This is a genomic window from Actinoplanes sp. NPDC051343 (genome assembly GCF_044455125.1).
Lineage (GTDB): Bacteria > Actinomycetota > Actinomycetes > Mycobacteriales > Micromonosporaceae > Actinoplanes.
The window spans coordinates 184,380-351,170 of the sequence record NZ_JBITEL010000012.1 but is presented as its reverse complement, the minus strand read 5'-3'; the positions used below and the strand labels follow the sequence as shown (position 1 = coordinate 351,170).

At 69.8% G+C, this 166,791-nt stretch carries 157 protein-coding genes, 6 tRNA genes and 1 pseudogene; 74 read left to right on the top strand and 90 right to left on the bottom strand.

Annotated elements, in window-relative coordinates; translation table 11 throughout:
• The first annotated feature begins 526 nt into the window (after nt 1–526).
• Nucleotides 527–1,072, top strand: a complete 546-nt coding sequence (locus tag ACIA5C_RS35450) for an ATP-binding protein (protein ID WP_396062886.1) — start codon at nt 527–529, stop codon at nt 1,070–1,072.
• Nucleotides 1,073–1,085: 13 nt separating this feature from the next.
• Here ACIA5C_RS35450 and ACIA5C_RS35445 read toward each other — a convergent pair whose 3' ends face one another.
• The 4 genes from ACIA5C_RS35445 to ACIA5C_RS35430 all read right to left on the bottom strand — a co-directional run bounded on the left by ACIA5C_RS35445 (nt 1,086) and on the right by ACIA5C_RS35430 (nt 6,612).
• Nucleotides 1,086–2,441, bottom strand: coding sequence for a dihydrolipoyl dehydrogenase family protein (locus ACIA5C_RS35445; RefSeq protein ID WP_396062884.1), 1,356 nt, complete (start codon nt 2,439–2,441; stop codon nt 1,086–1,088).
• A 161-nt stretch (nt 2,442–2,602) separates the two neighbouring features.
• Nucleotides 2,603–4,288, bottom strand: coding sequence for a cytochrome c biogenesis protein CcdA (locus ACIA5C_RS35440; protein WP_396062882.1), 1,686 nt, complete (start codon nt 4,286–4,288; stop codon nt 2,603–2,605).
• 156 nt (nt 4,289–4,444) lie between these two features.
• Nucleotides 4,445–5,752 carry a cryptochrome/photolyase family protein gene (locus ACIA5C_RS35435; RefSeq protein ID WP_396062928.1) on the bottom strand — a complete coding sequence of 436 codons (1,308 nt, stop codon included), beginning with the start codon at nt 5,750–5,752 and terminating at the stop codon, nt 4,445–4,447.
• Entirely contained in the window at nt 5,752–6,612 is an 861-nt protein-coding gene (locus tag ACIA5C_RS35430; protein WP_396062880.1) for a phytoene/squalene synthase family protein, read from the bottom strand. Before ACIA5C_RS35430 ends, ACIA5C_RS35435 begins: the two co-directional genes overlap by 1 nt.
• 68 nt (nt 6,613–6,680) lie before the next feature.
• Here ACIA5C_RS35430 and ACIA5C_RS35425 point away from each other — a divergent pair, with 68 nt between their 5' ends.
• The 7 genes from ACIA5C_RS35425 to ACIA5C_RS35395 all read left to right on the top strand — a co-directional run bounded on the left by ACIA5C_RS35425 (nt 6,681) and on the right by ACIA5C_RS35395 (nt 11,171).
• Complete coding sequence (locus ACIA5C_RS35425) at nt 6,681–7,805, top strand: polyprenyl synthetase family protein (protein ID WP_396062878.1); 1,125 nt, start codon at nt 6,681–6,683, stop codon at nt 7,803–7,805.
• A gap of 8 nt (nt 7,806–7,813) precedes the next feature.
• Nucleotides 7,814–9,286 carry a phytoene desaturase family protein gene (gene crtI / locus ACIA5C_RS35420; RefSeq protein ID WP_396062876.1) on the top strand — a complete coding sequence of 491 codons (1,473 nt, stop codon included), beginning with the start codon at nt 7,814–7,816 and terminating at the stop codon, nt 9,284–9,286.
• Nucleotides 9,283–9,861: an isopentenyl-diphosphate Delta-isomerase gene (gene idi / locus ACIA5C_RS35415; protein WP_396062874.1), complete on the top strand. Its 579-nt coding sequence runs from the start codon at nt 9,283–9,285 to the stop codon at nt 9,859–9,861. Before crtI ends, idi begins: the two co-directional genes overlap by 4 nt.
• A complete protein-coding gene (locus tag ACIA5C_RS35410; protein WP_396062872.1) occupies nt 9,854–10,795 on the top strand; it encodes a MerR family transcriptional regulator in 942 nt (313 codons plus the stop codon). The genes idi and ACIA5C_RS35410 overlap by 8 nt, the downstream gene beginning before the upstream one ends.
• A 100-nt stretch (nt 10,796–10,895) precedes the next feature.
• Nucleotides 10,896–10,968 (top strand) — tRNA-Glu (locus ACIA5C_RS35405).
• 38 nt (nt 10,969–11,006) lie between these two features.
• Nucleotides 11,007–11,080, top strand: a tRNA-Asp gene (locus ACIA5C_RS35400).
• A 14-nt stretch (nt 11,081–11,094) separates the two neighbouring features.
• A tRNA-Phe gene (locus ACIA5C_RS35395) sits at nt 11,095–11,171 on the top strand.
• Between the two features lie 272 nt (nt 11,172–11,443).
• Here ACIA5C_RS35395 and ACIA5C_RS35390 read toward each other — a convergent pair.
• Nucleotides 11,444–11,662, bottom strand: coding sequence for a hypothetical protein (locus ACIA5C_RS35390; RefSeq protein ID WP_396062870.1), 219 nt, complete (start codon nt 11,660–11,662; stop codon nt 11,444–11,446).
• Between the two features lie 454 nt (nt 11,663–12,116).
• On the opposite strand from ACIA5C_RS35390, the gene ACIA5C_RS35385 reads away from it, so the two are divergent.
• Both ACIA5C_RS35385 and ACIA5C_RS35380 read left to right on the top strand, forming a co-directional pair.
• Nucleotides 12,117–12,296 (top strand): hypothetical protein, encoded by a 180-nt coding sequence (locus ACIA5C_RS35385; RefSeq protein WP_396062868.1) that lies wholly within the window; start codon nt 12,117–12,119, stop codon nt 12,294–12,296.
• A 168-nt stretch (nt 12,297–12,464) separates the two neighbouring features.
• Complete coding sequence (locus ACIA5C_RS35380; RefSeq protein ID WP_396062866.1) at nt 12,465–12,971, top strand: hypothetical protein; 507 nt, start codon at nt 12,465–12,467, stop codon at nt 12,969–12,971.
• 208 nt (nt 12,972–13,179) lie between these two features.
• Here ACIA5C_RS35380 and ACIA5C_RS35375 read toward each other — a convergent pair whose 3' ends face one another.
• Nucleotides 13,180–14,391, bottom strand: a complete 1,212-nt coding sequence (locus ACIA5C_RS35375; protein ID WP_396062864.1) for an RNA polymerase sigma factor — start codon at nt 14,389–14,391, stop codon at nt 13,180–13,182.
• Nucleotides 14,379–14,750, bottom strand: a complete 372-nt coding sequence (locus tag ACIA5C_RS35370) for a YciI family protein (RefSeq protein ID WP_396062862.1) — start codon at nt 14,748–14,750, stop codon at nt 14,379–14,381. The genes ACIA5C_RS35375 and ACIA5C_RS35370 overlap by 13 nt, the downstream gene beginning before the upstream one ends.
• A gap of 88 nt (nt 14,751–14,838) precedes the next feature.
• Here ACIA5C_RS35370 and ACIA5C_RS35365 point away from each other — a divergent pair, with 88 nt between their 5' ends.
• The gene (locus tag ACIA5C_RS35365; RefSeq protein ID WP_396062860.1) at nt 14,839–15,261 is read left to right on the top strand and encodes a YybH family protein; all 423 of its coding nucleotides are present in this window, start codon (nt 14,839–14,841) and stop codon (nt 15,259–15,261) included.
• 5 nt (nt 15,262–15,266) lie between these two features.
• Here ACIA5C_RS35365 and ACIA5C_RS35360 read toward each other — a convergent pair whose 3' ends face one another.
• From ACIA5C_RS35360 to ACIA5C_RS35350, 3 genes are all read right to left on the bottom strand, one after another.
• Nucleotides 15,267–15,797, bottom strand: a complete 531-nt coding sequence (locus ACIA5C_RS35360; RefSeq protein ID WP_396062858.1) for a hypothetical protein — start codon at nt 15,795–15,797, stop codon at nt 15,267–15,269.
• Between the two features lie 260 nt (nt 15,798–16,057).
• Complete coding sequence (locus ACIA5C_RS35355) at nt 16,058–16,558, bottom strand: hypothetical protein (RefSeq protein WP_396062856.1); 501 nt, start codon at nt 16,556–16,558, stop codon at nt 16,058–16,060.
• Nucleotides 16,559–16,579: 21 nt separating this feature from the next.
• Nucleotides 16,580–17,428: an alpha/beta hydrolase fold domain-containing protein gene (locus ACIA5C_RS35350; RefSeq protein ID WP_396062854.1), complete on the bottom strand. Its 849-nt coding sequence runs from the start codon at nt 17,426–17,428 to the stop codon at nt 16,580–16,582.
• Nucleotides 17,429–17,533: 105 nt separating this feature from the next.
• Between ACIA5C_RS35350 and ACIA5C_RS35345 the strand changes: the two genes are divergently transcribed.
• Nucleotides 17,534–17,842 carry a hypothetical protein gene (locus tag ACIA5C_RS35345; RefSeq protein ID WP_396062852.1) on the top strand — a complete coding sequence of 103 codons (309 nt, stop codon included), beginning with the start codon at nt 17,534–17,536 and terminating at the stop codon, nt 17,840–17,842.
• Here ACIA5C_RS35345 and ACIA5C_RS35340 read toward each other — a convergent pair.
• The 3 genes from ACIA5C_RS35340 to ACIA5C_RS35330 all read right to left on the bottom strand — a co-directional run bounded on the left by ACIA5C_RS35340 (nt 17,829) and on the right by ACIA5C_RS35330 (nt 19,356).
• A complete protein-coding gene (locus ACIA5C_RS35340; RefSeq protein WP_396062850.1) occupies nt 17,829–18,515 on the bottom strand; it encodes a DUF2786 domain-containing protein in 687 nt (228 codons plus the stop codon). The genes ACIA5C_RS35345 and ACIA5C_RS35340 overlap by 14 nt on opposite strands.
• Nucleotides 18,512–18,901, bottom strand: a complete 390-nt coding sequence (locus ACIA5C_RS35335) for a hypothetical protein (protein WP_396062848.1) — start codon at nt 18,899–18,901, stop codon at nt 18,512–18,514. The genes ACIA5C_RS35340 and ACIA5C_RS35335 overlap by 4 nt, the downstream gene beginning before the upstream one ends.
• 62 nt (nt 18,902–18,963) lie before the next feature.
• Complete coding sequence (locus tag ACIA5C_RS35330) at nt 18,964–19,356, bottom strand: PaaI family thioesterase (RefSeq protein ID WP_396062926.1); 393 nt, start codon at nt 19,354–19,356, stop codon at nt 18,964–18,966.
• A gap of 139 nt (nt 19,357–19,495) precedes the next feature.
• Between ACIA5C_RS35330 and ACIA5C_RS35325 the strand changes: the two genes are divergently transcribed.
• Entirely contained in the window at nt 19,496–19,744 is a 249-nt protein-coding gene (locus ACIA5C_RS35325; protein WP_396062846.1) for a hypothetical protein, read from the top strand.
• 3 nt (nt 19,745–19,747) lie between these two features.
• Here the strand turns inward: ACIA5C_RS35325 and ACIA5C_RS35320 are convergent, their stop codons facing one another.
• The 4 genes from ACIA5C_RS35320 to ACIA5C_RS35305 form a co-directional block, all read right to left on the bottom strand.
• Nucleotides 19,748–21,016, bottom strand: coding sequence for a PrsW family intramembrane metalloprotease (locus tag ACIA5C_RS35320; protein WP_396062844.1), 1,269 nt, complete (start codon nt 21,014–21,016; stop codon nt 19,748–19,750).
• A complete protein-coding gene (locus tag ACIA5C_RS35315; RefSeq protein ID WP_396062842.1) occupies nt 21,013–21,579 on the bottom strand; it encodes a hypothetical protein in 567 nt (188 codons plus the stop codon). Before ACIA5C_RS35315 ends, ACIA5C_RS35320 begins: the two co-directional genes overlap by 4 nt.
• A gap of 72 nt (nt 21,580–21,651) precedes the next feature.
• On the bottom strand, nt 21,652–22,218 hold the full coding sequence (locus tag ACIA5C_RS35310; protein ID WP_396062840.1) for an RNA 2'-phosphotransferase: 567 nt from the start codon (nt 22,216–22,218) through the stop codon (nt 21,652–21,654).
• A complete protein-coding gene (locus ACIA5C_RS35305; RefSeq protein WP_396062838.1) occupies nt 22,215–22,991 on the bottom strand; it encodes a class I SAM-dependent methyltransferase in 777 nt (258 codons plus the stop codon). Before ACIA5C_RS35305 ends, ACIA5C_RS35310 begins: the two co-directional genes overlap by 4 nt.
• An 18-nt stretch (nt 22,992–23,009) precedes the next feature.
• Here ACIA5C_RS35305 and ACIA5C_RS35300 point away from each other — a divergent pair, with 18 nt between their 5' ends.
• Nucleotides 23,010–23,387 (top strand): PPOX class F420-dependent oxidoreductase, encoded by a 378-nt coding sequence (locus tag ACIA5C_RS35300; protein WP_396062836.1) that lies wholly within the window; start codon nt 23,010–23,012, stop codon nt 23,385–23,387.
• 99 nt (nt 23,388–23,486) lie between these two features.
• On the opposite strand, the gene ACIA5C_RS35295 is transcribed toward ACIA5C_RS35300, so the two are convergent.
• A complete protein-coding gene (locus tag ACIA5C_RS35295) occupies nt 23,487–23,696 on the bottom strand; it encodes a BldC family transcriptional regulator (RefSeq protein WP_014687221.1) in 210 nt (69 codons plus the stop codon).
• Nucleotides 23,697–23,977: 281 nt separating this feature from the next.
• The gene (locus ACIA5C_RS35290) at nt 23,978–24,817 is read right to left on the bottom strand and encodes a hypothetical protein (protein ID WP_396062834.1); all 840 of its coding nucleotides are present in this window, start codon (nt 24,815–24,817) and stop codon (nt 23,978–23,980) included.
• 152 nt (nt 24,818–24,969) lie between these two features.
• Between ACIA5C_RS35290 and ACIA5C_RS35285 the strand changes: the two genes are divergently transcribed.
• Nucleotides 24,970–26,049, top strand: a complete 1,080-nt coding sequence (locus tag ACIA5C_RS35285) for a Glu/Leu/Phe/Val dehydrogenase (RefSeq protein WP_396062832.1) — start codon at nt 24,970–24,972, stop codon at nt 26,047–26,049.
• Nucleotides 26,050–26,241: 192 nt separating this feature from the next.
• The gene (locus tag ACIA5C_RS35280) at nt 26,242–26,454 is read left to right on the top strand and encodes a DUF3073 domain-containing protein (RefSeq protein ID WP_396062830.1); all 213 of its coding nucleotides are present in this window, start codon (nt 26,242–26,244) and stop codon (nt 26,452–26,454) included.
• Between the two features lie 134 nt (nt 26,455–26,588).
• On the opposite strand, the gene amcA is transcribed toward ACIA5C_RS35280, so the two are convergent.
• The 5 genes from amcA to ACIA5C_RS35255 form a co-directional block, all read right to left on the bottom strand.
• Nucleotides 26,589–26,819 carry a multiple cyclophane-containing RiPP AmcA gene (amcA, locus tag ACIA5C_RS35275; RefSeq protein ID WP_396062828.1) on the bottom strand — a complete coding sequence of 77 codons (231 nt, stop codon included), beginning with the start codon at nt 26,817–26,819 and terminating at the stop codon, nt 26,589–26,591.
• Nucleotides 26,785–27,891 carry a cyclophane-forming radical SAM peptide maturase AmcB gene (amcB, locus tag ACIA5C_RS35270; RefSeq protein ID WP_396062924.1) on the bottom strand — a complete coding sequence of 369 codons (1,107 nt, stop codon included), beginning with the start codon at nt 27,889–27,891 and terminating at the stop codon, nt 26,785–26,787. Before amcB ends, amcA begins: the two co-directional genes overlap by 35 nt.
• Before the next feature lie 163 nt (nt 27,892–28,054).
• Complete coding sequence (purM, locus tag ACIA5C_RS35265; protein ID WP_396062826.1) at nt 28,055–29,200, bottom strand: phosphoribosylformylglycinamidine cyclo-ligase; 1,146 nt, start codon at nt 29,198–29,200, stop codon at nt 28,055–28,057.
• Nucleotides 29,201–29,234: 34 nt separating this feature from the next.
• On the bottom strand, nt 29,235–30,824 hold the full coding sequence (gene purF, locus ACIA5C_RS35260) for an amidophosphoribosyltransferase (RefSeq protein ID WP_396062922.1): 1,590 nt from the start codon (nt 30,822–30,824) through the stop codon (nt 29,235–29,237).
• Nucleotides 30,825–30,905: 81 nt separating this feature from the next.
• Nucleotides 30,906–31,298: a sterol carrier family protein gene (locus ACIA5C_RS35255; protein ID WP_396062824.1), complete on the bottom strand. Its 393-nt coding sequence runs from the start codon at nt 31,296–31,298 to the stop codon at nt 30,906–30,908.
• A 157-nt stretch (nt 31,299–31,455) separates the two neighbouring features.
• Between ACIA5C_RS35255 and ACIA5C_RS35250 the strand changes: the two genes are divergently transcribed.
• Entirely contained in the window at nt 31,456–33,552 is a 2,097-nt protein-coding gene (locus ACIA5C_RS35250; protein ID WP_396062822.1) for a carboxypeptidase regulatory-like domain-containing protein, read from the top strand.
• A gap of 185 nt (nt 33,553–33,737) precedes the next feature.
• Here the strand turns inward: ACIA5C_RS35250 and purL are convergent, their stop codons facing one another.
• From purL to ACIA5C_RS35220, 6 genes are all read right to left on the bottom strand, one after another.
• The gene (gene purL, locus ACIA5C_RS35245; protein ID WP_396062820.1) at nt 33,738–36,419 is read right to left on the bottom strand and encodes a phosphoribosylformylglycinamidine synthase subunit PurL; all 2,682 of its coding nucleotides are present in this window, start codon (nt 36,417–36,419) and stop codon (nt 33,738–33,740) included.
• The gene (gene purQ / locus ACIA5C_RS35240; RefSeq protein WP_396062920.1) at nt 36,420–37,127 is read right to left on the bottom strand and encodes a phosphoribosylformylglycinamidine synthase subunit PurQ; all 708 of its coding nucleotides are present in this window, start codon (nt 37,125–37,127) and stop codon (nt 36,420–36,422) included.
• Nucleotides 37,124–37,363, bottom strand: coding sequence for a phosphoribosylformylglycinamidine synthase subunit PurS (gene purS / locus ACIA5C_RS35235; RefSeq protein WP_396062818.1), 240 nt, complete (start codon nt 37,361–37,363; stop codon nt 37,124–37,126). The genes purQ and purS overlap by 4 nt, the downstream gene beginning before the upstream one ends.
• 282 nt (nt 37,364–37,645) lie before the next feature.
• On the bottom strand, nt 37,646–39,067 hold the full coding sequence (gene purB / locus ACIA5C_RS35230; protein WP_396062816.1) for an adenylosuccinate lyase: 1,422 nt from the start codon (nt 39,065–39,067) through the stop codon (nt 37,646–37,648).
• Nucleotides 39,064–40,314 carry an MFS transporter gene (locus ACIA5C_RS35225; protein ID WP_396062814.1) on the bottom strand — a complete coding sequence of 417 codons (1,251 nt, stop codon included), beginning with the start codon at nt 40,312–40,314 and terminating at the stop codon, nt 39,064–39,066. Before ACIA5C_RS35225 ends, purB begins: the two co-directional genes overlap by 4 nt.
• Nucleotides 40,314–40,862, bottom strand: a complete 549-nt coding sequence (locus tag ACIA5C_RS35220; RefSeq protein ID WP_396062812.1) for an ArsR/SmtB family transcription factor — start codon at nt 40,860–40,862, stop codon at nt 40,314–40,316. Before ACIA5C_RS35220 ends, ACIA5C_RS35225 begins: the two co-directional genes overlap by 1 nt.
• Nucleotides 40,863–40,988: 126 nt before the next feature.
• Here ACIA5C_RS35220 and ACIA5C_RS35215 point away from each other — a divergent pair, with 126 nt between their 5' ends.
• On the top strand, nt 40,989–41,441 hold the full coding sequence (locus ACIA5C_RS35215; RefSeq protein ID WP_396062810.1) for an SCP2 sterol-binding domain-containing protein: 453 nt from the start codon (nt 40,989–40,991) through the stop codon (nt 41,439–41,441).
• A gap of 40 nt (nt 41,442–41,481) precedes the next feature.
• Here the strand turns inward: ACIA5C_RS35215 and purD are convergent, their stop codons facing one another.
• Entirely contained in the window at nt 41,482–42,723 is a 1,242-nt protein-coding gene (purD, locus tag ACIA5C_RS35210; protein WP_396062808.1) for a phosphoribosylamine--glycine ligase, read from the bottom strand.
• A gap of 117 nt (nt 42,724–42,840) precedes the next feature.
• Here purD and ACIA5C_RS35205 point away from each other — a divergent pair, with 117 nt between their 5' ends.
• The 3 genes from ACIA5C_RS35205 (at nt 42,841) to ACIA5C_RS35195 (ending at nt 48,076) form a co-directional block, all read left to right on the top strand.
• Nucleotides 42,841–44,133: an adenylosuccinate synthase gene (locus tag ACIA5C_RS35205; RefSeq protein WP_396062806.1), complete on the top strand. Its 1,293-nt coding sequence runs from the start codon at nt 42,841–42,843 to the stop codon at nt 44,131–44,133.
• Between the two features lies 1 nt (nt 44,134).
• Entirely contained in the window at nt 44,135–45,091 is a 957-nt protein-coding gene (locus ACIA5C_RS35200) for a diacylglycerol kinase family protein (protein WP_396062804.1), read from the top strand.
• Nucleotides 45,092–46,273: 1,182 nt separating this feature from the next.
• Nucleotides 46,274–48,076, top strand: a complete 1,803-nt coding sequence (locus ACIA5C_RS35195) for a chromosome partitioning protein (RefSeq protein WP_396062918.1) — start codon at nt 46,274–46,276, stop codon at nt 48,074–48,076.
• Nucleotides 48,077–48,118: 42 nt separating this feature from the next.
• Here the strand turns inward: ACIA5C_RS35195 and ACIA5C_RS35190 are convergent, their stop codons facing one another.
• Nucleotides 48,119–48,541, bottom strand: coding sequence for a DUF3151 domain-containing protein (locus ACIA5C_RS35190; protein WP_396062802.1), 423 nt, complete (start codon nt 48,539–48,541; stop codon nt 48,119–48,121).
• 58 nt (nt 48,542–48,599) lie between these two features.
• Entirely contained in the window at nt 48,600–49,592 is a 993-nt protein-coding gene (locus ACIA5C_RS35185) for an ADP-ribosylglycohydrolase family protein (protein ID WP_396062800.1), read from the bottom strand.
• A gap of 18 nt (nt 49,593–49,610) precedes the next feature.
• Between ACIA5C_RS35185 and ACIA5C_RS35180 the strand changes: the two genes are divergently transcribed.
• Nucleotides 49,611–50,783: an LOG family protein gene (locus ACIA5C_RS35180; protein WP_396062798.1), complete on the top strand. Its 1,173-nt coding sequence runs from the start codon at nt 49,611–49,613 to the stop codon at nt 50,781–50,783.
• Nucleotides 50,784–50,786: 3 nt separating this feature from the next.
• Here ACIA5C_RS35180 and ACIA5C_RS35175 read toward each other — a convergent pair whose 3' ends face one another.
• Together ACIA5C_RS35175 and fbaA are read right to left on the bottom strand one after the other, a co-directional pair.
• Complete coding sequence (locus ACIA5C_RS35175; RefSeq protein WP_396062796.1) at nt 50,787–51,302, bottom strand: hypothetical protein; 516 nt, start codon at nt 51,300–51,302, stop codon at nt 50,787–50,789.
• A gap of 107 nt (nt 51,303–51,409) precedes the next feature.
• Nucleotides 51,410–52,435, bottom strand: a complete 1,026-nt coding sequence (fbaA, locus tag ACIA5C_RS35170) for a class II fructose-bisphosphate aldolase (protein WP_396062794.1) — start codon at nt 52,433–52,435, stop codon at nt 51,410–51,412.
• A gap of 204 nt (nt 52,436–52,639) precedes the next feature.
• Here fbaA and ACIA5C_RS35165 point away from each other — a divergent pair, with 204 nt between their 5' ends.
• Entirely contained in the window at nt 52,640–52,786 is a 147-nt protein-coding gene (locus ACIA5C_RS35165; protein WP_396062792.1) for a hypothetical protein, read from the top strand.
• A gap of 84 nt (nt 52,787–52,870) precedes the next feature.
• On the top strand, nt 52,871–53,692 hold the full coding sequence (locus ACIA5C_RS35160) for a DedA family protein (RefSeq protein WP_396062790.1): 822 nt from the start codon (nt 52,871–52,873) through the stop codon (nt 53,690–53,692).
• Here the strand turns inward: ACIA5C_RS35160 and ACIA5C_RS35155 are convergent.
• From ACIA5C_RS35155 to ACIA5C_RS35140, 4 genes are all read right to left on the bottom strand, one after another.
• Nucleotides 53,678–54,364, bottom strand: coding sequence for a class II aldolase/adducin family protein (locus tag ACIA5C_RS35155; RefSeq protein ID WP_396062788.1), 687 nt, complete (start codon nt 54,362–54,364; stop codon nt 53,678–53,680). The two genes, ACIA5C_RS35160 and ACIA5C_RS35155, sit on opposite strands and share 15 nt — an antisense overlap.
• 99 nt (nt 54,365–54,463) lie before the next feature.
• Nucleotides 54,464–54,841, bottom strand: a complete 378-nt coding sequence (locus ACIA5C_RS35150) for a helix-turn-helix transcriptional regulator (protein WP_014440216.1) — start codon at nt 54,839–54,841, stop codon at nt 54,464–54,466.
• A gap of 835 nt (nt 54,842–55,676) precedes the next feature.
• Nucleotides 55,677–57,386, bottom strand: a complete 1,710-nt coding sequence (locus ACIA5C_RS35145; protein ID WP_396062786.1) for a hypothetical protein — start codon at nt 57,384–57,386, stop codon at nt 55,677–55,679.
• Between the two features lie 82 nt (nt 57,387–57,468).
• Nucleotides 57,469–58,623 carry a hypothetical protein gene (locus ACIA5C_RS35140; RefSeq protein WP_396062784.1) on the bottom strand — a complete coding sequence of 385 codons (1,155 nt, stop codon included), beginning with the start codon at nt 58,621–58,623 and terminating at the stop codon, nt 57,469–57,471.
• Between the two features lie 351 nt (nt 58,624–58,974).
• Between ACIA5C_RS35140 and ACIA5C_RS35135 the strand changes: the two genes are divergently transcribed.
• The gene (locus ACIA5C_RS35135; protein WP_396062782.1) at nt 58,975–59,151 is read left to right on the top strand and encodes a hypothetical protein; all 177 of its coding nucleotides are present in this window, start codon (nt 58,975–58,977) and stop codon (nt 59,149–59,151) included.
• 61 nt (nt 59,152–59,212) lie between these two features.
• On the opposite strand, the gene clpB is transcribed toward ACIA5C_RS35135, so the two are convergent.
• Nucleotides 59,213–61,801 (bottom strand): ATP-dependent chaperone ClpB, encoded by a 2,589-nt coding sequence (gene clpB, locus ACIA5C_RS35130; protein WP_396062780.1) that lies wholly within the window; start codon nt 61,799–61,801, stop codon nt 59,213–59,215.
• A 109-nt stretch (nt 61,802–61,910) separates the two neighbouring features.
• Here clpB and ACIA5C_RS35125 point away from each other — a divergent pair, with 109 nt between their 5' ends.
• The 4 genes from ACIA5C_RS35125 to ACIA5C_RS35110 all read left to right on the top strand — a co-directional run bounded on the left by ACIA5C_RS35125 (nt 61,911) and on the right by ACIA5C_RS35110 (nt 65,394).
• The gene (locus ACIA5C_RS35125) at nt 61,911–63,164 is read left to right on the top strand and encodes a sugar efflux transporter (RefSeq protein WP_396062778.1); all 1,254 of its coding nucleotides are present in this window, start codon (nt 61,911–61,913) and stop codon (nt 63,162–63,164) included.
• Nucleotides 63,112–63,609, top strand: coding sequence for a cation:proton antiporter regulatory subunit (locus tag ACIA5C_RS35120; RefSeq protein ID WP_396062776.1), 498 nt, complete (start codon nt 63,112–63,114; stop codon nt 63,607–63,609). Before ACIA5C_RS35125 ends, ACIA5C_RS35120 begins: the two co-directional genes overlap by 53 nt.
• Nucleotides 63,610–63,616: 7 nt before the next feature.
• Nucleotides 63,617–64,810 (top strand): cation:proton antiporter, encoded by a 1,194-nt coding sequence (locus ACIA5C_RS35115; RefSeq protein WP_396062774.1) that lies wholly within the window; start codon nt 63,617–63,619, stop codon nt 64,808–64,810.
• A gap of 140 nt (nt 64,811–64,950) precedes the next feature.
• Nucleotides 64,951–65,394, top strand: a complete 444-nt coding sequence (locus tag ACIA5C_RS35110; RefSeq protein ID WP_396062772.1) for a hypothetical protein — start codon at nt 64,951–64,953, stop codon at nt 65,392–65,394.
• Here ACIA5C_RS35110 and ACIA5C_RS35105 read toward each other — a convergent pair.
• From ACIA5C_RS35105 to dnaK, 5 genes are all read right to left on the bottom strand, one after another.
• Nucleotides 65,391–66,491 carry an FAD-dependent oxidoreductase gene (locus ACIA5C_RS35105; protein ID WP_396062770.1) on the bottom strand — a complete coding sequence of 367 codons (1,101 nt, stop codon included), beginning with the start codon at nt 66,489–66,491 and terminating at the stop codon, nt 65,391–65,393. The genes ACIA5C_RS35110 and ACIA5C_RS35105 overlap by 4 nt on opposite strands.
• A 124-nt stretch (nt 66,492–66,615) precedes the next feature.
• Entirely contained in the window at nt 66,616–67,053 is a 438-nt protein-coding gene (locus ACIA5C_RS35100) for a heat shock protein transcriptional repressor HspR (protein ID WP_396062768.1), read from the bottom strand.
• A 22-nt stretch (nt 67,054–67,075) separates the two neighbouring features.
• Nucleotides 67,076–68,266, bottom strand: a complete 1,191-nt coding sequence (gene dnaJ, locus ACIA5C_RS35095) for a molecular chaperone DnaJ (protein WP_396062766.1) — start codon at nt 68,264–68,266, stop codon at nt 67,076–67,078.
• A 68-nt stretch (nt 68,267–68,334) separates the two neighbouring features.
• Nucleotides 68,335–68,964 (bottom strand): nucleotide exchange factor GrpE, encoded by a 630-nt coding sequence (gene grpE / locus ACIA5C_RS35090; RefSeq protein ID WP_396062764.1) that lies wholly within the window; start codon nt 68,962–68,964, stop codon nt 68,335–68,337.
• Entirely contained in the window at nt 68,961–70,856 is a 1,896-nt protein-coding gene (gene dnaK, locus ACIA5C_RS35085; RefSeq protein WP_396062762.1) for a molecular chaperone DnaK, read from the bottom strand. The genes grpE and dnaK overlap by 4 nt, the downstream gene beginning before the upstream one ends.
• Nucleotides 70,857–71,378: 522 nt before the next feature.
• On the opposite strand from dnaK, the gene ACIA5C_RS35080 reads away from it, so the two are divergent.
• Genes ACIA5C_RS35080 through ACIA5C_RS35070 form a run of 3 tightly spaced genes read left to right on the top strand, consistent with a single transcriptional unit; the run spans nt 71,379 to nt 75,924 of the window.
• Nucleotides 71,379–73,016 (top strand): ABC transporter, encoded by a 1,638-nt coding sequence (locus tag ACIA5C_RS35080; RefSeq protein WP_396062916.1) that lies wholly within the window; start codon nt 71,379–71,381, stop codon nt 73,014–73,016.
• A complete protein-coding gene (locus ACIA5C_RS35075) occupies nt 73,013–74,683 on the top strand; it encodes a GTPase family protein (protein ID WP_396062760.1) in 1,671 nt (556 codons plus the stop codon). The genes ACIA5C_RS35080 and ACIA5C_RS35075 overlap by 4 nt, the downstream gene beginning before the upstream one ends.
• 35 nt (nt 74,684–74,718) lie before the next feature.
• A complete protein-coding gene (locus tag ACIA5C_RS35070) occupies nt 74,719–75,924 on the top strand; it encodes a hypothetical protein (protein ID WP_396062758.1) in 1,206 nt (401 codons plus the stop codon).
• Here ACIA5C_RS35070 and ACIA5C_RS35065 read toward each other — a convergent pair.
• Entirely contained in the window at nt 75,921–76,163 is a 243-nt protein-coding gene (locus ACIA5C_RS35065) for a hypothetical protein (protein ID WP_396062756.1), read from the bottom strand. The genes ACIA5C_RS35070 and ACIA5C_RS35065 overlap by 4 nt on opposite strands.
• Before the next feature lie 297 nt (nt 76,164–76,460).
• Here ACIA5C_RS35065 and ACIA5C_RS35060 point away from each other — a divergent pair, with 297 nt between their 5' ends.
• The 8 genes from ACIA5C_RS35060 to ACIA5C_RS35025 all read left to right on the top strand — a co-directional run bounded on the left by ACIA5C_RS35060 (nt 76,461) and on the right by ACIA5C_RS35025 (nt 88,264).
• Nucleotides 76,461–76,772, top strand: coding sequence for a hypothetical protein (locus tag ACIA5C_RS35060; protein WP_396062754.1), 312 nt, complete (start codon nt 76,461–76,463; stop codon nt 76,770–76,772).
• 103 nt (nt 76,773–76,875) lie between these two features.
• Complete coding sequence (locus tag ACIA5C_RS35055) at nt 76,876–77,220, top strand: hypothetical protein (protein WP_396062752.1); 345 nt, start codon at nt 76,876–76,878, stop codon at nt 77,218–77,220.
• Between the two features lie 1,033 nt (nt 77,221–78,253).
• Nucleotides 78,254–79,393: a pyruvate dehydrogenase (acetyl-transferring) E1 component subunit alpha gene (gene pdhA, locus ACIA5C_RS35050; protein WP_396062750.1), complete on the top strand. Its 1,140-nt coding sequence runs from the start codon at nt 78,254–78,256 to the stop codon at nt 79,391–79,393.
• A complete protein-coding gene (locus ACIA5C_RS35045; protein ID WP_396062914.1) occupies nt 79,390–80,379 on the top strand; it encodes an alpha-ketoacid dehydrogenase subunit beta in 990 nt (329 codons plus the stop codon). Before pdhA ends, ACIA5C_RS35045 begins: the two co-directional genes overlap by 4 nt.
• Nucleotides 80,380–80,384: 5 nt before the next feature.
• Nucleotides 80,385–81,992 carry a dihydrolipoamide acetyltransferase family protein gene (locus ACIA5C_RS35040; RefSeq protein WP_396062748.1) on the top strand — a complete coding sequence of 536 codons (1,608 nt, stop codon included), beginning with the start codon at nt 80,385–80,387 and terminating at the stop codon, nt 81,990–81,992.
• A gap of 145 nt (nt 81,993–82,137) precedes the next feature.
• Nucleotides 82,138–82,275: a hypothetical protein gene (locus ACIA5C_RS35035; RefSeq protein WP_396062746.1), complete on the top strand. Its 138-nt coding sequence runs from the start codon at nt 82,138–82,140 to the stop codon at nt 82,273–82,275.
• 305 nt (nt 82,276–82,580) lie between these two features.
• Nucleotides 82,581–86,411 carry a hypothetical protein gene (locus ACIA5C_RS35030; RefSeq protein ID WP_396062744.1) on the top strand — a complete coding sequence of 1,277 codons (3,831 nt, stop codon included), beginning with the start codon at nt 82,581–82,583 and terminating at the stop codon, nt 86,409–86,411.
• Between the two features lie 62 nt (nt 86,412–86,473).
• On the top strand, nt 86,474–88,264 hold the full coding sequence (locus tag ACIA5C_RS35025) for an NHL domain-containing thioredoxin family protein (protein ID WP_396062742.1): 1,791 nt from the start codon (nt 86,474–86,476) through the stop codon (nt 88,262–88,264).
• A 157-nt stretch (nt 88,265–88,421) separates the two neighbouring features.
• Here the strand turns inward: ACIA5C_RS35025 and ACIA5C_RS35020 are convergent, their stop codons facing one another.
• The 3 genes from ACIA5C_RS35020 to ACIA5C_RS35010 are packed head-to-tail and all read right to left on the bottom strand — an operon-like array spanning nt 88,422 to nt 90,599.
• Entirely contained in the window at nt 88,422–89,171 is a 750-nt protein-coding gene (locus tag ACIA5C_RS35020) for a LamB/YcsF family protein (protein ID WP_396062912.1), read from the bottom strand.
• Nucleotides 89,167–89,997 carry a biotin-dependent carboxyltransferase family protein gene (locus ACIA5C_RS35015; protein ID WP_396062740.1) on the bottom strand — a complete coding sequence of 277 codons (831 nt, stop codon included), beginning with the start codon at nt 89,995–89,997 and terminating at the stop codon, nt 89,167–89,169. Before ACIA5C_RS35015 ends, ACIA5C_RS35020 begins: the two co-directional genes overlap by 5 nt.
• Entirely contained in the window at nt 89,994–90,599 is a 606-nt protein-coding gene (locus tag ACIA5C_RS35010; protein WP_396062738.1) for an allophanate hydrolase subunit 1, read from the bottom strand. The genes ACIA5C_RS35015 and ACIA5C_RS35010 overlap by 4 nt, the downstream gene beginning before the upstream one ends.
• Before the next feature lie 62 nt (nt 90,600–90,661).
• On the opposite strand from ACIA5C_RS35010, the gene ACIA5C_RS35005 reads away from it, so the two are divergent.
• The gene (locus ACIA5C_RS35005) at nt 90,662–91,342 is read left to right on the top strand and encodes a hemolysin III family protein (RefSeq protein ID WP_396062736.1); all 681 of its coding nucleotides are present in this window, start codon (nt 90,662–90,664) and stop codon (nt 91,340–91,342) included.
• Here the strand turns inward: ACIA5C_RS35005 and ACIA5C_RS35000 are convergent.
• Nucleotides 91,318–91,686: a winged helix-turn-helix transcriptional regulator gene (locus ACIA5C_RS35000; protein WP_396062734.1), complete on the bottom strand. Its 369-nt coding sequence runs from the start codon at nt 91,684–91,686 to the stop codon at nt 91,318–91,320. The genes ACIA5C_RS35005 and ACIA5C_RS35000 overlap by 25 nt on opposite strands.
• Nucleotides 91,687–91,801: 115 nt before the next feature.
• On the opposite strand from ACIA5C_RS35000, the gene ACIA5C_RS34995 reads away from it, so the two are divergent.
• Entirely contained in the window at nt 91,802–92,638 is an 837-nt protein-coding gene (locus tag ACIA5C_RS34995) for an SDR family oxidoreductase (protein ID WP_396062732.1), read from the top strand.
• Between the two features lie 73 nt (nt 92,639–92,711).
• Here the strand turns inward: ACIA5C_RS34995 and ACIA5C_RS34990 are convergent, their stop codons facing one another.
• Nucleotides 92,712–92,993 (bottom strand): DUF6458 family protein, encoded by a 282-nt coding sequence (locus ACIA5C_RS34990; protein WP_396062730.1) that lies wholly within the window; start codon nt 92,991–92,993, stop codon nt 92,712–92,714.
• Between the two features lie 86 nt (nt 92,994–93,079).
• Between ACIA5C_RS34990 and ACIA5C_RS34985 the strand changes: the two genes are divergently transcribed.
• Nucleotides 93,080–93,598 carry a SixA phosphatase family protein gene (locus tag ACIA5C_RS34985; protein ID WP_396062728.1) on the top strand — a complete coding sequence of 173 codons (519 nt, stop codon included), beginning with the start codon at nt 93,080–93,082 and terminating at the stop codon, nt 93,596–93,598.
• Nucleotides 93,599–93,637: 39 nt separating this feature from the next.
• Here the strand turns inward: ACIA5C_RS34985 and ACIA5C_RS34980 are convergent, their stop codons facing one another.
• Nucleotides 93,638–95,494 (bottom strand): acyl-CoA dehydrogenase, encoded by a 1,857-nt coding sequence (locus tag ACIA5C_RS34980; RefSeq protein ID WP_396062726.1) that lies wholly within the window; start codon nt 95,492–95,494, stop codon nt 93,638–93,640.
• Between the two features lie 277 nt (nt 95,495–95,771).
• Here ACIA5C_RS34980 and ACIA5C_RS34975 point away from each other — a divergent pair, with 277 nt between their 5' ends.
• Nucleotides 95,772–95,924, top strand: a complete 153-nt coding sequence (locus ACIA5C_RS34975; RefSeq protein WP_396062724.1) for a hypothetical protein — start codon at nt 95,772–95,774, stop codon at nt 95,922–95,924.
• Here ACIA5C_RS34975 and ACIA5C_RS34970 read toward each other — a convergent pair.
• Nucleotides 95,921–97,054: a PP2C family protein-serine/threonine phosphatase gene (locus ACIA5C_RS34970; RefSeq protein WP_396062722.1), complete on the bottom strand. Its 1,134-nt coding sequence runs from the start codon at nt 97,052–97,054 to the stop codon at nt 95,921–95,923. The two genes, ACIA5C_RS34975 and ACIA5C_RS34970, sit on opposite strands and share 4 nt — an antisense overlap.
• A 102-nt stretch (nt 97,055–97,156) precedes the next feature.
• On the opposite strand from ACIA5C_RS34970, the gene ACIA5C_RS34965 reads away from it, so the two are divergent.
• Nucleotides 97,157–97,684, top strand: a complete 528-nt coding sequence (locus ACIA5C_RS34965) for a phosphoribosyltransferase (RefSeq protein ID WP_396062720.1) — start codon at nt 97,157–97,159, stop codon at nt 97,682–97,684.
• Here ACIA5C_RS34965 and ACIA5C_RS34960 read toward each other — a convergent pair.
• The gene (locus tag ACIA5C_RS34960; protein WP_396062718.1) at nt 97,681–97,956 is read right to left on the bottom strand and encodes a YciI family protein; all 276 of its coding nucleotides are present in this window, start codon (nt 97,954–97,956) and stop codon (nt 97,681–97,683) included. The genes ACIA5C_RS34965 and ACIA5C_RS34960 overlap by 4 nt on opposite strands.
• A 60-nt stretch (nt 97,957–98,016) precedes the next feature.
• Here ACIA5C_RS34960 and ACIA5C_RS34955 point away from each other — a divergent pair, with 60 nt between their 5' ends.
• On the top strand, nt 98,017–98,886 hold the full coding sequence (locus tag ACIA5C_RS34955) for an LLM class F420-dependent oxidoreductase (protein ID WP_396062716.1): 870 nt from the start codon (nt 98,017–98,019) through the stop codon (nt 98,884–98,886).
• On the opposite strand, the gene ACIA5C_RS34950 is transcribed toward ACIA5C_RS34955, so the two are convergent.
• Complete coding sequence (locus tag ACIA5C_RS34950) at nt 98,863–99,540, bottom strand: class I SAM-dependent DNA methyltransferase (protein ID WP_396062714.1); 678 nt, start codon at nt 99,538–99,540, stop codon at nt 98,863–98,865. The genes ACIA5C_RS34955 and ACIA5C_RS34950 overlap by 24 nt on opposite strands.
• Before the next feature lie 299 nt (nt 99,541–99,839).
• Nucleotides 99,840–99,966, bottom strand: a tRNA-OTHER gene (locus ACIA5C_RS34945).
• Between the two features lie 177 nt (nt 99,967–100,143).
• Between ACIA5C_RS34945 and ACIA5C_RS34940 the strand changes: the two genes are divergently transcribed.
• On the top strand, nt 100,144–100,602 hold the full coding sequence (locus ACIA5C_RS34940; RefSeq protein ID WP_396062712.1) for a hypothetical protein: 459 nt from the start codon (nt 100,144–100,146) through the stop codon (nt 100,600–100,602).
• A gap of 327 nt (nt 100,603–100,929) precedes the next feature.
• Here ACIA5C_RS34940 and dcd read toward each other — a convergent pair whose 3' ends face one another.
• Nucleotides 100,930–101,508, bottom strand: coding sequence for a dCTP deaminase (gene dcd, locus ACIA5C_RS34935; RefSeq protein WP_396062710.1), 579 nt, complete (start codon nt 101,506–101,508; stop codon nt 100,930–100,932).
• A 75-nt stretch (nt 101,509–101,583) separates the two neighbouring features.
• Between dcd and ACIA5C_RS34930 the strand changes: the two genes are divergently transcribed.
• On the top strand, nt 101,584–102,081 hold the full coding sequence (locus ACIA5C_RS34930) for a pyridoxamine 5'-phosphate oxidase family protein (RefSeq protein WP_396062708.1): 498 nt from the start codon (nt 101,584–101,586) through the stop codon (nt 102,079–102,081).
• Nucleotides 102,082–102,128: 47 nt separating this feature from the next.
• Nucleotides 102,129–102,199, top strand: a tRNA-Gly gene (locus ACIA5C_RS34925).
• 198 nt (nt 102,200–102,397) lie between these two features.
• On the opposite strand, the gene ACIA5C_RS34920 is transcribed toward ACIA5C_RS34925, so the two are convergent.
• The 3 genes from ACIA5C_RS34920 to ACIA5C_RS34910 form a co-directional block, all read right to left on the bottom strand.
• Nucleotides 102,398–102,727, bottom strand: a complete 330-nt coding sequence (locus tag ACIA5C_RS34920) for a hypothetical protein (protein WP_396062706.1) — start codon at nt 102,725–102,727, stop codon at nt 102,398–102,400.
• A gap of 370 nt (nt 102,728–103,097) precedes the next feature.
• Nucleotides 103,098–103,640 carry a DUF4240 domain-containing protein gene (locus ACIA5C_RS34915; RefSeq protein ID WP_396062704.1) on the bottom strand — a complete coding sequence of 181 codons (543 nt, stop codon included), beginning with the start codon at nt 103,638–103,640 and terminating at the stop codon, nt 103,098–103,100.
• A gap of 27 nt (nt 103,641–103,667) precedes the next feature.
• On the bottom strand, nt 103,668–104,558 hold the full coding sequence (locus ACIA5C_RS34910) for a LamG domain-containing protein (RefSeq protein ID WP_396062702.1): 891 nt from the start codon (nt 104,556–104,558) through the stop codon (nt 103,668–103,670).
• A gap of 223 nt (nt 104,559–104,781) precedes the next feature.
• On the opposite strand from ACIA5C_RS34910, the gene ACIA5C_RS34905 reads away from it, so the two are divergent.
• The 9 genes from ACIA5C_RS34905 to ACIA5C_RS34865 all read left to right on the top strand — a co-directional run bounded on the left by ACIA5C_RS34905 (nt 104,782) and on the right by ACIA5C_RS34865 (nt 112,552).
• The gene (locus ACIA5C_RS34905) at nt 104,782–105,492 is read left to right on the top strand and encodes a 4-carboxy-4-hydroxy-2-oxoadipate aldolase/oxaloacetate decarboxylase (protein ID WP_396062700.1); all 711 of its coding nucleotides are present in this window, start codon (nt 104,782–104,784) and stop codon (nt 105,490–105,492) included.
• A complete protein-coding gene (locus ACIA5C_RS34900) occupies nt 105,485–106,573 on the top strand; it encodes a 4-oxalomesaconate tautomerase (protein WP_396062698.1) in 1,089 nt (362 codons plus the stop codon). Before ACIA5C_RS34905 ends, ACIA5C_RS34900 begins: the two co-directional genes overlap by 8 nt.
• A gap of 8 nt (nt 106,574–106,581) precedes the next feature.
• Complete coding sequence (locus ACIA5C_RS34895; protein ID WP_396062696.1) at nt 106,582–107,520, top strand: VOC family protein; 939 nt, start codon at nt 106,582–106,584, stop codon at nt 107,518–107,520.
• Nucleotides 107,517–108,521 carry an amidohydrolase family protein gene (locus ACIA5C_RS34890; RefSeq protein WP_396062694.1) on the top strand — a complete coding sequence of 335 codons (1,005 nt, stop codon included), beginning with the start codon at nt 107,517–107,519 and terminating at the stop codon, nt 108,519–108,521. The genes ACIA5C_RS34895 and ACIA5C_RS34890 overlap by 4 nt, the downstream gene beginning before the upstream one ends.
• Nucleotides 108,511–109,134: a GntR family transcriptional regulator gene (locus ACIA5C_RS34885; RefSeq protein WP_396062692.1), complete on the top strand. Its 624-nt coding sequence runs from the start codon at nt 108,511–108,513 to the stop codon at nt 109,132–109,134. Before ACIA5C_RS34890 ends, ACIA5C_RS34885 begins: the two co-directional genes overlap by 11 nt.
• Nucleotides 109,135–109,245: 111 nt before the next feature.
• The gene (locus ACIA5C_RS34880; protein ID WP_396062690.1) at nt 109,246–110,196 is read left to right on the top strand and encodes an ABC transporter substrate-binding protein; all 951 of its coding nucleotides are present in this window, start codon (nt 109,246–109,248) and stop codon (nt 110,194–110,196) included.
• Nucleotides 110,193–110,966 (top strand): ABC transporter permease, encoded by a 774-nt coding sequence (locus ACIA5C_RS34875; protein ID WP_396062688.1) that lies wholly within the window; start codon nt 110,193–110,195, stop codon nt 110,964–110,966. Before ACIA5C_RS34880 ends, ACIA5C_RS34875 begins: the two co-directional genes overlap by 4 nt.
• Complete coding sequence (locus ACIA5C_RS34870) at nt 110,963–111,739, top strand: ABC transporter permease (protein ID WP_396062686.1); 777 nt, start codon at nt 110,963–110,965, stop codon at nt 111,737–111,739. The genes ACIA5C_RS34875 and ACIA5C_RS34870 overlap by 4 nt, the downstream gene beginning before the upstream one ends.
• Nucleotides 111,740–111,748: 9 nt before the next feature.
• The gene (locus ACIA5C_RS34865) at nt 111,749–112,552 is read left to right on the top strand and encodes an ABC transporter ATP-binding protein (RefSeq protein ID WP_396062684.1); all 804 of its coding nucleotides are present in this window, start codon (nt 111,749–111,751) and stop codon (nt 112,550–112,552) included.
• Here ACIA5C_RS34865 and ACIA5C_RS34860 read toward each other — a convergent pair.
• On the bottom strand, nt 112,538–113,596 hold the full coding sequence (locus ACIA5C_RS34860) for a hemolysin family protein (protein ID WP_396062682.1): 1,059 nt from the start codon (nt 113,594–113,596) through the stop codon (nt 112,538–112,540). The two genes, ACIA5C_RS34865 and ACIA5C_RS34860, sit on opposite strands and share 15 nt — an antisense overlap.
• The gene (locus ACIA5C_RS34855; protein WP_396062680.1) at nt 113,589–114,926 is read right to left on the bottom strand and encodes a hemolysin family protein; all 1,338 of its coding nucleotides are present in this window, start codon (nt 114,924–114,926) and stop codon (nt 113,589–113,591) included. Before ACIA5C_RS34855 ends, ACIA5C_RS34860 begins: the two co-directional genes overlap by 8 nt.
• Before the next feature lie 89 nt (nt 114,927–115,015).
• On the opposite strand from ACIA5C_RS34855, the gene ACIA5C_RS34850 reads away from it, so the two are divergent.
• Nucleotides 115,016–115,681 (top strand): GPP34 family phosphoprotein, encoded by a 666-nt coding sequence (locus tag ACIA5C_RS34850; RefSeq protein ID WP_396062678.1) that lies wholly within the window; start codon nt 115,016–115,018, stop codon nt 115,679–115,681.
• Here ACIA5C_RS34850 and ACIA5C_RS34845 read toward each other — a convergent pair.
• Both ACIA5C_RS34845 and ACIA5C_RS34840 read right to left on the bottom strand, forming a co-directional pair.
• On the bottom strand, nt 115,678–117,798 hold the full coding sequence (locus ACIA5C_RS34845; protein ID WP_396062676.1) for a heterodisulfide reductase-related iron-sulfur binding cluster: 2,121 nt from the start codon (nt 117,796–117,798) through the stop codon (nt 115,678–115,680). The two genes, ACIA5C_RS34850 and ACIA5C_RS34845, sit on opposite strands and share 4 nt — an antisense overlap.
• 140 nt (nt 117,799–117,938) lie before the next feature.
• Nucleotides 117,939–118,202, bottom strand: a complete 264-nt coding sequence (locus tag ACIA5C_RS34840; RefSeq protein ID WP_396062674.1) for a cell division protein CrgA — start codon at nt 118,200–118,202, stop codon at nt 117,939–117,941.
• Between the two features lie 180 nt (nt 118,203–118,382).
• Between ACIA5C_RS34840 and ACIA5C_RS34835 the strand changes: the two genes are divergently transcribed.
• The 4 genes from ACIA5C_RS34835 to ACIA5C_RS34820 are packed head-to-tail and all read left to right on the top strand — an operon-like array spanning nt 118,383 to nt 123,075.
• Nucleotides 118,383–119,192 carry a DUF881 domain-containing protein gene (locus tag ACIA5C_RS34835; RefSeq protein WP_396062672.1) on the top strand — a complete coding sequence of 270 codons (810 nt, stop codon included), beginning with the start codon at nt 118,383–118,385 and terminating at the stop codon, nt 119,190–119,192.
• The gene (locus ACIA5C_RS34830; protein WP_396062670.1) at nt 119,192–122,080 is read left to right on the top strand and encodes a class E sortase; all 2,889 of its coding nucleotides are present in this window, start codon (nt 119,192–119,194) and stop codon (nt 122,078–122,080) included. Before ACIA5C_RS34835 ends, ACIA5C_RS34830 begins: the two co-directional genes overlap by 1 nt.
• Before the next feature lie 3 nt (nt 122,081–122,083).
• Nucleotides 122,084–122,422 (top strand): hypothetical protein, encoded by a 339-nt coding sequence (locus tag ACIA5C_RS34825; RefSeq protein WP_396062668.1) that lies wholly within the window; start codon nt 122,084–122,086, stop codon nt 122,420–122,422.
• Nucleotides 122,423–122,424: 2 nt separating this feature from the next.
• Nucleotides 122,425–123,075 (top strand): aminodeoxychorismate/anthranilate synthase component II, encoded by a 651-nt coding sequence (locus ACIA5C_RS34820; RefSeq protein WP_396062666.1) that lies wholly within the window; start codon nt 122,425–122,427, stop codon nt 123,073–123,075.
• Nucleotides 123,076–123,176: 101 nt separating this feature from the next.
• On the opposite strand, the gene pknB is transcribed toward ACIA5C_RS34820, so the two are convergent.
• From pknB to ACIA5C_RS34785, 7 genes are all read right to left on the bottom strand, one after another.
• Entirely contained in the window at nt 123,177–125,000 is a 1,824-nt protein-coding gene (pknB, locus tag ACIA5C_RS34815; RefSeq protein ID WP_396062664.1) for a Stk1 family PASTA domain-containing Ser/Thr kinase, read from the bottom strand.
• A complete protein-coding gene (locus ACIA5C_RS34810) occupies nt 124,997–126,376 on the bottom strand; it encodes a protein kinase (RefSeq protein ID WP_396062662.1) in 1,380 nt (459 codons plus the stop codon). The genes pknB and ACIA5C_RS34810 overlap by 4 nt, the downstream gene beginning before the upstream one ends.
• A 1-nt stretch (nt 126,377) precedes the next feature.
• The gene (locus tag ACIA5C_RS34805) at nt 126,378–127,877 is read right to left on the bottom strand and encodes a peptidoglycan D,D-transpeptidase FtsI family protein (protein ID WP_396062660.1); all 1,500 of its coding nucleotides are present in this window, start codon (nt 127,875–127,877) and stop codon (nt 126,378–126,380) included.
• Nucleotides 127,874–129,331, bottom strand: a complete 1,458-nt coding sequence (locus tag ACIA5C_RS34800; RefSeq protein ID WP_396062658.1) for an FtsW/RodA/SpoVE family cell cycle protein — start codon at nt 129,329–129,331, stop codon at nt 127,874–127,876. Before ACIA5C_RS34800 ends, ACIA5C_RS34805 begins: the two co-directional genes overlap by 4 nt.
• Nucleotides 129,332–129,414: 83 nt before the next feature.
• The gene (locus ACIA5C_RS34795) at nt 129,415–130,791 is read right to left on the bottom strand and encodes a PP2C family protein-serine/threonine phosphatase (RefSeq protein ID WP_396062656.1); all 1,377 of its coding nucleotides are present in this window, start codon (nt 130,789–130,791) and stop codon (nt 129,415–129,417) included.
• Nucleotides 130,788–131,273 (bottom strand): FHA domain-containing protein, encoded by a 486-nt coding sequence (locus ACIA5C_RS34790; RefSeq protein WP_396062654.1) that lies wholly within the window; start codon nt 131,271–131,273, stop codon nt 130,788–130,790. Before ACIA5C_RS34790 ends, ACIA5C_RS34795 begins: the two co-directional genes overlap by 4 nt.
• Nucleotides 131,274–131,278: 5 nt before the next feature.
• A complete protein-coding gene (locus ACIA5C_RS34785; protein ID WP_396062910.1) occupies nt 131,279–132,058 on the bottom strand; it encodes an FhaA domain-containing protein in 780 nt (259 codons plus the stop codon).
• 208 nt (nt 132,059–132,266) lie between these two features.
• Here ACIA5C_RS34785 and ACIA5C_RS34780 point away from each other — a divergent pair.
• The 3 genes from ACIA5C_RS34780 to ACIA5C_RS34770 all read left to right on the top strand — a co-directional run bounded on the left by ACIA5C_RS34780 (nt 132,267) and on the right by ACIA5C_RS34770 (nt 134,358).
• Nucleotides 132,267–132,349 (top strand) — tRNA-Leu (locus ACIA5C_RS34780).
• A gap of 455 nt (nt 132,350–132,804) precedes the next feature.
• Nucleotides 132,805–133,617 carry a WecB/TagA/CpsF family glycosyltransferase gene (locus ACIA5C_RS34775; RefSeq protein WP_396062652.1) on the top strand — a complete coding sequence of 271 codons (813 nt, stop codon included), beginning with the start codon at nt 132,805–132,807 and terminating at the stop codon, nt 133,615–133,617.
• Between the two features lie 147 nt (nt 133,618–133,764).
• Complete coding sequence (locus ACIA5C_RS34770) at nt 133,765–134,358, top strand: hypothetical protein (RefSeq protein WP_396062650.1); 594 nt, start codon at nt 133,765–133,767, stop codon at nt 134,356–134,358.
• 24 nt (nt 134,359–134,382) lie between these two features.
• On the opposite strand, the gene ACIA5C_RS34765 is transcribed toward ACIA5C_RS34770, so the two are convergent.
• From ACIA5C_RS34765 to ACIA5C_RS34755, 3 genes and pseudogenes are all read right to left on the bottom strand, one after another.
• Nucleotides 134,383–134,835, bottom strand: coding sequence for a hypothetical protein (locus ACIA5C_RS34765; protein ID WP_396062648.1), 453 nt, complete (start codon nt 134,833–134,835; stop codon nt 134,383–134,385).
• 152 nt (nt 134,836–134,987) lie between these two features.
• Nucleotides 134,988–135,212, bottom strand: a complete 225-nt coding sequence (locus tag ACIA5C_RS34760) for a DUF397 domain-containing protein (RefSeq protein WP_396062646.1) — start codon at nt 135,210–135,212, stop codon at nt 134,988–134,990.
• A pseudogene (locus tag ACIA5C_RS34755) lies at nt 135,176–136,034 on the bottom strand (helix-turn-helix domain-containing protein). Before ACIA5C_RS34755 ends, ACIA5C_RS34760 begins: the two are co-directional and overlap by 37 nt.
• A 381-nt stretch (nt 136,035–136,415) precedes the next feature.
• Between ACIA5C_RS34755 and ACIA5C_RS34750 the strand changes: the two are divergent.
• On the top strand, nt 136,416–136,712 hold the full coding sequence (locus ACIA5C_RS34750; protein WP_364093659.1) for a hypothetical protein: 297 nt from the start codon (nt 136,416–136,418) through the stop codon (nt 136,710–136,712).
• Nucleotides 136,713–136,719: 7 nt separating this feature from the next.
• Here the strand turns inward: ACIA5C_RS34750 and ACIA5C_RS34745 are convergent, their stop codons facing one another.
• Nucleotides 136,720–137,646: a PASTA domain-containing protein gene (locus ACIA5C_RS34745; RefSeq protein WP_396062644.1), complete on the bottom strand. Its 927-nt coding sequence runs from the start codon at nt 137,644–137,646 to the stop codon at nt 136,720–136,722.
• A 139-nt stretch (nt 137,647–137,785) separates the two neighbouring features.
• On the opposite strand from ACIA5C_RS34745, the gene ACIA5C_RS34740 reads away from it, so the two are divergent.
• Complete coding sequence (locus ACIA5C_RS34740) at nt 137,786–140,278, top strand: hypothetical protein (RefSeq protein ID WP_396062642.1); 2,493 nt, start codon at nt 137,786–137,788, stop codon at nt 140,276–140,278.
• A gap of 48 nt (nt 140,279–140,326) precedes the next feature.
• Here ACIA5C_RS34740 and ACIA5C_RS34735 read toward each other — a convergent pair whose 3' ends face one another.
• Both ACIA5C_RS34735 and ACIA5C_RS34730 read right to left on the bottom strand, forming a co-directional pair.
• Nucleotides 140,327–141,802: a glutamate--cysteine ligase gene (locus ACIA5C_RS34735; protein ID WP_396062640.1), complete on the bottom strand. Its 1,476-nt coding sequence runs from the start codon at nt 141,800–141,802 to the stop codon at nt 140,327–140,329.
• 138 nt (nt 141,803–141,940) lie between these two features.
• Nucleotides 141,941–142,519 carry a YceI family protein gene (locus ACIA5C_RS34730; protein WP_396062638.1) on the bottom strand — a complete coding sequence of 193 codons (579 nt, stop codon included), beginning with the start codon at nt 142,517–142,519 and terminating at the stop codon, nt 141,941–141,943.
• Between the two features lie 108 nt (nt 142,520–142,627).
• On the opposite strand from ACIA5C_RS34730, the gene ACIA5C_RS34725 reads away from it, so the two are divergent.
• A complete protein-coding gene (locus tag ACIA5C_RS34725; protein ID WP_396062636.1) occupies nt 142,628–143,119 on the top strand; it encodes a MarR family winged helix-turn-helix transcriptional regulator in 492 nt (163 codons plus the stop codon).
• A gap of 282 nt (nt 143,120–143,401) precedes the next feature.
• On the opposite strand, the gene ACIA5C_RS34720 is transcribed toward ACIA5C_RS34725, so the two are convergent.
• The 12 genes from ACIA5C_RS34720 to ACIA5C_RS34665 form a co-directional block, all read right to left on the bottom strand.
• The gene (locus tag ACIA5C_RS34720; RefSeq protein WP_396062634.1) at nt 143,402–145,861 is read right to left on the bottom strand and encodes an ATP-binding protein; all 2,460 of its coding nucleotides are present in this window, start codon (nt 145,859–145,861) and stop codon (nt 143,402–143,404) included.
• A gap of 95 nt (nt 145,862–145,956) precedes the next feature.
• The gene (locus tag ACIA5C_RS34715; RefSeq protein ID WP_396062632.1) at nt 145,957–147,114 is read right to left on the bottom strand and encodes an acyl-CoA dehydrogenase family protein; all 1,158 of its coding nucleotides are present in this window, start codon (nt 147,112–147,114) and stop codon (nt 145,957–145,959) included.
• A gap of 63 nt (nt 147,115–147,177) precedes the next feature.
• The gene (locus ACIA5C_RS34710) at nt 147,178–148,701 is read right to left on the bottom strand and encodes an acyl-CoA carboxylase subunit beta (protein ID WP_396062908.1); all 1,524 of its coding nucleotides are present in this window, start codon (nt 148,699–148,701) and stop codon (nt 147,178–147,180) included.
• A 250-nt stretch (nt 148,702–148,951) separates the two neighbouring features.
• A complete protein-coding gene (locus tag ACIA5C_RS34705; protein ID WP_396062630.1) occupies nt 148,952–150,364 on the bottom strand; it encodes a chaplin family protein in 1,413 nt (470 codons plus the stop codon).
• 262 nt (nt 150,365–150,626) lie between these two features.
• Complete coding sequence (locus tag ACIA5C_RS34700; RefSeq protein WP_396062628.1) at nt 150,627–151,685, bottom strand: hypothetical protein; 1,059 nt, start codon at nt 151,683–151,685, stop codon at nt 150,627–150,629.
• A 154-nt stretch (nt 151,686–151,839) separates the two neighbouring features.
• Complete coding sequence (locus tag ACIA5C_RS34695; RefSeq protein ID WP_396062626.1) at nt 151,840–152,721, bottom strand: hydroxymethylglutaryl-CoA lyase; 882 nt, start codon at nt 152,719–152,721, stop codon at nt 151,840–151,842.
• A 2-nt stretch (nt 152,722–152,723) separates the two neighbouring features.
• Nucleotides 152,724–154,046 (bottom strand): acetyl/propionyl/methylcrotonyl-CoA carboxylase subunit alpha, encoded by a 1,323-nt coding sequence (locus ACIA5C_RS34690; protein ID WP_396062624.1) that lies wholly within the window; start codon nt 154,044–154,046, stop codon nt 152,724–152,726.
• Nucleotides 154,046–154,651 carry a TetR/AcrR family transcriptional regulator gene (locus ACIA5C_RS34685; RefSeq protein WP_396062622.1) on the bottom strand — a complete coding sequence of 202 codons (606 nt, stop codon included), beginning with the start codon at nt 154,649–154,651 and terminating at the stop codon, nt 154,046–154,048. Before ACIA5C_RS34685 ends, ACIA5C_RS34690 begins: the two co-directional genes overlap by 1 nt.
• Before the next feature lie 58 nt (nt 154,652–154,709).
• Nucleotides 154,710–157,517 carry a tetratricopeptide repeat protein gene (locus tag ACIA5C_RS34680; protein WP_396062620.1) on the bottom strand — a complete coding sequence of 936 codons (2,808 nt, stop codon included), beginning with the start codon at nt 157,515–157,517 and terminating at the stop codon, nt 154,710–154,712.
• Entirely contained in the window at nt 157,514–159,271 is a 1,758-nt protein-coding gene (locus ACIA5C_RS34675; RefSeq protein WP_396062618.1) for an HSP90 family protein, read from the bottom strand. Before ACIA5C_RS34675 ends, ACIA5C_RS34680 begins: the two co-directional genes overlap by 4 nt.
• Before the next feature lie 65 nt (nt 159,272–159,336).
• Nucleotides 159,337–160,236, bottom strand: coding sequence for a sulfurtransferase (locus tag ACIA5C_RS34670; RefSeq protein WP_396062616.1), 900 nt, complete (start codon nt 160,234–160,236; stop codon nt 159,337–159,339).
• A 5-nt stretch (nt 160,237–160,241) separates the two neighbouring features.
• Entirely contained in the window at nt 160,242–161,033 is a 792-nt protein-coding gene (locus tag ACIA5C_RS34665; RefSeq protein WP_396062614.1) for an SGNH/GDSL hydrolase family protein, read from the bottom strand.
• Nucleotides 161,034–161,168: 135 nt separating this feature from the next.
• Between ACIA5C_RS34665 and ACIA5C_RS34660 the strand changes: the two genes are divergently transcribed.
• From ACIA5C_RS34660 to ACIA5C_RS34645, 4 genes are all read left to right on the top strand, one after another.
• Entirely contained in the window at nt 161,169–162,932 is a 1,764-nt protein-coding gene (locus tag ACIA5C_RS34660) for a proline--tRNA ligase (protein WP_396062612.1), read from the top strand.
• A gap of 2 nt (nt 162,933–162,934) precedes the next feature.
• Nucleotides 162,935–163,321, top strand: coding sequence for a CBS domain-containing protein (locus ACIA5C_RS34655; protein ID WP_396062610.1), 387 nt, complete (start codon nt 162,935–162,937; stop codon nt 163,319–163,321).
• A 134-nt stretch (nt 163,322–163,455) separates the two neighbouring features.
• Nucleotides 163,456–163,884, top strand: coding sequence for a SufE family protein (locus ACIA5C_RS34650; protein ID WP_396062607.1), 429 nt, complete (start codon nt 163,456–163,458; stop codon nt 163,882–163,884).
• 27 nt (nt 163,885–163,911) lie between these two features.
• Nucleotides 163,912–164,553: a DsbA family protein gene (locus ACIA5C_RS34645; protein WP_396062605.1), complete on the top strand. Its 642-nt coding sequence runs from the start codon at nt 163,912–163,914 to the stop codon at nt 164,551–164,553.
• A 1,055-nt stretch (nt 164,554–165,608) separates the two neighbouring features.
• Here ACIA5C_RS34645 and ACIA5C_RS34640 read toward each other — a convergent pair.
• Complete coding sequence (locus tag ACIA5C_RS34640; protein ID WP_396062603.1) at nt 165,609–166,160, bottom strand: YbaK/EbsC family protein; 552 nt, start codon at nt 166,158–166,160, stop codon at nt 165,609–165,611.
• Nucleotides 166,161–166,312: 152 nt separating this feature from the next.
• On the opposite strand from ACIA5C_RS34640, the gene ACIA5C_RS34635 reads away from it, so the two are divergent.
• A partial coding sequence (locus ACIA5C_RS34635; RefSeq protein WP_396062601.1) for a hypothetical protein occupies nt 166,313–166,791 on the top strand: 479 nt, incomplete at its 3' end.

Sequence of the window (166,791 nt, the reverse complement as noted above, 5' to 3'; positions counted from 1 at the left end):
AGGAATCCAAGCCGAAAAAACCGGCCAGGGATAAAACTAATTGGCACTGGCTTATCAAGCACCCTGTTGAGTTCTCAAAGAACAACCACACACCGCAGAACAGACCGCCATCTCAGCGTTCCGGCCCCCGGGGCACTCGTTCAACTTTACTAGGTCTTTGTGGCGGTGTCAACCGGTATTTCCCGGTTCGTGCCACTCTGCCCTAGTCATCCCGCGGTCCAAGGCGCGCAGCAGTGCTGCGATCCGAAGTCCGAAGGATTTGGCAGGACGGCCGCTGCGGATCTCTCCGCTCGCTCGCCCGTTTCCCTGCCGGCTCGGAAAACATTACAGGCTCGTTCCGTGGGCTCCAAATCGGGTTCCAGTGTCACGCATCTCCGCAGGTCAGCGCAGGAGAACGGTAAGAATCCACGGTGACCTGCCGAGGGGGCATGACTACTCTCCGCACCTCCCGAGCGGAAGAGCCCGCAACCAGGTATGGGAGGTCCTCCCCGGGGGTACAGAGTTCCCCGGATCCAGGTGACTGAGGATGAGCGCGACCGAGGGAGCGGCGAACATGGCTGGGAGCGACCACCCGTTGCCTGACCACGGTCAGGCTGACCTCGTGCGGCACTCGAAAATCCCGTACCGGAAAAGGCGCAACCGGAATCACCTGGCGGAACCACCGCGGAGGCCGAACGGTCCGCCGAAGGCGGCCGGAGGCCCGAGACGGCGACGTGCTCTCGAAATCACGATCTCGCTGGCCGGGCTCGAAGGGCTGCGAGCGAAGGTCGGGGCCTGGATGAATCGGCTCGGGGCGGCACGGGTACGCGATGACGTCGTGCTCGTAGCTCACGAGCTGGCGACCAACGTCATCCGGCACGGCGGCGGATTCGGACGTTTGCGGATGTGGCGCGAGAGCGGGCGCATCGTCTGCCGGGTGAGCGACTCCGGGCCGGGCATGCCGGCTCTGGTGCAGGAACCGGAGGCGCGGCGCCCCGGCGGTCGCGGACTCTGGATCGCCCGGCGCCTGGCCGAGGTGCAAATCGAATCCGGACCGTCCGGGACGGTCGTCGTTGCGGCGATGGCAATCTAGAGGCCGCTGAGCGTTAGAGGTCGCTGAGCGCCTGGCCGAAACCGCGGTGGAACGTCGGATAGGCCCAAATGGTGCTGCGCAGCGTCTCGATCGGAACGGCGGCGTGCACCGCGACCGACATCGCGCCGATCATTTCGCCGCCGGCCGGACCCGCGGTCGTGGCTCCGACGAGCACCTTCCGGGAGCCGTCGGCAATCAGCTTGATGAAACCGTCGCCGCCCGGACCGTGAATCCAGCCGCGGGTGGTCGAACTCAACGGCAGGTAGCCGACCTTCACGTCGATCCCCGCGTCACGCGCCTGCTTCTCGGTCATGCCGACCGCGCCGATCTCCGGGTCGATGAAGGTGACCCGCGGCTTGGCCCGGTAGTCGGCCGCCGGACCGCCCTGCCCGAGAATGTCGCGGACCGCGACATCGGCCTCGTAGAACGCCATGTGGGTGAAGACCCCGTTGCCGGTGACGTCGCCGACCGCCCAGGTCTTGTCGGCCGCGCGCATCCATTCGTCGGTCGGGATGAAACGCGACGCCCGGTCGATTCCCAGCCGTTCCACGCCTTCCAGCTTGGCCGCCCGACCGGTCGCGACCAGAAGCTTCTCCCCGGTCACGTGCGATCCGTCGGAAAGGCGCACATCGAATTCGGCGCCGTCGTGGGAGACCGTCGCGGCTCGGACGCCGCTCCGGATTCGTACGCCGTTGGCCTCCAGCGCTTTCGCGGCGACCGCGGACGATTCCGGCTCCTCCATGGCGAGTACCCGCTCGCTGCCCTCGATGATTGTCACGGGCACGCCGAAACGGGCGAAGACCTGGGCGAACTCGCAGCCGATCGCGCCACCGCCGAGCACCAGAAGGGACTTCGGGAGGGCGGCGGCTTCGACCGCCTCACGGTTCGTCCAGTACGGCGTGCCGGCCAGACCGTCGACGGGAGGCACCACGGCCTTGGTGCCGGTGGCGATGACCAGGGCACGCGTCGCGGCGTACAACTGCGGGCCGACCCGCACCAAGCCGGCGCCGACGATCTCGCCTGTGCCACGCACGAACCGGCCGCCCTTGCTCTCGAACCGGTCGACCGCGACCTTGTCGTTCCAGTTATCGGTGGCCTCGTCGCGGATGCGCTTCGCGACCGGCGACCAGTCGGGGGTGACGGTCGAGGCACCGGCCAGGCCGGGGACCCGCCGCGCCTCCTCGAGTGCCCCGGCGGCCCGCACCATCATTTTGGTCGGGATGCAGCCCCAGTACGGGCACTCGCCCCCGACCAGCGTGTTGTCGATGCCGATGACGTTCAGACCGGCCGCGGCCAGGCGGCCCGCGACCTCCTCGCCACCCACGCCCATGCCGAGGACGATGACGTCGACCTCTTCGATCTCGCTCATGATCACACCTAATCATTTCCGGTCGCGGAAAAGCTCAGCCCGGGCGGGCGGGAACCGATTCTGAACCCTCGCGGAAGAGGAACGGAGGCGGTTGTGGGGACGCGATGGTGGGCAGGGCTGGTGCTCACCGTTCTCGCAACCGTCTCTCTCGCGGTCATCGCTTAGCCGAAGGTGAATGAGTAGGCGCTCAGGCCCGGTGACAGGCTCGCTTTCAGAGTGCCGGAGTCGAGCGCCTTGGTGTGCACGACGGTGTAGATGTTCGGGGCGCCGCTGACCTGGTACGTCCGGGTCCGGCCCTGCGCGGTGACAGTGACCGTGCCGGTACCGCCGACGTCGAGGTAGACGTCCTCGGCGGTGTAATTGAGGGTGATCACGGCATTCTGCTTGGACGTGATCGACTCGGCGGTGACCGACCAGGTGCCGTCGAGGGCGAACGCATTCTCGGCCAGTTTGCTCGGCGCGGTGTACGTGCCCGTTCCGGGCCGCAAAGGCGCGTTTCCCTGATAGCCCTGGGCGCGGCCCGCCCCCAGATAGGTTTCCGGGGTCTGGAATTCCGACGTCGGCGTCAGGTCGGGCACCTCGGTCGCCCCGGGCAGGGTCACGCCCGGGTCGGCACTGGTCAGCAGCCGCCGGATCAGGATCTCGGTCTGTGTGTAGAGGCCCTCTCCGACACCCACCCATCGGATCTGGCCGGTGGCGTCGATCAGGTAGTCGGCCGGCCACGACTCGTTGTGGAACGCGTCCCAGGTCTTGAAGTCGTTGTCCAGCGCGACCGGGTAGGTGATGCCGAGCCGCTGCGCGCCGGCGGCGACATTGGCCGGGACGTGCTCGAAGGCGTACTCCGGGGTGTGCACGCCGACGACCTCCAGGCCGGCCGGCCCGTACGCCTTGCTCCAGGCGTTGACGTGCGGGATCGCCCGCTGGCAGTTGATGCACGAGTACGCCCAGAAGTCGACCAGCACCACCTTGCCGGTCAGCTGCGGGGCCGCGTCCCCCGGCGTGTTCAGCCATCCGTTGAGGCCGGTCAACTGCGGCGCCGGCCCGCAATCCTCGAGCTTCGGCGCGAGCCCGCGGTCGGCCGCGGCCTGGCAGTCGGCCAGCGCGCCGCTCGCCCCGCCCGTGCCCAGCGCCTTCGCCACCGCACCGGCCTCGTTGACCTTGTCGCTGAGGGCGTTCGTGTAGTCCGGAATCGCCCGCTGCACCGCGTCGGTCACGTTGAAGGTCAACGCCACGGCCAGGCCCACGACCACGACGCCGGCCGCGATCCGGATGCCTTTCTGCCGCGTCCGGAACGCCTGGATCCGGTCGCTGATCCGCCACCCGGCGAGCGCGAACACGAGCAGCGGCAACGCCGTGCCGACCGCGAACGCCACGGTCAGCGCCAGCGTCGAGGGCCCGAACTTCCCGGTCGCGCCCGCTACCGCGATCGCCGCCAGAACCGGGCCGGCGCATGGCACATAGACGGCGCCGAGCGCGAGGCCGAGCAGGAACCCACCGCGGTCCTTCTCCGGCGCTTTCGGCGAGAGCCGTTGAAAAGGCCGATCCAGGATCTGCTCGACCCGAGGCACGACCATGCCGACACCGAGCAGCGCCAGAATCCCGATGCCGCCCCACCGGATGATGTCCTGCGGCACCGGCAGGGCCCGCAACACCAGCGACCCGAGCACCGTGAACACGCTGAAGCTGAGCGTCAGCCCGGCAACCACCAGCAACGGGCGCCGGCCGCTGCGCTGACGCCCACTCGTAGCCCCCGAGGAGAGGAACACCACCGGCAGAACCGGCAGCACACAGGGCGAGATGCCGGTGACGATGCCCCCGACAAATCCCACGAGCACAAGCGTGACCATCGTTCCATCCTGCGGCCCGCGCCCACCTCGTCGCCTTACGGCTCCCTTACGGGTGTTGAGGACGTGCTCGAGAGGGCCCGCCGGCCCCAGGTGCATTGACGGACGCAACCAGGCCGACGGACCCCACCGGACCCGCCCAGGCGTACCGGGCGGGGTTCAAGGCCGCAGCCACACCGCCTCGTCACGGTGCGACTCCAGCGGGCCCGGGTAGTCGAGCTTCTGCGGCAGCTTCCACGGCATGTGGACGGCGCCGCCCTCGACGGCCTTGAGCTCGGGTACGTAGCGCCGAACGTACACGCCGTCGGGGTCGAAGCGCTGCGCCTGCCGGATCGGGTTGAAGCGGCGGTAGGGGCGGGTGTCGTTGCCGGTGCCGGCGACCCACTGCCAATTGCCGGAATTGTTGGGCACGTCGCCGTCGAGCAGCCGGCGGAAGAACCATTGCACGCCGTGCCGCCAGTCGATGCCGAGGTGTTTGGTCAGGAAGGCCGCGGTGATCAGCCGCGCGCGATTGTGCATCCAGCCCTCGGCCTGCAATTGGCGCATTCCGGCGTCGACGATCGGCACCCCGGTCAGCCCGTCCTGCCAGTGGCTCAGGGCCGAGGCGTCGTCTCGCCAGGTCAGGTCGCCGGACGAGCGGTAGGCGCGGGTCGACAGATGGGGAAAGGCGAGCGCCACCTGGTAATAGAAATCCCGCCAGCAGAGCTGGCGGATGAAGGCCTCATGGCCTTCACAAACTTTGGCGACCTCGAGCGGGGACAGGCAACCCCAGCGGAGGTACGGGCTGAATCGGCTCGTCTCGTCGGCGGCCATGTCGTTGTGCGCATCGGCGTACCCGTCAATGTGCCGTTGCCAGGCACTCAGCCGGCGCCTTCCCTCGGTTTCGCCGCCGTTGACGGCGTCGGGGGATTCCCCGCCCGGGATGGCCGGCAGCGGACCGGCCGGAATGTCCGGCGGCAGCGTGATCCGGCCTGGGGTGGCCACCTCGTCGCGCCATTTCGAGGCCAGCCAGGCCCGGTGATAGGGCGAGAAGACGCGGTAGGACGAGCCGCCGCCGCCCGGGGTGACCGCGCCCGGGTCGACGATCGTCAAGCCGGGAAAGAGTTTGAGCGCGATGCGGTGCCGTTCGCATTCGTCGGTGAGTCGCTCCTCGCGACGGCGCGCGTAGTGGCTGACGTCGGCCGAGAGGCCGATGCCTTCGGCATTCACCGAAAGGGCCATCTTGATCGTCTCGGCGACCGGGTCGCCGGTGCGGACGACCAGGTCGGCGCCGCGGTCGCGGAGCGCCGCACGCAGGTCGGCCAGGCTCTGGTGCAGGAAACGCGACCGAGTGGGGGAAATGTCGGCCAGCGACGGGTCGAGCACGTAGAGGGGGACGACGTGCGAGGCGTTGGCGCAGGCCGCGGCCAGCGCCGGGTGGTCGTGTACGCGCAGGTCGCGGGTGAAGAGGACGACAGCGGTGTTCATCACGCCGCGACCGGGGTGCCGGGCCGGGTGAGCAGGCTGCGCACCGCGACCGCGGCGCGGCGCCGGTTGGGTACGGTCGCCCGCTGCGTGAAGACGTCGTAGCCGGCCGCTTCGACCTCGTCGAGGATGCCGCCGTACAGGACGTAGGCGGTACGCATGCAGGCCTGGGACGCCGGGTCGAGCATCGTGATGCCGGGGGCCGCGGCCGCGTAGTGCTCCCGGGCGCGGCTCACCTCGTACGCAATAAGGTTTTTGATCTTTGGGCTGCGGACGGCGAAGTCCGACGGCGTCACCCCGAAATCCGCCAGATCGGACAACGGGAGGTAGATCCGGCCGCGCTCGAAGTCTTCCGCGACGTCGCGGATGAAGTTGGTGAGCTGGAAGGCGAAGCCCAACTGGCGGGCCGGCTCGCGCGCCGCGGCCGGATCGGACGAGCCGAGGATCGGCAGCATCATCGTGCCGATCACCGCCGCCGAGCCCTCCATGTAGTCGAGCAGCTCGTCGTACGTTGCGTAGCGGGTGACCGTGAGGTCCATCGCCATGCTGCGCAGGAACTTGTCGAAGTCCTCTAGATCCAGGTCGAAGACCGCGATGGTGTGCAGCACCGCCGGTAGCAGCGGGTCGTCGATCGGCTCGCCGCGCAGTCCGGCCATGAAGTGCGACGACCATTCGGTCAGCCGGGTGGCGCGCTCCTGGGGCGGAAAGTTGTCGACGATCTCGTCGGCGTAGCGGGTGAAGCCGTAGAGCGCGTGCACGTGCCGGCGTTTCCAGGCCGGCAGCAGACGGGTAGCCAGGTAGTAGGTGCGGCCGTGTTTCCGGTGCAGGTCGCGGCAGCGTTCGTACGCAGTGGTCAAGTCCACAGCTACCCCTCGGGAAAAATCGACTCACGAATCGACGCAACTTAAGTTTCCAGGGTACGGTACTTCTCGTGGTCAACGACACGCTCGAGGGAAACCGGATACCCCGCCAAGCCGGGACGCCTACCGCCGGCCGCCTGATCGACGCCGTCGACGGGACCCTGGCCGACTTCCTGACCGACCAGATCGTCGCCCTCGACGCGGTCGACCCGGCGCTCGGCGGCTTCGCCCGAACCACCCGCGACCTGGTCCTGTCCGGCGGCAAACGGCTGCGCCCGACCTTCGCCTACTGGGGCTGGCGCTCGGTGTGCCGCCCCGGCGCACCCCTCGACGACGTGCTGCCGGCGCTCGCCGCCCTCGAAATGCTGCACACGTTCGCTCTGGTCCACGACGACGTGATGGACGACTCGGACACGCGCCGGGGCCGCCCGACCGCGCACCGGCTCTTCACCGCCCAGCACGCCAACGGCAAGCGACGCGGCGATCCCGACCGATTCGGCAACACCTCGGCGATCCTCGTCGGCGACCTCTGCCTGGTCTGGGCCGACCAGCTGATCGCCCGCACCCCGCTGCCCACCGCCACCCTGTTCGCGGTCCGCGCCGGCTACGACCGCATGCGGGTCGAGGCGGTCGCCGGGCAATACCTCGACGTGCTCGGCGAGACCACACCCGAGACCTGGTCGGTCGAGCGGGCGCTACTAGTCGCGCGTTACAAGACCGCCAGCTACACCGTGCAGCGGCCGCTGCAGTTCGGGCTCGCGCTGGCCGGCATCACACTGCCCGCGGTCGGCGACTCGTTCGACCGCTACGGGCGGGCGGTCGGCGAAGCATTCCAGCTGCGGGACGACCTGCTCGGGGCGTTCGGTGACCCGGCGGTCACCGGCAAGCCGGCCGGCGACGACCTGCGCACCGCCAAGCCGACCACTCTGCTCATGCTGGCCCACCAACTCGCCACTCCAGCCCAACGGGCGGAGCTGGCGCTCGACCCCGCCGGAGCCGTCATCCCCGCCGACGGCTCCGGCGGGCCCGACCTGGCCGCCGTGATAGCCGCCACCGGCGCCCCCGAACAGATCGAGCAGATGATTCGCGACCGCGTCGACGAGGGCGTCAAAGCCCTGGCCGACGCGCCGATCCAATCGGCGGCCCTCGACGCGCTGACCGCGCTGGCCGTCAGCGCCACGAATCGCCCGGCATGATGGCGCACATGCGAACCGTTGCCGGACCCACGTCACAGGTGGTCGTCGTCGGCGCCGGCCTGGCCGGCCTGGCCTGCGCGCTGCATCTAGCCGCGGCCGGCCGCCAGGTCACCGTGCTCGAACGCGAATCCGTACCCGGCGGCCGGGCGGGCCGCCTCAGCCTTCAGGGGTACGAATTCGACACCGGCCCCACCGTGCTCACCATGCCGTCGCTCATCGAGGAACCGCTGGCGGCCGTGGGCGAGAAACTCTCCGACTGGCTCACCCTCTCGCCGCTCGACCCGGCCTACCGGACCTATTACCCCGACGGTTCCACATTGGATGTGCGCACCGACACGGTCCGGATGGCGGCCGAAATCTCCCGGGTCTGCGGCCCCCGCGAGGCCGACGGTTATCTGCGCTTCGTCGAATTCGCCCGCTCGTTGTGGCTCCTGGAACGGAACCACTTCATCGACCGCAACCTCGACACCCCGGTCGACCTGCTCAACCTCAGCCTGCTCAAACTGCTGGGCATGGGCGGCTTCCGCCGCCTCCAACCGAAGATCAACCAATTCTTCCGGGATCCGCGCACGCAGCGCATTTTCTCGTTCCAGGCCATGTACGCCGGGCTGGCCCCGCAGGACGCACTGGCCATCTACGCCGTCATCGCCTATCTCGACTCGGTGGCCGGCGTCTATTTCCCGGCCGGCGGCATGCACGCGGTGCCCCGGGCACTGGCCGGCGCGGCCGAAAAGCACGGCGTCACCATCCGGTACGACACGACCGTGACCCGCGTCGAAACGTCGGCCGGGCGGGCGGTCGCGGTGCAGACCGCCGACGGAACGCGGATTCCGGCCGACGTCGTGGTGCTCAACCCCGACCTGCCGATCGCCTACCGCGACCTGCTGCCGCCGCAGCGTTCGCCGCGGCGGCTGCGTTACTCACCCTCGTGCGTGGTGCTCCACGTCGGCTCCCGCCAGGCGTACGGGAAAATCGCGCACCACAACATCCACTTCGGTTCGTCGTGGCGCGGAACCTTCGACGAGGTCATCCACCGCGGCCAATTGATGAGCGACCCGTCGCTGCTCGTCACCAACCCCAGCCGCACCGACCCGTCGGTCGCACCGGACGGCAAGCAGACCTATTACGTGCTCGCGCCGGTGCCCAACCTTCAGGCCGGACCGATCGATTGGCCGTCGTTCTCCCCCCGCTACGCCGATTCCCTCATGAGCACCCTGGAAGAGCGCGGCTACGTCGGATTCGCCGACGGCATCGAGGTCTCGCAGGTCATCACGCCGGCCGACTGGGCCGCACAGGGAATGGCCGGCGGCACCCCGTTCGCGGCCGCACACACTTTCCGCCAGACCGGGCCGTTCCGCCCGGGCAACCTTCACCCCACCTTGGAGAACGTGGTGTTCACTGGATCGGGCACCCAACCCGGCGTCGGCGTACCGATGGTCCTCATCTCGGGCAAGCTCGCGGCCGCTCGGATCACGTCGTGACCCCCAACTCCCGAGAGTCGCATCTCGTCGAACTGGTCGACTCCGCCGGAACGCCGATCGGCTCGACGACGGTTTCCGAGGCGCACACGGCACCGGGACAATTGCATCGGGCCTTTTCCGTCTTCGTCCGCGACTCTTCCGGCCGGGTGCTGCTGCAGCAGCGGGCAGCGGCGAAAACCCGCTTTCCGTTGCGGTGGGCCAACACCGCGTGCGGACACCCGGCGCCGGGAGAAGACCTGGCGCTTGCGGCGGCCCGGCGGGTAGCCGAAGAGGTCGGCATCGACGGGGTGGTGCTCACATCGGTCGGCGTCTATGCCTATTACGCGGAAGACCCCTCGAGCGGGCGGGTCGAATACGAGTACGACCACGTCCTGGTCGGTGATCTTCCGGCCGGGGCGGTCCCACGGCCCGACCCGGCCGAGGTGGCGGACGTGCGGTGGGTCACGGTCAGCGACCTGCTGGCGGACCTCGGGGCCGATGCACGGGCGTACGCGCCGTGGCTGGCCGGTGTGACCGGCCAGCTGTCGCCCGCCGCCACGTCCTCATCCCCGACGGAGCGGTCGGGGGATGGATGACGGGCTGACCGCCGGGGCAGTCGCCCGAAGGCTCGGCGTTGCGGTCACCACCCTGCGGACATGGCACCAGAGGTACGGGCTGGGGCCGAGCGAACACGTGCCCGGGCATCACCGCCGCTACACCCCCCAGGACCTCGACCGGCTGCAGGTGATGCGGCGGCTGACCGCCCAGGGGGTGGCCCCGGCCGAGGCGGCGGCATGGGCGCGTCGTGCCCCGTTGCCGTCGGCACCTCCCGACTCGCCCGCGCCGGGCCGGCAGGGCGGTGGCCAGATCATCGCCCTCGGCCCGCAGGCGGCCCCGGCCGCACGGGGCGTCGCCCGGGCGGCCATGCAACTCGACGCGCCGACCATGCGCGAGATCTTGGACATGGTCATCGGCGAACACGGCGTCATCGGCGCCTGGGACCAGGTCATAATGCCCGTCCTGATCGGCATCGGCGACCGCTACGAGGCCACCCGCCGCTTCGTCGAAGTCGAACACCTGCTCTCCCGCTGCGTCACCGAGGCGCTGGCCGCGGTCCGGCGCCCCGGCAGCGGCCAAGTGCCCACCGTCCTGCTGGCGGCAGCCGACGAGGAACAACACACCCTCCCCCTGGAGGCGCTGGCCGCCGCGCTCGCCGAAGCCGGCATCCCCATTCGCCTGCTGGGCGCCCGCGTCCCCACCTCAGCCCTGCTCGACGCCATCGACCGCATCGGCCCCGACGTGGTCGTCCTCTGGTCGCAGACCCCGCCCACCGGCAACACCGACCAGCTGGCTCGGGCCACCACCAGCCCCCGTCCCCCACTGCTCATCGGCGCCGCCGGCCCCGGCTGGCCGATGGACCTCCCGGACGGAGTGGCACGGCTCACCGCCCTCACCGAAGCCGTCGACCTCATCGCCGCCGCCGTTTCCGCAGGTCACAACCCCACCAGCGAAAACGGGATACCGATTTGAAGGGCGGGTGGTCGATCACGTATGCTTTCCAAGCCTCAAGCGGGGGCCCGGTTGGGGTCAGCGCCGAACAGAATTGCCGCCGTGCAATACTGACGGAGTTGCCCTCATCGTCTAGTGGCCCAGGACGCCGCCCTTTCAAGGCGGTAGCACGGGTTCGAATCCCGTTGGGGGTACTGGTAGGTTGAACGTAGACCTGCCGAAGCAGTAGCAAGGTCCTGTGGAGCAGTTGGAGTGCTCGCCGCCCTGTCAAGGCGGAGGTCGCGGGTTCAAGTCCCGTCAGGACCGCAAGTCAATTCCATGGCCAGGTAGCTCAGTTGGTACGAGCGTCCGACTGAAAATCGGAAGGTCGGCGGTTCGACCCCGCCCCTGGCCACCAAGCCTCTCGCCGGGCTTTGAGCATCGTCCACCTGCGGAAACGTGCGGTGGACGTTTTGCTGTCCAGGCCCTTGCCAGACCTCGGCCCGTCGCCTTCCGACACCATCCAGATGTCCGCGCCGAAAGATCAGCGGCGGTCCAGAAGTAGCGGCCAGTGAAGAGTGGCCTCGAGGATGAGCCGGGCAGCAACCTTGATTACCGGTCGCAGGCTGAGGCTGTGCCCCCGCTTTTGCCTGGTCGATCTACGTCGGTCATGGGAAACCTGTCGCGCGCCTAGTTCTCATCACGGGCAACGTAATCGGCCTGTTGGTACTCCAGCGCTTTAGCCTGGATGCGCACGAGCCGCCACACTCCCAGAGCCATCGCCATCGCAATAGCGCACAGCAGGGCAACGCCGGGGTCACTCTTCCATCCCCCGACGACGAGCGCGAGCACCACCCAGAGCCCGTCGATGGGGCCGAGGGTGCTGCGGATGCTCTCGGGCTTCGCCATGTGGGTCAACGTAGTCAGGCTGTTTCACAGATCGATACGACCTAACGGGTTCATCGAATCGCCCATCAGGTCGAGTCGCGACTGAGCTTGCTACGCCACGATGAGGCGGCGACCGGTGACGCCACGAGGGCGCAGCGAGGGCCGCGTCGCCTGGCCCGCGTGTACGGCGAGGTTCGCGCTGGGCGCCGTACGCAGATTGAGCTGAGCCGGCTGACCGGCTACACCCCCCAAGTAAATCGGGCAGCTCCGCCGAGATCAGGCGCGTTGAGACTGTTTGAGCGCAAAGAGCAGAACTCCTTTGGTGTCCAACTGCCCGATCAGCGACTCGTGCCTCCGCCGGCCGCCTGCGCGATCGCCGTCTGCTGGAAAATGTCGTACCCCAGCCATACAGTCGGGGGTGCCAACTTGGCGATGGGAGGCGAGAACAGTGGCTGTACCACCTCCGAACACCGATGTGGCGACCGCAGACAACTTCGTGAACGTCATGTCGACTGACGAGTGGAAGACCAACGCGCGGGGCGCGCTGAAGCGCCTCGGCCTGACGTACGAAGAGCTTGAAGCGCAGGCCGGCGAGCGTAACTTCGTGTCCACCGCGGCGCGGAAGCTCTGGGTGCTCATCGGGGGCACGCTCTGAGTGGCCCGATCCAAGACTGAGCATCAAGCTCACGAATTCGCCGAAAAGATCCAACGGTTGCTGAACAAGACCGTTGCGGACAACGCTCGGGTCTTGGCCGGCTTGGACTCTGGTCGTGGCTACGTGGCGGTGGGGACCCACCTCACACGGACGTTTGATACTCGGCCCGTGCAGCTTCTAACTGCCGATACTTCACACCGGCTCTACCTAGATGTGCAGTGCCAGGTGTACCTGGAAGAGGGCACTGATTACCTCACGATGCAGCAGTCATACTTCGGTATAGCCGCGTCTATCGACGCTGCGAACCCGCTATTTCACTATGACTATCAGCGCGACAAGCAGGCCACAGACGGGTACACCGAGGCGCACCTGCAGGTCTTCGGGAAAAACACCGAGCTCGAGCCCATCTTGCAGGCCTTGTGCAAGAAACGTAAGAAGAAGCAGATGGGCGAACTCCACTTCCCTGTGGGGGGACGGCGGTTCCGCCCAGCGCTTGAAGATGTCCTTGAGTTCTTGATCGACGAGCAGCTGGTCAGTCCTAAACCGGGCTGGGAAGCGGAGCTTGAGAAGACCCGCCACGAGTTCCGGATGATCCAACTCAAGGCGATGGTTCGCCGATACCCGGACGAGGCGCGGGAGGCCTTAAATCGGGCAAGCGGGCAGCGCGGACGCTAAGTCGGCGTAAGTCCCGCCCTCGAGCCAAGCGCTCGCCTTGCGTCACGACAGCTACGGCCGTTCGCCTGCCGTCGCCGGCACAACGGCGACGACCCGCTGCTCGGCACACCACCCGACCCGGCGGCACGACTACCGGCGCGCGGCCTGGACGCCGTGCATTTCCCCGGCTCCTCGACCTCTATTGGCAGAGCCTTCACCGGCCGGCGTGTCAGTCGCCTGGGGATTTGGTCAGGCGGGCGGCGCGGGATTCGAGGTAGCGCTGTTCGGGGCGGCTCAGGGTGTGCTTGGCTGCCAGCTGGTACTGCTCGCGCGCGGCCTCCGGGTCGCCCGCCATCTCCAGCAGGTGGGCGCGCACCGCGGCCACCCGGTGGTGGCCGGCCAAGGCGGGCTGCGCCTCGGCCAGGCAGGCCAGCGCCGTTTTCGGGCCGTCGACCATTGCTATCGCGACGATGCGGTTCAGGGTGACCATCGGGCTGGGGGCGAGCGCGTCGAGCAGCGCGTACAGCTCTTTTATCTGCGGCCAGTCGGTGAGTTCGGGCCGCGGTGCCTCGGCGTGGATTGCCGCGATTGCGGCCTGCAGCTGGAACGGGCCGATGCGGGTGCTCGTCAGCGACCCCGTGATGATCTCGACGCCCTCGGCTATGGCCGCTTTGTCCCACCGCGACCGGTCCTGTTCGGCCAGCGGGACCAGGCCGCCGTCCGGCCGGGTGCGGGCCGGGCGCCGGGCGTCGGTGAGCAGCATCAGGGCCAGCAGGCCGGCCGTTTCGCCGTCGGCGGGGCGGGCCGCGTGCAGCTGGCGGGTCAGGCGGATCGCCTCGCGGGTCAGTTCGACGCGGTGCAGGCGGCTGCCGGAGCTGGCCGTGTGGCCCTCGTTGAAGATCAAATACAACACTTGACGTACGCCGGTGAGCCGCGCACCCAGCTCATCGGGGCCCGGCAGGGCGAAGCGGGCGCCGCTGGACCGTATCCGTTGCTTGGCCCGGCTGATCCGCTGGCCGATCGCCGGCTCCGGCACCAGCAGGGCCCGTGCGATCTCGGCCGTGGTCAGGCCGCCGACGGCGCGCAACGTGAGGGCCACCTGCGACACCGGGCTGAGCGCCGGATGACAGCACAGCACGAGCAGGGTCAGTTCGTCGTCACCGCGTACGTCGGGAACCGGATCCGCCGGCCGGAGCTCCCGTTTCCGCCGGGCCGCATCGCTGCGAAGCAGCTCGATGCGGCGTCTCGAAGCCACCGTGATCAGCCAGCTCCGCGGGTTGTCGGGGACGCCGTCGACCGGCCACTGCTGGGCAGCGGCGAACAGCGCCTCCTGAACCGCGTCCTCGCAGGCGTCGAAGTCGCCGTAGCGGCGGGTCACGGCCGCAAGGACCTGCGGCGCGACGGTCCGCAGCAGGTCCTCCAGCCCGGTCAGAACTCCCATCCGCTCATATCGAGGACCGGTCGCACCTCCACCTCGGTGTTCGCGGCGTCGGGGACCTTGGCCGCCCACGCGATCGCCTCGTCGACGGTCGGGCAGTCGACCAGGTAGAAGCCGGCCAGATGTTCCTTGACCTCGGCGTACGGCCCGTCGGAGGCGATCGTCTCGCCGTCGCGCACCGACACCCACTTGGCCAGCGACGGGTCGGCCAGCCCTTCCGAGGCGACCAGCACGCCGGCCTCCTCCATCTCGGTGTTCAGCTTCAGGTGATCGCGGCCGAAGTCCATCCGCTGCTGCTCGGTCATGCGCTCCCACACCTCGAGGGAACGCGGGTTCGACTGGATGAGGATCAGGTATTTCATGGTTTCCGCTCCTTCGCTCACTGAGCATGTCGAAACGGCGGCCGCGACTTCGACGTCTCGGCTGAAGTTTCTTACCGAGGGAGTCACCGTGGAAGAGATCCGCGAGATCATCGAGGCCCGCTACGACCGGCTGGCGGCCGGCGACGTGCCGGGCATGCTGGCGTTCTACGCGCCGAAGGTCGTCCAGTTCAACCTGGCGCCGCCGCTCGGGGGCTGGACGGACGGCCACGACCCGGCGCCGCTCGCCGGCTGGCTGGCGACTTTTGCGGCGCCGCCGAGGCGGACGGTCACCCAGCTGGAGATCACCGCGTCGGGGGACGCGGCGTTCGCGACCAGCCTCGACAGCATGACGGCGATCCCGAAGGGCAGCGATTCACCGTTCACCATGTGGCACCGGATGACGCTGGGTCTGAGCCGGGACGACGGCCGCTGGCTGATCGTCCACGAGCATGCCTCGGTCCCGTTTTACATGGACGGGTCGTTCCGGGCCGCGGTCGACCTGAAACCCTGACTTTGCTAGATCATCGGGCGCCAGCGGTTGCGGGGGTCGTCGACGCTCGGGCCGCAGCGCAGAACCTGGCCGCGGCGGGTGATGCCGACGGCGCCGCGGGGGGAGCAGAACTGGCCCACCCGTACGTTCTGCTGGATCATGCCCGACGTGGCCGACGTCGACGGCCTGGGTTTTTTCGTGGTCGGCCGGGCCGTGGTCGGCTTCGGCCGGTGGGTCGTCGGGTGTGTCGTCGGTTTTTTGCTGGTCGGCGACGGGCTCGGCGTCGGTGACGGCGACGGCGACGTGGGGGGCGGCTGCGGCGCCTCCGACGACGGGATGACCAGCGTCGGCGAGCCGGTCTTGGGGTCGTCGCCGCCGAAGAGCGACCTGGTCAGCGCGGCCCCGCCGCAGCAGAGCACCAGCAGCCCGACCACCGGCAAAAGCAGCACGACGAGGCGCCGGCGGCCGCCGGCGGGCGAGGCCGGCAGCTCGGTGGTCGGCTGCAGCCACGGCATCGGCTCCGACTCGGCCGGTTCGGCAGGCTCGGGCGTGGTCACCGGTACACCATGCGACAGATGGGCATCGGCGTCGAGAGCTGTCCGGGGCCAATCTTCCGGTGATCAAGGCGGGGACGCTACCTTTCGGCGATGCGAGTGGGCGCGTACGTCGACGGTTTCAACCTCTATTACGGCGGCCGCGGACTGTGCGGGCGGGGCACCTCCGGGTGGCGCCGGCTGGACATCCGGGCGTTGCTCGCCGAGCGGTGACTGCTTGACCCGGCATTACACACCCGGTTCCCCTCGTGGGGCCGGGTTTCTTATTGAGCTGCCACCCGAAGCCCGATCTTGGCGGTTCCGGTCTTCCGGGTCGCCTGGATCGTCCAGCATCCGCCGATGGGGAAGGTCCAGCCGGTGCCCCACTCGTCGCCCGGCCGGTGATAGCTGCTTCCCCCGTGCGGCTCGGGCCCCCACGCCGGGCGCAACGTCTTGCCGCCCGGCCCGGTCGCCGTCATCGACAAATCGCCTTCGCCGGTCATCCGCCAGACCACTTTGATCTGCTGACCGGCCGTGGCCTGCCCGCTGAAGAACAGCCCGAACAGTGTCACGCCCCGGCCGACACCCTGCATCTCGGGCATGTCGCTGTTGTGCGACGGGATGCGGGCGGCGGCCGGGCAATTGGCGGAGGCGGGTGGCGTCGGGTCGCCCATCTGCGGCGCCGGGGACGACGATTCGGTGGGTTGCGGGGGTGTGGGCGTCGGTGACGAACAGCCCGCGACCAGGAGAACAAGGCCCAGCGCTAGCGTGACGCGACGCACCATGGCCACACCGTAGAACGAAACTCAACCGGCGTCGATCCACCTTGCCAGTCGATCTCGAACGACCCGGCCGGTCGGGTTGTCGTCGTCGAGGGCGACCACCGTGAACGCGTGCGGCATCTCGTCGTAGATGTCCACCTGGGTCTTCACGCCGGCTGCCGTTGCCGCCTCGGCGAAACGCAGGGTGTCGTCTAGCAGCGCCTCGGCCCCGCCGGCCATCATCAACAGTCGGGGCAAAGTGGACAGATCACCGGCGATCGGTGACTGCGGCGCCTGATCGGCGGGCGCGCCGGCCAGGTATTGCCCGATCAAGAACGCGAGCATCTCGCGGTTGACCCCGGCGTCGGTCGGCGCGTTGCCGTCGATCGACGGGCCGGCCAGGCTGAGGTCGGTCACCGCGGAGGCGGTGACCACGCCGGCCGGCATCTCGGCCGGGGTCAGCTCGAGCATCGCCGAGAGGGTCAGCGCGCTGCCGGACGACTCACAGTAGAAGACCACCCGGTCGGCCGGGATGTGGGCGAGCAGCTCCCGATAGGTCGCGAGCACGGCGTCGAGCGGCGCCGGGAACGGCTCGGCCGGGGCCAGTGGGTAGTGCACGACCAGGACCGGGCGGTGGGTGTCGCGGGAAAGAAGGTCGGCCCACCGGTTCATCAAGGGTGGGTTGCGGTGGCTGAAGCCGCCTCCGTGCACATAGACCACGACGCCGTTGGCCAGGTCGGCGTCGCCCGAAGCCACCCAGTGCTCGCCGACCGGCAGCACCGGCTCGGTCGAGGCGTCGGCGGGAAGCGTGAAGTCGCGCCCGTTCAGGCTGGTGAGGGCGGCGAAGACCGTGGCCCGATCGTCGGGGCCGGCGGGGATGCGGGTGACGTCCATGCCCGGGTTTTAGCGGGTCCGTCCGGGCCGGGCAACCGAAATACAGCCTTGATGCCGGCCTCGACGTCGATCACAGTGTGATCCAGGTCGATGGGAGGAGCAGCAGTGCTGACATTCACCAACACCGCCGAGCAGGCGGCCTGGACACTCGCCGAGGCGCTGAGCGAGAAGGGCTTCACGTGCATGAAACAGGCGGAGGAGGCGGCCGAGGCGTTCCGCTCGGGCAAGATGGCGATGCGCCGCCAGTTCAAGGACCGCGGGCTCTCCGACGTGGACGCCGACATCCGCTGGTCGGGCATGACGCGGGCGAAGAAGTCGCTGGCCGACAACGGGTGGTACATGTCGCAGGCAGCGATGTACAACCAGGCCGCCGCCGCGCAATACGCGAAGGCGAACTATCTCAAGAACCGCTGACCGAGCGTCCGCCCAGGTCGGCGACCTGCCCGGCGCGATAGCCGTGCACGCGGCCGCCGCCGCTGAGGCGGCGTGGCCCGAGACGGCCGAGTTTGGGGTAGACCTCGTCGCGCCGCCGCTCGACCATTTCGGTGCGGTCGACCAGCACCAGGTCGGAGCCGGGCACCGCGGCCGACGCCGACCGCTCGGCCTCCCACAGGCGGATCTGGATCGCCTCGGTGAAGCCGGCCAGCCACGACCGGCGGAACGCGGCCGGGTGCTCGCCCCACGGGACGTCGCGCGCGGCCAGGCCGTGTGCCGCCTGCACGAGCAGCGAGGTGAAGAGCAGTTCGACCCGCTCCAGGTCGGCCGCGTGCCCGAAGAGATGGCTCCGGGCCAGGCCCGGACGCGCGAGGTGGACGACACGACAGCGAAGTGGGGCGGCGACCGCCGCGAGCAACACGGCCTTGTCCCGGGCGTACGGCGGGACGACGGTCACCATCCGGTCGCCGATCGGGTCGACCGACGGGTCGACGACGGCGAGCAGTGCCTGGTCGACGCCGTACTTCGCGATCAGCTCGGTGGCCTTGGCGGTGAACGCCTCCGCCTCGGACTGCGTGCAGGCCGGATCTTCGGCCATCGCGAGCAGCTTGCGGACGCGCTCGAGGGTCGAGTCGCCGTCGGGTGAGGTCATGCAGCCCGGTGCCGCAGCGTCGCGACCGTGGAACCGGCCAGCGCGAGCAGGCAGTCGGGAAGCTGGCCGTCGGCCGCCGCCGCGGCGAAGAGTGCCTCACCGGTCGAGACGTCGCCGTTGACATAGGCGCTGACGAACCGGGCCACCCAGCGCTTGTCGTATCGTGCGTCGTCGATGCCCGGGAAGTCGAGGGTCCAGGCCCCGCCGGACGGGATGCGGCCGACCATCGTCGCGGCCAGGCACCAGGCCACGTCGTAGGCACCCACGACGCCGTTGCGGTCGACCACCGCGTCGAAGGTGTCGATCACAGCGTCGCTGTCGTCGGTGAGCGCACTCTGCAGGACGAGCGCCGCGTCGTCGAAAGCGTGCTGGGGAACCTCCGTCACGTGTGAAAAGGTACGTGGATCGGTCAAGGTTCGCCCGTCGGCACGGCAACCGATGCCGGAATTCACGCTCCGCGCAGCAGACAGGTGATGCGCGCGGTGCAGACGCGCTCACCCAGTTCGTCGGTGATGACCACCTCGTAGGTCGCCATCGTGCGTCCGCGGTGAACGGGGGTGGCCACGCCCGTGACCAGGCCCGATCGGGCGCTCTTGTGGTGCGTGGCATTGATGTCGACGCCGACGCCGAACGGCCGGTCGACGGTCTGGCCGTGCATGACCGCGCCGGCCGAGCCCAGCGTCTCGGCGAGCACGCACGAGGCGCCGCCGTGCAACAGCCCGAACGGCTGCGTATTTCCCTCGACCGGCATCGTGCCGACCACCCGCTCGGGTGAGGCTTCGAGGATCTGGATCCCCATCCGGGCACCGAGTTCGCCCATGGCGCCGACGGGCTCACCCATCGCGCCGGTGGGGAGATCGGTGACGTCGTCGGCTGCCGTATCCATGACGGCAAAGATTACCGGCGGGGAAAGGTCGCGAGGTTGTGACTTCGGCCCTACTGTGGGCCCCGACTCCGGTACCCAAGGAAAAGGACCCCTCATGACCGAGCCGCAGGAGACCGTCGAGACCCGTGGTGACGACCGCGTCGAACTGATGACCAGCGACGCCAACGGCGACGGCAAGCCGGACGTCTGGGTGGTCGACACCGATGGCGACGGCAAGCCCGACCTCTACCAGTTCGACACCGACGGCGACGGCAAGGTCGACGTCACCATGGTCGACCTCGACCAGGACGGCAACCCCGACACCGTGGTCGACGGCGACGGCGGCACCCCGCCGACGGCCTGAGTCCTAGCCTCCGCCCAGGGCGGAGAGCGCGACGAAGAGCACCGCGATCGCCACCACGGTGGTGATCGCGGTGGACGCGGTGTGCTGCCACGACCGCGGGCCGGTCACCGCCTCCGGATGCCCCAGGCCGACCAGCACCGCGCGCTCCCGGCGGATGTCGGCGCACGGATGGTCGGTCGAGACCGACTCCCGGCTCAACTCGACGGCCAGGTGCGCCTGGGCACGCTGCAGACGGCGTACGGCATCCTGAGCCGGACGCCCGGCCCGCGCCCTCGCATGTCGTCGGGCGGCCGCCCGGCGGGCGCCCGATCCGAGCACCGCGAGTTCGTCGTCGGTGATCAGGTCGGCGTCGCCGAGCGCGGCCAGCCGTCCGACGTAGTAATCGGCCTCCTTGTCGTGCACCCGGCGCACGATCAGCAGCACCAGTACCAGCGGCGGCAGGCCCTTGAGCAGCAGCACCGCGAGCAGGCCGAGGAGCCCGTTGCCGAGCCCGTCGCTGAAGATCGGCGAGTTCCAGAGCACGTGCGAGGCCCAGGCCCCGAACACCGCCAGCAGGGCGACACCGATCCGATGAGCGCGGCTGCGGTCGCGATGCACGACGAGATAGCCGAGGCCGGCGCCGCCGAGCGCGCCGAAGAGGGTGTGGCTCCAGATCCCGGAGAGGAAGCCGCGCACCAGGAACGTCGCCACCACCGGCTGGACCCGGTCGCCCTGCCCGGCCAGCGAGACCGCGGCGAGCGAGAAGACGACGTCCTCGACGATCTGGAATCCGAGGCCGACCATCGCGCCGTAGACGATGCCGTCCAGCACGCTGTTGATCTGGGCTCGCGCGATCAGCACGATCGCCACCACCCCGAGCGTCTTCGCGATCTCCTCGACCGTCGGCCCGGTCAGTGCGGCACCCCAGTCCGCCGCGAGATGTGGCGAGCCGAGCTTGGCGACCAGGTCTTCCAGCGCGGAACTGCCCGGGATGGAGACCGCGGTGGCGACCAGGCCGCCCCACGCGAACGCCAGCACCAGCAGCGCGGTCGGCTCCCGCTCGAGGAAGTCCAGTTCGGTGACGAAAAACCAGAAGGGCACGGCGAGAAGGGCGAAGAGAGCGACCGATGTCGCGGTGGCGAGCGGGTACGCCGTGAAAAAGCGGCCCGCGATCTGTGACATACGCAGGGTCCCGGCCGCAAGGATGCCCAGCACGATCCAGAAGGCGGGCACCCGCATCAGCGTGGCCGCCTCGGCACTGTCGCGGGCCGGCCGGACGACCTCGGCCGTCACGGTGAGTCCCCGTCGCGCCGCAGCGTCCTGGCGCTGTTCTCGATCAGCGGCAGGCTGCGGCCCAGGTCGAGGTCGGCGCCGCTGATCGTGATCTCGATGGTCAGGCGGTCGGTGACGTAGACCGCGTACCGGCCGCCCCGGCCCGGGGCCGTGTAGCTGCCCTGCACCCCGGCGAGGCCGTCGGCCGTGGTGACCCCCAACTGGGCGCCGGTCACCTGATAACCCGGCGTGCCGGTGATCCGTTTTCGGAGCCGCTCGGCGGCCGTCGTCAGGTCACCTTCGAACGGCCGGACGTCGATCTCGTACTGCACCGGGCCGAGCCGGAACAGTGCCTTGCCCTCCTGCGTGCCCGGCCGGGTGCCGGTCAGGTCGACGGTCGAACCGGCGGGCGGGACCACGGTCACGCCGGCGCCGATCGGATAGGGCTGGTCGGACGGCACCGGGCGTTGGGAGGGCAGCGAGCGGTCGAGTGCCGGCAGGCCGAACGCCAGTCCGGCGAGCGTGACGACAACACCCAGCGCACCGAGGAGATTCGTCAGCTGACGCCGGGTAATCCTCGCCATGTCCCCACGCTAGTGGCGGGAAGGCCGGGATGCGCCGAAGGCCCACTTTGGAGAGTGGATCAACCAGGGAGATTACGGATTTGTGCGTTTTAGCGAGAGGTAACCGGGCGGCACCGTCGAGGTCAACCACACACCGTTGTCGCTGAGGTGGAAGACGTGACCCGCGGTGACCATGGCGGCCGTGTCGATCTCGAAAACCGCCACGTCGGACGAGCGGCGGCGCCCGACCGCCAGCGCGGTCGGCAGGTCCTTGGACAGGTGCACGTGATGGCGGCTGCGCGGGCGCAGCCCGTCCCGCCGGATCGACTCGGCGTTTGCCGCCGGGGTGCCGTGGTAGAGGATCGCCGGCGGATCGGCCGGCGGCAGGTCGAGGTCGATGGCGACCCGCCGGGAATGGCCCTGGCTGGCCCGGATCCAGTCGGTGCCGTCGTCGCGGCGGGCCACGGCGAAGCGGGACTTGTCGTTGTTCTCGACGATCGCGTCGAGCTGGGCCCGGGTCAGGCCGAGCGCGGCCAGCAGGTCAGCGACCGGCACCCAGCCGTTCGCGTCGAGGGTCAGGCCGGCCGATTCGGGGCGGTGCCGCAGCACCATCGAGATGCGGCGGCTGGTCTTTGTTTGTTCACGGGACAAAGCGTTCATGTCAGTTCCAGAAGAGCTACGAAGTAGGGGAAGTCCGTGTCGTCGACCTCCTTGAGGCGCCACCGGGAATCGGTGACCAGCGACTCGAGCTCGTCGATCGAGCAATTGAGGTAGTCGAACCAGTCGGTGGCGAGCAGGCGGTAACGCAGCCGGAGGCGTAACTGGCCGGCCAGGCGGCCGCGCTCCCGATTGCGCTGGTGGTAGGAGACGTGGACCGGGTCCTTGGTGTTGTAAGGATCGGTGCTCTGGGCGATGATCCGGGCGCCCGGGTTGGCGAGCCGGGCCAGCGCGTCGAGGAAGATCGGCGCACGCTCACGGCTCTCGATCAGCCCGAGGTTGTTGCCGAGCAACAGGAACGTGTCATAGCGGGTCTCGGCCCGGGCTGCGAACGCGTCGACCGTGGCGACCACGGTGTCCCGCAGGCCACGCCGGCGGGCGATCTCGATCGCGCCGGCCGAGGTGTCGAGCCCGGTGACCGCCTGCCCGCGGCGCTGGACCTCGAGCGCGGTGCGCCCCGCGCCGACGCCGATATCGAGTACCTGCCCGCGGCACAGCCGGAGGGCCCGGTGGTCGTGGGCCGGCCACTCGTCGGGCTCGCCCAGGTAGTGATCGGCCGGCGCGCCGTTGATCAGGCCGTCGTCGCGTTCGATGATCTCGATGACCGGACGCGGAAGGCGGCCTCCGGCCAGGGGACGTGGGCCGACGCCGGTGCGCACCGCATAGGCGTCACGGACCATCTCGCCGAAGACGTCGCCGATGGGTGGCTCTTCCATGGCTACTACCCTCGGCTCATGTCCTCGCTGGAGCAACTGAGTTCCGAGAAGTACGTCCTGCTGACGACGTTCCGCAAGGACGGCCGGGCGGTGCCGACGCCGATCTGGGCGGTGCCCGACCCGGATGGACCGGCGGTCTGGACGCCGCGCGACAGCGGGAAAGTCAAGCGCATCCGCAACAGCGGACGGGTCACGGTCGCGCCGTGCGACGTGCGGGGCAACCCGAGCGGCGAGGCGGTCGAGGGCCGGGCACGGATCGGCGATGAGGCCGACCGTCTGCGCATCGGCAAGGCGCTGACCCGCAAGTACGGCCTGACGGGCTGGGCGGTGCTGCTGGGCAGCCGTCTACGCCGGGGTGTGCACGGCACGGTGGCCGTGCTGATCGAAGCGGTCTAGAAAACAACATCGAAGCGGTCTGGAAAACAACAAGGGGCGATCGCCTTCCCCGGCGCTCGCCCCTTGCCACGATCGTTTCGAGTCGACCGCGGTCCGTTTTCAGTCGCCCTGACGCTGCGTGGGAATCTGTCCCTGCAGCAGGGCACGAACCTCCGACTCCCGGTAACGACGGTGGCCACCCAGCGTGCGAATTGCGCTGAGCTTGCCGGCCTTCGCCCACCGGGTGACGGTTTTCGGGTCGACGCGGAACATCGACGCCACCTCGGCCGGCGTTAGTAGCGGCTCAGGATCGTGCGTACGCGATGCCATCGGTCACTCCTCCACAGGTACCTAAAGACATCGGCCGGGGTCCCGCCGGCCGGTGCGTCTCTCATGGTCCGGCTAGTCCCCGATGTCCGACATGGGCCGAACGGACGAACGTCCCCAGATAGACGGATGAAGCATGCCCGATTTTTGCGTGTTTTCTACGCCAGATAGTGTCTCGTTTAGGCCGATTATCACGCTTCGGCGATCACTGATCACGAAGAGTGTTCACCTAGAAAGCGCTCTCAGGGCCGGGAATCCTGCCCGTCTGTCCGCATTTCCGCAGCTCAGTTGCACCGCTCCAGAAGCTGGACGGAACGCCAGCGCGCCACCAGCTTCTCGTACGCCTCGGAGGCGGCATCGGCGTCGCCGCGCGACAAAGCGGACAGCCCAGCTGCCACCAAACCGGGTGAATCGTCCTCCTCGAGGACGTCATCCGGGAGAAGGTTGACGAGGCCGCCGTAATCAAGTTCGACGATGGATCGGGGGTGGAACTCCTCGAGCCAGCGAGTGCCCTCCTCGACCGCCTCGGTGATCGGGGCGTCACCCAGCGACTTGCGCAGCACCGAGACGCCGCGGTGCGCCCGGCGCCGGGCCTTCGAGATCTCCGTGCGGTAGCGCAGCGTGCGCTTGCCGTCGGCCAGGTCGATCTCGCGCTCCTCCAGGTCGACGAAGACGAACCAGCGCAGCGGAACACCCCAGGTGGCGATCTGCTCGTGCACCCGCGGTACGCCGTGCTCGAGCACCTTGGCCCCGGAGCGCCAGTCCTCCACGATGGCCTTCGCCTGGCCCGCCAGCACCGGCGGCACGAACGCGTCGGCCAGCACCGCGGGCACGCCGTCGCGCGCGTTGAGCGCCGCCTCGGCCACCCGCAGACGCAGGTTCCACGGGCAGACCAGCAGCGTCTCGGCCCACTGCAGCACGTACGCCTCGTCGGGCAGGTCGGGCAGCCGCGTCCAGCCGGCCCCGAGCGCCTCGAGCACGGCGGTGCGCTGCTTGACCGGGCCGTCGATCGGGCCCAGGGCACGACCCTCGCGAGCGTACTTACGCCAGAAGACCTGGCGGTCACGGTCGAAGGCGGTCAGCGGCTCGTAAACCCGTAGGTACGACGCGAACAGTGACGGCACGGCGCGATCCTTTCACGAAATCCGCGGTTCGGAACTTCCCGCGCGGACGTAATCGCGTCACCCTCCGCGCGACTAGGGTGACAAATGTCCGGCCGACCCCGCCGGACGCAGCGGCCCCACGAAGGCCTCAACAACTTCAGAGGAGCACTGAGATGGGCGTGTTCGATTCCGACGGCACCGACGCCAGCGGTCACGAACAGGTCGTCTTCTGCCAGGACCGGCTCACCGGCCTGAAGGCGATCATCGGCATCTACTCGACGGCACTCGGGCCGGCACTCGGCGGCACCCGCTTCTATCCGTACGAGAGCGAGGAGGCGGCCCTCGCCGACGTTCTCAAGCTCTCCCGCGGCATGGCCTACAAGAACGCGCTGGCCGGCCTCGATCTCGGCGGCGGCAAGGCGGTGATCTGGGGCGACCCGCAGCGGGTGAAGTCCGAGGCCCTCCTGAGAGCGTACGGACGGTTCGTCGAGTCGCTGCACGGTCGCTACTACACCGCCTGTGACGTCGGCACGTACGTGCCCGACATGGACGTGGTGGCCCGCGAGACCCGCTACGTGACCGGCCGCAGCGTCGAGCACGGCGGAGCCGGCGACTCGTCGATCCTGACCGCCTGGGGCGTCTTCCAGGGCATGCGGGCCGCAGCCGAGCACACCTGGGGCAGCCCGACCCTGCGCGGCCGCACGGTCGGCGTCGCCGGGCTCGGCAAGGTCGGCAAATACCTGGCCGGCCATCTGCTCGAGGACGGCGCCACCGTGGTAGCGACCGACGTCAACCCGGCCGCCCGCGAGTGGGCCCGCACGACGCATCCACAGATCACGCTGGTCGATGACACGCAGACGCTGATCAGTTCCGACATCGACGTGTACGCGCCGTGCGCGCTGGGCGGCGCCCTGGACGACGACACGGTGCAGGTCCTGCGGGCCAAGGTCGTGGCCGGTGGCGCCAACAACCAGCTGGCCCACCCCGGCATCGAAAAGACGCTCGAGGAGCGGGGCATCCTCTACACGCCCGACTACCTGGTCAACGCCGGCGGCGTGATCCAGGTCGCCGACGAGATCGAGGGCTTCAACTTCGAGCGGGCCAAGCTGCGGGCCACCGGCATCTTCGACACCACCCGGCGCATTCTGCGTATGGCGGCGGAGGAGGGTGTCTCGCCGGCCGTCGCGGCCGACCGGCTCGCCGAGCGCCGGATGGCCGAGGTCGGCCGGCTGCGGGCGATCTACCTCGGCTGAGACCGTTTGGTGACCTGCTGCGCGGCGCCGGACGTCAGCGATCCGAGAAAACCGCGACGCGCGGCAGTGTCACACGCAACCCGAGGTGCCGAAGGCGGCATCGTCCATGTACCGTAAGACCCACGAGAGATGCCTGACGTCATCGGGGCCCGCCTTCGGGCTGCCCCGAATTCTGTGCGAGGGGGTCGAGCCATGGGGCGCGGCCGTGCTAAGGCCAAGCAGACAAAGGTGGCCCGGGAGTTGAAATACCACTCCCCTAACACCGACCTCACCGCCTTGCAGCGCGAGCTGGCGGGTGCTAGCCCGCCCGACCGTCACTTCGACGACGATAACGAAGAGTTCGTCGACGATGACGAGGACGACGCTGCGGACGACCAGGATTCCTGGTCGCCTACAAGGCGTTGACCCGCATTGCACAGAGCACGCGGCAGTGCCGCGTGCTCGCGTGTGCCGGTAGTCACCATTTCCACGGTTGAATGGAAGCCCACGCGGGCACTGCCTCGCGTGGGCTTCAACCGGGCGATCGGCCCGTCGAGTCTTTAACGCGGCCGGTTGTTCCAGTTGTAGAACGTGGGAATGTTCTCGAAGTGGTTCCAGGCGCACACTGCCGAGCCGTCTTCCGTCGTACCCTCGGTCGCCTCGCGCTCACGACGAGCCGCCTCGGCTTCCTCGAGGAGCGTGGCCAGCCCGGCCCGGGTCTCGCGCACCCGTGCCGTCACCGGATCGTTCCCCAGGTCATCGGATCGCTGCGGGTTCATGATCTCGGGCATGGTCCAGCACTCCTTCCAATAGGCGAATCTTGCTGTTGCGGCAGTGGTCGGTTTCGGTCACGTCGAACCGTCCGTGCTCGAAGTACCGGTTGGCCGCGTGGGCACCACCGCAGAAGCCGAAGTAGGCGCAGGACGAGCGACAGGCTTCCACCCCACGCAGGAACTCGGCGATCCACGGCGTCCCGGCCGCACCCGCCAGGATCTCACCCAGCCGGGTGTTCAGGACGTTTCCACTGGTGAAGTCTCCGTACCGCGGATCTTTGAAGCCGGCCAGCTCGGGCGAGAGCAGCACCACCGAGCCGTCCTGGGCAATCGTCGGAATCGGGTCGAGGTGACGCGGCAGCACCTCGTCGGCGGTGCCGTCAAGCACGGCCGCGGCGAAGCGGAGTGTCCACTCGACCTCCCGGAGGTGGATCCGCGGGTCGTGGCGCCAGGCCGACACCAGCTCGGCCCAGAACGCGGTCACGTCGGCCGCCTCGTGCCGGTTGGTACGCCGGTTGACGCCCTCCAACTCCTCGACGTTGATGCCGAGCACCTCGCAGCCCAGGTCGAGGAAGTAGGAGTAGAGCTCGGTCGCGAGCCCCGGACGCGGGTCGCCGACCACGCAGAGCGCCGAGAACGGGATCTCGTGCCGGTGGAGCGCTTCGATGCCGCGCCGGATGCGGTCGTACGCCGGTTTGCCGCCCCGCGTGACCCGGTCACCGTTGCGCTCGCGCGGCCCGTCCACGCTCACGCTGACCCGCACCCGGTGTTCGGTGAAGAACTCGCACCAGGCGTCGTCGATCAGCGTGGCATTGGTCTGCACGTGGTGCTCGATGCCGGCGCCGAACGGCTCGATGAGGGCAGCCAGGTGATCACGGCCGGCCGCAAGCGGTTCGCCGCCGTGCCAGACGACCGAGAACCGACCGTCGCGGGCCCACGGCTCGACCGCCTCGGCAACGGCCCGGGCCACCTCGACCGGCATCCGCCGATCATCGCCCCGGAACGGGAGATAACAGTAGGCACAGTCGAGGTTGCAGAGGGTGGTCGGCTGCATCACGACGTATGTCGGGGTCGCCGACATGCCCCGCATCCCGCTCCACCGGTCGGCCATCCTTCGCACCCCCGTCCGGCGTCCCTGTCCGACGCCTGGGGTCAGGCTAGGCCCGACGATCCACCCGTAGACGAAAGATCCGCATGTGCCGGACATCGACACACGCGGATCATTTCACGTTTGCCCGACGGACAGCCAGCGGTCAGCCCCGGGTGTACTGCCCCATCATCTGCACTTCACCCGTGCCGTCGATGATCTCGCCGACCTGCCACGCCTCGACGCCCCGCCCGGTCAGGTAGGCCATCGCGCGGTCGGCGTCGTCGGACGAGACGATCGCGAACATGCCCACGCCCATGTTGAACGTGGCCTCCATCTCCGAATCCTCGATCCGGCCCTTGGCCTGGATCAGGTCGAAGATCGGCTGCGGCCGCCAGGTCGCCCGGTCGACCACCGCGTCGACGTGCTCGGGCAGGACCCGGACCAGGTTGCCGGGGATGCCGCCGCCGGTGACGTGCGAGAACACTCGTACATCGGTCTCCTCGATCAGGCCCAGGCAGTCCTTGGCGTAGATCTTGGTGGGGGTCAGCAGCTCCTCGCCCAGGGTGCGCTGCGAGCCGAAGTCGTCGACGACCGAGTCGAGGCGCATCCGGCCGGCACCGAGCAGCACGTGCCGCACCAGCGAGTAGCCGTTCGAGTGGAGACCGGACGACCGCATGGCGATCACCGCGTCGCCCACCTCGACCCGTTCGCGGCCCAGGATCTCGCTCTCCTCGACCACACCGACACCGGTCGCGGAAACGTCGTACTCGTCGGGGCGCAACACCCCCGGGTGCTCGGCGGTCTCGCCGCCGAGCAGGGCGCAGCCGGCGTAGCGGCAGCCGTCGGCGATGCCGGCGCCGATCTCGGCGACCTTGTCCGGCACGACCTCGCCGCAGGCGATGTAGTCGAGCAGGAACAGCGGCTCGGCACCGCAGGCGACCAGGTCGTCGACGACCATGGCGACCAGGTCGATGCCGATCGTGTCGTGGATGTCGAGCTGCTGGGCGATCACCAGCTTGGTGCCGACACCGTCGGTCGACGAGGCCAGGACCGGGCTCTTGTACTTCGCGGTGTTGAGCCGGAAGAGACCGGAGAAGCCGCCCAGATCGCCGATGACCTCGGGACGGGTGGTCTTCTTCACTTTGGACTTGAGGAGCTCGACCGCCCGGTCGCCGGCCTCGATCGAGACGCCGGCGTCCGCGTACGTCGCCGTGCGCTTGCGGCCCCCGCGGCCCGAACCGGCCGTCCAGGGCAGCCGGTCTCCTTCCGCGCCGTTGGATCCGGCATTGCGCTCGGACACGTGCGTCACGGTTCTCCCCTTAGCGGTGTATTACTGGCAGAAGTCACGGGTGGTGCAGGGCGTTCGCGCCGCCCGGGCTGGCGACCAGCGACTCGTCGTCGTATTCCCGCGCGTCGTAGTCGGTCTCGAGCTCCGCGACCGCGGCCTCGGTGGCCGACGCCGCACGCTTGCCGACACCCTCCAGCAGGTGCTTGCCGATCAGGTTGCCGGCCGGCAGCTCGATCGGATAGTTGCCGTCGAAGCACGCCATGCAGAGACGCGACTTCGGCTGCTCCGTCGCCTGGATCAGGCTGTCCATGGAAACATAGCCCAGAGTGTCGGCCCCGATCGAGCGGCGGATGCCGTCTATTTCCAGGCCGTTCGCGATCAGCTCGGCCCGGGTCGCGAAGTCGATGCCGTAAAAACACGGCCACTGCACCGGCGGCGCCGAGATGCGCACGTGCACCTCGAGGGCGCCCGCCTCGCGCAGCATGCGCACCAGGGCGCGCTGGGTGTTGCCACGGACGATGGTGTCGTCGACGACCACCAGGCGCTTGCCGCGCACCACCTCGCGCAGCGGGTTGAGCTTGAGCCGGATGCCCAGCTGGCGAATCGTCTGCGACGGCTGGATGAAGGTGCGGCCGACGTACGCGTTCTTGGTCAGGCCGGCGCTGTAGGGGATGCCCGACGCCTCGGCGTAACCGATCGCGGCCGGTGTGCCCGACTCGGGAACCGGGATCACCAGGTCGGCCTCGATCGGGTGCTCCTTGGCCAGCCGCCGGCCGATCTCGACGCGGGCCGAGTAGACGTTGCGGCCGGCGATCGTGGTGTCGGGGCGCGCGAGATAGACGTACTCGAAGAGACAGCCCTTGGGTTCGGGCGCGGCGAACCGGGTCGAACGCAGGCCGTGCTCGTCGACCGCCAGCATCTCGCCGGGCTCGACCTCGCGTACGAAGCTGGCCCCGACGATGTCGAGGGCGGCCGTCTCGCTGGCGATCACCCAGCCTCGGTCCATGCGGCCGAGCACCAGCGGGCGTACGCCCTGGGCGTCGCGTGCCGCGTAGAGCGTGCTCTCGTCCATGAAGACGAAGCTGAACGCGCCGCGCAGCCGCGGGAGCACCTCGAGTGCCGCGGCCTCGACCGAGAGGTCGGGGCGGCCGGCCAGGAGAGTCGTGACGAGAGCGGTGTCGGAGGTGGCGCCCATTTCCGAGGATCCGGTGGCGTCCAGTCCGCGCTCGGCGACCTCGCGGGCCAACTCGGCGGTGTTGACGAGGTTGCCGTTGTGGGCGAGCGCGATAGTCGTGCCGGCCGTGGTGGCGCGGATGGTCGGCTGGGCATTTTCCCAGTTCGACCCGCCGGTGGTCGAGTAACGCGTGTGGCCGATTGCCAGGTGGCCGCGCAGGCTGGCCAGCGTCGGCTCGTCGAAGACCTGGGAAACCAGACCGAGATCCTTGTAGACCACCACGCCCGAGCCGTCACTGACGGCGATGCCGGCGGCCTCCTGGCCGCGGTGCTGCAGTGCGAAAAGGCCGAAGTAAGTGAGTTTGGCGACCTCTTCTTCGGGGGCCCAGACGCCGAAGACGCCGCAGGCATCCTGGGGGCCGCGCTCCTGGGGGTCGAGATCGTCGGTCAACCGGCCGTCGCCTCGGGGCACCTGTTGCTCCCTCATGCTGATCTGCTCGAACTTGCTGGTCCGCTCCGAGCGCCCAGTGTACGCGAGGAGACCGGGGGCGGCTCAGTGCTCGGTTGCGGCCTGCCCGCGTCCGGGATCGCGATCCAGCGGCAAGAACTCGGTGAGATCGGTGCGGATGCCGCTCGCCCGGAGACGTCCGTCACTCAGCGCATCTGCCCAGGTCACACGCTCCGTGGCGACGAGCAGCCAGGTGACCGGGTCCGTTTCGACCACATTGGGCGGTGTGCCACGGGTGTGCCGGGGACCCGGTACACACTGAATCGCACCGAAAGGCGGAATTCGCACCTCCACCGATCGGCCAGGTGCACGGCGGGACAACTCGGCCAGCAACGCTCGCACAGCGTCACGCAGGTCCGTACGCTCTGGTTCCGCACCGCGATCCAGCGCGTTCAACGCTCGGGTGACCGACTCGGATTTAATGTGCGCAGGGGACACGTCGGGACGATACGACCCGCACTGCCGAGATTGGTACGCGCCCCTGGGTCGCGCGATGGACGTGTGACAAGGCATAGTGGCCGACGGTGTTTTAGTCGCGGGATCTTTCCGGCACCTAACGAGACGGCCGGAACCGTGCGACCGGAAGGCGGTGTACGTGACGACGCACCTGAGAGCCCGGGCGGCACAAGCCGTAGGGTTCCTGGCCCTGGTGGTCGGCGGTATCGCCGTCGCGCCCGCGATCGCGCTGGCGGCAACGCCGCCGACCGTGGTTGTCACTGGAGAGCAACCCAACAACGTTCTGTCCGGTGGCACGGTGGCGATCAGCTACCGCGTGACCAACAACAACCCGGCCGGCGGCATCGGCGGAGGGAACGACAAGGACAGCACTGTCCAGATCGATTTCTCGGGCGCCCAGTGCGCCGCCAACGACTGCGGCCAAAACCTCCAGATCCAGCCCGGCGCCACCCAGAACTTCACTTCGCACGTCAAGATGCCGCAGGTGGGAGCCGGCCAGACCCAGCAGGTCACCGTCTCCATCACCGCGACGAGCAACGGCGCGAAGAGTTCACCGGGCCAGGCGACGATCACAGTCACCGGGCCGGACAAGCCGCAGAGCGTCCGGGCGATCACCGGCAAGGTGACCGACACCGGCGGCAAGGGCATCTCCGGTGCCCGGATCGGCGCACAGGACAGCAGCGGCAAGACGTTCCAGGCCGTCAGCAACGGCTCCGGCTCGTTCTCGATCCTGTCGAGCGACTCCAACCCGATCGCACCCGGCAACATCACCGTCGGGGCGGGCAAGGACGGTTTCGGCGACAACAGCGTCGTCAACGTGACCGGTGAAGCCGGCAAGACGGTAAAGGTCACGCTGGTCCTCAAGGCGACTACGGCCTCGGCCTCGAGCAGCCCGTCGGCATCGCCGTCGGTCTCGGCCGGTTCCAGCCTCGACCCGGGCTCCGTCCTCGACACCGGCGCGCCCGCCGGTCCGCAGGTCAACCTGCCGAGCAGCGACACCAAGAACGCGAGCCAGGACAGCGGCTCCGGCTCCATGCTGTTCGTGGTCCTGGGCGCTCTGCTCGTGGCGGCCGGCATCGGCGCGATCGTGCTGGTGCTGATGCGACGCAGGAACGCGGGCAAGGCCGCCGACGGCGGCCCCGACGGTGGCGACCCGACCGCGATGGGCGGCGGGCCCGGCGTGGTGCCGCCCAGCCAGGGCCGGTTCAACGACGCCACCCGCGTCGGCGGTGCTCCGATCGGCGGCATGGGCAACCCCGCAGCGGCGACCATGGTCGCGCCACGCTCGGGTGCGCCCTCGATGGCCGACGCGCCGACCATGCTGCACCGACCGGTGCCGCCGGTTGCGCCCGAGGACGAGTTCCCCGACCCCTACGGGGTCCCGCTGCCCCCGCAGGGCAGCTACGCCGGTGCGGCCCCGGGCGGCTGGGACGACCAGGGCGCCAACCAGTACGGCGCGCCGAACCAGTACGGGCCGGACGGCGACGACTACGCCGGCACCGGTCAGTACGGCGCGGGCAACGCTCAGTACGGCGGCGGCCAGTACGGCGCCGGCAACGCCGGTGCGGGCCAGGAGCGCTTCGACGAGCACACCGGCCTCTACCAGCCCGAGCCCGAGCCGGACGGTTACGGCCAGCCGGGCTACGGCGGCAACGCCGGTGGCGGGCAGTACGGTGCCGGCGCGTACGGCGGGGGCGCTTACGGCGGCGGACGCCAGGACGACGACTACGGTGCGGCCGGCGGCTACCAGAGCGGTGGCGGCTACGTGCCGGAGCAGCCTGATCAGGGCGGCTACGGCACGTGGGGTGCGCCGGCCGGTGGCGTCGACAGCGGCACCGGTTACGCCCCGCAGGGCGGTCCGGCCGCCCAGCCGGGTGGTGGCGGCCAGTACGGCGGCACCTATGGCGGCGCGGCCAACGGCGCGGCCGGCGGCGGCGGCGGCGGCGGCGGACAATACGGCGGCGGCCAGTACGGGGGCGGTGCCGGTGGTGGCTACGACGAGCGTGGCGGCTACGACCAGGCCTATGACCAGCCGCAGGCTCCGCCACCAGGCGGCCAGTACGGCGGCGGCCAGCCTGGTGGCACCGGGCGGCCCCCGCAGCAGCAGGGCGGCGGCTACGGCTATGACCAGCAGCAGTACGACGAGGACAACGGCGGCTACGCCGGTCGGCGCGGCTACGAGGACGACCCGGACCAGCCCAGCCGTCGTGGCGGTCGGCGCCCGGGCAGCTACTGAGCCGGCGGCCACTGAACCGGCCAGCGTGACTGAACCGGCCAGCTACTGAACCGGCGGACTGAACGAGAGCGGCCCCGCGCGATTGCTCGCGCGGGGCCGCTTCGTTTTCCACCCGGAACAGAGAAGCCCGGGCAGACATGAAAGAAGCCCGGCCGCGCGGCCGGGCTTCTTCGTCGTTCGGTGGGTCAGTCTTCCGGCTGCTCCGGGGTGGCCGGCTCGGCGGCTGATTGGCCGTCGGCGGCTGCGGCCGGCTCGGCGGCTGCGGCGGGCTCGGGGGCTGCGACGGGCTCGGTGATCTCGAGCTCGACCGAACGGACCTCGTCCTTCACCTCGGCGACCGCGGCCGCCGGGATGCCGTCGGCCTCGATCGGGGCCGCCGACTCCATCGCCGCGCCGGCCGCTGCCGTTTCGAGCACCTCGTCGGCGTCGTCCCGGCCGGCCGGGGCGGTCGGGTCGGCCGCGTGCTCCGGGTCGCCGTGGCGGTTGGCCAGCTCGGCCGGGCCGCCGAAGAGCCGCGGCAGGGTGCCGGTCCAGGCTTCGCGCACCTCGTCGAGTTGGACCGAGAACTCGCCCTGCACGTCCAGGACCGGCTCGGCCGTGGTGACGCCGACCGGGGTGCACGCCACGCCGTACTCGGCGGCGAGCGCGGCGAACGCCTGGTCGTGACCGCGCGGGATCGCCACCAGCGCGCGCCCCGCCGACTCGCTGAACAGGTGCACGAACGCCGAGTTGTCGTCCTGCGGCAGCGTGATGCTCGCTCCCACGTTGTATCGCAGGCAGCTCTCGACCAGCACCTGGGCGAGACCGCCGTCGGAGAGGTCGTGCGCCGCCGCCACGTGGCCGGCCATCGATGCCCGGGCCATCAGGTAGCCGAGGCGCTGCTCGGCGACCAGGTCGACCTTGGGCGGCCGGCCGCCGAGGTGGCCGTGGGTGACCCAGGCCCACTCGGAGCCGGACAGCTCCGAGTGGGTCTCGCCGAGCAGGAAGAGCTGATCGCCGTCGGTGGTCTGCGGGAAGCCCATCGGGATGCGCCGGGCCACGTTGTCGAAGACGCCGAGCACGCCGACCACCGGGGTCGGGTGGATGGCGGCCGCGCCGGTCTGGTTGTAGAAGCTGACGTTGCCGCCGGTCACCGGGGTGCCGAGCTGCTGGCAGCCGTCGGCGAGACCGCGCACGGCCTCGGCGAACTGCCACATCACGGCCGGGTCTTCCGGCGAGCCGAAGTTGAGGCAGTCGGTCACGGCGACCGGCTCGGCGCCGGTGACGGCCACGTTGCGGTACGCCTCGGCGAGCGCGAGCTTGGCACCCTCGTACGGATCGAGGCGGGCGAATCGCCCGTTGCCGTCGACCGACAGCGCGACACCCAGGCCGCTCTGTTCGTCGATGCGGAGCACACCGGAGTCTTCCGGCTGGGCGAGCACCGTGTTGCCGAGCACGTACCGGTCGTACTGCTCGGTGACCCAGCTCTTGTCGCAGAGGTTGGGCGACGCCGCCATCCGCAGGAGCGTCTCGCGCAGTTCGTCGCCGGTCTGCGGCCGGGGCAGCGTCTCCGCCTTGTCGGCCTGCAGCAGGATCAGGTCGGCCGGCTCACGGATGGGCCGGGCGTAGACCGGGCCGTCGTCGGCCAGCGAGCCGGGCGGCACGTCGACGACGACGTGGTCGTTCCAGCTGATCACCAGGCGGCCGGGCGAACCGTCGCCCTGGTGGGGGGTGACCTCGCCGATCGCGGTGGCCCAGACGCCCCACTTGTCGGCGACCGCCAGCACCTGCTCGAGGTTTTCCGGCGTGACGATGAGGAGCATGCGCTCCTGTGACTCGCTGGCCAGGATCTCGGTCGGCGACATCGAGGCCTCGCGCAGCGGCACCCGCTCGAGCCACACCCGCATGCCGGTGCCGGCCGCGGCCGCGGTCTCGGTGAGCGCGCAGGTCAGACCGGCGCCGCCGAGGTCCTGGATGCCGGCGACGAGGCCGGCATCGTAGAGCTCGAGGCAGCTCTCGATCAGCAGCTTTTCCATGAACGGGTCACCGACTTGCACCGACGGGCGGCGCTGCTCGACGCCCTCGACGAAGGTCGCCGACGCGAGCACCGAGACACCGCCGATGCCGTCGCGCCCGGTGCGGGCACCGAGCAGCACGACGACGTTGCCGATGCCCGCCGCCTCCTTGTGCTGGAGCCGCTCGACCGGCAGCACGCCGATGCTGAGGGCGTTGACCAGCGGGTTGCCCTGGTAGGTCGGGTCGAAGACGATCTCGCCGCCGATGTTGGGCAGGCCCAGGCAGTTGCCGTAGCCGCCGATGCCGGAGACGACGCCGGGCAGCACCCGGGCGGTGTCGGGGTGGTCGGCCGCGCCGAACCGCAGCGGGTCCATCACCGCGATCGGCCGCGCGCCCATCGCCAGGATGTCGCGGACGATGCCGCCGACGCCGGTGGCCGCACCCTGGTAGGGCTCGACGAAGCTGGGGTGGTTGTGCGACTCGACCTTGAAGGTCACCGCGATGTCGTCGGAGATCTGGACGACGCCCGCGTTCTCGCCGATGCCGGCGAGCATGCGGGTGTTCTGCGGGACCTTCTCGCCGAACTGGCGCAGGTGCACCTTGCTCGACTTGTACGAGCAGTGTTCGCTCCACATGATCGAGTACATCGCCAGCTCGGATGCCGTCGGACGCCGGCCGAGGATCTGGCGGATGCGGTCGTACTCGTCGTCCTTGAGGCCTAGCTCGGTGTGCGGCTGCAGTTCCTCCGGCGTACTCAAAGCGCGCTGGACCGTGTCGGGCCCGCCGTCGAACTCATTGACCAGCACGTCCGTCGCGGCGAAGCCGGACGGCTTCGTTCCTGGCGCCTCGGCCGTCTCCGGCTGGGTCGTCATTTACTGTCCCCCTGCGTGCTGTCCACCCGCGGACGCCCCCGCCAGGGCCCGCAGGACGGAGGTGAAGAAGCCGAGGCCGTCGAGCGACGGACCGGTGAGCGCCTCCACCGCGTGTTCCGGGTGCGGCATGATGCCGACGACGTTGCCGGCCTCATTGGTGATCGCGGCGATGTCCCGCTGGGACCCGTTGGGGTTGCCGTTGATATAGCGGGCGACGACGCGGCCCTCGGCCTCGAGCGCGTCGAGCGTCTGCTCGTCGGCCACGAAGCAGCCCTCGCCGTTCTTCACCGGGATCAGGATTTCCTGACCGGCCTGGTAACCGTTGGTCCAGGCGGTGTCGGTCGACTCGATGCGCAGCCACTGGTCGCGGTTGCGGAAGTGCAGGTGCTGGTTGCGGGTGAGCGCGCCCGGCAGAAGGTGCGCCTCGCAGAGGATCTGGAAGCCGTTGCAGATGCCGAGGACCGGCATGCCGCCGCGGGCTGCGTCGACGATCGAGTCCATGGCCGGCGCGAAACGGGCGATCGCACCGCAGCGCAGGGCATCGCCGTACGAGAAGCCGCCGGGCAGCACGACCGCATCGACCCGATGCAGGTCGGCGTCGCCGTGCCAGAGGCGGACGATGTCGGCGCCGGCGATGCGCGCGGCGCGGGCCGCGTCCCCGTCGTCGAGTGAACCCGGGAAGGTGACCACACCGATTCGCATGGTCAGGCGTCCTCCACCTTGATCGAGAAGTCCTCGATTACTGGATTGGCCAGGAGCTTGTCGGCGATCTCCCGAGCCCGCTCGGCATCCGGCTCACCGGCGAACTCGATCTCGATCCGGCGACCGATGCGGACCGAGGAGACGTCGGTCACGCCGAGCCGGGGCAGTGCGTTTGCGACCGCCTGGCCCTGCGGATCGAGGATCTCCGGCTTGAGCATGACGTCGACCACGACGCGAGGCACGGGCACTCCTGACTGGTGAGGTGTGAGCACCGCGAAGCCTACCTTGTGAACCGGGCGCCGAAGGCATCGGCCGGTGTCGGCAGCGCGACGGTCACGGCGCTGAGCAGGCAATCTCGGTGGTGATCTCAACCACCCGTCGGTGAAGCCTTCAATAGTCATCACGTCGGGGGGATGGGGTGAGTGACGTCTTGGCGGACATCGACGCCCCCGTTTACCGTCAGGGCAGCAGCTGGGGTGCGACGTGAGGGTCGAGCTCCGTCGCGCCCCGGCGGCCCTCAGTTCTCAGAGGATGGGTGCGGGCTGATATTTGGCGGCCGAGGGATTTGCCGCCACGAGCGCGGCGATGCGCTCGGCGAGCGCCTGCACCTGCGATGGCGCCGCTCCGACGAACGCGGCCCGGTCGGCCACCAGCGAGTCGATCTCGCCGCGGCTCAGCTGGAGCCGGCCGTCGGCGGCCAGGCGGTCGAACAGATCGTTTTCGGCCGCGCCCTTTTCCCGCATCGCGAGAGCGACACCGACCGAGTGCTCCTTGATCACCTCGTGCGCGACCTCTCGGCCGACGCCCTTGCGCACCGCCGCCACGAGGATCTTGGTAGTGGCCAGGAAGGGCAGGAACCGGTCGAGCTCGCGAGCGATCACCGCCGGGTAGGCGCCGAACTCGTCGAGCACGGTCAGGAAAGTCTGGAACAGCCCGTCGGTGGCGAAGAACGCGTCCGGCAGGGCGACCCGCCGAACCACCGAGCACGAGACGTCGCCCTCGTTCCACTGGTCGCCGGCCAGCTCGCCGACCATCGAGAGGTAACCGCGAACGATCACGGCGAGCCCGTTGACCCGCTCCGACGACCGGGTGTTCATCTTGTGCGGCATCGCCGACGACCCGACCTGTCCCGGCTTGAACCCCTCGGTGACCAGCTCCTGGCCGACCATCAGACGGATCGTGGTGGCGAGCGAGGACGGCCCGGAGACGATCTGGACCAGCGACGAGATCACGTCGAAGTCGAGCGATCGGGGGTAGACCTGGCCGACGCTGGTCAGCACCCGGTTGAAGCCGAGGTGGCCGGCGACCCGCTGCTCGAGCTGGCCGAGCGCCTCGAAGTCGCCGTCGAGCAGGTCGAGCTGGTCGGCGGCGGTGCCGACCGGACCCTTGATGCCGCGAAGCGGGTAGCGGCCGATGAGGTCGTCGAGCCGCTCGTACGCGATGAGCAGCTCCTCGGCGGCCGAGGCGAACCGCTTGCCCAGCGTGGTCGCCTGCGCCGCGACGTTGTGCGAGCGGCCGGTGATCACCAGGTCGGAGTGCTCGACCGCGAGCGCGGCGAGCCGGGACAGCGTCGCGACCGCCCGGTCGCGGATCAGCACCAGCGACGCGCGGATCTGCAGTTGCTCCACGTTTTCGGTCAGGTCGCGCGAGGTCATGCCCTTGTGGATCTGCTCGAAGCCGGCCAGCGCGCTGAACTCCTCGATGCGCGCCTTCACGTCGTGCCGGGTGACGCGCTCACGCGCGGCGATCGACGCGAGGTCGACCTGGTCGACGACCGACTCGTACGCCTCGATCGCCCCGTCCGGCACCACCACGCCCAGGTCGCGCTGTGCCTTCAGGACGGCGAGCCAGAGCCGCCGCTCCATCCGGATCTTTTCCTCGGGCGACCATAGGTCGACGAGTTCGGTGGAGGCGTAACGGGAAGCAAGGACGTTCGGGATGGTCACGGGACCGATTCTTCCATGGGCTCGACCACCGGCTCCGACCGCTTGTGCGGCAGAGTGCGCACGTCACGGCTGCTCAACATGCCGATCACGGCGAGTACGACCAGCACACCGGCGCCGAACACGGTCGTCTCGACGCCGGCCAGTTTCGAGATCGGGCCGACCGCGACCTCACCGACCGGCATCGCGAGCAGCGAGCCGAGCATGTCGTAGGAGTAGACCCGGGCCAGCTTGTCGGCCGGAACGTGCTCCTGCATGGTCGTCTCCCAGGCGACCCCGAACTGCTCGATCATCAGGCCGGCCACGAAGGCGCACGGCACCAGCACGTAGACGCGGGGAAAGGTGCCGAGCGCGAGCAGCGGCAACGCGTACGGAAAGCAGGTGGCGACGCCGAAATAGAGCATGCGCCGCAGGCGCAGCCGCATCGCGATCACGCCGCCGATGATCATGCCGGCGGTCTGCGCGCCGAGGATCAGGCCCCAGCCCTGGCTGCCGAAGCTCTTGCTGGCGATCACCGGGCCGAGGACGGCCACGCCGCCGCTCCAGGCCGCATTGGCGACGCAGAAGCCGACCACCACCACCCACAGCCACTCCCGCGAGCGGAACTCGACCCATCCGGTCCGGAGATCGGCGAAGAGGTGAGGTCGCTCGACCGGTCCGGTCACTGTCGGTTGAGGTACGCGAACAAGCGCGAACGCCCCCGCGGCCAGCGCGAACGACGTGGCGTCGACGGCGATGCCCCACCCCGGGCCGACCGCGGCCACGACCACACCGGCGATCGGCGCGCCGAAGATCTGCGCCGAGTTGAGCAGGATGCGGCTCAACGCGTTCGCCTGCTGGCGGATCTCGTCCGGCACCGTTCGCGGCAGCAGGGCCGAACTGGCCGGCATCGACAGCGCCGCCGCGGTGCCGTTGACCGCGGCCAGGCCGATCAGCATCGGAATGGTCGCGGTGTGAGTGAGCACCAGGGTGGCCGCGGCGCCCTGCGAGAGCGCGGCGACCAGGTTGGAGCCGACCATCAGCAGGTGCTTGGGTAGGCGGTCGGCGAGCACCCCGCCGAACAGCAGGAAGACGACCATGAGCAGGGTGCGCGTGCCGACCACCAGGCCGAGGTCGCTGGCCGACCCGGTGATGTCGAGGACGGCGAAGGCAAGAGCGACGGCGGCGAACGAGTTGCCGAACGCGTTGATCGTGCGGCCGGCGGCCAGCGATCGGAAGGCGGGATGGCGCAGCGGAGCCAGGGCGGACATCACTTCTCCGTCTCGGGGGGAAGCATCTCGAACATGGCGACGGTGGTGCCGGTGCGGATGGTGCCGGGGGTGCGGGGCGGCTGGGCCGCGTCGTGCAGTTCCTTGATCGCGTCGTGCACCCGGGTGCGGATCGCGCGCCAGGTCTCCCGGTCGACCCAGAGCTCGGCGTCGGCGAGCAGCTTGCCCTCGGCCGGGAACCTCGTGATCCGGACCCGGCGGATCAGCTCGTCGGCGACGGCGTTGAAGTCGGCGCGCAGCCGCTCGTCCGGCACCGGGCCGAGGCCTTCCTCCCGGTGCGTGTCGTAGCGGTAGCGCTTGGCGACGCCGCCGCGGATCTTCTCCTCGCCGGCCGGGACGATCAGGCCGCCGGTGAGTAGGTTGCGCAGGTGATAGCTCGCGTTGGCGTGGCTGATGCCGAGTTCGCGGGCGACCTCGGCCGCGGTCAGGGGCGCGCCGGTGAGCAGCGACATGATCCGTAGCCGGATCGGGTGGGCCATCGCGCGGAGGGCCGCCCGGTTCTGGGTCGTCTCGTCATCCCCCAAAGACATGTTTGGGAGTCTGGCACAGAGGGAGCCGACTGTCCAACGGTCATTTGGGAGTGGCAGACTGCTCGTCGAGGCGGCATTGTCGCTAGGGTTACCGACGAGTAGGTTCCACGCCTGAAAGGTCCACCGATGACTGATTTCAACGTTGAGTCGCTCTCCGCGATCGGCCCCAAGGAGTTCGCTCAGCTCGTCAAGACCACTCCCGACTCGAAGCTCGCCGAGGTCATGGCCGGCGAGTCGCGCGGCAAGATCCTCGACGAGGTCTTCGGCCGCATGCCGACGCTGTTCCGCGCCGACAAGGCCGGCAACACCTCGGCCGTGATCCACTGGATCCTCACCGGCGGCGCCGGCGGCTCGAGCGACACCTACGAGACGGTGATCGAGAACGGCGCCTGCACGGTCACCAACCAGCCGGCCCGCGACCCGAAGCTGGCCATGACCATGGACCCGGTCACGTTCCTCAAGGTCGTCTCGGGCGACGGCAACCCGATGATGATGTTCATGACCGGCAAGATCAAGGCCAAGGGCGACCTCGCGCTGGCCGCCCAGGTCGCCAAGCTCTTCGACATCCCGAAGGGCTGACTTCCGCTGCTCCGATGCCGGCCACGGCCGGCATCGGAGATCACAGCCTGATGCGGTCCTCGACGGCGGAGAGGGCGATGTCGGTGCGATAGTGCGCGCCGTCCAGGCGTACCCCGTCGGCCAGGGCGTAGGCGGCCTCGCGCGCCTCGGTCAGGTTCGCGCCGGTGGCGGTCAGGCTCAGCACCCGGCCGCCGGCCGAAACCAGGGCGCCGTCGGCACGGCGGGCGGTGCCGGCGTGAATGACGCCCGGGCGCTCCGCGCCCTCGATCACATCGCCCGTACGCGGGGTCGCCGGATAGTCCTTACCGGCCACCACCACCGTCACCGCCGCGCCCTCCCGCCAGCGCAGCGGCGGATGAGCCGCGAGCGTCCCGGTCGCAGCCGCGCTGAGCAGGCCGCCCAGCGGCGTCTCCAGCAGCGCCAGCACGACCTGGGTCTCCGGGTCGCCGAACCGCGCATTGAACTCGATCACCTTCGGCCCGTCCGGGGTGAGCGCGAGTCCGACGTAGAGCAACCCGGCGAACGGCGTCTCCCGCTTGCGCATCTCGGCCAGGGTCGGCTCGACCACCTCGCGCATCACCTGCGGAACCAGGTTGTGCGGCGCCCAGCTCAACGGCGCGTACGCACCCATGCCGCCGGTGTTCGGCCCGGCGTCGCCGTCGGCGAGCCGTTTGAAGTCCTGCGCCGGCATCAGCGGAAGCGCCGCCGTGCCGTCGGTGACCACGAACAGCGAGACCTCGGGACCGGGAAGATATTGCTCGATCACGACCTTGCCGCAGTCGGCGGCGTGCTTCGCGGCGGCCGCGCGATCGTCGGTGACGACGACGCCCTTGCCGGCCGCGAGCCCGTCGTTCTTGACCACGTAGGGCGTGCCGAGGTCGTCGAGCGCGCGCCGCACCGCCGCCTCGTCGGTGCACGCGTAGGACAGTGCGGTCGGCACCCCGGCCGCCGCCATCACGCCCTTGGCGAACTCCTTCGAACCTTCGAGCTGGGCCGCGGCCGCGCTCGGGCCGAAACAGGCGATGCCCTTGGCGCGCACCGCGTCGGCCACCCCGGCAACCAGGGGCGCCTCCGGTCCGACCACGACCAGATCGGCCGTCAGCTCGACCGCGAGGGCCGCCACGGCGGCCGGGTCGGTGGCGGTGACCTGGTGCAACTCGGCGACCTGGGCAATGCCCGGGTTGCCGGGCGCGGCGGCCAGGAAGTCGACGGACGGGTCGGCGGCGAGGCCGAGGGCGATCGCGTGCTCGCGGCCACCGGAACCGATCAGAAGTACGCGCACGGCCGTGGATCCTACCGGCGTCTCCTTCCGCACGTCGCGCAGCTGGGCCTTCGCGTAAACTTCGGCAGTACCCGGGCTTCCCCGAGTACGACCCGTTCGACGGAAGGCGTCACGGAAGTGCCGGTGATCGTGATGGTCGGCGCCCAATGGGGCGACGAGGGCAAGGGCAAGGCCACTGACCTGCTGGGAGACCGGCTCGACTACGTGGTCAAGTTCAACGGTGGCAACAACGCGGGTCACACTGTGGTGATCAACGGCGAGAAGTACGCGCTGCACTTGCTGCCCAGCGGCATTCTCACCTCGGGTGTGACCCCGGTGATCGGCAACGGTGTGGTGGTCGATCTCGGTGTGCTGTTCCAGGAGATCGACGGTCTCGAGGCCCGCGGCATCGACACATCCCGCCTGCGCATCAGCGCCAACGCGCACGTCATCCCGTCGTACAACCGCTCGCTCGACAAGGTCAGCGAGCGTTACCTGGGCGCCCGCCGCATCGGCACGACGGGCCGCGGCATCGGCCCGACCTACGCCGACAAGATGAACCGTCTCGGCGTCCGGGTGCAGGACCTCTTCGACTCCTCGATCCTTCGTCAGAAGGTCGAGGCCGCACTGAGCTTCAAAAACCAGGTGCTGTCGAAGATCTACAACCGCCAGGCGGTGAAGCCCGACGATGTCGTCGCCGAGCTTCTTTCGTACGTCGAACGCCTGCGGCCCTATGTGGGCGACACCGCGCTGGAGCTCTCCGAGGCGATCGACGCGGGCAAGGTCGTGCTCTGCGAGGCCGGCCAGGCCACGCTGCTCGACGTCGATCACGGCACCTACCCGTTCGTGACCAGCTCGAACGCGACTTCGGGCGGGGCGTGCACGGGTTCCGGCATCCCGCCGACCCGCATCGACCGGGTGGTCGCGGTGCTGAAGGCGTTCACGTCGCGGGTCGGCGAGGGACCGTTCCCGACCGAACTGCACGACAAGTTCGGCGACTACCTGCGCGAGGTCGGCCACGAGTACGGCACGACGACCGGCCGCCCGCGCCGCATCGGCTGGCTCGACCTGGTCATCGGACGCTATGCCCAGCGCATCAACGGGGTCACCGACTTCGCGATGACCAAGTTGGACAATTACGACGACCTGGACGAGATCCCGGTCTGTGTGGCCTACGACGTCAACGGCGTACGCCACGACGAGATGCCGATCAACCAGACCGACTTCCACCACGCTGTCCCGATTTACGAGACGCTGCCCGGCTGGAAATCCGACATCTCCGGCTGCCGCCGCTTCGAAGATCTCCCTAAGGACGCCCAGCGCTTCGTCGAGTTCGTCGAGGAACGCATCCGGGCCCGCATCTCGATCGTCGGCGTCGGCCCCGGCCGCGAGGCGGTCATCGAACGCCACTCGGTGCTGAGCGGATCCTGACGTGTACGACGTCGTCATCCTTTCGCTTGCCGAGGGTTCCGGGTCGTGCGGGTCCTCTTGTGAAGGCGCCTGCTCGGCGCTGGAACGCGACCCGTGTGCCCCGCGGGTGCCGGTGCTGCGCTGCGCCGAGGCGCTGACCACGGCCGGCGCCCGCGTCGAGACGATCACCGCGAGCTCCGACGCCGAGATCGACGAGGTGATCGCCCGATTCGACGGCGCACCCCGCACCGACGGCCTGACCTGGCCCGACGCGGACAGCAAACTGCGGCTGGTCGTCGCTTCGGCCAGCGACGGACAGCTACGCGCCGTCGTACGCCGGCTGGTCCGGAGGTACGCGCCCCCGCCGAGCAAGCGACCGGTCGATCTGGCTGAGGACCGGACCGTTCCCGACCTGCCGCCACTGGCGATCCTGCCGCTCGACCCCTCCTCGGTCGACGACCTTGCTTCCCAGCTGGGCCTGCCCCGCACGCCCGAAGCGGTTGCCGCCGCGGTCCTCGACGGCTCGGTCCGGCGCCTCGACCTGCTACGCAACGACGGCGGATCGGTCACCGTGGACGGTGCCCTGGTGGGCGGGGCGGGCGCCGACGGGCGCGCACTGCCCTGGCGCGGACGCGTCGAGGTCGACTCGACAGTCCTGTCCGACGGCAGCGACCCGATCATGGCGTGCGCAATCGGCAACGGCGGCGCGTACGCCTCCGTCGACGGCTTCCAGCTGCTCGCCGACGGCAACCCGACCGACGGCCAGGTCGAGGTCGCGGTCGCCGTCCCCCGCGTGATCAAGCAGCGCTTCCGCAGCGCCAAGGTGCAGATGGAGGTGCGGCGAGCCCGCGGCCGCGCGGTGTCCGTACTCCCCCGCGACGGCGAACTCCCCTTCCTCGACGACGGAGTGGCCGGCTCCCTCAACCGCAAGCGTTCGTGGTGGACCGAACCCGGAGCCTGGGCGGTGTACGCAGGCTGACCGGCTGTGTCAGTGTTGAGATAGAAGGACATAGGTCTACGGGGAGGATCATCCGTGGAGGACGAGCACGCCGACCGCGTCTACGTCCCGGGCAACAACCCCACGCCGCCCGACCGTGACGTGGAACCGTTCTGGGCCGAGGACGAGCTGGAAGCGCCCGTGCACGGCCGGCCCGTACCCCACGAGGCGCCACCCGCCATCCCTCTCCAGCCGCAGGGCGGGGTCTATCGACCGGGGGCGATCCCGCAGCAGCCGGTCCATCCCCCGATCCCGAACCCGCCGCAGCCCTTCCCGGCCCAGGCCTTCCCGGCCCAGCAGCCGGCTTCCGCCCCGCCCACCCAGGCGTGGCCCAATCTGGAACCCGGCGCCAACGGCTTCGCCGACCCGTCGACCGGCTACGCCCCACCCCAGCCGCTGTCCCCCGACCCGTCGGGCGCCTGGGCACCCGGCCAGCCGGACGCCTCCGCCGGGCCCGGATCGGCGCAGCCGGATGCCTCCGCAGGGGTCGGCCCGTCGGGCGCTTGGGCGACACCAGGCCAGACGGGCGCGCAGAACCCCGGAGCCGGCCAGGACCACGGTGGACCCGGGACCGACTACCCGTCGGGCGGCCACAGCCGTCGTGAGCTCGGCGCCGGCCAGCCGACCGCCCACCCATCCGCCGGAGCGCACGTCCGGGCACACTTCACCGCCGACCCCTCCGGCGCCCACCCGCGGCCCGACCTCACGGCCGACCCCTCCGGCGCCCACCCACGGCCCGACCCGACGGCCGACCCCTCCGGCGCCCACCCGCGGCCCGGCCCGACGGCCGATTCCTCTGGCGCCCACCCGCGGCCCGACCTCACGGCCGACTCCTCCGGGGGTCACCCGCGGCCAGATCTGACCGCCCACCCCTCTGGGGGCTTCACGGTGTCTCCGTTTGCCGTCACGCCCACCTCGGGCTCGTCGGCGACACCCGTGTCCGGAGCCGGCGACGACGGCGAGCCGAGTGCCGGCCACAGTGATTCGCCCTGGTCGCAGCCGCCTCACCGCCCCGCGGCGGCCGCCGGAACCCCCGGCCCGACCGAAGCGCGGGCGACCGCCTCGGCCCCGGTTCCGGGTGCCGACCGGCCGGGCTACTACCCGGCCGTGATGCCCCGCGAGGCGCCCGACGACGCTTCGACCGACGGTGCCCACAACGGTGCGATCTATCGCCCGCAAGCGCCGGCTTCGGGCTCGGCTTCCGGCCCGGTCTACCGCCCCGGAAACTCCACCGCGGCCCCTACCTCCGGACCCGCCGCCGCACCAACTTCCGGCCCGGCGGCCACACCAACTTCCGGCCCGGCGATCACACCCAGGTCCGGCCCCGCGACCGCACCCAGATCCGACGCCGCGACCCCACCCACGTCCCGCTCCGCGACCGCACCCACGTCCCGCCCCGCGACCGCACCCACGTCCGGCCCGGTGACCTCGCCGACTTCCTGGCCGGGGATCTCTCCCGCTCCGAGGTCGGCAGTTGCCCCGACCACCGGGTCCGCTCACGGCAGTGCGCATGTGCCGACCCCCGCCGGCCCTCAGTCCGCGCCGCCTGGCGCCGGCCGACAGGGCCAGACTCCGACCGCCGGGATGTTGCCGCCTGCTTCAGCCGCCCACCCAGCCCGACCCGGCATGCCGCCCCAGCCCGGCCCCAACCCCGGCGCTGCCGGGACCACTCAGCCTCATCTCACCGCGCCCGGCACAGCGCAACCCCACCCAGCACCGCCCGGCACAGCGCAACCCCACCCAGCACCGCCGGGCACAGCGCAACCGCAGCCCGCACCGCCCGGCGTGACTCAGCCGTACCCCAACCAGCCCTATCTCCCGCAACCGCAACCGCAACCGCAAGCCGCGGCCCAACCCCACCCGGCCCCACCCGGAGTCGCCCACCCGGGCACCTACGGCCCGCCCGGCCCCTATCCCCCCACCGTCGACCCCCGGGCCCTGCCGCCCCACCCCCAGATCAACCAGGGCACCGACCCCACCGCACCCCCCAGCCCGAACGCCGACCCGTTCCAGGACCTCCCCTGGGTGTCCGACACCCCGACGGCCGAGGAGTTCGCCCGGCGGCGGATGGCCAAGCAAGCCGAGCCGACCGCGACCATGGGCGCGCGGGCGCTGCTCCGTAAGGGCACGATGGGCCTGGTCAAGCTGGCGCCGAGCAAGCATGAGGTCGAGTTCAAGCAGGATGTCGAGATGGTTCGGCGCAACTTCGGCGGGCTGCGGCAGGTCACCGTGGTCAACCCGAAGGGCGGTGCCGGCAAGACGATCGCCGTGTTGTTGCTGGCCATGACCTTCGGGCAGAAGCGCGGCGGCTACGTGCTGGCCTGGGACAACAACGAGACCCAGGGGACGCTGGGCATGCGGGCGCAGCAGGACTTTCACGCCCGTACGGTGCGGGACATGATGCGTGACCTGCACCTGTTCCGGCACGCGCACGGCGGCCGCGTCGGCGACTTGTCGCAATATGTGCGGGCGCAGGGCGAGGGTATGTTCGACGTGCTGGCCAGCGACGAGAGCGCCACCGCCGGCGAGATGCTGACGGCCAGCGCGTTCGCCGAGATCCGCGAGATCGTGAGCCGGTTCTACAAACTGATCTTTGTGGACACCGGCAACAACGTCCGGGCGCAGAACTGGCAGGCGGCGATGGACGCCACCGACCAGCTGGTGATCACGATGTCGGCTCGTAACGACTCGGCCGAGACGGCCGCCCGCATGCTCGATCACCTGGAGCAGAGCGGCCGCCAGCGTCTCGTACGGCAGGCGGTCAGCATCGTCTCGATGCCGCCGACCCGCAAAGATATCGACCTGCCGGCGATCCAGCGGCACTTCGCGGCCCGCACCCGGGCCGTGCTGCTCGCGCCGTACGAGAAGCTGATCGACTCCGGCGAGCCGCTGCGCTACGGCCAGTTGTCCACCAACACGAAGGACGCCTGGCTCAAGATCGCGGCAGCGGTCGCCGAAGGCCTGTAGAAGAGCCGAAGGCCTGTAGAAAAGCGGAAGGCCTATAGAAGATCAGGCAAGGGCGTCGGCGGCCGCCGGGTCGCTGTCGCGCAGGAACTGGGCGCATCGGGCCGCCTCGTCGGCCTCGCCGATCTCGGCCGCGGCCTTGGACAGCGCGTACAGGCTGCGCAGGAAACCCTGGTTGGGCTCGTGCGACCACGGGATCGGCCCGTGACCCTTCCACCCGTTGCGGCGGAGGGCGTCGAGGCCGCGGTGGTAACCGGTCCGCGCGTACGCATAAGCGGTGACCGGCTCACCCGCCTCGAGCGACTCGGTGGCGAGGGCGCCCCAGGCGCCGCTGAAAGCGGGATGGGCCGCCGCGGCGGCCTTGAGTGCCTCGGTGGTCCCGGCCGCGAGAGCGTCGGCGAGGGCCTGGTCAGCCGCCTGATCGGCGGGAAGCAAGGTGGCCGGGGGCTCGGGAAGGAGGTTTTGCATGTCCTCATTCAACCGGGCCGACCGGCGCGAATTCCCCCGGGGCCGAAAACCGATGATCTCAGTCCCAGGCGTCACCGAGACGGGTCAACCGATCCCGATATTCGATGCGCTCGCACCATGCGGGCGGCCACGCTGCCATCCCGAGTGACGCTCCCGCGAACGACCCGGCCAGGCACGCGATCGAGTCGGAATCACCTGACGAGGCTGCCCCGCGGGCCACCACCGCCACCGGGTCATCGGGCGAGATCAAATAGCAGTAGAGCGCGGTCGCCAACGCCTCCTCGGCCACCCAGCCGGCCCCGGTGACCAGGCACGGATCGCCCGCGAAGCGTTCGGCCGCCAGCCCTTCGGCGACCCGGTCGAGCGCCGCCGCCGACTCGTCCCAGCCGAGCGCGATGAATTCTTCCGCCGACCGGGCCGTCGACCGTTTCCACAGGTCACCGAGCCAGTCGCCGCGGTAGACGGTCCGCTGCCGGGCGCTGCGCGCCCGCAGCGCGGCCACCAGGTCTTTCGGCGCCAAGCCACCGCGTAGCAGCTTGATTGCGTACGCGGTGAGCTCGCTCGCCGCCAGCCCGGTCGGATGCCCGTGCGTGAGCCCGGCCTGCAACTGGGCCCCGCCCGCGACCTCGTCGTCGCTCAGCCCGGGCACCAGCGCGACCGGCGCGACCCGCATGTTGGCCCCGCAGCCCTTGGACCCGATCTGGCTCGCCTGGATCCACGTCCGCCCTTCGGCCAGCAGAGCGCACGCCCGCAGGCAGGTCATCCCCGGTGCCCGGTTGTTCTCGGGGCCGGCGGCCCACGCCACGAACGTGTCCCGCCAGGCCGGCCCGAGCGCCTCGGGGGTGAAAGCCCCGGCGGTCAGGATGCCCTCGCCCACCGCGAGCGTCATCTGGGTGTCGTCGGTGACCAGCGCCGGGTTCCCGGTCAGCTCACGGGGACCGGCCGGGCCGTGCTGGGCGACGATCTCGGCGTACGTCTGAAACTCGGTGGGCTTGCCCAACGCATCGCCGTAGGCGAGGCCGAAGAGCGTGCCCGAGGCGGTCTTCCGCATGGTGGCTACCCTACGTGCATGCCCGTGGATCTCCCCTTTGACGACACTGCCTTGGAAGTCGAGTCGCGGGCCGAACTCGACCTGCACCTGGGCCGCCGTTCGCTGGCCGGCCTGGTGATTCTCGGGCTTCGCCTCGATCTGGATCCGCCCGATTTTGCCGGCGTCGACGTTTCCGACACGCTCTTCGTCGGCTGCCGTCTGGCCACCGCCGACGTCGAGATCGACCTGATCCGCCGCGGGGCGCACCTGGTGCCGCCGTTCGACGCGCGGCCCTACCCGACCCATCCGGCGACCCTCTACACGCCCGAGGACCTGGCCTTCGGATTTGCACAGGGCGGCTTCGCCGGCATGTACGACACCCAGGTCTACCAGCACTTCCTGGAGCACGGCGGCGCTACCCCGGACATCCGGGAGGCGCTCGCCCAGCGGCTGCACGACGCCGGCATCGACAATGCGCTCGGCAAGGCGGTCGGCGCGTGGATCAACACCCACGGGGCGAAGCGCGCGGTCGGCATCATGGGCGGCCACGCCGCCCCGCGCGGTTCCGACGCCTACCGCATGGCGGCCACCCTGGCCTGGCGGCTGGCCACGATCGGCCGTCTGATCGTGACCGGTGGCGGTCCGGGTGTGATGGAGGCGGCCAACCTCGGTTCCTATTTCGCGGCGCGCCCGGCGACCGAGTTGCGCTCGGCGATCGACCGGCTGGCCGCGGCGCCGCACTTCGACGACCACGACCCGTACACGGCGGCCGCGCTCGACGTCCGCGCGGCCTACCCGGCGCCGCCGACCGCGGCCACCGACGTGCTGGGCAAGCTGCGGCACGGCGGCCTGGCGCTGCCGACGTGGCTCTACGGTCACGAGCCGGCCAACCTGTTCGCCGGGCAGATCGGCAAGTACTTCTCGAACGCGGTCCGGGAGGATTCGATCCTGCGGCTGTCGCGGGGCGGGATCGTCTTCGCGCCGGGCTGGGCGGGCACGGTCCAGGAGATCTTCCAGGCGGCGACGAAGACCTTTTACCAGACCGACGGGCCGTCGGGTGCGTTCGTCTTCCTGGGCCGGGCGCACTGGCGTGACCTGCCGGTGGAGGCGCTGCTCCGGCCGTTGCTGGCCAAGTCGCCGCACGGCGACCAGTCGCACCTCGTCGTCGTCACCGATTCCCTCGACGAGGCGATGGCCGCGCTGTCCACCTGAGCGCTAGGCGACGTGGACCCGGCGCCAGTTGGTCGCGGGCAGTTCGTCCTCGGGCACGTCGGTCAGGCCGTTCTCGTCCATCGCGTTGTAGATCGCCAGCCGCGCGCCCTCGAAGAGGAACTCGACCGCGTGCAGGATCCGCGGCCGCCAGTCGGCCACCGTGATCAGTTCGATGATGTTGACCGCGCGGAGAACCTGGCCGCGAGCATTACGCAGGGCCGTGTGCGGGTCGGGCCGCCAGTCGAAGTGCTCGTACCAGTCGATGGGGACGTTCATGTCGATCTGGTCCCAGGTGATCGCGCACTCGTCGAACTTGCGGTGGGTGATCTCGACGTTGGTCGTGCCGAAGTCGAGGATGACCGGGCCGTCGGCGAACCAGCCCCGCTCGGCCATGTCCCACATCAGCCAGCCGGAACGCAGCTTCCGGCCGATGAGCCGCACGAACCGGGTGCGATGGACGGCCGCGAGAGCCTCGGCGTCGTGGTGCCACGCCGGTTCATAGCCCTCGATACCGAGCACGATCTTGAACCTCCGTTTCGAGAGGGACGATCGTACCCACGCCTGGACGGGGTCCGGCAACACGAACGGGCCGGTCCCCGCTAACGAGGACCGGCCCGGACGGAGGACTACTTCGAGAGGCTCGTGCCCGTCGAACGCAGGTTCTCGCAGGCCTCGACGACCCGCTTGGCCAGGCCGTTCTCGGCCAGCTTGCCCCACGCGCGCGGGTCGTACGCCTTCTTGTTGCCGACCTCGCCGTCGATCTTGAGGACGCCGTCGTAGTTCTTCAGCATGTGGTCGGCCACCGGCCGGGTGAACGCGTACTGCGTGTCGGTGTCGATGTTCATCTTGACCACGCCGAAGTCCAGAGCGCCGTGGATCTCCGACAGCAACGAGCCCGAGCCGCCGTGGAAGACCAGGTCGAACGGCTTGTCCTTGCCGTACTTGGCGCCGACCGCGTCCTGGATCTCCTTGAGGATCTCGGGGCGCAGCTTGACGTTGCCCGGCTTGTAGACGCCGTGCACGTTGCCGAAGGTCAGGGCGGTCATGTAGCGGCCCTTCTCGCCCAGCCCGAGCGCGGCGGCGGTGGCCAGCCCGTCCTCGATCGTCGAGTAGAGCTTGTCGTCGATCGCGGCCGAGACGCCGTCCTCCTCGCCACCGACCACGCCGACCTCGATCTCGAGGATGATGTGCGCGGCCGCGGCGTCCTTGAGGAGGTCCTCGGCGATCTGCAGGTTTTCGTCGACCGGCACGGCGGAGCCGTCCCACATGTGCGACTGGAAGAGCGGCGCGCGACCGTTGGAGACGCGCTCCTTGGAGATCGCGAGCAGCGGCCGGACGTACTTGTCGAGCTTGTCCTTCGGGCAGTGGTCGGTGTGCAGCGCGATGTTGATCGGGTAGTTCTTGGCGACCTCGTACGCGAACTCGGCCAGGGCGACCGCACCGGTGACCATGTTCTTGACCGTGGGGCCGGAGACGTACTCCGCGCCGCCGGTGGAGATCTGGAGGATGCCGTCGCTGCCGGCCTCGGTGAAGCCCTGCAGGGCCGCGTTGAGAGTCTGCGAGGACGTCACGTTGATCGCCGGGTAGGCGAACGCGCCGGCCTTGGCGCGGTCGAGCATCTCGGCGTAGACCTCGGGAGAAGCGATGGGCATCGGTGCGCTCCTTGCTCAGTTGCGTCTTGAAGAAGATCTAGAGAACCAGGACCGCGCTGTCCTCCATCCGGCAGTATTCCGCAGCCGCCGACGGCGAGGGAAACCGCCCCGAAACTCGCTCCGGGAATTCCCGCCGCACTCGACCGTCGACGTGTCACCTGAGCGGCCGGTTTGTGCTATTGAGGACGGGGGAAGGAGTCGGACATGACCTACCCGGAGAACGCCGACCTGGAAACGCCGATCGAGGACGCGGCCGAGCAGGCCACGAGCGCCGTCCCGGAACGGCCGGACGAAGAAGAAGAGAGCGACGACGGGGCGCGGGTGGTCGACCTCGACGACGAATACCGCTGAGCCGACGGTCGCCCGCTTCGGTGCCGGTGTTTCCACAGGAATCGAACAGGTACCCGCCGGTGTCCGGCCGGTACCCTGCTCTCCGTGGACATCCGTGCGCTCACCGAGCAGCTCGCCTTCAACCCGCTGAACGCGAAGGACCTGCTACACACCTTCGGCCTGTTCGGCGTCTGGGCGATCATGTTCGCCGAGACCGGCCTGCTCGTCGGGTTCTTCTTCCCCGGCGATTCCCTGCTCTTTCTGGCCGGGGTCGCGGCATCACCGGTGGCCGACTCGATCTTCGGCGAGGGCACCCAGATCTCCTACACCGGGCTGCTGATCGGGGCACCGATCTGCGCGATCCTCGGTGCCCAGCTGGGCCACTGGCTCGGCGCCCACTACGGCCGGCGCATGTTCGAGAAGACCGACTCCCGGCTCTTCAAGCGGGAGTACGTCGAGAAGGCCGAGTACTACTTCGAGAAGTTCGGCCCCGCCAAAGCGGTGGTGCTGGCCCGGTTCATCCCGATCGTCCGCACATTCCTCAACCCGGTCGCGGGCACGCTCGGCATGCCGGCCCGCAAATTCTTCCTCTGGAACGTGGTCGGCGGCGTGATCTGGGCCGACGGCGTCCTGATCATCGGCCACTCGCTGGCCCAGCAGATCTACGACGCCATCGGCGACAAGATCGACCACTACATCCTGCCGGTGGTCGCGGTGATCGTGCTGATCTCCGTACTCCCGATCCTCATCGAGATCATCCGCGAGCGCCGGGCGAAGAAGCACGGCGGGCCGTCGGCCTCCGGCGAGCCGGAGGCCGCGGCCGCTATCGGTGTGGTTGCGGCGGCCAGCATTGCCGGCCTGGCCGAGGCCGTACGCGACGAGGACGAGGACGACGACCACCGCCCGCCGCGGTCACACCGTCGTTGAGCTCAGGTCGTTGAGCCGGCTCAGGAACTCGTCGGGGCACTCCCGCAGGTTTTCCAGGCGACCGGCCTCGACCGCGCGATAGGTCAGCTGGGCGGCTTCCTCGAGGTTGCGGGCCCGCTTGTGTGCCATCTCGACCGAGTCGCCCATGACCACGCTGCCGTGGTGGCTGAGCACCAGGCAGTCGGTGCCGTCGGCCGCCATCGCCGCCGCGAGGGCCGCGAGTTCGAGGCTGCCGGGCAGCCGGAACGGCACGGTCGACACCCGCCGCAGATAGAAGGCGTGATCGGTGGTCACGATCCGGATGTGCTCGCCCAGGGCGTCGAGCAGCAGTGCCGTCTGCGGGTGCAGATGGATGATCGCATTGACGTCGGGTCGGGCCCGATAGAGCGCCAGGTGGAGCGCGAGCTCGCTGGTCGGCTCGATGTGCGGTTTGTTTTGTTGCGCCGGCACTGCGCCGACCGTGGTCGGCGCGCCGTCGGAAACCCGCACGGCGGTGAAGGTGGTGCGGCTCAGCCGCTCGAGCCAACTGCCGGCGGCCGTGACCCAGACGGCGTCCTCATCGGGGATCCGCGCGGACAGATTGCCGCCGGAACCGCAGACGAGCCCGGCCTGGACCACGTCGTACCCCACGTGCGCGAGCTGATCGCGCAGGTCGCCGGGGACGTAATTCACCCGTTTCTCCTCGGGTCCTGGGGGTGGACTGGAGACGGAGTCGTCGGCCTGGCGTCACGCGTCTTCAGGTGACGCCAGGCGTTTCCCTTGCGGGTGCGGTCAGCGCGCCTTCTTCGTCGCCCGCTTACGCGGCGGGGTGAGAAGATCGGCGATCGTCGCGATGGCGGTCGGGACCAGGCGGTAGTAGGCCCACACACCCCGCTTCTCGCGCTCGAGCAGACCCGCCTCGGTGAGGATGCGCAGGTGGTGGCTGACCGTCGGCTGGGAGAGCCCCAGAGGAGCGGTCAGGTCACACACACAGGCTTCGCCGTCCGTTGCGGACTGGATAAGGCTGAGCAGCCGCAGCCGGGCCGGATCGGCGAGTGCCTTCAGCACTCCCGCGAGCCGCTCGGCGTCGGCACGTTCAATTGGCTCGCCGGCAAGCGGCGAGATCTGAGGCATTGTCATTTCCGCCAACGCAGTTCCCACGATCTCCATCCTTCCACCAACTGCATCGATTCTCCTGCATGTGCGCAGGAACGAACCGGCTAACTTTCAGGCCGTAAGGCCGAGATCGACCGCCGTGTCGGTCGATCGATGGACCACCGGTAACCCGGCCCTCCGATCAGCCTTTACGGCGAGACCGACTTCGGTCTCTGCCTCCTGCAACGCCTCAGCCGCCGTCAGGTCGCTGCCCATCCGTGTCGAGCTCTCGATCCCCGCCCCCGGAGTGAGACGCCCCACATTGTCAATTCGTCGATCTGTTTCGAGTCACTGATCCGGTTTTCCGGGGACTCGTACTCACCTAACCGCTGTCGTGCCACCACCCTGCGCGATCTTCTGGACCGGGTACCTCGGACCCAGAAGTGCACGACCCGATGAAAGCACGGCGCCACGCTCTGCGACGGCCAATTCAGTGATGAATTTACCCAGGTCGTGGCGTGCTTCCATGTATCGAGCGTACTGGCTGGAAGGAAACCGGAACCTTTCGCCCCACCGGGGCCGAAGGGAACGATTGACACTGAAGTCTGAGAGAATCTGAAAACAAGGTTTACGGTTCAGCCGGTCCCTTTCGCCCGTTCCGGAAAGCATCGATGCAGCTCAAAGCCCGTATGTCTCGCGTCACATGAGGCGCACGAGACAGATCACCCGGACGGGGGACTGAGAAGGTCCTGTGAATCGTGTGACGGGACGTTTACCCATCTAGCAAAAAAACCCCTCCGACCGGCCAGGGCAGAGATATCCGGACGATCGAAAGGGGGACAACTTGGGGGGCGAAACCTACCCGTTCGGGTGACCCACGATCGTCTATGTGTTACCACTCGACCGGGGACTAGTCGGACGGACGCTGCCAGTACTCGTCCTCCGAGGCCAGAGCCCTCGGACTCGCCGGCGGGGCCTCCGACGGAACCGCTCCCGGCCCGGCGCCGCCGACGGCCGGCGGCCGCTTACCGGCCGGCGGAACGCCATCGTAGCTCGCCCCCGCCGATTCCGAACCCGGCACGGAAGCCGCTGGCGAGGCCTCTCCAGGGGTTTCCGGCGACCCATTTTTGTCACCGGAATCACTCTCCCGAGGCGCCTCAGAGCCACTCACCGGGGCTGCGGCCTTTGCTGCGATGCTTTCGCCGCCGGTGGTGCTGCTGTCGCTGTGAACAGCCCCGGACGGCCCCTGATCGGCCGCACCGGACCGGCCGGGAGCCGCATATTCACTCGGCCGACCCGACTCGCCGCCCGGATAGCCGGGCTGCCCCGGGTAGGTGCCGGTGTAACCAGCCTCACCCGAATAGGCGGCAGGCTCCCCACCCGGCTGCGCCGACGCCGCGGCGCCGCCCTGGCCAAGATCCGCATTGCCAGGCTGTCCCGGCGCCGGGGCGTAGCCAGGCTGGGCCGACGCGTAACCCGACTGACCGGAAGCCGCGGCGGGATTGCCCGGCTCAACCGGCGCCGGCGCCGCATAACCGGGCTGGCCGGGAACCGCGCCGGGATAGCCGGCCTGACCCGCCGTGGGCGGCGCGTAGCCAGCCTGACCCGCCGTGGGCGGCGCGTAGCCAGCCTGACCCGCCGTGGGCGGCGCGTAGCCAGCCTGACCCGCCGTGGGCGGCGCGTAGCCAGCCTGACCCGCCGTGGGCGGCGCGTAGCCGGACTGGTCCGGCGCGGGATAACCGGGCTGACCCGGCGTTGGTGGCGCGTAACCCGACTGACCGGCAACGGGGTTCGGATAGCCGGGCTGGCCCGAGGCGGGCGGCGCGTAGCCGGACTGGCTGCCAGCGGGAGCCGGGTAGCCGGGTTGGCCCGGGGCCGGCGCGGGATAGCCGGGTTGGCCCGGGGCCGGCGCGGGATAGCCGGGTTGGCCCGGGGCCGGCGCGGGATAGCCGGGCGGAGTCATTCCGCCGGGATAGCCGCCGGCGGGATAGCCGCCGGGGTGGCCGGGCGGGTAAGGGCCGCCGTAGATCAGCGGCATGCGGCTTCCGGGCGGCATGGTGGGCGGGCCGATGAAGAAGGCGCGCGGTGCGCGCAACACCAGGGCCAGGACGATCGCGTACGCCACGGCCTGCGCCACTGCGAGCCCGACGTTCGTGCTGATCCAGCCGCCGGGGTAGGCGCCGCTCAGGCGCTCGCCCAGTGAACCGGCCGGATCGTCGCCGCTGCGTTCGATGCCCACCGTGATCGCCGTCACCGCGCCGCCGAGCAGGCCGAGGGTGCTGATGACCAGGGTGGCGATGCGCGCGCCGTTGCTGCCGCGGCGGAGGCCGACGCCGAGCACGACGTACAGCGCGAAGAGGATGACCGCCACGGCCAGCGCTACGCCGGCTCCCAGCCAGATCACCGAAGCGTAGGTGTCGATGTCGTCGCTGCCGGCCGTGCCGGAGCGGAACCGGTGCACGACGCCCGGCACGACCGCGAGGGTGACGCCCGCATAGATCAGCCCGGCGGTGGCCATCGCCCAGAGCAGGGCGGACGCGGCGGTCACCGCCGACGGCGGACCGCTCGGCTGTGGTGCGGGCGTGGCGGTCTGCGGCGGCTGCTGAACTGGGTACGACATCGACGACTCCCCGCGGATGGTCCGTTGGGCAAGAAACTACCCGCGCTCGCAGGCGGGCGCGGGTAGACGGTCGGAGCTGAGATCAGGCCGGCGGCCGCGGTCCCTCGTCGGGGTTCGACGGCGGCTCGCCCGGCGAATCGGCATCCCCCGGCTGAGGCGGCTGACCCGGCTGAGACGGCTGACCCGGCTGAGAGGGCTGGCCCGGGTGAGGCGGCTGACCCGACGATCCGGAATCGCCCGGCTGACCGGGATAGGGCGGCGGCTGAACCGGGGAGCCGGAAGCACCCGGCTGACCGGGGTAGGGCTGACCAGGATGAGGCTGACCGGGATAGGGCTGGCCGGGGTAAGGCGACGCCGAACCAGGCTGGCCCGGGTAAGGCGGCGCGGAACCGGGCTGGCCCGGATAAGGCGGCGCGGAACCAGGCTGGCCCGGATAAGGCGGCGCGGAACCAGGCTGGCCCGGGTAAGGCGGCACGCCACCAGGCGGCGGCGTGCCGGGACCACCCGGGTAAGGCGGCAGGCCGGGCGCCGGCTGGCCGGGCTGTCCGTAGCCTCCGGGCTGTTGCGGCGCCGGGTAGGGCGACTGACCGGCATAACCGGGCTGGCCCGGGTAGCCGGGCTGACCGTAGGCCCCGGGGTAGTACGGGTCGAAGCCGGCCGGCTGCTTGCGGAAGAACTCGTTGGACGCCGGCAGCGCCAGCAGGATGATCACGGCCAGCATCGCCAGCAGCGAGACCACCGCGATCGTGACGGTGGCGCCTTCGTACCAGGAGGGGAGCGCCGCGTTGATGCGGTCCTGGACCTCGGCGGAGGACGGGCCGCCGGAGGTCGTGTCGGAGCTGTTGACCGAGCTGACCAGCGCGCTGCTGCCGAGACCCGCGCCGAGGCAACAGAGGGAGAGACCGCCGACGACCCAGGTGATGATGCGGGCGACGTTGCGGCCGCGGCCGTCGAGGATGCCGAGTACCGCCAGGCCGCCCGCGAACAGCAGATTGATCACCGCGCCGATGATCGAGCTTGCCGCGACGATGTCCTCGGCGCCCTGGACTCCCGTGCCCGCGTAGGCATCCTTGATCGCGTCGGAGATCTTCGGATAGACCGAGAAGGCGACGATCGCGTCGACCAGTTCGAGGAACGCGACGAGGAAGAGCAGGTACGTGGCGACCGTGACGATCGTCGGTCGCGACTTCGGCGCCGGTGCGGCTCCGGGGTATCCCGGGTAGCTCGGAACGGTCACGATTCCCCCTTATAGATCGACTTACGGTATCGGTCGGCCGCCATATCCGCGACCGCGGGGCGAGCGCCGCCCGACTGTGGCAACATCGGGCGACGATGGCGGAAATATCCGGAAATAGGTCGCCTGATCAGGGGGCGACACGAGTCGAGGCCGCGACCTATAGTTCCCTCCGTGGCGCCGAGCGGGCAGCAGAGAGCTTCCGCGACGCCACGTGCCCGCATCACGGGTCGCCCGCCCCGCCACCGCATAGCCGGGGCCGAGGCAGACCGCATTCGGGCGCCAGATCCATGAGCGCCGGCCGCGTGACCACGCCGCGGCGGCCCCAAGACCTGTTAAGGACCGGTGAGTCCCATGCCACACGCCGACACTCTGACCGTCGTGCACCATGACGACACGAGAACCAGGTTCAAAGATGTCCGCTATCAACTTCACCGCGACGGCATCCGCATCTGGTCCGATGACGGGGAGCACCTCGTCACCGACGTACTGATGACGCAGGCCTACCGGCAGCGGGCGGCCACCCAGTAAGACGCGGTAAGCAGTAAAAGAAGGCCCCGGGATTTTCCCGGGGCCTTCGTCATGTGAAACCTCAGCCGCGGAAGACCGCGAGTCCGTCCTTGGTGTCGTTGAGGTCGGTGACCACCACGTCGCCGTCCCGGATCTCGCCCGCCAACAGCGCCTTGGCCAGCGAGTCGCCGATCGCCGACTGCACGAGCCGCCGCAGCGGCCGGGCGCCGTAGATCGGGTCGTACCCGTGCTCGCCCAGCCACTCGACCGCGGACCGGGTGACCTCGAGCGAGAGCCGCCGCTCGGCGAGCCGCGCCCGGAGGCGTCCGAGCTGGATGTCGACGATCGCGGCTAGGTCGTCCTTGGTCAGCGCGTGGAAGACCACGATGTCGTCGAGCCGGTTGAGGAACTCGGGCTTGAAGTGCGCCCGGACCACCGCGAGCACCTCGTCGCGGCGCTCCTCGTCACCCATCGTGAAGTCGGCCGCCTGGGAACCGAGGTTGGAGGTCAGCACCAGGATCGCGTTGCGGAAGTCGACCGTCCGGCCCTGACCGTCGGTGAGCCGCCCGTCGTCGAGCACCTGGAGCAGCACGTCGAAGACGTCCGGGTGGGCCTTCTCCACCTCGTCGAGCAGCACGACACTGTAGGGGCGGCGGCGCACCGCCTCGGTCAGCTGGCCGCCCTCCTCGTACCCGATGTAGCCGGGAGGGGCACCGACCAGCCGGGCCACCGAGTGCTTCTCGCCGTACTCGCTCATGTCGATGCGGACCATCGCCCGCTCGTCGTCGAAGAGGAACCCGGCCAGCGCCTTCGCCAGCTCGGTCTTGCCCACACCGGTCGGCCCCAGGAACAGAAAGCTGCCGGTGGGGCGGTCGGGGTCGGCGATGCCGGCGCGCGAACGGCGTACGGCTCCCGCGACCGCCGCGACGGCCTCGGCCTGGCCGACCACCTTGGCCTGCAGCGACTCCTCCATGCGCAGCAGCTTGGTGGTCTCGCCCTCCATCATTCGCCCGGCCGGGATGCCGGTCCACGAGGAGATGACCTCGGCGATGTCGTCCGCGCCGACCTCCTCCTTGACCATCGGAGGCTCCGCGGAGGCCTCCTCGTCGGCCGCGGAGGCGCTGGCCAGCTCCTGCTCGAGGGCCGGGATCTCCTGGTATTGCAGCCGGGACGCGGTCTCCCATTCGGCGTCGCGCTGGGCGCGCTCCAACGAGGCCCGGGTCTCGTCGAGCTTCTTCTTCAGCTCACCGACCCGGTTGAGGCCGCCCCGCTCGCGCTCCCACCGCGCGTTCAGCGCGGTCAGCTCCTCTTCGCGGTCGGCCAGGTCGCGCTCCAGGCGGTCGAGGCGGTCGCGGGAGGCCGGGTCGGTCTCCTTCTCGAGCGCCAGCTTCTCGATGCGCATCCGGTCGACCTGCCGTTGGAGCTGGTCGAGCTCGACCGGCTGGGAGTCGATCTCCATGCGGAGCCGGGACGCCGCCTCGTCGATCAGGTCGATCGCCTTGTCGGGCAGAAACCGGTCGCTGATGTAGCGGTCGCTCAGGCTGGCTGCCGCGACGAGCGCGGCGTCGGTTATCTGTACGCGGTGATGAGCCTCGTAACGACCCTTGAGCCCGCGCAGGATGCCGATGGTGTCCTCCACCGTCGGCTCGCCGACCACCACCGGCTGGAAGCGCCGCTCGAGGGCCGGGTCCTTCTCGATGTGCTCGCGGTATTCGTCGAGGGTGGTGGCCCCGACCATGCGCAGCTCGCCGCGGGCCAGCATCGGCTTGAGCATGTTGCCGGCGTCCATCGAGCCCTCGCCCTTGCCCGCGCCGACCACGGTGTGCAGCTCGTCGAGGAACGTGACGACCTGCCCGTTGGAGTTGCGGATCTCTTCGAGCACGCTCTTGAGCCGCTCCTCGAACTGGCCGCGGTATTGCGCGCCGGCCACCATCGCGCCGAGGTCGAGCGAGACCAGCCGCTTGTCGCGCAGGGTCTCCGGCACGTCGCCGGCCACGATGCGCTGGGCCAGGCCCTCGACGATGGCGGTCTTGCCGACGCCGGGCTCGCCGATCAGCACGGGGTTGTTCTTGGTGCGCCGGGAGAGGACCTGCACGACCCGGCGGATCTCGGTGTCGCGCCCGATGACCGGGTCGATCTTGCCGTCGCGGGCGAGCGCGGTCAGGTCGACGCTGTATTTCTCGAGGGCCTGGTAGGTCTGCTCGGGGTCGACGGTGGTCACCCGGCGTTCGCCGCCGCGCACCTGGGGGTACGCCGCGACGAGCGCCTCCTCGGTGGCCCCGACGTCCTTGAGTGCCCGCCCGACCGGGCCGCCGACCCGGGCGAGGCCGGCCAGCAGGTGCTCGGTCGAGACGTATTCGTCGCCGAGCGGCTTGGCGATCAGCTCGGCTTCGCCGATGGCGTTGACGAACTCGCGCGAGAGGCTGGGCTCGGCGGTGCTGGAGCCACGGGCCGAGGGCAGCTGCTCGATCGCTCGAACCGCGGCCCGGCGGACGTCGGCCGGGTTGGCCCCGACCGCGCGCAGCAGCGCCGGGGCGGTGGAGCCGCCCTGGTCGAGCAATGAAAGCAACATGTGCCACGGTTCGACCGTGGCGTGGCCACGCCTTCCGGCGTCGGCGACCGCCCCGGTGATGACGTCGCGGCTCTTGCTGGTCAGACGTTCGGCGTTCATCCGCTCCCCTGGACTTCCCGCAAACTTGAGCGTGTCGCACTCAACTCTAGAGCCCCGACGCGGCATCGACAACGAAGTTCGGGGACAACTCCGGGTACGGTAACGACTTGTGAGCCTCCCGCCCCTGACCCTCACCCGGCGGTTGCTCCCGCTCGGCCTGGTGTTTCTCGCCGCCGGGCTGTCGCTCGCGCTGGTCGGCCCGTTCCTCGCACTGTTTCTCTCCACCTCGGTCGACGCCGGCCCGGTCAAGGTCACCGTCTTCCTGGTGGTGGGCCCCCTGGCCGGGGTCGCCACGAGCTGGGCGATCGGCCGCGTCTCCGACCGGCGGCCGATGCGGCGCCATCTGCTGATCATCGCCTCGATCGCCGGAGTGATCGGTTGCGGGCTCGCCGCGGTGATCCGCGACTACTGGGCCTTGCTCGCGCTCACCACTACGGCTTTCGCCGTCGCCGGGGCACTCTTTCCGCAAACCTTCGCGTACGCCCGGGAAGTGCTGCAACGCGACGACCCCGGGCGGGCCGCGCTCGGGATCAGCGCCCTGCGGACGGTTTTCTCCCTGGCGTACGTCGGAGGCCCGCCGATCGCGGCGCTGCTGCTCAGTCATGGCGGTTTCACCGCCGTTTTCGCCACCGCGGCCGTGATGTACGCCCTGGCCACACTCGTCGCCTTCGGCTGGTTGTCCGAAGTAGAGGCGCCGGCCGCACCCGAGGGGGACCAGCCGCCGCCGGTGCCGGCGCCGGCCGCCTCCCGGATCAGGATCTGGCTGACCGTGGCCGCGTTCACCCTGATGCAGGCCCCGATGGTGCTCGGCGTGCAGGCGCTGGCCCTGTTCATCGAGCACGACCTGCACGGTTCGGTGGGCGACGCCGGCCTGATCCTCGGGCTCTGTGCCGCCCTCGAGATTCCGCTGATGCTCGGCCTCGGGCTGCTTACGCGCCGCATCTCCGTACGCGCCCTGATCCTGGCCGGCTCGGCCTGCGGCGTGATCTATTCGGCGATCGTCTTCGGCGCGCCCGCCGTATGGGTGCTGCTCGCGGCCCAGATCGTGAACGCGCTCTACATCGCCTCGGTGTCGAGCCTCGGCATCACGTATGTGCAGGACATGATGCCGGCCGAGCCGGGCCGGGCGACCACACTGTTCACCAACACGTTCCCGATCGGACAGATCATGGCCGGCCCGCTGCTCGGCCTCGCCCAGCACACCGACTACCGCTGGGCGTACGCGATGAACTTCGTGATGTGCCTGCTCGGCGTCCTGTTGCTGCTGGCGACCCGGCCCGCCGCCCGGGTATCGACGCTACGGTTGAGGCGTGCGCGTGCGAGTGGAGCAGACGTCCCTGCCGGGGATCGGCGTCCGGCATGACCTGGTCACCGCCTCCGGCCGGACGGTCGGCGTGGTCTCGCACCGCAACGGCCGCCGCGACCTCGTGCTGTACGACGTGGACGACCCCGACGCCTGCCTCGCCTCGATCCCGCTGACCGACGACGAGGCCTCAGCGCTCGCCGACGTGCTCGGCGCGTCGCTGATGCTCAGCCAGCTGGCCGAGCTGCGCCAGCAGGCGGCCGGGCTCCTCACCGAGCAGATCGCCCTGCCGGCCGGCTCGCCGTTCGTCGGCCGCAAGCTCGGCGACACCCGGGCCCGCACCCGCACCAGCGCCTCCATCGTCGCGGTGCTCCGCGACCGCGACGTGATCGCCTCGCCCGGCCCGTCCTTCGCCTTCGAGGCCGGCGACGTGGTGGTCGCGGTCGGCACCCGCCAGGGGCTGGACGGCGTCGGCGCGATCCTCGCCGGCGACCTTTCGGACTAGTCGGCGCATGCACGGGACGACCCTGCTGATCGAGGTCGGGGCGCTGCTGTTCGCTCTCGGGATGCTCGGCCGGCTGGGCCGCAGCGTCGGCCTATCCCCGATCCCGCTCTATCTGCTGGCCGGTCTCGCGTTCGGGCGCGGCGGGCTGCTGCCGCTGTCGGCCAGCGAGGAGTTCATCCGGGTCGGCGCCGAGATCGGTGTGATCCTGCTGCTCGTCATGCTCGGCCTCGAATACTCGGCCGACGAGCTGGTCGGCAACCTGCGGGCGGCCGCTCCGGCCGGGGTCCTCGACGCCGCGCTCAACGCGCTGCCCGGGGCCGGGTTCGCGCTGTTGCTCGGCTGGGACTGGCGGGCCGCGCTGGTGCTGGCCGGCATCACCTGGGTCTCGTCCTCCGGTGTGATCGCCAAGGTGCTGGGCGACCTGGGCCGGCTCGGCAACCGGGAAACCCCGGTCATCCTGTCGGTGCTGGTCATCGAGGACCTCGCGATGGCCTTCTATCTGCCGGCGGTGACCGCGGTGCTGGCCGGCGTCGGCCTGTTGGGCGGACTGAAGGCGCTCGGTGTGGCGGTCGTCACGGTCGTCGCGGTGCTGGTCGTGGCGATCCGCTACGGCAGCACGATCAGCCGGTTCATGTCCGTACGCGACCCGGAAGCCCTACTACTCAGTGTGCTGGGGCTGACCCTGCTGGTCGGCGGGGTGGCGGCCGAGCTCAAGGTGTCGGCCGCGGTCGGCGCGTTCCTGGTCGGCATCGCGATCTCGGGCCCGGTCGCCCACCACGCGACCGAGATGCTCTCGCCCCTGCGCGACCTGTTCGCCGCGGTCTTCTTCGTGTTCTTCGGCCTCTCGACCGATCCGCGCGACATACCGCCGGTGCTGCTGCCCGCCCTCGGCCTGGCCGTGCTGACCATGCTGACCAAGGTGCTGACCGGCTATCTGGCCGGGCGCCGGGCCGGCATCGCGCTGCCCGGGCGGCTGCGGGCCGGTCTGGCCCTGATGCCGCGCGGCGAGTTCTCGATCGTGATCGCCGGTCTCGCGGTCGGCTCCGGCGTGCAACCCCGGCTGGCCCCCTTGGCGACCGCGTACGTATTGATCACCGTGGTGTCGGGACCGATGCTCGCCCGGCTTACCGACTACGTCTGGTTCAAGACACTTGTGCGCCGGCGAATGGCAGCTCAGCGGGCACTTCCTGAACTTCAGTGATCAACAACCTCGATGGCAGCGCTATGTTACTTCCCAGTATCCGAATGTGATCCGTAGAGACTTTCATCTCCCACCTCAGGCGCGCTACCGTTCCGGACCGACGACTGTGTGTTAACGGGGATTCTTAGGGAGGCGGGAGCGTGGCAGTGCGTGAGTCGACCTTCTACGGATTCTCCAACCCGGCCGACCCTCGGCCGGAGGAGATTCAGGCGTGGGCCTACCACCCGGAGTCGGTGCCGCTCGACAGCATGCCTCCGGACTGGGATCTCTTGATCTCGGGTGACGTCCTCGCGCCGACGCTCTTCGAGCTCGCGATGGACCGGCAGTGCCCGGCCCGGCGTTTCGCCCAACACTGTATGTACATCTACGCCGCTGACGGAGTGCGACAGAACGCGACAAATCAGCGCAAGCGCCGGCTCAAGAAGTTCGTCGAGCGGGCCGAGGAGGTCGGCGACGAGCCGATGTCCATCTGGGCCCACAACTGCCGCGTGCTGATGAACCGGCCCGAGACCTTCGAGTACGCCGAGTGGATCGAGGGCGGCCTGGTGCGCCACCCCCGCCGCCTCGGCATCTTCGGCCGCTAGCCGGCCGTTGCTCCGCTGAAGAAGGCGGCCAGACGGCGGGCGGCACCCGGCTGGAATAGGTCGACGAGGTTGCGCATGGACTCCTCGGCGGCCGCCCGGGCCCGCGGGAACATCGCCCGCTCGTAGTCGCCGAGCGCTGCCTCGACATCGCCGGGGTGCGCGAGGATCGCCTGCGCGAGCTCGGCCGCGTCCTGCATCGCCAGGTTGGCGCCCTCGCCGGCGAACGGCGACATCAGGTGGGCGGCGTCCCCGAGCAGGGTCACCCCGGGCACCCGCGACCAGCGCTGACCGGTCGGCAGGGCGTAGATCGGGCGGGGGATCAGCGCGCCCTCGCTCTCGGAGACCAGCGCCCGCAGGTCGGGATGCCAGTCCGGGAAGAGGGCGAGCAGCGAATCGCGGCCGACCTCGCCGCCGGTCGCCCACTCGGCCGGCTTCTTGACCGCGACGTAGACGCAGAGTTCGTCGTCGCTCTCCCGGTGGGCCAGGAAGCCGCGCTCGTCGTCGAGCGCGAAGAGCATGCCGTCGCCGACCACGTCGGCCAGCCGCGGATGCTCGGCCCGGGTCCGGGGCACGCGGATCTCGACGAACGACAGACCGGCGTAGACCGGCTGGTCGGCGGTGAGCAGCGGCCGCACCCGCGACCATGCTCCGTCGGCTCCAACCAGCAGTGCGGTCGTCTCGGTGCGCCCGTCGGCGAAGGTCAGCTCGTACCCACCGGGTGCCGCGCTGACCGCGGTGACCCGCGCGCCCCAGCGCACCGTGCCCTCGGGCAGCGAGTGGAGCAGCAGGTCACGCAGGGCCCCGCGATCGACCTCGGGGCGGCGCCCGTCGCCCGGCTGGTCGAGCAGCACCACGCCGTGCTTGTCGATCACCCGGCTGGCGTCGCCGCCGGGCAGGACGGCCCGCTCGAAATCGGCGAACAGACCCGCCGCGCGCAGCGCCATCTGGCCTGACTCCTCGTGCATGTCCAACATGCCGCCCTGGTGGCGGGCGTTCGGCGAGGCGTCCAGGTCGTAGACGGCGGTTTCTACGCCGTGCATACCGAGCACGCGGGCCAGGGTCAGGCCGCCGAGTCCGGCGCCGACGATCGCGATCATTTCGGTCTCCCTCTGGTACGGCGAGCGGGTCGCCCTGGAGACCATGATACACGAACGCGTTCTTAACGAACGTGTTCGTCAGACCACAAAGAAGCGGCCCCGGTTCCCGCCGGGGCCGCTGCTGCTACTTGTTGTCGGACGAACGGCGCGGACGCCAGACGACCAGGGCGGTCGACTGCGGCTCGTGCCGCACCAGATCTCCGCGGGTGTACGGGCTCTCGAGCTGCGCGATCCGCGCGTACGCCTCGTCGAGCTGGTGCTCGAGCTGGCGCACCCGCTGCTGGAGCTCGGTGGCCAACTGCTCGAGGCCGATGATCCGCTTGATGCCGGCCAGGTTGACGCCCTCTTCCTGGCTGAGCTTCTGCACCTCGCGCAGCAGCTCGACGTCGCGCTGGCTGTAACGCCGGCCCCCGCCACCGGCCCGGCCGGGCTGAACCAGCCCGAGCCGGTCGTACTGCCGGAGGGTCTGCGGGTGCATCCCGGCCATCCGCGCGGCGACCGAGATGATCAGCACCTTGGCCTCGGAGGATTGCTCCACCGTGATGTTGATCTCTTCATACATCGGACACACCTCCTGCTGCGGGTCAGCCGGCTCGGCGCAGGCGCGCCTCGAGCCGATCTCGCCCGACCGGCGGAGTCAGCTTGGCGAACCGCTCCAACGCATCCCGGGCTTCCCCGGTGACACCGTCGGGCACCTGAACCTCGACGGTGACGATCAGATCCCCCGACTTGCCGTCCTTGCGGGCGACTCCCTTGCCGCGGGCCCGCAGCTTGCGGCCGCTCGGCGTGCCGGCCGGCACCCGCAGGGTGACCGGGCTGTCCAGCGTGGGCACCCGCAGGTCGGTGCCGAGCACCGCCTCGGCGATCGACACCGGCACGGTCAGTGTCAGGTCGTCGCCGCTGCGCCCGAACAGCTCGTCCGGTCGCACGTTGACCTGCACGTACAGGTCGCCGGCGGCACCGTTGCGCTCACCCGGCTCGCCCCGGCCCGAGAGCCGGATGCGCTGCCCGTCGGAAACCCCGGCCGGGAACCGGACGTTGATCGTGCGGGTCTTGGTGACCCCGCCCGTGCCCCGGCACTCCGGGCACTTCTGGTCGACGATGCTGCCCGAGCCCTGGCACTCGCGGCACGGCTCGGAAAAGCTGAACGAGCCCTGATTGCGGGAGGTCAGGCCGGAACCCTGGCACTGCGGGCAGGTGCGGGGCTGGGTGCCCGGCTTGGCGCCGCTGCCGTGACAGGTGTCGCAGGCGCCCGGCGAGCGCAGCGTCAGCGGCAGTGTGGTGCCGCGGACCGCCTGCGCGAAGTCGAGCGTCACCTCGGTTTCCACGTCGCGCCCGCGCTGCGGCCCGCGCCGGGCCGGCCCGCCGGTGGGGCCACCACCGGAGAAGATGGAACTGAAGATGTCGGAGAAGCCGGCACCGCCGAACCGCCGGTCGCCCGCCGAGCCGGCACCGGTGCCACCGGTGAAGCCGCCGAACAGGTCGGACGGGTCGAACTGGCCGCCGCCCGACCGGGCCCCGCGCCGGAACGCGCCCGAGCCGAACAGCGAGCGCATCTCGTCGTATTCCTTGCGCTTCTTGTCGTCCGACAACACGTCGTACGCCTCGGACGCCGCCTTGAACTTCTCCTCCGCCTCCCGGTTGTCGGGATTGCGGTCGGGGTGGAGGTCGCGGGCCAGCTTCCGGTACGACTTCTTGATCTCGTCGGCAGAGGCGGACTTGCTGACGCCCAGCACGGCGTAGAAGTCCTTTTCGAGCCAGTCCTTCGAGCTCATCTCGTCCACCCCCTCCTAGTAGTCGGTCCCGCCCGGCGCGGTGCGCCGGGCGGGACGAACGTGTGAGATCACTCCGGGTCGGCTACCGCGACCAGGGCGGGCCGCAACAGCCGCTCGCCCAGGGTGTAACCCCGCCGCATCACCTCGACGCAGGTCGGCTCCGTGACGTCGGCCGACGTCTGGTGCGCGACCGCCTCGTGACGGTTGGGGTCGAACGCGTCGCCCTTCTCGCCGAACGCCGCCAGCCCGAGCTTGCCGGTCGCCGCGGTGAGCGACTCCGCCACCGAGGCGAACGGCCCGACCAGGTCACCGTGCTCCCGGGCCCGATCGATGTCGTCGAGCACCGGCAGCAGTGCGGTCAGGACCGCACCGGTGGTCAGCTCCGCCGCCGCACCCCGGTCGCGGTCGACCCGCTTGCGGTAGTTGGCGTACTCGGCCGTGACCCGCTGCAGGTCGTGGGTGCGCTCGTCGAGCTCACTCCGCAGTGCCTCCAACTCGGCACCGAGAGCCGACGTGGCCTCCGTGACCTCGGCCGCCACCTCCTCCTCGGGCTCGGCCGCGCGGTGCGCGCCGGGCCCAGCGGCGGTCTTGGCCTCCGAGGCCTTGCCGGCCTCGGACTTCGGATCAATCTTGCGGCGGTCCCGGATGACGACCCGCTCGGTCGCCTGACCGTCGTTCTCGTCGTCCGCGGCGCTCACTTCTTGTCGTCCTCCACGATCTCGGCGTCGACGACGTCGTCGGCACCTCCGGCCGCGGGCCCGCCGGCCGCCGGGCCACCGGTGGCCGCGCCGCCCGGAGCACCCTGGGTGCCGTCCGCGCCCGGGGCACCCTGGGTGCCGTCGGACGGTGCGCCGCCCTGCTGGTTGTAGAGCAGCGAGCCGGCCTCCTGGGAGACCTGCGACAGCCGCTCGTGCGCCGACTTGATCTTCTCGATGTCGGTGCCGCCGATCGCGGCCCGCAGCTCGCCCAGCGCCTCGCTGATGTTGTTGCGGCTCTCCTCGGGCAGCTTGTCGCCGCTCTCGGCCAGGAACTTCTCGGTCTGCCACTGCAGCTGCTCGGCCAGGTTGCGGGTCTCCGCGTCCTCGCGGCGCTTCTTGTCCTCGTCCGCGTGGTCCTGGGCGTCGCGCATCATGCGCTCGATGTCGTCCTTCGGCAGCGCCGAGCCGCCGGTGATCGTCATCTTCTGCTCCTTGCCCGTGCCCAGGTCCTTGGCGGACACGTGCACGATGCCGTTCGCGTCGATGTCGAAGGAGACCTCGATCTGCGGGACCCCGCGGGGGGCCGGCGCGATGCCGCTCAGCTCGAAGGTGCCGAGCTTCTTGTTGTACGCCGCCATCTCGCGCTCGCCCTGGAAGACCTGGATCAGCACGGACGGCTGGTTGTCGTCGGCCGTCGTGTAGACCTCGGAGCGGTGCGCCGGGATGGTCGTGTTGCGCTCGACCAGCTTGTGCATGATGCCGCCCTTGGTCTCGATGCCGAGGGACAGCGGGGTGACGTCGAGGAGCAGAACGTCCTTGACCTCGCCCTTGAGGACACCGGCCTGCAGGGCCGCACCGACGGCGACGACCTCGTCCGGGTTGACGCCCTTGTTGGGGTCGCGGCCGGTCATGCTCTTGACCAGGTCGGCGACGGCCGGCATGCGGGTCGAGCCGCCGACCAGGATGACGTGGTCGATGTCGGCCAGCTTGACGTCGGCGTCCTTGATCGCGGACTCGAACGGGCCCTTGCAGCGGTCGAGCAGGTCCTGCGTCATGCGCTGGAACTCGGACCGCGACAGCGACGTGTCGAGGTGCAGCGGACCGTCCGGGCCGGCCGTGATGTAGGGCAGGTTGATGCTGGTGGTGGTCGCGGCGGACAGCTCGATCTTCGCCTTCTCGGCGGCCTCGCGCAGACGCTGCAGGGCCATCTTGTCCGAGCCGAGGTCGATGCCGTGCTCACCGCGGAACGTCTTGACCAGGTGGTCGATGATTCGCTGGTCCCAGTCGTCGCCACCGAGGTGGTTGTCACCGGAGGTCGACTTGACCTCGATGACGCCGTCGCCCAGCTCGAGCAGCGAGACGTCGAAGGTGCCGCCACCGAGGTCGAAGACCAGGACGGTCTGCTCCTTCGAGCCCTTGTCGAGGCCGTAGGCCAGGGCGGCCGCGGTCGGCTCGTTGACGATGCGCAGGACGTTGAGGCCGGCGATCTCGCCCGCCTCCTTGGTGGCCTGGCGCTGGGCGTCGTTGAAGTAGGCCGGCACGGTGATGACCGCGTCGGTCACCGTCTCACCGAGGTACGCCTCGGAGTCGCGCTTGAGCTTCATCAGGACCCGCGCCGAGATCTCCTGCGGGGTGTACTTCTTACCGTCGATGTCGATCGACCAGTTGGTGCCGACCTCCCGCTTGACCGAACGGATGGTCCGGTCGGGGTTGGTCACCGCCTGGCGCTTGGCGACCTCGCCGACGAGCACCTCACCGTTGCGGGCGAAGGCGACGATGGACGGGGTCGTCCGGGAGCCCTCCGCGTTGGCGATGACGGTGGGCTCGCCTCCTTCCAGAACGCTGACGCAGGAGTTCGTGGTGCCGAGGTCGATGCCGACCGCACGTGCCATGGTTGGTCCTCGCTAACTGGGCTGCTTCCGTAAGAGCACGGTTACTCAAATTTGGCGACTGCTTAGGGTTGAGTGGAACCGACTCAATGATGCCACGGGCACGCAGGTCGTCAAGTCGAGGTTGAGCCGACTTAACGCAACTTCGGGGCGGGACGCCGGAAGCGGTACCGTATCGGTCACGGCATACCGGTACCTGTTGTCCTGCATGCATAGATCGGGCACTCTTTACCCGTGACGACGCACGGTGACGCGGTCGGTCCGTCGGCCCCTTCCGCCGTCCCCGCCGCAAATGACATAGGCGCAGGTGAGAGCGGCGCCCCGGTCAACCACTCTGATCGTACGGATGCCGTCGTGCCCCGTCAGCCACATCCCGATCTGCCGGCCGACGCCGACGCAACCCCGCCGCCGCCCGAATGGCCGCCGGTCCCCGGCCTGGCCGAGCCGCCGCAGGCGCTCAGTGATCTAGCTAACTCACTGAGCGCGCTGCGCGCCGCGATCGGCGGCACCTCCTATCCCCTCGTGATGCCCTCGGCCGAAGAGGCCCGCAAGGTCGGCACCGCGCTGGTCGCCCAGTTCGACGACTACCTGCTTCCCCGCCTCTCCCGGCTCGACGCCCCGCTGCTCGTGGTCGTCGGCGGATCGACCGGTGCGGGCAAGTCGACGCTGGTCAACAGCCTGGTCCGGGCGCCGGTCAGCGCGACCGGGGTGCTGCGCCCGACCACCCGCTCGCCGGTGCTGGTCAGCAACCCCGCCGACCTGGCCTGGTTCCAGCGCGGCCAGCTGCTGCCCGGGCTCGTCCGCACCGCCGAGTCGAGCGCCGACCCGCGCACGCTCCAGCTGGTCTCCGCCCCCGCGCTCGGCGCCGGACTGGCCTTCCTCGACGCGCCCGACATCGACTCGGTGGTCGACCGCAACCGGGCCCTCGCCGCGCAGCTGCTCGCCGCGGCCGACCTCTGGCTGTTCGTGACCACGGCCGCGCGCTACGCCGACGCGGTGCCATGGGAGCTGCTCACCACCGCCCGTCTGCGCGGCACCGTGATCGCCCTGGTCCTCGACCGGGTGCCGGCCGACGCGGCCGGCGACGTCACCGCGCACCTGCAGGAGATGCTGGCCTCCCGCGATCTCGGCGCCGCGCCGCTCTTCGTGCTCCCCGAGGCCGCACTCGACGGTCAGGGCATGCTCGCCGAAGACCTGACCCGGCCGCTGCACGACTGGTTCGCCCAGCTCGCGGCCGACTCCGACGCCCGCGCCACGGTTGTGCGGCAGACCCTCAACGGCGCGCTGATCGCGCTCGGTCCGGCGGTGGCCGGGCTGGCCGAGGCGGCCGACGAGCAGATCGTCGCGGCCAAGGCCCTCGAAGACCGGGTGCAGCAGGCCTACCGCAACGCCAAGCGCACGGTCAGCGACGGGCTGCGCGACGGCCGGCTGCTGCGCGGTGAGGTGCTCGCCCGATGGCAGGAGTTCGTCGGCACCGGCGAGTTCCTCAAGAGCCTGGAGAGCAAGGTCGGCCAGCTGCGCGACAAGATCTTCTCGGCGCTCACCGGCCGCCCCCTGCCCGGGCGCAACCTTCAGGCGGCGCTCGAGTCCCAGCTCGTCACCCTGTTACGCGGCGTTGCGGCTGATGCGGCCGAACAGGCGTACGGATCCTGGCAAGCGCACCCGGCAGGCGCCGCGCTGCTGGCGCCCGAGTTGCAGAAACCCGGCGCCGACCTGCCACAACGCGCCGATCGCCTGGTCCGCGACTGGCAGCAGTGGGTGCTCGGGCTGGTGCGCGAGGAAGGCAGCGAGAAACGCGTCGTGGCCCGTGGCGCGGCGTACGCGGTGAACGGCGCCGGCCTGGCCGTGATGATCGCCGTCTTCACCTCGACCGCGTTCCTGCCCACCGGACTCGAGGTCGCGGTCGGCGCGGGCACCACCGTGGCGGCGCAGAAGGTGCTCGAGGCGATCTTCGGCGATCAGGCGATCCGGGCCCTGGCCACGCGCGCCCGCGAGGACCTCCTGGCCCGGGTCGACGAACTGCTCGACCAGGAGTCGGCGCGGTTCACCGACCGCACCGGCGCCGTCGGCATCGAGGCCGATCCGGGCAGTGCGCTGCGGCGGGCGGCCGCGGCGGTGGAAAGCGCCCGCGCCGACCTGGCGCTGACGGGGAGCACGAAGTGAGTCTCGTCGACAAAGTCCTCCGCGATTCCGGCAAGGTCGACGCCGAGCGGCTGGTGCTGCGGCTCGAAGCCCTGTCCAAGTTCCTCCGGCTGACCGACCCCTACCTGCCCGACGGCGAACTGGTCGGAGCGCACACCCTGGTCGAACGGGCCGGCACCCGGCTCTCGCTGTCGCGCGACCACACCGTGGTCGCGCTCGCCGGCAGCACCGGCAGCGGCAAGTCCAGCCTGTTCAACGCGCTGGCCCGACTCAAGCTCTCGCCGGTCGGGGTGCGGCGTCCGACCACCGGCGCCGCGCACGCCTGCGTCTGGGGCCCGCTCGAACCGGCCAACCAGCTGCTCGACTGGGTGGGCGTGCTGCCGCGGCAGCGGTTCATCCGGGAGAGCGCGCTCGACGCCGACGACGAGGCGTCGCTGCGCGGGCTCGTGCTGCTCGACCTGCCCGACTTCGACTCGATCGAACGCGGCCACCGGCTCGAGGTCGACCGCCTGCTCGGCCTCGTCGACCAGATCGTCTGGGTCGTCGACCCGCAGAAGTACGGCGACCGCATCCTGCACCAGGCCTACCTCTCCCAGTTCCGGTCGCACGTCGACGTCACGATCGTCGTGCTCAACCAGGCCGACCGGCTCACCGAGACCGACACCGACGTCGTGCTGACCGACCTCAAGCGGCTGCTCGAAGAGGACGGCATGACCGGCGCGCCGGTGCTGGCGACCTCGGCCAAGCAGCCAGGCATGCTCAGCGACCTGCGGGCGGCCCTGGAACGCACGGTCGCCGAACGACAGGCCGCGCTGCGCCGGCTCGGCGCCGACCTCGAGGCGGTCAGCCAGCAGCTCACCGGCATGATCGGGCCGCCCGCGGCGGAGGACGAGATCGACCGGGCCACGGTCCGGCAGCTATCCGACGCGCTCGCCGCCTCGGCCGGGGTGCCCGCGGTCGCCGACGCGGTGGCCGGCTCCTACCGCCATCGGGCGGTCGCCTCGACCGGGTGGCCGCTGATCCGCGGCCTGCGGCGGCTGCGCCCCGACCCGCTGCGCCGCCTGCATCTGGGCGACGAACCCAAGACCGACGCCGTGTCCACCGACATCACACCGCGTACGTCCGTGCCGGAAGCCAACGCGGCGCAGAAGTCGGCCGTCGGCCTCACCGTCCGCGCCGTCGCGGCCCGCGCGGCGGCGCCGCTGCCCGAAATCTGGGCGCCCGCCCTCAACAACGCCGCCCGCTCCCGGTCCGCCGACCTTTCCGACGCGCTCGACCGCGCCGTCGCAAAAACCGAATTGGGCATGCGAAGGCCACCGCTCTGGTGGCGCGGCGTCGGGCTGCTGCAGTGGCTGCTCACACTCGTCGCCGCCGGCGGTCTCGGCTGGCTGATCGTCGGCTACGTGCTGAAGCTGCTGGCCCTGCCCGACCTCGACTACCCCAAGCTCGGCGCGGTGCCGATGCCGACGTTGATGCTGCTCGGGGGCCTGTTGCTCGGGTTGCTGCTGGCGGCTCTGCTGCGTCCGATCGTCGACTGGGGTGCCCGGCGGGCCCGGCGCAAGGCCGAGCAGCGGCTGCGCTCGTCGATCACCGAGGTGGCCCGCGAATACGTCGTGGCGCCGGTGCGCGAAGTGCTCAACGCCTACGCCCAAGCGCGTGAAGCGTTGACCGTGGTGCGTTCGGAGTAGGTTCCCCACCCTCCCGGCCGGGTAACGTCGCGGTCATGGCGGCACCACAGACTCCGTATGAAGCGGTCCTCCACGCGGCCCGCGACGTGGCGAAGCTCGACTGTGCCCTGGACGCGGAGATGCTCGGCACCGCGCTGCTGGGCAGCGTCTACTCGGTGGCGACAGCCGACCGGGCGGCCGCGGTGCGCGACTTCGTCGGTGACTTCCTGGGAGCCACCACGCGCCGCCGCACAGCGGCGGCCACAACGATCCGCGAGGTATTCGCGGCCCTGGTGCCCGACGCGGCGGGCGCTTCCGACGTACGCCGGGGGCCGCAGACGCCGTCGTGGGCGGCCCAGCTGGGGCGCGTCCGGCCCACCGGGTGCTGGGCGTACGGCGACGTGTACGGCGATCAGACGTCCTATCTGGTCACCTTCGCCTACGAGGACGCCGACGACGGCGGCCCCGAACACGCGGTGGTGGCCCTGGTCGACCACAACATCGGCATCACCAAGGACGTGTTCGTCGGCTCCTCGGCGTCCCGCATCCTCGAGCAGGTGCGCGAGATGTGCGACGACGACGAGCTGACCTGGTTCCGCGAGGAAGACCCGGGCCGGGTCCGCGGCGAAGTCAACAAACACCTCGAGATCACCGACGGGCTCGGCGACCTGCCCGCCGACGGCTCGCTCGCCACCGACCGCGCCCTGGCCGCGGCCCGCCTGGCGCTGCTGCCGGCCGCCACCACCCCGCCGCTGGCCGAGCCGCGCACGCCACCCACCATCGACTTCGCCCGCGACTTCCTGGGATCACCCGAGGCGGCCCGCTTCGGCCTCGACAAAATCACCGCGGACGACGAGCTGGCGTCCCTGCACTTCTGCATCAGCCTGATCCTCGACCACGCGGCGAGCCTGCCGTCGGCCGACCCGCTGCGCTGGAGCCCGGCCGTGGCCGGCCTGTTCCTGCTCGACTGGGTGCACCGGCGCGCGGTCCTCGACATGGACGACGCCGCCATGCTGCCCCGGGTCACCCGGGCGTGGTCGGCCTATGCGACCCGGCGGCGCGGCCTGCCCGACGCGGCGGTCACCCAGACCGACGAGATGGTCGAGGAGATGATCCCCGAGTTCGCCCGGCTGTACGCGACCGGCGAACGCCGCAGCCCGGCCACCGCCGCGGTGGCCCAGCTGATCTACGAGGGCGTCGACCCCAACGACACCGACGCCATCGACGCCTGGATCGAAGCCAACCGCGACACCCTCGACTAGCGATTGTTGATGTAGTCGTCCTGCGGGTCGGCATGATGCCGGCCGACCCGCGAGTCGCGCCGCTCAGCCGGAGTTTGATGGTCGAGGTGGTGCTGGCCGGCGGCCCGGTGACTGCCACGGTAGGAGCGGTTCTGGTTGTCGTCGGGCTCGTGCGCGTGAACGATCGAGCGGCGAGTGTTGTAGCCGGCCCCGTTGGCGTAGAGGTGATCAGTTCGAATGTTGTGCGGGCGTTCGGTCACTGCTGACCTCCGGCGGTGTGCGGACCGGTCGCAGGACCGGTCAATCTGGACGGTGCGGTGATCTGACCTGCCGGCCCGATGGGTCGAGCGGCCGCACGGGCGGTGGCCGGTGAAATCCGGGCGGCGGTGGTGGGCCGGGCGGGTGCCGCATTTGCCGCGCTCGTCGCAGGCCGGGCGGCCGTTCCAGGCGGCGGGCTTGCTGGGCGCGGGCTTGGTGGGGTGGGGGTTCGCGGGCTGGTGCTTGGTGGGCCCGGCCTTGGATGGACGGTCGTGCCGCCCCGACCCGCCATAACCACCGTGGCCACGGCCGCTGTCGCCGTCGCGGCCGCTGTCGTCGTCGCCGTCGCCGTCGCGGCCGCTGTCGCGGTCGCGGTCGCGGTCATTCCTGTCGCCGTGGTCGTTGCCGACGCTGTCGTGACCGCCACCGTCGCCGACGGCGCTGCTGTCGCCGTTGCCGTCGCCGCTCCCACTGCCGTCACCGCTCCCGCTCGCGTTGCCGTCACCGCTCCCACTGCTGTCGCCGCTCCCATTCCCACTGCCGTCAGCGCTGCCGTCGTGGCCCGAGTTTGGGGCGTTGAAGCCCGGCAGGTCGGGGAAGCCTGGGACTGACGGGAAGCTATCGCCGTCTACTAGGCCAGGCAGCAGGGCGGATGGGTCCGGGTCGGCTTTCGGAGGGCTTGTCTTCGACGGCGCCGGCTTCGACGTGCCGGGCTTGGAGTTGCCAGGCTTGGAGTTGCCGGGCTTGGAGTTGCCGGGCTTCGAGCTGCCGGGCTTCAGGCTGCCGGGCTTCGAGCTGCCGGGCTTCGAGCTGCCGGGCTTCAGGCTGCCGGGCTTCGAGCTGCCGGGCTTCGACACGCCCGGGTCGGAGCTGGCGGGCTTCGACACGCCGGACTTCGACGGGCCGGACTTCGACGGGCCGGACTTCGACGGGCCGGACTTCGAGGAGCCCGACTTCGACGGGCCGGAGTTTGACGAGTTGGGGGCTGACGGGGCGGTCGGATTTTGGGGCCGGCGGTGCTTCGGCGGATGGTGGGGGCTGGCGCTGCCGGAGTTGTAGCCGCTGGTTGGCGGGGCGGGCTCACCGCGTACGGAAGAAGGCGGAGCCGCACTCGGCTTGCGCCGACCCAGCTGGCCCAAGATGCGCCCGGCCCTGATTGCGGCTTTTGCTCCCTCGCCCGCGCCCAGAACGGACGGTGCAAGCGTTGGCGGAACGCTCGACGAAGGTCCCGGGTTGGACGCCGACGAGGACGGCGCAGGCCGGCCGGAGGTAGACGATCCAGGCGACGACCCGGCCGGCGGCGCGGCGGATGGCCCGGACGATTGCTCAGATGGCTCAGATGGCTCAGATGGCCCGGCAGATGACACCGCCGGTGAAGCGGACCCGGAGGAACCACTGGCCGGCGAGCCGGCACCCGGCGAGGCCGCATCGGGGAGGCCGGCCGGACTGCGGCTTCCGATCGGCCCGGGGGACGCCGGTGGCAGGAACGGCACGTCGAGGGTGTGGGTCGTGCCGTCGGAGAGCTCGTTCGAGCCGGCGGTGATCGCCGCCAGCGTGGGCACCGACGCCAAGCCTACGAGAAGCGCCACAATGAGCACATAACGACGGGTCGGACCGGAGAATCCGCTGTCTGCTCGGTACACGCCGTTCAGGCGTTTTCGCATGACTTTGAGCGGCGGAACGGGGTCGTCGTCTTGCTCGTCCGGCACGGCCGGTCCTCTCCCTGGGCGCGACGAGGCAATGATCAACATGGATCAGCCGCGGTTACAGAGGTGAACGAACCTGCCGCATATCGGCAGCGGCGGGATGGTCCCATTCGTACGGTAGTGACCGTACGAACACCACTAATGCGGACAAACCTGGGCAGCGAGATTTCCGGACTGTGATCGACCTGATCTGTAACCACGCTCACGTTCTCTGTCAGGATTGGGTGCGACGGCGCCTGGTGGGGGTCGTCACTCCCCGGCGGGGTCCCGACCCTCGCCGAGACGCCGCGCGGCAACCTCACCCGGGTCAGGCGCGGCGACCCAGCGGTTCGTCGCGCGGACGGGCAACACCCGCCGCGGGCGCAGAGATGAACAGGGAGACACGGATGGCGAACGGCGGAAGCGAGGCCGGGCTTGATGCACCGGCCGGCGGCTTCGTCCAACTGCTCACCCCCGATGGCGAACGCGTGGAGAGCGTCACCACCGACGACGGCGTGACCTACTCGGTTGACTTCACCGACGAGGAGTACCGCGAGCTGTACCGGGACCTGGTGACGGTCCGCCGGCTGGACGCCGAGGCGACCGCCCTGCAGCGGCAGGGCGAACTGGGCATCTGGGCGAGCCTGCTGGGCCAGGAGGCGGCGCAGGTCGGCTCCGGGCGGGCGCTGCGCGAGCAGGACATGGCCTTCCCGACCTACCGGGAGCACGGCGTCCTCTACACCCGCGGCATCGACCCGATCATGCCGTTCGGCCTGTTCCGCGGCGTCGACCAGGGCGGATGGGACGCCAACAAGCACCGGTTCAACGGCTACACGATCGTCATCGGCTCGCAGACGCTGCACGCGACCGGCTACGCCATGGGCATCACGATGGACGGCAAGACCGGCAGCCCCGACGGCGAGGCGGTCATCGCGTACTTCGGTGACGGCGCGACCAGCCAGGGCGAGGTCAACGAGGCGTTCGTCTGGGCCGGCGTGTTCCACGCGCCGATGGTCTTCTTCTGCCAGAACAACCAGTACGCGATCTCCGAGCCGCTCGAGCGCCAGACCCGCATCCCGCTCTACCGGCGCGCGGCCGGTTTCGGCTTCCCGGGCGTACGCATCGACGGCAACGACGTGCTGGCCAGTTTCGCGGTCACCCGGGCGGCGCTCGACAACGCGCGCAACGGCCAGGGCCCGACGCTGATCGAGGCGTACACCTACCGGATGGGCGCACACACCAGCTCGGACGACCCGACCCGCTACCGGATCGCCAGCGAGGTCGAGGCCTGGAAGGTGAAGGACCCGATCAGCCGGCTCAAGGCGTTCCTGTCCAAGCAGCAGCTGGCCGACGACACCTTCTTCGCCGAGGTCGACGACTCGGCCAAGACCCTGGCGCTCAACCTGCGCGAGCGCGTGCTCGCGATGCCCGACCCGCAGCCGCTCACCCTGTTCGACAACGTCTATCCGAACGGTTCGCCCGAGATCGACGCCCAGCGTGAGAAGTTCGCCGACTACCAGGCCACGTTCGAGGGGAGCGCGCACTGATGCCCGAAACAATTACGCTCGGCAAGGCACTCAATCACGGCCTCCGCCGTTCCCTGGAGAACGACCCCAAGGTCGTCATCATGGGTGAGGACGTCGGCAAGCTCGGCGGTGTCTTCCGCATCACCGACGGCCTGCAGAAGGACTTCGGGGAGCAGCGGGTGATCGACACCCCGCTGGCCGAGGCCGGCATCGTCGGCACCGCGGTCGGCCTGGCCATCCGCGGCTACCGCCCGGTCTGCGAGATCCAGTTCGACGGGTTCGTCTTCCCGGCCTACAACCAGATCGTCTCCCAGGTCGCGAAGATGTTCTATCGCTCCAAGGGCAACGTGCGGCTGCCGATCGTCGTCCGCATTCCGTTCGGCGGCGGCATCGGCGCGGTCGAGCACCACTCGGAGTCGCCGGAGGCCTACTTCGCGCACACTCCCGGCCTCAAGGTCGTGACCTGCTCCAACCCCGCCGACGCCTACTCGATGATCCAGCAGGCGATCACCTCGGACGACCCGATCATCTTCTTCGAGCCCAAGCGGCGGTACTGGGAGAAGGGCCCGGTCGACCTCGACGCCGACCTGTCCGGGGCCTACCCCCTGCACACGGCCCAGGTCGTCCGCGAGGGCACCGACGCGACGCTGCTGGCCTACGGCCCGATGGTGCGCACCGCGCTGGACGCGGCCACCGCGGCCGAGGAGGACGGCCGCAGCCTCGAGGTCATCGACCTGCGCTCGCTCTCCCCGGTCGACTACCCGACGATCTACGCCTCGGTCCGCAAGACCGGCCGGGCGGTCGTCGTCCACGAGGCGCCCGGCAACATCGGTGTGGGCGCCGAACTGGCTGCCCGCATCACCGAGGAATGCTTCTACTCCCTGGAGGCCCCGGTGCTCCGGGTGACCGGCTTCGACGTCCCCTACCCGGCCGCCCGGGTCGAAGAGGACTACCTGCCCGACCTGGACCGGGTGCTCGACGCCGTCGACCGCTCGTTCGGCTGGTGACCGGCATGTCACGAGTCAAGGAATTCAACCTGCCCGACCTCGGCGAAGGCCTCACCGAGGGCGAGATCCTCAGCTGGCTGGTCAAGGTCGGCGACACGATCGAACTCAACCAGCCGATCGTGGAGGTCGAGACGGCCAAGGCCGCGGTCGAGATCCCGGCCAAGTGGGCCGGCGTGGTGACCCGCATCTTCCACGAGGCGGGCACGACGGTCGAGGTCGGTTCGCCGATCGTCGCCATCGACACCGACCCGTCGGCCGGGCCGCTGCCTGGTCTCTCTTCGGACGGTCCGACTCCGTCGGCCGAATCCCTCGCGGCGGTCGAACTCGCACCGGAAGAGGGATCGGTCGAGCCCGGCATGATCGGTGGTCCGGCTCCCGGCGGACGCACGGCCGTCCTGGTGGGTTACGGCCCGAGGACAACTTCCGCCAAGAGGCGGCCAAGGTCATCCGGTACGCCGTCCGCGTCCCCGACCGCATCGTCGCCTTCAGCCTCCGCGGCTCCCCCGGTCGCCCTTCCGTCGCCGGTCACGCCTACGTCCACCCCGGCCGCGGCCGTCCCGGCCGCCGGGGCCCCGACCGCCTCCACGGCGACCTCGGTTCCGACCACACCTTCGGCCGGCTCCGCTTCGGCCGGCTCCGCTTCGGGGTCGTCCCCTTCCGCCGGCTCCGCTTCGGGCTCGGCCGCGGCGGTTCCGGCTGACGGGCACCACGGCGGGCCGGTGCTGGCTAAGCCGCCGGTGCGCAAGCTGGCCAAGGATCTCGGCGTCGACCTGAGGGTCGTCGCGGGAACCGGCCCGATGGGGTCGGTGACTCGCGACGACGTACAGCAGGCGGCGGCAAGCCCGGCGCAAGCGCAAGGCGCGGCAGCGAGCACGATCACCGTGCCGGCCGCGGCGGTTTTCGACGCCTCCCGCGAGCAGCGGATCCCGATCAAGGGCGTCCGCAAGCTGACCGCGGAAAACATGGTGGCCTCGGCGTTCACCGCGCCGCACGTCACGGAGTTCCTGACCGTCGACGTGACCCGGTCGATGCGGGCGCTCGACAAGATCAAGGCGCGGCCGGAGTTCCGGGACGTGCGCATCTCGCCGCTGCTGCTGGTGGCCAAGGCGGTGCTGCTCGGCGTGCGACGGCACCCGATGGTCAACTCGACCTGGTCCGGCGCGACCGGCGAGATCGTCGTAAAGGAATACGTCAATCTCGGCATCGCGGCGGCGACCGAGCGCGGGCTGATCGTTCCCAATATCAAGGACGCCGGGCGTCTCACGTTGCGGGAGCTGGCCGAGGCGCTCAACACACTTGTCCAGGTTGCGAAGTCGGGAAAGACCTCCCCGGCCGACATGTCGGGCGGCACGTTCTCGATCACCAACGTCGGCGTCTTCGGTGTGGACACCGGCACCCCGATCCTTCCGCCGGGCGAGTCGGCCATCCTGGCCTTCGGCGCGATCCGCGAGATGCCCTGGGTGCACAAGGGCAAGATCAAGATTCGCCAGGTCACCACGCTCGGCCTCTCCTTCGACCACCGCATCGTGGACGGGGAACTGGGTTCCAAGTTCCTGCGCGACGTCGGGGCGTTCCTCTCCGACCCGGAGGCGACGCTGCTTGCGTGGACGTAAGTGTTCGGGCCCAAGAACCTTCGATTATTAGGCCGGTGCTGCGCATCACCCTCTAATTAGTTGGTAGGACGGATTACAGACCCGCATAATTGCGTTGTCTGAGATGACGTCAAGCCACCCGAGTACAGGGGAAGTGAGCAGCACCATGAAACTGGTCGACCGCGCCCGTCAGCGTCGTCTGATCAACCGGCAGAACCGCGCCATCGACCGGGCGTGGATGTCCGCGCCGAGCCAGTCGATGCGCGACGAGATCGCCATCTTCGCCCAGCGCCAGCCGGTCTGATCCACGGCCGCACAACGCCCCGTCCGGAGCAATCCGGACGGGGCGTTTCTCATTCCAGGGCAGGCTTAAAGATCAGTTAGGCATCCCCTTCCGGACGTACACCGGGATTCCTCCCACCGGCTCGGCCCGGTACGGTTGGGCACGGTCACGACCCCGGCTTCCCCCGCCGGAGAAGAGACCGGGGCTTCCGACCCGCGCGGACAGTCCCGCACGGCCTGGCCTGAGAGCTGGCACGGCCGTCGGCGAAGTGCCGGCGGACCGCGTCCGTGCAAAGCTGGCACGGCCGCATGGATGAGGAGGCGATCATGACGTCCGAGGGGCAGTACGCCGGTACGCAACCGGCCGAGGCCACGTCGGGCGGACCGACAGCGGACGGCTTCCCGCCCGACGCCGAGGGCCGACGAGCGGCCGGTCGCGCGACCGCCCAGCCACCCGCCGACGGTTTCCCCAGTTCGTACGCTCCGCCCCCGCAGGCAACGCCGAACGGTGGCTCGCCCTTCGTGGTGCCCGCCGTGTCGTCGTTCGGCCCGGGCTCGGAGCCGGCTCCCACCCGCCCGGCCGGCACGCAGTACGGCTCCGCTCGGGTTCCCGAGCCGTCGCCCTTCGCGCCGCCCGCCGGCGATGAGCAGTTCCCGCCCGCCGGTGACGCGCCGTTCCCGCCCGCGGGTGACGCGCCGTTTGGGTCCGCCGGTGACTCGCCGTTTGCGCCTCCCGCCGGGGACTCGCGTTTTGACCCGCCGCCCGCGCCGCGGCTGCCCGAATCGCGGCTGCCCGAATCGCGCCCGTCCGAGTCGGAAGATCCGTTCGCGCGCCCGGATTCCGGCCTGCCGCAACGCAATGGGATCGCCGGCGGCAACCCGCTGCCGCAGCGCAACCCGACCACGCCACCCCAATTGACCGAATTCGACGGTTTCGCGGCAGGCAACCCGGCCCGCGGTCTCGCCGGCAGCGACCCCTCCGACCCGGAAGCCGGCCCGCCCACCGGCCGCCCGCCCGGCATCTCGGCCTTCGGCGACCAGCGCGTCCGAGTTCCCGGCGCCTCCCTGGCCGGCCTGCCCGACGCACCGGCCCCCGCCCGGCCCGACGACCCCGGAGCCGGCTTCCCGCTCCGAGGGGGCGGCAGCGGCAACAGCACGTTCCCGACCCGGCGCGGCGACAGTGGCGGCTTCCCGCTGCGCTCACCCTCCGGCAACGACACGCCGGCCGGCTCCGACCTGCCCGTGCGCAGCCCGTTCGGCGCGCCCTCGGAAGAGTCCGCGCCGCACCCCTACGGTCAGCCGTCGCCGGCCGAGCAGCCGTTCGGCCGGGCCGCCCTGCCCGAGCCGTTCGACCCGCAGTCGTCGCCGTTCAGCCGCGAGCAGGACTCGTCGTCGTTCGGCCGTGAGCAGGCGTCGTCGTCGTTCGACCAGCAGTCGTCCCCGTTCGGCCGTGAGCAGGACTCGTCGTCGTCCGGCCGTGAGCAGGCGTCGTCGTCGTTCGACCAACAGTCGTCCCCGTTCGGCCGCGAGCAGGACTCGTCGTCGTCCGGCCGTCAGCAGGCGTCGCCGTTCGATCGTGGTCAGGAATCGTCGCCGCCAGGGCGTGACCCGGAGTCGTCGCCCTTCGGCCGCGAGCACGAGTCGTCGCCTTTCGGCCGCGAGCAGGACGTCCCGCCCTTTGGCCGTGACCAGGAGTCGTCCCCGTTCGGCCGCGACCAGGAATCTTCGCCCTTCGACCGTGACCAGGCGTCTTCGCCTTTTGGCCGTGACCAGGCGTCTTCGCCGTTTGGCCGTGACCAGGCGTCTTCGCCGTTTGAGCGTGGCCAGGAAGCTTCGCCGTTCGGGCGTGAGGATGCTGCTTCGCCGTTCGGCAATGCGCGGCCGACGACCTTCGGCAGTGCGTCGGCCGGCCCACCCGAGCCGTCGCCGGGCAGTCCGGGCGGCTCGACCTACGGCAGCCCGTCCCCGTTCGGCAACGCCCCGGCCGGCGACCCCGACTCGTCTCCCTACGCGCCCGGTCCCTACGCGCCCGGCTCTGAATCGCCGTACTCGGCCGGCCCCGGCTCGTCGCCGTTCAGCGCGTCCGACAACGGCCAGTTCGCCCCGTCCGGTGACGACGACCCCTCTCCTTTCCGGCAGCCCGAGTCCCCCGTCGGCGACTACCCGCAGCGGGTGCCCGGCGCTGCCCTCGGCGCGGCCGGTTCTCCGAGCGTGCTGAGCAACCCGGCCACGCCGCCCGGTTCGCCGAGCACCCCGTTCGGCGCTGCCCCGGTCAGCGGCTCGGTGCCGCAGCCGCGCGACTCCGCCGAGCGGTCCGGCCCGGCGGTCGGCTCGGCCCGCCCGGTGACCGCGAGCGCCTCCGTGCCGTCGGCCAGCCGGGCACCGGTCGACGCCTCCGAAATCCCGCCGCCGGCGCCCGCGCCGCAGGCCCGTGTCTACGGCCGCCCGCCGAGCGAGCCCGCAGAGGAGGACGACCTGGCGTCGTCGACCTCGGAGCCGGAGAGCCCCTCCGACTCCCCGTTCCGACCGCCGTCCCCGCTCGGCGCGGCCGGCGCCTTCCCCGGAGGTTCCGGCAACGGCACGTACCCGAGCCCGAACGGCTCCGCCTTCCCGGGCGGACCCGGCTCGGAGAACGGCGCCAACGACTCGGCGTTCCCGGGCGGACCCGGCTCCAGCAACGGGTCTTTCCCCGGCTCCGCTTTCCCGGGCCCGGCCGGCTCGGACAACGGGGCGTTCTCCGGCGCGGCCGGCCCGGCCTTCCGGGGCGGTCCCGCGTCCGACAACGGCTCGGCCTACCCCGGTGGACCCGGATCTGACAACGGCGCGTTCCCCGGCTCGACGTACTCGGGTGCAGCCGGCTCGTCGCCCGGATCGGGCGGACCGGCATTCCCGGGCGGCCCCGGTTCCGACAACGGATCCTTCCCCGGTGGCGCGGCCTTCTCCGGTCGACCCGGCTCGGACAACGACTCCTTCCCGGGGGGCCCGGGCTTCCCCGGCCGACCGGGCTCAGACAACGACTCCCGCCCCGGCGGACCGGGTTCCGACAACGGGCCATTCCCTGGCGGCCCCGGCTCGGCCTTCCCCGGCGGGCCAGGCTCGGCCTTCCCCGGCGGCCCGGGCTCGGACCACGGCGCGTACCCCGGCGGACCCGGCTCGTTCCCCGGTCGGCCCGGAGCCGACAACGGCTCGTTCGCCGGTCCGGGTGGGCCCCGGTCCGACGGCGGCTCGTTCCCCGGTCCCGGTGGACCCGGCTCGGACAACGGACCCTTCGGCCCGGGTAACTCGCCGTTCTCCGCGGGTGGGCCCGGCGCCGACCAGAACGGGGCCGGCGGCATCAGTTCTCCCGCGGCCTACCCCGGACAGCCCGGAGGCGATCAGAACGCTCCCGGCGGGTTCGGCTCACCCGCGTACCCGGGAAGGCCGAATGATGCCGAGGCGAGCCGCGCCTCCGCGCGCGCCTCGGCAAGTGCTCGCGTCAGCCCGCCCGGAGCGCAACCGGCGCTCCCGCAGCGACCCGGCGGCATGCCGCCGTTCGGTGAGCCGACGACCGACGTCGCCCGGCGCGGCCCGGAGCAGTACAACGAACTCACCACCGACGTGGCCGGCCGCAGCGAACCGTATGTGCCCGCGCCGGCCGTGCCCAGCTTCCCGCCGCCCGGTCAGGTCGAGGTCGACCGGCCGCCGATGGGTGGCCTGTTCCCCGGGCCCGCCACCCGCGCGACCGTCACCCCGCCGACGCCGGAAGACACCACCAGCTGGCCCGGTGTCGAGGCGCAGCCGGACCGGTTCGACCAGCTCAAGGCGGAGGCGGAGGCCGCGCCGGCCAAGCCGGAGACGCCGCACGTCCGCATACTGCCGATTCTGCTCGCGGTCGTCGTGGGTGCGGCGCTGCTGGTCGGGCTGGCGTTCGGCATCGTCTACCTGGTGGCCGGCGGCGACAAGGGCGGCGACAACGCCAGCCTGAGCGTCAACACCGGCGACTGCGTCAAGAAGTCGAACGACAAAGCGGTCAAGGCGAACTGCAGCGAGGCTTCCTCGTTCCAGGTCGTGTCGATCGCCGATGACAAGTCGAAGTGCGCCGACCCGCAGCAGCCTTACGTGCTCAACCCGACCACGGACGGCAAGACCCAGGTGCTCTGCCTGAAGCCCAACGGCTGACCGGTTGTTGTGCTGACCACCTTCGTGCCGGACCGGGCGGTCCGGTGCGGCACGATGGTGCGATGACTGCACGCGTACGCGCTCCGGAGCTCAAGGGCCGCGGCTGGCTCAACACCGGCGGTAAAGATCTGACGCTGGCCGACCTGCGCGGCAAGATCGTGCTGCTCGACTTCTGGACGTTCTGCTGCATCAACTGTCTGCATGTGCTCGACGAGCTGCGGCCGCTGGAGGAGAAGTACGGCGACGCCCTGGTCGTCATCGGCGTGCACTCGCCCAAGTTCGAGCACGAACGCGACCCGGAGGCGCTGGCTGCGGCCGTCGAGCGTTACGGCGTACACCACCCCGTGGTCGACGACGGTGACATGCACCTCTGGCAGCAGTACGCGGCCAAGGCGTGGCCCACCCTCGCCGTGGTCGACCCGACGGGTTACCTGGTCGCGTCGATGGCCGGTGAGGGCCACGCCGAGGGGCTGTCCCGCCTGATCGACGAGCTGATCGCCAAGCACGAGGCGGACGGCACGCTGCACCGCGGCGACGGGCCGTACGTTCCGCCTGCCCCGGCCGACGGCCTGCTGCGCTTTCCGGGCAAGGCGATCGAACTGCCGGGCGGCAACCTCCTGGTCTCCGATTCGGCCCGGCACTCGCTGGTCGAGATCGCACCCGACGCCGAGACGCTGGTCCGCCGGTTCGGCACCGGGGAGCGCGGCCACCCGTTCAACGAGCCGCAAGGTCTGCTTCTGCTGCCGCCGGCCGTGGCGTCGGTGGCCGGCTACGACGTGCTGGTCGCCGACACCGTGGCCCACCAGCTGCGCGGTCTGGTGTTGAAAACCGGCGAGGTCACCCTGGTTGCCGGCTCGGGACGCCCGTGGCGCTCCACCGTGGACGACCACTCGCACGATGCGCTCGCCGCCGACCTGTCCTCCCCGTGGGACCTGGCCTGGTTCGACAACAAGGTCATCATCGCGATGGCCGGCATCCACCAGCTGTGGTGGTTCGATCCGATCAAGCGCACGGTCGGCGTGTACGCCGGCACCACCGTCGAGTCTCTCCGCGACGGCCCGATCCCGGACGTCTGGATGGCCCAGCCGTCCGGTCTGTCGGTCGGCGGCGACCGCCTGTGGATCGCCGACAGCGAGACCTCGGCGTTGCGCTGGATCGCCGACGGTTCGCTTCACACGGCCGTCGGGCAGGGGCTGTTCGACTTCGGTCACGTCGACGGGCCGGCCGCCGAGGCGCTGCTGCAGCACCCGCTGGGCGTGGCGGCTCTCCCCGACGGCTCGGTCCTGGTCGCGGACACGTACAACGGTGCGGTACGCCGCTACGACCTGTCGTCGGAAACCGTGTCGACGGTGGATTCCGGCCTGGCCGAGCCCAGCGACATCGTGGTCACCGCCTCCGGCGACGTGATCGTGGTCGAGTCGGCCGCGCACCGGCTGACCCGGCTGGCCCCCGGCGTCGTGAAGACCGTGATCGGCGAGCGGCACAAGACTGAACGCCCGGCGTCGCCGCTGGCCGCGGGCCCGGTCACGCTCGACGTCGTGTTCACGCCCGCGCCGGGCCAAAAGCTTGACACCCAGTTCGGCCCGTCCACGCGCCTGACTGTCTCGGCAGCACCGGCCGAGTTGCTGTTGGAGGGTGCCGGGAGCACCACCGACTTGTCCCGCAAGCTCGTGATAAATCCGGCGGTTTCGGAGGGCGTTCTGCAGGTCGTGGCCCAGGCCGCCACCTGCGACGTCGACGTGGAGAACGCCGCCTGCCACTTGACGAGGCAGGACTGGGGCGTCCCGGTCGTGGTGACGGCCGAGGGCCCGTCGCGCCTCCCGCTGATCCTCCGCGGAATGGACGGAAGCTAGCGCTGACAACCGGCGCGCATATGGCGGACCGCTCGAGGCACGTCTGGCTTGAGGTCGGTCAGGCCTGGCCTGGCCTGGGCCGGGCGTGGCGTGACGTGGCTGAGCCGGGCCGACCGAGCCGGGCCTGGCCTGAGCCGGGCCTCGGCGGCGGCGCGTCCTAGGCGAACGCGGCCACCCTGAGCCCCGCCGAGTCCAGCCCCGCGCGGACCCGGCCGGCCAGCGCGACCGCCCCCGGCGTGTCGCCGTGCACGCAGATCGACGCCACCCGGCAAGGCACGACGCCGCCCTCGACCGAGTCCACCTCGCCGTCGACCGCCATCCGCACCGCGCGGGCGACCACCGCCCCCGGCTCGTGGATCAGGGCGCCGTCGCGGGAACGCGGCACCAGCGTGCCGTCCCCCTGGTAGCCCCGATCGGCAAATCCCTCTCCGATCACGGTCAGCCCGGCCTCCGCCGCCGACCGGGCGAGCACCGAACCCGGCTGACACAACACCGGCAACGCCCGGTCATAGCCGACCACGGCTGCAACCACGGCCGACGCCTGACCAGGATCAACGGCCGCAGTGTTGTAGAGCGCCCCATGCGGCTTCACATATCGCACCTGATCGCCGGCGAGGCGACAGAACGCCTCCAGCGCCCCGATTTGGTAGACGATGTCGTCGCACAACTCGTCCAGGTCGTAGTCGATGCGCCGGCGCCCGAAGCCCGCCAGATCCCGGTAGCCCACCTGGGCACCCACCGCGACCCCCCGTTCGGCCGCGGCCGTGCACAGCCGTCGCATCGTCGACGGGTCGCCGGCGTGGAAGCCGCACGCCATGTTCGCCGAGGTCACGACTTCGAGCAGGGCCTCGTCGTCGCCGAGCCGCCACCGGCCGAAGCCCTCGCCCAGGTCGGCGTTGAGGTCAATGGAGTTCACGGAACCGAACGCTAGTCCCCGGCCGGGCCTGCGCCAGCGGAGTCACATCATCGACCACGCCGACCACCGGGTAGCCGCCCGTGGTCGGATGGTCGGCCAGGAAGATGAGCGGCTGCCCGTCCGGCGGCACCTGGATGCCGCCGAGCACCAGCCCTTCCGGCGGCAGTTCGCCGGCCCGGGTGCGACTCAAGGCGGTGCCGGCCAGCCGGCACGCGACGCGGTTGCTCACCGGGCTTACGGCGTACGCGTCCTCGAACAGCCCCGCCACCTCGACCCATTCGTCCCGCGGCCCCACCCAGACCCCGAGCACAATCCCGGGCCGCTCAACGACGCCGGGCCCAGCCACATCGGACGGTCCCGTGCTGACCCGCCCGCCGACCGCCAGCGTCTGCCCGTCGGTCAGTCGTGGCGGCCCCAGGCCGGAAAGCGTGTCCGTGGAGCGGCTACCGAGCACCGGCTCGACGTCGATCCCGCCGGCTACCGCCACGTACGACCGGACCCCCGCCACGGCCCGCCCGATCTCCACCACCGCACCCGCCGGCACATCGACCGGTCCGACCACCGGCCGGCCGTCGATCTTCACCGTGCAGGTCGCGCCGGTCACGGCGATCGTCGCCGGGGCGTCGAGGCGCAGGCGGCAGCCCATCAGCGTCGTCTCGAGGGCGGCCGCCGACGGGTCGTTGCCCACCAGGGCGTTGGCCCGCCGCAGCGCCGGCTGGTCGAGTGCCCCGGACCGCGGCACCCCGAGGTGGGCGAAGCCGGGGCGGCCCAGATCCTGCACGGTGGTCAGCGGGCCGGCGCGGAGCACGGTGATCAACCGGCCACCACCAGACGTACACGTGTGCCGGGGGCGAGGAGGGACGGGGGCTCACGGCGTACGTCGAAAAGGTGTTGATCTGTCCGCCCGACCAGCCGCCAGCCGCCCGGTGAGGCCGTGGGGTAGATGCCGGCGTAGGCGCCTGCCAGGGCGACCGCCCCGGCCGGAACCCGCGGCCGGGGCGCGTCGAGGCGCGGCACCGCCCACGACGGGTCGAGCCCGCGCATGTAGGCGAAGCCCGGCGCGAACCCGCAGAAGGTGACCGTGAACTCGGTCTCGGCCAGCCGCCGCACAACCGATTTGCTCGACATGTCCCATCGGGACGCCACGAAGCCGAGGTCTTCCCCGTCGAACATTGTGGCAATCTCGACGACTGGACCCTCGAGAGGCGAGAAATCGGCCGCCGGAGCCAACGCAGCAAGATCGATCCGACCGGCGTCGACCCCGTCCAGCAGCACCGTCCGCTCACCGGGCACGATCTCGTCGGCGGAGAAGACGCCCTGTTCGCGGCGTTCCCAGAGGGCCGCCCGCCAAGCCTGGGTCTCGGAAGCGGAAGAACATTCGATCAGCAGCGCGCGAGGTCCGGCCCGACGTACCCTCATGCCGTCATCCTGCCTTACGAGATCTACTTGCCGGTAACTTACGGCGCCGTAACCTTGGAGTCGTGACGACCACCGCCCCGTTCCAGATGAAGCCGACTGACCTCGGCAAGCCCCGCCTGCGCGGCCGGCTTCATCAGTACGCGTTCTTCGTCGCGCTCGTCTGCGGCATCGTGCTCAGCTCGATCGCCCTGAGCCGGCCCGGCATCTCACCCTTTCTGAGCTGCGTGATCTACAGCGCAACGGTCTGTGGCCTGTTCGGCATCAGCGCGCTCTACCACCGGCGGGTCTGGAGCGAACGCGGCTACCAGATCATGAAGCGGATGGATCACTCGATGATCTTCGTCTTCATCGCCGGCACCTACACGCCGTTCTGCGTTCTGCTGCTCCCGGCCGGCAAGGCGACGGTGATGCTGAGCCTGATCTGGGCCGGCGCGCTCGGCGGAGTCGCCCTCAAGACCGTCTGGCCGAATCTGCCGCGCTGGGTCGGTGCGCCGCTCTATCTGGCGCTCGGCTGGGGCGCGCTCGCGATCCTGCCCGATGTGCTGCGCGTCGGCGGTGTCACCTGCCTGGTGCTGCTGCTGGTCGGCGGCATCATCTACAGCGTGGGCGCGATCTTCTACGCCCTGCGCCGGCCCAACCCGTGGCCGACCGTCTTCGGGCACCACGAGTTCTTCCACGCGTGCACCCTGGTCGCCGCGATCAGCCACCACATCGCTATCTATTTCGCGCTGTACGCGTCGTAGTCGGCCCGGGCGGACAGCACGTCGTCGATGTGCGTCTGCGCCCAGGACTCCAGGGCACCGACCAGGTCGAGCAGGCTCACGCCGAGTTTGGTCAGTGCGTAGTCGACCCGGGGTGGCACGACCGCGTGCACGGTTCGCGAGATCAGCCCGTCACGTTCCAGAGCCCGAAGTGTCTGGGTGAGCATCTTGGGGCTCACCCCGTCGATCCGTTTCGCCAACTCGGTGTAACGCATCGGTCCCTGCGCGAGCGAGATGACGACGAGCACGCTCCAGGTGTCGCCGATGCGGTCGAGGACCTGCCGGCTCGGGCAGTTCCGGTCGTAGACGTCAGCCTTCACCTGCACACTATCTCCCAGGTACGTACTGCACTTCAAGGTGCCCTCTATCTTTTGGGAAGTGATCCCTGACCTGGCACGTTAGCGTCATTCGACAAGACCTCAACGACTAGGGAGTTCCCATATGAGCATCGTCGTCACCGGAGCCACCGGACATCTCGGCCGCCACGTCGTGGAGTCGTTGCTCGCGCGCGGCGTACCGGCCGATCAGATGGTGGCGACCGGTCGATCCATCGACAAGATCGCCGACCTTGGCGTGACCACGAAGGTCGCGCCGTACGAGGACCTGGGCGCCCTGAAGGCCGCCTTCGCGGGCGCCGACACGGTCCTTCTCATCTCCGGCAGCGAGGTGGGCAAGCGCGTCGAGCAGCACCGCAACGTGATCCAGGCGGCCAAGGAGGCGGGCGTCGGCCGGATCGTCTACACCAGCATCCCCCGGGCCGACACCACCGAGATGAAGCTGGCGGCCGAGCACCAGGCGACCGAGCGGATCCTCGCCGAGTCCGGCGTGCCCCACACGCTGCTGCGCAACAGCTGGTACTTCGAGAACTACCCGATCGCGCAGGCGGTCGAGAACGGCCTGTTCGGCGCGGCGGGTGACGGCCGAATCTCGGCTTCGCCGCGCGCCGACTACGCCGAGGCGGCGGCGGCCGCGCTGATCGGCGACGAGCACGCAGGCAAGGTGTACGAGCTGGGCGGCGAGGCGTTCACGATGGCCGAACTGGCGGCCGAGATCTCGCGGCAGACCGGCCGCGACGTCACCTACACCGATCTGGGCGAAGAGAAGTACGCCGAGTTCCTGGTCGGCGTCGGGCTGGACGCCGGACACGCGGCGGTGCTGGCCGACTCGGACGCGGCCGCCTCCCGGGGCGCACTCTTCGTGCCGAAGACCGACCTGGAAAACCTGCTCGGCCGTCCGGCGACGCCGCTGGCCGAGTCGGTTGCCGCGGCCCTGCGATAAAAAGACGCGCGACGCCGGTGGCTGCTAGGGGGAGGGCAGCCACCGGCGTCGCGAGCTTCGGAACTTGGGAAAATCAGTAACCGGGCGGGGGCGGCGGGGGAACGTCCCGCGTCTCGTGGTACTCGGCCCGCTCCGCCGGGTACGTCGTACCCGCCACCGGCGCCTGCGTCCGTCGCGTCACGACGGTGCGCCGCCGGCTGTTCCAGTACCAGAGCGTAATGACCAGGCCGACCAGGCCGCAGGCCATGAGAATCCAGCCGATGACGTTGATGTCGATCCCGCTGATATGCGCGTTGACGGCGAACGCGAGGATCGCGCCCACCGCGAGCAGGAAGATGCTTGCGCCGATGCCCATCGGACTCTCCTCGGTCCTCATCACGATCAATCCGTCCATGAGGTGTTACCCAGGCGCGAAGATTCTCAATCAGGCAAGCTGTTTCCATGAGCGCACGGACTCTGGTCATCCTCCGCCACGCCAAGGCCGAAACCCCCGGTGACCGGCCCGATTTTGAGCGTCGCCTGACGACGGTCGGCGAGTCGGACGCCGATGCGGCCGGCGCCTGGCTGGCCGACGAGCGACTGCGCCCCGACCTGGTCCTGTGCTCGCCGGCCGCCCGCACGCGGCAGACATGGCAGGGCGTTTCGATCGCTCTCGCACAGGCGCTGCCGGGCACGCGGGCGGCCGAGGTGCGTTACGAGAAGGGCCTGTACGACGGGGGCCGCACCGAGGTCTTCGACCTGCTCCGCCGCGTGTCCGACGAGGTCAGGACCGTGCTGGTGGTCGGGCACAACCCGACGGTCTCCGAAGTGTCCCTGTTGCTCATCCCCGACGAGCAGTACGACGGCAACGAGGTCGGCCTGAAGACGAGCGGCCTGGCCGTCCACCGTACGGAAGCCTCGTGGTCGGAGACGTCGCCCGGCTCGATGCGGTTGATCGAGCGGCACACCGCGCGGGGTTGAGGCCGGCCGGAATGACCCCGCCGGCCCCAACGAAAAGCTTTAGAACGCGTCCTCGGAAAGCTCCATCGCATCGAGCGTGGTGGCCTCGATGATGCGACGGTCGGAGCCCACCCGGGGAAGCACCTCGCGTACGAAGAACCGGGCCGACGCGATCTTGCCCTCGTAGAACCTCTTGTCCGACGGCGAGACCTCGCCGCCGAGCGCCTTGAGGGCCACCTCGGCCTGCCGCAGCAGCAGCCAGGCGAGCACCACGTCGCCGAGGGCGAGCAAAATGCGCCGCGAGCTCAGACCGACCTTGTAGAGCTCGGTCGGCTCGCCGCCCTGTGCCCCGGCCAGCCAGGTCATCACGGTGGCGAGGATCTGCTGCAGCTCGCCGAGCGCCTTGCCGAGCGCGAGCCGCTCGACCTTGAGCTGGCCGTTGCCGGCTTCGCTCTCGATGAACGACTGCATCTCGCCGGCGAGCGCGCCGAGGGCCTGACCCTGGTTCTTCACGATCTTGCGGAAGATCAGGTCGAGGCTCTGGATCGCGGTCGTGCCCTCGTACAGCGTGTCGATCTTGGCGTCCCGCACGTACTGCTCGAGCGGGTAGTCCTGCAGGAAGCCCGACCCGCCGTACGTCTGGAGCGCCTCGTGCCCGAGCAGCTCGTACGCCCGCTCGGACCCGACGCCCTTGACCAGCGGGAGCAAAAGGTCGTTCATCTTGGTGGCGGCCTTGGCCGCCGCCGTGTCACCGGCCGCTTCGGCGATCGCGACCTTGTCCTGCCAGGTCGCGGTGTAGACGGTCAGCGCACGCAGCGCCTCCGAGTACGACTTCTGCAGCAGCAGCGAGCGGCGTACGTCCGGGTGGTGGGTGATCGTGACCCGGGGAGCGGCCTTGTCGTCGTTCTGCACCAGGTCGGCGCCCTGCACGCGGTTCTTCGCGTACTCCAGCGCGTTCAGGTAGCCGGTGGAGAGCGTGGCGATCGCCTTGGTGCCGACCATCATCCGCGCGTACTCGATGATCATGAACATCTGACGGATGCCCTGGTGCACCTCGCCGAGCAGCCAGCCCTTGGCCGGCACGCCGTGCTCGCCGAAGGTCAGCTCACAGGTGTTGGAGACCTTCAGGCCCATCTTGTGCTCGACGTTGGTGGCGAAGACGCCGTTGCGCTCGCCCAGTTCGCCGGTCTCCGGGTCGAAGTGGAACTTCGGCACGATGAACAGCGACAGGCCCTTGGTGCCCGGGCCGCCGGCGCCCTCGACGCCGGCCGGGCGCGCCAGCACGTAGTGGATGATGTTGTCGGTCAGGTCGTGCTCACCCGAGGTGATGAACCGCTTGACGCCCTCGATGTGCCACGAACCGTCGGCCTGCGGGATGGCCCGGGAGCGACCGGCGCCGACGTCCGAACCGGCGTCCGGCTCGGTCAGCACCATGGTCGAGCCCCACTGCTTCTCGACGAAGAGCCGGGCCCACTTCTTCTGCTCCTCGGTGCCCTCGGTCTCGACGACGTGGGCGAACGAGGGACCGGACGAGTACATCCAGACGGGCGCATTGGCCCCGAGAACGTTCTCGGCGAGCGTCCACCAGAGGGCGCGCGGGGCGAGTGTGCCGCCGAGCGACGACGGCAGGTCGAGGCGCCAGAACTCGGCGGCCATCCACTGCTCGAACGACTTCTTGAACGACTCCGGCAGCGGCGCGGTGTGCGTCTCGGGGTCGAAGACCGGCGGGTTGCGGTCGGCGTCGGTGTAGCTCGCCGCCAGATCCTCGGTCGCCAGTCGGTTGACCTCGGACAGAACGTCGCGCGCGGTTTCCGCGTCAATCTCGTCGTACGGCGCCTGACCGAACGCGCGGTCAGCCCCGAAGACCTCGAACAGGTTGAACTGCTGGTCCCGGAGGTTGCTCTTGTAGTGAGTCATGGTGCGGCCCCAAACGCGAGTTACCCGTCAGTAATAACCACTCTATTACCCATCGGTAGACAGCGACAAGATGACAGCTGATCTGTTACCAACCACCCAGTTCGGGGGTCGGGTCGACCGACTCGCACATCAAGCGGCCCCGATCGGCCAGGCAGCAGGACAGCCGTTCGGCTATTTGCGAGCTCCGACGCCTCGGCGACGTATCGGGTCGCCGGGAGGCTCGTTTCTCCCCATAGACACGAAGCTCTTGCCTTCGAAACCGGCCAAGGGGGCGCACATGTTCGCCACGATCAAAAATCTGATTCCCGAACCTCGCCAGGCGGACCAGCCACGTCGCTACGTGGGAAAGCACCGTCGCGCCGAGATTGCCGCCGAAGTCACGCCGGTCCCGGTCGTCGCGGAGCTCGAAAAAGAGACAGCCACCGTCTAGCTGCCGGCCGCGCCGACTTCCCAACTCGGCATCGGCACCGTCGGCTCCTCGTCCGTGCCCGCGTACTCCAGCAGAACCAGCGCGATGTCGTCCTCGAGACGACCGTGCACCCAATCGACCAGGGCGGTCTCCAGCGAGGCCAGCCCGTCCCCGACCGTGCCGTGACCGAGCAGCCGCCACGCCCGGTCCGCGGTCGGGAAGAACTCGCCCTCCCGCCGCGCCTCACCCAGCCCATCGGTGAACAGCAGCAGCCGGTCACCCGGCTCCAGACGCTCGACCCGCGGCTTGACCTCGGGCATGAACCCCAGCGGAGGCGCCGGCGCGTCCGGCTCCAGCGGAATGACCTGGCCCCGGCGCAGCAGCAGCGGCGCCGGATGTCCACAGTTGACGATCGTCAGCGTGCCGCCACGCTCCTCGACCAGAGCCGCGGTCACGAAATCCTCGTCGCCTACGCTGCGTGCAACCGCCCGGTCCAAATCGGTCACGATGGTCTTCAGATCAGCCCGCTCGTAGGCCACGTGGCGGTAGGAACCGAGCACGATGCTCGCGAGCCGGACCGCATCGAGTCCCTTGCCACGGACATCGCCGATGATGATGCGTACGCCGTAGGGCGTGTCCAAGGCCTCGTAGAGGTCGCCCCCGATGTCGGCGGCGGCCGTCGCCGAAATGTACCGACCGGCCACCGCGAGCGCGCCGACCTGCGGGCCCACCGGACGCAGCACCGCCTGCTGGGCCACCGCGGCCAGCCGCTGCAACTCGGCGATGCGGTTGGCCTGGCGCTGCCGGATCGTGGCAACTGCGGCCGCGATCGCGGTGGCCAGCACGATGCCCAGAATGTTCGCCATTTCGGACACATTGGGCGCGCCGCCCTCCGCCCCCACGAACGCCATCCCGACGATCGCCGCGAGCACGCCGACGAACAGCACCGTCTGCCAGAACGCGAAGACCGCGGCCAGGAACGGCACCGCGACGAGCAGACCCACGAAGTTGGCCTCGGGACCGTCCGCAAGCTCCACCGCCGACACGACGGCGAGCAGCAAGAGGGCCGCGCCGAGACCGACGCGGGACCCTGGGCTGACCGGACGGCGACGGCCCGGCGGGAGATTAGGCATGGCTACGCGCAACAGCATGCCCGATCGGAACGATGCACTGCATCAACTTGACCCGTAGTCTGAGCGGGTTCTGACCGGTCGGTGCCCGCCCGACCCCCACGCCGGTGTCACTATGTCGCGGTGACAGTCGATCTGCCTGATCGTTTGCGGGCCGCCTTCCGCTGGACCGACCCCGGCGAGGACTACCTGGTCAGCGACCGCTCGGGCTGGTGGCGCGACCCGGCGATCCTTTCCGGCCTGGGCGACGCGCTGGCCGACCTCTTCCGGGCCGAACGCCCGACCGTGGTGATCTCCCCCGAGGTCACCGGTTTTCTGGTCGGCCCGCTGACGGCCCGGTCGCTCGGCGCCGGCTTCGTCGAGGCCTACCGGGCGGGCGCCCGGCGGCCCATCGCCGAGGCGATGATCTGGACCGAGGTGGTCGATCACCGCGGCGAGGTCCAGCTTCTGGGTGTACGGCGTGAGCTGGTACGCCCCGACGACCGCGTGCTCGTGGTCGACGACTGGGCGGCGACCGGAGCCCAGGCCGGGGCGTTGAAAGCCCTGGCCGGGGACCGGTACGTCGGAACCGCTGTGATCGTCAACGAGTGCGCGCCTGCGCTCTCCTCGGAACTCGGCGTGCGCGGCCTGTTGACCGGCGCGGACCTTTAGGCCGGCTTCCAGTTCTGCAGCACGCCGCGCGACGGGTTGAACCCGACCGCCCGGTATTCGCCCACCTTCGCCGTCACGTACGGGTCGTCGGCCATCACGGCGAACGCCTCGGCCTCGGTGGCGACGTCGAGGATGACCACACCGCCGTTGGGGGGCGTCTGCCGGCCGGCCGAGACGACGAGACCCGCGGCCTCCTTCTCGTCCAGGAACGCCAGATGCGCGTCCCGCACCTGGTCGACCTCGTCCAGCGGCGCGGTATAAGTCGAGATCATCAGATACACAGTGGCGTTCCTCTCCGGCGGCGGCTCCCCGTCAAACGTACGATCTACATCATGAACGACTTCGGGCGTTATGGAGTCTGGGTGAGCCGGCGGTTGTGGCCGGAGGATGCCAATCTCATCGCCTCGGCGGCTCAAGAGCTGGAAGGCCTCGGCTTCGGTTCGGTCTGGATCGGCGGCAGCCCACCCGACGATCTGCACCTGGTCGAGTCGATCCTCGCCGCCACCTCGCACCTGGTCGTCGGCACCAGCATCGTCGACATCTGGCGCAGCCGGGGCGAGGTGCTCGCGGCCAGCCAGCACCGGCTCGACCGCCACTACGCGGGCCGCTTCGCCCTCGGCGTCGGCTCGGGCCACGCGCCGACGGCCGAGTCGCTCGGTCAGGCGTACGTGAAGCCGCTGACCAAACTGCGCGACTTCCTCACCGACAAACTCCGCTCGGTCCCCGTCGAGGAACGCATGATCGCCGCCCTCGGCCCGAAAGCCCTGGAGACGGCCCGCGAACTCACCGCCGGCGCCCTGCCCTACCTGACGCCGCCGGCCCACACCGCCGACGCCCGCCGGATCCTCGGCCCCGACCGCCTGCTCATCCCCGAACAGAAGGTCTTCCTCGGCACCGACCCGGCCCAGGCCCGCACGGTCGCCCGCCGCATCACCACTTCGTACCTGGCACTTCCCAACTACACGACGATGCTGCGCAACTACGGCTTCACCGACGACGACCTGGCCGGCGAGGGCAGCGACCACTTCGTCGACACCGCGGTCGTCTGGGGCGACGAGGCCGCCGTCCGCAAGGGCGTCGACGCCCACCTCGAAGCGGGCGCCGACCACGTGGCCATCCAGGTCCTCTCGGCCGACGCCGGCGAACACCTGCCGTTGGAGGAGTGGCGCCAGATGGCCTCAATCTTCCTTGGTCACGACTAGGTAGCCCTGCGGCTGCCGCTCGTGCGGCTCGGCCGCCGTCTCGATTCGCAGCGCCTCGCGAAACCCGGCCCGCACCAGCAGGCCGGCGAGGACGTCGGTCCGATACCAGTACACGTCCAGGTCGATATCGTGCCCGTATCCCCGGGTCAGCGGATGCTTGCTGCCGTCCCCCACCTTGAAGGCGTACGCGAGCCGCCCGCCCGGCCTCAGCACCCGGTGAAACTCGGCGAAGGCCCGGGGCAGCAGCTCCGGCGGGGTGTGCACCAGCGAATACCACGCGACCAGCCCACCGAGACTGTCGTCCTCCCGCCCGATGTCGAACAGCGACCCCACCTCGAACCCGATCTCCGGATGCCTCTCCGCAGCCACCGCCACCATCCGCGGCGACAGGTCAATCCCGCTGACCTCAAGCCCGAGCCCGGCGAGATAGCCGGTGATCCGCCCCGGCCCACACCCCACATCGACCACGGGCCCGGTCACCAGCTCGGCAAACCCGCCCAGCACGGCCCGGCCCCAGACCGATTTGTCGAGCTCATCCCGCAAAAGCGCCTCGTAGTCCACGGCGACCACGTCATAGGCCGCCCGGGTCCGCTCCACATAGCTCGCGTCATTCACGCCGCAACCCTGCCAGTCAATGCCGTCACCAGGCGCCACCCGGCCGAGCCCTGTCCCAGCCCGAGGCGGTCGGCCCGGACCCGTCCCGCCTGTTGAGCGTTCTGGCACCCTGGGCGACCACGGCCCGGCCCGCTTCAACCACGACCTGACCGGCGACTGATACAGCCCAGCAGTCTGGGCTGCCCGGCGTCACCAGCTTCGCTAACGTCCCGACCAGCGACTTGGACGCCGTCCCGGCAAATGTATGGCCGAGCTGGCTTCGACCTAGGTCCTCGCCTCGCGACGACCCCTAGCCCCGACGGCGTGCGTTATAACCACAATGAGGATTCGCCGGAACGCGGACCGGAGGGGATTTGAACCCCTGGTGGGGGCACGGCACGCGGGTGGCGCCACACGCCTCCCGCCGCCGAGCGTGCCCCGCTTCCAACCGTCAGCGTCGCCATAACCCGGCTCTGCCACCGGTCCAGCGCCCAGTCTCGTCCATGAACGGTTTCGGCACTACCGCATCCGACGCCTGCTGACGCAACGCCAAACGCGGCTCAGCTCCACACTTCGTGTGCCCCTGCCTACGAGAGCGCGCCGACCAAGCTCGGCCAGCGGAGCAACCGGGCCCGGCCTCGCGATCTGAGCGACGATGGGGGCATGGGCCGCGCCACCGAGTACTCAGTCGTGCTGGACGTCGAGGATTGGCTGATGATCGACGCGACTTTGGACGACGAGCTCGATCGGCTGTCCCAGGAGGGCTGGGATCAAGACGACTGGGGAGAGCCTTCGCGTGACCCGCACTGGGCTGAGCTGAGCGAGTTGGGCCTCAGCGTCCGTCAGGCCGGCTGGGCCCAAGTCCCGGAGCAGCAGCGCAACCAGCGTCGGACGGCCGGCCGAGCCGAGACCCTCACTCCGACCGCCCGGCAGTGGGGTCTGGTCGTCTTCGCGCTGGAGTCCCGCGGCAGCCACCAGATCCCTGCGGGCGTAAGGCCGGAGTATGTCGAGATGCTGAAGACCACCGCTGCCCGACGGCGTCGAATCGCAGCCCTGCTGCGCCGGCAACTGGCCGTCGGCGGTCTTAGCCAGGTGCCCGTCGTCGACACCCGCGGCCGCTAACGGTTTTGGGCGCAACCACCCACTCGGGCCGCCTGATCGGGGCGGGCGTTCTGGGCGCAACCACCCGCTCAGGCCGCCCGATCGGAGCGGGCATTTTGGGCGCAACCACCCACTCAAGTCGCCTCATCGGGGATGAGCATTGGGCGCAACCACTCACTCAAGCAAGCCGGCTGGTCGGAGGCGAGCCTATGGGCGCAACCACTCACTCAGGTCGCCCGGTCGGGGTGAGCGTTCTGGGCGCGCCAGCGCCCTGCTCGGCCCGGGCGGGCCCTCGGCGGGAGCTGCGGTCCGTCACCCACCACCCCGATGCGACCCCTGGATCTTGATCTAACTGGTCGGCCAGGTGCGGAACTTGTGCGACGAACGGCTCGGGGTCGGGCCGCGCTGGCCCTGGTAGCGGGAGCCGTAGACGGCCGAGCCGTAAGGGTGCTCGGCCGGGCTCGACAGGCGGAAGATGCAGAGTTGCCCGATTTTCATGCCCGGCCAGAGCTTGATCGGCAGGTTGGCCACGTTGGACAGCTCCAGCGTGACATGGCCCGAGAAGCCGGGGTCGATGAAGCCGGCCGTCGAGTGGGTGAGCAGGCCGAGGCGACCCAGGCTGCTCTTGCCCTCGAGGCGGCCCGCGAGCTGGTCGCCGAGCGTGATCACCTCGAGGGTGGACGCCAGCACGAACTCGCCCGGATGGAGCACGAACGGCTCGCCCTCCGGCACGTCGACCAGCGCGGTGAGCTCGTCCTGCTGCTCGGCCGGGTCGATGTGGGTGTAGAGGTGGTTGTTGAAGACCCGGAAGAACCGGTCGAGGCGCACGTCGATGCTGGACGGTTGCATGAGCGCGGGCTCGAACGGTTCCAGAGCGAGGTCGCCAGCCTTGATCTCGGAGACGAGGTCGCGGTCGGAGAGCAGCATCGGAACACTGTACCTAGCTGCATCTTAAGGGTGTTTTAGTGGGCGTGTCGAACAGATGTTCGATAGAATCACCGCATGGCTTCCTGGTCCGATTTCGTCGCCGCTGAACCAACCCTCGCGGCGGGCATCCGCGCGCTCCTCCAGCAGTACGGGCCTGGCATGGCCTACCTGGCCACCGTGCGCGCCGACGGCTCCCCGCGCATCCACCCGGTCTCCCCGGTGATCACCGACGAGGGCCTCTACTGCTTCATCGTCAACTCCCCGAAACGCCGAGACCTCGACCGCGACGGCCGCTACGCGCTGCACACCTATCCCCCGGAGGAGACCGACGACGAGGCCTACCTGGCCGGCCGCGCCACCCCGGTCCGAGACCCGCGCGTCATCAACGACCTGGCCGACGCCCTCCGCGCTTCCCACGCCGTCGACTGGCGGCTCTACGAACTCTTCATCGACACGGCAACCCTCCGACGGCACGGGCCGGTCGGAGCGCTTCCGCTTTCCGCAACCCCGGCCGTACGCGCGGTGGCCCGCACCTGGCGAGCCGAGTTATCCCGACCGCTCGCCGTCGCCTGATCCGGTGCCGCCACGAGCACCTGCGATCAGGTACAGTGAGCGGCGCTGCGGGTGTAGTTCAATGGCAGAACATCAGCTTCCCAAGCTGACAGTGCGGGTTCGATTCCCGTCACCCGCTCAAATCCGGGATGCCCCTGTCCGCATAGTGCGCGGACCAGGGGCTTTTCGCATATTTACCTGGGGGCCGAGCCCCCAGACCCCGCGGTGCGGTGGGCGCTCTGGGCGGTTCGGAACCGGGTGTTTTCCAAGGCGTTCCGCCTTGATCAGGCGGCTCCATAGGTTGCCCAGCCGAGCTGACAGTTTGGGTTCGGTCCCGTCACCCGCTTCGTTGAACGGAAGCCGTGGTCTGGGCCGATGGTTCGTCAGGGCTTTCGTCGTTCTTGGCCACGCTGGAATAGGGATGGGCCGTTGGCCGGATCGCGAAGGCGGCCGTGAACATGGTCGACGCGGCGGTCACGCAGAGGGCGACCAGCGCACAGAGGACGGCCTGATCGCCCGGGCCTCGCGTGCCGGTGGCACCGAGGATTTCTACGATCGCGGTGGCGAACGTGCCACCGGCTATGAGCGCTGCCCGAGCGACGATCGAACGAATGACCCGCGGATGCGTTCGGTCGCCGACGGCCTGGTCGTTGCTCTGGTCTGTCACTTAAGCCGTGACGGTGGTGTAGTTCCCGACGCTCTGGCAGGTGGGCCGACGTTGTGGTTCATCCTTCTGGAGAGCACTGACAGAAATCTCGCTTAGCGGCCGTTCTCTCGCGTTATCCACAACTCTTTGTGGTCGTCCACAGACTTACCCACAAGATGTGCACAGATAGCGCTCTTCCGAATGGGTGGCCGCCCGCGTCTGAGCGCGTCCGGCAGGCAACCAAGAACGCGCTATGTGCCCAGCGCCGACAGTGCCGGAGGTCAGCGGGGTGCAGATCCGCTACACGCCGGGCAGCCTGGAGCCCGCGGGTCGCTGGTGTGGCCCGATCGGTAAGGCGTTCAAGCGGCTCGTCAACGGCCTGAGGACAGCATCACCATGTTCGCCGTTTCGGGAAGAGGGCGTGGAGGCTGGGCAGGCGGGTCGGGATCAGCGGGGCGTCGGCTGGGGTGAAGTGGGGGGCCGGGCGCAGGGTCGGCAGGTCGGCTCGGTCTTGCCAGTAGTGGTCGCCGTAGGTGTCGGGGGCCGCGGCCTGTAGGCGTTCCGCGTGCAGGGTGAACGGGGACGCGTGGCCGGCCGCCATCGCCTGGACGACCGGCAGGGCGGCCAGGCCGGCGTCCGGGTCGGCCAGGACCGTGTGGAAGTCGGCGCGGCCCAAGGCGACCAGGCCGAAGCGGAACTCGGCGAAGCCGTCCTCGGAAACGTAGCCGCAGCACAGGTAGCAGGCGGCGCCCAGTTCCCAGTGGTCGGCCATCGCCGCCTGGCCGCGCAGCCACAGGTCGAACTCGAGGATCTGCACCGGCTGCAGGGCGGGCAGGCGCCGGGCCACCGCGTCACCGATCTGCATGCCGCTGGGCCATTCCGCCAGGTGGCCGGCCTCTACCCGGGCCGCGTCGATCAGCTCCCAGAATTCCACGTTTGGAGCCTCTCACCGCGGCGCCGGTCAGCTGATGGAAACGAAGACATTGTCGATCTCGCCCGCGAACTGGTCGTTGCCTTTGGCCGGGCCTTTGCCGCCGACGCGTAGCGGCTCCGGGTTGGCGATCGACAGCCCGGGCGGTACGCGGACCCAGGCCCGTTCGACGCCGTCCACTGTGATGACCAGGCGGTCTGAGGTGCGGGAGCAGACCAGGCTGTGCCAGCGGCCGTCGGCGACGTCGATCCACGGTTCGGCGCGGTAGATCCAGTGCCGCTGGCCGGCGATCACGCAGCTGGGGTGTCCGAGCAGGTGGTCGACCTGGAGTTTGTACTGGCTGCCCCCGCCGACCGAGTAGCCCTTCTGGACGACGTTGGCGCCGTCGGAAAGGTCGGAGCGGGTCATCAGCACCGACGCGCCGTACTCCATCGGCCGGGTGCCGGGGTTGAGGCTGTCGTCGCGGAGGCCTTGGAGGATGGCCCGCGGGCAGTCCCGTTCCCGGGCCAGCGTGCACCGGCGCGGGTAGGCGACGGCGAAACCTGACCCCTTGGGTACGAGCCGCAGTTCGCCACCGTTCTGGCCGAGCGGCAGCAGTGCGTGGTCGCCGCCGAGGTCGGTGATCGGCCGGCGGATGCCACCGTCGAACGTGTAGCGCAGGTCGACCGGCCCGCCGGCGACCGCGACCTTCCCGCGGGGCAACGGCGGCGCGAAGGTGCCCTGGTTGGGAAGGATTCCGCCGACGGCCGGGGCGGTCGGCTTGACGGTCGGAGGGGCGGACACCGGCGTGACGGTGGGGAAGGCGGTGAGTGCCGAGGCGGCGGGGCGGGGGTCGAAGGCGGCGCTGGACCGGGTGAGGGTGAGCCCGGCCGCGATGAGAAGCGTCCCCGTCAAACCGAAGCACCACCAGATGCGAGACATGGGCTTATTGTCCGGATTGACCGAGAACGCGGGAAACCGCCCCTCGAGCAAGAAGGAGGCCCAAGTTGTCAACATCCAGGTTTCCGCATCTCAAAGCCGCTATAAACCACGGCAGCTCCGCCCAAGACGAATTCTGTCGGCGGAATTGTTGACAATCCACCGAGACCACCTAGGCTCGGTAGCGGAATCGAGGGACGGAAAAAACGAGATCTGGGAGGTCCGGATGAGGACCGTCGTGGTGACCGATCCCCCGCGTGCCGACATCGGCGACGCCGCGACCCTGGGCGGCTTCGGTGTGGCCACCGTTCACGAGGCCGTCGGCCGCACCGGCTATCTCGGACCCGAGTTCCGACCGGCCTGGGCCGGCGCGCAGATCGGCGGCACCGCGGTCACCGTGCTCTGCTGGCCCGGCGACAACCTCATGATCCATGTCGCGGTGGAACAGTGCCGGCCCGGCGACGTGCTGGTCGTGGCCACCAACTCCCCGTCCACCGACGGCATGTTCGGCGAGCTCTTCGCCACCTCGCTCCAGCAGCGCGGCGTGCGCGGCGCGGTCCTGGCCTGCGGTGTCCGCGACGTGGCCGCGCTGCGGGAGATGCAGTTCCCCGTCTGGTCGCGCGCGGTCAGTGCACAGGGGACGGTCAAGGCGACGGCGGGCGCGGTCAACGTGCCGATCGTGCTCGGCGGCCAGGTCGTTCACCCGGGTGACGTGCTGCTCGGTGACGACGACGGCGTCACGGTGGTGTCGCGCGGCGAGGTCGCGCGAGCGCTTCGCGCCGCGCAGGCCCGGGTGGAGAAGGAAGAGGTTTCGAGGGCCGCTTTCGCGGCCGGGGAGCTCGGCCTCGACCGGTACGGCCTGCGCGCGCGGCTGCCCGAGTTCGGTCTCGAATACGTGAGCTACGAGCAGTACGTCAAGGACGGTGACGGTGCGTAGCACCACGGCGTACGAGGAGACCGGCGTCCGTTGCACGATGCTCCGCGGAGGCACCTCGCGGGGGTTGTTCTTCGAGGCCGCCGACCTGCCCGCCGACCCGGCCGACCGCGACGACCTGCTGCTGCGCCTGATGGGCTCCCCGGATCCGCGCCAGATCGACGGGCTCGGCGGCTCGACGTCACTGACCAGCAAGGTCGCCGTGATCAGCCGATCGCAGCACCCGGAGTCCGATGTCGACTTCCTGTTCCTGCAGCTCGGCGTCGACGAGGCGACCGTGAGCGACCGGCAGAACTGCGGCAACCTCCTGGCCGGGGTGGGTCCGTTCGCGGTCGAGCGCCGGCTGGTCGACCCGGGCCACCCGGAGACGAGTGTCCGCATCCGCATGGTCAACTCGGACAGCGTCGCGATCGCGACGTTCGCGACCCCCGACGGGCGGGTCGAATACCGCGGGGACGTGACCATCTCCGGCGTACCCGGGAAAGCGTCACCGATAGTCCTGGCGTTCGACGGCACCGAGGGTTCGGTGACCGGTCGGCTTCTGCCGACCGGTCACGTCCGGGACGAGATCGACGGCATCGCCGTGACCTGCGTCGACAACGGCATGCCGGTGGTGCTCGCGGCCGCCGGATCGTTCGGTCTGACCGGCTACGAGTCGCACGACGAACTTGCCGGCGACAGCGCGCTGCTCGACCGCATCGACACGCTCCGGCGCAAGGCCGGTCAGCTGATGGGTCTCGGTGACACCGAGGGTGAGTCGGTGCCGAAGACCGTGCTGGTGGCGCCGGCCCGCGACGGCGGCCAGGTCTGCACCCGCTCGTTCATCCCGGTGCGCCCGCACACCGCGATCGGCGTGCTCGCCGCGATCAGCGTGGTCACCGGCCTGCTGCTGCCGGGCGCGGTCGGCCACGAACTGACCGACGGCTGGCCGTCCGAGCGCATCGACGTCGAGCATCCGACCGGCCATCTGCTGGTCGACGTCGTCATCGACCGTGAGGCGACACCGACCCGGGTGATCCGCTCGGGCGTGGTCCGCACCGCTCGCAAGCTGTTCGACGGTGTCGCCTACCCCCGCGCTGTTTAGGGAGACCGATGCACCAGATCGCTCACCTGGCCCACATCGAGATCCGCACCCCGGTGCCCGAGCAGAGCCTCGACTTCTTCACCCGCTATCTCGGCCTGACCGAGAACGGTTCGGCCGGGGACTCGGTCTTCCTGCGGGCGTGGGACGACTACGAGAACATCACGATCAAGCTGACCGCGCACGCCACCTCGGGCGTCGGCCGGACGAACCTGCGTGCGGCTGGTCCCGAGGCGTTGAAAGAGCTGGTCGCCAAGATCGGTAAGGGCGGCTGGCAGGACGGCGATCCGGGCTACGGGCCGACCTTCGTCTTCACCGACCCGGACGGGCACGAGTTCGGCCTGTACTACGAGAACGAGTGGTACCAGCCTCCGCCGGCGTTGAAGCCGGCCCTGAAGAACCAGGCCCAGGCCTACCCCGGGCGGGGCGTGAGCGTGCGACGGCTCGACCACATCAACTTCCTCGGCGTCGACGTCGAGTCCAATCGCGACTACTTGCGCGACGTGCTCGGCGCACGGGTCACCGAGCAGATCGTGCTCGACGACGGCACGGTCAACGGCAGCTGGACGACGTTCACCAACAAGGGCTACGACGCGGTCTACACCAGGGACCGCACCGGCACTCCGGGCCGGCTGCACCACATCGCGTTCGCGACCGACTCCCGCGACGACATCCTTCGGGCCGCCGACATCGCCCTCGAGCAGGGCGTCTTCATCGAGACCGGGCCACACAAGCACGCGATCCAGCAGACCTTTTTCCTGTACGTCTACGAGCCCGGCGGCAACCGCATCGAGTTGTGCAATGCCGGCGCGCGGCTGGTGCTGGCGCCGGACTGGCAGCCGATCGACTGGACCGAGGCTGAGCGTGCCCGGGGTCAGGCCTGGGGTCTGCAGACGATCGCGTCCTTCCATACGCACGGAACACCGCCTCTGACCGGGGAGCCCGCATGATCATCGATTGCCATGGCCACTACACGACGGTTCCGGCCGCGCACACCTCGTGGCGTACGGCGCAGCTGGCGGCGTGGGAGGCCGGCGAGAGTGCGCCCGCCTATCCGAACATTTCGGAAGAGGCCCTGCGGGAGTCGATCGAGGGCAGTCAGCTGAAGCTGATGCGCGAGCGCGGCGTCGACCTGACGATCTTCTCGCCCCGCGCCTCGGCGATGGCCCACCACCAGGGCGACGAGGGCGTGAGCCGGGCCTGGGCGGAGGTGTGCAACGACCTGATCGCCCGCGTGGCCACCCTCTATCCGGACCACTTCGTCGGGGTCGCCCAGCTGCCGCAATCACCCGGCGTCCCGATCGCCAACTCGATCGCCGAGCTGCGGCGCTGCGTGCTCGAGCTGGGCTTCGTCGGTTGCAACCTCAACCCCGACCCGAGCGGCGGCCACTGGGACTCTCCCCCGCTCACCGACCGCAGCTGGTACCCGTTCTACGAGGCGATGGTCGAACTGGACGTGCCGGCCATGGTGCACGTCTCGGCGGTCACCAACCCCAACTTCCACGCCACCGGTTCGGCGTATCTGAACGCCGACACCACAGCGTTCATGCAGTTTCTGCAGTCCGACCTGTTCAAGGACTTCCCGACGTTGCGGATCGTCATCCCGCACGGCGGCGGAGCGGTGCCGTACCACTGGGGACGCTTCCGCGGCCTGGCCGACATGCTCAAGCGGCCGCCGCTCGACGAGAGCGTGATGAACAACGTCTTCTTCGACACGTGCGTCTACCACCAGCCCGGCATCAACCTGCTGTTCGAGGTCATCGACGTCGACAACCTGCTGTTCGGCTCGGAGATGGTCGGGGCGGTACGCGGCATCGACCCGGAGACCGGCCACTACTTCGACGACACCCGGCGCTACGTCGAGGCGCTCAAACTGCCCTCCGACGAGCTGGCCAAGGTCTACGAGGAAAACGCCCGGCGGGTCTACCCACGGCTCAACCGTGCCGGCTGAGACTTACGACCTTCTGCGGTCGGCGATCCTGAAGGGCGAATATCTGCCCGGCGAGCGCCTGGTCGAGGCCCAGCTGTGCGAGCGGCTGGGCACCAGCCGGTTCAACGTCCGGGCCGCCCTGCAGGATCTCGCGGCCGACGGGCTGGTCAAGGTCGAACGGAACAAGGGCGCCCACGTACGCAAGGTCCCGCTGGACGAGGCGATCGAGATCACCGAGGTCCGCATGGTCCTCGAGGGTCTCGTCGCCGCCCGGGCCGCCGCCCGGGTGACCGATGGGCAGGCGAGCGAGCTCGACGAGATCGGTCTGCTGATGCGCCGTGCGGTCGGCGCGGGCGAGTTCCGGCGGTACAGCGATCTCAACGCGCGCCTGCACGGCCTGATACGCAGCATCGCCGGGCACCGGACCGCCGAGGGCATCATCGAGACGCTGCGCGGCCAGCTGGTGCGCCACCAGTTCATGGTCTCGCTGCATCCGGGCCGGCCCGCGGTCTCGCTGCCTCAGCACGAACGGATCATCGCGGCCATCCAGGCGCAGGATCCGCAGGCCGCCGAGGCGGCGATGCGGGACCACATCGCCAGCGTCATCGCCGTGCTCCGCGAAATCGAGGCATAGAAGCAGCTCAAGCGCCTTCTACAGCGGATCGTTGACAATTGTGTCAGCTATCTCTACCGTCTTCGATGTGTAGCGCGGATCACACCTGGGACGAAAAGGTTGCGGATAGCCATGCTGAGAACACGGTTCGTCTCATTGATTACCATCGCCGCCCTCGTAGCCGCCACGGCCGGTTGCGGTAGTTCGAACAGTTCTTCGACCACCCAGGCGGACAAGATCAAAGTCGGGGTCATCCCGATCGTCGACGTGGCCCCGATCTACATCGGAAAAGCGCAGGGCTTCTTCTCCAAGCGCAACATCGACCTGACGCTCGAACAGGCCCAGGGCGGCGCGGCGATCGTGCCGGCCGTGGTCAGCGGGCAATACCAGTTCGGGTTCAGCAACGTGGTCTCGCTGATGCTCGCCCAGTCGAAGAACGTGCCGATCAAGGCGGTTGCCAACGGCAACAACGCGACCGGCGACCCGAAGAAGGACTTCGGCATGCTGGTCGTGAAGGACCCGGCCATAACGAGCGCCAAAGACCTGGCCGGCAAGACGGTCGCCACCAACACGCTCAAGAACATCGTCGACACCTCGGTCAAACAGATCGTCAAGCAGGACGGCGGCGATCCGGCCCAGGTCAAGTTCGTCGAACTGGGCTTCCCCGACATGGGCGCCGCCCTCGACGCCGGCCGGGTGCAGGGCATGTTCGTGGTCGAGCCGTTCCTGTCGGCCGCGCTGGCCAAGGGCTGGCACACCGTCGGGTCGTTCGCCGACGTGCAGCCCAACCTCTGCATCTCGGCGTACTTCACCTCGCAGCAGGAGATCGCGAAGGACTCCGACCTGGTGTCCCGCTTCGGCGAGGCGATGAAGGAGTCGCTGACCTACGCCGACGCCCACCCCGACGCGGTGCGGCAGATCGTCACGACGTACACCTCGATCAAGTCGGACGTGGCGGCCAAGATGACGCTGCCGAAGTACTCGACCGGGATCGACAAGGCCTCGCTCGACAAGCTGAGCGCCCTCATGGTCGGCGACGGCCTGCTCCAGCAGCCGGCCGACACCGGGAAACTGCTCCCGTGAGAGGAAAAGCCCCGCTGGGAATCCTCGGGCTCGTCCTGTTCGGACTGGTGCTCGAGGTCCTCCCGCGGATCGGGGTGCTCCCGGCCGAATACTTCCCGCCGACCAGCCGCATCGCCCGCGCCCTGGTCGACGAACTCGGCCGCGGAGCGTTCTGGCAGGCGGTGCTCGGCACGGTGTCGACCTGGCTGATCGGTCTTGCCGTCGCGGTGGTGGCCGGCATCGTGTTCGGACTGGTGATCGGCTCCGTCCCGATCCTGCGGGCGATCACCTCGTCGACCATCGAGTTCCTCCGGCCGATCCCGTCGGTGGCGCTGCTGCCGCTGGCGGTCGTGCTGTTCAGCGCGCCGATCCGGTCGATCCTGCTGCTGGTCGTCTACGCGTCGTTCTGGCAGGTGCTGATCCAGGTGCTGCACGGCGTCACCGACGTCGACCCGATCGCGCAAGAGACCGCGGCCTCCTACCGGCTCACGCGCCGGCAGCGCGCGTTGCGCCTGATCTGGCCGACCACCCTTCCGTACGCGATGACCGGCATCCGTCTGGCAGCCAGCGTGGCCCTGGTTCTGACCGTCACCGGTGAACTGCTGATCGGCGGCACCAAGGGCATCGGCGAGTTGATCGCGGTGGCCCAGACCAGCAACGCGGTGCCCCCGATGTACGCGCTGGTCGTCGTCGCCGGGCTGATCGGCCTGGCCGCGAACCTGGTCACCCGCCGGGCCGAGCGGCTGGTGCTGGCCTGGCATCCGTCGGTGCGAAGGGAGCTACCGCTGTGAGTCTCCTGCGCCGCTTCGGGGTCGCTCTCGGCCTGCCGGTCGTCCTGCTCGTCACCTGGTGGTTCGCCAGCGCCGGCAGCCAGAGCTTCTACGAGCCTCCACTTTCCAAGATCATCGCGGTCTTCCCGGACACGTGGACGGCCGACCGGCTGCGCAGCGATGCGCTGCCCAGCGTCGTACGCCTGCTGGTCGGCTTCGTTCTTGCCGTTCTGATCGGGGTCGCGCTCGGCGCGGTGATCGGGGCGAACCGGCGGCTGCGCGCCCTCGTCGAACCGACGCTGGAGTTCCTGCGGGCGATCCCGCCGCCGGTGCTGGTGCCGATCCTGATCCTGGTCGCCGGTATCGGCGACGCCACCAAGGTATTGGTCATCGTCGTCGGCGCGGTCTGGCCGGTGCTGCTCAACACGGTCGAGGGCGTACGCGGCGTCGACGACGTGCTGGCCGACACCTGCCGCAGCTACCGCATCGGGGGCGGCCTCCGGCTGCGCCACTTCATCCTGCGGGCGGCCAGCCCGCAGATCGTCGTCGGCGCCCGCCAGGCCCTGTCGATCAGCATCATCATGATGGTCATCGGTGAGCTGCTCGGCACCACCAACGGCCTCGGCTACACGGTCATCGAATTCCAGCGCGGCTTCCAGATCCCCGAAATGTGGAGCGGCGTGTTCGTCCTCGGGCTGCTCGGCGTACTGCTCGCGCTCGCCTTCCGCCTGATCGAGCGGCGGGTCCTGAGCTGGTATCACGGCGCCCGCGCGGCCGAGCGCAGCGGAAACTAGGAGGCACCCGTGCTGGAGATCAGTTCACTGCGCAAGAGCTACGACGGCCACGGCCGCCAGGTCGAGGCGCTCCGCGACATCACGCTCACCGTCGCCGACGGCGAGTTCGTCTGCGTCGTCGGACCGTCCGGGTGCGGCAAGACCACGCTGCTGCGCTGCCTCGGCGGCCTGCTCACGCCGACGTCGGGCGAAGTGAAGGTGGCCGGGCGGCCGGTCACCGGGCCGCCGGACGGCCTGGCCATCGTCTTCCAGGAGTACGGCCGAAGCCTGTTCCCCTGGATGCGGGTGGCCGAGAACGTCGAGTTGCCGCTCAAGTCGAAGGGCCTCGACCGTTCCGCACGCGGTCGCCTGGTCGCCGAGTCCTTGGCGGCGGTCGGGCTGGCCGACGCCGGCCGGGCCTACCCGTGGCAGCTCTCCGGTGGCATGCAGCAGCGGGTCGCGATCGCCCGGGCGATCGCCTTCCAGCCCCGGGTGCTGCTGATGGACGAGCCGTTCGCGGCGGTCGACGCGCAGACCCGGGCCGACCTCGAAGACCTGGTCCGCACGGTCTGGCAGGCGTCCGGGGTGACCCTGCTCTTCGTCACCCACGACATCGACGAGGCGGTCTACCTCGGTCAGCGGGTCGTGGTGCTCTCCGCCTCACCGACCCGGGTGCTGGAAGATCTCGACATCGACCTCCCGGCCGAGCGCGACCAGCTCACGACCCGGTCCGATGCCCGGTTCGTCGAGCTGCGGACCCACGTCTACGCGCGCATCCAGGAGGCGAAGCGGTCGGGCGGCGGGACGCCGGCGTCCTTCTCAACGACCACCTGACGGGGCCGGCGCGGGCTGCGTGGGCGCGGCCACATGCGCCGGCTCCCCGATCACCGCGTGGATCACGTCGTCGAGCGTGATCACGCCGAGCGGGCGGCGACCGTCGCTGACCAGCACGATGTGCAGCCGGTCGCGGCGCATGGCGAGCAGCAGGTCGGCCAGCGAACGGTCGGGCGACATCACCGCCAGCGGCCGGATCAGCTCGGCCGGGATGGGCAGGCTGCGCTGAGCCGAGGAGTACCCGAGGATGTCCTTGACGTGCACGAACCCCAGCACCCGGCGGGTCTCCCGCTGCACCACCGGGAAACGGGAACGCCCGCTGCGCGTCGACAGCGCCTCGATCGTCGCCGGCGACACGTCGTCGGCCACCGTGGTGACGCTCGACCAGGGCCGCAGTGTGTCGGACGCCGTACGGTCGTTGAGGTCGAGCGCGGCGTGGATCCGCGCGTACTGTTCGGTGCCGAGCAGGCCCTCGCTGCGTGCCTGGGTCACCATGGCGGCGAGTTCCTCGGCCGTGAAGACTGTCTTCACCGCGTCCGTCGGCTCGATCTGCCAGATCCGCAGGATCGTCCGCGAGGCCCAGCGCATCGCGTTGAGCAGCGGCTTGGTCGCGGTGCAGAAGGCCAGCATGAACGGGCCGAGGTAGAGCGCGGAGCGTTCCGGGCCGGCCAGCGTGATGTTCTTCGGCACCATCTCGCCGAGCACCGTGTGCAGGAAGACCACGACCACCAGGGCGAGCACGAACGCGACCGGATGCACCGCGTCTTCCGGCAGGTGAACGGCGTGGAACGGCTGCTCGAGCACATGGGCCAGCGACGGCTCGGCGAGAGCGCCCAGACCGAGCGAGCAGACCGTGACCCCCAGCTGGGAGCCGGCGATCACGAGCGGGATCTGGTTCATGGCCGACAGCGCCCAGCGGGCCCGCTTCGAACCGGCGGCAAGCGGCTCGATCGCCGTACGCCGCGACGCGATCAGCGCGAACTCGCCACCCACGAACAGCCCGTTGCCGATCAGCAGCAGGATCGTGACCAGGACCTTAGTCATCGGCCGCCTCCGGGGACGGCGAGACCATCCGCACCTGCCCGATGCGGTGGCGGTCGACCTCCATCACGGTGAACTCCCACCCGTCGACCGCCAGCGACTCGCCGACCACCGGGATGTGGCCGAGCCGGGACAGCAGGAAGCCGGCCAGCGTTTCGTAGGGGCCCTCGGGGAGCGCGAAGCCGGTCTGCTCGGCCAGTTCGTCCTCCCGCAGCAGGGCGTCGACCAGGTACGTCTTCTCGCCGGTGGGTGCGGTCAGCTCGGTCGTGCCGATCTCGTCGACGTCCGTGTCGTACTCATCGGTGATCTCGCCGACCAGCTCCTCGATGAGATCCTCGACCGTGACCACGCCGTCGGTGCCGCCGTACTCGTCGACCACGATGGCCAGGTCGGCGTCGGCGGCCCGCAGCGCCGCCAGCACCTTGTCGAGGCTGAGGCTCTCCGGCACGTACACCGGTTCCTTGGCGATCGTCGAGACCGCCGTGCCGGCCCGGCGCTGCGGTGGGATGCCGAGCGCGTCCGGCACCCCGGCCACGCCGGTGACCAGGTCGATCGTGTTTTCGTAGACCGGGAACCGGGTGTGCCCGCTCTCGCGGGCCATCGCGATCAGGTCGGCGACGCTGGCCGTGTTCTTGAGTCCGAGCACGTCGACCCGCGGGGTCATCGCCTTGGCCGCGCGTTTCTCGCCGAAGCGGATCGTGCGGCGCAGCAGGGTCGCCGTCTCGGTGGGCAGCGCACCCGCCCGGGCGCTGATCGCGGCGAGCAGGCCGAGCTCCTCGGGCGAGCGGGCGCTGGCCAGTTCCTCCTGCGGCTCGACCCCGATGCGGCGGACCAGCCAGTTGGCGGTGCCGTTGAGCACGCCGATCAGCCACCGGAAGGTCCGCGAGAACGTGCGCAGCCCGGCCGCCGTGGCCAGGGCGACCCGCATCGGCCGGGCCAGCGCCGCGTTCTTGGGCACCAGCTCGCCGAAGAGCATCGAGAACAGCGTCGCCGCGATCAGCGCGAGCGCGTGCGTGATGCCGTCGGTCGCGTCGCCGGCCACCGGACGGACCAGCGGGTCGAAGACCTTGGAGAGTGCGGGCTCGGCCAGGTAACCGGTGAGCAGGGTCATCAGCGTGATGCCGAGCTGGGTGCCGGAGAGCTGGAACGAGAGCTCGTGCAGGGCGTGGCGCACCCGGCGGGCTCGCCGGTCGCCCGCTTCGGCCCGGGCGTCGATCTCCGACCGGTCGACCGTCACCAGGCCGAATTCGGCCGCCACAAAGAACGCGTTGCCCACCGTGAGCAGCACGAACGCCGTCAAGGGGAGCACCGCGGTCAGCAGTATGCCGGCCATGATCGGTTCACCTCGGCCCTCATTCTGCCGGACCGCCCATGGACGCGAGTGAACACGGGTCGGGCAACCGACCCGATACGGTCATGTTCATGAGCCTTGCCGAAGAGTTCCTGCTTCTCGCGTACGCGGACGACGGCACTCCGCTGACCGACGGCATGCACCTGGACAACGGCCTCGGCGGCGCCCTGTTGCTCGACCTGGCGATGGCCTCGCGGATCGACGTCGTGGACAAGCGGGTGGTCGTGGTGAACCCGGAGCCGACCGGCGAACCCCTGGTCGACCAGGCTCTCGAGCGCATCGGCGGCGCCGAGAAAAGCCGTAAACCGGGCTACTGGGTGTCGAAGTTCTCCAAGGACACCCGGCCCCGCGTGCTCGATAAACTGGTCGCCGACGGCGTGCTGACGATGGAGAAGGACCGGGTGCTCGGGGTCTTCCCGCGCACCCGCTACCCGGCGGCCCAGGGCACCGAGCCGGCCGTCGAGACCGACGCCCGCATGCGGATGCGGGCCGCCGTCCTCGGCGACGGGACGGTCCAACCGCGTACGGCCGCACTGTGCGCGCTGGTCGCGGCCACCGACCTTGATCGCAAGATGTTCGCCGACCTCGACCGCAAGCGGGTCAAGGCGCGCCTGGCGGAGATCAGCCAGGGCGAGTGGGCGGCCAAGGCGGTGAAGGCCACGATCGAGGAGATTCAGGCCGCCATCCTGATCGCGATCGTCGCGGCGACGACCACCGGGGCCGGCGCCAACGCCTAAGCGTCCTGCTTGAGCGAGCGCAGCAGCACCGTGGCGACGTCGACGACCTCGACATTGTCCTGCTCGCCCTTGGCCGTGACGCCGTCGCCGATCATCGTGTAGCAGAACGGGCAGCCGACCGCGACGGTCTTGGCGCCGGTGGCCAGGGCCTCCTCGGTGCGCTCGATGTTGATCCGCTTACCGATCTTCTCTTCCATCCACATGCGGGCGCCGCCGGCGCCGCAGCAGAACGAGCGTTCCCGATTGCGGGGCATCTCTGTCACTTCGCCGAGCACCTCGCGGGGCGCGTCGAAGACCCGGTTGTGCCGCCCGAGGTAGCAGGGGTCGTGGTAGGTGATGCCGCCGTCGACCGGCTGCACCGGCGTGAGCTTGCCGGTCGCGACCAGGTGGGCCAGCAGCTGCGTGTGGTGCACGACTTCGACCTTCAGACCGAGCTGCTCATATTCGTTGCCGAGCGTGTTGAAGCAGTGCGGGCAGGTGGCGACGATCTTCTTGACGTTCGCTTCCTGCAGGGTCTCGACGTTCTGCTGGGCCAACATCTGGAAGACGAACTCGTTGCCGATGCGCCGGGCCGGGTCACCGGTGCAGGTCTCGCCCTCGCCGAGGATCGCGAAGTCGACACCCGCCTCGTGCAGCAGCGTCGCGACCGCCCGGGTGGTCTTCTTGGCCCGGTCCTCGAACGCGCCCGCGCAGCCGACCCAGAACAGGTACTCGAAGTCTTCCTTCTCGCCGACGCGCGGCACCTCGAAGTCGAGGCCCTTGGTCCAGTCCTCGCGGGTGTTCTGCGGCGAGCCCCACGGGTTGCCCTTGTTTTCCAGGTTGCGCAGCATGACGCCGGCCTCGGACGGGAACGACGACTCGATCAGCACCTGGTAGCGGCGCATGTCGACGATGTGGTCGACGTGCTCGATGTCGACCGGGCACTGCTCGACGCAGGCGCCGCAGGTGGTGCACGACCAGAGCACGTCCGGGTCGATCACACCGTTCTCGTCCTCCGTGCCGACCAGCGGCCGGTTGCCCTCGGCCAGCGCAAGGACGTCCATGTGCGCCAGCTGGGCCTCGGTCGCCTTCTCCTCGCCGGTCAGATCTTTACCGCCGCCGGCCAGGAGATAAGGAGCTTTCGCGTACGCGTGGTCGCGCAGGCTCAGGACGAGCAGCTTCGGCGACAGCGGCTTGGCCGTGTTCCAGGCCGGGCACTGCGACTGGCAGCGGCCGCACTCGGTGCAGGTCGTGAAGTCGAGCAGACCCTTCCAGGTGAACTGCTCGACCTGGGCGACACCGAACTGGTCCTTCTCGGGGTCGGCCTCTTCGAAGTCGAGCGGCTTGCCCTCGCTCATCATCGGCCGCAGCGCACCCAGCCCGGAGCCTGCGGGCTTCTCCGGGCTGCGCTTGAAGTAGATATTGAAGAACGCCAGGAAGCGGTGCCAGGCCACGCCCATCGTCGGGTTGAGGCCGATCGTGATCAGCCAGCCCATCGAGATCAGCAGCTTGACCAGCGCGACCCAGGTCGGGCCGTCAGCTTCTCTCGGCAAGATCGCGCCGACCGCGTGCGACAGCGGGGTCGCCCACGTGGGGAACTCGAAGGTGTCGTTGGCAACCTTGAACCCGCGGATGAGGAAACCGCAGATCAGCACGCCGATGATCACGGCCTCGACGAAGTAGCCCTGCCACATCGTCGACCCGCTGAAGCGGCTCACCTTGGCTCGCCGGTCCTTCTGGCGCCGGGCGATCAAGTAGACGATGCCGATCAGGCCGAGAATGCCGATCCACTCGGTGACGAACCCGTACACGATCCAGCCGCCGATCAGCGGCAGGCTGTTTTCCGGGTTGACGACCTCGAAGTACGCCTCGAGCACGAGCAGGAACAGCAGCATGAACGAGACCATCACGAACCAGTGGGCGGCACCGATCGCGCTCCACTTGAGCATCCGGGTGTGACCGACGGTCTCCCGGAGCATGGTCGTCGTGCGTTTCTGAGGATCGGCGAAGCGAGCCGGGTCGGGCCGGCCCCGCCGGATCACCGCGGTGATCGTCAGAACGGCCCGCACGGCGAGCACGATCGCGGTGACGGTGACGATGCCCGTCAGGACGGTGGCGATGATCTGCGCGGTGCCCATGCGGCTGAACCTCCTCGATCGGCCACCATGTTACTCATGAGTAATAGACGGCCGCGAGGCGCCGGTCAAGAGAGCGCCCACCCCACGCCGTAGCGCGGGGTGCGCCCCGAACTTTACCCGCCGGAAGCGGGCGAAAATGCCTAACGCCAGCGCGACAGGATGGCGAGCGAAGCCACCATGCAGCCGAAACCAACCGCAAGGTTCCAGTACTGCCAGGCCGCCACCGGGTATTCCTGACTGGAAAGGTAATAAACAACCAGCCAGGCGATGCCGACCACGATCAATGCGACCGCGGTGATCGGCAGCCACACGGGACTCGGCTTCTTGGAAGCCGCAGTCGCCGCCGGACGGATATCCGTCGGCGGGGTGTAGACCTTCTTCTTTCGAACCTGGGACTTCGGCACGGTGGTCTCCTGAAGGGCAACAAGTGGTGAACAACCCACCGCTGAGCGGCTCGGGTGGGACCCGAATGCTGCCCGTGGCGAATACTGTTCGACAGCTAGCGTAGTCAAGGCAACGCGCAGACAGGCACCCGCCGGGCGAGGAAAATGTCCGGCGCGGTCCATTCGGGGAGGATACCGAGCGTGGAGTACACCAGCGGCGCCCAGTCGTGGCGGGTCGTCATCCGCCGCGCACTGGGCGGACTGCGGCCACGTCGGCGAGGTCAGCGCACCCGCGGATGGTCGGTCGGCGTGCCGCTGATCGGCCTGATCGCGGGCCTCCTCTTCACCACCTCGGCCCGCACCGCCGACGGCACCGCGCTGCGCGACGACCGCCGGCCCCAGCTGGCCCAGCTGATCGCCGACGAGCGCAGCCGGGTCGCCGCCCGGCAGCAGACGGCCGACCAGCTCAACGCGCAGGTCGAACAGGACACGGCCCACCTCGCCCAGGTCGACCAGCCGGTCAAGCAGGCCCGCGAGCAGGCCGATTCGATGCGGCAGGCGGCCGGCTTCACCGCCCTGCACGGCCCCGGGGTGACGGTCACGCTCAACGACTCGTCCCGGCGGGCCAGTGAGTCCGATCCCAATGGGCCCGACAACGACGACCTCGTGGTGCACCAGGGCGATGTGCAGGCCGTGGTCAACGCGATGTGGGCGGGCGGCGCCGAGGCAATGTCGATCATGGATATCCGCGTGATCTCGACCAGCGCGGTACGCTGTGTCGGCAATACGCTGCTGCTACACGGCCAGGTCTTCTCCCCACCGTTCAAGATCACCGCGATTGGCGAACCCACAGCGATGCATAGCGCGTTGGAGTCCGCGGAAGGGGTCCGACAGTTCCGCGATGCGGTCGCCGACTTCGGCCTCGGTTATACGGAAACCGTCGAGAGGAACGTGACATTGCGGGCGTACGACGGATCGAGTGACCTGCGATCCGCGCAGGTTGCGCAGTGATGGCGGACAACAACTCGGGCCGCCACCGCGCCCCCGACGGCGAGGCCCACACGGCCTACATTCCTCGCATTACGGACGCATCGCCCGACGGCGTGCCCGGCGGCCCGCTCGCACCTCCGGTCGGTCTCGGCTCCGGAGCGGACGTACGCGGTGAGCAACCCCCGGCCACAGCAACCCCGTCCCCCTCCTCGTCCCCGTCGCCGTCCCTGGAAAACCCGGCCGACACCGCGATCCTCGAATCCGACGATGAGATCCGCCGGCGTGTCGCGGCCGCCCGCACCTACGCCGACCCGGCAACCCCATCGGGTGAAAAGCGGGGCAACGAGGTCAGCGCAGCCGCAGCCGCAGCCCGCCTCCGACCGACCGAGCCGCCGACCGCACTGCCACCGGGCGAGTTCGACTTCTTCGGCGCCCCCCAGGAAGCCGGCCCGCCCCCGCAGGCCCAGGCGTTCCCGCCCCCGCAGGCCCAGGCGTTCCCGCCCCCGCAGGCCCAGGCGTTCCCGCCCCCGCAGGCCCAGGCGTTCCCGCCCCCGCAGGCCCAGGCGGTCTCGCAAGGCTCGGTGCCCCAGCCGCAAGCCGCGTACCCGCAGAGCCAGCCCCCGACCAGCCCGCCGGCGCAGCTCGCCCAAGGGCCGGGCGCGCAGCCGTCGGCCGCGCCACCCGCCTTCCCGCAAACCCAGCAGGCGACCGGCTCGCCGGCCCAGCTCACCCCGGGGCAGGCCCCTCAGCTGCCGACCCCGCCGCCCGCATATCCGCAGGCCCAGCCGCCGGCCGACTCACCGGCTCAGCCCGGCCGAAGCCCGGCACCACAGGCGACCGCTCACCCGCAGGCCGAGCCGCCCACCGGCTCACCGGCCCAGCCCCGCCGAAGCCCGGCACCGCAGGCGGCCGCCTACCCGCAGGCGCAGACGTCACCAGCCCAGCAAGCTGCCTGGCCGCAGGCCCAGTCCGGGCTGCCTCAGCCGATGTCCGCGGCTGCGGCCGCGGCCGCGGCCGCCCAGCCGATGTCCGGCGCCGGCCAGCCGACGTCCGCGCCGGCCCAACCCGCGGCGCCCCCGTCGGCGCGAGCGGGGTCCGGGCAGCCGGTCCGACCGCAGGTCACGCATACGACCGCGCCGGTCTCTCCGATCCCGCACCTCCAGTCACCGGCGGAGACCCAGCAGCTCCCGGCTCCCGTGGGAGCGACGGCAATCCCCTCCACGACCGCGCAGACCGTCTCCGCGTCGGCGAACCAGCCTGCGTTCGCGCAGGCCGGCTTGGCAGCGGCCAACGGCCGGTCCGCGGCGCAGGCCTACAGCTCCGGCAACGGCCCGACGGCTGCGCAGAGCTACGGCTCCACCAACGGCCAGGCGACCGCGCAGAGCTACGGCTCCGCCAACGGCCAAGCGACCGCGCAGAGCTACGGCTCCACCAACGGCCAGGCGACCGCGCAGAGCTACGGCTCGACGAGCGGGCAAGCGGCGACGCCGGGCTACGGCTCCACCAGCGGACCGGCCGGAGCTCCGGGTTACCAATCCGGGAACGGCCACTCCGCGCCCGAGCTGAACGGCCGCGTCACGACCGCCGACACCGCCGCATATCCTGCAAACGGCTCCAACGGCCACGTACAGCCCGAACTGGCCCGAACCGCCGGTTCGCCCTACGGAAGCCCGGTTGCGGCCGCGAGCGGCGGCCTCGGCACCACTCCCCGCACCGCGGGCGGCCTCAACCCGTCCCGCCGCAGCTCCGAGGGTGGCTTTCCCTCCGCGTACGCCGGCGGAGAGGCCCCCGAGGACCCTGCGGCCACGCGTCAGCTTCCGGCGCCCGACGTCAGCAGGACCACGGCCAACGGCGTCTGGGACCGGCCCGAGACCAACTTCATCGAGCAGCCCTCGGGCGGCGTACGGTTCGCCGGCTCCCGCCAGGACCCCAGCGAGACCACGGTCATCCCGATGGTCGACGCGCCCACCGGCTTACTTCCGTCGCTGCGCAAGCCCACCAGAAAGGTCGGCGTGCCGGGCGCGGCGGCGGAAGCCGCCAAGGCCGCCGCCGACCCGGACGTCGCCCTCGGCGCCGTCCCGGTCACCGAGGTGCGTCCCGGCACTCCCGACGAGTCGGATGTCCCGGCCGAGGACGGCGAGCCGAAGCGCGGCGAGAAGGTCGTCAAGCTGCGCCCGGAGCAGACCGAAGACGGGTACGAGAGTGTCTACTCGAAGCTGACCCGTCCGACTTTCGCCTCGCGGCTGCGGTCCGGCATCCGGGTCTCCGGCGAGCTGATGATCACCTTCGGGTTGATCGTGCTGTTGTTCGCGGGCTACGAGATCTACGGCAACGGCGCCAAGGTGCAGAGCGAGCAGGACAGCCTCAACAGCAAGCTCGATCAGGACTGGGCCGACCCGACGGTCGGACCGACCAGGCAGGGACCGGCCGCGCCCGGCGACAGCCTGGTCGGCCGCCTCTACATCCCGAAGTTCGCCAAGGAGTGGGTGGTCGTCGACGGGGTCCTGCCGGACGACATCAAGTACGCGCCCGGCCACTATCCCGACACGGCGAAGCCCGGCCAGATCGGCAACTTCTCGGTCGCCGGCCACCGGATCCCGAAGATCTTCTGGCGGATCAACGAGCTGCACAACGGCGACGTGATCGGCGTCGAGACCCGCGACAGCTGGTACATCTACAAGGTCTACAACACCGAGATCGTCAAGCCGGACGCCGTCCAGGTGGTCGAGCCGGTGCCGGACCAGCCCGGCGTCAAGCCGACCAAGGCGGTCCTGACGCTGACGACGTGTAATCCGAAGGGCAACAACTACCAGCGGCTCATCGTCCACGCCCAGCTGGCGTCGCAGGTCAAACGTGACTCGGCCAAGCCGGACGCCGGGATGCCGGCCGAGATGAAGGCGAAGTACTAGGCGATGTACAGGTGGATCTGGCGAAAGCTGCCCTTCGGCTTCTGGGGGAAGCTGACCAGCTCGCTGGCGCTCTCGGCCGGCACCGTGGCCCTGCTCTGGTACGTGATCTTCCCGTGGGCGACGCCGCTGCTGCCGTTCGACGACGTGCAGGTCGGCGCCGACACCCAGCAGGGCTCGGCCCGGGAGGACCCCAACGTGGTCGACCCGAGCGCCGCCACCGGTCCGGATGGCGGTTCGAACGAGATTCCGTACAGCACGGTGTCGAACGCTCCGGACCCGACGTCGACCAAGACGCCGTCCAGCCACAAGACCTCGTCCTCCGTCGTTCTGCCTGGTGACTGACGATGCGCATCCTGGTTCTCGACAATTACGACTCGTTCGTCTTCAACATCGTGCAATATCTCGGCCAGCTCGGCGCCGAGTGCGTGGTGCGGCGCAATGACGAGATCTCGGTCGACGCCGTCGGCACCTTCGGCGCCGACGGGCTCCTGCTTTCGCCGGGGCCGGGCACTCCGGAACGCGCCGGCATCATGATGGAGACCATTGAGGCGTACGCGGGCCGGATCCCGATGTTCGGGGTCTGCCTCGGTCATCAGGCGATCGGGGCCGCGTTCGGTGCCACGGTGACCCGCGCACCGGAACTGCTGCACGGCAAGACTTCCGAGGTGCACCACACCGGCGCCGGTGTGCTGGCCGGCCTGCCTGAGCCGTTCACCGCGACGCGCTACCACTCCCTCGCCGTGGTCCCGTCCACGTTGCCGGACGAGATCGAGGTGACCGGGCGTACGGAATCCGGTGTGGTGATGGCCTTGCGCCATCGCACCCTGCCGATCGAAGGTGTGCAGTTTCATCCCGAATCGGTGCTGACCGAGGGCGGCCACTCCATGCTGGCCAACTGGCTGGCCTCCTGCGGCCTGCCGGAGGCGCTCGAGAAGGCGCCCGCCCTGGCCGCCGAGGTGGAGGCCCGCCGCCGCTCCGCCTTCGCCACGGCCTGACCGCACAGCAAACCGGCCTGACCGCACAGCAAATCGGCCTGACCGCACAGCAAATCGGCCCGCCCCCGGAAATCCGGGAGCGGGCCGTTCACGTGTGTGCCTCAGTTGCCAAAGATTCCGCCGTTGCCATCGCCGTCGCCGCCACCGGTCCCGCCGGGCGGCGTGGTGGTGCCCGAGCTCGGGTCGTTGCTCGGGGTGTCGTCACTGACCACCGTGAGCGTGATCCGGTCGCCGTTGGAAATCGACTTGCCCTTGGACGGGTCCTGCTTGACGACGGTGCCCGGCTGCTGGGTGCCGTCGCTCGGCACCTTGTCGATGCTGACGTTGAACTGCCCGAGGTTGTCGAGGATGCCCTGGGCGACGTCGATCGACTTGCCGGTCAGCTCGGGCATCGGCACCTGGTTGCCCCGCGACACCTTCACCGTGATGTGGGTGCCCGGGTCGACCGTCTTGCCCTCGCTCTCCACGTCGAGCACAGTGCCCGACTGCTTGGTGCTGTCCACCGGTTTGATGTCGGGGACGAGACCCTTGGAGGTCAGCGCCTGCTCGGCGTTCTGCTGGGTGCCCCCGACCAGGTTTTCCGGCACTGTCACCTTGGCCGGCGGCTGGCACAGCTGGTAGGTGATCTGGGTGTCGGCGGTGACCTGCTGACCCTCGGCCGGGTCCTGGTCGGCGACTTTGCCGTCGCAGTCCGGCCCGGTCGTCGGAGTCTTCGCCGAGATCTTGGTCAGGTGCAGCCCTTCGAGCTTGGCCCGCGCGTCGGAGTCGGAGAGCCCCTTCAGGTTGGGCATCGACACCGCGGGGGGTGTCGTCGCGTTGTTGCTCGGGTTGTCCTTGTTGCCGCGGTTCATCGCCAGCGCGACCCCGAGCACCACCACGACCAGCACACCGAGGCCGGCCAGGGCCGCCATCACCCACGACGACGAGCGCCGTTCGGGCGGCGGCGGCATGCCGCCGCCGGGCGGAACCGGACGCTGCATGGTGGTGGCGCCCTGCGGCTGCCACTGCCGGGTCGCCGCGGCCTGGCCCTGCATGGCCATCGTCTCGGCCTCGCTCATCACCGGGGTGGCGAGGACCGGACGACCGGCGACCGCGCGCAGGGCGTCGGCCCGCATCTCCTGGGCGCTCTGGTAGCGGTTGATCGGGTTTTTCGAGAGGGCCTTCAGCACGATCGCGTCGACGTCCGGCGAGACCTCGCGGTTGATCGAGGACGGGGCCTTCGGCTCCTCCCGCACGTGCTGGTACGCGACGCTGACCGGGCTGTCACCGACGAACGGCGGGTGCCCGACGAGCAGCTCGAACAACACACAGCCCGCGGCGTACACATCGGAGCGTGCGTCGACCGCCTCGCCCCGGGCCTGCTCGGGGGAAAGGTATTGGGCCGTACCGATCACGGCGCTGGTCTGCGTCATCGTCGTGGCACCGCTGGCCAGGGCCCGCGCGATGCCGAAGTCCATGACCTTGACCTGGCCGTTCGGCGTGATCATCACGTTGCCGGGCTTGATGTCCCGGTGGATGATCCCGTGCCGATGGCTGAACTCCAGCGCGGCGCAGATGTCCGCGATGATCTCCAGCGCGCGGCGCGGCTGGATGCGGCCTTCCTGGCCCAGAACCTCCTTGAGGGTCTGGCCGTTCACGAACTCCATGACGATGAAGGGCAGCTTTTCGCCGGTCGACGAGATCTCTTCGCCGGTGTCGTAGACCGCCACGATCGCCGGGTGGTTGAGGGCGGCCGAGTTCTGCGCCTCACGACGGAACCGCTCCTGGAACGTGGCGTCCCGGGCCAGGTCGGTCCGCAGCATCTTGATCGCCACGTCGCGTCCGAGCCGGAGGTCACGCCCCTTGTGCACCTCGGCCATACCGCCGTAGCCGAGCAACTCGCCGACCTGATACCTGCCACCGAGCAGGCGGGCCTGCGCCGTCATAGCGTCTGTCGTCCTTCGTTAGCTCGGATCCATCCGGGGTTGGCGCCCGTCTGCTTGCTTAGACGGTACGACGTCCCCGGCGGTGCACCGTCGGAGACGCCCGTGTGGACGACGGTCGCGATCTTGCGCGTGTCACCGAGCGACGCGTTGCCCTTGTCCTTGCCCTGCTTGTACAGGAACGAGATCACTCCGGCACAGAGCAGGACCAGCAGTGCCAGCACGACGGCGAGAACGATCAGCACCTGGCGTCCGCCTGATCCCTCCGGCCGGGCCGCGGGAGCGGGCTGCTGGTACTGACCGAACGGCGGCGCCGACGGCGGCCGATAGCCCTGAGGTTGAACCGGCGGCCCCGAGGGTACCGAGGCGGCCCCCCGGGCACCCGACACGGGGCGGGGCACCGGCGGATAGGGCGCGCGGCCGTTCGCGGCGGCCGGGCCGGGAACGCTCGGTCCGAGCGGCGGATGTCCGTTGACCTGGCCCGCCGCCCGGGCGGGCTGAGCCGCGGTGTGCGGGGCGGGAGCGCCTGAATGCGGGGCGACCGGCTGCGCTGTGGTGTTGGCCAGCGCCGCGGCGGCCTGCCGGGCGACGTTGGCCATCGCGGCCGCGGTCGGCCAGCGGGCGGCCGGGTCCTTGGCCAGCGCCCGGTCGACGATCGCCCGCACGTTGGGCGGGATGTCGGCGGGCAGCGGCCGCGGGGTGTCGCGGACGTGCTTCATCGCGATCTCGATCGGGGTCGCCCCGTCGAACGGCCGGTGCCCGGAGAGGCACTGGTAGGCGACGACGCCCAGCGCGTACACATCGGAGGCCGCGGTGGCGACGCTGCCGCCCGCCTGCTCCGGCGAGATGTAGGAAGCCGTGCCGAGCACCGACCCGGCCGCGGTCAGCTGACCGACCAGCGCCGACCGGGCGATGCCGAAGTCGGTCAGAACCAGCGTGCCGTTGGGGCGCACCAGCAGGTTGCCCGGCTTGACGTCGCGGTGCACGATCCCGTTCGCGTGGGCCGCCTGCAGGGCGTCGGCGGCCTGGGCGACCAGGGCCATCGTGCGGGCCGGGGTGAGCCGGCCGACCCGGCTGAGGGTACGGGACAGCGCATCGCCCTCGACGTACTCCATGACGAGGAACGCCAGCTGCTGATCGCTGCCGTAGTCGTAGACGTCGACCACACCGGGGTGGTTGATCGTGGCCATGGTGCGGGCCTCGCCCCGGAACCGTTCGGCGAAGCCCGGCTCGTCGAGGAGGGCGGGCAGCAGGATCTTGACGGCCACCGTCCGGCCCAGCACCTCGTCGGTGCCGCGCCACACGTCGCCCATCCCGCCGCCGGCGATCCGCTCGTCGAGACGGTACCGGCCGCCGAGGGTAACCCCAGGGCTGATCATGTCAGTCCCCTCCCCGACCGGCCGCGGCCTTCATGATGAGCCCGGCGATCCGGGCCGCCTCGGCGCTGGCGTGGCCACCGGGCACGTTCTCCAGCATGACGCACACCGCCGAAACCGGTTCACCCTTGGAGTTGAAGGCGAACCCGATGAACCAGCCGTGCGGGTCGGCGCCCTCGGCGTTCTGGGCCGTACCGGTCTTGCCACCGACCTTGAAGCCGTCGATCTTGGCTTTCCGGCCGGTGCCGTCGGAGACCACGCTCTCCATCATGTCCTGCAGCTTGCTCGCGACGTCGCCGCTGATCGGCGTGCGCAGCGTCTGCGGGCTGGCCGTGTAGATCGATCGCCGGTCCGAGCCGAGCAGCTGCTGCACCAGGTACGGCCGCATCTGCTTGCCGCCGTTGGCCACCGTGGCCGCCATCAGGGCGCCCTGCATCGGGGTCATCCGCACGTCACGCTGGCCGATCGACGACTGAGCCAGCGCACCCTTGTCGGTGGTGCCGTCCGGGTTGGTGATGGCACCGGTGTGGCTGGGCGCCACCGGAAGGCCGTTGTTCTCCTGCAGGTTGCCGACCGTGAGCTTGGCGTCCTCGAAGCCGAACGCCTGGGCCATGCCCTTGACCTTGTCGGCCCCGAGCTTGACGCCCAGCTGGGCGAACGCGGTGTTGCAGGAGACCGTCAGCGCATCCTTGAGGGTCGTCGTCGAGGTCGGGCAGACGTCGTCCTCATCGTTGTGGATGACCGCGCCGCTCTCGCGGTAGACCTCGCCGGCCGGGATCGAACTGTCCTCGGTGTAGCCGTTCGACAGCGCGGTCGCTGAGACGATCGTCTTGAACGTCGAGCCGGGCGGCAGGGTCTCCTGGGTCGCCCGGTTGAGCAGCGGCTGGTCCTTGTCCTTGAGCAGGCTCTGGTACGCCGCCGAGGCCGCTTTGACGTCATGGTTGACCAGCGGGTTGGGGTCGTAGCTGGGCATCGAGACCATGGCCTGGATCGCACCGGTCCGCGGGTCGATCGCGACCGCCGCGCCCTTGTCGACGTCCTTCTCGTTGTGGGTCATCTCTTTCCACGCGACCTGCTGGGCCTGGGTCTTGAGAGTGAGCACCACGTTGCCGCCACCGGTGTTGTTGCCGGTGAACATGTCCTTGACCCGGTCGGCGAAGAGCTTGTCGCTCTCCCCGGACAGGAAGTCGTTCTCGCTGTTCTCGATGCCGGTCGCACCCAGGTTGACCGGGCGGTAGCCGAGCACCGGCGCGTAGGCCTGCTTGTCGGGGTAGACCCGCAGGTACTTCAAGGTGTCGCTGGTGACCTTGTTTTGTGCCAGGAACTCGCCGTCGGCCTCGATGTCGCCGCGCGGCCGGTCATATTGCGCGACCACCACCCGACCGTTGTGCGGATGCGTGCGATAGGCGTCCGCCTTGTACGCCTGGATCCAGTTGAGGTTGGCGAAGAGAAGACCGAAAAGGACGAGGATGACCACGCCGGCCCGCCGCAGGGGAGCGTTCACGGCTTGAACACCTCCGTCGGGGCGCCGTGCAATTGAGTGGGTGCCTTTCGTGGGCCGCCGGGGCGGTCGCTGCTTCCGCTGCTCGCCGCCGGGCCGCGGGCCGCGTTCGAGATGCGCAGCAGCATGGCGACGAGTAGCCAGTTCGCCATCAGGGAGGAGCCGCCGGCGGAGAGGAACGGTGTCGTCTGGCCGGTCAGCGGAATGAGTCCGGTGATACCGCCCAGGATGACGAAGACCTGCAAGCCGAGGGTGAACGCGAGACCACCGCCGACCAGCTTGCCGAACGAGTCCCGCACGTTGAGGGCCGCCCGCAGGCCCCGCTCGACGATCAGCAGATAGACCACGAGCAGCGCGGACAGGCCGAAGAGACCGATCTCCTCGCCCATGCCGGCGAAGATGAAGTCGGTCGATACGGCCGGGACGAGGCCGGGTGAACCGGCACCCGGGCCCGACCCGAAGAGGCCACCGGTGCCCAGCGCCAGCAGACCCTGCACCAGCTGATAACTGCCGCCGGTCCGGTTGTAGAACGTCTCGTTGAACGGGTCGAGCCAGATCGAGGCCCGGTCGTAGAAGTTGGCGAACGGGCCGCCGACCGACGCGCCGAGCAGGTAGGCCACGTAGACGCCGCCGAAGAACAGCAGCAGGCCGATGATCAACCAGCTGGCCCGTTCGGTAGCGACGTAGAGCGTCACCACGAACAGGCCGAAGTACAGCAGCGCGGTTCCCAGGTCCTTCTCGAAGACCAGGACCAGGAGACTGAGCAGCCACACCGTGACGACCGGGCCGAGGTCGCGGCCGCGCGGGAAGTCGATGCCGAGGAACCGCCGGCTCGCCAGCGACAGGACCTCCCGCTTACTCACCAGGTAGTAGGCGAAGAAGGAGACCAGGGCCAACTTGGCGAACTCACCCGGCTGCACCTGGACCGGGCCCAGTTTGATCCACAGTTTGGCGCCGTTGACCTCGGACAGGCTCGCGGGCAGGACCGCCGGGATCATGACGAGCACGATGCCGACCAGGCCCAGGGTGTACGCGTACCGTGAGACGATCTTGTGATCGCGGATCACCAGGAGCAGCACCGATGCCAGGATCAGCGAGGCCAGCGTCCAGATCAGCTGCCGGCCGCTGGTGGCCGAGAAGAGTCCCGGGTGCGGCTGCTTGTGGGTGATCGCCTTGGCGATGTCGAGCCGGCGCAGGAACGAGATTCCCAGACCGTTGATCAGCGCGACCGCCGGGATCAGCACCGGATCGGCGTACGGCGCGGTGAAGCGCACCACGAAGTGCAGTCCGACGAACAGCACTCCGAGAAGCGCCGCCGGCACCCAGAACATCGGCGTGACGGTGTCGTACTGGTTGGCTTCGACGACCGCGCTGTACAGCGCCACAAGCACCATCGCCAAGGCAAGGAGCCCCAGCTCGGCGTTGCGGTGCGTCTTCAACCCCGGAACACGCGACATCTCACCCGTGGAAGCGGGATTCAGAGGAGCCGGTACAGCGGGCGCGGTCACGAAGAAGATCCCCAGACGTGTCAGGTCGGAGCTCAGTTGGCGGTCCGACACCCGACCGGATCGACGCCCGGCGGGACGGAATCGGAGGCCTGAGCACCCGGATTGCTGGCAGCGGTGTTCGGCGTCGACGGCAGGGTCGACGGCAAACCGGTCGCGGACGTGGTGGGCGCGGTGCTGGTCGAGTTGCAGAGTGGCTTGAGGTTGGAGTTGGTGGGCACGTCATTGGTCAACTCGGCCAGGCGGCTCTGCGCGTCGGTCTGATTGTTGGCGTGAATGCCCTGCTTGACCCGTTCCTGCGCAACCGTGGTCAGGTCGTTGAGGCGGACCGGGCTGGTGTAGCTCACCTTGGACAGGTCGAGTCCGGCGACCTGACCCGGCACACCACGGAAGACGGCGAGCTGACCGGCATCGGTCGCGCCCACATAGTACTGGTCCTGGGTGTAGCGATAGCCCGCCCACAGGCCGCCGCCGAGCACCACCAGCAGCGCCACCACCAGCAGCGTGGTGCGCACCGGGTGGCCCTTCGGGCCCGGCTCGTCGGGCGGGTTGTCGGAAGGTTCCTCCGGCTGCGGCGGACGCGGAGCCTTGAGTGCCGCAGCCCGGGCGGCCGACGTCGAGCTGTCGGCAACCGTCGTGTTGCCACGGTCGAGGGAAGCTGCGCCGCCCACGATCGGAGCCTGCTCGACGATGTCCTTGTCGATCGCGTCGGCAATCACCACGGTGATGTTGTCGGGACCGCCCCCACGCAGCGCCAGCTGCACGAGACGCTCCGCGCACGCCTGCGGATCGGCGAGCTCCCGCAGGGTCTGACCGATGGTGTCGGCGCTGACCACCCCGGAGAGCCCGTCGCTGCAGATCAGGTATCGGTCACCGACCAGCACCTGACGAACGGAGTATTCGGGGTCGATGTCGCGGCCGTCCAGCGCCCGCGTCAGCAGCGAACGCTGCGGGTGACTGCTGGCCTCCTCGGGGCTGACGCGCCCCTCGTCGACCAGCATCTGCACGTAGGTGTCGTCCTTGGTGATCTGGGCGAACTCACCCTTGCGCAGAAGGTAGGCGCGGCTGTCGCCGATGTGCACCATCCCGAACTTGCTGCCCGAGAAGAGCACCGCGGTCAGCGTGGTGCCCATGCCTTCGAGTTGCGGGTTGGCGTCGACGGTGTCGCGCAGGTGTTGGTTGGCGATGCCGACGGCGTGGCGCAGGGCATCGACCATCGCGTCACCGGGAACGTCCTCGTCGAGAGGAGCCATTGCGGCGATCACGATGTTGGACGCCACGTCACCGGCGGCCATGCCGCCCATACCGTCGGCGACAGCGAGAAGTCGCGGCCCGGCGTAGACGGAGTCCTGGTTCAGGTCTCGGATCAGTCCGCGGTCGCTCTGAGCGGCATAGCGCAAGGTCAGGGTCATGGCCGTAACTCGAGGGACGTGCGACCGATCCGGATCGGTTCGCCAAGGGGGACGGGAGTAAGTCCCGAGACCTTACCGCGGTTGAGGTACGTCCCGTTCGTCGAGCCAAGGTCCTCGACGAACCAGTTACCGTCGCGGGGCACCAGCCGGGCGTGCCGGGCCGAGGCGAAGTCGTCGGTAATGACGAGCGTCGAATCCTCTGCTCGACCGATAGTGATCGGAGCTTCACCCAACGTGATGCGTGTGCCGGCCAGCTGACCGGCCGTCACCACGAGCTGCCGCGCCGCCTTCCCCCGCTTCGCCTTCGCCGGCGGCGCACCCTGCATCGCGGGCCCGCCCACACCTCGAGGGCTGGCCACGATGCTCTTGGACCGCACTCCGCCAAAGAGATCCCGGCGGATCACTCCCACCACTGTGAACACAAAGATCCACAGCAGGATGAGAAATCCGAACCGGGCCACGGTCAGGACGAATTCGGGCAAGGTGCCTAGCCGTCCACTCGGAAGGTCAGCGTGGTGGTGCCCAGCTGGATCATGTCGCCCGGGTTGAGCGCCACCGCGGACACCCGCTGGCCGTTGACCATCGTCCCGTTCGTCGAACCGAGATCGGTCAGCACGACCTGGTTGCCGTCGTAGTCGAGCCGGGCGTGCCGGCGCGAGATGCCGACATCGGGCAGCCGCAGATTGGCCTGGTCACCCCGGCCGATCACGGTCGAACCCATCTGCAACGGGTAGTTACGCCCGTCACCCGAGACGAGGCCGACATTGCGCCCGTTCGGACCGCCGGGCTGCTGGTAACCGCCCTGGTCATAAGGCGAATATTGCGGGCCGGCGTCATAGGCCGGCTGCTGCACCGGGGCAACTTCGCCACCGGTGTAGACCTCAGCCGTCACGCGGAACATGCCCGTATCGAGACCCTCACCACGCTCGATCTCGACGATGACATCGCCATAGACCGTCCAGGCCTGCTCACCGATGAACTCGGCCTGCGACTGCGCGAGCTCCTGTGCGAGCGCGGCCGCGTACGGCGCCAGACGACTGTGGTCGTACGGCGACAGGTCGATCACATAGCGGTTGGGCACCAGGGTGCGGCCACCGGCAAGGATGGCCTTGTGCGCCTCGGCCTCCCGCTGCATGGCATTCAGGATCTCCACTGGGTGCACGACACCCTTGAAGACCTTGGCGAAGGCCCCCTCGACAAGGCCTTCCAATCGCTTCTCAAAGCGCTGCAGCACGCTCACCGGCTCCTCCTCGGCTTCCGAGGACATGATGGTATCCGGCCGCCGCTTGCGCATCTCTAGCTCAAGTGCAGCCGGCACTTCTGACCCTCGTATGACGCCCCTCGACGCCGTGCTAGTCTTCCCTGGCATCCGGGGCGATATCAACTCGTAAGTAGTTGAGTCACCTGGGTAGCGACTCGCTTAGTAACTTGCGTCAGCGTAGTCTGTCGCAGCCAGTTACGAGCAAGTGCCACATGGGGATGTGGCGGAATGGCAGACGCGCACGGTTCAGGTCCGTGTGTCCGAAAGGACGTGGGGGTTCAACTCCCCCCATCCCCACGAGTGTGATGGGTGACGTGTGTCCGCAAAAAGCGCGGACCTCGTCACCCTCGTCATTTACCTCCGGGGGCCGAGCCCCCGGACACCCCGCGTTGCGGTGGTTGCGCCGACGCGGTGGTTGCGCCGACGCGGTGGTTGCGGTCGAACCAAGTGGTGGTTTCTGTCAAACCAAGTGGTGGCTGCTGTCAGACCGGCGGTGGTAACGGTTTGGGTGTTGGTTGCGGTGGCGGCGGGGTCTGGGTGCCGGAAAGTGCGATCGGTCACGCTTTTGACTTCTGTCGCTTTTTTGTACGGCGTACGTGCTGCCTCACGTCACTGATCGTGAGTTGGAGTTCGGTATCCGGTTCGGCGTTGGGGTTTGTCGCCTGTTCGGGTGATGAGGTGGGGCGGGCTATGCTCGGCGGCGCCTCTGGGAGCTTGCGGCGTTGGGAGTGTCGGGCGTGACTGGTGGGTCGGTGGTTGAGGTCGCGCGGGGGAAGCGCAGCGTGCTGGGCGTGTTGGTCGATGTGACCGACTACGCCGATGCGACCGCGCGAGTCATGGCCGCTGCGCGCGAACGGCGGCCCTACGCGGTCACCGCGCTTGCCGTACACGGCGTGATGACCGGTGTGCAGGACAAGGCGCACGAGGCTCGGCTCAACTCCTTCGACCTGGTGACCCCCGACGGGCAGCCGGTACGCGGGGCCTTGAACCTGCTCTACCACGCCGGTCTCAGCGACCGGGTCTACGGGCCCACGCTGACGCTCAAGGTGATCGAGCAAGCGGCCGCCGAGGGGCTGCCTATCTATCTGTACGGATCCACGCAGCCGACGCTCGACAAGCTGGTGCCCGCGCTGGAGGAGATGTTCCCGGCGCTGAAGATCGCGGGGGTCGAGCCGTCCAAGTTCCGGGCGTCGCGGCCGGGCGAGCCGGAAGAGATCGCCGAACGGATCAAGGCATCCGGCGCGCGGGTCGTGTTCGTCGGGCTGGGGTGCCCCCGGCAGGAAGTGTTCACCTACGCGATGCGGCCGCTGCTCGACATGCCGCTGCTCGCGGTCGGTGCCGCGTTCGACTACCACGCCGGCCTGCTGAAGAACCCGCCCGCGTGGATGCAGAAGTACGCGCTGGAGTGGCTGTGGCGGTTCGGACTCGAGCCCAAGCGCCTGTGGAAGCGCTACGTTCTGCTCAACCCGGCGTACCTGACCCGGCTTGCCCTGCAGAAGAGCGGACTGTGGAAGGCGACCCCGTCGGCCCCGGCCACCACGCCGGTCGAGTCATTTGCGGTCTGACCAGCTGAGACCCCGCTGAGCCGGTCATCACGATTCGGCCAACGCCGCCCGGACGCCTGTCTATAGGTGCAGGTCGGGGACCCCTACGGGTTCCGGTCCGGGCATAACCCGGTTTCGCAGGCAGCACCACAGGTGAACGCTGTCGATGTGAACACCGCTGCGGACCTAATCCTGATCGGCGCCTTGGCCGGTGTCTGGCTGGCCGCCGGCCTGCTGGCCGAGACCTTGCCGACCGCACGCACCGCACTCGAACTACGCCGCCGAAGCGTCCTGCTGTCCACTGTGATCGCTCTCGGTGCGGCTGTCTTCGTCGCCATCCCGATCGTCGCCGGCCTGCTGCCCGGCGAGTCGGCCGCACCGGCGGCCGCCCTGCTCCCGGCCGTTCCCGCCCTGACCGTGCTGGTCGTGTCGTTCCGCCGGCTGACCCGGGTGCGGCAGGGTGCGGGCGCCTTCGCAGCCGCGCCGCAGACGCCCGCCCCGCCTGCCCTCCGTGCCGCCGCCGCGCACCCGCTCATCACCACACCGCTGCAGGTCACCGGCCTCGCCGCCCTCGTCGGTCTCCCGATCGCGGCCGGCATCATCAGCGTGCCCGGCGCCAGCGTCGCCGGCATCCTCATCTCGGTGGTCGCGGCCACCGTGCTGATCATCGGCATCCGCGCCGCGATCCGGCACAGCCGCCTGAGCCTCCTCGCCCTGGCCCCGATCCGCACGAGTCGCCGCATCCCCGTCCGGACGCGCTGACCACGACGCGCTGACCAGGTTGTGTCAGCCCTTGCGTGCTTCCTGCACATAGAGCAGTTCCAGGATGGACCGCGCCGCCTCGAACCACCGGTCCAGCCACTCCGACGGCGGCAGCGTGCCCCGCGCCGGCAGCTCCATGAGCAGCCCGCGTAGCAGCGGGTGGTCGGCCATCGACGGCGACGAGCCGGAGTCCGGCCACCCCGACGACGGGAAGACCGACTCGCTCAGTCCGGGCAGGTCGAGCGACGGTAATGAGGGGGCCCGGTCGAGTACGCCGGTCGGCTCGATGCTGTGCGAGCGTCCGGGCGAGCGGGTCGGCAGCCCCGAAGTGCTGCTCGACCGCGAAGTCAGTTCGCTGTCACTGTCCATGGACAGCCCGGCCTCCCGGCGCCCCTGCCGGTACGCGCTGACCCCGCCGCTGAACCGATCCTGCGCCGTGGTGGAGCCGTTGCCCAGGTTTTCCGAACCAATCGTCATATTCTGCCTTGCCTCGTTCGCTGATTTCCCCGCTCGTGAGCGCGGTCACGGCCGCACTTACGGCATTCAACGAGGAGGGTGGCGAAATGACTACGGCCGGCCGGGCGCGCACCGCGCGGCAGGGCCGGCCGTGGCAACCGGGTCGAAGCCGGTCAGATGTCGAACTCGCCGTCCTTGGCGCCGCCCACGAAGGCGTCCCACTCGGCTTGGGTGAATATCAGGGCCGGGCCCTCCGGACGCTCGGAGTCCCGCACCGCGATGACCTCATCGACGAATGCCACCTCGACGCAGTTGTCGGAGTTCGGGCCACTACGGCTGCTCTTGAACCACTGCGCCCGGCTCAGATCGATCCGGAAACCCTTCGCTTCAACTTCCACAATGGCTCCTCTACCAGCATCTCGATCATCTCGATGGACTCCTCCGGATCAAGGGCGGTTGCCCGGATCGTCTCGAAGATGGAGTGGTACTTGCGAAGCTCTTCGGCCTTCTCCAGAAACAGCCCACCGGTAGCGTTCTCGGCGAACACTACGTCGGTGTCTTCGTCCTCCTCGAACTCGAGAATGGCGAAGGTACCGTCCATGCCGGCATGGGGTCCCGCCACGAACGGCAAGATCTGGATTATCACGTTCGGCAGGCGGGCCGCTTCGATCAATCGCATTAATTGATCTCGAATGACATCGTCACCGCCGACCGGCCGGCTCAACACCGCTTCATCAAGCACCACCCGAAGATCGATGGGATCGTCCTGAGTCAATAACGACTGTCGCGCCATGCGGACGTGGACCCCTTGCTCTATTTCCGTGTCGGTGTCCCCCAACCGGGCGGCCCGAATCATCGCAATTACATACTCTTCGCTCTGCAGCAGGCCGGGTACCACCTGCTGCTCGTACGTACGAATAGATCTTGCAGCGGCGCTGAGAACCGTCGAAAAAGGACGTTACCGCCCCTTTTGCGTGGCTTCCCGGGCAATTTGGACAAGCTTCTCCTGCACCGTTTCCGGTACGCCGTAATGTCCAATATGTCGTGGCCATCACGGATGGCGGCTCCGGCGTGGCCCGTCTCAATTCGGGACACTTTGGACGGCGAGCATCCAAGTCGCTCGGCCACCACGTCGATCGTGATCCCGGCCGCCTCCCGATGCCGGCGCAACTCGGCTCCAGGCGCCGGCGACGAATAGTCGGACTACGGCGGGTATTCACGTCCACAGTGTCTCTGTTGATCATTGAACCGTTCAAGCGAGATGAGTGAACATCAACAATCACGGAAGGCTGACATGCAACTTGCATCGGCAGCCACCGTGGTGCAATCTTTCGGTATGGCCCGCGTCACTTAATGCACTTGTGAGTGACGGGCCGGAGTCCGGCTCACGCACTGGATGTTGTCGTTAACGGGGAGCCGAGGCATCCGTTCGTCCGAGGTGGGCATCCACCCGACGGCGGCGGGAGATCGGCGATGGTGACGTTCCGCTACTTTCGGCGAAGATTGGCATCGTCAGAACTTTGCGGTGGTGTTTCTGCCGGGCACACTGGTCCACCTGTGTCAACGTGCATCCCGAAACTAGTTTCAGGGCAGGAGATGACGTGCTTCCTCGGTCCGGTGATGTCATACACGTGACGAAGGCGGCGAGCGTCCAATTCGCGGCGCCAATGCTCTTCCGCGTCATCCGGGTCCATGACTGGCCGACCTATGAGGGCTGGATCTGGCTCGACGGCTACGAGTTGAACGCATCGGGGGACGCGGTCGAACGACGCTCCATCTTCGTGCAGGTCGGCGGCCTGCGAGCGGTCGGCAAGGCGCCAGACCCGCGCGCCCGCAACGGCCGCCAGCCCGGCATCGGCTCCGGTTCGGTCGCGGCCCGCATGCGCAGCAACCGCTGAAGCCTTTCTAGTCGCCGCCGGCCGTAGCGGTCGCCGTACCGGTGCCCGGCGCGGAAACGAGCAGCGTGACCCTGGTGTCCGGTGGAACCTCCTGCCCCTCCTCCGGATCACTGTCGAACACGGTGTCGGGCTCCGCGTCGCTCGGCCGATAGATTACGTGTGTCGAGTTGATGCCGACCCCCTTCAACGCTGCCTTGGCGTCCGCCACCGACAGGCCCTTCAGCGCCGGAATGGCGACCGCGCTGGCCGTCGGATCGGTGGTCGTAGGCGCCGTCGTGGGCTCGGTGGTGGTCGGCTGGGTCGTCGGCTCCGTGGTCTCCGTCGCCGCAGCCGTGGTGGTCGGTGCCGGCGGCGCCGACGTCGTGGCCGCCGGTGCCGGCGAGTCGTTCTTGCCCGCGTTCTGCACGATCAGATAGATGCCCCAGCCCAGCGCGGCCAGCAACACGAGCACGATGATCCCGACCAAGATCGGCATCCACCAGCGGTCGTTCCGCTGCGGCCCGGGAGCGGCCGGCCAGTCGGTGACCTGCTGGTATTCGGCCGGCCCGGGCTGCGGCGCGCGCACCTCGGCCCGCCCCGACCAGGCCGGTCCACCCTCGACCGGCGGCATCACCGACGTGGCATCGGGCGGCCGCGCCCCCGGGTTCACCACCGTCGGATCAGTGGCCGCTCCTGGCTGCACCCGCGTGCGGTCGTCGGAAGCAGACGGCGCGACCCGCGTACGGTCATCGTCAGCCGCGGACGGCCCCGTCCCCGTACGGTCATCGTCGGAGGTAGACGGCGCGACCTGCGTACGGTCATCGTCGTTGCCGGCCGGCGGCTGATATCGGGTCGAATCGTCCGCGGGCCGACGGCGACCCGGGCCGGCGTCCTCCGCCCAGGTGGCATCGTCGAACGCGGAAAAACCCCGCGTCTCGTCACGCTCGTCGGACATTGCCGCTCCCAACAGTCACCCGCACGGGTCAACGTATCCAATCTTGCGTGACAAGTGGCACCCCTGCGGGACAAAGGCGCCGGTGGCGCCCCCTGTGATGGATTCGCAGGCATCGGCGCCGACCGCTACAGTGCCCGGCATGGCCGATATGGGCTGGACAGCACGAGTCGCCGCCGCAGCGGGAGCATCAGCGGGCACCGGCGCCGCGCAACTAGGCCTGGGCTACGGCCTCGGCGTCGTGGTCTGGCCGCTCACCGACACACCCGACGACAGTGTCTGGCTCGGAAGCCTCGGGTGGGCCACCTGGATCACCGCGAGCGCCACCGTCCTCGGCGCGGTCATCGCCAGCCGCATCGGCGGCGGTCCCCGGCCCCGCACCCCGGAGTCGGCCCGGCTGAGCGGTCCCTGGCGGCTCAGCCTCGCCGCCGCGGCGGCGATCGGAGCTTTGGTGGCGGTCGCGCTGATCGCGCTTCCCGCGCGTTCGGCCGTACGCGATGACACCTTCTCCCCCCAGGTCATCGCCGCCGGATATGCGCTCGTCGGCGTGGTCTTGGGCCTGGTGGTGGCCTACTGGGCCGTGGTCTCCCGTCCGGTCGCCGCCAACCTGATCACCACCGGACTGTGGCTGTGGGCCCTGGCGATCAGCGCCGTGGTAGTCGAACTGGCCGCCCACCGCGCCTCCGCCACCTACCTCACCAGCTGGCAGTTCACCGGCCGCACCGGCCACCTGTACGGCACCATCTTCTGGCCAAGCGCCGCGCTGACCTTGGCCGCCGCCTTCGCCATCGGCGTCATCTCGGTCGCCCCCGCTGCCCGCCGCGGCCACGTCGGTTTGGGCGCCGCAACGTCGGGCGCGGTCGGCCCCCTCCTGGTGGCAGCGGCCTTCTTCGTACTGGCCCCCCAGCTGACCGGCGCCCTGGGCCCGCTGGAGTCCGCCTACCTGATCGCCCCCTACGCGGTAATCGCAGGCCTGGCCGGCTCCGCCCTAACCGTGACCATGGCCAAGGCCCGCCAAACCCGCCGCGCCGCCACCCTGGCCCCCAGCCACCCCGCTCTCCCCGCACCGCCTTCCCCCGGCAGCGACCCCGCCCCCGCGGCCCGCACTCCCCACCCGCGAACCGCAGCCGACCCCCGCAACACCCCAGACGCCCCCGTCCCCGCAGACAGCCACCCCGGCCCGGCAAACAGCCACCCCGGCCCGGCAAACAGCGACCTCGGCTCCGCAGGCAGTGATCCCGACTCGGCTGGCACCGACCACCGCTCGGCGGAGAAAGCTTCCCGCCCAGCCGACCGAAAAGGCTTCCGCCTGGCCCGCTCCAAGGGGGAACCGCGCCAGAGCCCGGCCAACTCGGACGTTTCTCGCCCTTCCGGCGACGGCAGCGCGCAGACGAGCGCTTCGCCCACTTCGGACAATCCCGGCAAAATCATGCCGGACGAACCTCGTCCAACCGGCAGGAGGGGCTTCCGCCTCACCCGCTCCAAGGATTCCCTCCCAGGCACGTCGGCCGAGCCCGTCCCCACCGACTCGGATCAGGCGCGCTCACCCAACTCGGACCAGCGGGGCGCGACCAGTCCGGTCCGGTCCGGCAAGAGGGGCCCCGACGAGGCAGGTCTGGCAGCGACCGGTGTGGCCACGAATCCGGCTGCCGACCCGGCGACGCTCCCGCCGCCCCCAGGCAAGGAGAAGTCCAAGTTCTCCCGCTTCTTCTTCGGCCGGAAGGCGCCCGCCCAACCGACCGTCGACGACAATTCGGACACCACCGAGGTCTTGGCAACCTCGGGCGACCGCGCCATCGGACAGACCACCGCAAAGTCGACGCCGTCCGGTCGCGCCGCCAGGAAGGTCGAGCCAACGTCGACTTCCGGCAGCGCCACCGGGCCGGCCGCGGCGAGCCCGAAGTCGGCCGCAGCGGCGCGGTCGGCCGAACCTCCGACGCCGGCCGCCGGTTCGCCGTCTCGGCCGGCGCCGACGCCGGCTGGTGCCTCTTCCGCACCCCGAACCGCCCCGCCGTCACGGTCCGACCCGCCGGCCGCGGACCCGTCGCCCACCAACGCACCGCCGCTGGCTCCGTCACCGGTCAACCCACCGACCGCCAAGCCGTCACCGGTCAGCCCGCCACCGGCCAAGCCGTCATCCGTCAGCCCGCCACCGGCCAAGCCGTCATCCGTCAGCCCGCCACCGGCCAACCCCTCTCAGGCGAAGCCCTCGCCGGCCAACTCGCCTGCGGCCAGGCCCTCACCGGCTAACCCGCCGGCCACCAGGGCGTCATCAGCAAACCCGCCGACTACCACGCCGTCACCAGTCGGCCCATCGACCGTCAAGCCAACACCGGGGAACTCGCCGACGGCTTCGCCGTCGTCGGGGAAGTCGCCTGCGGGCCGGCCGTCGCCGCGGCCCGTGAGGCCGGTGCCGGCTGGGGAGTCTGAAAGTCGGTCGGCGGACATTGATCCCTCGAACTTCGGTGCTGCCGACCCGGAGATTGCGGCCGCCGCCCGGCCCCGCGGGCGCGCCAAGAAGGCTACTCCGGCTCCCAAAGCGCCGGAAACCGGCAAAGCACCACAATCGACGATCACTCCGCCGCCGGCTAACCCCACCGTGGCGAGGATCAACCCCAAGCCGGAAGACGACTGATCCGTCGGAACGCCGATAGGAACGCCGATAGGACAGCAGCCGAGGACGTCAGATAGTCGGCCAGGTGTGCACCGGCGCGTTCGACTGCTGGAGCGACCGGTAACGAAGCACCATTTCCTGGAGTGCCGCCGTGCGGTTCGACCCACGGCGGTGCTCGGCCGCCCACACCGCGTCCGTCTGCCAGCTGGCCCCGTTGCGACCTGCTCGGCAGCGATCCTCGATGACACCCAGCAGACGATCACGATGTACCCGGTCGACGCCGAAACGCTCCAACCCGGCGTACGCCTTGGGAAGCAGGACCGTTCGCACCAGATCGACCACCGGGGTTTCTCCGATGCCGGGCCAGAAGACCGTGGCCTCGATGCCGCGGCGGGCACCGACGTGGAAGTTGTCCTCGGCCGCGGCGAAGGTCAGTTGCGACCAGATCGGCCGCTCCTCCTCGGCGAGTTGGCGGATCAGCCCGAAGTAGAACGCCGCGTTGGCCAGCAGGTCGACGACGGTGGGCCCGGACGGGAGCACCCGATTTTCGACCCGGAGGTGCGGGCGGCCGTTCATCACGTCGTAGACCGGCCGGTTCCACCGGTAGACGGTTCCGTTGTGCAGCCGCAGCTCACCGAGCCGCGGCACCCCGCCGGCCGCCAGCACCGACACCGGATCTTCGTCTTCGAGGATCGGCAGCAGCGGCGGGAAGTAGCGCGCGTTCTCCTCGAACAGGTCGAAGACCGAGGTGATCCAGCGCTCGCCGAACCACACCCGGGGGCGTACGCCCTGCGCCTTGAGTTCGTCCGGCCGGGTGTCGGTGGCCTGCTCGAACAGCGCGATCCGGGTTTCGGCCCAGAGCCGCCGCCCGTGGAAGTAGGGCGAGTTGGCCCCGATCGCGACCTGGACGCCGGCCACCGCCTGGGACGCGTTCCAGTACTGCGCGAACCGGTCGGGCGGCACCTGCAGGTGGAACTGCACGCTGGTGCACGCCGCCTCGGGGGCGATCGAGTCGCTGGCGCTCTGCAGCCGCTCGACGCCGCTGATGTCGACGTGGAACTGCTCGCCCCGTGCGCCGACCATTTCGTCGTTGAGCAGGCGGTATCGCGCGTTGGCGGACAGGTTGGCGAGCACCAGGTGGTCGGGGCCGAGCGTCGGTAGCATGCCGATCAGCACCAGTCCGGCCTCGTTCGCGGCGGCCCGGTCGGCCCGCCGGAGACTGTCGAGGACGTCCCGTTCGTACTCGCCGAAGCCGTCGCCGGATATCCGGCGCGGCCGTGCGTTGAGCTCGAGGTTGAATTGTCCCAGTTCGGTCTGGAAGGTGGGGTCACCGAGCCCGGCGAGCACCTCGGCGTTGCGCATGACCGGCTGTGCCTGTGCGTCGATCAGGTTGAGCTCGATCTCGAGCCCGGTCATGCCGTTTTCGGTCTCGAACGCATTGCGGTCGAGCATCATCGCCAGAGCATCGAGGCAACGCCGCACTTTTTGCCGGTATTGAACACGATCCTCGGGCGCGAAGACAGTGGTGAGAAGTTCCTTGCCCACTTACCCCTCGCGCTCAATAAATAGGACAATCCGTGAGCGCACATGTGCGCTCGGTCTACCTAACCATCCGCGATGAACCGGCGCTAGAGACGAAAGAGCCGCCGTCCCAAATACGGACGGCGGCTCGATGCCGAGAGGTCAGTCCTGGCGGATGGCCTCGCCCTCGATCTCGATCTTGATCTTCTTGCCGACCATGACGCCACCGCTCTCGAGAGCCATGTTCCAGGTCAGGCCCCAGTCCTCGCGGTCGATCTCGGTCGTGGCGGTGAAGGCGAACAGCGCCTTGCCGTAACCGTTGACCGCGGCACCGTCGAACTCGACGGTCAGCTCGACCGGCTTGGTCACGTCCTTGATCGTCAGCTCGCCGTCGAGCACGAACTCGGCGCCGGCGTGCGACTTGATGCCCGTGCTGCGGAACTCGATGGTCGGGTACTTCTCCGACTCGAAGAAGTCGCCGCTGCGAAGGTGGTTGTCGCGGTCGACCTGGCCCGTCTCGATGCTCGACGTGTTGATCGTCGCGGTGACCGCCGACTGCAGCGGGTCTTCGCCGATCGTGATTGTGGCGGTCGCCTCGGCGAACTGCCCGCGCACCTTGGCCACCATCAGGTGGCGCGCCACGAAACCGACCCTCTTGTGCGCGGCGTCGAGCACGTAAGTGCCGGCAACCGGGATGTCGAGGCCATCGAACTTGCGGGTGCCGACTGCGGACTGGGTCATGACGTTTCCTTCTTTCGAAGCGTACTCACGTGGGCTTTGTTGTGTGACACAGCAACTATATGCCAAGCAATATTCCGCCTGTCAAGTGCTTGAGGTAGGATCGCAACTGTGAGTACCGATCTGGACGACAGCCGCTTCACCGCCTTCGGCCTGTTCGCGGAGGCTTTCACCGGGTTGACGAACCGGTTCGCGGTGCAGTTCGAGCAGCACCGTCTGTCGGCGGTCGAGTTCGAGGTGCTGATGCGTCTGGCGCGCTCGCCCGGCAACCGTCTGCGCATGACCGACCTGGCCGGCCAGACCTCGCTGTCGACCAGCGGAGTGACCCGGGTGGTCGACCGGATGGACCGCGACGGCCTGGTACGCCGCGAGGCCTGCGCGAGCGACCGCCGCAGTTCATACGCGGTGATCACCACCGAGGGGCGGCAGCGCCTCGACGAGGTGCTTCCCGGCCACCTCGAGCTTCTGCAGCAGTGGTTCATCGGTCAGTTGACCCCCGGGCAGCTCGACGTTCTTCTCGACGCGATGCGCGCGATCCGCGATGCGGTCAACCCGTGTGCGACCGCCGGTAGCACCGACGAATCGCAGTCTGACGCAGCGTAACGGGTTTTACGAGATAACCGGCAGAACTACCGGCAGAACAGAGCGGACCCGCGGGGCAAACGGACATATCTCCTCGGTAAGCGGGCCAGCCGCGGCTACTGTGTTCCGCGCAAGGGGGATGCGGCGCGACCGAGGCGACGGACGCGGGGCTGACGGGGGAGCCATCGTTCTCGCCGCGTTACTGGTGGGGCGTTGTGATGGCCGGCGCGTGGGGGGCACGCTTCGCCGGCCGTCCGCGCCACTCCAGTAGGCCGCTCCCCCTGTGCTGTTCCAGCGCTGTTCTTACAGTTGGGCGAGCACTTCCGGGCCGAGCCGGTTGCGCTCCCGGTCGACCAGGGTGATCCGGTTGGAGCGCAGCAACTCGGCCAGGCGGCGGACGCCCGCGGCCCGCTCCTCCGGATCGGGCGTGCTCACGATCAGTCCGACCAGAGCCTCCACGACATCGCGGGGGTCGTGGGCACCCTCGTACGCATCGGCGGCGCGGGCAAAGAACTCGGCCGCCAGTTTCAGATCGCCGCGACGCAACGCGATCGCGGCCTCCACCACCGCGGCCGGACCGTCCGGCGTGATGTCGTCCGACACCCGCAACCGGGTCAGCACCTCCTCGGCCTCACTTGAGTGACCCGCCTCGGCCAGCGCGAGCCCGATCGTGGCCAGCAGCCGGCGCCGATGGTTGGGGTCGCCGATCCGCTCCAGCTCGATCATCGCCCGCCGGCCCAGGCGCTGCGCCTCGTCCGGCCGACCCTCGAGCCGCGCCACCTCGGCCAGGTTGGCCAGCGCAAGGGCCCGCAGCCGGTCGTCGCCACCGTCACTCGCCAGCTGGTCGACCGCGGCCAGCCGGCGCCGCGCCGCAGCCAGGTCGCCGTCGCGGATCTCGTGCCAGATCAGATTGTTTTCCGCCACCGCCATGTCGCGGGCCTTGCCGCTGCGCTGGGCCAGCGCGAGCGCCGCCTCGCCGTGCCGGCGCGACTCGGTGTAGCCGCCGACGGTCATCCACAGGGCGGCGAGCAGCGTGTGCGCGGTCGACTGGCCGGCCGGCGACTCGAGGTGCTCGAACTCGGCCACCGCCGACTCGACCGACTCGATCTCCTCGGCCCCGGCGCCGTGCTCCAGCGCGAGCTGGGCCAGGCCCACCTTGGCCCACGCGCGGGTCTCCGGATCGGCGTGGGCGGTGCGCGGATCGTCGAGCAGACGGCGCAACCACTGCCGGCCGCTGACATCGCGGCCGCGGAAACGCCACCAGCGCGGCAACGACACCGCAATGCGCAGGGCGACCTCGGGCTCCTCGCGGGCGGCGAAGGCGAGCGCCGCCCCGAGATCGCCGGCCACGTCGTCGAGCCGGCTCGCCGCGTCGAACAGCCGGTTGCCGACCAGATCAGGTGCGATCTGCTGGGCCAGGTCGGCGAGGAGCTCGGCGTGCCGGCGCCGGCCGTCGAGCAGCTCACCTTCGGCGGCCGCGCGCTCGGCGCCGTAGTCGCGGACGACGTCGAGCAGGCGGAACCGGAACGTGCGGCTGCCGCGCACGCTGAGCAGGCCCAGCTCGAGCAGCCGGTCAAGCAGGTGCACAACGTCGGAGCCGTCGGTCTGGGTGCCCGCGGTGATCTGCTCGGCGAGCGCCAGCGACCACCGGTAACGGAACATCGACAGCCGCCGCAGCGCATGCTGCTCGCCGGCGTTGAGCAGGCGGTAGCTGGCCGCGACGGCATCGCGCAGGGAGACCACGGTCTCGGGATCGGTGGCGCCGGGACGGGAGAGGTCGAGGACGCGGTCGCCGTACCGGTCGAGAATCTCGGGCACGGTCAGCACGCGGCTGCGCGCCGCGGCCAACTCGATCGCCAGCGGCAGCCCGCCGAGCCGGCGCACCAGGGTGGCGAGCGGCGCGATCTCATCGGGTTCCAGCGGCGTGCGGCGCACCCGGCCGAGACGTTCCAGGAACAAACCGACTGCCGGGTACGCCGAGATCTCGGCGAGCGTGGTTTCCGAGTCGGTCGGGGGCGTGAGCAGCGGCGCCAGCGGCCACACCCGTTCGGCGGCCAGACCCACCGGGTGCCGGCCGGTAGCCAGGAAACGCAGTGTCGAGATGCGACCCATGAGCTGGGTGAGCATCTCGGCCGCGGCCTCGGGAGCCCGCTCCACCGCGTCCACGAAGACCAGCGCCGGGCGGCCACCGAACCGGGCGACCAGATCTTCCGGCCGGCCGACGCCGAATCCGGCCGCGACGCTGGCCGCCAGTTCCCCGGCCGACGCGTTGTCGGTGACCACGATGCCGGCGACGCCACCCGGATAGGCGGTGGTGACCCGGTGCGCGACCACGAAGCCGAGGCTGGTCTTGCCGACGCCCGCGATGCCGACCAGGGTCACGCCGCGGGGCCCGTCGGTCGCCGAGAGACGGCCGGCCAGCTCATCGAGGTCGTCGTCGCGGCCGACCAGCTCAAAGGTGGGCGAGGGCGGCATGCGCTGGAAGGCGGTCGGCGGCAGCGCCTCTTCGGGGGCCTGCCCGCGCGCGGCGGCCAGGAAAGCCTCCCGCTCGGCGGCGGCCAGGCCCAGCGCGGCCGACAACAGCTCGACCGTGGTGCGCTGCGGACGGGAAGCCCGGCCACGTTCGAGGTCGCGCACCGTCCGGACGCCGATGGCGGCCCGGACGGCCAACTCGTCCTGGGTCAGACCGGCCCGTAACCGGTGCCGGCGCAGCACGACGGCGAAGCCGGAACCGCCCTGGTCCGCCCCCTCGTCCGCTGCCATGATTCGAACCTAGGCATCGGTGTCTATGTGCCGCGAGCCAGGACCCGTCGTTGTCGGGAAGCAGACGCAACCGTCGCCCGATACGGGCCGAAAAATTACAGTCCGAGCCCCCGGGCGATCAGCATGCGCTGCACCTCGGAGGTGCCTTCGCCGATCTCCAGGATCTTGGCGTCGCGATAGAACCGGCCCACCGCCGACTCGTTCATGAAGCCGTAGCCGCCGTGCACCTGGGTGGCATAACGGCTGTTCTCCATGGCCGCGTTGCTCGCGTTCAGCTTGGCGATCGCGGCGTACCGCTTGAACTCCTCGCCGGCCAGCATGCGCGACGCCGCGTCGTAGTAGCCCAGCCGAGCAGTATGCGCGCGCAACTCCATGTCGGCGATCAGGAACTGGACACCCTGGTAGTTGGCGATCGCGCGGCCGAACGCCTGGCGCTGGCCCGCGTATTTGACCGACTCGTCGACGCAGCCCTGAGCGAGACCGACCGACAGTGCGGCGATCGCGATCCGGCCCTCGTCGAGGGTGCGGAGGAACTGGGCGAAGCCACGGCCGCGTTCGCCGAGCAGGTTTTCCGCCGGGACTCGAGCGTCGTCGAAGGACAGCTCGTGGGTGTCCGAGGCACACCAGCCGACCTTGGAGTAGCCCGGCGCGACCGTGAACCCGGCCGTGCCCGACGGCACGATGATCGTCGAGAGCTCCTTGCTGCCGTCCGGGTTGGTGCCGGTCGCCGCCATGACCGTGACCAGCGACGTGATGTCGGTGCCGGAGTTGGTGATGAACGCCTTGCTGCCGTTGATCACCCACTCGTTGGTCGACTCGTCGAGAACCGCGCGGGTGGCGATCGCCGCGGCATCGGTGCCCGAACCGGGTTCGGTCAGGCCGAAACCGGCCAGCGACTCGCCGGCGAGCAGGCCGGGCAGCCAGCGGGCCTTCTGCTCGGGCGTACCGAAGCGGTGGATCGGCATCGCGCCGAGCGAGACCGCCGCCTCGAGGGTGACCGCCAGCGAACTGTCCACCCGGGCCAGTTCTTCCAGGGCGATGCAGAGCGCGAAGTAGTCGCCGCCCATGCCGCCGCTCTCTTCCGGGAACGGCAGGCCGAACAGGCCCATCTTGCCCATCTGGCGGACCAGGTCGTACGGGAAGGCCTTCCTCTCGTAGAAGTCGGCGATGACCGGTGCGACCTGCTCCTGGGCGAACTCGCGCACCGACTCGCGCAGGGCTTCCTGTTCCTCGGTGAGACGGAAGTCGACCATGACTGCTCCTTCGGTGACGGCCTTCAGTCCGCTTTGGGCGGTGGGCGGGGCGGCTGGATGGGGTCAGACGGGTGTGACGCCGTGCCGGCGCCGGGAGAAGCCGCGGTCCTTGCCGCGCGCGGCGGCGTAGCGCCGGATGAGCTCGCCGCGCAGGTCGGCCGGTTCGATGACGGTGTCGACGACGAGTTCGCTGGCCAGGCGCATGATGTCGATGTCGCGCTCGTATTCGGCGCGTCGCTCGGCGACGAACGCGGCCCGCTCCTCGTCCGAGCCGAGGGCCGCGATCTTGTTGGCGTAGACGGCGTTGACCGCGGCCTCCGCGCCCATCACCGCGATCTTGGCGGTGGGCAGCGCGATCGTGGCGTCCGGGTCGAAGCCGGGGCCGGCCATCGCGTAGAGGCCGGCGCCGTACGCCTTGCGGACGATCACGCAGATCTTGGGAACGGTCGCCTCGGAGATCGCCGTGATCATCTTGGCGCCGTGGCGGATGATGCCCTGCTTTTCCACCGCCGAGCCGACCATGAAGCCGGGCACGTCGGAGAGGAACAGCAGCGGCACGTTGAACGCGTCGCAGAGTTGGACGAACCGGCTCGCCTTGTCGGCCGAGTCGACGAACAGCACGCCGCCCTTGAACATCGAGTTGTTGCCGACGACGCCGATCACCTCGCCGTTCAGCCGGGCGAAACCGATCGTGAGCTCACGGGCCCAGAGCGCCTGGATCTCGAAGAACGACCCCTCGTCGACGATGCCCTTGATGTAGCGCCGCATGTCGAAGGCCTGGCGCTCGCTGACCGGCACCAGAGCCGCGATGTCCACTTTGCCCGGTTGACCGGCCTCGGCCGACGGCGGCTGTTGCTGCCAGTTGGACGGCAGATAGGAGAGGTAGGAGCGGACGACGTCGAGCGCCTCCTGCTCGGTCTTGCAGAGGAAGTGGCCGACGCCCGACTCGGCCGTGTGCACGCGGGCACCGCCCATCGCCTCGAGCGTCGTCTTTTCCCCGGTGACCATCTCGACCATGCGGTCGGACCCCAGGTACATGCTGGCGTTGCCCTCGACCATGGCGACGACGTCGCAGAAGGCCGGAATGTAGGCTCCGCCGGCCGCCGACGGCCCGAACAGGGCACAGACCTGCGGAATCGCACCGGAGGCCCGGACCTGGGTGTGGAAGATCTTGCCGGCCCCGCGTCGGCCCGGGAACAGGTCGACCTGGTCGGTGATGCGGGCCCCGGCCGAGTCGACGAGGTAGACCATGGGAACGGAGGTCTGATAGGCGCGCTCGATGATTCGGATGATCTTTTCGACCGTACGCGCGCCCCAGGAGCCCGCCTTGACCGTCGAGTCGTTCGCCATCACGCACACGTCGCGGCCGTCGATCCGGGCGATTCCGGTGATCACGCCGTCGGCGGGCAGCCCGTCGGCCAGGCTGTTGGCATAGAGCCCGTCCTCGACGAACGAGCCGTCGTCGACCAGCAGGGCGATCCGCTCGCGGGCGAAGAGCTTGCCCTTGGCGGCGTTGGCGTCGTGATAGCGCTCGGCACCACCCGCCAGCACCCGCTTGCGGACCTGGGCGAGCGAATCGTCGTCGATCGGCACGCGACCTCCCCGGCTGAGTGATCGCCGGAACTGAACGATCGTGGAACCTGAACGATCGTTAGGGTATCCCACCGCGTGACGGCACGGCAACGCGGACGGGAGTCCCCGCCGGCTGCGGAGACTCCCGTCCGTTTTCATTGCCACCGATGCCGTGGAGGGGCACCGGGTGTTACCCGACGTCTCATGACGTCGGCTCGAGTTGCGCCCGGGACCGGCGCAACCCGGGTTTCCGCTATCGCCCCGTTCAGCGCAGCGTGTTCAGGAGACCCAGGCCACCCAGGCCGGAGTTGCCGCTCACGCCGCCGACGGTGTCGGTCAGGCTCGCGACCGGCGAGGCCTCGGTCGACTTCTTGCCCCGGGTGTTCTTGTCGCCGTACTTGCTGTTGTCGTCCTTGTTGCCCTGGTAACCCGCGGTCGCCGGCTCGGTGCCGTTGTCGTCGCCGTTGTCGGCGCCGTAGCCGTTGGTGGCGGGCTCGGTGCCGTTGCCGTAGCCGTTGGTGGCGGGCTTGGAGCCGTTGTCGCCGGCGTACTGGCCGTCGTCGTCGCCCTTGCTGCCGTTGTCGCCGGCGTTCTGGCCGTGGCCCTTGTGGCCACCCTTGTGGCCACCCTTGTCGCCGTTGTCGCCATCGAAGACGCCGTGCCCACCGTGACCACCGTGGTCACCGTGACGGCCACCGTCGATCCAGACGTCGTCGCCACCGAAGACGTCGTTGCCGCAGGCCGCCGCCGAGCCGGCCGCGCCCAGGATGCCGAGCGAGTTGCCGCAGACGTTGATCGGAATGCTGATCGGCGCCGCGATCTGGGTGCCGTTCAGGATGCCGTTGTTGTCGCCGTTGCTCTGGTTGCCCCAGCCGCCCTGACCCGACTCGATGCGGTTGCCCGAGACGGCGTGCGAGCTGGCCTGGCCGAGGATCCCGACGGCGTTGCCGGACAGGTTCACCGGGAGGCTGATCGGCGCGTACAGCTGGGTCCCGTTGAGGATCCCGTTGTTGTCGCCGTTGCTCTGCCAGGCGCTCTCGGTGACCTTGCCGCTCTCCCGGCGGATCCGGTGGACGCGGGTGCCGCCGAAGACGTCGTTGCCGCAGATCGCCTGCGAGAACGAGCCACCGAGCAGGGCGATCGAGTTGCCGCAGGCGTTGATCGGAACGCTGATCGGCGCGTAGATCTGGGTACCGTTGGCAATGCCGTTGTTGTCGCCGTTGAACTGGCCGCCGCCGTTGCCGCCCCACCAGCCCTCGGTGGTGTGGCCGCTCTCGGAGCGCCGGCTGTTGACCTCGTTCACCGCGGCCGCGGCCGAGTTGGCCTGGCCGAGGGCGGCGACCGAGTTGCCCGCGATGTTCAGCGGCACGCTGATCGGCAGGTACGCCTGGGTGCCGTTGGCGATCCCGTTGTTGTCGCCGTTGAACTGGCCGACGTGGGTGCCCTCGACCCGGTTGACCCCGGTGCCGAAGGAGTTGGCCTCGCCCAGGATGCCGACCGAGTTGCCGACGATGTTGACCGGCACCTGGACCCCGGTGACCAGCTGGGTCCCGTTGAGGATGCCGTTGTTGTCACCGTTGCTCTGGTGGGCGTCGGCTTGCGCGGCGCCCGGGGCGAACAGCAGGGCGCCGGCGGCCAGGACACCGACACTCAGAGTCTTGCGAACCCAAGTCTTCATGAGGAAGAAATGCCTTTCGGAAAAATGTCTTTGGAATTTGGGCATGCGTATTCAATTGGAATGGCGTTCCGGAACTGCATTTCGGGCGCAGCGGTGCCCTGGCGCGATTTCTCCTGCCCTGACCCCGCTTGTCGACGTGCGCCCATTCGGCGCCTTCGGTACGGGTTTCGTGACGATTCAGGCGTGTGACGACTCGCCGCTCGTTCGCGAGCGGTTAGGGAATCGACCTGCGACGCCGATGAGCGGCGTCAGACGCTCGTCACTAGTCAGGTGAGACGGTCGGAGCCTCGGCGTCGTGACGCCGGACCTCGACATCGGATGCGATCGGCAGCAGACGGCTCGCCATCGTGCTGTCCGCGATCGCCGCCGGAAGGAAGGCCGGAGCCCCACCCTCCGTCGGTGTCCCCGACCCACTGGTGGTCGGGGTGCCGCTGACGTCCCCGAGGTGCAGCTGCAAGGGTGCAGCCGGTACGTCACCCCCGGGGTTCTCCTCGCTGACCGCCGCCGGCGCCGATGTCGCCGGAACGACACGGTGCCGCTGATGGGCGGACGGAAGAGAGACGACCTTGACGTGCCGCGGCGGCACACCGACCGGTAGGACAGTGGTCCGTCGGGCGGTGGCCGGGGCCGGCAGGATCGCCGGGATCGGGTTGCTCGCGCCACTTGTGACGGGGGCGATCGCCGGCGCAAGTTTGCCCGGCGCCGGTTCGTCGTCCGGCCGCACCGGCGTTGCCACCGTATCGCGCGGCCGGTCGGTGGCCGGAAGCGAAGGTTCCGTCAGCCGAGCGAGCAACTGCTGGGTGGTCGCCGGACCGCCGGTAAGGCGGATAGGGCCGGCCACCTCCCCCAGGACGTGATCGACAGCGCCGACTGCGGTGTCGACCGGTGTCCTGGCATGGTCGTGATGCTTCGGGCCGCGCCTCTTCGCCGGGCTGGTCAGAACCTGCCTCGGTACGTCGAGAACGGCCGCCACGACGTGGTGTTGATGAACCGGGGAGACGGACTCCAGCGGCTGGGCGGCCGCTGACAGGAGTCCGGAAACTCCAGAGGATTCGCCGTCGCCGACGACGGATCCGAGCAACGAGCCGATCGGCCCGTCGCCGCGGTCCGCAGCCTGCGCGGCGGCACCGGTGAGCAGCCAGGCCGCACCGGCCAGGCCACCGACGACGAGGACGCGCAGTCCCCATCGGGTGCGTCGGGCCCGGCGCTCCGTCCGCCGCTCCGCCCCCTGGATGTGAGGCGGCATGAGCGCGGAGACGCCGGCGGGCGGCACGGACAGCGGGAACGCCGTGCGCAGGCGCTCGACCCCCAGCCCCGTCATAGTCCGCCCCTCGTCGCCGAATTCCGACCGGTGGCGAATTCCGTCGCTTTGGAAGATCGCGACGATATCGGCCACTCGGTATTGGTAACGAAGCGGCCTTGCGGGGGTCACGCCGGCAAAAGGGAAAAATGATCGCAGTGCAGTGCGGCAGGAATCACACCAATCGGGTGCGGGGGCCCGCTCGCAGGACGCCGGACGGCAGCGTACGGCCGAGCATCTTCTCCGCCATAGCGGCGGTTTCAATGAGCCGATCGAGGTCGATTCCGGTATCAATGCCCATGTCATGCAGCATGTGGACGACCTCTTCGGTGGCCACGTTGCCCGATGCGCCGGGGGCGTAGGGACAGCCGCCGATGCCGCCCGCGCTGGCGTCGAACTCGGTGATGCCCAGATCCAGAGCGGTCAGGATGTTGGCCAGACCCGTACCCCGGGTGTTGTGGAAGTGCAGCAGGTCCGGGCGTACGGAAGAAAGCAGGTCACGCACCCGCCGGGGAGTCGCCATGCCGGTCGTGTCGCCGAAGGCGATGCGATCCGCGCCGTCGGCGCGGACGCGAGCCACGATGCCCGCCACCCGGTCCGGGTCGATGTCGCCCTCGAACGGACAGCCGAAGCTGGTCGCGACGATCACCTCGAGCGTCGCGCCGGCCGCGTGGACCAGCGGGATCAGCGCCGCGATGTCCGACACCGACTCCTCTGTGGAGCGATTGAGGTTGCGGCGGTTGTGGGTGTCGCTGGCCGAGACGACGACCTCGATCTCCTTCAAGCCGGCCGCGATCGCCCGCTGCGCGCCTCGAGTGTTGGGTATGAGCGCCGAGTAACGAATGTCGGGATTTTTGGTGACCCGCGACCACACCTCGTCGGCGTCGGCCATCTGCGGGATGGCCTTCGGGTGTACGAACGAGACCGCCTCGATGCGGCGGACCCCGGTGTCGCTCAGCGCGTCGATCAGTTTGACCTTGGCCTCGGTCGGAACGGGTTCCTCGTTCTGCAACCCGTCCCGCGGGGCGACCTCACGAATGCTCACCGACGACACCATGATCACCTCATTCGCGAAACGATGCCGGTGTCGTAGTCGCCGGCCAGGAACTCGTCGTTGTCCAGCAGCTCGGCGAAGAACGGCAGGTTGCTCTTCGGGCCGGCGATCTCGAAGCCGGCCACCGCGGCCCGGGCCTTGGCGATCGCGTCGGCCCGGTCGGCGCCGAAGACGATCAGCTTGGCCATCAGCGAGTCGTAGTGCGGGGTGACAGTCGTGCCCTCGGCGTAGCCGGAGTCGACACGGACGCCCTCGCCGGTCGGCTCGACCCAGGTCACGACCTTGCCCGGGCCGGGCAGGAAGCGCTTCGGGTCTTCCGCGTTGATCCGCAGCTCGATGGCGTGGCCGCTGGTCTTTTCTGTATCGAAGTTGATGTCCAGGCCGGAGGCGATGCGCAGCTGCTGCTCGACCAGGTCGGTGCCGTGGATCAGCTCGGTGATCGGGTGCTCGACCTGCAGCCGGGTGTTCATCTCGAGGAAGAAGAACTCGCCGGTCGCCGGGTCGAGCAGGCACTCGACCGTGCCCGCGTTGCGATAGCCGACCGCCTCGCCGGCCTTCACCGCGGCGGCGAGGAGGTCTTTTCTCAACGAAGCAGAAACCGCCGGTGACGGCGCCTCTTCGACCAGTTTCTGGTTGCGGCGCTGCACCGAGCACTCACGCTCGGACAGAGCGATCACCCGGCCGTCGGCCAGGCCGAGGATCTGCACCTCGACGTGCCGGACCCGGGGGAAGTAGCGCTCGATCAGCACCGAACCGTCGCCGAACATCCGCTCGGCGAACGCGCGCACCTTGTCGAACTGGGTGCGCAGCCCGCCCTCGTCGTCGGCCACCGCCATGCCCATGCCGCCGCCGCCGGCCGCGGCCTTGACCATGACCGGATAGCCGATCGTGGCCGCGGCCTCGACGGCAGCCTCCACAGTGGCCGCCGGGTCATGGGTGCCGGGGGCGACCGGCACACCCGCCTCGGCCATCAGGTTGCGCGCGTTGATCTTGTCGCCCATCGCGCGGATGGCGTCGGCGGGCGGACCGACCCAGATCAGACCGTTGGTCTCCACCGCGCGGGCGAAGTCGGCGTTCTCGCTGAGGAAGCCGTAGCCGGGGTGGATCGCCTGCGCGTTGCTCTCCTTCGCGGCGGCGAGGATGGCTTCGCCGTTGCGATAGCTCTGCGGTGCGCCGATGCCGATCGCCTCGTCGGCCTCGACCACGAACGGCAGGCCCGCGTCGGCCTCGGAGTAGACCGCGACGGTCCGGATGTTCAGCCGCTTGGCCGTCCGGATGACGCGGCGGGCGATCTCGCCGCGGTTGGCGACAAGGAGCGACTCGATCATCAGTGACCCACCAACGCGTGGATCGTCGCCTCGCGCAGCAGGGCCGCGCGGCGCCGCCGGTCGACCTCCCCACCGAGGAACGGCGTCGAGTTCATCAAGCCGAACGCCGAGTGGGCGAGCACCCGGGCCTCGGCCGGTTCGAGCTCGGGGCGCAACGTGGCCAGCACCTCCACCCACTCCTCGACATAGAGCCGCTGGAGCCGGCGGATCTGCCGGCGCGGCTCCTCCGGCAGGCGGTCGAGCTCGTGCAGGTGCAGGGCGATGACGGCCGGGTTGGCCAGCGCGAACTCGACATGGAAGTCGATCAGGTCGGCGAGCGCGGCCGAGGCGTCGTCGGGATGCTGGGCGACCCGGGCCTTGCCGCCGTGCAGCAGGCCCTCGCTGACCGGGATCAGCGCGGCGACCAGCATCGCCTCTTTACCGGCGAAGTGGTGATAGAGCGCCGGCCCGGTCACCCCGGCGGCCGAGCCGATGTCGTCCATCGAGACGCCGTGATAGCCGCGGGCCGCGAACAGGCCCACGGCGATCTCGAGGATCTCGTCGCGACGCGAGCGCCGCCGAGGTGCGGGCGGCCCCGGCCGCTGGTGCTGATCAACCGTCGTCACGAGGCAACTCTAACCCGATGTCAAGCCGTCTACTTAACGTGCGTTCAGGTGCTCCCTGCTATGACCATGGCCAGCGGCGGCCCGGGCGCTTCGGCTGGTCCTTGGCCGCCGTCGCCACCTCGGTGAGCAGTTCGGTCAGGCCCGACCGTTCCGGCGCGTCGGCCGGCAGCCGCTCGAGCACGCCCCTGAGCAGGGTCTCGGCCTCGGCCGGCTCACCCGCCCGGAACAGCGCCTCGGCCAGCAGGCTGGTCAACCGGTCGGCGTCGGCGAGAGCTCCGAGATCGCGCAGTCCGGCCACCCCCGACCGCAACTCGGTGATCGCGTCCTCCCACCGCTCGAGCGCCATGAACACCCGGCCGGTCTCGTACGTAGTCATCCAGCGCTGCCAGATCGCGTTGGGCACCTGCGCCATCTCGGGCGGCAGGGCGTCGAACAGCTCGGTCACCCGGCGCGCAGTCGCCTCGGCCTCGTCCGGCCTGCCCGCGAAGTGCAGCGCGCTGACCCGCCGGCGCAGTGCCCGCAACTCGCCGATCAGATCGCCGGCCTGGTGCAGATCGGCCGCGGCGGCCCCGAACGCCTCGGCCGCGTCGGCGTCGCGATCCTTGCGATAGAGCAGGTCGGCCAGGGACTCGCCGACCTGGGCCCGGCCGGCCGGATTGTCGGTCAGCCGCTCGATCAGCTCGCGGTAGCCGGTCAGCGCGCTCTCGTCGTCGCCCAGCGCGCGGTAGAGGTCGGTGAGCAGGAACCGCACGTCGTTCGCGGGATCACCGAGGCCGAGCCGGTCGAGCCGCAGCAGCGCCTCCTCCGCCACCTCGGCCGCCTCGACCGGCCGGTCGGCCAGCCGATAGGCGTGAGCGAGATCGATGCGGGCGAACGCCGACGCCTCGGGCAGATCTTCCGCGGCGGCCAGCGCCACCGCCTCCACCAGGTCGTCGATCGCCTCGGCCGGTCGCTCCAGGCTCATCAGCGCGCGGCCGCGACCCGCCCGGGCGGCCAGCGCCGGCCCGCGGGCGCCGCTCGCGATCGTCTCGCCGAACAGCGACACCTGCTCGTTCGGGTCCTCGATCAGCTGGGCGTAGAGGGTCGCCACCTCGCCCCGGCGCGGCGCCGGGCCGTGCGCCCGGTAGAACTCCCAGGCGAAGTGGGCGGACGTGCGGGCCTCGTCGATGCGCTCGGCAGCGACCAGGGCCCGGGTGCGCAGCAGCGCGGCGATCGCGGCCAGCCGGGGCCGGCCGGACTCGGTGGCGAACTGCTGACCGCGCTCGGCGGCCTGGACCGCCTCGTCGATGCGGCCCTGGTGGAAGCGCAGGCTGCTCAGCCGGCTCCACGCGCCGCCCCGCTCGAGCGGGCCGCCGTGCTCCTCCTGATAGGCGATTTCGGCCAGGGCGGCGGCGTCGTCGATCTCGCCATCGGCCCGCGCGGCATGTTCGAGCGCGATGCGGGATCGCGCGACGAGCAGATGCTCGGCGGCGCCGGCCTCGTCAAACAGCTTCTCGGCCTGCTCCCAGGAGGCCAGCATGCCGAACGGGTCGCCGGCGTTCTGCTGCACGTCGCCACGCATCATCAGCCGCCGTCCGGCCAGCACCGGATCGTCCAGATCGCCGAACCGGGCATCCAGCTCGTCGAGGGTCGCGGCCAGGGCGGCGTCGCGGTCTTCGCGCGCGTGCTCACGGGCCAGATCGAGCAGCTCGGCGGCGGTCGCCTGAGCCGGGATCTCGGGAAGAGGCTCCGGATTCGAAGCGGGAGCCGGCGCGGCGGACGGCCGCCGGCTCGGCGACAACACCAGGTCGATGCCGTACGGCTGAGCACCGATCTCGGCCTCGACCAGCCGGCTCTGGTGCTCGGTGCCGTTGCGGGCGTCGAACCGGGCGGCCACCGCGCGAGCCCGGGCCGCCATCTCGGGCGCCAGCTCGGCCACGGTGATCTCGTCGCGCCCGGACCGGCGTACGGTCAGCTCGCCGTGCCCCAGCTCGGTGAGCCGGCGCAGCAGCAGCGCCGCATCGGCGGCGAACATCATCTCGGCGCCGGGCGACGGCGCCTTCTCCAGCCAGTCGATGTGCCGCTGGAGGATCTCGAGCCCTCGATGCTCGTTGCCGGTGCGGGCGCAGAAGCCGATGTGCGTGCCGATCTCCCACAGGTCGGCCAGCTTGGTGCGCTCCAGCCGGTAGGCCCGCCGATGGGCGTCGGCCGCCTTCTCCGGCTCGCCGGTGCGCAGGTAGGCCTCCATCAGGTTGTTGAGGATCTGCTGCGGCTGCTCGGTGCAGGTCAGCCGCCCGGCCAGCACCGGCTCGGCCAGCGCGACCGTCTCGGGGTAGCGGCCGCGATCGTTCAAATAGGACGCCACCGACGTCGGGTCGCACCCGGCGCAGTCGGACAGCTCGTCGCGTGGCGTCGCCTGCCAGCGCTCGAACCACGCCGCCGTCTCCTCGGCCTGACCCACGTGCGAGGCGACCAGATAGCGATGCTTGTAGACGGCCTGCAGGCTGTGGCCGCCCTCGCGGTAGCGGCGCTCCATGTCGTCGAGCACCGCCTGGGTGCGCTCGAGCGGCACCTGCGGGAACTTGGTCATCGTGCTGACCATGGTCTTGAACAGCCAGAGCAGTGTGTGGGTGTGCCGGCCGTGGTATGAGCCCGGGTTGTTGTCGAAGTCGCTCACACACCACGAGAAGGTGACGAACGCCTTGGCCGGCTCGCCGCCGTAGATGTAGGCCTGCGTCGAGAGCAGCCGGGCGGTGAAGGCCAGGTCGGGGTCGCCCGCCTCGTCGACCTGCCGCAGCAGTTCGTCGTAGACGGCGATCTGGCCGGCGCCGTACGGCATCTCGTACGCGCGCTCCAGCAGCTCCCACAGTTCCTGAGCGGTCTTCATCGGTTTTCCCCCTCCGGCACCGCCCGGTCGAGCAGGCCCATGAACGACGTGGTGAGCAGCGCGGCGTCGGCCGGCCGGATCGGATGGTGCCCGAGCATCAGCGCCTGGCCGTAGAGCGACTCGACGGCCAGTCCGGCGAGCTCCGGGTCGGCGATCGCGACCACCCGGCGGACCAGCGGGTTGCGGTGGTTGAGCACCAGCTGCGGCCGGTCGGGCGGAGCGGTGGCGGCCAGCGCGTCGAGCACGCCGCCCCACAGGTCGTCGGCCTTCTCGCGGCTGGTCGTGAACTGCTCGTGGAACGCGGCCGCGCGGCTGACCAGGTAGAGCGCGGGGAGGTTGGCCGGATCGAAGGCGCGGATCACCACTTCACAGCCGAGCCGGTCGAGCCGCCGCTGGGCGACGGTCAGGAACGGGTGCAGCTGGAACTCGGTGTCGGCGTCGAGGCCGGTGAACCGGGTCGACAGCTCGGTCGGGTCCAGGCGCTCGGCCCGAACCTCCTGGTCGGCCGCGGACAGCCGCTCGATGATCTCGGCGTCGTAGACGTAACCGCCGTTGATCAGGCCGACCTCTTGAGCCGCGGCGACGGCGGCGAGCTGGCGGAACTCGTCGGTGGTGGCCGCATAACGCAGGACGCCGTACCGCGAGCGGAAGTCGGCCAGGGTGACCTGGCCCATGTTGGTCTCCATCGGGTACCACTGCTCGACCAGGCGCAGCATCTCGTCGTCGTGCAGGGCCAGCGCCTTGACGCCGAGATGGTGGATGCTCAGGAACTGGCCGAGCCGGTGCGGGTCGGTCGCGGCCAGGCGCACCAGCCAGCCCCGCAGCTGGTCGGCGATCGCGTCGCGGGCGTCGTTGAGGAGCCCGTCGTCGTAGAGCGCCTCCCGGCTCGCGGTCGGGCGCAGCTCGGTGCTGTCGACCACGCAACGGGCGAAGAACGCCCAGTCGGGGAGAAGGCCCTCGACGCTCTCGGCCAGCAGGATGCGCTTGAGGTAGACGCGGTGGCCACCGCGCACGGCCGGGTTGACCGGGGTGGGCAGCACGAACGCGGCGCCGGTCAGGCCGGCCTCGGGCACGTTCAGCTCGATCACGTCGAACGGCTGGAAGCCGAAGGTGCGCTCGCCGTACGCCAGGAGGCCGTTGCGGCCCATGTCCCACGGGAGCCGACCGGCCGTCACCGGCTCGCCGTCGACGACCACCGGGACGGGCAGCAACGAGCCGTAGAGCTCGGCGAGCTCGCGTACGGTCGTACCGGAAAGAAGCGACTCGCTGCCGCGCCGCGGCAGCAGGGTGACCGTGGTCCCCGGCTCGCGTTCCTCGCCCGGGCGCACCTCGTAGCGCCCGTCGGACGAGCCGATCCAGAGCACCGCCGGGGAACCCTCGCGGCGGGTGTGCACGTGGATCTCGTCGGCCACCAGGAAGCACGAGAGCAGGCCGATGCCGAACTGGCCGAGGAACTCGTGCCGCTGGAAGCCCAGCTCGTCGCGTTTCGAGCTGCGGCCGATGGTGGCCAGCAGCTCGTGCACCTGCGCCTCGGTCAGACCGATGCCGTTGTCGCTGACCCGCAGCCGGCCGTCGCCGGTGACCAGGTCGACCCGGCCCTGCTCGGCCCGGCCCGGCTCGACGTCGCCGGCCGCGGTGATCGCGTCGACGGCGTTTTGCAGGAGCTCACGGACATAGACGCGCGGGCTCGCGTAAAGGTGGTGGCTCAGAAGGTCGACGATGCCCCGGAGGTCGACCTGGAACGTGTTGCTCACGGTCGGAGAAGGTACCGGTTGGGGCTGACAAAAACGGGGCAGTTCTCACTGCCCCGTTAACAAGATCAGCTCAACTGGCCCGGCTCGGCCCCTTTGGCGATCGGCGCCTTGACCAGATTGCCCCACTCCGTCCAGGAACCGTCGTAGTTGCGAACCTGGGGATAACCCAGCAGATGTTGCAGCACGAACCAGGTGTGACTCGAGCGCTCACCGATCCGGCAGTACGCGATGATGTCGTCCGACTCCTGCAGACCCAGCCCGTCCCGATAGATCTTGGTCAGCTCGTCGGCCGCCTTGAACGTGCCGTCGTCGTTGGCCGCCGACTTCCACGGCTTGCTCACCGCTCCCGGAATGTGGCCGCCGCGCAGTGCACCCTCCTGCGGGTACGCCTCCATGTGGGTCAGCTCACCCGTGTATTCCTGCGGGGAACGCACGTCGACCAGCGGCCGGCCGCCGGCGATGTGTGACATCACCTCGTCGCGGAAGGCGCGGATCGGCTCGTCGCTGCGCACCGGCACGGGATATGACGACTTCTCCCGCGACGTCTTCTCCCGGGTCAACTCCCGGCCCTCGGCCGACCACTTCTGCCGGCCGCCGTCGAGCAGACGGACGTCGCGGTGGCCGAAGAGGGTGAAGACCCAGAGCGCGTACGCCGCCCACCAGTTGAAGTTGTCCCCGTAGAAGACGATCGTGTCGTCGCGGCCGATGCCCTTCGCCTCGCACATCGCCGCGAACGCCTCGGGGTCGAGGTAGTCGCGGGTGAGCTGGTCGTTGAGCTCGAGGTGCCAGTCGACCTTGACCGCCCCGGGGATGTGCCCGGTGTCGTAGAGGAGCACGTCCTCGTCCGACTCCACGACCACGAGGCCGGGAGTGTCGAGGTTGGCCGCCAGCCACTCGGTCGTGACCAGCTTGTCGGGATGGGCGTACGCCTGCAGTTGCGGCGCCGGATCGTTCGGAATCGACATGGTTGTCACGCTATCTCTCTGTCTGACGGGGCGTCGCCGACCGGACTCAGCGTCGGCCGTTTGGCCGTGACAATGGTGGCCGACGACTGCCCGCGCAGATGCCGCCGGAACCAGGGTGCGAGGTGCTCGCGGGCCCAGCGCAGGTCGGCACCGCGAGCGAGCAGCCACGGGGTGGGCGCGGGCATCGGGGGCACGAGCATCCAGTCCTCCTCGATGCCGACGCCGAGCGCGTTGAGCACGTGCCCGGCGACCCGGCGATGGCCGGCCGGCGAAAGGTGCAGGCGGTCCGGCGCCCACATGTCCGGATGGTGGAAGGAATCGTCGGCGAAAAGGTCGATCACGTACGCGCCGTACTTCTCGCCCATTCCGGTCGCGCCGTCGTTGAGGATCGCCGCCCGCGGGCCGATGATCCGCTGAGCCGGCAGGTGGGAGGTTACGTCGGCGAACCGGAAGAGGATCACGTCGGCACCGCTCGCGCGCAGCCGCTCGACCATCGGCTCGAAGCGGTGGACCAGGGCGTGCGTGTCCATCCTCGGCCGGAGCACGTCGTTGCCGCCGGCCGCGACGCTGACCAGGTCCGGTTTCATGGCCAGGGTCGGCTCGAGCTGTTCGTTGACGACCTCGTCGAGGACCTTGCCCCGGATCGCCAGGTTGGCGTAACGGAAGTCGGGACCGGCGTCGACGGCGAGCCGGGCGGCCACCAGATCCGCCCATCCCCGGTAGGTTCCGTCGGGGTACGGATCATTGAGACCTTCGGAAAAGCTGTCGCCCATCGCCACGAAGCTGCGCCAGGTCATCCCGCCTCCTGAACGTCTCTTCAGCCGTAGTTGCACCAGCAGTTTTCCACCGGACAGGGAGTTTCGGCAGAGTGATGATGGCGACACACCGATAACCGGTCGCTACCCTCCGGCGGCATCGCTACGGTGCTCCCCATGCTGTTGCGGATGTCCGGCCTTCTGCTCAGGACCCTGCGCGAGGAGCCGGCCGACGCGGAGGTGCCGAGCCACCGGCTGCTGCTCCGGGCCGGGTTCATCCGCCGCGCCGCGCCGGGCGGCTACACCTGGCTTCCGCTCGGCAAGCTGGTGCTCGACCGGGTCACCGCGATCACCCGCGAAGAAATGATCGCGGTCGGCGCCCAGGAGGTCGCGTTCCCGGCGCTGCTCCCCCGCGAGCCCTACGACATGACCAGCCGCTGGACCGAATACGGTCCGTTGTTGTTCACCCTGAAGGACCGGCGGGGTGCCGACTATCTGCTCGCGCCGACCCACGAGGAGATGTTCACCCTGCTCGTGCAGGAGATGACCAGCTCCTACCGCGACTTCCCGCTGGTGCTCTTCCAGGTGCAGACCAAATACCGCGACGAGGCGCGGCCGCGGGCCGGCCTGCTGCGCGGCCGGGAATTCCTGATGAAGGACGCCTATTCCTTCTCGCTCACCGAGGGTGAGCTCCAGCGGACGTACGCGGTGATGCGCGCCGCCTACCAGCGCGTCTTCGCACGCCTGGACCTGGAACACACGATCGTCGCCGCGATGTCCGGTGCGATGGGCGGATCGGCCTCCGAGGAGTTCCTGGCGTCGGCGTCGGTCGGCGAGGACACCTTCGTCGGCTGCTCGTCGTGTTCCTATGCGGCCAACACCGAGGCGGTGGTCACTCCGGTCCCGGCGCCTCCCGGCGTCGACTGGCCCGCTTCGGCGGTCCACGACACCCCCGACACCCCGACGATCGCGTCGCTGGTATCGCTCGCCAACGCGCGCGCCCTCGGTGGCCGCACCGACTGGACCGCCGCCGACACGCTGAAAAACGTCGTGGTCACCGTCCACCACCCCGGCACCGACGCCCCCGAACTACTGATCATCGGCGTGCCGGGAGACCGCGAGGTCGACATGAAACGCCTCGACGCCGCCCTGGCCCCGGCCACGGCCACCCTTTTCGACGACTTCGCGTCGCGTCCCGACCTGGTCAAGGGCTACATCGGCCCGCAAGGTCAGTCGGTGCGCTACCTGGCCGACCCGCGGGTCGCGCCGGGCACGGCCTGGCTGACCGGCGCCAACACGCCCGGCAAGCATGCCACCCACGTCGTGGCCGGCCGCGACTTCACCCCCGACGGCACGATCGAGGCGGCCGGGGTCCACGCCGGCGACCCGTGCCCGGCCTGCGGCGACGGCTCCCTGACGATGCGCCGCGGCGTCGAGATCGGGCACATCTTCCAACTCGGCCGCCGCTACACCGACGCCTTCAAGGTCGACGTGCTCGGCGCCGACGGCAAACCGGTGCGCCCGACCATGGGCTCCTACGGCATCGGCCTGTCCCGCGCGGTCGCCGTGATCGCCGAACAGCACCACGACGACCGTGGCCTGCTCTGGCCCGACGAGGTGGCCCCGGCCGACGTGCACGTGATCGCAGCCGGCAAGGACGGCCAGGTCGCGGCCGCCCTGTCGCTCGCTGAGGCGCTCGCCGAGGACGGTCTGCGGGTGCTCGTCGACGACCGGCCGACGCTGTCGGCCGGCGTGAAATTCACCGACGCCGAGCTGATCGGCATCGCACGGTCCGTGGTGGTCGGGCGCCGTTTCCACGACGGGTACGCGGAGATCCGCGACCGCCGAACCGGGGAACGACACGATGTGGCACTCAACGACGTCCCAGGTGTAATCAAGAAGTCACTCGGGTACCGCACAGGAAACGGGCGGGAGGTGTGAGCATGGCCAGACTGGTCGCTGACGTGATGACTCGCCGGGTGGTCTATCTACCCGAGGGCACGATGCTCGACGAGGCCGCCCAGGCCATGCGCGACGAGAGCATCGGCGACGTCGTCGTCACCCACGGGCCGACCATGGTGGGGCTGGTCACCGACCGCGACATCGTGATCCGGGCGATCGCCGAAAACCTGCCGCCCAAGACCACGACGCTCGGCTCGATCGCGTCGCACGAGCTGCTGATGATCGAGCAGTCGGCCACTGTGGATGAGGCCGTGCACGCGATGCGCGAGCGGGGCGTACGCCGCCTCCTGGTCTGCGACGCCGACCGCAAGGTGGTCGGCATAATCAGCTTGAGCGACATCGCTCTCGCACCCGCAGCCGCCGCCTGACCGCTTCTCCCGGGCGCAGGGTCGTTTCCGTCTCGCAGCCGCCGCCTCACCGCTTCTTCCGGGCGCAGGGTCGTTTTCGTCTCGCAGCCGCCGCCTGACCGCTTCTTCCGGCGCTCCGGCGTAGGGTCGTTTCCGTGAGTGACATGCCCCCGAAGCTGGCCGAGATCGTCGACGAGTTCGCGGCCGCGCCGCGCGATGTGGTGCTCGAGATGCTGCTCGAGTTCTCCGACGCGGTGCCCCCGTTGCCGGCCTCCCTCGCCGGCCACGACGGCATGGAACAGGTGCCGGAGTGCCAGACCCAGTTCTTCCTCACGGCCGAGGTCCAGCCCGACGACACCGTGGTGACCTACTTCGACTGCCCACCCGAGGCGCCGACCACGCGGGCGTTCGCGGGCATCCTCTCCGAGGGCCTGGCCGGGGCGACGACCAAGGAGATCCTGGCCGTCCCCGACGACCTCTACGCAAAGATGGGCCTCTCCCAGGCAATCACCCCGCTACGCATCCGCGGCGGCACGGCAATCCTGGCCCGCTTGAAGCGTCAGATCCGCGACCAGTTGGGATAGGCGCCATCGCGGCCTACCGTGTGACCCGTGGATATTCAGGTCTGGTCCGATGTCATCTGCCCCTGGTGCTACCTGGGCAAGCGCCGCCTGGAAAAGGCGCTGAGCGAGTTCCCGGCCGAGGCGAAGGTGACCTATCGGGCCTACCAGCTCGACCCCTCACCGGTTCGGCAGGGGCTGCCGATCAAGGAGGCGCTGGCCGCCAAGTTCGGCGGCCCGGCCCGCGCCGACCAGATGTTCGACCACGTGACCAGCGTCGCCGCCGCTGACGGGCTGACCCTCGACTTCGACCGGGCGATCGCCGCCAACACCTTCGACGCCCACCGGCTGATCGCCTGGGCCACCGCCCAGGACCGCCAGGCCGACATGCTCGAGGCGCTCCAGCGGGCCCACTTCCAGGACGGCGTAGACGTAGGCTCGCGGCCGGCCTTGGCCGCGGTGGCCGCCGGCATCGGCCTCGACCGCGATGCCGCCCTGACGTACCTCGAGTCGGACGCCGGCACCGGCGCCGTCAACGCCGACCTGAACGAGGCCCGCGAACTCGGCATCACGAGCGTCCCGACCTTCGTGGTCGACGGCAAGTACGCCATCCAGGGCGCCCAGGAAACGGCCACGCTGGTGGCCGCCCTGGAGGAGATCACCCGCCGCGAAGCCGTAGACGCCGGTCGATAACGTTTCACGTGGAACCATGCCGGCCAATGAATTTGCCCTGGTCAGCTCATGATCCGACCGCCACGCATGCCCGTAGCTCTGTGAGCACCCCGGCCAACCCGCCTCGGCTGGGGCGTTCGACCTCTCCAGCCTGACCCGCTGACCCAGGGCGCAGGTCGGGACGGATTCGGGCCTCAGCGCGCTTACCGCTAGCGACGATGCACTCCCTCGGCCGGGTCCTTCCGCCCTCGGCGAAGTGCCGGATTCCCCGGCGGCCTGAACCGGTACCACCGGCCCCGCACACCAACCTGGCTCCCGCCTCAGCGCGATCCGCACTCTTCTCAGCCTCGGACCTTGATTCGGTCTTCGACTGACCCGCGCCCCCGCCAGCGCCTGCCACGACTGGATCGCTTCCCGGCCGGGCTGCTGCGCATTCACTCCGCCCGCACCTCGATGACCGTAAGTTCCTGTGCGTTCCAGCCGCAGGAAGAGAATCGGCGAGTAGGTGTCGCTTGGTCCAGAGGCTTCGACCCTCCGGCGGTTGCCGTCCAAATCCACGCACGCGGCCCGGGGCCTTAACCAGCGCGCCCCACGGCCGGACCATTGTCGAGCCAAACTAAGGCGCCGGCCCGACCCGCGCCTCCCGGGCCGAACCGCACCTTCGGGCCAGGCCGCAGCTCCCAGCCGACTGCCTCGACGCGACCGCTTGCCATCCCACACCCCACGCACTCTGCCCAGGGCCCTGACCAGCGCGTGCCACCGCCGGACCGCTGTTCAGCCGGACCGCTGCACCGACCCTCCCCTCGACCCGTTGCCGTCCACGCCCCAGGCCACCGGCTTACGTCTCAGCCCGCGCCCCGCGCCCACGTCGGCCTCAGCCCGCGCTTCATCCAATTCGGCTGGCGACCCTTATAAGGCGCCCCGTCTCGAGGTAGCCCGCAATTCGACCCGTCCGCAGTTCCAGCCCCCGCCATGGCCGGCCTGCGCCCCGGTTCGGACCGTTGTGGGCCATGTTCAGCCGGACCCGGTTCTGCCCTCTCCCCCGATGACCAGAACGGGCAGCCGGGCCAACTCGATCAGGCCAGCTCCCGGGCCAGTCCTTCGATAACCTCAGCGCCGGGCAGCGCACCAAGGGCCGGCCCGGCAATCGCGATCTTGCTGTGCCGCACACCTGACCCGATGATCACGTGCGGGGTGGCCACGACCCGGGAATCGACCAGGATCGGCCAGTCGGCGGGCAGCCCGATCGGCGTGATGCCGCCGTACTCCATCCCGGTCTTCGCCACCGCGTCGTCCATCGGCGCGAAGCTGCACTTCCGCACGTCCAGATGCCGCCGCACGACGCCGTTCACGTCGGCGCGCGTGGTCGCCAGAATGATGCAGGCCGCATAGCGCGTGATCTCGCCCCGGCGGCCGGCCACGATCACGCAGTTGGCCGACACATCGAGCCCGACCCCGTAAAACTCGCAGAACGCCGCGGTATCGGCCAGCTCAGCATCGATCGGCGCGACCATCACCTGGTCGGCGTCGACCGGCGCGTCGTCGGGCCACACCGCCAACGCCTTGGCAACCGGGTCCGCGAGCAGGTCGAGGCGGGACTGGGCAGGTTCGAGCTTCAGGCTTCCCATCACGCCCGTCATCCTTGCTCACTCCCCGCCGAGCAGAAACCCCCGCCACACCTCCGTGCCCAGTTCGCTCAGCCGGGTCCGGATCCGGCCGATTGTCAGGGGATGTGAGGGAGAGACGCGGCGGGCACATCGGGACCATCAGTGGTCTCGCGATGCTCACCGGCGCCACCGCCCTGGCCGCGGTCGCCGGTGGCCGGCACTCCATTTTTGCCACGTTGCTGCTCGGTTTGCTCTCGCTCGGGATGGCTCACTCGCTCTTCGTCGAGATCCGGCGGCAGGCCCGCCGCCGGGCGAGGTGGAGCCGCCACGACACGGTCAACACTGTCGTCCTGGCCTTTTTTGGCGAGGGCGCCCTGCTCGTCACGCTCGTTGCGGCCGGCCGGGAGCCGGTCCGGGCCGTCGGCCCGATTCTCTCCTTGGTGTACGCAACGGCCTGCGCCCTTTTCGTCACCGACCGCCGTCGCGCGGTCGCCGCCGCCCAGCCGGTCATCAACCGCAGCGGCCAAAGCCAAGAAGCCGCGACGACAGGACCGGTAGCCCACCGGCCAGAGCAAAGCCAACGGATCCCCACCACCGAGCCACCGCCGCGCCGGCCGGAGCAAAGCCGAGAAGCGGCCGCCGCCCGCGAGCA

What these genes read in the sequence shown, in the direction of transcription:
- ACIA5C_RS35350 (WP_396062854.1), bottom strand. Translation starts at nt 17,428, where the DNA reads ATGGACGTCACCCGCATCCCCGCCGGCCCCGACGATCGGGCCACGGTC.
- ACIA5C_RS35370 (WP_396062862.1), bottom strand. Translation starts at nt 14,750, where the DNA reads ATGAAATACCTGATCCTCATCCAGTCGAACCCGCGTTCCCTCGAGGTG.
- pknB (WP_396062664.1), bottom strand. Translation starts at nt 125,000, where the DNA reads ATGACGGCGCAGGCCCGCCTGCTCGGTGGCAGGTATCAGGTCGGCGAG.
- ACIA5C_RS35450 (WP_396062886.1), top strand. Translation starts at nt 527, where the DNA reads ATGAGCGCGACCGAGGGAGCGGCGAACATGGCTGGGAGCGACCACCCG.
- dnaK (WP_396062762.1), bottom strand. Translation starts at nt 70,856, where the DNA reads ATGGCACGTGCGGTCGGCATCGACCTCGGCACCACGAACTCCTGCGTC.
- ACIA5C_RS34845 (WP_396062676.1), bottom strand. Translation starts at nt 117,798, where the DNA reads ATGGGCACCGCGCAGATCATCGCCACCGTCCTGACGGGCATCGTCACC.
- clpB (WP_396062780.1), bottom strand. Translation starts at nt 61,801, where the DNA reads ATGAACGCCGAACGTCTGACCAGCAAGAGCCGCGACGTCATCACCGGG.
- ACIA5C_RS34850 (WP_396062678.1), top strand. Translation starts at nt 115,016, where the DNA reads ATGAGCCTTGCCGAAGAGTTCCTGCTTCTCGCGTACGCGGACGACGGC.
- ACIA5C_RS35340 (WP_396062850.1), bottom strand. Translation starts at nt 18,515, where the DNA reads ATGACCTCACCCGACGGCGACTCGACCCTCGAGCGCGTCCGCAAGCTG.
- ACIA5C_RS34940 (WP_396062712.1), top strand. Translation starts at nt 100,144, where the DNA reads ATGGGCCGCGCCACCGAGTACTCAGTCGTGCTGGACGTCGAGGATTGG.
- ACIA5C_RS35180 (WP_396062798.1), top strand. Translation starts at nt 49,611, where the DNA reads ATGCCCGTGGATCTCCCCTTTGACGACACTGCCTTGGAAGTCGAGTCG.
- ACIA5C_RS35390 (WP_396062870.1), bottom strand. Translation starts at nt 11,662, where the DNA reads ATGGCGAAGCCCGAGAGCATCCGCAGCACCCTCGGCCCCATCGACGGG.
- ACIA5C_RS34730 (WP_396062638.1), bottom strand. Translation starts at nt 142,519, where the DNA reads ATGACCCAGTCCGCAGTCGGCACCCGCAAGTTCGATGGCCTCGACATC.
- ACIA5C_RS35030 (WP_396062744.1), top strand. Translation starts at nt 82,581, where the DNA reads ATGACGTCCGAGGGGCAGTACGCCGGTACGCAACCGGCCGAGGCCACG.
- ACIA5C_RS34895 (WP_396062696.1), top strand. Translation starts at nt 106,582, where the DNA reads ATGCACCAGATCGCTCACCTGGCCCACATCGAGATCCGCACCCCGGTG.
- ACIA5C_RS34980 (WP_396062726.1), bottom strand. Translation starts at nt 95,494, where the DNA reads ATGACTCACTACAAGAGCAACCTCCGGGACCAGCAGTTCAACCTGTTC.
- ACIA5C_RS34930 (WP_396062708.1), top strand. Translation starts at nt 101,584, where the DNA reads ATGGCTTCCTGGTCCGATTTCGTCGCCGCTGAACCAACCCTCGCGGCG.
- ACIA5C_RS35115 (WP_396062774.1), top strand. Translation starts at nt 63,617, where the DNA reads ATGCACGGGACGACCCTGCTGATCGAGGTCGGGGCGCTGCTGTTCGCT.
- ACIA5C_RS35330 (WP_396062926.1), bottom strand. Translation starts at nt 19,356, where the DNA reads ATGGGTGAGCCCGTCGGCGCCATGGGCGAACTCGGTGCCCGGATGGGG.
- ACIA5C_RS35150 (WP_014440216.1), bottom strand. Translation starts at nt 54,841, where the DNA reads ATGGAGATCGTGGGAACTGCGTTGGCGGAAATGACAATGCCTCAGATC.
- ACIA5C_RS35375 (WP_396062864.1), bottom strand. Translation starts at nt 14,391, where the DNA reads ATGGGAGTTCTGACCGGGCTGGAGGACCTGCTGCGGACCGTCGCGCCG.
- ACIA5C_RS34880 (WP_396062690.1), top strand. Translation starts at nt 109,246, where the DNA reads ATGCTGAGAACACGGTTCGTCTCATTGATTACCATCGCCGCCCTCGTA.
- ACIA5C_RS34695 (WP_396062626.1), bottom strand. Translation starts at nt 152,721, where the DNA reads ATGGTGTCGTCGGTGAGCATTCGTGAGGTCGCCCCGCGGGACGGGTTG.
- ACIA5C_RS34910 (WP_396062702.1), bottom strand. Translation starts at nt 104,558, where the DNA reads ATGTCTCGCATCTGGTGGTGCTTCGGTTTGACGGGGACGCTTCTCATC.
- ACIA5C_RS34975 (WP_396062724.1), top strand. Translation starts at nt 95,772, where the DNA reads ATGTTCGCCACGATCAAAAATCTGATTCCCGAACCTCGCCAGGCGGAC.
- dcd (WP_396062710.1), bottom strand. Translation starts at nt 101,508, where the DNA reads ATGCTGCTCTCCGACCGCGACCTCGTCTCCGAGATCAAGGCTGGCGAC.
- ACIA5C_RS34640 (WP_396062603.1), bottom strand. Translation starts at nt 166,160, where the DNA reads ATGGGAAGCCTGAAGCTCGAACCTGCCCAGTCCCGCCTCGACCTGCTC.
- ACIA5C_RS35135 (WP_396062782.1), top strand. Translation starts at nt 58,975, where the DNA reads ATGCCACACGCCGACACTCTGACCGTCGTGCACCATGACGACACGAGA.
- fbaA (WP_396062794.1), bottom strand. Translation starts at nt 52,435, where the DNA reads ATGCCCATCGCTTCTCCCGAGGTCTACGCCGAGATGCTCGACCGCGCC.
- ACIA5C_RS34960 (WP_396062718.1), bottom strand. Translation starts at nt 97,956, where the DNA reads ATGATCTCGACTTATACCGCGCCGCTGGACGAGGTCGACCAGGTGCGG.
- ACIA5C_RS34715 (WP_396062632.1), bottom strand. Translation starts at nt 147,114, where the DNA reads ATGGTCGACTTCCGTCTCACCGAGGAACAGGAAGCCCTGCGCGAGTCG.
- ACIA5C_RS34860 (WP_396062682.1), bottom strand. Translation starts at nt 113,596, where the DNA reads ATGACTAAGGTCCTGGTCACGATCCTGCTGCTGATCGGCAACGGGCTG.
- ACIA5C_RS34825 (WP_396062668.1), top strand. Translation starts at nt 122,084, where the DNA reads ATGTACAGGTGGATCTGGCGAAAGCTGCCCTTCGGCTTCTGGGGGAAG.
- ACIA5C_RS34655 (WP_396062610.1), top strand. Translation starts at nt 162,935, where the DNA reads ATGGCCAGACTGGTCGCTGACGTGATGACTCGCCGGGTGGTCTATCTA.
- ACIA5C_RS35070 (WP_396062758.1), top strand. Translation starts at nt 74,719, where the DNA reads ATGGCGGCACCACAGACTCCGTATGAAGCGGTCCTCCACGCGGCCCGC.
- ACIA5C_RS35315 (WP_396062842.1), bottom strand. Translation starts at nt 21,579, where the DNA reads ATGGCGAGGATTACCCGGCGTCAGCTGACGAATCTCCTCGGTGCGCTG.
- ACIA5C_RS35220 (WP_396062812.1), bottom strand. Translation starts at nt 40,862, where the DNA reads ATGTCTTTGGGGGATGACGAGACGACCCAGAACCGGGCGGCCCTCCGC.
- ACIA5C_RS35190 (WP_396062802.1), bottom strand. Translation starts at nt 48,541, where the DNA reads ATGCAAAACCTCCTTCCCGAGCCCCCGGCCACCTTGCTTCCCGCCGAT.
- ACIA5C_RS35145 (WP_396062786.1), bottom strand. Translation starts at nt 57,386, where the DNA reads ATGTCGTACCCAGTTCAGCAGCCGCCGCAGACCGCCACGCCCGCACCA.
- ACIA5C_RS35325 (WP_396062846.1), top strand. Translation starts at nt 19,496, where the DNA reads ATGACCGAGCCGCAGGAGACCGTCGAGACCCGTGGTGACGACCGCGTC.
- ACIA5C_RS35105 (WP_396062770.1), bottom strand. Translation starts at nt 66,491, where the DNA reads ATGATCGCGATCGTCGGCGCCGGACTCGGCGGCCTGACCCTGGCCCGC.
- amcA (WP_396062828.1), bottom strand. Translation starts at nt 26,819, where the DNA reads ATGCCCGAGATCATGAACCCGCAGCGATCCGATGACCTGGGGAACGAT.
- ACIA5C_RS35025 (WP_396062742.1), top strand. Translation starts at nt 86,474, where the DNA reads ATGACTGCACGCGTACGCGCTCCGGAGCTCAAGGGCCGCGGCTGGCTC.
- ACIA5C_RS34890 (WP_396062694.1), top strand. Translation starts at nt 107,517, where the DNA reads ATGATCATCGATTGCCATGGCCACTACACGACGGTTCCGGCCGCGCAC.
- ACIA5C_RS35300 (WP_396062836.1), top strand. Translation starts at nt 23,010, where the DNA reads ATGTCCTCGCTGGAGCAACTGAGTTCCGAGAAGTACGTCCTGCTGACG.
- ACIA5C_RS35435 (WP_396062928.1), bottom strand. Translation starts at nt 5,752, where the DNA reads ATGAACACCGCTGTCGTCCTCTTCACCCGCGACCTGCGCGTACACGAC.
- ACIA5C_RS35305 (WP_396062838.1), bottom strand. Translation starts at nt 22,991, where the DNA reads ATGGAAGAGCCACCCATCGGCGACGTCTTCGGCGAGATGGTCCGTGAC.
- ACIA5C_RS35445 (WP_396062884.1), bottom strand. Translation starts at nt 2,441, where the DNA reads ATGAGCGAGATCGAAGAGGTCGACGTCATCGTCCTCGGCATGGGCGTG.
- ACIA5C_RS34670 (WP_396062616.1), bottom strand. Translation starts at nt 160,236, where the DNA reads ATGTCGATTCCGAACGATCCGGCGCCGCAACTGCAGGCGTACGCCCAT.
- ACIA5C_RS34705 (WP_396062630.1), bottom strand. Translation starts at nt 150,364, where the DNA reads ATGAAGACTTGGGTTCGCAAGACTCTGAGTGTCGGTGTCCTGGCCGCC.
- ACIA5C_RS34680 (WP_396062620.1), bottom strand. Translation starts at nt 157,517, where the DNA reads ATGAAGACCGCTCAGGAACTGTGGGAGCTGCTGGAGCGCGCGTACGAG.
- ACIA5C_RS35035 (WP_396062746.1), top strand. Translation starts at nt 82,138, where the DNA reads ATGAAACTGGTCGACCGCGCCCGTCAGCGTCGTCTGATCAACCGGCAG.
- ACIA5C_RS34785 (WP_396062910.1), bottom strand. Translation starts at nt 132,058, where the DNA reads ATGTCCTCGGAAGCCGAGGAGGAGCCGGTGAGCGTGCTGCAGCGCTTT.
- ACIA5C_RS35225 (WP_396062814.1), bottom strand. Translation starts at nt 40,314, where the DNA reads ATGTCCGCCCTGGCTCCGCTGCGCCATCCCGCCTTCCGATCGCTGGCC.
- ACIA5C_RS35215 (WP_396062810.1), top strand. Translation starts at nt 40,989, where the DNA reads ATGACTGATTTCAACGTTGAGTCGCTCTCCGCGATCGGCCCCAAGGAG.
- ACIA5C_RS35440 (WP_396062882.1), bottom strand. Translation starts at nt 4,288, where the DNA reads ATGGTCACGCTTGTGCTCGTGGGATTTGTCGGGGGCATCGTCACCGGC.
- ACIA5C_RS34905 (WP_396062700.1), top strand. Translation starts at nt 104,782, where the DNA reads ATGAGGACCGTCGTGGTGACCGATCCCCCGCGTGCCGACATCGGCGAC.
- ACIA5C_RS34690 (WP_396062624.1), bottom strand. Translation starts at nt 154,046, where the DNA reads ATGATCGAGTCGCTCCTTGTCGCCAACCGCGGCGAGATCGCCCGCCGC.
- crtI (WP_396062876.1), top strand. Translation starts at nt 7,814, where the DNA reads ATGCGAACCGTTGCCGGACCCACGTCACAGGTGGTCGTCGTCGGCGCC.
- ACIA5C_RS35100 (WP_396062768.1), bottom strand. Translation starts at nt 67,053, where the DNA reads ATGTATGAAGAGATCAACATCACGGTGGAGCAATCCTCCGAGGCCAAG.
- dnaJ (WP_396062766.1), bottom strand. Translation starts at nt 68,266, where the DNA reads ATGAGCTCGAAGGACTGGCTCGAAAAGGACTTCTACGCCGTGCTGGGC.
- ACIA5C_RS34795 (WP_396062656.1), bottom strand. Translation starts at nt 130,791, where the DNA reads ATGACCCTGACCTTGCGCTATGCCGCTCAGAGCGACCGCGGACTGATC.
- amcB (WP_396062924.1), bottom strand. Translation starts at nt 27,891, where the DNA reads ATGCGGGGCATGTCGGCGACCCCGACATACGTCGTGATGCAGCCGACC.
- ACIA5C_RS35280 (WP_396062830.1), top strand. Translation starts at nt 26,242, where the DNA reads ATGGGGCGCGGCCGTGCTAAGGCCAAGCAGACAAAGGTGGCCCGGGAG.
- ACIA5C_RS35040 (WP_396062748.1), top strand. Translation starts at nt 80,385, where the DNA reads ATGTCACGAGTCAAGGAATTCAACCTGCCCGACCTCGGCGAAGGCCTC.
- ACIA5C_RS34800 (WP_396062658.1), bottom strand. Translation starts at nt 129,331, where the DNA reads ATGTCGCGTGTTCCGGGGTTGAAGACGCACCGCAACGCCGAGCTGGGG.
- ACIA5C_RS35295 (WP_014687221.1), bottom strand. Translation starts at nt 23,696, where the DNA reads ATGGCATCGCGTACGCACGATCCTGAGCCGCTACTAACGCCGGCCGAG.
- ACIA5C_RS35410 (WP_396062872.1), top strand. Translation starts at nt 9,854, where the DNA reads ATGGATGACGGGCTGACCGCCGGGGCAGTCGCCCGAAGGCTCGGCGTT.
- ACIA5C_RS34665 (WP_396062614.1), bottom strand. Translation starts at nt 161,033, where the DNA reads ATGACCTGGCGCAGCTTCGTGGCGATGGGCGACAGCTTTTCCGAAGGT.
- pdhA (WP_396062750.1), top strand. Translation starts at nt 78,254, where the DNA reads ATGGCGAACGGCGGAAGCGAGGCCGGGCTTGATGCACCGGCCGGCGGC.
- ACIA5C_RS34745 (WP_396062644.1), bottom strand. Translation starts at nt 137,646, where the DNA reads ATGTCCGACGAGCGTGACGAGACGCGGGGTTTTTCCGCGTTCGACGAT.
- ACIA5C_RS35010 (WP_396062738.1), bottom strand. Translation starts at nt 90,599, where the DNA reads ATGAGGGTACGTCGGGCCGGACCTCGCGCGCTGCTGATCGAATGTTCT.
- ACIA5C_RS34810 (WP_396062662.1), bottom strand. Translation starts at nt 126,376, where the DNA reads ATGATCAGCCCTGGGGTTACCCTCGGCGGCCGGTACCGTCTCGACGAG.
- ACIA5C_RS34720 (WP_396062634.1), bottom strand. Translation starts at nt 145,861, where the DNA reads ATGGCAGCGGACGAGGGGGCGGACCAGGGCGGTTCCGGCTTCGCCGTC.
- ACIA5C_RS34985 (WP_396062728.1), top strand. Translation starts at nt 93,080, where the DNA reads ATGAGCGCACGGACTCTGGTCATCCTCCGCCACGCCAAGGCCGAAACC.
- ACIA5C_RS34855 (WP_396062680.1), bottom strand. Translation starts at nt 114,926, where the DNA reads ATGGCCGGCATACTGCTGACCGCGGTGCTCCCCTTGACGGCGTTCGTG.
- ACIA5C_RS35285 (WP_396062832.1), top strand. Translation starts at nt 24,970, where the DNA reads ATGGGCGTGTTCGATTCCGACGGCACCGACGCCAGCGGTCACGAACAG.
- purL (WP_396062820.1), bottom strand. Translation starts at nt 36,419, where the DNA reads ATGACGACCCAGCCGGAGACGGCCGAGGCGCCAGGAACGAAGCCGTCC.
- ACIA5C_RS34765 (WP_396062648.1), bottom strand. Translation starts at nt 134,835, where the DNA reads ATGACGATTGGTTCGGAAAACCTGGGCAACGGCTCCACCACGGCGCAG.
- ACIA5C_RS34970 (WP_396062722.1), bottom strand. Translation starts at nt 97,054, where the DNA reads ATGCTGTTGCGCGTAGCCATGCCTAATCTCCCGCCGGGCCGTCGCCGT.
- ACIA5C_RS34820 (WP_396062666.1), top strand. Translation starts at nt 122,425, where the DNA reads ATGCGCATCCTGGTTCTCGACAATTACGACTCGTTCGTCTTCAACATC.
- ACIA5C_RS34990 (WP_396062730.1), bottom strand. Translation starts at nt 92,993, where the DNA reads ATGGGCATCGGCGCAAGCATCTTCCTGCTCGCGGTGGGCGCGATCCTC.
- ACIA5C_RS35165 (WP_396062792.1), top strand. Translation starts at nt 52,640, where the DNA reads ATGACCTACCCGGAGAACGCCGACCTGGAAACGCCGATCGAGGACGCG.
- ACIA5C_RS34740 (WP_396062642.1), top strand. Translation starts at nt 137,786, where the DNA reads ATGGCCGATATGGGCTGGACAGCACGAGTCGCCGCCGCAGCGGGAGCA.
- ACIA5C_RS34955 (WP_396062716.1), top strand. Translation starts at nt 98,017, where the DNA reads ATGAACGACTTCGGGCGTTATGGAGTCTGGGTGAGCCGGCGGTTGTGG.
- ACIA5C_RS35080 (WP_396062916.1), top strand. Translation starts at nt 71,379, where the DNA reads ATGCCCTCGGCCGAAGAGGCCCGCAAGGTCGGCACCGCGCTGGTCGCC.
- ACIA5C_RS34660 (WP_396062612.1), top strand. Translation starts at nt 161,169, where the DNA reads ATGCTGTTGCGGATGTCCGGCCTTCTGCTCAGGACCCTGCGCGAGGAG.
- ACIA5C_RS34700 (WP_396062628.1), bottom strand. Translation starts at nt 151,685, where the DNA reads ATGACGGGGCTGGGGGTCGAGCGCCTGCGCACGGCGTTCCCGCTGTCC.
- ACIA5C_RS34830 (WP_396062670.1), top strand. Translation starts at nt 119,192, where the DNA reads ATGGCGGACAACAACTCGGGCCGCCACCGCGCCCCCGACGGCGAGGCC.
- ACIA5C_RS35310 (WP_396062840.1), bottom strand. Translation starts at nt 22,218, where the DNA reads ATGAACGCTTTGTCCCGTGAACAAACAAAGACCAGCCGCCGCATCTCG.
- ACIA5C_RS35185 (WP_396062800.1), bottom strand. Translation starts at nt 49,592, where the DNA reads ATGCGGAAGACCGCCTCGGGCACGCTCTTCGGCCTCGCCTACGGCGAT.
- ACIA5C_RS34995 (WP_396062732.1), top strand. Translation starts at nt 91,802, where the DNA reads ATGAGCATCGTCGTCACCGGAGCCACCGGACATCTCGGCCGCCACGTC.
- ACIA5C_RS35355 (WP_396062856.1), bottom strand. Translation starts at nt 16,558, where the DNA reads ATGGTGCGTCGCGTCACGCTAGCGCTGGGCCTTGTTCTCCTGGTCGCG.